The organism is Wolbachia endosymbiont (group A) of Brachyopa scutellaris, assembly GCF_964026995.1.
In the GTDB taxonomy this organism is placed as follows: domain Bacteria; phylum Pseudomonadota; class Alphaproteobacteria; order Rickettsiales; family Anaplasmataceae; genus Wolbachia; species Wolbachia pipientis.
Genome location: NZ_OZ034720.1, coordinates 1,151,462 through 1,382,147 on the forward strand (window position 1 = coordinate 1,151,462; position 230,686 = coordinate 1,382,147).

At 35.1% G+C, this 230,686-nt stretch carries 235 protein-coding genes, 7 tRNA genes, 1 other RNA gene and 10 pseudogenes (2 of these 253 cut by a window edge); 130 read left to right on the forward strand and 123 right to left on the reverse strand.

Translation table 11 applies throughout. The annotated features are described in order from the left end of the window. The 11 genes from AAGD93_RS05910 to AAGD93_RS05960 form a co-directional block, all read left to right on the forward strand. Positions 1-789: the 3' portion of an ankyrin repeat domain-containing protein gene (locus AAGD93_RS05910; RefSeq protein ID WP_341819292.1), read on the forward strand. The gene continues 576 nt to the left of window position 1, outside the view; the window shows 789 of its 1,365 coding nt (coding positions 577-1,365); its start codon lies off the left edge, out of view; its stop codon occupies positions 787-789. Positions 790-909: 120 nt separating this feature from the next. Continuing rightward, entirely contained in the window at positions 910-1,359 is a 450-nt protein-coding gene (gene smpB, locus AAGD93_RS05915) for an SsrA-binding protein SmpB (protein ID WP_182319477.1), read from the forward strand. Positions 1,360-1,365: 6 nt separating this feature from the next. Beyond that, positions 1,366-2,157, forward strand: a complete 792-nt coding sequence (gene lgt, locus AAGD93_RS05920) for a prolipoprotein diacylglyceryl transferase (RefSeq protein WP_182367039.1) — start codon at positions 1,366-1,368, stop codon at positions 2,155-2,157. A gap of 690 nt (positions 2,158-2,847) precedes the next feature. Continuing rightward, positions 2,848-4,593 (forward strand): type I secretion system permease/ATPase, encoded by a 1,746-nt coding sequence (locus AAGD93_RS05925; protein WP_015589192.1) that lies wholly within the window; start codon positions 2,848-2,850, stop codon positions 4,591-4,593. Positions 4,594-4,953: 360 nt separating this feature from the next. After that, positions 4,954-6,393: a hypothetical protein gene (locus tag AAGD93_RS05930; RefSeq protein ID WP_341819293.1), complete on the forward strand. Its 1,440-nt coding sequence runs from the start codon at positions 4,954-4,956 to the stop codon at positions 6,391-6,393. Between the two features lie 4 nt (positions 6,394-6,397). Then, positions 6,398-7,006 carry a hypothetical protein gene (locus tag AAGD93_RS05935; protein WP_341819294.1) on the forward strand — a complete coding sequence of 203 codons (609 nt, stop codon included), beginning with the start codon at positions 6,398-6,400 and terminating at the stop codon, positions 7,004-7,006. Between the two features lie 4 nt (positions 7,007-7,010). Continuing rightward, positions 7,011-7,826, forward strand: a complete 816-nt coding sequence (locus AAGD93_RS05940) for a hypothetical protein (RefSeq protein ID WP_264338958.1) — start codon at positions 7,011-7,013, stop codon at positions 7,824-7,826. A gap of 142 nt (positions 7,827-7,968) precedes the next feature. After that, positions 7,969-8,042 (forward strand) — tRNA-Arg (locus tag AAGD93_RS05945). 67 nt (positions 8,043-8,109) lie between these two features. Continuing rightward, on the forward strand, positions 8,110-8,592 hold the full coding sequence (gene ssb / locus AAGD93_RS05950; protein ID WP_341819295.1) for a single-stranded DNA-binding protein: 483 nt from the start codon (positions 8,110-8,112) through the stop codon (positions 8,590-8,592). Positions 8,593-8,601: 9 nt separating this feature from the next. Beyond that, positions 8,602-9,570 carry a 4-hydroxy-tetrahydrodipicolinate synthase gene (gene dapA, locus AAGD93_RS05955; protein ID WP_341819296.1) on the forward strand — a complete coding sequence of 323 codons (969 nt, stop codon included), beginning with the start codon at positions 8,602-8,604 and terminating at the stop codon, positions 9,568-9,570. A gap of 186 nt (positions 9,571-9,756) precedes the next feature. Further along, entirely contained in the window at positions 9,757-9,891 is a 135-nt protein-coding gene (locus AAGD93_RS05960) for a hypothetical protein (protein ID WP_341819297.1), read from the forward strand. Between the two features lie 104 nt (positions 9,892-9,995). Here the strand turns inward: AAGD93_RS05960 and ligA are convergent, their stop codons facing one another. Both ligA and AAGD93_RS05970 read right to left on the reverse strand, forming a co-directional pair. Then, complete coding sequence (ligA, locus tag AAGD93_RS05965) at positions 9,996-11,984, reverse strand: NAD-dependent DNA ligase LigA (RefSeq protein WP_341819298.1); 1,989 nt, start codon at positions 11,982-11,984, stop codon at positions 9,996-9,998. Further along, entirely contained in the window at positions 11,977-12,135 is a 159-nt protein-coding gene (locus AAGD93_RS05970) for a hypothetical protein (RefSeq protein WP_341819299.1), read from the reverse strand. Before AAGD93_RS05970 ends, ligA begins: the two co-directional genes overlap by 8 nt. A 63-nt stretch (positions 12,136-12,198) precedes the next feature. On the opposite strand from AAGD93_RS05970, the gene gltX reads away from it, so the two are divergent. From gltX to AAGD93_RS06015, 9 genes are all read left to right on the forward strand, one after another. Continuing rightward, a complete protein-coding gene (gene gltX, locus AAGD93_RS05975; RefSeq protein WP_341819300.1) occupies positions 12,199-13,521 on the forward strand; it encodes a glutamate--tRNA ligase in 1,323 nt (440 codons plus the stop codon). A gap of 942 nt (positions 13,522-14,463) precedes the next feature. Beyond that, positions 14,464-17,793 (forward strand): DNA polymerase III subunit alpha, encoded by a 3,330-nt coding sequence (gene dnaE, locus AAGD93_RS05980; protein WP_341819301.1) that lies wholly within the window; start codon positions 14,464-14,466, stop codon positions 17,791-17,793. Between the two features lie 48 nt (positions 17,794-17,841). Then, positions 17,842-18,615 carry a 30S ribosomal protein S6 gene (locus tag AAGD93_RS05985; protein WP_341819302.1) on the forward strand — a complete coding sequence of 258 codons (774 nt, stop codon included), beginning with the start codon at positions 17,842-17,844 and terminating at the stop codon, positions 18,613-18,615. Then, the gene (gene rpsR / locus AAGD93_RS05990) at positions 18,615-18,890 is read left to right on the forward strand and encodes a 30S ribosomal protein S18 (RefSeq protein WP_007548890.1); all 276 of its coding nucleotides are present in this window, start codon (positions 18,615-18,617) and stop codon (positions 18,888-18,890) included. The genes AAGD93_RS05985 and rpsR overlap by 1 nt, the downstream gene beginning before the upstream one ends. 7 nt (positions 18,891-18,897) lie before the next feature. Continuing rightward, on the forward strand, positions 18,898-19,452 hold the full coding sequence (rplI, locus tag AAGD93_RS05995; protein WP_006279792.1) for a 50S ribosomal protein L9: 555 nt from the start codon (positions 18,898-18,900) through the stop codon (positions 19,450-19,452). A 6-nt stretch (positions 19,453-19,458) separates the two neighbouring features. After that, a complete protein-coding gene (locus AAGD93_RS06000; RefSeq protein ID WP_182319490.1) occupies positions 19,459-19,692 on the forward strand; it encodes a hypothetical protein in 234 nt (77 codons plus the stop codon). After that, positions 19,689-19,922 carry a hypothetical protein gene (locus AAGD93_RS06005; RefSeq protein ID WP_341819303.1) on the forward strand — a complete coding sequence of 78 codons (234 nt, stop codon included), beginning with the start codon at positions 19,689-19,691 and terminating at the stop codon, positions 19,920-19,922. The genes AAGD93_RS06000 and AAGD93_RS06005 overlap by 4 nt, the downstream gene beginning before the upstream one ends. Further along, positions 19,919-21,211, forward strand: a complete 1,293-nt coding sequence (gene purB / locus AAGD93_RS06010; RefSeq protein ID WP_341819304.1) for an adenylosuccinate lyase — start codon at positions 19,919-19,921, stop codon at positions 21,209-21,211. Before AAGD93_RS06005 ends, purB begins: the two co-directional genes overlap by 4 nt. Beyond that, a tRNA-Met gene (locus AAGD93_RS06015) sits at positions 21,211-21,283 on the forward strand. Before purB ends, AAGD93_RS06015 begins: the two co-directional genes overlap by 1 nt. A 170-nt stretch (positions 21,284-21,453) precedes the next feature. Here the strand turns inward: AAGD93_RS06015 and AAGD93_RS06020 are convergent. Next, positions 21,454-22,734, reverse strand: coding sequence for an iron-containing alcohol dehydrogenase (locus AAGD93_RS06020; protein ID WP_006279794.1), 1,281 nt, complete (start codon positions 22,732-22,734; stop codon positions 21,454-21,456). A 42-nt stretch (positions 22,735-22,776) separates the two neighbouring features. On the opposite strand from AAGD93_RS06020, the gene dapE reads away from it, so the two are divergent. Beyond that, a complete protein-coding gene (dapE, locus tag AAGD93_RS06025; protein ID WP_341819305.1) occupies positions 22,777-23,973 on the forward strand; it encodes a succinyl-diaminopimelate desuccinylase in 1,197 nt (398 codons plus the stop codon). A 117-nt stretch (positions 23,974-24,090) separates the two neighbouring features. On the opposite strand, the gene nth is transcribed toward dapE, so the two are convergent. The 3 genes from nth to icd all read right to left on the reverse strand — a co-directional run bounded on the left by nth (position 24,091) and on the right by icd (position 27,620). Next, a complete protein-coding gene (gene nth / locus AAGD93_RS06030; protein WP_341819306.1) occupies positions 24,091-24,729 on the reverse strand; it encodes an endonuclease III in 639 nt (212 codons plus the stop codon). A gap of 39 nt (positions 24,730-24,768) precedes the next feature. Next, a complete protein-coding gene (locus AAGD93_RS06035; protein ID WP_341819307.1) occupies positions 24,769-26,100 on the reverse strand; it encodes a DnaJ domain-containing protein in 1,332 nt (443 codons plus the stop codon). Between the two features lie 83 nt (positions 26,101-26,183). Next, positions 26,184-27,620 (reverse strand): isocitrate dehydrogenase, encoded by a 1,437-nt coding sequence (gene icd, locus AAGD93_RS06040; protein ID WP_341819308.1) that lies wholly within the window; start codon positions 27,618-27,620, stop codon positions 26,184-26,186. Positions 27,621-27,765: 145 nt separating this feature from the next. Between icd and AAGD93_RS06045 the strand changes: the two genes are divergently transcribed. Continuing rightward, positions 27,766-28,302: an RDD family protein gene (locus AAGD93_RS06045; RefSeq protein ID WP_006279799.1), complete on the forward strand. Its 537-nt coding sequence runs from the start codon at positions 27,766-27,768 to the stop codon at positions 28,300-28,302. 22 nt (positions 28,303-28,324) lie between these two features. Beyond that, entirely contained in the window at positions 28,325-28,801 is a 477-nt protein-coding gene (locus AAGD93_RS06050) for an RDD family protein (RefSeq protein ID WP_006279800.1), read from the forward strand. Between the two features lie 166 nt (positions 28,802-28,967). On the opposite strand, the gene rho is transcribed toward AAGD93_RS06050, so the two are convergent. Next, positions 28,968-30,371 carry a transcription termination factor Rho gene (rho, locus tag AAGD93_RS06055; protein ID WP_341819309.1) on the reverse strand — a complete coding sequence of 468 codons (1,404 nt, stop codon included), beginning with the start codon at positions 30,369-30,371 and terminating at the stop codon, positions 28,968-28,970. A 199-nt stretch (positions 30,372-30,570) separates the two neighbouring features. Beyond that, positions 30,571-31,173 (reverse strand): cell cycle transcriptional regulator TrcR, encoded by a 603-nt coding sequence (locus AAGD93_RS06060; protein WP_010082495.1) that lies wholly within the window; start codon positions 31,171-31,173, stop codon positions 30,571-30,573. A 331-nt stretch (positions 31,174-31,504) separates the two neighbouring features. Between AAGD93_RS06060 and AAGD93_RS06065 the strand changes: the two genes are divergently transcribed. After that, positions 31,505-33,313 carry a peptidylprolyl isomerase gene (locus AAGD93_RS06065; protein ID WP_341819310.1) on the forward strand — a complete coding sequence of 603 codons (1,809 nt, stop codon included), beginning with the start codon at positions 31,505-31,507 and terminating at the stop codon, positions 33,311-33,313. Here the strand turns inward: AAGD93_RS06065 and AAGD93_RS06070 are convergent. After that, positions 33,289-33,429, reverse strand: coding sequence for a hypothetical protein (locus AAGD93_RS06070; RefSeq protein WP_186809122.1), 141 nt, complete (start codon positions 33,427-33,429; stop codon positions 33,289-33,291). The two genes, AAGD93_RS06065 and AAGD93_RS06070, sit on opposite strands and share 25 nt — an antisense overlap. A gap of 285 nt (positions 33,430-33,714) precedes the next feature. On the opposite strand from AAGD93_RS06070, the gene rpsP reads away from it, so the two are divergent. The 4 genes from rpsP to trpS all read left to right on the forward strand — a co-directional run bounded on the left by rpsP (position 33,715) and on the right by trpS (position 36,804). Further along, a complete protein-coding gene (rpsP, locus tag AAGD93_RS06075; protein WP_006279266.1) occupies positions 33,715-34,035 on the forward strand; it encodes a 30S ribosomal protein S16 in 321 nt (106 codons plus the stop codon). Positions 34,036-34,045: 10 nt separating this feature from the next. Continuing rightward, on the forward strand, positions 34,046-35,032 hold the full coding sequence (locus AAGD93_RS06080; RefSeq protein ID WP_010962840.1) for a polyprenyl synthetase family protein: 987 nt from the start codon (positions 34,046-34,048) through the stop codon (positions 35,030-35,032). Between the two features lie 61 nt (positions 35,033-35,093). Continuing rightward, on the forward strand, positions 35,094-35,657 hold the full coding sequence (locus AAGD93_RS06085) for a nucleotide exchange factor GrpE (RefSeq protein ID WP_341819312.1): 564 nt from the start codon (positions 35,094-35,096) through the stop codon (positions 35,655-35,657). Beyond that, positions 35,650-36,804 (forward strand): tryptophan--tRNA ligase, encoded by a 1,155-nt coding sequence (gene trpS, locus AAGD93_RS06090; protein WP_341819314.1) that lies wholly within the window; start codon positions 35,650-35,652, stop codon positions 36,802-36,804. The genes AAGD93_RS06085 and trpS overlap by 8 nt, the downstream gene beginning before the upstream one ends. Before the next feature lie 175 nt (positions 36,805-36,979). On the opposite strand, the gene AAGD93_RS06095 is transcribed toward trpS, so the two are convergent. From AAGD93_RS06095 to AAGD93_RS06105, 3 genes and pseudogenes are all read right to left on the reverse strand, one after another. Continuing rightward, positions 36,980-37,741 (reverse strand): alpha/beta hydrolase, encoded by a 762-nt coding sequence (locus AAGD93_RS06095; protein ID WP_012673268.1) that lies wholly within the window; start codon positions 37,739-37,741, stop codon positions 36,980-36,982. A 1-nt stretch (position 37,742) separates the two neighbouring features. Then, entirely contained in the window at positions 37,743-38,270 is a 528-nt protein-coding gene (locus AAGD93_RS06100; RefSeq protein WP_010082469.1) for a c-type cytochrome, read from the reverse strand. A 440-nt stretch (positions 38,271-38,710) separates the two neighbouring features. After that, positions 38,711-39,966 (reverse strand): annotated as a pseudogene (locus AAGD93_RS06105) (IS4 family transposase). Between the two features lie 181 nt (positions 39,967-40,147). Between AAGD93_RS06105 and AAGD93_RS06110 the strand changes: the two are divergent. From AAGD93_RS06110 to AAGD93_RS06130, 5 genes are all read left to right on the forward strand, one after another. After that, on the forward strand, positions 40,148-40,312 hold the full coding sequence (locus tag AAGD93_RS06110; RefSeq protein WP_162829040.1) for a hypothetical protein: 165 nt from the start codon (positions 40,148-40,150) through the stop codon (positions 40,310-40,312). A gap of 186 nt (positions 40,313-40,498) precedes the next feature. After that, positions 40,499-40,669, forward strand: a complete 171-nt coding sequence (locus AAGD93_RS06115; protein ID WP_156518095.1) for a hypothetical protein — start codon at positions 40,499-40,501, stop codon at positions 40,667-40,669. Positions 40,670-40,724: 55 nt separating this feature from the next. Beyond that, the gene (locus AAGD93_RS06120) at positions 40,725-41,945 is read left to right on the forward strand and encodes a WH2 domain-containing protein (RefSeq protein WP_341819315.1); all 1,221 of its coding nucleotides are present in this window, start codon (positions 40,725-40,727) and stop codon (positions 41,943-41,945) included. 60 nt (positions 41,946-42,005) lie between these two features. After that, positions 42,006-43,274: a proline--tRNA ligase gene (gene proS / locus AAGD93_RS06125; protein ID WP_341819316.1), complete on the forward strand. Its 1,269-nt coding sequence runs from the start codon at positions 42,006-42,008 to the stop codon at positions 43,272-43,274. Continuing rightward, positions 43,271-43,648, forward strand: a complete 378-nt coding sequence (locus AAGD93_RS06130) for a holo-[acyl-carrier-protein] synthase (protein WP_341814778.1) — start codon at positions 43,271-43,273, stop codon at positions 43,646-43,648. Before proS ends, AAGD93_RS06130 begins: the two co-directional genes overlap by 4 nt. Positions 43,649-43,749: 101 nt before the next feature. Here AAGD93_RS06130 and AAGD93_RS06135 read toward each other — a convergent pair whose 3' ends face one another. Further along, entirely contained in the window at positions 43,750-43,938 is a 189-nt protein-coding gene (locus AAGD93_RS06135) for a hypothetical protein (RefSeq protein WP_264338130.1), read from the reverse strand. A gap of 151 nt (positions 43,939-44,089) precedes the next feature. On the opposite strand from AAGD93_RS06135, the gene AAGD93_RS06140 reads away from it, so the two are divergent. Continuing rightward, a complete protein-coding gene (locus tag AAGD93_RS06140; protein ID WP_341819318.1) occupies positions 44,090-45,586 on the forward strand; it encodes a proton-conducting transporter membrane subunit in 1,497 nt (498 codons plus the stop codon). Here the strand turns inward: AAGD93_RS06140 and AAGD93_RS06145 are convergent. After that, entirely contained in the window at positions 45,583-46,245 is a 663-nt protein-coding gene (locus AAGD93_RS06145; protein ID WP_010082435.1) for a hypothetical protein, read from the reverse strand. The two genes, AAGD93_RS06140 and AAGD93_RS06145, sit on opposite strands and share 4 nt — an antisense overlap. Positions 46,246-46,501: 256 nt before the next feature. On the opposite strand from AAGD93_RS06145, the gene AAGD93_RS06150 reads away from it, so the two are divergent. The 3 genes from AAGD93_RS06150 (at position 46,502) to lepB (ending at position 48,299) form a co-directional block, all read left to right on the forward strand. Then, positions 46,502-47,361 (forward strand): IS630 family transposase gene (locus AAGD93_RS06150; RefSeq protein WP_341819319.1). Its coding sequence is split into 2 segments (ribosomal slippage): positions 46,502-46,826 and positions 46,826-47,361, totalling 861 coding nucleotides; the frame shifts between segments, so codons are not numbered across the junction. Further along, positions 47,358-47,516 (forward strand): hypothetical protein, encoded by a 159-nt coding sequence (locus tag AAGD93_RS06155; protein ID WP_341819320.1) that lies wholly within the window; start codon positions 47,358-47,360, stop codon positions 47,514-47,516. The genes AAGD93_RS06150 and AAGD93_RS06155 overlap by 4 nt, the downstream gene beginning before the upstream one ends. Before the next feature lie 36 nt (positions 47,517-47,552). Continuing rightward, the gene (gene lepB / locus AAGD93_RS06160; protein WP_010962911.1) at positions 47,553-48,299 is read left to right on the forward strand and encodes a signal peptidase I; all 747 of its coding nucleotides are present in this window, start codon (positions 47,553-47,555) and stop codon (positions 48,297-48,299) included. Positions 48,300-48,306: 7 nt separating this feature from the next. Here the strand turns inward: lepB and AAGD93_RS06165 are convergent, their stop codons facing one another. From AAGD93_RS06165 to iscU, 4 genes are read right to left on the reverse strand one after another with little or no spacing between them, the layout of a single operon-like run. Further along, positions 48,307-50,280 carry an Hsp70 family protein gene (locus AAGD93_RS06165; protein WP_341819322.1) on the reverse strand — a complete coding sequence of 658 codons (1,974 nt, stop codon included), beginning with the start codon at positions 50,278-50,280 and terminating at the stop codon, positions 48,307-48,309. Next, positions 50,258-50,710, reverse strand: coding sequence for an iron-sulfur cluster co-chaperone HscB C-terminal domain-containing protein (locus tag AAGD93_RS06170; RefSeq protein ID WP_341819323.1), 453 nt, complete (start codon positions 50,708-50,710; stop codon positions 50,258-50,260). Before AAGD93_RS06170 ends, AAGD93_RS06165 begins: the two co-directional genes overlap by 23 nt. Further along, positions 50,703-51,107, reverse strand: coding sequence for a HesB/IscA family protein (locus tag AAGD93_RS06175; RefSeq protein WP_264338080.1), 405 nt, complete (start codon positions 51,105-51,107; stop codon positions 50,703-50,705). The genes AAGD93_RS06170 and AAGD93_RS06175 overlap by 8 nt, the downstream gene beginning before the upstream one ends. A gap of 3 nt (positions 51,108-51,110) precedes the next feature. After that, positions 51,111-51,509, reverse strand: coding sequence for a Fe-S cluster assembly scaffold IscU (iscU, locus tag AAGD93_RS06180; protein ID WP_341819324.1), 399 nt, complete (start codon positions 51,507-51,509; stop codon positions 51,111-51,113). Positions 51,510-51,699: 190 nt separating this feature from the next. On the opposite strand from iscU, the gene ftsY reads away from it, so the two are divergent. Beyond that, positions 51,700-52,611: a signal recognition particle-docking protein FtsY gene (gene ftsY, locus AAGD93_RS06185; RefSeq protein ID WP_341819325.1), complete on the forward strand. Its 912-nt coding sequence runs from the start codon at positions 51,700-51,702 to the stop codon at positions 52,609-52,611. Here the strand turns inward: ftsY and radA are convergent. The 9 genes from radA to AAGD93_RS06230 form a co-directional block, all read right to left on the reverse strand. Then, positions 52,598-53,941 carry a DNA repair protein RadA gene (radA, locus tag AAGD93_RS06190; RefSeq protein WP_341819327.1) on the reverse strand — a complete coding sequence of 448 codons (1,344 nt, stop codon included), beginning with the start codon at positions 53,939-53,941 and terminating at the stop codon, positions 52,598-52,600. The genes ftsY and radA overlap by 14 nt on opposite strands. 814 nt (positions 53,942-54,755) lie before the next feature. Further along, positions 54,756-55,490, reverse strand: coding sequence for a putative folate metabolism gamma-glutamate ligase (locus tag AAGD93_RS06195; RefSeq protein ID WP_341819328.1), 735 nt, complete (start codon positions 55,488-55,490; stop codon positions 54,756-54,758). 1 nt (position 55,491) lies between these two features. Then, on the reverse strand, positions 55,492-55,971 hold the full coding sequence (locus tag AAGD93_RS06200; RefSeq protein WP_015589265.1) for a dihydrofolate reductase: 480 nt from the start codon (positions 55,969-55,971) through the stop codon (positions 55,492-55,494). Further along, positions 55,968-57,248 carry a dihydropteroate synthase gene (folP, locus tag AAGD93_RS06205; protein WP_341819329.1) on the reverse strand — a complete coding sequence of 427 codons (1,281 nt, stop codon included), beginning with the start codon at positions 57,246-57,248 and terminating at the stop codon, positions 55,968-55,970. Before folP ends, AAGD93_RS06200 begins: the two co-directional genes overlap by 4 nt. Beyond that, positions 57,245-57,631 carry a dihydroneopterin aldolase gene (locus tag AAGD93_RS06210; RefSeq protein WP_070356932.1) on the reverse strand — a complete coding sequence of 129 codons (387 nt, stop codon included), beginning with the start codon at positions 57,629-57,631 and terminating at the stop codon, positions 57,245-57,247. Before AAGD93_RS06210 ends, folP begins: the two co-directional genes overlap by 4 nt. Before the next feature lie 39 nt (positions 57,632-57,670). Continuing rightward, positions 57,671-58,327 carry a CADD family putative folate metabolism protein gene (locus AAGD93_RS06215; protein WP_022626367.1) on the reverse strand — a complete coding sequence of 219 codons (657 nt, stop codon included), beginning with the start codon at positions 58,325-58,327 and terminating at the stop codon, positions 57,671-57,673. 78 nt (positions 58,328-58,405) lie between these two features. After that, positions 58,406-58,482: transfer RNA gene (locus AAGD93_RS06220), tRNA-Ile, on the reverse strand. Between the two features lie 42 nt (positions 58,483-58,524). Further along, a complete protein-coding gene (trxA, locus tag AAGD93_RS06225; RefSeq protein WP_006279168.1) occupies positions 58,525-58,848 on the reverse strand; it encodes a thioredoxin in 324 nt (107 codons plus the stop codon). 116 nt (positions 58,849-58,964) lie between these two features. Next, a complete protein-coding gene (locus tag AAGD93_RS06230) occupies positions 58,965-59,585 on the reverse strand; it encodes a ribonuclease D (protein ID WP_010962900.1) in 621 nt (206 codons plus the stop codon). 180 nt (positions 59,586-59,765) lie between these two features. On the opposite strand from AAGD93_RS06230, the gene AAGD93_RS06235 reads away from it, so the two are divergent. Then, positions 59,766-59,838, forward strand: a tRNA-Gly gene (locus AAGD93_RS06235). A gap of 744 nt (positions 59,839-60,582) precedes the next feature. Here the strand turns inward: AAGD93_RS06235 and AAGD93_RS06240 are convergent. Further along, complete coding sequence (locus AAGD93_RS06240; protein WP_341819331.1) at positions 60,583-60,717, reverse strand: hypothetical protein; 135 nt, start codon at positions 60,715-60,717, stop codon at positions 60,583-60,585. Between the two features lie 100 nt (positions 60,718-60,817). Further along, a complete protein-coding gene (locus AAGD93_RS06245) occupies positions 60,818-63,616 on the reverse strand; it encodes a WPE palindromic element domain-containing protein (protein WP_341819920.1) in 2,799 nt (932 codons plus the stop codon). A 100-nt stretch (positions 63,617-63,716) separates the two neighbouring features. On the opposite strand from AAGD93_RS06245, the gene AAGD93_RS06250 reads away from it, so the two are divergent. From AAGD93_RS06250 to uvrA, 3 genes are all read left to right on the forward strand, one after another. Next, the gene (locus tag AAGD93_RS06250; protein ID WP_341819332.1) at positions 63,717-66,671 is read left to right on the forward strand and encodes a phosphoribosylformylglycinamidine synthase subunit PurL; all 2,955 of its coding nucleotides are present in this window, start codon (positions 63,717-63,719) and stop codon (positions 66,669-66,671) included. A 95-nt stretch (positions 66,672-66,766) separates the two neighbouring features. Continuing rightward, the gene (locus tag AAGD93_RS06255) at positions 66,767-67,279 is read left to right on the forward strand and encodes a hypothetical protein (RefSeq protein ID WP_341819333.1); all 513 of its coding nucleotides are present in this window, start codon (positions 66,767-66,769) and stop codon (positions 67,277-67,279) included. A gap of 598 nt (positions 67,280-67,877) precedes the next feature. Then, complete coding sequence (uvrA, locus tag AAGD93_RS06260; RefSeq protein ID WP_341819334.1) at positions 67,878-70,673, forward strand: excinuclease ABC subunit UvrA; 2,796 nt, start codon at positions 67,878-67,880, stop codon at positions 70,671-70,673. A gap of 130 nt (positions 70,674-70,803) precedes the next feature. Here the strand turns inward: uvrA and AAGD93_RS06265 are convergent. The 3 genes from AAGD93_RS06265 to AAGD93_RS06275 all read right to left on the reverse strand — a co-directional run bounded on the left by AAGD93_RS06265 (position 70,804) and on the right by AAGD93_RS06275 (position 74,305). Beyond that, a protein-coding gene (locus AAGD93_RS06265) for an IS630 family transposase (protein WP_341819229.1) occupies positions 70,804-71,663 on the reverse strand; the annotation gives its coding sequence in 2 pieces (ribosomal slippage) (positions 70,804-71,339 and positions 71,339-71,663; 861 coding nt in all). 474 nt (positions 71,664-72,137) lie between these two features. Continuing rightward, complete coding sequence (gene ubiB, locus AAGD93_RS06270; protein WP_341819335.1) at positions 72,138-73,568, reverse strand: 2-polyprenylphenol 6-hydroxylase; 1,431 nt, start codon at positions 73,566-73,568, stop codon at positions 72,138-72,140. Further along, positions 73,565-74,305, reverse strand: coding sequence for a metal ABC transporter ATP-binding protein (locus AAGD93_RS06275; protein ID WP_341819336.1), 741 nt, complete (start codon positions 74,303-74,305; stop codon positions 73,565-73,567). Before AAGD93_RS06275 ends, ubiB begins: the two co-directional genes overlap by 4 nt. Here AAGD93_RS06275 and AAGD93_RS06280 point away from each other — a divergent pair. Continuing rightward, a complete protein-coding gene (locus AAGD93_RS06280; protein WP_341819337.1) occupies positions 74,297-75,178 on the forward strand; it encodes a zinc ABC transporter substrate-binding protein in 882 nt (293 codons plus the stop codon). The genes AAGD93_RS06275 and AAGD93_RS06280 overlap by 9 nt on opposite strands. A gap of 56 nt (positions 75,179-75,234) precedes the next feature. On the opposite strand, the gene AAGD93_RS06285 is transcribed toward AAGD93_RS06280, so the two are convergent. Both AAGD93_RS06285 and rpmG read right to left on the reverse strand, forming a co-directional pair. Continuing rightward, the gene (locus AAGD93_RS06285; protein WP_010082632.1) at positions 75,235-75,510 is read right to left on the reverse strand and encodes a helix-turn-helix domain-containing protein; all 276 of its coding nucleotides are present in this window, start codon (positions 75,508-75,510) and stop codon (positions 75,235-75,237) included. A gap of 25 nt (positions 75,511-75,535) precedes the next feature. Further along, entirely contained in the window at positions 75,536-75,736 is a 201-nt protein-coding gene (rpmG, locus tag AAGD93_RS06290; protein ID WP_341819338.1) for a 50S ribosomal protein L33, read from the reverse strand. Between the two features lie 138 nt (positions 75,737-75,874). On the opposite strand from rpmG, the gene AAGD93_RS06295 reads away from it, so the two are divergent. The 5 genes and pseudogenes from AAGD93_RS06295 (at position 75,875) to AAGD93_RS06315 (ending at position 82,786) form a co-directional block, all read left to right on the forward strand. After that, on the forward strand, positions 75,875-77,647 hold the full coding sequence (locus AAGD93_RS06295) for an Rne/Rng family ribonuclease (protein WP_341819339.1): 1,773 nt from the start codon (positions 75,875-75,877) through the stop codon (positions 77,645-77,647). Between the two features lie 86 nt (positions 77,648-77,733). Then, positions 77,734-79,656: a molecular chaperone DnaK gene (dnaK, locus tag AAGD93_RS06300; protein WP_341819340.1), complete on the forward strand. Its 1,923-nt coding sequence runs from the start codon at positions 77,734-77,736 to the stop codon at positions 79,654-79,656. Positions 79,657-79,726: 70 nt separating this feature from the next. Then, complete coding sequence (locus AAGD93_RS06305; RefSeq protein WP_264338780.1) at positions 79,727-80,011, forward strand: BolA family protein; 285 nt, start codon at positions 79,727-79,729, stop codon at positions 80,009-80,011. 7 nt (positions 80,012-80,018) lie between these two features. Beyond that, positions 80,019-81,252: pseudogene (metC, locus tag AAGD93_RS06310) on the forward strand (cystathionine beta-lyase). Further along, positions 81,227-82,786 (forward strand): UDP-N-acetylmuramoyl-L-alanyl-D-glutamate--2,6-diaminopimelate ligase, encoded by a 1,560-nt coding sequence (locus AAGD93_RS06315; RefSeq protein ID WP_341819341.1) that lies wholly within the window; start codon positions 81,227-81,229, stop codon positions 82,784-82,786. The pseudogene metC and the gene AAGD93_RS06315 overlap by 26 nt, the downstream one beginning before the upstream one ends. A gap of 188 nt (positions 82,787-82,974) precedes the next feature. Here the strand turns inward: AAGD93_RS06315 and AAGD93_RS06320 are convergent, their stop codons facing one another. After that, positions 82,975-83,706, reverse strand: a complete 732-nt coding sequence (locus tag AAGD93_RS06320; protein ID WP_341819342.1) for a ComF family protein — start codon at positions 83,704-83,706, stop codon at positions 82,975-82,977. A gap of 76 nt (positions 83,707-83,782) precedes the next feature. Beyond that, a protein-coding gene (locus tag AAGD93_RS06325) for an IS630 family transposase (RefSeq protein ID WP_341819343.1) occupies positions 83,783-84,642 on the reverse strand; the annotation gives its coding sequence in 2 pieces (ribosomal slippage) (positions 83,783-84,318 and positions 84,318-84,642; 861 coding nt in all). A gap of 49 nt (positions 84,643-84,691) precedes the next feature. Here AAGD93_RS06325 and AAGD93_RS06330 point away from each other — a divergent pair. Beyond that, on the forward strand, positions 84,692-84,820 hold the full coding sequence (locus AAGD93_RS06330; protein WP_341819344.1) for a hypothetical protein: 129 nt from the start codon (positions 84,692-84,694) through the stop codon (positions 84,818-84,820). On the opposite strand, the gene AAGD93_RS06335 is transcribed toward AAGD93_RS06330, so the two are convergent. After that, a protein-coding gene (locus AAGD93_RS06335; protein WP_341819230.1) for an IS630 family transposase occupies positions 84,817-85,813 on the reverse strand; the annotation gives its coding sequence in 2 pieces (ribosomal slippage) (positions 84,817-85,350 and positions 85,352-85,813; 996 coding nt in all). The two genes, AAGD93_RS06330 and AAGD93_RS06335, sit on opposite strands and share 4 nt — an antisense overlap. A gap of 322 nt (positions 85,814-86,135) precedes the next feature. Here AAGD93_RS06335 and AAGD93_RS06340 point away from each other — a divergent pair. From AAGD93_RS06340 to ccmE, 9 genes are all read left to right on the forward strand, one after another. Further along, complete coding sequence (locus AAGD93_RS06340) at positions 86,136-86,576, forward strand: hypothetical protein (protein WP_341819346.1); 441 nt, start codon at positions 86,136-86,138, stop codon at positions 86,574-86,576. Positions 86,577-86,615: 39 nt separating this feature from the next. Beyond that, positions 86,616-86,831: a hypothetical protein gene (locus tag AAGD93_RS06345; protein WP_341819347.1), complete on the forward strand. Its 216-nt coding sequence runs from the start codon at positions 86,616-86,618 to the stop codon at positions 86,829-86,831. 73 nt (positions 86,832-86,904) lie between these two features. Continuing rightward, on the forward strand, positions 86,905-87,492 hold the full coding sequence (locus AAGD93_RS06350) for an NADH-quinone oxidoreductase subunit J (RefSeq protein ID WP_065094386.1): 588 nt from the start codon (positions 86,905-86,907) through the stop codon (positions 87,490-87,492). Then, a complete protein-coding gene (gene nuoK / locus AAGD93_RS06355) occupies positions 87,483-87,791 on the forward strand; it encodes an NADH-quinone oxidoreductase subunit NuoK (protein WP_006012916.1) in 309 nt (102 codons plus the stop codon). Before AAGD93_RS06350 ends, nuoK begins: the two co-directional genes overlap by 10 nt. A 4-nt stretch (positions 87,792-87,795) precedes the next feature. Continuing rightward, positions 87,796-89,643, forward strand: coding sequence for an NADH-quinone oxidoreductase subunit L (gene nuoL / locus AAGD93_RS06360; RefSeq protein ID WP_022626390.1), 1,848 nt, complete (start codon positions 87,796-87,798; stop codon positions 89,641-89,643). 3 nt (positions 89,644-89,646) lie between these two features. Further along, positions 89,647-91,089: an NADH-quinone oxidoreductase subunit M gene (locus AAGD93_RS06365; protein ID WP_341819348.1), complete on the forward strand. Its 1,443-nt coding sequence runs from the start codon at positions 89,647-89,649 to the stop codon at positions 91,087-91,089. Further along, the gene (locus tag AAGD93_RS06370) at positions 91,086-92,471 is read left to right on the forward strand and encodes an NADH-quinone oxidoreductase subunit N (RefSeq protein ID WP_341819349.1); all 1,386 of its coding nucleotides are present in this window, start codon (positions 91,086-91,088) and stop codon (positions 92,469-92,471) included. The genes AAGD93_RS06365 and AAGD93_RS06370 overlap by 4 nt, the downstream gene beginning before the upstream one ends. A 4-nt stretch (positions 92,472-92,475) precedes the next feature. Then, a complete protein-coding gene (locus AAGD93_RS06375; RefSeq protein ID WP_341819350.1) occupies positions 92,476-93,519 on the forward strand; it encodes a biotin--[acetyl-CoA-carboxylase] ligase in 1,044 nt (347 codons plus the stop codon). Between the two features lie 117 nt (positions 93,520-93,636). Continuing rightward, the gene (gene ccmE / locus AAGD93_RS06380; protein WP_264338033.1) at positions 93,637-94,029 is read left to right on the forward strand and encodes a cytochrome c maturation protein CcmE; all 393 of its coding nucleotides are present in this window, start codon (positions 93,637-93,639) and stop codon (positions 94,027-94,029) included. A gap of 71 nt (positions 94,030-94,100) precedes the next feature. Here the strand turns inward: ccmE and AAGD93_RS06385 are convergent, their stop codons facing one another. Next, a complete protein-coding gene (locus AAGD93_RS06385) occupies positions 94,101-94,226 on the reverse strand; it encodes a hypothetical protein (RefSeq protein ID WP_341819352.1) in 126 nt (41 codons plus the stop codon). 15 nt (positions 94,227-94,241) lie between these two features. Further along, positions 94,242-95,101, reverse strand: a protein-coding gene (locus AAGD93_RS06390) for an IS630 family transposase (protein WP_341819343.1) whose coding sequence is annotated in 2 segments (ribosomal slippage) — positions 94,242-94,777 and positions 94,777-95,101 — 861 coding nt in all. Because the reading frame shifts where the segments join, the coding sequence is not laid out codon by codon here. Positions 95,102-95,150: 49 nt separating this feature from the next. On the opposite strand from AAGD93_RS06390, the gene AAGD93_RS06395 reads away from it, so the two are divergent. Next, entirely contained in the window at positions 95,151-95,969 is an 819-nt protein-coding gene (locus AAGD93_RS06395) for a hypothetical protein (protein WP_341819353.1), read from the forward strand. A gap of 72 nt (positions 95,970-96,041) precedes the next feature. Here the strand turns inward: AAGD93_RS06395 and thyX are convergent, their stop codons facing one another. The 6 genes from thyX to acpP form a co-directional block, all read right to left on the reverse strand. Then, a complete protein-coding gene (gene thyX / locus AAGD93_RS06400) occupies positions 96,042-96,896 on the reverse strand; it encodes an FAD-dependent thymidylate synthase (protein WP_341819354.1) in 855 nt (284 codons plus the stop codon). A gap of 9 nt (positions 96,897-96,905) precedes the next feature. Further along, on the reverse strand, positions 96,906-98,183 hold the full coding sequence (gene murA, locus AAGD93_RS06405; protein WP_341819355.1) for a UDP-N-acetylglucosamine 1-carboxyvinyltransferase: 1,278 nt from the start codon (positions 98,181-98,183) through the stop codon (positions 96,906-96,908). A 25-nt stretch (positions 98,184-98,208) separates the two neighbouring features. Then, positions 98,209-98,724 carry a CPBP family intramembrane glutamic endopeptidase gene (locus AAGD93_RS06410; protein WP_341819357.1) on the reverse strand — a complete coding sequence of 172 codons (516 nt, stop codon included), beginning with the start codon at positions 98,722-98,724 and terminating at the stop codon, positions 98,209-98,211. 350 nt (positions 98,725-99,074) lie between these two features. After that, positions 99,075-99,200, reverse strand: coding sequence for a hypothetical protein (locus AAGD93_RS06415; protein ID WP_255322260.1), 126 nt, complete (start codon positions 99,198-99,200; stop codon positions 99,075-99,077). 3 nt (positions 99,201-99,203) lie between these two features. Then, positions 99,204-100,475 carry a beta-ketoacyl-ACP synthase II gene (gene fabF, locus AAGD93_RS06420; RefSeq protein ID WP_341819359.1) on the reverse strand — a complete coding sequence of 424 codons (1,272 nt, stop codon included), beginning with the start codon at positions 100,473-100,475 and terminating at the stop codon, positions 99,204-99,206. Positions 100,476-100,488: 13 nt separating this feature from the next. Beyond that, entirely contained in the window at positions 100,489-100,749 is a 261-nt protein-coding gene (acpP, locus tag AAGD93_RS06425) for an acyl carrier protein (protein ID WP_006279836.1), read from the reverse strand. Positions 100,750-100,894: 145 nt separating this feature from the next. Here acpP and AAGD93_RS06430 point away from each other — a divergent pair, with 145 nt between their 5' ends. After that, positions 100,895-101,902 carry a polyprenyl synthetase family protein gene (locus tag AAGD93_RS06430; RefSeq protein WP_341819360.1) on the forward strand — a complete coding sequence of 336 codons (1,008 nt, stop codon included), beginning with the start codon at positions 100,895-100,897 and terminating at the stop codon, positions 101,900-101,902. Then, positions 101,895-102,836 carry an FKBP-type peptidyl-prolyl cis-trans isomerase gene (locus AAGD93_RS06435; protein ID WP_265021913.1) on the forward strand — a complete coding sequence of 314 codons (942 nt, stop codon included), beginning with the start codon at positions 101,895-101,897 and terminating at the stop codon, positions 102,834-102,836. The genes AAGD93_RS06430 and AAGD93_RS06435 overlap by 8 nt, the downstream gene beginning before the upstream one ends. A gap of 68 nt (positions 102,837-102,904) precedes the next feature. Here the strand turns inward: AAGD93_RS06435 and hslU are convergent, their stop codons facing one another. Next, positions 102,905-104,395, reverse strand: a complete 1,491-nt coding sequence (hslU, locus tag AAGD93_RS06440; protein WP_341819361.1) for an ATP-dependent protease ATPase subunit HslU — start codon at positions 104,393-104,395, stop codon at positions 102,905-102,907. 1 nt (position 104,396) lies between these two features. Then, on the reverse strand, positions 104,397-104,951 hold the full coding sequence (gene hslV / locus AAGD93_RS06445; protein ID WP_341819362.1) for an ATP-dependent protease subunit HslV: 555 nt from the start codon (positions 104,949-104,951) through the stop codon (positions 104,397-104,399). 115 nt (positions 104,952-105,066) lie between these two features. On the opposite strand from hslV, the gene gshA reads away from it, so the two are divergent. Beyond that, positions 105,067-106,227, forward strand: coding sequence for a glutamate--cysteine ligase (gshA, locus tag AAGD93_RS06450; protein WP_265027222.1), 1,161 nt, complete (start codon positions 105,067-105,069; stop codon positions 106,225-106,227). Positions 106,228-106,230: 3 nt separating this feature from the next. Here the strand turns inward: gshA and AAGD93_RS06455 are convergent, their stop codons facing one another. From AAGD93_RS06455 to AAGD93_RS06465, 3 genes are all read right to left on the reverse strand, one after another. Continuing rightward, positions 106,231-107,052 (reverse strand): hypothetical protein, encoded by an 822-nt coding sequence (locus tag AAGD93_RS06455; protein ID WP_341819364.1) that lies wholly within the window; start codon positions 107,050-107,052, stop codon positions 106,231-106,233. 78 nt (positions 107,053-107,130) lie between these two features. Further along, a complete protein-coding gene (gene hemH, locus AAGD93_RS06460) occupies positions 107,131-108,078 on the reverse strand; it encodes a ferrochelatase (RefSeq protein ID WP_341819365.1) in 948 nt (315 codons plus the stop codon). Continuing rightward, a complete protein-coding gene (locus AAGD93_RS06465) occupies positions 108,079-109,047 on the reverse strand; it encodes a hypothetical protein (protein ID WP_341819366.1) in 969 nt (322 codons plus the stop codon). A gap of 113 nt (positions 109,048-109,160) precedes the next feature. On the opposite strand from AAGD93_RS06465, the gene ndk reads away from it, so the two are divergent. Beyond that, positions 109,161-109,580 (forward strand): nucleoside-diphosphate kinase, encoded by a 420-nt coding sequence (gene ndk / locus AAGD93_RS06470; RefSeq protein ID WP_015589428.1) that lies wholly within the window; start codon positions 109,161-109,163, stop codon positions 109,578-109,580. Positions 109,581-110,243: 663 nt separating this feature from the next. Here ndk and AAGD93_RS06475 read toward each other — a convergent pair. Then, entirely contained in the window at positions 110,244-110,396 is a 153-nt protein-coding gene (locus AAGD93_RS06475; protein WP_156517965.1) for a hypothetical protein, read from the reverse strand. A 221-nt stretch (positions 110,397-110,617) separates the two neighbouring features. Here AAGD93_RS06475 and recR point away from each other — a divergent pair, with 221 nt between their 5' ends. Both recR and AAGD93_RS06485 read left to right on the forward strand, forming a co-directional pair. Beyond that, positions 110,618-111,223, forward strand: coding sequence for a recombination mediator RecR (recR, locus tag AAGD93_RS06480; RefSeq protein WP_341819367.1), 606 nt, complete (start codon positions 110,618-110,620; stop codon positions 111,221-111,223). Positions 111,224-111,226: 3 nt separating this feature from the next. Then, positions 111,227-112,456 carry a P-loop NTPase fold protein gene (locus tag AAGD93_RS06485; protein ID WP_341819368.1) on the forward strand — a complete coding sequence of 410 codons (1,230 nt, stop codon included), beginning with the start codon at positions 111,227-111,229 and terminating at the stop codon, positions 112,454-112,456. Between the two features lie 45 nt (positions 112,457-112,501). Here AAGD93_RS06485 and AAGD93_RS06490 read toward each other — a convergent pair whose 3' ends face one another. Continuing rightward, positions 112,502-113,134 (reverse strand): hypothetical protein, encoded by a 633-nt coding sequence (locus AAGD93_RS06490; RefSeq protein ID WP_341819369.1) that lies wholly within the window; start codon positions 113,132-113,134, stop codon positions 112,502-112,504. Positions 113,135-113,203: 69 nt separating this feature from the next. Next, a complete protein-coding gene (locus AAGD93_RS06495) occupies positions 113,204-114,568 on the reverse strand; it encodes a pyruvate dehydrogenase complex dihydrolipoamide acetyltransferase (protein ID WP_341819921.1) in 1,365 nt (454 codons plus the stop codon). Positions 114,569-114,638: 70 nt separating this feature from the next. On the opposite strand from AAGD93_RS06495, the gene AAGD93_RS06500 reads away from it, so the two are divergent. After that, positions 114,639-115,130 carry an SH3 domain-containing protein gene (locus AAGD93_RS06500; RefSeq protein WP_007551030.1) on the forward strand — a complete coding sequence of 164 codons (492 nt, stop codon included), beginning with the start codon at positions 114,639-114,641 and terminating at the stop codon, positions 115,128-115,130. Here AAGD93_RS06500 and AAGD93_RS06505 read toward each other — a convergent pair. The 7 genes from AAGD93_RS06505 to AAGD93_RS06535 form a co-directional block, all read right to left on the reverse strand. Next, on the reverse strand, positions 115,127-115,612 hold the full coding sequence (locus tag AAGD93_RS06505) for a hypothetical protein (protein WP_341819370.1): 486 nt from the start codon (positions 115,610-115,612) through the stop codon (positions 115,127-115,129). The genes AAGD93_RS06500 and AAGD93_RS06505 overlap by 4 nt on opposite strands. 123 nt (positions 115,613-115,735) lie before the next feature. Next, the gene (locus tag AAGD93_RS06510) at positions 115,736-118,585 is read right to left on the reverse strand and encodes a hypothetical protein (protein WP_341819371.1); all 2,850 of its coding nucleotides are present in this window, start codon (positions 118,583-118,585) and stop codon (positions 115,736-115,738) included. Continuing rightward, positions 118,566-120,920 (reverse strand): type VI secretion protein, encoded by a 2,355-nt coding sequence (locus AAGD93_RS06515; RefSeq protein ID WP_341819372.1) that lies wholly within the window; start codon positions 120,918-120,920, stop codon positions 118,566-118,568. Before AAGD93_RS06515 ends, AAGD93_RS06510 begins: the two co-directional genes overlap by 20 nt. Positions 120,921-120,964: 44 nt before the next feature. Continuing rightward, positions 120,965-121,339: a hypothetical protein gene (locus AAGD93_RS06520; protein ID WP_341819922.1), complete on the reverse strand. Its 375-nt coding sequence runs from the start codon at positions 121,337-121,339 to the stop codon at positions 120,965-120,967. Between the two features lie 101 nt (positions 121,340-121,440). Then, positions 121,441-122,571, reverse strand: coding sequence for a hypothetical protein (locus AAGD93_RS06525; RefSeq protein WP_341819373.1), 1,131 nt, complete (start codon positions 122,569-122,571; stop codon positions 121,441-121,443). Between the two features lie 93 nt (positions 122,572-122,664). Then, positions 122,665-123,708 carry a nitronate monooxygenase gene (locus AAGD93_RS06530; RefSeq protein WP_341819374.1) on the reverse strand — a complete coding sequence of 348 codons (1,044 nt, stop codon included), beginning with the start codon at positions 123,706-123,708 and terminating at the stop codon, positions 122,665-122,667. Between the two features lie 5 nt (positions 123,709-123,713). Further along, positions 123,714-124,235, reverse strand: coding sequence for a cytochrome b (locus AAGD93_RS06535; protein WP_264338886.1), 522 nt, complete (start codon positions 124,233-124,235; stop codon positions 123,714-123,716). Between the two features lie 577 nt (positions 124,236-124,812). Here AAGD93_RS06535 and AAGD93_RS06540 point away from each other — a divergent pair. The 4 genes from AAGD93_RS06540 to AAGD93_RS06555 all read left to right on the forward strand — a co-directional run bounded on the left by AAGD93_RS06540 (position 124,813) and on the right by AAGD93_RS06555 (position 127,790). Then, positions 124,813-124,941 carry a hypothetical protein gene (locus AAGD93_RS06540; RefSeq protein WP_259348820.1) on the forward strand — a complete coding sequence of 43 codons (129 nt, stop codon included), beginning with the start codon at positions 124,813-124,815 and terminating at the stop codon, positions 124,939-124,941. A gap of 335 nt (positions 124,942-125,276) precedes the next feature. Next, on the forward strand, positions 125,277-126,464 hold the full coding sequence (locus tag AAGD93_RS06545; RefSeq protein ID WP_341819375.1) for a phosphoglycerate kinase: 1,188 nt from the start codon (positions 125,277-125,279) through the stop codon (positions 126,462-126,464). A 161-nt stretch (positions 126,465-126,625) separates the two neighbouring features. Next, complete coding sequence (locus AAGD93_RS06550) at positions 126,626-127,342, forward strand: EndoU domain-containing protein (protein WP_341819376.1); 717 nt, start codon at positions 126,626-126,628, stop codon at positions 127,340-127,342. Positions 127,343-127,439: 97 nt separating this feature from the next. After that, the gene (locus AAGD93_RS06555; RefSeq protein ID WP_151807638.1) at positions 127,440-127,790 is read left to right on the forward strand and encodes a diacylglycerol kinase; all 351 of its coding nucleotides are present in this window, start codon (positions 127,440-127,442) and stop codon (positions 127,788-127,790) included. Positions 127,791-127,801: 11 nt separating this feature from the next. On the opposite strand, the gene AAGD93_RS06560 is transcribed toward AAGD93_RS06555, so the two are convergent. The 3 genes from AAGD93_RS06560 to AAGD93_RS06570 all read right to left on the reverse strand — a co-directional run bounded on the left by AAGD93_RS06560 (position 127,802) and on the right by AAGD93_RS06570 (position 132,730). Next, complete coding sequence (locus tag AAGD93_RS06560) at positions 127,802-128,746, reverse strand: RluA family pseudouridine synthase (protein ID WP_410529887.1); 945 nt, start codon at positions 128,744-128,746, stop codon at positions 127,802-127,804. Next, the gene (locus AAGD93_RS06565) at positions 128,734-130,509 is read right to left on the reverse strand and encodes a hypothetical protein (protein WP_341819377.1); all 1,776 of its coding nucleotides are present in this window, start codon (positions 130,507-130,509) and stop codon (positions 128,734-128,736) included. Before AAGD93_RS06565 ends, AAGD93_RS06560 begins: the two co-directional genes overlap by 13 nt. Before the next feature lie 61 nt (positions 130,510-130,570). Then, positions 130,571-132,730 carry a ComEC/Rec2 family competence protein gene (locus tag AAGD93_RS06570; RefSeq protein WP_341819378.1) on the reverse strand — a complete coding sequence of 720 codons (2,160 nt, stop codon included), beginning with the start codon at positions 132,728-132,730 and terminating at the stop codon, positions 130,571-130,573. A 60-nt stretch (positions 132,731-132,790) separates the two neighbouring features. Here AAGD93_RS06570 and AAGD93_RS06575 point away from each other — a divergent pair. Then, a tRNA-Met gene (locus tag AAGD93_RS06575) sits at positions 132,791-132,867 on the forward strand. A 607-nt stretch (positions 132,868-133,474) separates the two neighbouring features. Here AAGD93_RS06575 and AAGD93_RS06580 read toward each other — a convergent pair. Beyond that, positions 133,475-134,494: a site-specific DNA-methyltransferase gene (locus AAGD93_RS06580; RefSeq protein ID WP_341819379.1), complete on the reverse strand. Its 1,020-nt coding sequence runs from the start codon at positions 134,492-134,494 to the stop codon at positions 133,475-133,477. Positions 134,495-134,561: 67 nt separating this feature from the next. On the opposite strand from AAGD93_RS06580, the gene AAGD93_RS06585 reads away from it, so the two are divergent. Further along, positions 134,562-134,909 (forward strand): helix-turn-helix domain-containing protein, encoded by a 348-nt coding sequence (locus AAGD93_RS06585; protein WP_341819380.1) that lies wholly within the window; start codon positions 134,562-134,564, stop codon positions 134,907-134,909. Here AAGD93_RS06585 and AAGD93_RS06590 read toward each other — a convergent pair. Beyond that, entirely contained in the window at positions 134,906-136,252 is a 1,347-nt protein-coding gene (locus AAGD93_RS06590) for an IS110 family transposase (protein WP_341819381.1), read from the reverse strand. The genes AAGD93_RS06585 and AAGD93_RS06590 overlap by 4 nt on opposite strands. 318 nt (positions 136,253-136,570) lie before the next feature. On the opposite strand from AAGD93_RS06590, the pseudogene AAGD93_RS06595 reads away from it, so the two are divergent. Then, positions 136,571-136,892: pseudogene (locus AAGD93_RS06595) on the forward strand (hypothetical protein). Positions 136,893-137,310: 418 nt separating this feature from the next. Here AAGD93_RS06595 and pdxH read toward each other — a convergent pair. Together pdxH and mutM are read right to left on the reverse strand one after the other, a co-directional pair. Then, positions 137,311-137,904 carry a pyridoxamine 5'-phosphate oxidase gene (gene pdxH / locus AAGD93_RS06600; protein ID WP_022626142.1) on the reverse strand — a complete coding sequence of 198 codons (594 nt, stop codon included), beginning with the start codon at positions 137,902-137,904 and terminating at the stop codon, positions 137,311-137,313. A gap of 16 nt (positions 137,905-137,920) precedes the next feature. Beyond that, on the reverse strand, positions 137,921-138,736 hold the full coding sequence (gene mutM, locus AAGD93_RS06605; RefSeq protein WP_341819924.1) for a bifunctional DNA-formamidopyrimidine glycosylase/DNA-(apurinic or apyrimidinic site) lyase: 816 nt from the start codon (positions 138,734-138,736) through the stop codon (positions 137,921-137,923). 247 nt (positions 138,737-138,983) lie between these two features. Here mutM and AAGD93_RS06610 point away from each other — a divergent pair. Further along, positions 138,984-139,056: transfer RNA gene (locus AAGD93_RS06610), tRNA-Thr, on the forward strand. A gap of 46 nt (positions 139,057-139,102) precedes the next feature. Here AAGD93_RS06610 and AAGD93_RS06615 read toward each other — a convergent pair. The 4 genes from AAGD93_RS06615 to AAGD93_RS06630 all read right to left on the reverse strand — a co-directional run bounded on the left by AAGD93_RS06615 (position 139,103) and on the right by AAGD93_RS06630 (position 141,587). Further along, on the reverse strand, positions 139,103-140,629 hold the full coding sequence (locus tag AAGD93_RS06615; RefSeq protein ID WP_015589410.1) for an acyl-CoA carboxylase subunit beta: 1,527 nt from the start codon (positions 140,627-140,629) through the stop codon (positions 139,103-139,105). 107 nt (positions 140,630-140,736) lie between these two features. After that, on the reverse strand, positions 140,737-141,039 hold the full coding sequence (locus AAGD93_RS06620; protein ID WP_231115838.1) for a hypothetical protein: 303 nt from the start codon (positions 141,037-141,039) through the stop codon (positions 140,737-140,739). Between the two features lie 24 nt (positions 141,040-141,063). Further along, a complete protein-coding gene (locus AAGD93_RS06625; protein WP_265027197.1) occupies positions 141,064-141,366 on the reverse strand; it encodes a hypothetical protein in 303 nt (100 codons plus the stop codon). 86 nt (positions 141,367-141,452) lie between these two features. Next, positions 141,453-141,587, reverse strand: coding sequence for a hypothetical protein (locus AAGD93_RS06630; protein ID WP_255324782.1), 135 nt, complete (start codon positions 141,585-141,587; stop codon positions 141,453-141,455). Between the two features lie 154 nt (positions 141,588-141,741). Here AAGD93_RS06630 and AAGD93_RS06635 point away from each other — a divergent pair. Continuing rightward, positions 141,742-142,885: pseudogene (locus tag AAGD93_RS06635) on the forward strand (transposase). After that, positions 142,885-143,058, forward strand: a complete 174-nt coding sequence (locus tag AAGD93_RS06640; RefSeq protein ID WP_156517996.1) for a hypothetical protein — start codon at positions 142,885-142,887, stop codon at positions 143,056-143,058. Before AAGD93_RS06635 ends, AAGD93_RS06640 begins: the two are co-directional and overlap by 1 nt. A gap of 16 nt (positions 143,059-143,074) precedes the next feature. On the opposite strand, the gene AAGD93_RS06645 is transcribed toward AAGD93_RS06640, so the two are convergent. The 6 genes from AAGD93_RS06645 to AAGD93_RS06670 all read right to left on the reverse strand — a co-directional run bounded on the left by AAGD93_RS06645 (position 143,075) and on the right by AAGD93_RS06670 (position 148,689). After that, a complete protein-coding gene (locus tag AAGD93_RS06645; RefSeq protein WP_341819925.1) occupies positions 143,075-144,325 on the reverse strand; it encodes a citrate synthase in 1,251 nt (416 codons plus the stop codon). A gap of 80 nt (positions 144,326-144,405) precedes the next feature. Continuing rightward, on the reverse strand, positions 144,406-144,675 hold the full coding sequence (rpsT, locus tag AAGD93_RS06650) for a 30S ribosomal protein S20 (protein ID WP_006279236.1): 270 nt from the start codon (positions 144,673-144,675) through the stop codon (positions 144,406-144,408). A 51-nt stretch (positions 144,676-144,726) separates the two neighbouring features. Further along, positions 144,727-145,452 (reverse strand): lysophospholipid acyltransferase family protein, encoded by a 726-nt coding sequence (locus tag AAGD93_RS06655; RefSeq protein WP_341819383.1) that lies wholly within the window; start codon positions 145,450-145,452, stop codon positions 144,727-144,729. Positions 145,453-145,507: 55 nt separating this feature from the next. Continuing rightward, positions 145,508-146,494, reverse strand: a complete 987-nt coding sequence (locus tag AAGD93_RS06660) for a tyrosine recombinase (RefSeq protein WP_341819384.1) — start codon at positions 146,492-146,494, stop codon at positions 145,508-145,510. Positions 146,495-146,859: 365 nt separating this feature from the next. After that, positions 146,860-147,495: a DnaA ATPase domain-containing protein gene (locus AAGD93_RS06665; RefSeq protein WP_341819385.1), complete on the reverse strand. Its 636-nt coding sequence runs from the start codon at positions 147,493-147,495 to the stop codon at positions 146,860-146,862. 129 nt (positions 147,496-147,624) lie between these two features. Next, complete coding sequence (locus AAGD93_RS06670; protein WP_319803668.1) at positions 147,625-148,689, reverse strand: AI-2E family transporter; 1,065 nt, start codon at positions 148,687-148,689, stop codon at positions 147,625-147,627. Positions 148,690-148,952: 263 nt separating this feature from the next. Between AAGD93_RS06670 and ispD the strand changes: the two genes are divergently transcribed. Continuing rightward, the gene (gene ispD, locus AAGD93_RS06675; RefSeq protein WP_341819386.1) at positions 148,953-150,146 is read left to right on the forward strand and encodes a 2-C-methyl-D-erythritol 4-phosphate cytidylyltransferase; all 1,194 of its coding nucleotides are present in this window, start codon (positions 148,953-148,955) and stop codon (positions 150,144-150,146) included. A gap of 828 nt (positions 150,147-150,974) precedes the next feature. Here ispD and AAGD93_RS06680 read toward each other — a convergent pair. After that, positions 150,975-152,039: a 5-(carboxyamino)imidazole ribonucleotide synthase gene (locus AAGD93_RS06680; RefSeq protein ID WP_006279559.1), complete on the reverse strand. Its 1,065-nt coding sequence runs from the start codon at positions 152,037-152,039 to the stop codon at positions 150,975-150,977. A gap of 99 nt (positions 152,040-152,138) precedes the next feature. Here AAGD93_RS06680 and apaG point away from each other — a divergent pair, with 99 nt between their 5' ends. The 3 genes and pseudogenes from apaG to AAGD93_RS06695 all read left to right on the forward strand — a co-directional run. Next, complete coding sequence (apaG, locus tag AAGD93_RS06685; protein ID WP_179951370.1) at positions 152,139-152,540, forward strand: Co2+/Mg2+ efflux protein ApaG; 402 nt, start codon at positions 152,139-152,141, stop codon at positions 152,538-152,540. A 177-nt stretch (positions 152,541-152,717) separates the two neighbouring features. After that, positions 152,718-152,963: pseudogene (locus AAGD93_RS06690) on the forward strand (PD-(D/E)XK nuclease family transposase); the annotation flags it as partial. Positions 152,964-153,597: 634 nt separating this feature from the next. Then, positions 153,598-154,345, forward strand: a pseudogene (locus tag AAGD93_RS06695) (reverse transcriptase N-terminal domain-containing protein); the annotation flags it as partial. A gap of 28 nt (positions 154,346-154,373) precedes the next feature. Here AAGD93_RS06695 and AAGD93_RS06700 read toward each other — a convergent pair. Continuing rightward, positions 154,374-155,233 (reverse strand): IS630 family transposase gene (locus AAGD93_RS06700; RefSeq protein ID WP_341819229.1). Its coding sequence is split into 2 segments (ribosomal slippage): positions 154,374-154,909 and positions 154,909-155,233, totalling 861 coding nucleotides; the frame shifts between segments, so codons are not numbered across the junction. Positions 155,234-155,282: 49 nt separating this feature from the next. Here AAGD93_RS06700 and AAGD93_RS06705 point away from each other — a divergent pair. Both AAGD93_RS06705 and AAGD93_RS06710 read left to right on the forward strand, forming a co-directional pair. Then, on the forward strand, positions 155,283-156,089 hold the full coding sequence (locus AAGD93_RS06705; RefSeq protein ID WP_341819387.1) for a group II intron maturase-specific domain-containing protein: 807 nt from the start codon (positions 155,283-155,285) through the stop codon (positions 156,087-156,089). Then, positions 156,086-156,856 carry an Rpn family recombination-promoting nuclease/putative transposase gene (locus tag AAGD93_RS06710; RefSeq protein ID WP_341819388.1) on the forward strand — a complete coding sequence of 257 codons (771 nt, stop codon included), beginning with the start codon at positions 156,086-156,088 and terminating at the stop codon, positions 156,854-156,856. Before AAGD93_RS06705 ends, AAGD93_RS06710 begins: the two co-directional genes overlap by 4 nt. A gap of 10 nt (positions 156,857-156,866) precedes the next feature. Here the strand turns inward: AAGD93_RS06710 and AAGD93_RS06715 are convergent, their stop codons facing one another. After that, complete coding sequence (locus tag AAGD93_RS06715; RefSeq protein WP_341819389.1) at positions 156,867-158,465, reverse strand: iron ABC transporter permease; 1,599 nt, start codon at positions 158,463-158,465, stop codon at positions 156,867-156,869. Positions 158,466-158,622: 157 nt separating this feature from the next. Between AAGD93_RS06715 and AAGD93_RS06720 the strand changes: the two genes are divergently transcribed. Then, positions 158,623-158,859, forward strand: coding sequence for a hypothetical protein (locus tag AAGD93_RS06720; RefSeq protein ID WP_264338180.1), 237 nt, complete (start codon positions 158,623-158,625; stop codon positions 158,857-158,859). A gap of 117 nt (positions 158,860-158,976) precedes the next feature. After that, positions 158,977-159,804, forward strand: a complete 828-nt coding sequence (locus AAGD93_RS06725) for a rhodanese-related sulfurtransferase (protein ID WP_341819390.1) — start codon at positions 158,977-158,979, stop codon at positions 159,802-159,804. Here the strand turns inward: AAGD93_RS06725 and AAGD93_RS06730 are convergent. From AAGD93_RS06730 to AAGD93_RS06745, 4 genes are all read right to left on the reverse strand, one after another. Next, entirely contained in the window at positions 159,786-159,941 is a 156-nt protein-coding gene (locus AAGD93_RS06730) for a hypothetical protein (RefSeq protein ID WP_341819391.1), read from the reverse strand. The two genes, AAGD93_RS06725 and AAGD93_RS06730, sit on opposite strands and share 19 nt — an antisense overlap. Positions 159,942-159,982: 41 nt before the next feature. Continuing rightward, complete coding sequence (topA, locus tag AAGD93_RS06735) at positions 159,983-162,433, reverse strand: type I DNA topoisomerase (protein WP_341819392.1); 2,451 nt, start codon at positions 162,431-162,433, stop codon at positions 159,983-159,985. A 276-nt stretch (positions 162,434-162,709) separates the two neighbouring features. Then, the gene (terL, locus tag AAGD93_RS06740; RefSeq protein WP_341819393.1) at positions 162,710-164,161 is read right to left on the reverse strand and encodes a phage terminase large subunit; all 1,452 of its coding nucleotides are present in this window, start codon (positions 164,159-164,161) and stop codon (positions 162,710-162,712) included. A gap of 294 nt (positions 164,162-164,455) precedes the next feature. Continuing rightward, positions 164,456-164,632, reverse strand: coding sequence for a hypothetical protein (locus AAGD93_RS06745; protein WP_341819394.1), 177 nt, complete (start codon positions 164,630-164,632; stop codon positions 164,456-164,458). A 615-nt stretch (positions 164,633-165,247) separates the two neighbouring features. Here AAGD93_RS06745 and AAGD93_RS06750 point away from each other — a divergent pair. Continuing rightward, positions 165,248-165,321, forward strand: a tRNA-Arg gene (locus tag AAGD93_RS06750). A gap of 8 nt (positions 165,322-165,329) precedes the next feature. On the opposite strand, the gene AAGD93_RS06755 is transcribed toward AAGD93_RS06750, so the two are convergent. Beyond that, positions 165,330-166,280 carry a complex I NDUFA9 subunit family protein gene (locus AAGD93_RS06755; protein ID WP_341819395.1) on the reverse strand — a complete coding sequence of 317 codons (951 nt, stop codon included), beginning with the start codon at positions 166,278-166,280 and terminating at the stop codon, positions 165,330-165,332. Positions 166,281-166,330: 50 nt separating this feature from the next. Then, positions 166,331-167,860 carry a UDP-N-acetylmuramoyl-tripeptide--D-alanyl-D-alanine ligase gene (locus tag AAGD93_RS06760; RefSeq protein WP_341819396.1) on the reverse strand — a complete coding sequence of 510 codons (1,530 nt, stop codon included), beginning with the start codon at positions 167,858-167,860 and terminating at the stop codon, positions 166,331-166,333. 183 nt (positions 167,861-168,043) lie between these two features. Here AAGD93_RS06760 and AAGD93_RS06765 point away from each other — a divergent pair, with 183 nt between their 5' ends. From AAGD93_RS06765 to mdh, 7 genes are read left to right on the forward strand one after another with little or no spacing between them, the layout of a single operon-like run. After that, the gene (locus AAGD93_RS06765) at positions 168,044-168,826 is read left to right on the forward strand and encodes a hypothetical protein (protein WP_341819397.1); all 783 of its coding nucleotides are present in this window, start codon (positions 168,044-168,046) and stop codon (positions 168,824-168,826) included. A gap of 16 nt (positions 168,827-168,842) precedes the next feature. Continuing rightward, positions 168,843-169,100 (forward strand): hypothetical protein, encoded by a 258-nt coding sequence (locus AAGD93_RS06770; protein WP_006279579.1) that lies wholly within the window; start codon positions 168,843-168,845, stop codon positions 169,098-169,100. A 3-nt stretch (positions 169,101-169,103) separates the two neighbouring features. Further along, positions 169,104-169,472: an HIT domain-containing protein gene (locus AAGD93_RS06775; RefSeq protein WP_341819398.1), complete on the forward strand. Its 369-nt coding sequence runs from the start codon at positions 169,104-169,106 to the stop codon at positions 169,470-169,472. An 18-nt stretch (positions 169,473-169,490) separates the two neighbouring features. Next, complete coding sequence (locus AAGD93_RS06780; RefSeq protein WP_006279576.1) at positions 169,491-169,844, forward strand: NADH-quinone oxidoreductase subunit A; 354 nt, start codon at positions 169,491-169,493, stop codon at positions 169,842-169,844. Positions 169,845-169,847: 3 nt separating this feature from the next. Further along, positions 169,848-170,354 carry a NuoB/complex I 20 kDa subunit family protein gene (locus tag AAGD93_RS06785; protein WP_006279574.1) on the forward strand — a complete coding sequence of 169 codons (507 nt, stop codon included), beginning with the start codon at positions 169,848-169,850 and terminating at the stop codon, positions 170,352-170,354. Next, positions 170,347-170,919 (forward strand): NADH-quinone oxidoreductase subunit C, encoded by a 573-nt coding sequence (locus AAGD93_RS06790; RefSeq protein ID WP_007548576.1) that lies wholly within the window; start codon positions 170,347-170,349, stop codon positions 170,917-170,919. Before AAGD93_RS06785 ends, AAGD93_RS06790 begins: the two co-directional genes overlap by 8 nt. 3 nt (positions 170,920-170,922) lie before the next feature. After that, a complete protein-coding gene (gene mdh / locus AAGD93_RS06795; RefSeq protein ID WP_007548577.1) occupies positions 170,923-171,873 on the forward strand; it encodes a malate dehydrogenase in 951 nt (316 codons plus the stop codon). Positions 171,874-171,900: 27 nt separating this feature from the next. On the opposite strand, the gene AAGD93_RS06800 is transcribed toward mdh, so the two are convergent. Genes AAGD93_RS06800 through AAGD93_RS06810 form a run of 3 tightly spaced genes read right to left on the reverse strand, consistent with a single transcriptional unit; the run spans position 171,901 to position 173,763 of the window. Further along, positions 171,901-172,668 carry a TatD family hydrolase gene (locus tag AAGD93_RS06800; RefSeq protein ID WP_006280340.1) on the reverse strand — a complete coding sequence of 256 codons (768 nt, stop codon included), beginning with the start codon at positions 172,666-172,668 and terminating at the stop codon, positions 171,901-171,903. Continuing rightward, positions 172,665-173,111 (reverse strand): RNA pyrophosphohydrolase, encoded by a 447-nt coding sequence (locus AAGD93_RS06805; RefSeq protein WP_007548581.1) that lies wholly within the window; start codon positions 173,109-173,111, stop codon positions 172,665-172,667. Before AAGD93_RS06805 ends, AAGD93_RS06800 begins: the two co-directional genes overlap by 4 nt. Before the next feature lie 34 nt (positions 173,112-173,145). After that, positions 173,146-173,763 (reverse strand): AAA family ATPase, encoded by a 618-nt coding sequence (locus AAGD93_RS06810; RefSeq protein WP_022626414.1) that lies wholly within the window; start codon positions 173,761-173,763, stop codon positions 173,146-173,148. Positions 173,764-173,942: 179 nt separating this feature from the next. On the opposite strand from AAGD93_RS06810, the gene rsfS reads away from it, so the two are divergent. Genes rsfS through tyrS form a run of 3 tightly spaced genes read left to right on the forward strand, consistent with a single transcriptional unit; the run spans position 173,943 to position 175,742 of the window. After that, positions 173,943-174,260 (forward strand): ribosome silencing factor, encoded by a 318-nt coding sequence (gene rsfS / locus AAGD93_RS06815; RefSeq protein WP_006279567.1) that lies wholly within the window; start codon positions 173,943-173,945, stop codon positions 174,258-174,260. Next, positions 174,251-174,490, forward strand: a complete 240-nt coding sequence (locus AAGD93_RS06820) for a hypothetical protein (RefSeq protein WP_010963049.1) — start codon at positions 174,251-174,253, stop codon at positions 174,488-174,490. The genes rsfS and AAGD93_RS06820 overlap by 10 nt, the downstream gene beginning before the upstream one ends. Before the next feature lies 1 nt (position 174,491). Beyond that, positions 174,492-175,742 (forward strand): tyrosine--tRNA ligase, encoded by a 1,251-nt coding sequence (gene tyrS, locus AAGD93_RS06825; protein ID WP_341819399.1) that lies wholly within the window; start codon positions 174,492-174,494, stop codon positions 175,740-175,742. Between the two features lie 180 nt (positions 175,743-175,922). Here tyrS and AAGD93_RS06830 read toward each other — a convergent pair whose 3' ends face one another. Beyond that, positions 175,923-176,048, reverse strand: coding sequence for a hypothetical protein (locus tag AAGD93_RS06830; protein ID WP_272897544.1), 126 nt, complete (start codon positions 176,046-176,048; stop codon positions 175,923-175,925). A gap of 322 nt (positions 176,049-176,370) precedes the next feature. On the opposite strand from AAGD93_RS06830, the gene AAGD93_RS06835 reads away from it, so the two are divergent. From AAGD93_RS06835 to AAGD93_RS06855, 5 genes are all read left to right on the forward strand, one after another. Next, on the forward strand, positions 176,371-176,700 hold the full coding sequence (locus AAGD93_RS06835; protein WP_007548583.1) for an SWIM zinc finger domain-containing protein: 330 nt from the start codon (positions 176,371-176,373) through the stop codon (positions 176,698-176,700). Positions 176,701-177,558: 858 nt separating this feature from the next. Next, entirely contained in the window at positions 177,559-178,140 is a 582-nt protein-coding gene (gene ruvA, locus AAGD93_RS06840; protein WP_264338838.1) for a Holliday junction branch migration protein RuvA, read from the forward strand. Then, on the forward strand, positions 178,137-179,117 hold the full coding sequence (gene ruvB / locus AAGD93_RS06845; protein ID WP_341819400.1) for a Holliday junction branch migration DNA helicase RuvB: 981 nt from the start codon (positions 178,137-178,139) through the stop codon (positions 179,115-179,117). The genes ruvA and ruvB overlap by 4 nt, the downstream gene beginning before the upstream one ends. An 86-nt stretch (positions 179,118-179,203) precedes the next feature. Next, positions 179,204-180,058 carry a hypothetical protein gene (locus tag AAGD93_RS06850; protein ID WP_341819401.1) on the forward strand — a complete coding sequence of 285 codons (855 nt, stop codon included), beginning with the start codon at positions 179,204-179,206 and terminating at the stop codon, positions 180,056-180,058. A 56-nt stretch (positions 180,059-180,114) separates the two neighbouring features. Beyond that, positions 180,115-180,624 (forward strand): DNA-3-methyladenine glycosylase, encoded by a 510-nt coding sequence (locus AAGD93_RS06855; protein WP_264339539.1) that lies wholly within the window; start codon positions 180,115-180,117, stop codon positions 180,622-180,624. A 19-nt stretch (positions 180,625-180,643) separates the two neighbouring features. Here the strand turns inward: AAGD93_RS06855 and purF are convergent, their stop codons facing one another. Genes purF through AAGD93_RS06870 form a run of 3 tightly spaced genes read right to left on the reverse strand, consistent with a single transcriptional unit; the run spans position 180,644 to position 184,678 of the window. Then, positions 180,644-182,029, reverse strand: coding sequence for an amidophosphoribosyltransferase (purF, locus tag AAGD93_RS06860; RefSeq protein ID WP_341819402.1), 1,386 nt, complete (start codon positions 182,027-182,029; stop codon positions 180,644-180,646). Positions 182,030-182,054: 25 nt separating this feature from the next. Continuing rightward, a complete protein-coding gene (gene rodA, locus AAGD93_RS06865) occupies positions 182,055-183,158 on the reverse strand; it encodes a rod shape-determining protein RodA (protein WP_341819403.1) in 1,104 nt (367 codons plus the stop codon). Between the two features lie 53 nt (positions 183,159-183,211). Next, positions 183,212-184,678, reverse strand: coding sequence for a proton-conducting transporter membrane subunit (locus AAGD93_RS06870; RefSeq protein WP_341819404.1), 1,467 nt, complete (start codon positions 184,676-184,678; stop codon positions 183,212-183,214). Between the two features lie 64 nt (positions 184,679-184,742). Here AAGD93_RS06870 and AAGD93_RS06875 point away from each other — a divergent pair, with 64 nt between their 5' ends. The 3 genes from AAGD93_RS06875 (at position 184,743) to virB9 (ending at position 186,486) form a co-directional block, all read left to right on the forward strand. Further along, positions 184,743-185,057, forward strand: a complete 315-nt coding sequence (locus AAGD93_RS06875; RefSeq protein ID WP_007548590.1) for an NADH-ubiquinone oxidoreductase subunit NDUFA12 family protein — start codon at positions 184,743-184,745, stop codon at positions 185,055-185,057. Positions 185,058-185,059: 2 nt separating this feature from the next. Continuing rightward, on the forward strand, positions 185,060-185,515 hold the full coding sequence (gene mlaD / locus AAGD93_RS06880; RefSeq protein WP_007548591.1) for an outer membrane lipid asymmetry maintenance protein MlaD: 456 nt from the start codon (positions 185,060-185,062) through the stop codon (positions 185,513-185,515). A 185-nt stretch (positions 185,516-185,700) separates the two neighbouring features. Continuing rightward, complete coding sequence (gene virB9, locus AAGD93_RS06885; protein ID WP_341819405.1) at positions 185,701-186,486, forward strand: P-type conjugative transfer protein VirB9; 786 nt, start codon at positions 185,701-185,703, stop codon at positions 186,484-186,486. 14 nt (positions 186,487-186,500) lie between these two features. On the opposite strand, the gene AAGD93_RS06890 is transcribed toward virB9, so the two are convergent. From AAGD93_RS06890 to AAGD93_RS06910, 5 genes are all read right to left on the reverse strand, one after another. Beyond that, positions 186,501-187,097: a ribonuclease HII gene (locus AAGD93_RS06890; protein ID WP_341819406.1), complete on the reverse strand. Its 597-nt coding sequence runs from the start codon at positions 187,095-187,097 to the stop codon at positions 186,501-186,503. Between the two features lie 6 nt (positions 187,098-187,103). Further along, positions 187,104-188,084, reverse strand: coding sequence for a phospho-N-acetylmuramoyl-pentapeptide-transferase (mraY, locus tag AAGD93_RS06895; protein WP_065094848.1), 981 nt, complete (start codon positions 188,082-188,084; stop codon positions 187,104-187,106). A 58-nt stretch (positions 188,085-188,142) separates the two neighbouring features. Beyond that, a complete protein-coding gene (locus AAGD93_RS06900; protein WP_186802321.1) occupies positions 188,143-188,283 on the reverse strand; it encodes a hypothetical protein in 141 nt (46 codons plus the stop codon). A gap of 381 nt (positions 188,284-188,664) precedes the next feature. Next, positions 188,665-189,207: a demethoxyubiquinone hydroxylase family protein gene (locus AAGD93_RS06905; RefSeq protein ID WP_341819407.1), complete on the reverse strand. Its 543-nt coding sequence runs from the start codon at positions 189,205-189,207 to the stop codon at positions 188,665-188,667. Then, positions 189,182-189,625 (reverse strand): disulfide bond formation protein B, encoded by a 444-nt coding sequence (locus AAGD93_RS06910; RefSeq protein WP_320157061.1) that lies wholly within the window; start codon positions 189,623-189,625, stop codon positions 189,182-189,184. Before AAGD93_RS06910 ends, AAGD93_RS06905 begins: the two co-directional genes overlap by 26 nt. Between AAGD93_RS06910 and AAGD93_RS06915 the strand changes: the two genes are divergently transcribed. Next, on the forward strand, positions 189,567-189,689 hold the full coding sequence (locus AAGD93_RS06915) for a hypothetical protein (RefSeq protein WP_255511218.1): 123 nt from the start codon (positions 189,567-189,569) through the stop codon (positions 189,687-189,689). The two genes, AAGD93_RS06910 and AAGD93_RS06915, sit on opposite strands and share 59 nt — an antisense overlap. A gap of 10 nt (positions 189,690-189,699) precedes the next feature. On the opposite strand, the gene der is transcribed toward AAGD93_RS06915, so the two are convergent. Beyond that, a complete protein-coding gene (gene der, locus AAGD93_RS06920; RefSeq protein ID WP_010963041.1) occupies positions 189,700-191,025 on the reverse strand; it encodes a ribosome biogenesis GTPase Der in 1,326 nt (441 codons plus the stop codon). Positions 191,026-191,156: 131 nt separating this feature from the next. Between der and AAGD93_RS06925 the strand changes: the two genes are divergently transcribed. Further along, entirely contained in the window at positions 191,157-191,366 is a 210-nt protein-coding gene (locus AAGD93_RS06925) for a hypothetical protein (RefSeq protein WP_015589377.1), read from the forward strand. 9 nt (positions 191,367-191,375) lie between these two features. Here AAGD93_RS06925 and AAGD93_RS06930 read toward each other — a convergent pair. Continuing rightward, a pseudogene (locus AAGD93_RS06930) lies at positions 191,376-192,264 on the reverse strand (transposase); the annotation flags it as partial. A 181-nt stretch (positions 192,265-192,445) separates the two neighbouring features. Between AAGD93_RS06930 and AAGD93_RS06935 the strand changes: the two are divergent. Further along, on the forward strand, positions 192,446-192,613 hold the full coding sequence (locus AAGD93_RS06935) for a hypothetical protein (RefSeq protein ID WP_156518135.1): 168 nt from the start codon (positions 192,446-192,448) through the stop codon (positions 192,611-192,613). A 16-nt stretch (positions 192,614-192,629) separates the two neighbouring features. Then, complete coding sequence (locus tag AAGD93_RS06940; protein ID WP_341819055.1) at positions 192,630-193,274, forward strand: transposase; 645 nt, start codon at positions 192,630-192,632, stop codon at positions 193,272-193,274. A 108-nt stretch (positions 193,275-193,382) separates the two neighbouring features. Here AAGD93_RS06940 and AAGD93_RS06945 read toward each other — a convergent pair. Both AAGD93_RS06945 and AAGD93_RS06950 read right to left on the reverse strand, forming a co-directional pair. Further along, positions 193,383-193,645 (reverse strand): annotated as a pseudogene (locus AAGD93_RS06945) (IS4 family transposase); the annotation flags it as partial. Between the two features lie 296 nt (positions 193,646-193,941). Then, positions 193,942-194,334: a TraR/DksA family transcriptional regulator gene (locus tag AAGD93_RS06950; RefSeq protein WP_064124828.1), complete on the reverse strand. Its 393-nt coding sequence runs from the start codon at positions 194,332-194,334 to the stop codon at positions 193,942-193,944. Between the two features lie 106 nt (positions 194,335-194,440). Between AAGD93_RS06950 and AAGD93_RS06955 the strand changes: the two genes are divergently transcribed. After that, positions 194,441-195,088 (forward strand): heme exporter protein CcmB, encoded by a 648-nt coding sequence (locus tag AAGD93_RS06955; protein WP_065095344.1) that lies wholly within the window; start codon positions 194,441-194,443, stop codon positions 195,086-195,088. Positions 195,089-195,534: 446 nt separating this feature from the next. Continuing rightward, positions 195,535-196,482 (forward strand): IS110 family transposase, encoded by a 948-nt coding sequence (locus AAGD93_RS06960; protein WP_265035888.1) that lies wholly within the window; start codon positions 195,535-195,537, stop codon positions 196,480-196,482. Between the two features lie 451 nt (positions 196,483-196,933). Here the strand turns inward: AAGD93_RS06960 and trmB are convergent, their stop codons facing one another. Continuing rightward, a complete protein-coding gene (trmB, locus tag AAGD93_RS06965) occupies positions 196,934-197,599 on the reverse strand; it encodes a tRNA (guanosine(46)-N7)-methyltransferase TrmB (RefSeq protein ID WP_341819408.1) in 666 nt (221 codons plus the stop codon). 139 nt (positions 197,600-197,738) lie between these two features. Between trmB and AAGD93_RS06970 the strand changes: the two genes are divergently transcribed. The 3 genes from AAGD93_RS06970 to AAGD93_RS06980 all read left to right on the forward strand — a co-directional run bounded on the left by AAGD93_RS06970 (position 197,739) and on the right by AAGD93_RS06980 (position 200,098). Beyond that, complete coding sequence (locus AAGD93_RS06970) at positions 197,739-199,391, forward strand: 30S ribosomal protein S1 (RefSeq protein WP_341819409.1); 1,653 nt, start codon at positions 197,739-197,741, stop codon at positions 199,389-199,391. Between the two features lie 29 nt (positions 199,392-199,420). After that, positions 199,421-199,699, forward strand: coding sequence for an HU family DNA-binding protein (locus tag AAGD93_RS06975; protein ID WP_010963035.1), 279 nt, complete (start codon positions 199,421-199,423; stop codon positions 199,697-199,699). 72 nt (positions 199,700-199,771) lie between these two features. Then, a complete protein-coding gene (locus AAGD93_RS06980) occupies positions 199,772-200,098 on the forward strand; it encodes a cell division protein ZapA (RefSeq protein ID WP_010082086.1) in 327 nt (108 codons plus the stop codon). Here the strand turns inward: AAGD93_RS06980 and AAGD93_RS06985 are convergent. After that, positions 200,073-200,351 (reverse strand): succinate dehydrogenase assembly factor 2, encoded by a 279-nt coding sequence (locus AAGD93_RS06985; protein WP_006279484.1) that lies wholly within the window; start codon positions 200,349-200,351, stop codon positions 200,073-200,075. The genes AAGD93_RS06980 and AAGD93_RS06985 overlap by 26 nt on opposite strands. Positions 200,352-200,450: 99 nt before the next feature. Here AAGD93_RS06985 and rseP point away from each other — a divergent pair, with 99 nt between their 5' ends. The 7 genes from rseP to ffh all read left to right on the forward strand — a co-directional run bounded on the left by rseP (position 200,451) and on the right by ffh (position 211,020). Further along, on the forward strand, positions 200,451-201,569 hold the full coding sequence (gene rseP / locus AAGD93_RS06990; protein WP_341819410.1) for an RIP metalloprotease RseP: 1,119 nt from the start codon (positions 200,451-200,453) through the stop codon (positions 201,567-201,569). Between the two features lie 7 nt (positions 201,570-201,576). Beyond that, a complete protein-coding gene (gene bamA / locus AAGD93_RS06995; protein WP_341819412.1) occupies positions 201,577-203,913 on the forward strand; it encodes an outer membrane protein assembly factor BamA in 2,337 nt (778 codons plus the stop codon). Beyond that, positions 203,914-204,465, forward strand: coding sequence for an OmpH family outer membrane protein (locus tag AAGD93_RS07000; RefSeq protein WP_182365804.1), 552 nt, complete (start codon positions 203,914-203,916; stop codon positions 204,463-204,465). A gap of 4 nt (positions 204,466-204,469) precedes the next feature. Next, a complete protein-coding gene (fabZ, locus tag AAGD93_RS07005) occupies positions 204,470-204,901 on the forward strand; it encodes a 3-hydroxyacyl-ACP dehydratase FabZ (RefSeq protein WP_065094742.1) in 432 nt (143 codons plus the stop codon). 45 nt (positions 204,902-204,946) lie between these two features. Then, positions 204,947-207,829 carry an FAD-dependent oxidoreductase gene (locus AAGD93_RS07010; protein ID WP_341819413.1) on the forward strand — a complete coding sequence of 961 codons (2,883 nt, stop codon included), beginning with the start codon at positions 204,947-204,949 and terminating at the stop codon, positions 207,827-207,829. A gap of 303 nt (positions 207,830-208,132) precedes the next feature. After that, entirely contained in the window at positions 208,133-209,692 is a 1,560-nt protein-coding gene (locus tag AAGD93_RS07015; protein ID WP_341819414.1) for a proton-conducting transporter membrane subunit, read from the forward strand. Continuing rightward, complete coding sequence (gene ffh / locus AAGD93_RS07020; RefSeq protein WP_341819415.1) at positions 209,677-211,020, forward strand: signal recognition particle protein; 1,344 nt, start codon at positions 209,677-209,679, stop codon at positions 211,018-211,020. Before AAGD93_RS07015 ends, ffh begins: the two co-directional genes overlap by 16 nt. A 127-nt stretch (positions 211,021-211,147) precedes the next feature. Here ffh and AAGD93_RS07025 read toward each other — a convergent pair whose 3' ends face one another. The 4 genes from AAGD93_RS07025 to AAGD93_RS07040 are packed head-to-tail and all read right to left on the reverse strand — an operon-like array spanning position 211,148 to position 211,680. Beyond that, the gene (locus AAGD93_RS07025) at positions 211,148-211,279 is read right to left on the reverse strand and encodes a hypothetical protein (protein ID WP_255356224.1); all 132 of its coding nucleotides are present in this window, start codon (positions 211,277-211,279) and stop codon (positions 211,148-211,150) included. Next, the gene (locus AAGD93_RS07030; protein WP_156518007.1) at positions 211,248-211,385 is read right to left on the reverse strand and encodes a hypothetical protein; all 138 of its coding nucleotides are present in this window, start codon (positions 211,383-211,385) and stop codon (positions 211,248-211,250) included. Before AAGD93_RS07030 ends, AAGD93_RS07025 begins: the two co-directional genes overlap by 32 nt. Continuing rightward, positions 211,367-211,501 carry a hypothetical protein gene (locus tag AAGD93_RS07035; protein ID WP_341819416.1) on the reverse strand — a complete coding sequence of 45 codons (135 nt, stop codon included), beginning with the start codon at positions 211,499-211,501 and terminating at the stop codon, positions 211,367-211,369. The genes AAGD93_RS07030 and AAGD93_RS07035 overlap by 19 nt, the downstream gene beginning before the upstream one ends. Next, complete coding sequence (locus tag AAGD93_RS07040) at positions 211,486-211,680, reverse strand: hypothetical protein (protein WP_341819417.1); 195 nt, start codon at positions 211,678-211,680, stop codon at positions 211,486-211,488. The genes AAGD93_RS07035 and AAGD93_RS07040 overlap by 16 nt, the downstream gene beginning before the upstream one ends. A 618-nt stretch (positions 211,681-212,298) precedes the next feature. Between AAGD93_RS07040 and surE the strand changes: the two genes are divergently transcribed. Then, positions 212,299-213,051 carry a 5'/3'-nucleotidase SurE gene (gene surE, locus AAGD93_RS07045; protein ID WP_341819418.1) on the forward strand — a complete coding sequence of 251 codons (753 nt, stop codon included), beginning with the start codon at positions 212,299-212,301 and terminating at the stop codon, positions 213,049-213,051. Positions 213,052-213,071: 20 nt separating this feature from the next. Here surE and hisS read toward each other — a convergent pair whose 3' ends face one another. Next, complete coding sequence (gene hisS, locus AAGD93_RS07050; RefSeq protein ID WP_341819419.1) at positions 213,072-214,298, reverse strand: histidine--tRNA ligase; 1,227 nt, start codon at positions 214,296-214,298, stop codon at positions 213,072-213,074. After that, entirely contained in the window at positions 214,295-214,858 is a 564-nt protein-coding gene (locus AAGD93_RS07055) for a NifU family protein (protein ID WP_182319735.1), read from the reverse strand. Before AAGD93_RS07055 ends, hisS begins: the two co-directional genes overlap by 4 nt. Positions 214,859-215,027: 169 nt before the next feature. Between AAGD93_RS07055 and AAGD93_RS07060 the strand changes: the two genes are divergently transcribed. Beyond that, positions 215,028-215,279, forward strand: a complete 252-nt coding sequence (locus AAGD93_RS07060; RefSeq protein ID WP_264719019.1) for a J domain-containing protein — start codon at positions 215,028-215,030, stop codon at positions 215,277-215,279. Between the two features lie 19 nt (positions 215,280-215,298). On the opposite strand, the gene AAGD93_RS07065 is transcribed toward AAGD93_RS07060, so the two are convergent. Together AAGD93_RS07065 and AAGD93_RS07070 are read right to left on the reverse strand one after the other, a co-directional pair. Continuing rightward, complete coding sequence (locus AAGD93_RS07065) at positions 215,299-216,828, reverse strand: N-acetylmuramoyl-L-alanine amidase (protein WP_341819420.1); 1,530 nt, start codon at positions 216,826-216,828, stop codon at positions 215,299-215,301. Between the two features lie 87 nt (positions 216,829-216,915). Then, positions 216,916-217,041, reverse strand: a complete 126-nt coding sequence (locus AAGD93_RS07070) for a hypothetical protein (protein ID WP_341819421.1) — start codon at positions 217,039-217,041, stop codon at positions 216,916-216,918. Between the two features lie 72 nt (positions 217,042-217,113). On the opposite strand from AAGD93_RS07070, the gene AAGD93_RS07075 reads away from it, so the two are divergent. The 5 genes and pseudogenes from AAGD93_RS07075 to truA all read left to right on the forward strand — a co-directional run bounded on the left by AAGD93_RS07075 (position 217,114) and on the right by truA (position 221,028). Further along, positions 217,114-217,290, forward strand: coding sequence for a J domain-containing protein (locus AAGD93_RS07075; RefSeq protein WP_341819422.1), 177 nt, complete (start codon positions 217,114-217,116; stop codon positions 217,288-217,290). A 123-nt stretch (positions 217,291-217,413) separates the two neighbouring features. Beyond that, complete coding sequence (locus AAGD93_RS07080) at positions 217,414-218,643, forward strand: cytochrome b (RefSeq protein ID WP_006280242.1); 1,230 nt, start codon at positions 217,414-217,416, stop codon at positions 218,641-218,643. A 410-nt stretch (positions 218,644-219,053) separates the two neighbouring features. Continuing rightward, positions 219,054-219,812 (forward strand): cytochrome c1, encoded by a 759-nt coding sequence (locus AAGD93_RS07085; protein WP_341819926.1) that lies wholly within the window; start codon positions 219,054-219,056, stop codon positions 219,810-219,812. 284 nt (positions 219,813-220,096) lie between these two features. Beyond that, positions 220,097-220,219, forward strand: a pseudogene (locus tag AAGD93_RS07090) (IS630 transposase-related protein); the annotation flags it as partial. A gap of 71 nt (positions 220,220-220,290) precedes the next feature. Next, complete coding sequence (truA, locus tag AAGD93_RS07095; RefSeq protein ID WP_010963021.1) at positions 220,291-221,028, forward strand: tRNA pseudouridine(38-40) synthase TruA; 738 nt, start codon at positions 220,291-220,293, stop codon at positions 221,026-221,028. Between the two features lie 79 nt (positions 221,029-221,107). Here truA and dnaN read toward each other — a convergent pair whose 3' ends face one another. From dnaN to AAGD93_RS07120, 5 genes are all read right to left on the reverse strand, one after another. After that, positions 221,108-222,265, reverse strand: coding sequence for a DNA polymerase III subunit beta (gene dnaN / locus AAGD93_RS07100; protein WP_038199350.1), 1,158 nt, complete (start codon positions 222,263-222,265; stop codon positions 221,108-221,110). Positions 222,266-222,388: 123 nt separating this feature from the next. Further along, positions 222,389-222,886 (reverse strand): invasion associated locus B family protein, encoded by a 498-nt coding sequence (locus tag AAGD93_RS07105; protein ID WP_006279310.1) that lies wholly within the window; start codon positions 222,884-222,886, stop codon positions 222,389-222,391. Further along, positions 222,879-223,772, reverse strand: coding sequence for an RNA polymerase factor sigma-32 (locus tag AAGD93_RS07110; RefSeq protein ID WP_341819423.1), 894 nt, complete (start codon positions 223,770-223,772; stop codon positions 222,879-222,881). The genes AAGD93_RS07105 and AAGD93_RS07110 overlap by 8 nt, the downstream gene beginning before the upstream one ends. A 317-nt stretch (positions 223,773-224,089) precedes the next feature. Next, a complete protein-coding gene (locus tag AAGD93_RS07115) occupies positions 224,090-224,788 on the reverse strand; it encodes an acyloxyacyl hydrolase (protein WP_341819424.1) in 699 nt (232 codons plus the stop codon). Positions 224,789-224,984: 196 nt separating this feature from the next. Continuing rightward, a complete protein-coding gene (locus AAGD93_RS07120; RefSeq protein WP_153296800.1) occupies positions 224,985-225,134 on the reverse strand; it encodes a hypothetical protein in 150 nt (49 codons plus the stop codon). 49 nt (positions 225,135-225,183) lie between these two features. Here AAGD93_RS07120 and AAGD93_RS07125 point away from each other — a divergent pair, with 49 nt between their 5' ends. Further along, the gene (locus tag AAGD93_RS07125) at positions 225,184-225,336 is read left to right on the forward strand and encodes a hypothetical protein (protein WP_182319668.1); all 153 of its coding nucleotides are present in this window, start codon (positions 225,184-225,186) and stop codon (positions 225,334-225,336) included. A gap of 84 nt (positions 225,337-225,420) precedes the next feature. Here the strand turns inward: AAGD93_RS07125 and AAGD93_RS07130 are convergent, their stop codons facing one another. The 3 genes from AAGD93_RS07130 to ffs form a co-directional block, all read right to left on the reverse strand. Further along, on the reverse strand, positions 225,421-225,753 hold the full coding sequence (locus tag AAGD93_RS07130) for a YbaB/EbfC family nucleoid-associated protein (protein ID WP_010963017.1): 333 nt from the start codon (positions 225,751-225,753) through the stop codon (positions 225,421-225,423). Positions 225,754-225,756: 3 nt separating this feature from the next. Next, the gene (dnaX, locus tag AAGD93_RS07135; protein ID WP_341819425.1) at positions 225,757-227,241 is read right to left on the reverse strand and encodes a DNA polymerase III subunit gamma/tau; all 1,485 of its coding nucleotides are present in this window, start codon (positions 227,239-227,241) and stop codon (positions 225,757-225,759) included. A 21-nt stretch (positions 227,242-227,262) separates the two neighbouring features. Then, an RNA gene (ffs, locus tag AAGD93_RS07140) (signal recognition particle sRNA small type) lies at positions 227,263-227,352 on the reverse strand. Positions 227,353-227,588: 236 nt separating this feature from the next. On the opposite strand from ffs, the pseudogene AAGD93_RS07705 reads away from it, so the two are divergent. After that, a pseudogene (locus AAGD93_RS07705) lies at positions 227,589-227,705 on the forward strand (WPE palindromic element domain-containing protein); the annotation flags it as partial. 107 nt (positions 227,706-227,812) lie between these two features. Next, entirely contained in the window at positions 227,813-228,466 is a 654-nt protein-coding gene (locus AAGD93_RS07150; RefSeq protein WP_065094500.1) for a glutathione S-transferase family protein, read from the forward strand. 1 nt (position 228,467) lies between these two features. Here AAGD93_RS07150 and AAGD93_RS07155 read toward each other — a convergent pair whose 3' ends face one another. Further along, the gene (locus tag AAGD93_RS07155; protein ID WP_010081993.1) at positions 228,468-229,115 is read right to left on the reverse strand and encodes an O-methyltransferase; all 648 of its coding nucleotides are present in this window, start codon (positions 229,113-229,115) and stop codon (positions 228,468-228,470) included. A gap of 250 nt (positions 229,116-229,365) precedes the next feature. On the opposite strand from AAGD93_RS07155, the gene AAGD93_RS07160 reads away from it, so the two are divergent. Further along, positions 229,366-229,644, forward strand: a complete 279-nt coding sequence (locus AAGD93_RS07160) for a DUF2671 domain-containing protein (protein WP_006279425.1) — start codon at positions 229,366-229,368, stop codon at positions 229,642-229,644. A 29-nt stretch (positions 229,645-229,673) separates the two neighbouring features. Here AAGD93_RS07160 and AAGD93_RS07165 read toward each other — a convergent pair whose 3' ends face one another. Together AAGD93_RS07165 and AAGD93_RS07170 are read right to left on the reverse strand one after the other, a co-directional pair. Beyond that, entirely contained in the window at positions 229,674-230,360 is a 687-nt protein-coding gene (locus AAGD93_RS07165; protein WP_341819426.1) for a DsbA family protein, read from the reverse strand. Between the two features lie 53 nt (positions 230,361-230,413). Beyond that, positions 230,414-230,686, reverse strand: the 3' portion of a protein-coding gene (locus AAGD93_RS07170; protein ID WP_341819427.1) for a type II toxin-antitoxin system RatA family toxin. 189 nt of this gene lie beyond the right edge of the window; the window shows 273 of its 462 coding nt (coding positions 190-462); the start codon falls outside the window, past its right edge; its stop codon occupies positions 230,414-230,416.

The following is a 230,686-nucleotide window of genomic DNA, read 5'->3' on the forward strand; positions in this document are numbered from 1 at the left end:
AACCACATAGAGGTAGTAAAAATTCTAGTTGAGAAAGCAGATGTTAATATAAAGGATGCTGATAGATGGACTCCTTTGCATGTGGCTGCTGAAAATGGCCACGAAGATATAGTAAAAACTCTAATCGCAAAAGGAGCAAAGGTTAAGGCAAAAAATGGTGATAGACGTACTCCTTTACATCTTGCTGCTAAAAATGGCCACGAAGATGTAGTAAAAACTCTAATCGCAAAAGGAGCAGAGGTTAATGCAAACAATGGTGATAGACGTACTCCTTTACATCTTGCTGCTGAAAATGGCAAAATAAAAGTGGTGGAAGTTCTGCTACACACTGAAGCAGACCCTTCATTAAAAGATGTTGATGGAAAAACGCCAAGAGACCTTACTAAATATCAAGGTATAATTCAGCTTTTAGAGGAAGCGGAAAAAAAGCAAACGTTAAAAAATGAGAATAAAAAAACGCCAAAGGATCTTACTGAAAATAAAGATGTAATGCAGCTTCCAGAGAAAAAGGAAGAAAAACAAATTGGAAAAAATGCAATTGTGAAAGAAAAAGAACAATCTGCAAAAAATGCAATTGTAAAAGGTGTTATTGTGTGTTTTGTAACTGCAGTGATAGTTGGTGTTGCACTTGCATTTGCTACTGCCCTATCTGTACCAGCAATAATTGGACTAGCTGCAGGATCTGCGCTCATAGTTGGTGCTGGTCAATATATAATGTCAAAGCCTAAAACTGAAATGAAAGAAGTAAAGGAACTTGTGCCTAGAGAGACAGAAAAAGCACTTACTTGATTTTTGCTATCCTGTTGCTATCAGACTAGCCTGGCACCTTATATTTATTGGGATAACTGTTTTATTATGAATTAAGTCAAAAACTCTGTAATATATTGAAGCTTAAAGATATCTTTAGATATGGAAGTTATTGCAGAAAATAGGAAAGCAAGGTTTGAATATTTCATCTTAGAAGAATTTGAAGCGGGTATGGTCTTATTAAGCAGTGAAGTGAAATCGCTAAGAGAAAGAAAAGTAAATATTTCCGACGCCTACGTTGTCGAAAAGAATAGCGAAGTATGGCTGCACAATATGCATATTGCAGAATATAAAGCTGCGAACCGAAAAAATCATAAACCAAAAAGGGAACGTAAATTACTCTTGCATAAAAAGGAGATAAATAAACTAATTGGTCAAATCAAGACTGCTGGGATAACTGTTGTGCCGCTTTCGGTCTATTTTAACGATAAAGGATTGGCAAAAACTAAAATTGCCATTGTAAAAGGAAAAAAACTCTACGATAAGAGAGCAACCATAAAACAGAGAGAGTGGGATCGTGAAAAAAGTAGATTGTCTAAAAATAATTTATAGCAAAATATGTCTTTAAATCCAGTAATTTTCAGCATCGGTCCTGTTTCTATATATTGGTATTCCTTAGCCTACGTTTTGGGTATAGTGTTTGCATATTGGTATTTACATAGGCTAGATGACCAAAAAATATTTACTAAGAATTTTTACGATTCGTTATTAACAGCCACTATTGTAGGTATTATCCTTGGAGGTAGACTTGGCTACGTATTGATATATGATCCAGTTCTTTATATAAGCAACCCTATCGAGATATTGAAGACCTGGGAAGGAGGGATGTCATTTCATGGCGGTGCTATAGGAGTTTTGCTTGCAGTAATAATCTCCTGCAGAAGACATAACATTCCTATATTTTATGCACTGGACCTAGTTTCTTGCGGAGTTCCCATAGGTTTATTTTTAGGTCGCATAGGCAATTTTATAAACGGAGAGTTATTTGGCAGAGTTACAACTATGCCATGGGGTATGGTATTTCCAGAGAGTGGTGATAATTTGCTGCGTCATCCAAGCCAGCTTTATGAGGCACTTTTTGAAGGACTGCTACTTTTTGCAGTTGCAAATTCACTGTTTTTCTTAACTAGAATAAGACTGTATCACGGTGCGTTAACTGGTATTGCAGTTATGTGGTATGGAATAGCACGTTTTTTCGTTGAGTTTTTTCGCGAACCAGACTATCAAATTGGCTATTTGTGGCTTGATTTAACTATGGGGCAGTTGCTTTCTATACCTATGGTTTTGCTAGGAATGCTTGTATATCTAGGCGCATTAAATTTAAAATTTAATACGAAATCTGTCACATAGAGAAAAGGTGAGTTCAATAGAAAAATGTAGCCAGAAGCCCCACATTATGCACAATTGTACGAATTTTCTGCGTTGCAGTAGAATGAATCGGTGGGCTTTGTTGCATCGCTAGCTATGATGGATTAAAGATAAAAAAGGTGGAGAATATCAGTAGCTTATTATTCTGGTATTTACAACAAGAACGGTCAGTGAATACCTAAATTTGAGTAAAAGAAATTTCACTACCACTCACTAATCCGGCTAAAATTCAAGAATTTCAATGCTTTAGCTATTTTCAATAGAATTAAATTTATTAATATAAATAACAAATTACTATTCTTAAATTTGATCAGATTGATTGCAAAAAAACAAGATTTTCAATAAGTTGCTTATAATCCTAATTATAGTTAGCCTTTCATAAGTAGCGATGCAACAAAGCCATCCCAGTGTCAGCTACTTTCATGACACCATTTGCTGTGCAGTTTACCTTCAAAAATGAATGTTCGTACAGCTATAGAATGAATCGCGGTATGACGTAGCTTCGCTATAGGCAACGAAGGAAATATCAACTATACTTCTTTTTACCATTGTTTATATTTCCTATTCACATATATTAATATTTTACTCACTTAAAGTAAGCTAACTACCGTTATTAACATTTTTGTAATAAAAATTGTATATGGTGCATGTAATCAAATTAAGAGGAAGATTGTGGAAATTACGCCATCAATAAAAAAAGAATTGAAGCAAAGTACTCTATATGTTTGCCTAGAAAAATGCAAAAGTGCATTTTGGTTTATCTTTTGGTTTAGTGCGGGAATCAATTTATTAATGTTATTCCTACCACTTTATACCTCTCAAGTGCTTGATCGGGTGATATCGAGCGAAAGTGTATCAACACTAACTATGCTGACAATTATCACTTTATCTGCATTTGCATGTTCTGCAATGCTTGAAACTTGTCGATATTTAGCCATGGCAAAAATAGGTGATTGGATCGATAAAACTGCAACACCAGATCTGATAGTAAGGTCAATCAGGCTAACGTCAGTGCAGAGCTCAACTTCAAGTGGTGAAGCAATACGAGATCTCGGAGTGATAAAAAATTTCATTACAGGAAATGGTATATTCTCACTGTTTGATACTCCATGGTCGTTAATTTACCTTGTTGTGATTTTCATGATACATACCTCCACGGGGTTTATAGCTATTACTGGAATTATTATATTAGTCTCTATGGCAATATGGAATGAACTTGCCACTAAACGAATATTACAAGAAACCAACGAAGAAACTATACGGAATATCAATGCTATAGATGTTGCAACAAGAAATGCAGAAGTGGTTGAAGCTATGGGCATGTCAGAATTCATAGTCTCTGATTGGTGTAAACGAAATGATCAGAATCGAGCAATGCAAATTAAAGCACAAAATCGCTCTAATGTAATTACTGGAATCACTAAGTTTTTGCGCTCAACTCTGCAAATATCAGTAATTGGAACAGGTGCATTACTTGCAATCACAGCTCATAAGACTGCTGGTAGCATCATCGCTGCTTCAATTTTAATGGGTAGAGTATTAGCACCATTTGACGCTGCGGTTCATACTTGGAAGTTTTTAAATCAGGCTAGAATGTCATATGGAAGGCTACAAAGACTTATATTAACATCGCCAAAAAGAGAGCAAACGATGGCTCTACCAGAACCTGAAGGAAAATTGGAATTTGATAGAGTATTTTTTACTCCTTATGGAAGCAATAAGCCGACAGTAAAAGGAATATCATTCATTATAGATCCTGGAGATGTAGTTGGTGTTATTGGTGCAAGTGCTTCTGGTAAATCCACTATCGCAAAATTAACTGTTGGTGTATGGAAGCCAATATCTGGTGTAGTCAGACTAGATGGCGCTGATGTATATACTTGGAATCGAGAAAATTTTGGTAATTATGTTGGCTACTTACCTCAGGATATTGAGTTATTTAACACTAGTGTCAAAGCTAATATTGCTCGCATGAGGCCAGATCCAAATCCTGAAGAAATAATCAAAGCAGCAAAAATTGCAGGAATACATGAACTAATACTAAGCTTACCAAATGGATATGATACAACAATAGGAGGTCCTGGAGGAGTAACGCTCTCTGGCGGCCAAAAACAGCTTCTTGGACTTGCCAGAGCTTTTTATGGTCACACAAAACTTTTAGTACTTGATGAACCAAACGCTAACTTAGATAGCAATGGAGAGGCATGCTTAATTAATGCAATTGGCATTGCAAGAAAACAAAATACTACTACTGTTATCATCACTCACAAGCTACCGTTATTGTCCGTAGTTGATAAGGTGATCCTCATGTCAGATGGTGTCATTTACGCTATGGGACCAAAAGATGAGATTTTGAGCAAATTAGTTGCTCCATCATCAAGTACCACAGAAGATGAGCGCTCTTCAGCAAATGGTTAGTTTACTTACAATAAATTCTGTATCTGAAATAACAACTGTTCCAGAAAAATATATATTTCTTTACCATTAGAAATAATATTACAAGAATAGTAAATAGATTAATAACTCTTATTAATTAAAGTCAATCGGCAGATATAGCTAAAGTGGCTTAGGTTTACCTACAATTTGAAAAACAACAAATTCGTCTTAATGAATTTTCTTAATTTGTTATCTAAATAACTTAATATTAGTGGTAATTTTATAAAAAATTATAATATAAATAATGTTGCTGCGAAAATTTATAACAATATTTCCCTCTAACGTTTAATGAATTTCAATAAATTGCCTTTTTAATTCTAGATAAGTATATGCTTTGTTAATATGTTTAGTTCAAAATCCAAAAGTAAGTTTATGCTTTCTATTGGAGAAGAAGGCATAATGTTACTATATTTTAAAAATAATACTTTAAATAAAAGGTATTTTGTTAAGGGCAAAAACGATAAAGCAGTTTCCGATTTAATTTCATGTCTTTCGTCAGATAAAAAAGCACCTTTATACCTGGTGCTTAATCATGCAGATCAAAATTACTCGCTACAGTTTATTACAAGGGCAAACAAGATTAGTGCCTATCTATCAGCAAAAACAAAGATGGAGCATTTTTCTCGTAATAATGACATAAGTTCAGTTTTTTTGGTTGAGAAGCCAAACAAATTCAATCAAAACTGGTGCTATCTTCTTGTTTCATCAAAAGCAAAGCATTTAGTAGAATATTGGTTGAATGTGTTTATTGAGATAGGCTCCAACTTTAAGGGAATATTAATGTTTCCTATAGAAATAAGTAATATAACAAAAAAGATTCTACATAAAGATCCTAATAATTGGAAAATTATAGTTGCTGCAACTAAAACGGGAGGCTATAGACAAGTGGTTCTTAAAGAGAATAAAATGGTATTTACGCGCTTAACATCATTTACTAATGATAATTTACCAGGAATTATCGCTGGTGGAATATATCAGGAAGTGCAAGATACTATTCGATCCTTAACTAAGTTTGGGTTTGAAAAAAATAACCCTATCGACCTTTGTATCATAGTGTCAGAAGATATCAAAGCTAGTTTATCAGTCATAAATTTTTCAGAGAACAGTGTGAACATATTAACTCCATATGAGTTAGGCAAACTATTAGGAGCAGAACTAGCTATAAGTGAAAAAGATAACTTTTGCGATACCATAATTTTGTTTCATAGCTTTAAGAATAAATTAGCAGCTATTTTTAATACAAAGGAAACTAAAGAATTTTATCTATTCAATTACCTTTATTTAAACTCTCCTCGAATTTTTCTATACTTCGCCCTGGTTTTAGTTATAACAAACACCCTTTGTTTGCTAAATTTGTATTCAAATTTCAATGTCGCTGATAATTTATCAGCAAAGCAGAACACCTTAAATAACCAATTAACAAAACTTAGCCAAAGCTATAATGTAAAAAAAATAGATGAAATTTATGATTTTATTAATATCAATAATATTTTATCAAAAATAGAATACTCTCCTCTTACACAAGTTAAGTATGTAGAAAAGTTAAAAATACCAGGTATAGAGCTTCTATCATTTGAATGGAATTATAATGAGGCAAAAAGTTATATTACCACAACTTTAAAGTTTAATTTTCAATCCGGTAAAAATATTTCTCATCAATACGAGAAACTACGAAAAAATTTAAACGATAATTTTCGTACCTATGACATTAATATTTCTAGCTTACCTGCTGCTAAAGAGCAAAATCTATCTATTGATGTTGAAATAGGAGAGGCAATGTAGATTAATGACTATCTCTCAATTAAAAAGAAAAGCTACAATTCAGTTTATATCGTATTTGTTATTATCTGTTGGATTAATAGGGTTATTAACATATGTTGTTATCTATAACGAAAAGATTTATAATAAAAACCAAATTGCGATTGATAAAATACGTTCTATTAATTTACAGATTACTGGAATTCAAAAAAAGGAAGTTGTTCTAAATAAAAACCTAGATTTATGGAAAAAAATTTCTTCTTCAAATTTACACAGTAGCAGATACATTGCAAATTTAAATTTCGAGCTTAGCAAGTTATATAAAAAGTACTATATATTAGAACCTGAAATATCAATTTCTATACCCGAAGAAGTTGAGCTCCACAACAAAAGTGAACGCGCAAAAGTAATAAAAAGTGAAGTGGTCCTAAATTTAAGCTCAATCAGCGATAAGCATATTTTTTTATTTCTACAGTCTATTCCAAATCTGCCCGGTTATGTTATGATCAAATCTCTTATTTTAAATAAGCAGAGAAATATTGATGCTGCAACTATGAATCAGATTTTGAATGGTAATATGATAGAGATAGTGAGAGCTAATATAGTCTTTGATTGGTATACTATATTAAGTAGATAAGGTGATGAACATAAAGCTGTTTTTTATTTTTACGCTACTCATTTCCAATGTTAATGCATATTGCAGTTGTGAAGATATCATAGAAAGCATAGAAATTTGTAAGGAGTATTCTTGCCGACAATATATTGGCAATGAAGATTTTATTGAGCATAAAATATTAGGATTAAATAGTGGAAATTTATGCGTATATATAGAAAAACAAGGTAATGATGAAATGGTTTGTCATCATTCTCAGTATGGAATGATGATAGAAAAAAGATACTTTGAAAGTATTCTTAAAGTTGGCAATCAAGAAATCGACGATTTTATTGATATAGCAAATTTGCGTGCAAAAGAGTGTTTCTTTATCAACAATCAAAAACTAAGCTATACAGATCGGGACGATATAATAAGAGAAGCAGTGGAAAGTGACTTTGACGTTTTGTCACAATATAGTAACGTAAAAAGCATTTTTTTTGATGAAGAGCCAGTTAATAGAATGGTCAATGAAATGGAAAAGTTCAATTTACGATCTTCAAGAGCTGCAAAAGAGGAGGTATCAGATAATTTCAACGGTAAGGTAGTGAGTTTAGACTCAATTTTATATCTTTCTCCCGATACATGGAAAATATGGGTAAATGGAAAGCTGTTTATAAATACTAAGGATTTAAAAGTGCACTCAGTCACTGAAAATTATGTAACTTTTGTATGGACCGTAGATCAAAAAGCAATAAAAAAGCATGCGAATGATTCTCAAAATGTATATTTTGGATATGGGAGTATTATGTTTACGCTTTATCCAAAACAAAAATTTGACTTGGATAGCTTATCTATTAAATAATTTAGTATATAGCCAAAGTGACTTACGACAATTTGAAAAATCGTCATCCCGCTGCTTGTTAGCTGATGAGATACCGCGGCGGTATGACGGTCCGCTACGTGTTAGCGGGATCTAGAGATACCGCAGGTGGGTAGCTATACATGCGCTTGTAGCTCAGTTGGATAGAGCGTTGCCCTCCGGAGGCAAAGGCCGTGGGTTCGAATCCCTCCAAGCGCACTTTTAATAAAATTTGACAATAGTACTTTCATATAAGATAATAAAGGGATTTATTTAGAACACAATTATGTCTGGTGGTACCATAAACAAAGTCATACTAGTTGGTAATTTAGGAAAAGATCCTGAAATTAGGACTACACAAAATGGAAAAGAAATGGCAAGTTTTTCAATAGCCACGTCTGAAAGTTGGACTGATAAATTTTCTGGTACGCGCTCTGAAAAGACAGAATGGCATAATATCGTAATTTTTAGTGAAGGATTAGTAAAAATCGTCAAAGATTTTGCACGTAAAGGCAGTAAAGTTTATGTTGAAGGTTCTTTGAGAACTAGAAAATGGACTGACCAAAACGGTAGTGAAAGATACACAACAGAGGTGGTTCTATATAATTTTAATAGCGCTCTTACTCTCTTGGATTCACGAAATAGTGCGCCAAATCCTGATTACAAGCCAAGTGAATACAAACAAGGTGAAACAGAACAAAAAGATAAACACGAAAGTTTTGACAACGATATAAAAGATGAACTACTCGACGATGAAATACCATTTTAACAATTTAAATTGAAATCTACATTTTTATGGACTGCTTGTGTTACTCCTTTTAATTGCAATGGGGATAGCATAGATTATAGCAGTTTGCAGCGTTTACTGACAATGCAAGTTAAAGCTGAAAATGGCGTAGTGTTGCTAGGTAGCACAGGTGAGAGCCTATCGCTTACTGATTCTGAAAAGCGTACATTAGTTGAATTCGTATGTAAGCTAAAATTAAATACGAAAATTATAATTGGCGTACCAGGAGTGAATCTATATCAGACTCTTGAATGGCTTGATTTTTGCAAGGGTATGCCTATTCATGGCTATCTAATGACAACTCCCATTTATGCAAAGCCCGGAATTATGGGGCAGACTTTATGGTTTGAAAAGCTGCTTGAGAAAGCACATGTGCCGGTTATGTTTTACAATATTCCATCAAGAGCAGGAATAAATCTTCACGCTGAAACTGTACACAACTTATCCAGCCACGAAAAATTTTGGGCTATCAAAGATTCAAGTGGCACTGTTGATACTTTAGCTCAGTATAAGAAAGTTGCACCAAATATTGAGGTCTTTTGTGGAGATGATAATATGATATCCGATATGGCCGCTTATGGTGCGGCTGGCCTGGTTTCCGTTGCTTCCAATGTTTGGCCACGCATAGCGCATGAATACGTTAAGCAATGTCTGAACGACGAACTCTCTTCACTGTCATTCCAGCGCGTGACGCTGGAATCCAGAAGGAAACCTGTTCAAATGACAGGAAATGACATGAAAAGTTCAACAGTCTGGCAACAAGCTTGCAAAGCACTATTTATTGCCAGCAACCCAATACCCACTAAAGCACTTTTGCATGATATTGGGCTCATAGAACACAAAACTGTCCGCCTACCGCTCAGCACAGAAGACTTGCCTTCTGTTGATGAGATAAAAAAAGCAACCGAAATAATTCTAAATTTAGAGAAAGTTAATCATTGTTGTCATCCTATGGCTTGACCCACAACTGTACGAACACTGCAATATGGTACGATATCACATATAGCTAACCCAAGAAAGGTTTTCCTACGTCATACCGCGATTTATTCGCGGTATAGATTCCGCTAACTAGTAGCGGAATGACGAATTTGTCGTTTTTCAAATTGTCGGTAAATCTAAGTCAGTTTAGCTATAGTAAACGATGTCATGAAAGTAGCTGACACTGGTTCCTTTATGACGGTGTCATTCCAGTGCTTGACACTGGAATCCAGGAAACTTAACTTTACACCAGGTAATAAAAACTGGATTCCAGTGTCAAGCACTGGAATGACACCATCATAAAGTGAAATTAGATTCCAGTGTCAGCTACTTGCATGATACCATTTGTTGTAAACTCACTTTTACTCTATGGTCTTGCCGCTATCCTGAACGGATACATCCAAGTATCATTTGAACACTCCCAAACTTATCACTTTATGCCACTGGTCTTCATCTAAAATTTCTACACCTAATTCCACTGCCTTTTTATATTTGGATCCTGGTTTTTCTCCTGCAATTAGGTAGTCAGTTTTAGCAGAAAGATGTGAGCTGACCTTTGCTCCCAGAGTTTTGGCTCTTACTTTTGCCTCTCCTCTACTCATAGCAAGTAGCTTACCAGTAAACACTATAATTTTATTATTTAAAACAGAGTCACTAGAGTTGGAGCTCACAGGAAGAATTTGAAGACAAGCAGTAAGATCATTTAACATTTTGATGTTATGTTCCTTAGAAAAAAATAATTCCAAAGATTCAGCCACTTTTTTTCCTATGCCGTCTATACTGACTAGCTCAGTATTATCTGATGAAAGTTCAATCATTGAATTATACCAGTTATTATAAGAAACATAATAATCTGCAAGTAATTCTGCTGCAACTTGGCCAATAAATCTAATACCTAAAGAAAATATAAACCTATCTAGAGTTATTACCCTTCTGCTTTGTATAGCATTTAATAAATGAGCTATTGATTTCTTGCCCCAACCAGACTGTTCTTCCAGATTAAATTCATCCAATTTTTCTTCTAAAGTAAAAATATCATGGATTTGTTTTATCAGACCAAGGTCGTAAAAAAACTCTATCTGCTTATCACCAAGGCCAACAATGTCAAATGCATCTTTCGATACAAAATGCTTTAGTTTTTCTAGTATTTGAGCTTTACAAGCAAATTCCTCAGGACATCTTACTGCAGCCTCTCCCTCAACCTGACGTACTTTACTACCACATTCAGGGCATACTTCAGGAAACACAAATTCAGGTGTATTTGAAAGACGAGAATCTCTGTTCACTTCAACGATCTGGGGAATTACATCCCCTGCCCTTTTGATTGTTACAATATCTCCCTCTCTTATATCTTTACGCTTTATCTCATCTTGGTTATGCAGACTTGCTCTACTAACTAGCACCCCACCAACATTGACTGGCACTAAATCTGCAACTGGAGTTAAAACCCCTGTTCTGCCCACCTGTATAAATATCTTATTTAACTTTGTTTTTGCATAAACCGCAGAAAACTTGTATGCAAGTGCTGAGCGCGGTGCTTTGTGAGTATTCCCTAGACGATTTTGTAGTACCAAATCATTTACTTTATAGACTATTCCATCAATATCATAATCCAAGTTATAGCGACAGTTATAGACCTCGTTATAGAACTTCAGCATTCCATCTAAACTACTCGTTAAGGACTGATGCTCATTTACGCAAAAACCAAGTGCCTCAAGCTTATTTAGTACCTCACTTTGACTTTTCTCTGCTCCACCAATCAAAGAATAAGCAAAATATCTAAGAGGTCTGCTTGCTGTAATGTTTGCATCCAATTGCTTTAGAGAACCAGCGGCTGCATTTCGAGGATTGGCAAATTCATCGTTTTCATTTAACTTTAAAAAGTCGCTGTTACTGATGTATATTTCACCTCTTACTTCTAGTCTTCCTTGCACACCTTGCAAAAACTTAGGAAAGCCTTTTATTGTTGCAACATTGTGAGTGACATCTTCCCCTACAAAACCATCACCTCGAGTTGCAGCTTTAACAAATCTTCCATCCTCATAAATTGCAGAAAACGACAACCCATCAATTTTTGGTTCACATAATATCTCTATTTTGTCCTCAATTAAAAACCTCTTTATTTTAGACAAAAATTTCTCTACACCTTGTTCATCATAAGCATTCTCAAGGGAAAGCATAGGTTCTTGATGTTCCACCTTAGAAAACCTCTCATCAGGTGGAGCACCAACACTATCTTGTGTTGCATAAATTTCTGGCTCTATTTCAGCTAACTTTTTCTTCAGTTCATCATATTCAGCATCACTTATTTCTGGCTTATTTTTTTGGTGATACAAAACATTATGATAATTTATTTGATCTTGCAGTTTTTCTCTCATCTTTTCTAAGTTAGTCATGATACCAATATAATGCTACATTAGCCTTTGTCGTCAAGCTGTGAATTTTCTTGAATTTATCATATGGTCTTAATCCATCAAATATCAAAGGTACCACAATGCTATAGCCATACTTATTCTTCTCTCGCTCAATTGTATTAGCAGATCTCACTTGCTTTAGCCATATATTTATATAAAATTAAAATAAATTAGAGTAAACAATATTGCTGTTTAAATGCTAACAAGATTCGCTCCAAGCCCAACTGGCTACCTCCACGTAGGAAACGTACGAACTGCCTTGGTTTGTTGGATGTACACACGCAATCAAAATGGAAAATTTTTACTCCGTTTTGATGATACTGACCTTCAGCGTTCAGATGTCAAATATATAAATGATATCATACAAGATTTGAAATGGATTGGTATCAATTGGGATGCAAGTTTCAAGCAATCAGAGCGCTTTGAGCGTTACAATGAGGTGTTTTTGCAGTTAATAAAAGAAGGGCATATTTATGCATGCTATGAAACAAGAGAAGAGTTAGACATTAAACGAAAATTGCAGTTAAAACAAGGACTTCCCCCTGTATATGACAGAAGCGCGTTACTTCTAACTGAGCAAGAGAAAATTAGTTATGAGCAAGAAGGAAGAAGACCACATTTTAGATTTAAGTTGGATAGAAATGAAGTTGTTAAATGGAATGATGAAGTTAAAGGTGAAATAAATATTGCAACAAGTCACATCAGCGATCCTGTGGTAAAAAGAGAAGATGGAATTTACACATACATGTTACCTTCTGTTACTGATGATGTTGACTTTAATGTAACTCATATTGTACGCGGGGAAGATCATGTAACTAATACCGCAGTGCAAATCCAAATGATTAAAGCATTAAAAGCGAAAATCCCTACATTTGCTCACCTTTCTCTGCTACATTTTGATGATAGCAAGATATCCAAGCGAACCGGCGTGCTGGATATCAAATCTATAAAAGAAGATGAAATTGAACCGATGGCACTAGTTAGTTATTTAGTGAAGCTCGGAACATCCAATCCAATTGAAGCTTGCGCCTGTATGCAATCTTTGATTGATTCATTTGACATTAAAAAATTTAGCTCAGCATCTGTACAATTCAGCTTGAGTGAAGTATATAAGCTAAATAGCAAAGTTCTGCAACAAATGCCATTTGAAATGATGCAAGACCGTTTAAGTCAAATTGAAGTGGACTCCTCAGAGTTTTGGTATTTTATAAGGAACAATATAGAAAGGTTTTCTGAGGTGGCCAAGTGGTGGAAAATATGCAAATCCGATATAGAGCCTGTGATTCTTGATAAGGAGCTTATAAAAATTGCGTTCAATGCATTGCCCCAAGGTGATTGTAATGAAAACACGTTGTCAGAATGGGTCAAAACTATTCGACAAACAGTGGATATAAAGGCAAAAAACCTATTTACGCAGTTGCGTTCAGCTTTAACAGGAACAGAAACAGGACCAGAGCTCGCTAAATTATTAATTTTTATCGGCAAAGAAAATATCATTGCAAGGTTAAAAGAAAAGTGAAAACTAAAGAATTATAGCTAATGCAATCCCTACGTCATACCGCGATTCATTCGCGGTATCCCTTAGCCGCTAACAAGCAGCGGGATGACGATTGTCAGGGTGTCACTCCAGCGCCCCTATGATGTCATCCGAGTAGCCGACACTGGTTTCCATCCAAGACGGTGTCATTCCAGTGCTTGACACTGGAATCCAGACTTTAATTGTTATACTTGTAAATAATCTGGTGAAAATAAACGTTCATCTCAAAATGCAGTATTTTTGTTGAAATAGCTCAACTGGATCCCAGTGTCTGGGCACTGGGATGACACCATAGGAGGCTACTTGGATGACAAAAAAAGGAGCACTGACCTCTCTTGGGCTCTTTTAGCTACAAACGTTAAGAAATTTACCAAATGAAAAAAAAGGCAAAAGAAGCCCTGGGGTTATTATCCGCTTTAAAATATTGGCGTTTTTTATGTTTTAAACGCTTGACAAGCGAAATTCAGCTGCTTTTAATTGCAACTAACCTACGCTGCAAATGTTTAAGAAATTTACTAAGCAGAAAAAAAGACAAAGAGTCCCCGAGTTAGCTAGTCTTTTACTATCTCTGTCGAGTATTGGCATTTTTTGATGTCTTGTAACGCTTTATAAGCGCGTTCAGCTTATTTAGATAAAAATCTAGATGTAGATGAAGTTTTGTAAAGACATAGAGTATCTATATACTGCAAAAAATTAAACATAAGACGCCGATACATTAAGTAATCCTTACCTTTTAATCTGCAGATTGGCGAAAGCAAATACAATAGCTTCAATTTTATGATAAGGGGGCTGGCGGAGTTTGTCAAGGAAGTTTTTTGTATTTTAACCTTAGATTTGAGAAATCTTATAGGCTTTTGTTCTCATGAAAATTATGTTCTCATGAGTAAATTAATGTTATCCTTTTTTGTTGATCTAAAGTTTCTTATGTTCATACACTTACGTGTTCATAGTGTTTATTCGCTGCTTGAAAGCTCGGTTAAAATTGAGGAGCTGATCGGCCTTTGTTTGCGAAATAAAATGCCAGCGGTTGCAATTACTGATTCAGGTAACTTGTTTGGCTCGCTCGAGTTTTCAGAATATGCAGCAAGTAGGGGAATACAGCTAATAATAGGATGCAATATTATAGTTAAACATTCAGAACAAAATTTACCTATATTATTGCTTGCAAAAAATGAGCAAGGGTACACTAATTTAGTCACTTTGGTGAGTGAGTCTTTTAGAAAGCGCAAGAATAACAGCGATATTCCTTACGTTGATTTTGATGAGCTATTGAATTTAAGTACGGGTCTGATCGCTTTAACCGGTGGATGTTTGGCTCAACTATTGTTGGGGCAAGATAAAGAAACAGTTGAAAAACTGCTTTCAGCATTCAATGGTCATTTATATGTTGAATTGCAGCGTCATGGGTTGAATAAAGAGCTAGAGCTTGAAGAAGCTTTGATAGACTTTGCTTATCAGCGCAATATACCACTAGTTGCAACGAACGATGTATTTTTTCCAAATAGGTCTGACTATGAGGCTTATGATATATTAACGTGTATATCGGAGGGGAGTTATGCCCTGGAGAATAACAGAAAGAAGTTAACTACCGAGCATTACTTCAAATCTGTGGCAGAAATGGAGGAGCTGTTCAGCGACATTCCCGAAGCAATTCATAACACTTTAGTGATAGCTAAGCGGTGCTCTTACATGCCAAGAAGCAGGCAGCCTATTTTGCCTAAATTTCCTTGTCGAGAAAATAAAACTGAGAATGAAGAACTGAGGGAGCAGGCAGTTGCAGGATTAGAATTCCGTATTGCGAATGAGACAGACATAGACCTTAAACAATACTACGATCGGCTGAATTACGAACTGAGTGTGATAACTTCGATGAACTACGCTGGCTACTTTTTGATAGTTTCTGATTTCATTCGTTGGAGCAAAGCAAATGGCATTCCAGTTGGTCCAGGAAGAGGCTCTGGTGCTGGATCAATTGTTGCTTGGGGCTTGCAGATTACAGACCTTGATCCAATAAAGTTTGGCCTAATATTTGAAAGATTTTTGAATCCTGATCGTGTATCGATGCCTGACTTTGATATCGATTTCTGCCAAGAGAAAAGGGACCTGGTTATTGATTATGTTCAGAAAAAGTACGGTTATGTTGCTCAAATAATCACTTTTGGTAAATTGCAGGCAAGGGCAGTATTGCGTGATGTTGGTAGAGTATTGCAAATGCCTTACTCTCAAGTGGATAAAATATCTAAAATGGTTCCATTTAATCCAGTAAATCCTGTAACTTTATCACAAGCGATAGAGTTTGATCAAAACCTGCAGAAAGAGCGGGATAGTGATGAGGTAATTGCAAAGCTTCTTGATATATCTCTTAAGCTTGAAGGAATATATCGTCACGTTTCAACCCATGCTGCTGGAATTGTAATATGTGATCAAAAGTTGGAAAATTTTGTTCCTGTGTATTATGATCCAAATTCAGCTTTGCCAATCACTCAATACAGCATGAAATATGTGGAGAAAGCTGGGCTAATAAAATTTGATTTTCTTGGGCTTGGTACGCTAACGCTAATAGATCATGTATGTCGTTTAATTAATCGTGATGGAAAAAAGATTGATATTTCTTCAGTTCCTTTGAATGACCAAAAAACCTATGAGATACTCTCAAGCGGTGATTCAATTGGAGTGTTTCAGCTTGAAAGTTCGGGAATGAGAGAAGCTTTAATTAAACTAAAACCGGACTGCATTGAAGATATTATCGCTTTAATTTCCCTTTATCGTCCAGGACCTATGGATAACATTCCAACTTATGTTGCAAGAAAACACGGACTTGAAAAGCCAGATTATATTCATCCGTTACTTGAGGAAGTATTAAAAGAGACATTTGGGGTAATAATTTACCAAGAACAAGTGATGGAAATAGCCCGTATTCTTTCCGGGTATAGCTTAGCGGAAGCAGATCTGCTGAGACGTGCCATGGGTAAGAAAATCAAGGAAGAGATGGATAAACAACGTGAACTTTTCATCCAAGGGGCAACGAAGAATGGCGTTGATTATGACAGGGCAAGTTATATTTTTGACCTTGTTGCAAAATTTGCTGGTTATGGGTTCAATAAATCTCATGCTGCAGCATATGCGGTGATATCTTATCAAACGGCTTACCTTAAAGCTAATTATCCATTAGAATTTTTTACAGCACTAATGAATCTGAATATTGATGATAGAGATAAACTGAATTTATTTTATCATGCAGCAAAGTTTAGTGGCGTTACCGTTCTTCCACCTGATATAAACAAGTCTCAAGCTGAATTCTCAATAGAGGATGAACGCATACGTTATGGTATTGCTGCCTTGAGGAATGTTGGTTTTTCTATAGCGGAAGGAATAGTGAACGTACGTTCAAGCGCTTGTAAGGACATATGGGAATTCATTCAAAATTCAGGTCATACAATAAATAAGAGAGCGCTAGAAAGCCTGATTAAATCCGGAGCATTCGATAGCGTGCATAAGAACAGAAAGCAGCTATATGAGTCAATGGACATGCTGATTTACTTTGCAAATAAAAACAAACAGGATAGAGAATCAAGTCAAGCTGCTTTGTTTGGTAGTCTTGATGTCCTCAAACCGAAACTTGAGAATGTGGAAGATTTTGATGAGGAGGAAAAATTAGAACATGAGTTATTTTCACTAGGATTTTATTTAACTAATCATCCACTTGAAAAATTTAGAACTCTTCTGGAAAAGTTAAATATTGGGTTTATCGGAGAAAATAGAACAGCAAAAACTGCTGGGGTAATATTAAATGCACGTATGAGAACTTCAGAGCGTGGAAGGTTTGTTATCCTCACACTTTCTGATCCCCATAACGTTTCTGAAATAGCATTCTATAATAATGAAATAATAGAAGAAAAAAGAGATTTATTTTCACCAGGAACATTTGTGATAATTGATCTTGAAGCTTCGGAAAATACGACAAGATTAGCAGGCAAGGATATATCTGAGTTTACAAAAAGAGTCACTTCTACAATAAAAGAATTAGTTCTCACCACTGAGTGCACGGATTCGCAAAAAGCCGCTATGGAATTAAACGCAATATTGAAAGATGAAGGCAGAACCAAAATAATGCTAAAACTTCTTCTCGAAAAACATAAAGTGAGCATCTTATTACCAGGTGCATACTCAATTGCTCCTCAAGTAATTTATGAAATATCTAACTTAAGCTGGATTAAAGGCGTAGAAATTAATACAAATAACTTGCTTATATAAAAAAGCTTTATATAATGAAATATTTAATCGGTATTAAAGGAAGATATAGTGAATCTTTATGAATTTACTTTTATAACACAACAAGGATTATTACAGCAAGAAGTAGAGGAGATGGTCCAAGAGCTAGCTGCTTCATTGAAAAATATTAAAGCAGATGTTATGTTCCAGCAAATCAGGGATATTCTGAAAAAAGGAAATGACAAGCTTACAACACAAGAGTTAGAAGTGCGTGCTGAAAACATTAAAGAAGGTCTAGTTGCTTACTCTGATTTCTTGGAAGATCTTACAAAAATTTTATGGGTTGAATTGGAAGAAGATCTTTCAAATTTGAAGGAAGTGAAGTCAAAAATCGATAAAGAGTTGAAAGATGACCTAAAAGATTTAGGAATAACGCAAGATTTTACAAAATTTCTAGGAGGCAGTACTAAAAGTGCGTTTATCCATAACGCAGTAAATGCTTTGAAGAGAAATATTTCAGAACATCTAATAAAGATTTTTCAAGATATTTTGAAAGATTTTAGAATAAACGGTCCAACTCAATCGAGCAAAGCGTTGGAAATGCTTTTGAAAAACATTGAAGCATCAGGATTAATCAAGTATGAACATTGGGGTCTTTTGGATTTTGCATATCACAAAAATAAAATGAAGAGCGGTCATTATTGTATAATGTGCATAAGTTCTACTGCAAGCATTCTGGATGAATTTATGCGTAGAATGAAACTTAATGAGAACGTTATTCGCCACTTTCCTGTGCAGGTTGATAAAATTTTTGAAGGTAAATCTCATATGATGAATAAACAAATTGAGGAGCAAAGCGCATAATGATGAAAAGACGAAATAGTTTTAATAATTCTTACGTATCTGTAAATAATAGGACTGGCTTTAGGCGTTCTAAAGTTTGCCCTCTTGCTGCGTCTAAAGATGAAGACATAGATTATAAGAATATAGATTTATTATCCAAGTTTACCTCTGACTATGGTAGGATATTACCTAGAAGATTAACAGGCGTATGTGCAAAAAAACAAAGGAAGTTACGCTTAGCGATCATAAGGGCACGTTTTTTAGCTCTTATTCCTTACTGTACTAAAAAAGTTTAGGTAATTTATGTTGATAATTTTAAAGGAAAATATAAGGACTTTAGGTAAGCTTGGTGAAGTTGTCAAAGTTAAACCAGGTTATGCACGTAATTTTCTTTTTCCACAAAGAAAAGCGGTGAAAGCTACCAAGGAAAATTTAACAAAGCTAGAGGAGCAACGTTTATTACTGGAAGAAGAGAATATAAAAAGATTAAATGTAGCAAAAGAGCTTGCATTGTCACTACATGATAAGTTTGTGGTATTGATAAAGCAAGCTTCAGAGGATGGTAAAATTTTTGGTTCTGTAACAACACGTGAAATTGCGAAAATTTTACTACAAGAAGGACATGTGATAGATCACCGTAGTTTATCTTTTGGTGGAGTAAGCATCAAAAACTTGGGTGAATACCAAGTAAACGTAGAATTACATAGTGAAGTAGTAGTACCAATTACTATATACGTCGTGAAATCCGAAACAGATGCAAATGAGCTAAGGCAAGTAAAATTGCAAAATCAGAAGTCTGAGCAACAAGAGGCAGAGCAAGATGCGAATAAAGAAGCTACTGATGGTGATGATAGCTGATCAAAGATGATCCCTTGTTATAGTCGTAAAGAAATGTCTGCCATGGCTAAGCTGGTGTCATCCCAGTGCTCCCCTCATGTCATCCCAGTGCGTGACACTGGGATCCAGTTTATTTCATCATGGACATTATTTTATGCTTCTAGAATCCGTTGTCCATTGAATAATTTGCAAATACTTTTATATCTGGATTCCAGTGTCACGCACTGGAATGACACCATTATTGGAATAAATCAAAAATGATTCCCCGCTATAGCAGAAAAGAAATGTCTTCCATGGCTAAGCTGGTGTCATCCCAGTGCTTCCCTCATGTCATCCCAGTGCGTAACACTGGGATCCAGTTTATTTCATCATGGACATTATTTTATGCTTCTAGAATCCGTTGTCCATTGAATAATTTGCAAATACTTTTATATCTGGATTCCAGTGTCACGCACTGGAATGACACCATTATTGGAATAAATCAAAAATGATTCCCCGCTATAGCAGAAAAGAAATGTCTTCCATTTGGGAGGAAAATAATAAATTTAATATATGGCTTAAAATAGAAAAATTAGCGTGTGAAGCTCAAGCAAAGTTAGGAGTGATTCCGAATAATATTGCTGAGAACCTCTCTGGTGCTATTGAATTTGATGTTGAATGTATCAACGAAATTGAATCCATTGTAAAACATGATGTTATAGCTTTTTTGACATATATTGCTACAAAAGCGGGAGTTGATGTTCGTTATCTTCATTATGGAATGACAAGTTCTGATGTTTTGGATACATGCCTTGCGGTGCAACTGAAAGAGTCCTGTGATATTTTGCTCGAGAATCTAAAAAATTTACTTGCAGCATTGAAAAAAAAAGCTGAGGACTATAAAGATATTGTTTGTGTTGGACGCAGTCACGGAATGCATGCAGAACCAACAACTCTTGGAATAAAATTTGCCAGATTTTATGCTGAATTTAAACGCAATTATCAGAGATTAATTAGCGCGCAAAAAGAGATCTCAATTTGTAAAATATCAGGTGCAGTAGGCAATTTTGCAAATGTTGATCCGTTTGTTGAAGAATATGTAGCGAAAGAAATAGGACTCATACCTGAAATCATATCGTCTCAAGTCATTCCTCGTGATAGACATGCTATGTTCTTTTCAGTTTTGGGAGTGATTGCAAGCTCAATAGAAAATGTTGCTGTTGAAATTCGTCATTTGCAAAGAACTGAAATCGGCGAAATTTCTGAGCATTTTTCCACTGGGCAGAAGGGAAGCTCTGCTATGCCACACAAATGTAATCCTATTTTAAGTGAAAATCTGACTGGACTCTCACGTTTAATACGCAGTTATGTTTTTCCTGCGTTAGAAAATGTTGCATTGTGGCACGAACGTGATATATCACACTCGTCTGTGGAAAGATGCATTGCTCCTGATGCTTGTATAACAATGGATTTTGCTTTAGTGCGATTAACAGATTTGATAGATAAATTGGTGATCAATAAGGAAAACATTGAAAAGAACTTAAATTCTTCAAAAGGTTTAGTTTTCTCACAGCGTGTATTGCTTGAGTTAGTAAATAGTGGTTTGGCGAGGGAAGAGGCGTATAAAATTGTTCAGAGCAATTCAATGAAAGTGAAACAAAACAATAGTGATTTTCTGGCCGAATTGAAACAAGATAAACCCTTACTTAAGGTTATTAACTCGGAAAAACTTGAATCTTTGTTTGATTTGAAGTATTATACGAAACATATAGATCGTGTGTATAATAAGGTTTTTAATTAGGCTGAGTAGCTCAGTTGGTAGAGCAGGAGGATCATAATCTCTTGGTCGGGGGTTCAAGTCTCTCCTCAGCCACTCGAACTAAACTATGTTTAGCAAAGCAGTGCTATTGGTGAAACCCAGTGTCAGTTACTTGGAATGAGTTGTATATCCACTCAGGTGAGGAGACAATGGATAAGAGATTGTGAAAAGGGTTTAGCTTTTGGCCTATGATCTCTTTAAATGACAGAATTTCACTACAAAACTTAACTTTCTTCTATGCAGTTAGCTAAGTCAAGAAAGGTGAATCTATCTCTTGTTGTAAACGCAAGATCGACCACTTTACAATATTGTTCTTTATTCCAACTGAGGTGCTCTGGTAAGTGTGGAATTGATAGATCTTCAAATATTTTTTGCAGGTGTTTTGCAGGTAGTAAATTTTGCTTAATTAAACTGGAAATATTATGCCATTCTTTACAAATAATCTCTTGGATTTTTTGCTGCATAATTTGCTTCTGTTCAAAAGTTCTTACAAATTCGATATTATCAAAGCACTGAGTTATATGTTTTACATCTAAAGTGGTCGGTTTGATAATCGGGTTTTGTATTGATAATATCTTTTCCTGCAAATTAGCCATGGTAATCGTCGTAACAGCAATTTTTTCGCCATGTAGTAAGGAATGATCTCTTGTTACCATTTCCATTGCGTGAGCTATCATATGCTCTCCTTGGCTTGCAGAATAGCTGCCTTTTGATATTACCATTCCAAGTCCTGAAATTAGTAGAACTTCCATAAGTAATAGGACCACTTTTCTACTTCTTTTAGTAAGCGCCGTATACTCTCTTAGCAAAATTTGCTCCAAATCGCGAACAAGTGTAAAAGGTAATTCATTGTATTCTGTGCCAAGCAACAAATGAGATAGTAGCCAGTCAGCCTGAACTGTTGAACGACAAATGAAATCTGCAAATCCGCTTAATGTGAGACGCAGTGGTGCATTGGCAAGTATGTCTATATCTATATATACTGCTCTTGGAAGATGTGCTTTGAACGATTTTTTATATCCATTTACTAATATTGAAGCATTTGCAGAGGTATATCCATTCATAGAAGCGGCTGTTGGGAACGATATATAATCTTTTTTCTCGAGGTAGCTTGCATATTTGCAGATATCGTTAACAGTGCCGCTACCAAATGCAACTATTAAGTCACTGTCTTTTGCTTTGTTTCTAACTAGATTTACGGTTTCAAGAGAGGCAGCTCTGCTTGGTGTCATGCAAGTAGCTGACACTGGGATCCAGGAAAACAACTTATGGATTCCAGTGTCACGCGCTGGAATGACAGGTGGAGCTGGAATAATTAAGTTAGGAATTTTATTAAGTACGTTTTTGTTTAAAAGTTTTGCTGTATTTTTATCTGCAACTAGAAAGACGTCATTTCCGTGTCGTGTGCATATTTCATAAATATCATCAGCAAGGTAGTAATCTGTTATTACTTCCCTTAGAAAAGTTTGTTCGGTTTGATGTAATATTTGTTTTAAATAGTGCATAGAGTGTTTACAATATAGCAGTATAAGTATTTTAAGATTGACATGAAAATTGACCCTGTAGAGCTAACTAGGAAATTGATCTCTTTTGAGAGTATAACACCAGAAGACAGCGGGGCAATAGAGTATATAGCAACAATCTTCAAGAAGAGCGGCTTTGATTGTGAGATTTTAGAATTTGGTGATAAAGTTAAAAATCTTTATGCGAAATATATAAATGGAGTACCAAATTTGTGCTTTGCTGGGCACGTTGATGTTGTACCACCGGGTCAGTTAAAAGATTGGGCATTTGGTCCATTTAATCCAGAAGTGAGGGATGGAGTGCTATATGGAAGAGGGGCCGCTGATATGAAAAGCGGAGTAGCTGCATTTATTGCTGCTATGGTAAATTTGATTGCAGAGAAGTTTCAATTTAATGGTTCGATAAGTGGACTGATTACCAGTGCTGAAGAAAGCATGGAAGAATATGGAACAAAGGCAGTTTTGGAATGGATGAAAAATAAGCAGAAAAAGATAGATTTTTGTGTGGTTGGCGAACCAACCAGTAGTGAGAAATTAGGTGATACCATAAAAATAGGCAGAAGAGGTTCTGTAACATTTGAATTAATTTGCCATGGAAAACAAGGGCACGTTGCCTACCCAGACCTAGCAGACAATCCAATATATAAGGTAATATCGATATTGAGTAAGGTAAAAAATACTACTTTTGATCATGGTAATAAATATTTTCAGCCTTCACATTGCGAAGTTACTACTATCGATGTTGGAAATAATACTAGCAATCTAATACCTGGCTCAGCAACTACACGTTTTAACATTCGATATAACAATGAACAAACACCGGGTGGCTTATATAAGCTGATTGATGAAATATGCTCCAGTGTAACTAGCGATTATAAACTTTCTGTGCATAACAGCAGGGACGTTTTCCTCTCTACTCCCGATAGAAATACTGATATTATGCTTGATGCAATAAGTAAGGTTACCAACATTGATGCTATACTTAGCACAAGTGGTGGCACATCTGACGCTGCGTTTATCAAAGATGTTTGTCCAGTGATTGAATTTGGTATAATCAACAAAACTGCACATCAGATAAACGAATGCGTATCAGTAAACGATATACACAAGTTAACAGCTATATATAAGGAATTTATAGAAAATTATTTCAATCCCACTAATAAAATATTGAATCAGGTCAACGTGGTTAGTAATATATCTAGTGGTCCATTGTTAGCTTAGATGTAATCAGATCTCTTGCATAACTGTTGTTTGAATAATAACTTGTATCATTCCAGCAAAATGTGTCAAGTAAGTTTTTTCGTTTCTATAGCTACTTGGATGACAAAAGAAGAAATACTAGACTTTATACCTTTTGCACTCAAATTCACATAAATCATGAATTATGCACGTTTCACACGAAGGTTTCTGTGCTTTGCAAACATATCTACCATGCAAAACTAGCCAATGATGAGCATAAAGCAGGTATTTTTTGGGAACCACATTTAAAAGAGATTGCTCTGTTTTAAACACATCTTTTTCTTTCACAAGCCCAATTCTATTGCTCACTCTAAAAACGTGAGTATCAACTGCCAATGTTGGAATGCCAAGCCCTGAATTTAAGAACACATTAGCGCTCTTTCTCCCCACTCCAGGCAAAGACACCAAATCATCAAAATTAGTAGGTAGTTTGCTGTTGTATCGTTCTACCAATATTTTACTAAGCCCGATTATATTTTTTGCTTTGGAATTATATAAACCAATACTGCTTATGCATTTTTTCAGCTCACTCTGCCCAAAGCTCAGCATTTTTTCTGGCGTATCAGCGATATTAAATAGTTCTCTTGTAATTTTATTAACGCTTACATCAGTTGTCCGCGCTGATAAAACTATCGCAACCAGTAACGTAAAATGATTGGTATAATTTAGCTCTATTTTTGGCGCAGGATTTGATTGTTGAAACTTTTCAAATATTAGTTCTACTTTTTTTGAGTCCATGCATAGAGCTAAAAGTTTATACTATACCGTAATATTCTACTATGCAAATTCAACCGCTTGAGGTCTAGGTGGCTGTTCAGTGTTAACATCAGACATATTAGTGTTCACTTCATCGAAATTCCTCTCAGCAAATTCGCTTGCCACCTCTGTAAAACACTTTCTAACAAGAGGCATAATTATTGGCATTAATAGCCTTCGTGGATCATACCGTCCTAACAGATCAGTTTCCTTTTGCACTCTATCTCTTAGATCTTCCTCAAGTAAATCTTTCATGTGTTTTTCAGTGTATATTTCACAAGCCTTTGAAAATGTAGGACTAAATATCTCAGTAGCTAGCAGTGCTAACAATGACAAAGTACCAAATATTGTCACATCAACATAAAAACTGCCAGAGATAAAACCCTCTATCATTAAAGAAGTAAAAAAGACAGGCAAAGGGTAAAAAACAAAAAGCTTATAGCATAAGTAAATACAATTTATTCTATTTACATATTGATCAGTAGAAATTTCAGAGTTTTTGTATTTTTTTTCGTAATGTTGTGTTAAAGCAGATAAAATCTCTGTCATAATAAGATTTAATGCTACTAGTGGCAAGCATAAACACATCAAGGTATCACTGGCAATTAACCAAGTAGGCAAGAAACAATAGCAATAAATTGCTTCAGCAAAAGCTAAAAAAAGTAAAGTATTTACTTTTTTCTTTAAAGTACTAGATAGCAAATCGTCTCTACGCTTTATAAACTTTTGCATTAGCGCTTGTTTGTCTTCCCTTATTAAACTTCCATTCTTTGTTAAAGGGGCGATATAACTAAATAATTGTATGTTAGGTTTAAGCAAGTGTTCGTCAAGCTCATTTCTCAGCTCTTTGACTTTATCATCGAAAAGTGAGCTATATCTTGTCCAAGAATTTATATAATGGATTAATTTATTTTGGTGTTGCAGATCCTGTATTAGCGAGCTGCTTTTTTTTTCAAGTATAGAAGCAAGCTCAGCAAAATTCCTTCCTCTAACTTCCTCTTCAGTGATATTCAATTTTTCAAATAATTTCTTCCTATAATGGAATTCACGCGCTGTTAAATGCCCATCACTTTCAGCATCAACGCTAATTTTAACACAAGGGTCCCCTGACTTTAAAGGTTCAATATATGCATTTAATTCTTTATAAGCTTTGTCAAGATTTTTAAATCTTTCTTCATTTCCACCTTTATCAGGGTGGTGTACAAGAATCAATTTTCTATATTGTTTTTTTAAAACGCTACTAAGCTCTTGATGATCGTTACCTATAACTTGCTTAGCTTCTATTTCCAATACGTTGAACAGATCAGCATTATCACAAAACTCCTGACCAGTTAACTTAAAATGTTGACCCATTACTACATCTCACATAAATAAATTATATCTCTAGTATAATCTATTTAAATGTTTTATGCAATCATAAGAATGTCAAACGATCATTAAGAGAAAAACCCCTCTTTCCCATCATACAAATACAATTTGTCCATTCTCACCACGTCAAAATTGTGTTCTTCGAGTTTGATTAGCAAGTTATTTACATCACTATTTGTAATAGCTTGCTTTTCATTATTTGCGATAAACCTACAGGTTATTTGGTCACTTGAAGGTTTTGAGTTTCCTGGCCAAATCGCAAGTCCTTTTGAGTATATTGCTATCATTTGCAGATTACTTGATTCAAATAATCCTACTATTTGATCAACATTACTGGATTTGTCCCAAGCGAGAGTTATATCACTACCCACTAGCTTTTTAACTTTGTAATCTTGTTCGTAATTGTCTTGTACTTTATTTATTTTACTATCCAAATTTATTTTACTATCCGAACCACTGCCAATTATAAGCTCAGCAGGTTTCTTTCCTAAATTATCTATAACAGCTTCTGCAAATTCTTTGGTACCAACTTTCTGTTTACTTCTTTTCTCCTTATATAAATCGGCAGTGTGTATTCCATCCTCCAAAGTCTTGAGCCATGCATCGTAGATTAGTTTTGCAGTACCCACTTGACCTATGTAAATTAGCATATGCACTGCAGCATTTAAAAGACCAGAAGGATTGGCTATGTTTTTTCCTGCAATATCAGGGGCAGAACCGTGCACTGCTTCAAACATTGCGTATTCATTCCCGATGTTGCTACTTCCGGCAAGCCCCACAGATCCAGAGGTTTGTGCGACTATATCTGATAATATGTCGCCATATAAGTTCTCGGTTACTATAACATCAAAATTCTCCGGTTCTGTTGCAACACGCGCCATTCCAATATCAACTATATAATGTTCTGCCTTTATATCTGGGTATTCCTTTGCAATGCGATCAAACGCGGCATGGAAAGTTCCGTCAGTCATTTTCATGATGTTATCTTTAGTCAGGCAAGTTACTTTTTTTCTGTTGTGTTTTTTTGCATATTCAAAAGCGTACCTGCATATCTTCTCTGAGCCAGATCTAGTAATAATTTTAGTGCATTGGTAAGAGTCACCAGTGAGCCTATGCTCTATTCCGGTGTAAACGTCCTCTTCATTTTCACGTATCACTACGATATCAAACTTATCGAATTTATTTTCTATAACAGGATGATATGAAATGCATGGTCTGATATTTGCATACAACCCTAGATTTTTTCTGAGTGCAACGTTTAAGCTTTTGTGGCCTTTACCTTGAGGAGTTGTTGTCGGAGATTTTAATAATATTTTTGTCCTTTCAATTGATTCCCAACCACTTGGAGAAATTCCGTGAGACCATTCTTTACTATAAACACGCTCCCCTATTTCAATAATATCTATTGAGATTTTCGCTTCTGCTTCGCGCAATATCGACAGCACCGCTTCCATAATTTCTGGCCCGATACCGTCGCCATACGCAACTGTGATTGGTGTTGACATAACTTTCCTAGTTATAAATGATTTAATACTAATTTAAATAATAGAGTGGCACAAGTAGCTAATATTACCCAAGTTAGTATATTTACGGTTATTTAATAACGTATTTTTATATTATATGATGATATTATGAAATATAGGTGGGGTTATGAATACTGAAATAAATGTTAAAGTAAATTATGTAGGATTTACAAGGCGTATTGTAGCAGAAATACTTGACCTCATCATATTTTCCCCTCATTTTATCTTCGGTTTTATCTATGGTGTATTCATCGTATCATTACAAGATCAAGATAAAGACTCTTTTCAGGAACTTGCACAACTAGCAACAGAAATACCATTTATAGTTTCTACAGTGGTCGCAACATTAGTACTAACAATATCCAAAATATTAATGGTAACAAAACTTGGTGGTACCCCAGGAAAACTATTGTGTGGTATGCATATTAAAGATGCTAATACATTTACAAATGTTACCCTTATGCAAGCAACAATAAGATGTATTTCTAAGGGAAGCATCTGGATTATTTTTCGCTTTTTGCTTCATCTGCATTATCATGGTTATACTTTTCTATATCTTTTAATTGTGCTAATTTTATTTTTGTTTGCAGTATTTGATCAACGCAAACAGACTTTTTACGATAAAATTGCAAAAACAGTAGTGATAGACTATAAATCTAGTTGATATTTTTCTTTATAGGTAGTACATGGATAAAAAAGTAAACTACTCAACGATGACAAGACGTACTCTAGCATTTATAGTTGATTGTATTTTATTTATCGCAATACCATTTGGTTTAATGGCGGTGGGTTTCTCACTTACACACGCAATACAAGGGATCATGGGTGCAATAATTGTAATCACCACGATTGTATTTTCTTTATTTTTAATGATACCATGTATATTTCATATATTCATGCTAGTAAAATTTGGCGGCACTCCAGGACACTTGTTATTTAGCATGCGTGTAAAAGACAAAGATACATTTGAGTCAATCACTACAATGCAAGCAATGAAAAGGACTATAGCTCTTTTTATAATTTATTGCATATCACTTTGTAATCCCATTTTATTCTTAGCTATACTAATCTTAGTTTTAGTATGTGCAGTAGGTGATGAACATAAACAAGCTTTTCACGACAAAATTGCAAACACGGTAGTGATAGATTATAAACCTAGTTGATATTTTCCTTTAGCTGTCTGCCACCAAGGGTGTCATTCCAGTGTCACGCGCTAACTTAAGGTAGATTGCCAACTTAACTATAAATATACTTTGGTAAATCCAAATTATTTTAGCTATAAGAGCGTTTTACTTTTTGCTCAGCATATCCATCATAACTGGCTTACTTTTAGTGATTCATGGAGTTAAAAAAGTCAGCATTGCTCTTTGTTAAAAGTAGTTTGTCACGTAAAAATTCCATTGCTTCAACGGGTCCCATAGGATTGAGTATCCTACGCACCACCCATATTTTATTTAGTATAGCCTTATCAACTAATAGCTCTTCCTTCCTTGTTCCGGATTTTGTAATATCAATAGCTGGAAATATACGTTTATCAGAAAGTTTTCTATCAAGTATGATCTCAGCATTTCCTGTACCTTTAAACTCTTCAAAAATAACTTCATCCATTTTTGAACCAGTCTCTATAAGAGCTGTGGCGATTATAGTTAAAGAACCCCCACTCTCAATATTACGAGCTGCTCCAAAAAAGCGTTTTGGTCTCTGCAGTGCGTTTGAATCTACACCACCAGTTAGAACTTTCCCAGACGAAGGAATAACCGCATTATAAGCACGTGCAAGTCTAGTAATATTGTCAAGTAGAATTACCACATCTTTTTTATGCTCAACCATTCTTTTAGCTTTTTCTATTACTATTTCAGCAAGCTGTACGTGACGGTAAGCAGGCTCATCGAACGTAGAACTTACTACCTCACCTTTTACAGAACGTATCATATCTGTTACTTCTTCAGGTCTTTCATCTATAAGTAACACTATTAATTCTACTTCAGGGTGATTTATAGCTATAGAGTTAGCCATTTGCTGAAGCAATACAGTTTTTCCTGTGCGAGGTGGAGCAACTACTAACGCTCTTTGCCCTTTTCCAAGAGGAGTTACTATATCTATAGCACGCATGCTTAAGCCTTTTTTATCATCACCATTATTACACTCAAGTACTATGCTTTCCTCAGGATAAAGAGGAAGCAAATTATCAAAATGGACGTACTTTCTTAATTCACTTACTTCAGTAGAGTTTATACTTTGAACCTTAGTTAAAGTAAAATATCTCTCTTTATCACCAGGTGGCCTTATTTCTCCATATGCCATATCTCCTGTACGTAAATTAAACTTCTTTATTTGCCCGTTAGAAATATAAACATCATCGGTACTTGGGGCATAATTTGCACTTGCTGAACGTAAGAAACCAAAACCATCAGGCAATATTTCCACTATTCCACTCCCTGTGGTTATGCCTCCTTCTTCACTCATTTTTTTCATTAAGCTGAATATTATTTCCTGCTTTAGCATTCTACCATTGCTTTTACCGTTAGTTGAAATTTTTCTTTCTTCAGCTAACTCTAACAATTCTTCTGCTGTTTTCTCTTTTAATTCGCTCAGATCTAATGTTTTTCTGTTTTTCTCAGTACCTTCATTGACCATCTGTTTTACTGTATCGTTATTGTAAATTTGCTCACTTTTTTCAGGTTGAGCTGTAACCTTTCCTTTTGCCAAAACATCTTCATTGATTGTTGTCATAATCCTCCAAAAATTTTAATTGATGCTTACTAACCTAAAATGTGACTATAAGATAATAAATTAGGCTGAGTTAGTTTCAGTGCGTATTAAGCTTAATTATCATTAAACCCCGTACTTTACTTACATTATACTAATAAACACTAGCAAGTCAAGTTAATTTAATGTTAACAAAGCACAAAAATTTGAGGATTTTCAATAGCTATTCTTTATATTTTTTTAACCTTTCTTGCTTCTCCTCTTCTACTTTTGCTTTTTCCACTTCTGCTTCTAAATTTTCTTGACTACATAAGCCGAGTAGTACAGGATCTTGGGGTTTTATATTTTGCATGTTATGATGAGATCCATCTCTTACCTGCTCAACTGTGTAATTTGTTGTACTAATTAATTTAGCTATAACGTTATTGTCCAAGATAGGAAATTTTTTTACTAAATAATAAATCGCATCAGGTTTATCTCTACGTCTTGCCGTAGAGGCAAAGCCAAGAATGCTACCAATCGCTTTACTCCTTTTTTTTATATTTTTTATAATCAAATTTGGTACACGATTTGGATTTTTTTTGCAATCATCGATTTCTTTTTCAGTAATTATTCCAGAAATAATAGGGTTATATTTTTCTACTTCTATTTCCTCATCAGCTATGTCTTGTACTTCTTCAAGGGCCAATCTGCAACATTGTGCTATTTGATTAAAAGTTAAACCAGTGTTGTCTACTAACCAAGCAGCTATTTGCACTAGAAACTGTTTATTTCTATCGTTATTGCCCTTAGAAGATTCCATTGACATCAAAAAAGCATCTCCCATTTAAAGTATCCCTTACTGTTATACAGAGCTAAAATATAAACTATTAAAACTAAAAAAGCATTAATTTTGTCATTCAATAACTTTTTGTTTGTCACTTCCCACCTCTTAAGTTAATTAAATGCGCTTACCTTTAAGCATATTTCAAACAAAATATTTCCCCTTCCTAAGGTATAGTATAACTCAGTTAAACATATGTTCCTATTTAAGATTAGAGAGTTAAATTTTAAGTTAATATATTGTAATATTATATATATTAGCTAATAAAGCAACAGGTTTACAAGCATTAAATTATCACTATTCTATAATTAATCATTAATTAACTGGGTTTAAAATGAATGTTAAAAATTTTTTCACTAAAGTAACCGTTGTCCTTTTAGCTTGCTTGTTAATCTTCATGGGAATTGGCAACCTTTTATCAGGTGATGATGAAAAAGAAGAGGTAGCTAGGGTTGGAAAAGAAGTTATAACGTCAGATGAGTATAAATCACTATATCAAAATTATGAAAAGCAAATTTCTGGATCTGATGCGAGTAGAGAACAAGTAAAAAAGCTGAAATATGATTTGCTTAACGCACTTATAGAGCAAAAACTATTGTTTAACCTAACTAGTGAGCTGGGGTTGACAGTTGGAGAAGAATCTATAAAAAACCATATTAAAAACACCAAATACTTTCAAAATGATAAAGGTGAATTTGACAAAAATAAATTCTATGAAACGCTAAATGACCTTCATATGACAGAGAAAGAGTATATAGCAAAGCTAGAGAAAGTCCTGCCTGCAATGATGTTCATGACTTCATTATTTAAAGATAATTATCCAGTAACTTTTGGCGAGAAAATTGATGAGCAGATATACAAAAGTCGCTACCAAACTAGAGTAGTTGATATTGTTAAAATAACTGAAGATGCAGTTACAAACATTCCTGAACCAGATGATCAAGCCTTACTTGATTTGTACGAAAGAAATAAATCCCATTTTTATTATCCTGAGTATCGAACTGCGCAATATATTTCCCTAGGCCAAAAGTATTTTGAAGATCAAATCAAGATCTCAGATGAAGAAGTTGATGGTATAATAGAACAACAAGAACTTAAAGATCAAAGAGATATATTCAATGCAATATTTTCTACCAAAGAAGAAGCTGAGACAGCAAGAAGAGCATTTGAGGAGGGTAAAACAAGCTTTGAACAGATAGTAGAAGAGTTTGGCAAAGCAAAACTTGAGGAAACTAGAGTAAATAATATAACTAAGGATTTTTTACCAGAAGACGTGAGAGAGAAGATATTTGCTCTCAAAGTAGGTGAAGTAAGTGAAGTTTTAGCAAGCAGTTTTGGTTGGCACATAGTAAAAGTGGAAAGTGCGCATCAAATCTCTGATGAAGACTTAGTTGATTTAAAAAAAGACATAAAGTCAGTTCTAACTAACCAAAAGTCTTTTGAAAGAGTCAATGATTTCATAAACCAAGTGAACTATAAGATATACAATGGTTCAGAAATTGAAGAAATATTGAGTGAATATAATTTACCTATACAAACTATTGGTCCAGTAGATGCGAGTGGAAAAGATCAAAGCGGTAATAACGTAGGAGATTCTGGTGATTTGATTTCTTTCATTTTTTCGCGAGAAAAGGATCAGAAAGGTTATTTTAAGGGCGTTGGGGACACTGTTGTTAGTGTAAAAATCGTCGATATCGTTCCACCCAAATTGCAAAGTTTTGAAGAAGGCAAGGCATTAGCGGTAGAGCTTTGGCGTAGTGAGTTTATAAAAGAAAGAATGTTTAAATTCGGGCAAGAGGTTGCAGTTCAACTAAGAGAAAAAACAGATTTGGAAGAAATTCAAGGTGTGGAATTAGTTAAAGGTCAGCAGATGCACCGCAATAAAGTGGATCAACAAAACTACCCCTTTTCTTTTGTAGAAGAGATTTTCAATATGAAAACAACTGGTTCAGTGACAGATCCTATTCAATACAATAATGAAATTATAATAGGTGTTCTAAAAGAAATGCATTCATCAAATGGCAAATTAAACACGCTTGACACCGGAAAACGTGTGATGATATCGCTAAAAGAGCAATTAATTAGCTATCTGGAATCAAAGTATAAAGTCGAAGTTAATCACGCTATACTTGATGATATATAATCAAAAATCTTATAAGTTGCTTCAAACGCATCCAGTGCCCAGACACACAACTGTACGAACATTGCGATTTGAGAGCAATCTTCACTAGAAAGGATGTCATCCCAGTGCCCAGACACTGGGATCCAGGAATTTTATTAAGTTGGTAAGCATAAAAGTAGCCGTTTTATGTTAAAATACAACGTTTTAATGATTAAAAAAAGGCTGGATTCCAGTGTCAAGCACTGGAATGACACCATTTGCTGTGCAATTTACCTTCAAAAATGAATGTTCGTATAGCTGTGCGCCCGGGACTGCCCTACATTATTGGTAATTATATTATAAGGTGCAAAAGTTGTATAATTCATTTGACTTAAAACGGCTCATTGTATAAAATTGTAACCAACATATGAATAAAGGTTAACATGGCAGTTAAAATAAGGTTGGCAAGGTTTGGCGCAAAGAAACGCCCTTTTTATAGAATAGTTGTAGCTGATTCACGAGCACCAAGAGATGGGCGTTTTATTGAGAAAATAGGACAATATGATCCAATGTTACCAAAAGACAATAAAAATCGTGTTGTGGTGAAAGCTGATAGATTAAAACATTGGCTAAGTGTAGGCGCGCAGGCAACTGAAAGAGTACTGTGGTTTATCAAAAAAGGCATAGTAACTTTAGAAACAGAACCAAAGAAAACAGAAAAGAAGAAAGTAGAGAACGAGAAAGCACAAGGGCAAGAGGCATAAGTCTCTTAAAATGCTAAATACTGATTTAACAAACAGCGATAAATTAGACGATATTGTATCTTCTGATTTGTCAGCTATGAATGACTTTGTCTTCAAAAATGTCAATGATGAAGATGCTAAGCTTGCTACTGATATTATATCTCATCTTGTTAGGTCAGGTGGAAAAAAAATAAGGCCTAAACTAGTTTTTATTATATGTAAAATGCTAAACTATTCTGGGGAGAATAGGATCAACGTTGCTGCATCGGTAGAGTTTATACACAATGCTACTTTACTTCATGATGATGTGCTCGATGAAAGTGAGGCACGCCATGGAGTTAAAACAGCGAATAAGATTTGGGGAAATAAATCAAGCATTTTAGTTGGTGATCTATTGTTGACTCTAGCATTTAGATGGCTTATAGAGTGTGGAAATTTAAATATTCTCTCTATTTTATCTAAAGCATCGCATTTACTTGTGAAGGGTGAAATAAAGCAGATGACAGCACGCTTTGACCCCCACACAGTCAGGGAAAATTATTTTGATATCATTGGAGAAAAGACAGCATCTTTATTTTCTGCATGCTGTGAAGCTGCATCAACAGTATCTGGTGCAACAAATGACGAAACAGAGAGGCTAAAGAATTTTGGTTTTAATTTTGGTATGGCATTTCAAATAGTTGATGATATGCTCGATTATACTGCTAATCAAGGCACTTCTGGAAAGCAAGTCGGAAAAGACTTTTTCGAAGGTAAAGTCACCTTACCTGCTATTATAGCATACGAAAAGGGCAGTCCAGCAGAGCAAAAATTCTGGGAAAAATGCTTTTCTTCAGCTAGACACAATTTTGACCAAGCATTACACTATATTAATCACCATAATGCCATTCAGCTTTCTATGGAAAAAGCTAGACACTACATTAATATGGCACAAAATGATATTAGTACTTTTTCTGATTCTTTTTATAAAACTACTTTAATTAACTTTTTAAATGCGAGCATAGAAAGACGAATGTAGCTGGCGCTTGATATTTTCAGATTAATTGTTATATATTTATTAGATTCTTAAGGGTAATGATATGTCAGATAGCAGTAAGGAGAAAAAGAAGAAGTTTGCTGATATGGTAAGTAGGCAGAAAGGTGACGACCAACAAAGTGATAACCATAAGCAAACTGATGATTTAAATGAAGATCTCAATACATTAAAAGAACGTGCAGTTCAGCTTGAAGATCATTTACGCCGTGCTGTTGCAGATAATGAAAACGTCAAACGTATAATGCAAAAGCAAATTAGCGATGCAAGTGACTACGCAGTCACAAAACTTGCACGTGATATGATCGACTCGTGCGACAATTTAAAAAGAGTAATGGAAATTTTGAAAGACGGTGATCCTGTTCATGAGGGGATTAAAGTAGCTTATCAAAAAATTATAAATGATCTAAAAAAACATGGAATAGAGGAAGTAGATCCACTTGGTGAGCTTTTTGATAGTAATTTACACCAAGCTGTTGTGGAAAGAGAGGACGATAAAAAAGAGCCTGGCACTATTATAGAAGTATTACAAACTGGTTATACTATCAAAAATAGGTTGCTCCGCCCTGCAATGGTTATTCTTTCTAAGAAATCTGATGGAAATGCGTAAACGTCAGAGGTTAGATTTTTTACATAACCATTGTTTAAGCAAAAAACCAACAGCCAACTTTGGTGTCATTCCAGCGCGTGACGCTGGAATCCAGAAAAAAAGAAATATCGATCCCAGTGTCAAGCACTGGGATGACAGGAAACTATATAATGAGTCTGTTGTCTTTTCAGGTATCCAGCCAAGTGGCGTACTACATTTAGGTAATTATCTTGGTGCAATCAAACAGTGGATAGACTTACAGGATAAATACAAATCTCTTTTTTGTATTGTCGACCTACATGCAATCACAGCAAATAAGCTTCCCGCAAGTGAATTAAAAAGTAATATTTTCAAAACAGCAGCAGCTTATATTGCATGTGGAATAGATCCAGAAAAGTCCATTATTTTTAATCAGTCCACAGTTAGTGGTCATGCAGAACTGGGCTGGCTGCTTGGGTGCTATACACCAATTGGTTGGCTTAATCGCATGACTCAATTTAAAGATAAAGCTGGCAGCGATAAACAAAAAGCCTCTCTTGGATTATATAGTTATCCAGTACTTATGGCTGCAGATATATTGTTGTATCAAACTAAATACGTTCCTGTTGGTGATGATCAAAAACAGCATTTGGAGCTTGCACGTGATATTGCATCAGCTTTTAACAATCATTATAAGCTGGATTATTTCATCGTACCTGAAATCTTAACTTTGGATTGCACATCAAGGATAATGAGCTTAAGGGATGGCACAAGCAAGATGAGTAAATCTGATCCTTCAGAACATTCGTGCATTAACCTTGATGATACGGATGACTTAATTGTCAAAAAAATAGAAAAAGCAAAAACAGATTCAATTCTAGGCTTTGCTACTTTAAAGTGCCGACCAGAAATAAGCAATTTGATAAACATTTATTCAGTGCTTAGTAATGTAAATGCGGAAAAAGTATGTGAAGAAGTGAACAAACATGACATGAAGCACTTCAAAAAAGAGTTAGCTGATTTAATTATCAGTGTTATATCACCCATACGTGAGAAAATGAATGATCTTTTAAAAGACCAATTCCATTTACATGAAATATTAAAAAAAGGCACAAAGAAAGCAGCAGAAATTGCAACCCATAATATAAAAGAAATCAAGGATATTATTGGATTTGCTCAATATCTGTAAGGTTCCAAAGTGTGATGGTGCGAACCGTCATACCGCCGCGGTATCTCAGCCGCTAACACGTAGCGGGATGACGGTTTTTCAAATTGTCGGTAAATCTAAGTCAGTTTAGCTATAGGCAGCAATTTTCTGTATTTATTTTAAGTTGAAGAAAGCTCAAATGAAAAATCGTGTTTTGCTAAAAATCACAGAATGCAGTCTGGTTACAAAATTCTCTAATGGTCTTAAATAAAACTTCCAGTGAATGATTGTCAGACATATTGTGCTCTGCTGATTTTATTAAGTGTACTTCAACATCGGTTGACTTAATTTTTTCAGCTAAATTCAATGAAGTTTGATAAGGAACATCTTTATCATTAATGCTATGCAGCAAGCGCACAGGACAGTTTATATCTATTGTCTTTTTGTTTAAAAGAAGGTTCTTTCTGCCATCTTCGATCAAATTTTTAGTTATTTTGTATGTACAATGCTCTGAAGTAAAATCTATTACACCTTTAGAATCTAGTTCTTCTTTTTGCTTGCCTGACAATTGCTTGAATATCAAATCTTCAGTAAAATCGGGAGCAGACGATATACCAATTAGTGCTGCAATTTTTTCTGGAAATTGAAGGGCAGTGAGCAACATCAGCCATCCTCCCATACTTGAACCTATAATTATTTGTTTATCGCTAGTTAATTCACTCATTACTTTAGCACAATTTTTTTGCCAATCACTTATCGTGTAATCAATAAAATTACCACTTGAATGACCGTGACCAAAATAATCAAATAGCACAAGTGCTACGTCATTTTCTTGGCAAAATTTGTAAATAGCAGTTGCTTTAGTTCCATCCATATTGGATGCAAATCCACCGAAAAAAACTACAGAAGCTTTCTTTCCTTGTAGCTTTCGATATGCTATGTGACCATTATTTCCATCAAACAATTTACAATAATCCATACTACTTTGGCAAAGCAACCGGGCTATCACTCAATTGATGCAAATAACTAACTAGATCTGCAATTTCTTGTGGATTGGAAATACCTGCAAATGCCATACGTGTACCTTTTATATAGGCTTTTGGGTTCTTTAAAAAGGCAAATAGCTCCTCATACCCCCATTTTCCACCTCTTTCAAGCACTGCTTTTGAGTAATTGAATGAGTTACCAAGATGGGCCTTTTTATTTCCAACTATGTTCCATAAGTTTGGTCCTACTTTATTCATTCCACCTTTCTCAAAACTATGGCAGGCTATACATTTTTTTGCTGCTGATTTACCTTTCTCAAAGCTAGCATTCTGCATGAGCGCTCCAATATCAAGCGCCACTTGCTCGATTTTTTGCTGGAACTCATTGCTGCCAGCAGCTACTATCGTTTGGTGTTCAATCTTATATTCTTCTGGACTGTAAAGCATATCAACTACATTACTAACTATCATAATGATTAGCCCAGAAAGTAAAATCGATGCTGCAATCTTATTAAGCTCCATAGTTAATTTTTATTAAGTAATGTTACTTAAATTATGCGAATATTTTCGCAAATAGCAACCAATTACCTTGAAGCTCGCTAAAGATGAGAGTCTCTATAGCTGACCCAAGAAAGGTTTTCCTACGTCCATACCGCCGCGAACCGTCATACCGCGATTCATTCGCGGTATCTCAGCCGCTAACAAGAGATCCCGCTAACAAGTAGCGGGATGACGAGGTCCACTGCCATTAAGTTAAGGAAAGAATGGTTAAAAACTGAACTAAAAAGTCAGAAATAATTAAGGATTTATGACAAATGCTGAAACAGAATAGAGTAAACTTTAAAGCAGATAAACTCTGAAGTGTAAATTACTTAAGAAATAGTTTGTTTAGAAGTCATTTTACAGGAGCTATGGCAATAAGCTACCCAGTTATTATCAGAAGATATGAATACTACCTCTAGTCAAAATATGTGTTTTCTAACCCTTTTTTGGTAATTGAACGAACGAAGATAAGGTACCTTATGACGATCAACTTTCCTTCCCTTTCTTACCGCCAAAGTGTTCATCAAAAATAGCTTTGATAATTGATCCATAATGCAGTCAGTATCTGATTCCGTAGCAAAAATGTCGAAAGCCAAGTTTTTGATCGCGTTAAATGAGACAGATTTGTTAATGCTCCTCTTAAGCTTATCATCGGTTAAGTCCATATTCAACGCTTCTTCTACATCTTCTGTCATAACACTTTCTAGGTTGCTAATAAAGATAGCTGACCAAAAATCCTGTTTAACAGACTCAACACTTTTTCCTGTAAAATTTTCTAGACTTAGTCTTCCTTTGAGTTTTGCAAAAAATGTCTCAACTCCCCAGCGTAAAAAATATAACTCCTTAAATCCTCCAGTTTGAAACTTTTGTTCATCCATTAATGATGTAGCTAACACTTCAATTTCACCAGATGGCAGTACCACTTTGAAGCGTTATTCCACTATTTTCTTGTTTTATCTTACGCTGAGCACATATGGTAACCTCAACACTAGATGGGCTTTTTTCTTCAAACATAGCATTCACTTCATTAAAAGATGATCTGGGACATCGAATGACATAAGCAATTTTTCTTTTTGTAAGGCTAGAAAGAAATTTATAAAATAAATATACAAATCAGTAAGTCATTAGTATTTACAACTTTAAGCATTTCATCTGCTAAGTTAATTTCATGAGTGTTACCTCTATCTAACACTGACCTTATGGCAACATTATTTAGCACATCATAACAAACCGCAAAGGTTGCACTTGCATAATCACCTAAATCTTTTGGTTTTTGGTTACGTATTTTTCTTGAGCCAAATTCATTTTTTATTTCAACGCTTGTTGGTAAAATGATTTTGGAGGCATCAAGAGCTAACACTCTAAAGCCAAAACAAGTTTTAAATTTTTGGTCTTGGTAGTACAAGGAAACCACACCTTCGTTAATTTCTGAAAATGCACTGTGTTTCATTTTTTTTCTTGCTTGACTAAAAGCACTAGCAGTAACGGTATAGTCTTTTTTCCTATATAAAATAAATTCGTTTAGTATTACTTGCAGCAACTTTACACTTTTTCTTAAAATTAAGATAAATATGTCAATAAAAGATAACTTCCTCTTTCTCATAAAATCTTTTGAAGATGATTTATGGGATTCTATAAATTCTAGACTTGCCAATTCATTTTGAATAAATTTTATTACTGCCTTTTTTACTCATACTACCTTTAAACTTATTGGTATACATCATTATCCCATAAAATCTATCTTTTTTCCTTAACTTAATGGCAGTGTGACGAGGTTATCGTCATGCCGCCACGAACCGTCATACCGCGATTCATTCGCGGTATCTCTTAGCCGCTAACAAGTAGCTGGATGACGATTGTCAGGGTGTAATCCCAGTGTCCCTATGATGTCATCCCAGTGCCCAGACACTGGGATCCAGGAAAGTTTGCTTGTAAGCAAGCAAACTAGCACAGAAAGTGGTTACAACATTTTCGATGAGATTATATGGAAAACTGGATCCCAGTGTCAAGCACTGGGATGACAAAAAAAGGAGCACTGGAATGGCACCATTTGTTATGTTTAACAAAGTTCGTACCTAGCTTCATGTTAGCCATAAATATTTAAGAAATTTACCAAATGGAAAAAAAGGCAAAAGAAGCCCCATGGTTAACTAGTTCTGACACTGGTTTCCATCCAAGACGGCAGTAGCCCCTTCGGTGTCATTCCAGTGTCAAGCACTGGAATGACAAAGGAGAGCAGTGTCAGCTACTTGGATGACACCTTTTTTCTACTTAGTGTGGGTTATACAAGAAGTCTATTGTATGGCTATTGCTGGTCGTATATTACTTATAGCTTATCTATTCAAATTTTGACTTTATTTTTCATAATTCATTATTGACAGAAATTATTAATTGGGTTATTATTAAATTATCGTTAACAAATGAGGCAAAGAAATGACGACATCCAATAATTCTTCATTGCTAAAAGATAGTCAGGAGCTTACTAAAACTAAGGGGACTATATGGAAACCTTTAATTACTGTCTCATTATTGTCTGTATTTAGTTTCACATCTGGTCAATATCTTCCTTATGTTATTGCAGCAGTTTCTGGTTCTGGTGCCATTGCAGCAGTTCCTTTAGCAATCTTTGCTGTTTCTGCGGTTGTTGTACTTATTTCAGTGACATATCTTGTTAAACTGGCTATTTCTAGAGATGATAATAAGAAAGAAGTAGGTCTTAATGGACAGAAATTCGGCCATACTCCATCTCAAGAACCACAAAAATTTGTGTGTAAAAATTGTACTAATCTGGAGAATAAATCAAATGTACCTACTCCTCAATCACCTCCAGTAACGTTTGGAACACAACCAAATCCAAGTGCCAATATGCTACAGCCGCCGCCTCCTCTATCAAGCTGTGCACCACCACCTCCTCCTCCTCAAAATTCATCAACTCAACAGGGTAGTAATGATTTACTTAATAGTATAAAAAAAGCTGGCGGTAAGGCAGGTATGAGCAAAGAACAGAAAAAAGCACGCGATGAAAAATTAAAACAAAATAGGGAAAAACGAGAAAAGAATAGTGAAGGTGAGCAAACAGATTCCAAAAATGCTTTATTTGCAGAAATAAGAGGAGGTTTTAAATTGAAACCAGTTAATAAAAATCAACAAAGCCCTGAGAAGAGTACTCCAAAAACAAAGTGTGATATGGCTTTTATTCTTGCAAGGAGAATAGCCATTGAATTCTCAGATAGTGAAAGTGAGCATTCTGATTCTATTCGCGATTCAGGTTGGACTACAGATGAAAGCAAAGACAAACAGAAAGAGATAGAGCAGAAAAAGAAGGTGCTGACAAAAAGCAGGAAAAAATCTACGCCTTCAAATTCCCAATCAGACAATAAAAAAGGAACAAGCACTCCCGAGAGTGGTTATAGATCTGATGATGATCAACAATATCCTGAAACTGCAGCTCCGCCAAGCCAGCAACCAAATACAAAAAAGCCACCGATACCGCCTAAGCCTGTTAATTTACAAACGAAACCTGAAACTCCTCCTGCAGCACAAGTAAATAATGTTGACCCAGTGAATAGTGAGATGCAAGATCCATCTACTTCTTCTATCAAGGACCGCGCAAAATTTTTTACTTCAAATGGAGGTGTTCCACACCCTTCTTAAAATAAGTTTACCTACAGGTCTGATTGTATTAAGATTGCTTAATACAATCAGATCTATTATATGCGTTTATCCAAGTATTACTTACCAACTCTAAAGGAAAAGCCTGCCCATGCTAAAATTATCTCCCATCAATATTCTTTACGTGCAGGTTTAATAAAGCAGATAGCATCTGGCATTTATTCCTGGTTACCACTTGGTCTGCGCGTGCTTAAAAATATTGAAGACATCATCAGAGATGAAATGGATAAATCTGGCGCTATTGAAGTGTTAATGCCTTGTGTGCAACCAGCAAATCTTTGGCGAGAATCAGGGCGTTACGATGATTACGGTAAGGAAATGTTGCGTATAAAGGATAGGCATGAGGAAGATATGCTTTTTGGTCCAACGCACGAGGAGATAGCAACTGATTTAATTAGAGATGTGGTAAAAAGTTACAAAGATTTGCCACTTTGTTTATACCAAATTCAATGGAAGTTTCGTGATGAGGTAAGACCACGTTATGGTGTTATGAGGGGCAGGGAATTTTTGATGAAGGATGCATATAGTTTTGATGTGGATTACGAAAGTGCACAGAATTCATATAATTTGATGTACAAGACTTACATAAAAATCTTCAAACGCATGGGACTTACCCCAATTGGAGTTCGAGCTGATACGGGGCCAATTGGAGGAAATTTGAGCCACGAGTTTCATATATTGGCAAACACTGGTGAGAGCACTTTATATTATGACAATAAATTTTCTGAACTACTAGAGAGTGAAGATATTGAAAATCTGAAGAGTATATACGCAGTTGCAGATGATATGCACAACCCTAAAACTTGCCTTGTGCCGCAAGAGCAGTTAAATGTCAGTAAAGGTATTGAAATAGGGCATATTTTTTATTTTGGCGACAAATACTCAAAGCCTATGAAGGCAAGTGTTATTTCTCAAGATGGAAAAAATGTCAATATACATATGGGTTCGTATGGTATTGGGGTTTCAAGACTTGTTGGTGCAATAATAGAAGCTTTTCATGATGATAAAGGAATTATCTGGCCAGAATCAGTAGCTCCTTTCAGAATTGGTTTAATCAATTTACAAACGAAAGTAACGGAGGCTGCAGATAAAATATACAAAGCTTTGAAGAGCGATGAAGTGCTTTACGATGATACGGAAGGGAGTGTAGGAGTAAAATTTTCTAGAATGGATCTGATAGGCTTGCCGTGGCAAATAATTGTCGGAAAAAAGGCAATAGATGAAAAGATAGTTGAAGTAAAAAATAGAGCAACTGGAGAGGTAAAGGAAATGCAGATTGAAGAAGCAATAAATCACTTTAGCACAAAATGATACACGGTATCGGCACTGACATAGTATATATACCAAGAGTATCGAGGATATTACAAAAATACGGGGAAAAATTTCTCAATAGAATCTACACTAAAAAAGAAATAGAGCTAAGTAGAAAGTATAATAGTCAAGAAATGCGAGCAAGGTATTTTGCTAAACGCTTTGCAGCAAAAGAAGCTTTTGTTAAAGCACGAGGTACTGGATTTAGTCAGGGCATTACAATGAAAGATATAGAAATATACAATGATGTGAGAGGCAAGCCGTATCTTACCGTTAGCAAGGATTTTATCTCCAAAATTCATCTTTCTCTAAGTGACGATGGAGATTACGCTACTGCATTTGTTGTAATTTGCGTCTATAGCTCACACAGATAAAGTTTACTCTTTTGTCATCCTATGCACAACTGTACGAACATTGCAATTTGGGCCTACCAGGAGGGCAATGCCTCTTATCCAAGCACCCTCTTCTTGTCATCTCAGTGCTTGACACTGGGATCCAGATTGGGCACTAAGTTGGTAAACACGAAAGCGGTTAATCCTTTACAACGTTTTTGATGGAACTGTACGAAAGGACTGGATCCCAGTGTCAAGCACTGGGATGACATCATCATAAAGGAACCAGTGTCAGCTACTTGAATGACATCATAGGGGCGCTGCCCTGACAACCGTCATCCCGCTACGTGTTAGCGGCTAAGAGATACCGCGGCGGTATGACGTGTTAGCTATAGCATACACAAACAACTAGTTTGCCAAAAAAACATAGCAGTTTTTCTATGATTTGAGTATAATTCCAGCTTTACCTAAACAGAAAATTTAATGGACTATATCTTAATGTATCTTTCCTTACCATTTTCAATTACCGAGAATTATTTATTAATTACTGCGTTGATTCCACTTTTAAGTGCGTTAGCTATTTTTCTTACTGGTAAATGGCCCAGAGTGAACAATAATATCACTGTCACTTCTTCTGTACTTCTGTTTACGTATATGTGTCTGTGCACTTTATATTGGGTATATGGTGATTATTCTCAATTTATTCTCATGGATTTTGGTAATAATTTGCACATTAGTTTAAAGCTAGAGTCTACCGGAGTAATATTCAGTTTATTAATATCGTTTTTATGGGTGCTGACCAGTATATATGCAATATGTTATATGCAGAATAACTATGCTGATAGCAATCACTCAAGTTTTCTATGCTTTTTTTCAATATCAATTAGCTGTGCAATGTTTATTGCTTTTTCTGGAGATTTGCTCACTACATTTGTCTTTTATGAGCTTCTAACTATTAGTACATACCCTCTGGTTACTTACAACTCAACAAATGAATCAATGATTGCAGGACGCTATTACTTTGGCGTGCTATTTTTCTCTTCTTTGGTATTATTTTTTCCTGCAATAGGCCTTTTATATAATGAATTTCATACTTTAGACTTTGTAAGTGGTGGGATATTCAAATTTGATACTTCACTCATCACTTTTATTGCGGTGTGTTTTGTTATGCTAATTTACGGAATAGGAAAAGCTGCATTAATGCCAATGCATTTTTGGTTACCAAAAGCAATGGTTGCACCAACTCCTGTGAGTGCACTACTGCATGCTGTTGCTGTTGTGAAATCCGGAGTTTTCATCATCATAAAAGTTATATTATACACTTTCGGCGTCGATAACATGCAACGTTTTGTGCAGCAAAATTGGTTTGCTGGAGGGTGGCTTCCGTACGCTGCTGGATTTACTATTATTACTGCATCATTGATTGCACTAAAGCAAAAAGAATTAAAGAAATTGCTTGCTTACTCTACCATCTCTCAATTGTCGTATATTATATTATTCGCTTCAATTTTTAGTGATCTCAGCATGAGGGTTGCAATTTTTCAATTAGTTTGCCACGCATTTGCAAAAATCACTTTGTTTTTCGTTGCCGGAGCAATAATAACGAGAGCAGGTGAGAAATATATAGATAAGATTTACGGTATAGGACGCAGTATGCCAATTAGCATGACAGCATTTGCTATAGGTGCATTGTCTATGATAGGGGTGCCGCCTGCTCCGACTTTTTGGGGTAAATTTCTCATTTTTCAAGCTGTTTTCAACTCTGGCAATGTAATACTTTCTGTGTTTGTAACTCTAGTGTTAATTGTTAGTACTATACTCAACGCTCTGTACTTTTTACCGATAATTTACAATGCCTTTTTCTTAAAACCTTCTCAGAATTACTTTATTAAAAAAACACCAATTCTTCTAGTTTTACCTCCAGTTATTACTGCTATGTGCACTTTGGTTATTTTTTTTAGCTACCAAGTAATATTTTAAAATCTGTATTTATAACCATTAACAATAAATTTAAATGGTATTATACCAGCCAGAGTTGCTTTTATATTCGACAAAGTGAAGCTAATCTCCACAGTATCCTCCTTATTTTGCTCGGTTGTAAAAACTACAGTAGCATTTCCAGCAAATGTAACTAAGTCCTTGGTCGATCGATCAATAGATAATGTTATTACATTTATGTTGGCGATTTTTCTTTTAGATAAAGACAAATTACCAGCTTCATTATTCGTTTTTTCCTGAAAGCCTTGATAGATTTTATGTATAGAATTGTTTCTTATAAAATTTTCTTGGTACTTCGGTTCAACGATCTTAATGGACTCGTATATTTCAATGTATTTACTTATTAAGTACCTCGCTGTGGAAGTGTATTCATCTTCCTTTTTACTGAAACTAAGCTTATGCATTGCAGAGAACTCATCTTCTGTGTGGTTCATATACTTCACAAAATTTAAATCTTTTTTAATAGGAAATAACAGGTATATGTTTAATGTTAATAAACATAAGCATACTAGGAGAAGCGATACTATTAATGCCATCCAAGATCTTTCTGCTACACAAAACAGATACCTATGGCAGTACCATTCGACTGCTTTACTGAAATAACTTTTGTTTTTTACTGATTCAAGCAATTTATCTTCCATAACACAATGCTACAAAATCCAATTATAATAACAACAAGATTAGATACTCTAAAAAACTTTAAAATATGTCTAAATTTTCCAAAATAGGATGAATGATTATATCACCTTGTTCCGCAATAAGGTAGAATTTGTCGATTTTGCTCACATCTATATTTATCATTTTTATACTGAAATTTTCAGGATTGTAAATATTATAGCTCTTTCCATAAAAGTCCGGATGTGATAGGATAAGGATAGATGATGATAAGGAGGTTGAATGCCAGCAGCATATAGTTATGATTTAAGAAAAAAAGGAATGGAAGCGCTAGACGAAGGAGAAAGCAGAGAAACAGTAGCAGCAAGATTTAAGATTGGACGAACTACTTTATGGGAGTGGCAGCAAAGAAGAAAAGAAACAGGAGACTTTCAATCAAAAAAACTTGGAAATGGGGGTTACAATCACAAAATTACCGACTGGGATACCTTTGCCAAATTTGCCAGAGAACACGGAGGAAAGACTCTATCGGAAATGGCTAAACTTTGGAACAACGTTAGTATCCAAACGATCTATCGAGCCCTTAAAAAAATTGGATTTACGCGCAAAAAAAGACATATGGATACAAGGAAAGAAACGAAGAAAAACGTGCTGAATTTTTGAAAATTATAGCGACAAAAGAACCTAAAAACTTATTGTATATAGATGAGTCTGGCATTGATAACACCGAAGACTACCCCTACGGATATTGCCAGAAAGGACAGCGGTTTTATGCCTTAAAATCTGGAAAGAAAACTCAACGAATCAGTATGGTTGCAGCCTTAAGTGGAAGAAAGATAATTGTTCCGTTAACCTTTGAAGGCCACTGTAATATGGATGTTTTTAATGGATGGTTTGAGCAATTTTTGACACCGATCTTGGAACCTGGACAGACTGTCATTCTTGACAATGCTACTTTTCATAAGTCTGATAAGATTATCGAGCTTGCTAAAGGGGTTGGTGCAGAAATTTTGTATCTGCCGCCTTATTCTCCAGATTTCAACAAAATTGAGCATCATTGGTTTGCTATAAAAAAAAGAGCCAGGAAAAACATTCCTCTATTCGAATCCTTTCGTCGTGCTGTTGATTCTGCCTTCCTATGACCTGTTCGGACTATTATGAGAAATGCTATATGTGTCACGCTACTTGGATGACACCGTTGAAAGAAATGAACCGCCTTTTCAAAATTGTTTTGAATAGAGGAATAACATTCACAAGTAAAATTTCATATTACCATTTTTTAATTTATGTATTATAATAAGCTTAATCTATAAGAAAAACAAAGTTGGAAAAGTTGGAAGAACTAAGCAAAAACTGGGTGATAAGAACGGGAAGATTTTTATCTTCATTGTTTTTTTTACTGTTGATTGCGCTATCAATACGTAGTTTTTTATTCGAGCCATTTCATATACCTTCTGGTTCAATGAAAAGCACCCTACTTGAAGGGGATTACATTTTTACTAGTAAATATTCATACGGTTACAGTAAACACTCCTTTCCATTTTCTCCAAACATTTTTAGCGGCAGGATTTTTTACACCCCTCCAAAGCGTGGCGACATAGTAGTTTTCAAACCCACAAGAAATGACAGCATCAGGTTTGTTAAGCGAGTAATAGGAACACCAGGTGACAAAGTGCAAATGATAGAGGGAGAATTATACCTAAATGATCAGAAAGTAGAGCGAAGGCAAATTGAAAGTTTTTTTGATTATGAGTCAAATCGTAACATACCAAGATATATAGAAACGCTTTTAAGTGGCAAGGAACATGAGATTTTGGTAGATGACATTTCTAATAAGCTATCATATAACACTCCGGTTTATTATGTACCTAACGATCAATTTTTTGTTATGGGAGACAATAGAAATAATTCTTTAGATAGTAGGTTTCCTGAAGTTGGTTTTGTACCAATGGAAAATATCATTGGGCGTGTAAGCATAGTTGGTTTATCATTTAAATTAGGAAAGGTCGATTGGTTACCATTTAATTTCAGGTTACCTGTTGCTTTGAGATTAAATAGGGTATTGCACAAGGTTGTGTAAGCTTTTTCTACCTATTTGTTAATTCACACAACTCTAAAGAAGAATTTTCTAACTCGGCGATAGTGTTGTTAATTTCATTCAAGTCATTGCCTTGTAAAGCGTTTTTTGCATTTTGTAATAGGTTTTTCAACTTTTGATCAGTGGAAAGGTTATTATTGTTTTCAACCAAGTGTATGAGTTTATTTCCATTAATTTTAGCGCCTGCAAGGGAACGAGCCTTCATATCCTCGTCAAAGCTGTTTATTGACTGGTTAACCATATTTTGAACATCAGCTTCACTCAAGCCAAAACTTGAATTTACTTCAACTGTCTGCTCGATTCTGGTGGTTTTTTCTCTTGCAGTAACAGTCAAGATTCCGTCAACGTTAACTGTAAATTCTATTTCAATTCTTGCAGAACCTGCAGGCAGTGGCGGTATACCTTTTAGTTCAAACTGCGCTAGAGATTTGTTATCCTCTATCATTTCACGTTCTCCCTGACAAACGTGAATTTTCATTGCTGTTTGCCTATCAACATAAGTTGTAAACTCTTTTATCTCTGAAACTGGTAGTGGCGTATTTCTTGGTATGATTTTTTCAACTATGCCTCCCATAGTTTCTATGCCAAGTGATAAAGGTAAAACATCCAGGAGAATATTCCTATCTTTTGAGCTCGAAGTTAAATCATGAGCCTGCAGAGCTGCCCCAATGGCAACTGCTTTATCCGGATCCACGTCATTTAGTACTTTATTTCCAAAGAGTTTGACTAGCGAATTTTGAACCAATGGTGTTCTAGTTGCACCACCAACTAAAATTACTCCTTTTATATCGTCAATTTTAAGATCTATATCGCTTATAGTACGAGTGACTATATTGATAGTCTTATTGACCAAAGAACTGATTGCCTGCTCGAATTCTTCTCTGGTAATTTCACATTCAAATGGCTTGCCGTTAATGCTGAATTCAAAAATGCCTGAGGTGTTTTTGCTCAGATATTCCTTCACAGTACGCATATTGTAGATTCCAGCGTCACGCGCTTCAGCATACGAACGTTGCAATTTGCAGGTAGTTTGCGCAGCAGGTGGTGTCATTCCAGTGCTTGACACTGGAATCCAGTTCTTACTATACAATTGCCTGGTGTGCTCATTTGCAATTAAATTTTCTGGATCCAAGTAGTCAGGGCACTGGATGACATCTTTCTTAATGGAAATCATACTTACATCACAACGTTCGTACAGTTGCGCGTCAAGCGCTGGAATGATATTTGATACTTTCTCTCTATACTTATTGAGCACAATTAAGCTTAGAAAATGATCAAAATCATCACCGCCGAGTTTGGTATCACCACCAACCGCAAGAACTTGAAACACTCCTTGATGCAATTTCAATATCGAAATATCAAATGTTCCGCCACCAAGGTCATAAACTGCATATACTCCACTGTTATTGTTCTTTTCAATGGAGTAAGAAAGCGCTGCAGCGGTTGGCTCATTAACGAGGCGAAGAACTTCTATTCCAGCTAATTTTGCCGCATATTTAGTTGCGTTACGTGCTGAATCGTCAAAGTAAGCTGGCACAGTAATCACTGCTTTTTTTACTTCCAGTCCCTTAGACTTTTTTACCCTCTCACATAAAGCTTTTAATATCTCAGCAGAAATCTCAACAGGAGTAAGATACTTTTCCTCTGCGCATTTTATTCTAATAACTTTTTCGCTTTCATGATCTATTTCAAAATTGACGCCTTCTTTATTTAATTCTTCAACACTTTTACCCATTAAACGCTTTATTGAGTAGATTGCATTTTGACCGACATCGTAGCCAGTTTTCAATGTATTATTTTCATATGAAAGAGCAGAAGGCAGTAGCTCTCTTCCCTGCTTATCTTCAAATATCTCCACGTTGCCAGCTTTATCTACCATGGCAATTAAAGAATTGGTGTTACCAAGATCTATACCAAAAACTACTTCACTTGAATTTGGTTCAGAAATTTGAATTGGTTGCATTCTTTTTCACCTCCTCAAATGACTTATATAAATATTTCAATCTTAAGACTTGTGTAGCAGCTCCATCAAAATTCTTTACAGCAAAAGTGTTAATTAGGTTTTTAACACAATCTTTTATTTTTTCATCAATCATCCTGCTTGCAAATTGTAGATCGTCGCATTCCAGCAAATATTCTCTTATTTCCATTGATTCATTTAATATTTCAGAATTCGGATGATCCTTTGCCACACCAAAAAGATTCAACAAATGCTCAGCACGTTCTAGTGGTGACTTTAGCACTCGATAAGCTTTGTTGATATTTTCCATGTTTTTGGACTGTCTTTCATTTATATCAGTCTTGCTTAGCTCGATATATTTTTTCTCTAACTCATCAAAGCTGATATTGAAAGTTGGTTCAATTTCAAACAATGTAAAATAGCTGCTAGACATGAAAACTCTCTCCACAACCACATTTTCCTTTCTCATTAGGATTTTTGAAAACAAAACCCGATGAAAATTTTTCTTCTACATAATCCATTTCAGAGCCAAGAATAAACATGACGGACTTTGGATCGATCAACACTTTAACTTTTTGGTCATCACTGCAGTTTTCCTCAATCATCGACTCTAAAGGACGAGTATCATACGCATATTCAATATCATATTTTAAACCAGAACATCCTTTTTGTTTAATTAGCACTCTTATTCCTATTGCTTCTTCTGATTTCTCAAGGTTAGTATGCTTTTTTTGATCCAATAAATACCTTATCCTCTCCACTGCTTTCGCAGTTATAGTAATAAGTTTTTTATCTTTCTTTATAGCGTTTACTCCTTGATATTCACTCATGCTTTAGTTCTCAATGTCCACTTTATTTTGTTTGCTTTGATAATCATGAATAGCAGCCTTTATAGCATCTTCAGCAAGCACCGAACAGTGTATCTTCACTGGAGGTAAAGACAACTCTTCCACTATTTGAGTATTCTTTATCTGTGTAACGTCACTGATGGTTCTTCCCTTTATCATCTCTGTTAATAAAGAACTTGAAGCAATGGCAGAACCGCAGCCAAAAGTTTTAAATTTTGCATCTTCAATAACACCTTTGTCATTGACCTTTATCTGCAATTTCATTACATCACCGCACGATGGTGCACCAACTAAACCAGTGCCAACATTTGGATCATTTTTATCCAGAGACCCAACATTCCTTGGATTTTCGTAATGATCTAAAATTTTCTCATTATAACTCATAAAATTACCTGTGAACCACTACATTTATTATAACACATTTAAGTTAAAAACTAAAGAAAAATGCACTAGCAACACGAGTATTTTACTCACGAAATACCCGCAAAGTGAGTGCATTTTACTTTACAAATACACGTATTACATGTCATTCTTTATATTGTAATTAAGTTTATAATTTAAAAAGGAGTATCCCTTGAGTTTGTTTAGTAACCTTTATAAAGGCTTGTTAAAAACTTCTTCTCGCTTTAGCGACGGGGTGAAAAGTATTTTTTCTGGCAAAAAAAAATTAGATCAGTCGCTTTTAGATGAATTAGAAGAATTGCTAATTAGCATGGATATTGGTCATAAAACTTCCAAGTTGATTATCGATAGGCTCACAAGCATCAAATTTGACAAGGAAGTTGAGTATCATATTATCTCGCAGCAGTTAATGAACGAAATAGAAGCTATATTGAGCCCAGTTGTGCAACCGTTAATTTTGAACAAAAAACCACATATAATAATGGTATGCGGAGTAAACGGTAATGGTAAAACCACAACTATAGGTAAGCTCGCATATAAATATAAGGAGATGGGAAAGTCCGTTATGCTTGTTGCATGCGATACATTTAGAGCTGCTGCTAGTGAACAATTAAACATTTGGGCAGAACGCTCTGGTTGTTCTATCGTTACTGGAGAGTACGGTAGCGATTCTGCGAGTGTGGCATATAGAGCTGTAAGTCAAGCTATGAAAGATAGCGTTGATGTTGTTCTAATTGACACAGCAGGAAGGCTGCAAAATAATGTGAACCTTATGGAGGAATTATCAAAAATATATAGAACGATAAAGAAATTGGATGACACTGCCCCTCATGACGTTATCTTAGTTCTTGATGCAACTACCGGCCAAAATGCTTATAGCCAATTAGAGGCATTTAGTAAGATGGTCAATGTTACCGGGCTAATCGTAACAAAGCTAGATGGCACCGCTAAGGGCGGAGTAGTAATTGGACTTGCAGAAGCTTATAAGGTAAAGTTACATGCTATAGGAATTGGCGAAAATATAGAGGACTTAAGGGAGTTTACTAGTAAAGAATTTGCTGAAGCATTATTTAATTGTAATTAAAGACTTCTCTTAATTCCCTTACATGACCAAGCTTAATTATCTCAATATCATGAGAAGAATAATTGCCATTTTTAGGCATAATTGCTTTTTTGAATCCTAACTTTTGTGCTTCTTTTAGTCTGAGATCAGCATGCGAGACATTCCTAATTTCTCCTGAAAGTGCAACTTCACCGCAGATTATTGAAGAAGTTGGCAGCGGTAAATTTACTACACTTGAAATAAGGGAAGCAGCAACAGCAAGATCAGCCGATGGTTCCTGTATTTTGAGTCCCCCTGCAATGTTTAGGTATACCTCTTTATCATGCAAAAACATTTTGCAACGAGCATTTAGCACCGCGATGATCATAGCCAATCGATTAATATCCCACCCAACTACTGCCCTTCTTGGGGTTGCCATATTAGTCCCTGCTATTAATGCTTGCACTTCCATTAAAATTGGTCTTGAACCTTCAATTCCTGCAAATACGGCGCTGCCAACTACTTCTCTGTCATGGGCCATCAGAAACAATGATGATGGGTTATCAACAGGCACAAGTCCTGCTTCAGACATCTCAAAAACACCAATTTCATTTGCAGGGCCAAATCTATTTTTAATAGTACGCAAAATGCGATATTGATTACTGTTTTCACCTTCAAAATATAATACCGTATCCACCATATGCTCCAAAGTTTTAGGTCCAGCTATTTGTCCATCCTTAGTTATATGACCAACTATTAAGAGAGAAATACCATATTGTTTCGCAAGAATGGTTAATTCATGTGCGCAAGTACGAACCTGAGTTACAGTGCCTGGTGCTGATGTAATTCTGCTATCATACATTGTTTGTATAGAGTCAATTACTAAGAATTTAATACTTTTATTTTCCTTTATTGTTGCTACTACATCAGTTAAAGACACTGTAGATAAAAGCTTAATTTTAGGTTCATTTATCTTAAGACGCTTTGCTCTGAGACTCACTTGCTCTAAAGATTCCTCGCCAGATACATAAAGACATTCAAAAGAGGAAAGTTGCACAACATTAGCTGCAATTCTAAGCAAAAGGGTGGATTTCCCAATTCCAGGTTCGCCACCAATTAAAATGCTAGCACCTTGAACGATACCCCCACCAAAAACTCTATCTAATTCTTCTATTCCTGTTAAAAAACGACTTGGAGTGATAATTTCGCTACCCGATAACGTCTTTATTAAAATTGGCGCAGATATACTTCTTTTGCCCGTTTTTACTGCTATTTCTTCAACAACTGTATCCCAATTGTCACATGCAATACACTTCCCTACCCACCTGCCAGTGCTATGACCACAGAATTGACATACATATACAGTTTTCATCAAAGCTAAAATTATTTTGTTGTAATTGTAATAAAAATTAGCCAAATAGGCGAGTAAATGTTGAGTTTCACAAGCGTTGTGGTGCGAAGATAATTGTCATAAGTTGTACCATATTAAATTCATGCACAATAATTGCACCCTCCAGGATCAAAGTAGCCCCTTCTCCTGTCATCTAAGTAACCCCTTCTCCTGTCATCCCAGTGCCCTGACTACTTGGATCCAGGAAAAAGAATGGTGTCATTCCAGTGCTTGACACTGGGATCCAGGAATTTTATTAAGTTGGTAAGCATAAAAGTAGCCGTTTTATGTTAAAATACAACGTTTTGATGATTATAAAAAGGCTGGATCCCAGTGTCTGGGCACTGGGATGACACCGTCATAAAGTAAATCAGCGTCACGCGCTGCCCAGTTCATGTTAGCTATAAATGTTTAAGAAATTTACCAAACGAAAAAAAAGACAAAAAATCCCCGAGTTAGCTAGTCTTTTACTATCTCTGTCAAGTATTGGCATTTTTTGATGTCTTGTAACGCTTTATAAGCGCGTTCAGCTTATTTAGATAAAAATCTAGATGTAGATGAAGTTTTGTAAAGACATACAGTATCTATGTACTGCAAAAAATTAAACATAAGACGCCGATACATTAAGTAATCCTTACCTTTTAATCTGCAGATTGGCGAAAGCAAATACAATAGCTTTAGTTTTATGATAAGGGGGCTGGCGAAGGGTGTCAAGCAAGTTTTTTGTTTCTATTCCCAATGTTATATGGTTATGTAAGAAGTCTAATAGCAAATTTTTAAGTTCCTCTTTAACTCTTTAACCAGAGGGCTCGCATGAGGAGAGGAGAGGAGAGTAAAGGTCCTCTTCCATAGATATCTTCACACTTTTTTCTTCTTCTGTAGTTGGCGGATGAGTAAGAAAGTGAACCTTTGGTGCACCACTAATTATTGCCATCGGTGTTTGCTCTGCCCCTTCTCCCATAACTAAAACAGCAGATGTTGCCAGTGCATCAAGAAGATTGACTTGTGTTACTTGCAGTGGTTGATTATAAAGATCTGGCTTGCCTATATAGGAATAAAGTGGTTCAAATCCACACCAACCAAGAGCAACGCCCGTAACCCCAAGGCGCATAGGTGTTATGTTACTATCTGTAATCAAAATACCAAGATGTTTTATGCAGTGTTTTGTCTTGAGATAGTTCCATATTGATAGAGCTGTTTTCTGAACATCCTTTGGGTATAAAATATACATTTCATTACCATTTGATTCATCAATACCAGCAGATGGAATTAAGATATTGTCTTTGATTGTTAAATAGATGCCGTAAGAATTATGGTCTACATCAACAATTGCATCAGCTTCTCTTTTGATTAGCTCTTCTTTAGAACAAGCAGTTTTGCAAACCACTTGTTTTTGACAAATAGAAATGATTTTTGATGTGATAGCAAGAACAACTTCCTCTCCTAGCAACTCTGAAACATAGCGATCAAGAACCTGCTCTAATACTTCCCCACATTCAATGCGGTGGGTATAAATTGCTTTAACATGCATATTAACGTATTAGCCTACATATAGTATAATCTTTCGTTTTGGTGAGAATAGTTTTATGCCATCCATCAAGAAGTGTTAAGTTGAAATATACATCACCTTTATAGGGTTTGTGAATTTCTGTTATGATAAATTCTGAGATTAGATCATACTCCAAAAAAAGATGCGCTATTTGTGCTCCACCAATCATGAAGACTTTAGAATTACTTTGGATTGACAAAAACTCTTGCATAGAAGAAATAATAGTGCATTTTACTCCTCTGTTAAAACAAGAATTTAATTTGTCACGAGAAAAAACAACAGGGATACGATCCTTTAATATGTTTTGAGACATAGTTTCAAATGTTTTTCTTCCCATAACAATAACTTGTTTGTCAGTCACCTGACGAAAATGATCTAACTCACTTGGATAATGCCAGGGCAATCCATTATTTATTCCAATTACCCCCTTGGGATCAACAGCCATAATTCCGATAACTATCATCCCTGTAAAGCAGCTTGAGCTACAAAGAATCGCATGTGATCACGCACATTATGCACTCGAAGGAAATCAACCTTGTTGTGCAATGCAGATGATAAAGCAATTGTTTCTAAATCTCGGTTAAAGACAGGTTCTGTAGAAAAAGAAGAAATAAATGACTTTCTAGAATGACCAACCAGAACTTTGCAGCCAAAATTTTGTAACGTTTCTATACTGCGTAAAATCTGGATATTCTGGTACATAGATTTGCCAAAACCAATACCAGGATCAATAATGATCGAGCTTTGATCAAAACCTAGGGCAAGTAACCTGTTAATGCTCTTTTCTGCCCAATTATTTATGGTATCAATTGGATCAATGTCACTTGGGATAATGTTGTCACTATGTGGTGGTATGGAGAGTGAATGCATAATAACGATACTACATCCACTGCTAGCAATCGCTTTTAAGGTATTATCATCTAGATCTCCCTTCTGATCGTTTACCCAGGCAATGTTGTAGTGTTCCAAAACATTTAAAATAACGTCTGACCAGAAGCTATCAATGCTGACTTTAATGTCACCAACTTTCATATATTGATTAAGGTCATCAAGCACTGGTTTTAAGCGTGCATACTCTGCTTTTGGAGTTTGTATTGAGGAGCCAGGTCTTGTTGATTGAGCACCAAGTTCAACTATGCTTGCACCATCTGATAACAGCCGCAGTGCCTGCTTGGTTGCTTGATCTGCATCATAATAAAGACCACCATCTGAAAATGAATCAGGAGTAATATTGACAATACCTACAAGCTCTGGTGAAAGCGTAAAACTCCTTAAAAAGCAATCCTTAATGTTAGGGTTAACAGTACCAAACGTTTTGTTAACTACTGCCATAGGGTTCAGCATTGTCATCAAGTGAAGCAAAAATGGTCTGTTTATCAATTCTGGGTGAGGAATCTTAAGGTAGGGTGTATCAAGTGTCAGGTCATCCCATAACAAAATATCCAAATCAATAACGCGAGGTGCCCATTTTTCATAGACCTGCAGACGGCCAATGTCACATTCAATTTGTTTAAGGCCCTTTAACAGCTCTTCAGGAGAAGAAGAACAACTTCCATACACAACCATATTTAGAAATGGCCTGTCCCACCCAGGTGGAGCATCATTTGGTAAAATAGCCTTAGTTTCCAGAATAATTGAAGATTTTAAATTTTTAAAATAGCGCTCCTGCAGTAACTGAGCAGCCTTTTGTAAATGGGAAAAGCGATTCCCCATATTTGAGCCAATAGAAATGTAAATCATTCTTGCAACGCATTACGATAAGTAAAGAAAATACCTCCATGCACACTGGGGACAGGTGGTGCAACTTTGTGAATAGTTACGCCTATAGAAGAAATAATAAGCTTTTTTTGCATCACAAGGTTATTAATGGTCCTGTATATATCATGAGTTAAATGCTCGATTAAGTTGAATTGCTTGCTTTGAACGAGAGATTGAATACTCTGAACTACCTCCAAGTAGCATATAGTATCCTCAAGCCGGTCAGTTGTAAGTCCTAAAGGGGGGGATTTAAAGGTAAAATCAATATTAACACTAACTAATTGAGAATGATACTTCTCTTCTGCACTATAGCCTAAATGAACCCAAAGCCGTAAGTCAGATATAAGAAGATTACATGCAGACATTGCATTCCAACATCACTGAGTTTAAGCTACTTACAACTACTAACACACGCTAGCATTCATCATTCCATCAAGAAAACCCCACAAGAGCCTTGCTCCCTTTTGAGCACCCTGCATAACTTTATCTTGCTCTTTTTCATCTAGATCTTCAATAAGATTTGCACATTCCTCAGAATGCCATTCATCAGCATGCATATGGACCGTAAAAAATTGAAGAGAACGCTCATCACTTATTGAATAGTGTTTTTTTAAACCTTCAATTTTAGACTTGGAAACCTCTGGAGTTTGACGTTCGTAAGCGTACAAGGCTCCAAGACCTGCTGCAAAACCTGATCTTACAATGTCAAAGTAACCATCAATTAATTCTTGTGTCTCCTTAATCTGTGCACTTTCACGAAGATCAGATCGCGCAACGCCAAGCCCTTCAGCAAAACGTTTCCATAACTCTGGATGATTTTCATCACCTTGTTCCTCTTCTATTAAATTACCAAGTAAAACCTGTCGCATTTTTAGATCTGGGCACAGAAAATGTATACCACTGATGTAACGAGGAAACGCAGCAACGTGGTGATAATATTCTTTAGCATAGGTTTGTAAAGCTTGCAAGCTTAAGCTTCCTGTATTCCATGACTGGTAAAATGGATGATTTAGTAAGTGCAATTCATCTAACTTGTTATTTAGAGACTTAGTAAATTCCATCATTTCCCCCATTACATTAATATATAGTTCATATACTATAGTTTTCTCATTGTTACGATCATGCTAAGATCAATACAATGGTGGGATTGGTAGGACTCGAACCTACGGCCAATTCGTTATGAGCGAACTGCTCTAACCGACTGAGCTACAATCCCTTTTATCAATATTTATAATACACACAAAAGCAAATTTGTCTATTAGCTTATTTCACTATCAACCCAACTTGACAAATCATTTGTTGCACCAATTTTGCGTGCAATTTCCTTACCATCTTGAAATATGATTAAAGTGGGTATAGATTGCACTCCATACTTACTTGGCACTTCAGTCCCTTCATCTATGTCGAATTTGCAGATCTTAATCTTGCCTTTTCTGTCTTTAGCCAATTGTTCGATACGTGGCATTAGACTTTTACATGGTCCACACCATTCTGCCCAAAAGTCTATCAGAACAAACCCTTTATAGTCAGTGACTTCAGATTTGAAATTTTGATCATTTACCGATGTAATATCATCACTCATAAAATACCTAAATTTTTGTAAAATATAGCGTATTTATTAGCAGTTAATCAACTAAATTCTTACCGCAGAGCTTGAAAAATTGCCCTAAAGTGTTTTGCACAAACAAAAAACTTCTATTACATCTGGTGGTTAAAGATATCCACGTTTTCCCAACCCATTAAGTCTAACTCAATACGAGTAGGAAGAAATTCAAAGCACTTTTGGGCCAATTCTTTTCTATTTTCACGTTCCAGCATTAAGTCTAGCTTTTCCTTTATCCTGTGGAGATACAAAACATCAGATGCAGCATAACTTTTTTGTTTGTCTGTTAAATTTTCATTTCCCCAATCAGAAGATTGCTGCTGCTTATTTAGTTTGGTATCAAGCAGCTCTAAGCATAACTCTTTTAAGCTATGATTATCTGTGTAAGTGCGAACTAAACGTGAAGCTATTTTTGTGCAATAGCACGGAAGTGCCCAAGTTTCCAAGTAATAACGTATTATGCTTACATCAAATCGCGCGAAGTGAAATATTTTAGTTATATTTTTATCCTCTAATATTTTTCTCAAATTTGGCGCTGTATAATCGTTCTTGAGTTGAACTAAGTGAGCGTTGCCATCATTAAAAGAGAGCTGCACAAGGCATAATCTATCTCTGCTATGAAGTAGCCCCATTGCCTCGGTATCAACAGCTATAGACCTTATATCATCTGGTATTGAACTAGCTGGCAAGTCGTCTTTATATAAAAATATTCCCATAAAATTAATACATTTTTTGGCACAATTGAAAACCTATGATAATCAAAAATGAGCCTTAAGTATACGAAAAGATCATAGAAGGAACCACGCAAATTTATGGGCTCTCACATTTTTCGTGTACACGGGGTTTACAAATCGCTGTATATGCCTATAATTAAGTAAATTTAGGTTAATTTAATTGCGGGAGTAGCTCAGTTGGTAGAGCGCAACCTTGCCAAGGTTGAGGTCGAGGGTTCGAACCCCTTCTCCCGCTCTTTGCTTTCAAAATCATTTCGTCAAAAATCCCTTGACAAACTCCGCCAGCCCCCTTATCATGAAAGTGAAGCTATTGTATTTGCTTTCGCCAATCTGCAGATTAAAAGGTAAGGATTACTTAATGTATCGGCGTCTTATGTTTAATTTTTTGCAGTATATAGATACTGTATGTCTTTACAAAACTTCATCTACATCTAGATTTTTATCTAAATAAGCTGAACGCGCTTATAAAGCGTTACAAGACATCAAAAAATGCCAATACTCGACAGAGATAGTAAAAGACTAGCTAACTCGGCGATTCTTTGTCTTTTTTTCTGCTTAGTAAATTTCTTAAACGTTTGCAGCGTAAGTTAGTTGCAATTAAAAGCAGCTGAATTTCTCTTGTCAAGCGTTTAAAACATAAAAAACGCCAATATTTTAAAGCGGATAATAACCCCAGGGCTTCTTTTGCCTTTTTTTTCGTTTGGTAAATTTCTTAATGTTTATGGCTAAACGACAACCGTCATCCCGCTACGTGTTAGTGGGATCTCTTGTTAGCAGCTGAGATACCGCGAATGAATCGCGGTATGACGTAGGACTGCTGTCATTCCAGCGCGTGACGCTGGAATCCAGTTCTTATTACCTGGTGTAAAGTTAAGTTTCCTGGATCCCAGTGTCTGGGCACTGGGATGACAAGAAAGAGGCTACTTGGATAACATAAGAAGGAGGCTACTTGGACAACACCCTGACAACCATCATCCCGCTACGTGTTAGCGGGATCTGGAAATACCGCGGCGGTATGACGTAGGACTGCTGTCATTCCAGTCTGGAATCCAAAAAAGGATGATGTCATCCCAGTGCTTGACACTGGGATCCAGCTTCTGTGCAACCTCATCAAAAATATTCATTTAGTATAAACTTTCCTGGATCCCAGTGTCAAGCACTGGGATGACACCCTTTTGGATAGAAACCAGTGTCAGGTACTCGGATGACACCATTTACAACCACTCTCCTACCCTTTCTAGCTGTTTATAGCTGTTAAATCTCAGGAATTTATCAAAATATGGAGAGACAATAAAGGGTGTGGAATTACTTAAATAGTTAGATAAAAAACCAGGCAGATCATTTTTTAATTCTTGCATTTTGTATCTATAATTTTGTATAGAAATAACTTTTATTTTATCATAATCAAGTTTCCAATAAGCAAGTTCTGAGACTTCTCTTTTTGTTATATGTTCTACCGCTAAGGCTTGTAAAATTAATTGCGGAAAAAACCCCGACATCACTTCTTCATTGGAAGGTGGTGAACCAAGTTTATAGTCTATAATTGCTACTTGCCCACTTGATAGATACTCAACTCTATCACATCTTGCTGTCAGTGAAATTTCTTGTGGCTTATTTGTCATCCAAGCAGTTTCATACTGATCACAAGAACCAGTGTCACGCGCTGGAATATGAAATATCGGACAGGAAAAGTTCTTTTCCAACTCAACATAATTGCTTCGAGTTTCATCAAATTCGACAAAAGATTGAATTATCTTTTGTAGTCTTACCCACCACATATTTGAAAAATTAAACTGACTAGTCGAAAATGCTTCTCGTGCAATGCTCATTGGAGATTTTTTGTTGCGTAAATATCTTGCAAGAATGTTGTGTACCATAGTGCCAAATTCCAATATCGATGGCTTAAAATTCAAGTCTCTTAATTGTTTAAGACCCAGTATATATTCAACGTAAAATGAATAAGGATTACGAATTAGCTTTTCTATTGCACTGCAAGACATCACCTGCATTTTTTCTTTTCTAACTTCGGTTTGAGGTTTTGGCATAGGCTGAGTACATGGAACAATACATTCAGGCGTATTTAATATCCTTAGCCAATCACGATACGGCTGCTTCCCCTCCTTGAGCAGAATTTCCAAACGCTGCAATAGAATTGGCTTTCTATGGCTTAGCGATCTTGTAATATAAACCTTACTTGCACAAAACAAATTGTGTAAAGTATAAAAAAAATACCCCTGCTCTTCTTGCGCAGAAGGAAGATTAAATTTTTCTCTCGTAAGTGCATTCAAAAGCGGACTTTGAAAGCTTGGCGCTTCATTAAATCCAGCAAGTATTACAACTTTGTTGTGATATAAGCTGAATTTATTCAAGTCACTTGCTACAGAGAAAAACTCTTTCTCTAAAAATAAGGTCAGAATTTGGCTATATAACTCTAAGGAGCATTTAATTCCTACACCCTCACATGCATTTGAGAAATTACAGGTAAAATTACCTATTTCACTATTTAGCTCTGAAAAATTTATACCAGATAATATATTAATACACTGCAAATGAGTTGCTACCACATCGAAAATAGAGCAATTTATAGAACGAAGTAAAGGATTAAATATAACCTCTAACTTACTGATAATAAGTAATATATCTTCTTTGTATTTTAGCTTTTTATGGGCATTGATAGCATTTATAATATCGCTCAGGCCATTTGTACTAAAGTTGCGTAATATCTCTATTTCAAATTCAGATAAAATCCGAGTGTACTCTTCTTGAGTGTAACCAAAAGTCACTAGCCTATGTTTAAGGAGCGAAAGTAATGACACACTGCTCCAATTTGAGGTCAAAACTTCGATACTATAAAGCAGAAGCGTTATATAAGGGTAATTTTCCGGTATGGCACTGTGTTGCCTTGATAAACATGCTATACGAGCTGCAAGTAATTTATCAAAGACGACCAAAGAAATGTTTTCATAACCTTCATTTTCTATAATTAATGATGTCACTTGTGCTTCTTCCTCTCTGGAATCACAAGTGATGACTTCAATATTGCCAACATGTCCACTACTAACTTTGCTTAGATCGGCAGTTGTATCAAAGACGTAATCTAGATATTCCTCAGGACTTCCTGTTATCCCAGCCCTTTCTTCTGTCATCCCAGTGCTTGACACTGGGATCCAGTTTTCATTATACAGCCACCTGGTGCGCTCATTTAAAGTTAAGTTTTCTGGATCCCAGTGTCTGGGCACTGGGATGACACCAGAACACGCTTCTGGCAGAAAACTAACATCCCTTCTATCCACTTTTAAATAATCGAGTAGATCTTTCAGGCAATATTGATAGTGTTTTTTATCAAGCAATTTCCAGTCTTTCTCTTTAATTTTCAAATTCAGGTTAGGCAAAATTATTTTTCCAAATGGCAGATCATATATAGCCTTAATTAACGACTTATCCTTTCCAATTCCAACAAAGATTATATATTGGTCTTTTTGTAAAGAGGTTATCATACTGTTTATGTAATCACTCTTATGTTCTAATATATCTACTACTCCTAAATCTTTTAAAATTTTATTCCATGTTTCAATAAGTAAATTTATGAAACTTTCTATTTTTTTTGAATGTTCATCGAACTCTGCCATTTGGGTATACTGAATTTTATCAAGCAATGATGGCAGGCTATAAGCTAAATCAATTGGAAAATTATCATTATTTTTTCTATTCCACTCCAATATGAATTGAATGAGTAGCAGCGTCCTTTTTGTTGGCTTGATAACTTTGACTCTATCAAGATTTAATATTAAATCCTCCTCATCGATGTTCTCTAGCGAAACTATCTCTGGCAAAATTATGCATTTTTTAGCGTTATAATTCTTGAATGCACTCAGCAGCGCTATCACATCCCTCTTGCAAGGAAGTATGATCTTTACTTCAGGGATTTTTTCTCTTTCATATTCAGAAAATATATGCTGAACCAGCACATCGAAAAGGGATTCATCCACATTAACGGTAAAAACTCTTCCCACTAACAGTAACAATTAATACAATACTTTTATTGTATAGAAATTATTTAAAATATAAACGTGCTTGTATGCTATTATATATTAAAATCTTTTATAACATTACATGACAAACATCAGAATAGAAGTTTTAAATAAATGTGAGCAAGTTGGCTGCAGATGGTTAGTCAACGTTTACTCGATTTATATACACAAAGAATTACCACCAAAATTATATGAAGAAATTTGTGGGCTATTTTATAATAAAGTCATACAAGACTGCCGTTATTATTCCTACAATGAAAACCTTGAAGAAGTTCAATATAACTTCATAGAACCACAAGCAAAGTGGGGCTTGGAGATAAGCTTTTTACCTGGCATGACCGACAATGTAGGCAACACAGTGAAACAAATTGTTAGAGAATATTTAATAAACAAGAACTACATTGATGAAAATGTTTATATCAAAGCAAGAAGTTCAAAATTGATTCTAAGTCAAGCAACTGAAGATGATATAAAACAAGAATTTAATCCTATCACTGAGTATTGCACACTTATCTGTAAGAACTATAGCTGGAAATATTATGGTAAATACAAAGCAAACTCTTCAGCGCTCTCTTACTTGTCATCCCAGTGCCCAGACACTGGGATCCAGAAAAAAGATGTAGATTCCAGTATCAGCTACTCAAATGACACCATTAATGGCAAAGCCAAATCTGTTAACTTAAACGTAAGTAACCAAGAACTTGAGAAAATCAGCAGAGATGGAATCGATGGTAATGGCACTTTAGGGCTCTCTCTGGCAGCAATGAAAGCTATAAAGGATTACTTTAAAAAACTTAATAGAAATCCATATGATATTGAACTTGAGTCCCTAGCACAAACTTGGTCTGAACATTGTAAGCACAATATCTTTTGCTCTCCCATTGATGAAATAAAAGATGGCCTATACGCACATTATATTAAGCGTGCAACGCGTGAGATAAATTCTGACATATGCGTGTCAGTTTTCTCCGACAATGCCGGAGGAATAATTTTTAATGACGATTACTTAATCGTAGATAAAGTTGAAACTCACAATAGCCCTTCGGCGCTTGATCCGTTTGGTGGAGCAATGACTGGGGTACTTGGAGTAAATCGTGATATAGTTGGTTTCGGTAAAGGCGCAGAGCCTATAATGAATACCTATTACTTTTGCTTTGCCAAAGAAGCAAAAGGCAAATTTTATAGGGATAAAGAGCGCACTGATGAGATCTTACCGCCAAAATATATAATGAAAGAAGTGATTCACGGTGTTAATGTTGCTGGTAATTGCTCTGGTATTCCAACACAACTTGGATCGGTATATTTTGACGATAGATTTTGTGGAAAGCCGTTAGTCTTTGTTGGCAGTGTCGGAATTATTCCGCGCAGTATAAATAATGTACCTTCACACATCAAAGGGCCTAAAAACGGCGATAAAATCGTAATTATTGGTGGAAGAGTTGGAAGAGATGGAATTCACGGTGCAACGTTTTCTTCAGAGGCTTTGTCGGGAAACAGCCCTTCAACAATTGTGCAAATTGGTGACCCTATAACACAAAAAAAATTATCCAACGCCGCCTTGGAAGCAAGAGATCTTGATCTTTATAATGCAATAACGGATAACGGAGCAGGTGGGCTGTCGTCGTCTATTGGTGAAATGGGAAAAGACGGATTTGAAGTTGATTTGAGCAAGGTTCTCCTTAAAAACGATGGTATGGCTCCGTGGGAAATATGGATATCAGAATCACAAGAGAGAATGACCTTAGCAGTGCCAGAAGAAAATCTCCCTATGTTTAAGCAAATCATGAAAAAACATGATGTGGAGGTTTGTGTGATTGGAGAGTTCAATGAGAGTGGTAAAGCTGTTGTTAAATGTCCTAAAGGGAAAGTAATAATGGATATCGGAACTGAATTTCTGCATGATGGTAATCCTAAAGTGCATTTACAGACAAAGCCGTGGTCTAAGGGGCTTCCAGCGCCACGCGCTGGAATGACAACAAGTTCGCCTTCTTTCGAAATTGAATTAAAAGAAATGTTAAGCAGACCAAACATACGCAGTAAAGAGTTCATAGTGGTGCAATATGATCATGAGGTTCAAGGATCGTCAGTGTTAAAACCACTGCAAGGCAAGGGAAGAATGTGCAGCGAAGCTATTGTCTCAAGGCCTGTTCTTTCTTCAAATAAAGGTGTTGTAAAATCGCAAGGATTTGGCTCAAGTTATGGAGAAATTGACACCTACCACATGGCAGCATGTGCAATTGACACCGCGATACGCAACTATGTAGCCGCAGGAGGAAATATAAATCATCTAGCGTTGCTCGACAATTTTTGCTGGTGTGATGCTTATAATCCAGAAAGGCTATGGCAGCTAAAGAGAGCTGCAGAGGCTTGTTACGACTTTGCAACTGCATTTAAAACACCATTCATATCCGGAAAAGACAGTATGTTCAATGACTTCAAGGGATATGATGAAAATGGCGAGAAAGTGATAATCTCTGCACCACCTTCATTACTCATCTCAGCAATTGGAATTATAGAAAATATTGAAAATGCGGTATCGCTTGATGTGAAAATGCCGGGAGACTTGATATATGTACTTGGAGAAACACTTGATGAACTTGGTAGATCTGAATATCAGTTATATAGTGGAATAGGTAATAACAACGTACCAAAAGTTGATGCAAAGAGCGCTAGGAAGTTGTATGAGCGTTACAACCAGGAAATAAAAGATGGCATAATTGCCTCTGCAATTGCACCAAACTTAGGCGGATTAGTTATTGCTCTGGCAAAATCGCTAATTGCAGGAGACCTTGGTGCTGAAATCGATCTTTCACTAGTGCCAATAGGAAAAATACAAAATACAGACATAATAAACAAGATAATAATGTTTTCTGAATCGCAAAGTAGAATTTTGGTTACTATTGCACCACAAAATCAGAAGAGGTTTGAAGAATTGTTTGAAGGTGCAGTTTATTCATGTATTGGCAAAGTAACAGAGAAAAAGGTGCTAAACATAAAGGATGTTTTAAAAGTAGATCTGAAAGATGTGGCATGCTAATATAAAATATTTTTCTTATTATGCTAAATAACTCTTTTACTATATGTAATGTTTATTTAGAATGAATGTATGTTATTAATTTTGGGTAGGTAATTATGTCTATTTTATCGATACTCCTGTTTATCAGTCTTTCTTTACTCAACACTTCAAATAAATTGATGATATGTGCTGCCTTATTTGTGGGAGCTGCTTTAGTTGTAAATTCAATAGTTGAATTTTATGGCAAAAGTAAAGCTACGTACAGTTTAATAGTGTGTACAGTGCTATGTTGTGTTTTTAAATTGCAAAGTTTTAGTTTGATGATATTGATTTCATATACTGCAATTTTAGTCTCTCTTCTCTCAAGCATAATTATTTTTGAAAAATTGAAGTCCAAGTTGAATTTTCATATGGCAAATTTCATTACTTTAATTATAGCATCAGTGGTTGATAGTGCCGTTGTATGTGTTGGATTACTATACAAATTTTCTGCAGGTAAATGCTTATCAATATATATTAGAGATTTAATTTTTAAGTTTTCTTATGTGTCAATATTGAGCATCTGTTTGTTTGTAGGAATGTATTTATTTTGCTTGACAAGCAAGAAATATTTTAAGATTTCCACATAACCTGTTTTCTGATATAGCTAAACTGACTTTGGGTCCTGGGGGTGTATTTGGTGGTCCTAATACGTAACAACAGTTTAGAATTTATAGGTAGCCTAAACCCACAACTGTACAAACATTATGATTTGAGCCCATCAGGGGGGTGTCATTCCAGTGCTTGACACATAGCTGTACGAACATTCATTTTTGAAGGTAAATTGCACAGCAAATGGTGTCATTCCAGTCTGGAATCCAGAAATTTTGCTTATAACTGAGCTGATGAGCTAAAGGTAGTTGTCTTACGCTAAAACAAACGTTTTTAATTAAGTTGCATAGAACCAGTGTCTGGGCACTGGGATGACACCCCACTGGTGGGAATTGCTCCTAAACTACAACGTTCGTACAGCTATGTGCTTGACACTGGGATGACATCATAGGGGCACTGGCCTACTTAACCGTCATACCGTCGCGGTATCTCAGCCGCTAACAAGTAGCGGAATGACGATTTATCAAACGCTGCCTAATTTTCCGTAACAGTTGAAAAAATCAATAGAAAATCAATATATCACTATAAATTCACGTATTTTGAGGCTATAATGATTAATACGCTATATGGTATAATATGGACGATTTTATCAGAGTTAAGGGCGCAAGGGAACATAATCTGCAAGGTGTAGACGTCAATATACCGAAAAACAAGCTAGTTGTTATAACTGGGCTAAGTGGTTCTGGCAAGTCTAGCCTCGCATTTGATACGATTTATGCAGAAGGCCAACGCCGGTACGTTGAAAGCCTGTCAGCTTACGCGCGTCAATTTCTCAACATTCAGGATAAACCAGATGTTGAGTCGATTACAGGTCTCTCTCCTGCAATATCTATCAACCAGAAATCGATCTCAAAAAATCCAAGGTCAACAGTTGGAACTGTTACCGAAATTTACGATTACTTGCGCTTAGTATATGCACGAATAGGAGTTCCTTATTCACCTGCAACTGGATTACCAATAACAAAACAAACGGTGTCTCAAATTGTAGACACTATAATTGCGTTACCTTTAGAAACTAAGATATATATACTTGCCCCTGTTGTGCGTGGTAGAAAGGGAGAACATCTTAAAGAGATATTGGAAATTAAAAGACAAGGTTACGTAAGGTTCAAAATAGATGGTGAAGTGTACAATGTAGATGACTTGCCTAAACTCGATAAGAACAAGAAACACGACGTTTTTGTGGTTGCAGATAGAATATCAATATTGGGCGATATAGGAAATCGACTGCCAAGTAGTATAGAATCCGCACTAAAACTTGGTAATGGTCTAATGTATGTAGAAATAGTAAACCTACCTGACAACCATAATTCCGAGTATAAAAATGGTCAAATTCTGACTTTTTCAGAGAATTTTGCATGCCCCGAGTCTGGTTTCACTCTTGAGGAAATAGAACCAAGATTATTTTCTTTTAACAGCCCTTACGGTGCATGTGGTTCGTGTAATGGGCTTGGTAAAAAACTAAGTGTTGATATAAAGCTAATAGTACCGGATGAAACTCTTTCAATATCTGAGGGTGCTTTAAAGCCAGTGGGATCAATGTTCCGTCAAGTGCACACAGGTTATGGATTTCTAAAAAGTGCAATTCTATCACTGGCTGAAAACTACAAATTTAACCTTGATATTCCGTGGAAGAACATAGATCAAGAAGTAAAAGATATGATACTCTTTGGCTCTAATAAATTTCAAGGTTTGATCAGTATCTTGGAGAACCAGATGGATTATGATGAAACACTTGTTGAGCGATATTGCTCTGTCACTCACTGCAGAGAATGTACTGGCTATAGATTGAAAAAAGAAGCGCTTACAGTAAAAATTGATAGCAAATATATAGGTGAAATATCTAGGCTCAGCATCGATGAATCCCTTAAGTGGTTTGAAAATTTGCCAGACAAGCTCACAGAACAACAGAAGCAAATCTCAAGTAAAATATTAAATGAAATAATCAAGAGGCTAGCATTTTTAAAGAATGTAGGGTTGAATTACCTAACGCTTGATCGAGAATCTAGCACTCTCTCTGGCGGTGAGAGTCAGAGGATCAGACTTGCTTCACAAATTGGCTCTGGTTTAACAGGAGTGCTGTACGTGCTTGATGAACCCTCGATAGGCCTTCATCAATGCGATAATGATCGGTTAATTGCTACACTGAAAAACTTGAGAGACATGGGTAACACTGTAATCGTTGTTGAGCATGATGAAGATACAATAATGGCTGCTGATTATGCGATTGATATTGGTCCTGGAGCTGGTGTAAATGGTGGAAAAGTTGTTGCAGAAGGAACACCAGACCAGGTGCAAAGAAATTCAGAGAGCATAACAGGGCAATATTTGAGTGGAGAGAAAAAAATTTTAATTCCAAGGAGAAGAAAGCAAGCAACTCAGTTCATAAAAGTAATAAATGCATGTGAAAATAACTTAAAAAATGTGAACGTTAAATTTCCTATAGGGAATCTTATTTGTGTGACTGGAATATCAGGAGGGGGAAAATCAAGTTTAGTCATAGAAACGTTATATAAATATTCAGCACATAAGATACATCATTCGTCTGCAAGGTATGGTCAGTGTGATAGAATAGAAGGCCTTGAATATATAGATAAAGTTATAGAAGTTGATCAGTCGCCAATTGGTAGAACTCCTGCGTCAAATCCAGCAACATATGTCGGTATGTTTACTCATATAAGAAATTGGTTTGCAGGTCTTTCGGAGTCAAAAGCAAGGGGATATAATATAGGCCGGTTTTCATTTAATACCAGAGGGGGAAGGTGTGAGGCTTGTAAAGGTGATGGGCACTTAAAGATAGAGATGCATTTTCTACCGGACGTTTATGTGAAGTGTGAGCAGTGTAAAGGGCGAAGGTATAATCGGGAAACATTGGAAGTTACTTATAAAGAAAAATCAATCTCTGATGTCCTTGATATGACGATAGATCAAGCTTGTGATTTTTTTGAAAACCTTCCAATGGTAAAAGAAAAGTTGATTTCTTTGCAGGAAGTGGGGCTTGGCTATATAAAACTCGGACAGTCGTCAACAACGTTGTCTGGGGGTGAAGCACAACGAATAAAGCTGTCCAAGGAGCTATCAAAACGATTTACCGGAAGAACATTGTATATTCTTGATGAGCCAACAACTGGATTACACTTTGAAGATATAAATAACTTACTAAAAATACTCCATAGATTAGTCGATCTGGGAAACACTGTTATAGTTATCGAGCACAATTTGCACGTTATAAAAACTGCAGATTATATAATAGACATCGGACCAGAGGGCGGAATAAAAGGCGGAGAAGTGATTGCTACTGGAACTCCAGAAGAAGTGGTAAAAATTCCAGAAAGTGTTACAGGCAGGTATCTTAAAACGTATTTATTATAAACTATTTCTTAATTATATTAGGCTAGGTTGCATATTTATGATTTGGAGATAAGAATGTCAGTATATCGATACTTTAGAAGGTACGTTGAATATGGAGTTGTATAGCATTTCTCATAATAGTCCGAACAGGTCATAGGAAGGCAGAATCAACAGCACGACGAAAGGATTCGAATAGAGGAATGTTTTTCCTGGCTCTTTTTTTTATAGCAAACCAATGATGCTCAATTTTGTTGAAATCTGGAGAATAAGGCGGCAGATACAAAATTTCTGCACCAACCCCTTTAGCAAGCTCGATAATCTTATCAGACTTATGAAAAGTAGCATTGTCAAGAATGACAGTCTGTCCAGGTTCCAAGATCGGTGTCAAAAATTGCTCAAACCATCCATTAAAAACATCCATATTACAGTGGCCTTCAAAGGTTAACGGAACAACTATCTTTCTTCCACTTAAGGCTGCAACCATACTGATTCGTTGAGTTTTCTTTCCAGATTTTAAGGCATAAAACCGCTGTCCTTTCTGGCAATATCCGTAGGGGTAGTCTTCGGTGTTATCAATGCCAGACTCATCTATATACACTAAGTTTTTAGGTTCTTTTGTCGCTATAATTTTCAAAAATTCAGCACGTTTTTCTTCGTTTCTTTCCTTGTATCCATATGTCTTTTTTTGCGCGTAAATCCAATTTTTTTAAGGGCTCGATAGATCGTTTGGATACTAACGTTGTTCCAAAGTTTAGCCATTTCCGATAGAGTCTTTCCTCCGTGTTCTCTGGCAAATTTGGCAAAGGTATCCCAGTCGGTAATTTTGTGATTGTAACCCCCATTTCCAAGTTTTTTTGATTGAAAGTCTCCTGTTTCTTTTCTTCTTTGCTGCCACTCCCATAAAGTAGTTCGTCCAATCTTAAATCTTGCTGCCACTGTTTCTCTGCTTTCTCCTTCGTCTAGCGCTTCCATTCCTTTTTTTCTTAAATCATAACTATATGCTGCTGGCATTCAACCTCCTTATCATCATCTATCCTTATCCTATCACATCCGGACTTTTATGGAAAGAGCTATACTATAGTTGAAATAGCGCAGTTACTCACCCCATAAATTTGGTGCTCTCTTTCAATCAAAGGTGTCTTGCTGCTTGAAATGTTTTCTTTGTAAAAATTTGGCTTATCTTTATATCATCTCATTCAAACAGCATTAACATAACTTATGCCTTTTTTGGATGTAGAAATTTTCTAGGAATTGTCTTTTTGAATTCTATGGTATTTTGTTTAACATTGAAACAAGAGGCCAGTGTCACGCACTGGCATGACACCCATTTGTTCCTATAGTTGTCTTTTCTCGTCTACCTTATTTTGCCACTCTGCTGAACAGATACATAAAGAAAGTGGAAAATTGGACATTCTCAACTCGGCTCCTGCAGATTAAAAATTAAGTTGAATAAAAATTGGATTTGACGCAGTTTTTTCCCATAGTTTAAGAAATTAAAAGTTTAACGATTAGAATTATAATTACAAACCACAATAAAAAATAGACTTTTCCATTTGATTTATTTTTAATTTGGATGTTTTCTAATTTTTTATCAGCTATTAGGTTTAATTTTTCTATAAGGCTAAATATCCCTTGGATTGTTTTTACAGGATAAGAACTTCTAATTTTTTCCCTATACCCTATTTTACTTTCATGTTGACTGCTTATCCACGCTTCAACTACTTTCCACATATTGATTTCTGGGTAGATCTTTCTACATGTCCCTTCCAGTAAAATCATAGTTTTCTGCAGCAATAACAATTGTGTTTGAACTTTCATATCAAAATCACCAGTTATTTTTAATAGCTGAGCAAGTAAACTAGCAAATGAAATCTTCTGTATAGGCTGCCCAATAATGGGTTCACCTATTGCCCTGCAAGCTGTGACAAAATTTCTATGCTGTGATGAAACGTAACCAGCTTTAAAGTGCATTTTTGCAACGTGATCATAATCCCGATTTAAAAAGCCTTTGAGTATCTCTATAACGTAATAGCATGTCTCACGATCTATTCTACCCATGATTCCACAATCCAGGGCAATAATATTGTTATTACTATCAACCATTAGATTTCCAGGATGCATATCAGCATGAAAAAAACAATCCCTGTATACCTGATTACAAAACGATTCTATAAGATTGATAGCTATTTGCTTATGATTATTCAGTTTTTCAACTTCGTATATTGGCGTTGCTTCTATCCATTCTAATGTTAAAACCTTTTTTGCAGTTCTATTCCAATCTATTTCAGGTACATAAAAACCTCTGTCATTTTTTGTGTTTTCCTTTAGTTCCGAAGAGTGAGCAGCTTCAAAACGTAGATCTAACTCTAATCGGCAAATTTCAGCAAAAGTTTTGACTAATTCAATTGGCCTCAGCCTTTTTGATTGTTCGCTAAATTTTTCTGCAATTTCTGCGAGCCAAGAAAGCATTTTTATATCCCTTGAGAATGTTTTCTCAATATTTGGCCTTAAAACCTTCACAGCAACTTCCTTACCCTCAGTTGTAACCGCTTTATGCACCTGAGAAATCGATGCTGCTGCAATTGGCTTTTCAGAAAAGCTTGAAAAAATGTCGCTCAATTTACAATTAAACTCACTTTCTATAGTTTTAACTGCTATTTTATGTGAAAATGATGGCAATCTATCACATATCAATAACAAGTTATTTGTTATATCCTCATTTAAAATATCAGTACGTGATGAGATAGACTGCCCAAACTTAATGAACACCGGACCTAATTTTTCAAGAGCACACTTTAGCTTGTGGCCTTGTATTTTATTTATTGATTTTTTTGATGGTGGAAGTAAATAAGGTAATATATTGTAACGCGTCAGCACCGTAGTTATGTGCAGAAGACGCAAAATATTTTGAATCATTTTGCTGTGTAACTGCTAAATATTTCATTTAGGGTTCTATTTTTCATAATCTCATCAGGCTTGCCTTGGCAATAGATAGTATTATTTATACAAATTACGTAATCTGAGGATGGTAGAGCAGAGTTAAGATCATGAGAAGTCATAAGAATTGATACCAATCGTTTTTTTGCTATTTTATTTATAGTATCATAAAATTTAGCCCGCGCGTTAATATCCATTGCACTAACTGGTTCATCTAGAATGATCAAGTCAGGCTCTGCAATTAAACAACGTGCAAGTAGCAATAATTGTGTTTGCCCTGCAGAAATTTCTAACACTTGATTCTTCAAAATGTTACTGATACCAACCAACTCTATCGTTTCTGTAATAATGGATTGATTTTTCTTTAGTCTTTTCAAGGAGCTATTTAAAAGGAAATATTCAACTGTTATTGGCATCAAATTACTAATACTAAAATTTTGCGGCATATAGCCAATTTTTATATTGTCAGCAAATACGATACTACCGGTACAGCTTTTATTTATGCCAGCAATTGCTTTCACTAAAGAGGTTTTACCTCCACCATTTGGACCAAGTATTGTAATTACGTCTCCTCTTTCCATGAACATATTGATATTGTCAAGGATTCTTTTACCATCATATGTGAGAGCAAGATTTTCTATTTTTAGAACATGATTATTGACATTATTTAATTTATTGACAAAATTTAACTTCTTCTCAACGTTTATATGAGACATTTACTGACTTTTTTTTTATTACTTTCATTTACACTATACTATAATATCGCCTTTTCATCCAATTTAAAAGTTGTAGCTACAATCAAACCTATCCACTCACTTGTAGCTTCTGTTACAGAAGGGATTTTAGAACCGGAATTGCTTGGCTATGCAACATCTGCGCATAATTATATATTAAAGCCATCTGATGCGAGTAATTTAGAATCAAGTGACGTTATATTTTATGTTGACGATAACTTAGAGACGTTTGTTCAAACTTTCGCCAAAAATAATAAAGAACTAGCGCAATTGTCAAAGGCAATCAACCTACTTCCTACTCGGCCACATTCATTTTCTAGAAAAATCACTCACATTCAAGATGAAAAAGATTTACACATTTGGCTGAGTCCCGAAAATGCAAAGAGCATGATACTTTCTATAAGTGCAACATTGTCTAACATAGATAAAGAAAATTCCCATCGATACAACTCTAATGCAACAAAAGCTATAAAAAAAATAGACCAAGAAGTAAAAGAAATCATGAAAGAACTGAATGATTTTAAAAATCAAAAATATATCGTCACTCACGATGCTTATCAATATTTTGAAAAATATTTTGGTTTAAATCACCCAAGCGCCATTCTTTCCATAGAAGAGGATTCTTACATAGGTATGAGGAGTTTAATGAAGCTAAAAAAGATAATGAAGGAAGAAAACGTTAAATGTATATTTGCTCATTCACAGGAAGACAGCATAAAGCCTAATGCTCTTTCTAATGACGCAAAAATGGTAGTTCTTGATCCTATTGGATCAGACATAGAGCCTGGAAAAGATGCATATCTAGCTATAATCAATAACATTGCACAAAATTTTAAGTCTTGTTTTGTTGAGTAATAAGTTCCCTTTTAGCTTACTGTTTTATTGTTCTGCATTTATTTGTCCTTTACATATTATGCAGGTTTAGAATTATGCTTTATTCTTACGTTTATGTCTTGGCCCAATACAATCAATAAGTTAAGCAAGTATTCTAAGGAGAACCCTTCGATTTTTGACCTATTGATTTGAGATACTTTAGGTTGATCAATCTTTAGAGCGTTTGCTGCTTTTTTCTGTGTTGTGTACTTCTTACTTATTAATTGTGCAATGACCTTTATTAATTTCAGTTTTGTATCTTTCACATCCCCCAACTCTACTATTATAGGATAACTTAATTGTAAATTTTGCATAATAATAAAATCCCTTATAAAAAAATTACTTTAGTTTTTCTTCTTTAAATAACACATGCCTTCTGACTACTGGGTCATACTTCCTAAACTCCAGTTTTTTGGTAAGCTTTTTTGGATTACGCTTTTTTACATAAAAATAACCTGTTGATTTTTCTTCACCAGTTTTTGTTGTCTTGATTGCAGTGCTAACTAACTTAACGAGCAAAGAAGGATTTTTTTTCGCCATACTTATAATGATATAATAAATTCTATGCGAGTTTATTACGCAAAACACTAAAAGTCAACCGAATAATGCAGATCGTAAAATTCTTGACAATCAACAGTGCATTAAGTAGCATGAAGTTAACTTCAGAATGAAAAGCAAGTGGTAAATAGTGGTAAAAGGTTATTATTGATAGAAAATTCCACCTGTTCTAATGAGGTAAGAGTTGCCTTGTCAGTTAATAATAAGGTTGTAGAATTTGAACAAGAATTCAAGGAAAAAAAACAATTAAGAGGTAATATATACGTTGCTTATATAAAGCGTATAGAGCCTTCTTTGCAAGCCGTATTTATCGAATATGGAAAAAATAAGCAAGGTTTTTTGTCTTTTTCCGAGATATCTCTAGATTACTTCAATATTCCAGAAAAAGAAAAGGAAACTATCTTTGAGAGCTACTCAAATGACGATTATACAGAAAAAGGGAACGATACCATAGCAAATGTCTCTTCAGATTCTGCAGCTAGTAAGAATGTCAACGAGTCAGGTAGTGGTTTTGTAAGAGAGGTACCTTTATATAAAAAATACAAATTACAAGATGTTATTTCAGTAAATCAAAAAGTATTGGTTCAGCTAACTAAAGAAGAACGAGGCAATAAAGGAGCTTCATTTACAACATACATAACTTTAGTGGGTAGATACTGTGTTTTCATGCCAAATTCCATGAGTAAAGGTGGAGTGTCTCGCAGAATTGAAGATGCTAATGTCAGAAAGCAGTTAAAGGAGATACTGAGTTCAATAAACTTGCCAAAAAGATCAGGTTTAATAGTAAGAACTGTTGGTTCAGGAAAAAATAAGAAAGAAATTGAGCAGGATTACAATTACTTATCCTCATTATGGCAGAGCATTCAAAAAAATGCCTTCTCTGTAAACGTTCCATCATTAATTTACAATGAAGCAGATGTAATTATGAGATCTGTTCGTGATTTTTGTAGCGATGGTATAGAAGTTATAGTGTCTGGAAAGGAAGCTTTTGAGGCAGTTAGGCAATATGCTAACAATGCACTAAAAGGTAGTAAGTTGCGCTATAGATTGTATAGAGGTTATGCTCCGATCTTTACTTACTACGGAATCGAAGATCAAATTTCTGAGTTATATAGCAATAGAGTAGAATTGCCATCTGGTGGGTCTTTGATAATAACTTTAACTGAGGCGTTTGTTTCAATAGACGTAAATTCAGGAAAGATGACAGGAGAAGATAGCATAGAAGAAACAGCTTATAGAACCAACATGGAAGCAGTACCTGAAATATCAAGACAGGTGAATCTTAGGGGCCTATCAGGATTAATAGTAGTCGATTTTATTGATATGTTGAAATATCAGTATTGCAGAGCTGTTGAGTCTGCTATAAAGCAAGCGTTTAAAGATGATAAAGCTAAAGTTCAATTTAGCTACATAAATGACTTTGGTTTAATGGTATTTTCAAGACAAAGAATTAAACCAAACATACAAGAAATTAATACTACAGAGTGTTTACACTGCAAAGGTACTGGAAGAGTAAAATCAAACGAAGTAATTGTTTCATCAATACTAAGGGATTTACAATATATTGCTAACAAGAATCGAAATAAGTCTTTTGATTTAGTAGCACACAGTGCAGTTATAGCGCACATTTTTAATAACAAACGCAATACAGTTTCTACAATCGAAAAAGAGTTTAATATTACATTGAACGTTAGTATTGATAACAGTTTAGATGTAAATGCATTTGTTTTAAAACAAGGAGATGATGTTAATTTAAACGGTTATAAGCCATTACAGAACTCTGGATACCAAATTGGGGATAGCAGCAATGAAGAAGCTGATAATTCAAATAAACTACGAGGCAATTTGTGGCTGACTAAGTGGCTTTCGCGCCTTTTAAGTTCTAATAACTAATTAGAAACCTAAATTGGGCTTGTAATTAATGAGTCCTATACTTATATATTCTTACATCAGATAATATTTACAATGGGGTACTCATTATGGGAAGAGCAATAGGTATAGATCTCGGGACAACAAATTCTTGTGTTGCAATAATGCAGGGCAAAGATACAAAGGTAATAGAGAATAAAGAAGGAGCAAGAACTACTCCATCTATAGTTGCATTTACTTCATCAGGAGAAAAATTGATTGGTGCTCCAGCAAAAAGGCAAGCAACCACCAATGCAAGTAATACCTTTTTTGCTACTAAGAGATTAATAGGCCGTCAATACGGTGATTCTGAAATGAAAAATCTAAATGTGCCGTATAAAGTGTTTGCAGCAAAAAATGGTGACGCATGGGTTAAAACCACTGATAATAAAGAATACTCTCCTAGCCAAATTGGTGCATTTATACTACAAAACATGAAAGAAGCAGCAGAAGCTTATCTTGGAGAGGAAGTAAAAGATGCTGTGATAACAGTGCCAGCATACTTCAATGACTCTCAACGTCAAGCAACAAAAGATGCAGGAAAAATCGCTGGATTAAATGTGCTCAGAATAGTAAATGAACCGACTGCCGCAGCGCTTGCTTATGGTCTTGATAAAAAACATGGACACACAATAGTGGTGTATGATCTTGGTGGTGGTACATTTGATGTTTCAATACTTGAAATAGGTGAAGGGGTTTTTGAAGTAAAGGCTACAAATGGTGACACTCATCTTGGAGGTGAAGACTTTGATAATGGAGTAATGAGTTATTTACTAGATGAATTCAAGAAAAGTAATGGCATTGATTTGAAAAATGATCCAATGGCTATGCAAAGAATCAAAGAAGCTGCTGAAAAAGCGAAAATTGAATTATCAAGTGCAATGGAAACGGAAATAAATCTACCGTTTATTACAGCTGATGCAAGTGGTCCAAAACACTTAAATATGAAATTAACGAGAGCAAAACTTGAAAGCTTAGTGAATGATTTAATCGAAAGAACTATGGCTCCTTGTAAAAAAGCTCTTGAGGATGCTGGTTTATCTGCTAGTCAAATTGGCGAAGTGGTTCTTGTTGGTGGCATGACTCGTATGCCAAAAGTCATAGAGAAAGTTAAAGAATTCTTTGGCAAAGATCCACATAGAGGAGTTAACCCTGATGAAGTTGTAGCAATTGGAGCTGCAATACAGGCGGGGATCATTCAAGGTGATGTAAGAGATGTGTTACTACTTGATGTGACCCCACTTTCTCTTGGTATTGAAACTCTAGGAGGAGTATTCACTCCACTTATTGAGCGTAATACTACAATTCCTACTAAAAAATCTCAGGTGTTTTCAACTGCAGAAGATAACCAAACAGCTGTTACAATTAAGGTGCATCAGGGTGAAAGAAAACTGGCAGTTGATAATAAGCTACTCGGTCAGTTTAGTTTGGAAGGGATACCTCCTGCTCCGCGCGGAAGGCCACAAATTGAAGTGACATTTGATATAGATGCAAATGGAATAGCACACGTTTCTGCAAAAGATAAAGCTACTGGAAAAGAGCAAAAAATACGCATTCAATCTTCAGGTGGTTTATCTGATGATGAAATAAATCGCATGGTAAAAGAAGCTGAAGAAAAAGCGCAAGAAGATGAAAAGCGCAAAAAGTTTATTGAAGTGAAGAATCAAGCGGATAGCTTAGTCCATTCTACAGAAAAGTCTCTGACAGAGTATGGTGATAAAGTTTCACCAGAAGATAGATCTGCTATTGAAAATGCAGTTAACGAATTAAAAGAAGTTAGTAAATCTGATAACATTGATGACGCTGATTCAATACAGCAGAAAGTCACTAATCTTTCTCAATTATCTATGAAACTTGGAGAAGCTATGTATCAAGCATCTCAACAAAATAGTGCTGAAAATGGCTTTTCATCAGAAGGAAATCCAAATGATAAAGAGGAAAAAGTAGTAGATTCTGATTATCAAGACATAGATAATAAAGAAGAGAATAAGTAATTGCGATTGTCATCCAAGTAGCTGATACTGGGATGACAAGAGGAGCATATTGTTGCTTAAAGAAACCATTATGGATATTATTAAAACAATAGAAGAAAAGATACGCGATTCGATAGATGTAATTGATATCAACATTATCGATGAATCAGCAAAGCATGCTGATCATTATTTTGCTTCATCTTCAACATTACCTTCGCACATTAAATTAATATTAATATCTGACGGCTTTATTGGAATGAGCGTTCTAAAAAGACACAAGTTGATTTATGAGTTATTGAAGGGTGAGATAGAGCTAATACATGCAATTTCTCTTCACTTGTATACGCAAAATGAGTACAATTTAAAAAATAAATAATAAAAATGTGAAGGAAGAGTCTATATTAGTTAAAGCAGGAAGAAAATTTAATGACTATAAAGGTTCTATGAACCCGCCAGTTTATCATTCTTCTACCATATTATTTCCTACTTACAAGGACTACTTAAATGCAGCAAATGGAGAAAGTATATACGATGTAATCAACGATGGTGTTGCAAGGGATTATAGCTACAGTAATGTTGGTACTCCTACTGTTCATTATCTTTCAAATGCACTGGCTGAAATTGAAGGGAGTGGACAAGCGCTTATTTATCCTTCCGGACTATTTGCACTTACTTTTGCTATTCTAACTTTCGCTAAAGCAGGCTCGCACGTTTTAATTCAAGATAATAGTTATTATAGGCTTAGGAGGTTTGCAGGAAATGAGCTACCAAAAAGAGGAACAGAAGTAACTTTTTATGATCCAACACAGGATATAACTGATTTAATTCAGAGTAATACTTCATTGATAATGATCGAGACTCCTGGTTCTGTAACGTTTGAGATTTCGAATATAGAGCATATAGTAAAAGTTGCTAAAGAACGTGGAATTGTAACCGTTTGTGACAATTCATGGGCCACTCCTTTGTTATTTAAGCCGCTTGATTATGGAGTTGATGTTGCACTATATGCGGTGACAAAGTATCTAGCCGGTCACTCAGATTTAGTGATGGGAGCTATGGTTGCTGAAGGTGAAACTTTTAAATTGCTTTATGAGAGCCATAAAAATTATGGGGTAACCATTCAATCGCACGACTGCTACCTTGCACATAGGGGACTAAGAACACTGCACACACGTATAAAAAGGCACCAAAATACAGCAATGGAAGTGGCAAAGTGGCTAGAAAAACATTTAAAAATCAAAAAAGTTTTGTACCCAGCACTTCCCTCCCATCCTCAACACGAATTATGGAAAAGTTACTTCAAAGGAGCAAGTAGCGTATTCAGTATAATACTGGATAGAGAATATTCATGTGAAGAACTAAGCTGCATGGTTGATCATATGAAAATTTTTAGTATTGGTGCTTCTTGGGGAGGGTGTGACAGTTTGATATTACCAATAGATCGTAGATCTATGTCAAGATCTGTAATGAATTCAGATTATGGTGGAAGTTTTATACGGATATTTTGTGGACTGGAAGATCCTGAAGATTTAATCTCTGATTTAAATGCTGCATTAGCAAGGTTGCCATGTTTGAACACTAAAACTGGCAGATGAAACTGAGAGAATTACTGCATAACATTATTGATGTTAACTTTGATATTGAAATCAAGGGCGTTACATGTAATCCCAATAGAGTAAAGGAAGGTTATCTTTTTGTTTGTGTATCTGCGGTGTCATTCCAGCGCGTGACGCTGGAATCTAGAAAACCAGCATGTATCCAGATTTTTCCTACTGGATCCCAGTATCACGCACACGACTGTGTAGACGTTGTGATACAAGGAACCAAGAAAGATGTCATCCCAGTGCTTGACTACTTGGATCCAGAAAATTTAATTGTAAATGAACACACTAAGCAATTGTATAATAAAAACTGGATTCCAGTGTCAGCTACTTGCATGACAAATACTCCGGGTTTTGCAGTGCTTGAACACCTAAACCCTCAAGAAATATACAGCGAAATAGTCAGCAGGTTTTATCAATTCAAACAGCCCAAATATGTTGCTGCTGTAACTGGTACAAATGGTAAAACTTCAGTAGTAGAATTTTGCCGCCAGATCTGGCAAAACTCTGGCTATAATGCTGCGTCTATTGGAACACTTGGAACATGCATCAATAATGGCAGAAAAGGTAATAGCAACAGCCTTACCACTCCAGGTGCAGAAGACCTTTACGCAACATTGCGTGGTATAAGTGTAGAACACTTAGTGTTGGAATCATCAAGTCATGGGATTGATCAATACAGAATCCATGGATTAAAGTTGAGTGCTGCAGCTTTTACTAATTTCTCGCAAGATCATTTAGATTACCATAAAAATCTTGGTGAATATTTAGAAACTAAAAAAAGGCTGTTTTACGAGGTATTACCAGAAGGAAAAACAGCGATTTTAAATGCGGATATAGATGAATACTGTGCATTGCTTAAGATAGCTGAAAAACGTGGTAATAAAGTTATAACCTATGGGAAAAAAAGCTCTAACATTACTTTATTAAAGCAGATACCAACTCCTGATGGTCAATACCTGACAATTAAAATTGGTGATGAAATTCATGAGACGTTTTTCCAAATTTTGGGGCAGTTTCAGGCATATAACCTGCTATGTGCAATTGGTATATCTGGATTAAATTACAGAGAAATATCTATAGGCAAACTCGTTTCTCCACTGGGAAGAATGGAGAAAGTAGAACCTTTTGCATTTGTGGATTACGCGCACACTCCAAGTGCGCTTAAACAAGCCCTATTATCTTTAAAATGGCACTTCAATAAAAAAATAATTCTAGTTTTTGGTTGTGGTGGAAATCGTGATCAAACGAAACGTTCAGAAATGGGCAAAATAGCACAAATGTATGCAGATAAAGTAATAATTACAGATGATAATCCGCGTGATGAAGATCCGGCAAAAATTCGCCACGATATTTTGCTACATTGCCCTGATGCACTGGAGATAGGAGGTAGGAGAGAAGCTATAGAGAAAGGCGTAGATATTGCCTATAACGAGGGTATGATTCTGCTAGTTGCAGGAAAGGGAAATGAGAAATTTCAAATTATAGGCAACCAAACTTTTGAATTTAGTGATGTTGAAGTTATTAAAAATCACGTTTTAACCTGCTGATTTTCGCAATGGGCTTACCTCCGCTAATGTGGGAATATTGAAGCAAAAGTGATGTCATCCCAGTGTCAAGCACTGGGATGACACCCTCCTTGGCAAACAATGTTCGTACAGCTATGTGCGTGACGCTGGCGTTGGAATCTAGAAAAAAATAGATCCAAGTAGTCAAGCTACTTGGATGACACTGACTGCTAATTTTTTATGCAAGAGGTCCAATCATTTACCGTTCTTGCAAGTGATAGCACTCTCACTTCTTTTGCACCGGAGTTTAAAATTTCCTGAGAGCAAGATCTTACAGTTGCTCCGGTTGTTACCACATCATCAACTAATATCACGATTTTATTTTTGATAATTTTCTTGTTGCTTGTTTTAAAAGCCTTCTTTAAATTTTTTTCACGCTGTTTAAGTGAAAGACCAGCTTGAGGCGCAGTATGGCGAAGGCGTTTTATTGCAAATGGCGTATAGGATAAATTGGACAACTTACTCAATTCTTTTGCAAGCAGTGCTGCTTGATTATATTTACGTTTAAACAAGCGCATTTTATGTAACGGTATAGGAATTATGATCTCTGCGTTCTGAAATGTATCCTGATTAGCTTGGTGTATCCACTTTGCATAGATTTTTACGTAATTCAAATTATCAAAAAATTTGAAATTTATAATCATGTTTCTACTATGTTGATCATAAGCAAAAACTGATCTTAATACTTTAAACGGTGGAGGATTGATGATGCACTTACCACACGTATAAATATTGTCTGAGATTACTACGCCACAAACATTGCAGTAATGCTTAGTTAGAAAATTGATTTTTTTGTTGCATTCACTACACAGATTAAGATTTTCATCAATGATACATTCGCAACTTACGCATACGCTTGGAAATATGAGATTTGTAGCTTTTTTTAGTAAGAGAAGGTTCACAACTCATTAAATATATTATAAAATAATTTATATAGTATAGCTAAAGTATAGCATTTCTCATAATAGTCCGAACAGGTCATAGGAAGGCAGAATCAACAGCACGACGAAAGGATTCGAATAGAGGAATGTTTTTCCTGGCTCTTTTTTTTATAGCAAACCAATGATGCTCAATTTTGTTGAAATCTGGAGAATAAGGCGGCAGATACAAAATTTCTGCACCAACCCCTTTAGCAAGCTCGATAATCTTATCAGACTTATGAAAAGTAGCATTGTCAAGAATGACAGTCTGTCCAGGTTCCAAGATCGGTGTCAAAAATTGCTCAAACCATCCATTAAAAACATCCATATTACAGTGGCCTTCAAAGGTTAACGGAACAATTATCTTTCTTCCACTTAAGGCTGCAACCATACTGATTCGTTGAGTTTTCTTTCCAGATTTTAAGGCATAAAACCGCTGTCCTTTCTGGCAATATCCGTAGGGGTAGTCTTCGGTGTTATCAATGCCAGACTCATCTATATACACTAAGTTTTTAGGTTCTTTTGTCGCTATAATTTTCAAAAATTCAGCACGTTTTTCTTCGTTTCTTTCCTTGTATCCATATGTCTTTTTTTGCGCGTAAATCCAATTTTTTTAAGGGCTCGATAGATCGTTTGGATACTAACGTTGTTCCAAAGTTTAGCCATTTCCGATAGAGTCTTTCCTCCGTGTTCTCTGGCAAATTTGGCAAAGGTATCCCAGTCGGTAATTTTGTGATTGTAACCCCCATTTCCAAGTTTTTTTGATTGAAAGTCTCCTGTTTCTTTTCTTCTTTGCTGCCACTCCCATAAAGTAGTTCGTCCAATCTTAAATCTTGCTGCCACTGTTTCTCTGCTTTCTCCTTCGTCTAGCGCTTCCATTCCTTTTTTTCTTAAATCATAACTATATGCTGCTGGCATTCAACCTCCTTATCATCATCTATCCTTATCCTATCACATCCGGACTTTTATGGAAAGAGCTATAACTGAAAGATTCGTTAATAGCATCCATTCTAGCGGTTTTTTTTTAAGGGAAGGGAAGTTTTCTCAACAACATAAACTGCATAAAGTGGTAATTTATACCAATTCTCATTACTAGTGAATCAAATAAGCGGCATTGCAGAGTTTTTTAATTGTGGAGTGAGAAAGAGAGGTAATAAATTTGCACAAAGCGCTCTCAAGCAAAGCAATTGTGTCGTAGATTTTGTTACGCAAAATGTTCTGTTTTATATATAACCAAAACCTCTCAACAGGATTGAGGTCAGGTGAGTATGGTGGTAGGTATATAATGTCGATATTTTTAGGTGCTTTTAAATTTTTTGACTTATGCCAACTAGCACAATCCATGATAAGAAATGCCTCCCTTGTTCCTAAATATTGTGACATCTGCTCAAGGAATATATTCATACAATCAGTATTGACGTTTGAGCTAGAACTTTCTCCATTTCTGGGATTAACTGCACTATAGAGATAAAAATTTTGCCTACCTAGTTTTACCTTAACCTGTGTCCTAATGCCTTTTTTAAACCACCCGTGTCCAATCTTTGAATGTGTGCCAAACCGCGATTCATCCAAGAAAAATAGCTCTTTTTCAGGATACATGACAATAGTTTCATTAAGATTTTTTTTTAAATTCCTCTTGTTTACTTTTATCTTGTCCGTTATGCACTGGTCTTGGTGTGATATATGAGAATTTCATTCTTTGCATATTACGGTGTACTGTAGATTTGCTGATATTCAAACCAAACTTTTCTTGAATTCTTATTTTCATTTCTTTTATAGTAATATTGGGGTTTTCCTCTATCCACACCTCAACTTGTTCACGTTGACTTTGATTCAATATAGTTTTTCTACGGCGTTGAGGCGGAGCAAATAATTTTTCTTCTCTGCCAAATTTTAGGTGCTTTATCCATGCAGTAAGTGCCTTTCTTGAAATGCAGCATATCTTTGCTACGGCTGTTATACTGTGCTTTTTTGCTGCAATTACAGCATTTAGTTTTTTTGCAACATATGCGTTATTTCTTACTTTCTTCAGCATTTCTTTTGCTGATCCCACCACTTTTTCATCCAATAATTTTGATCTTAATGCCATTTAAACCTCGCTACTTTACTTACTTCAGTATGGCTTTTTTTCTATTATTGTCTATCCGTTACTTGTGTAGCGGGAATTGGTATTAGAACTATTGTTGCTTTTGAAATAACCAAATATGTTGTACATTTTGAGCTACCGCTGATTATTAATATACATATATTATGCATTAATAAATTAAAGTTGTCAAGAATTTTACTACTTGCACTCTGTAAAGTTTTTGTTGTGTACTTTGAACTTTGAGAAAAATGGACGCCTAAATTTGACAATTGTGAAAATATTAGTTAAAATTATTGTATGTTAAGTATAGTAAATAGGAGAAAATATGCCTACTAATTCTGATGAGCAAAGAAAACTTTCACTTGAAGAACGGATAGTTATTATGTCTTTAACATCTGTGGAAAAGTTAAGAATCCATAATGTTGAATCAGTTAAAAAAACGACTGACATAATAAGTTATTATGTTGAACAAATAAAGGAGCCCTCTGAGGAATTTATTAAGCAAATCAATGAGATACATACTTCATTTATGTGGGAACTTGATCGTCTTGATCATGATACCTTGAGAGAATACTTTAATGAAGGAGTAACAATAGATGCACTAAAAGAATATGTGCAATCTGTTGGACAATGCTTAGAATGCACTTCAAAGATTTTATATAAATTTGGTAAGTTAAATGATGAAGAAAAACAACAAGGTAGTGATTTAGTAGCAGAAAAACTTAAAATAATAGAAGAGATTTCACAAAAATCTAAAAGCAAATAAAATGCTCGTAGAGCTTATTGTGCTTTAGGTAGTGGTGCGGTGATAGGAGCCGCCACTTTAGCTCCTGCTATTGTTGCTGTTGCAGTATTTATTGCAGCCACTGTTGTTGGTGCACTGGTGGGTTATGGTATCGGAAAATTTTGTGAAAAGGTCAGTGAAGAGAAGCAAAAGGATCATAATGTGAGTACGTGTACTGCAATTAAGAATGTCCTTACTCCTGAATGTTTAAAATCACAATCGCAAGTTCATCCATAAGGTAGGCATTTAGTATTGACTTTACCACGATAGTTACTTTAAATTAGTAACTATTGTTGCAGTTAAAGTATCGATGCCTTTTTTCTTTTATTTTTTTGCAATTCTTAGCATTTTATCTGCTGTATGCGTAATTAGTGTAAGAAATCCTGTGCATGCAGTATTATTTTTAATTTTCACCTTCGTTAACTCTGCAGTGCTTTTTATTCTCCTTGGAGCTGAATTCATTGCTATGATGGTGCTGATAGTATACATCGGTGCGGTTGCGGTGTTGTTCCTCTTTGTAGTTATGATGCTCGATATTGACTACATAAGGTTGCGCCAGGGTTTTGCAAAGCATTGCACTCTTGGTGCTATGTTGTGTGTTGTGTTTTTTCTAGTCATCAGCTTTGTAATCCGCAGCTCAGCACCGAATATAAGCAATGTTATAAACTATAATACCAATAATGTGAAAGCTATTGGTAATTTGCTGTATACCGACTACATGTACGCTTTTCATCTTTCTGGTATTCTGCTGCTTGTTGCAATTGTCGGTGCAATTGCTCTTACTTTGCAGGACAAGAAAAAAGGAGTTAAAAAACAGAATGTATTAAAGCAATTGACACAATCTTCATCTGTAAAATTGATTAAGGCTAAATTTGGAAAAGGAGTAGAATGGAAATAGGATTAAATCACTTTTTGATAGTTGCTGCTGTTTTGTTCACTATTGGAGTGTGCGGTATTTTCATCAACCGTAAGAGCATAATCAATATATTGTTATCAATAGAAATATTATTGCTGGCAATTAATATCAACTTAGTTGCTTTTTCTGCCTTTATGAATGATATAGTTGGGCAAATTTTTGTGATGTTTGTGTTGACTGTTGCGGCAGCAGAGTCAGGAGTTGGGCTTGCAATATTGGTTGTATATTATAGAAGCCGTGGCAATATAGATGTTGAACAAGCAAATTTAATGAAAGAATGAAAGTATGATGGATATACTGAAATTAATAGTATTTTTGCCACTTTTTGGTTCGCTATTTGCAGCACTTTTTAGAAAAAGTCAGTTAGTTACAACGGCAGGGATTGGAATATCTGCAGTTTTATCTTGGTATGTTTTTCTCACCTTCTCTGAAAATTATCACTTGAGTTTATTTCCTTTGTTTTCATTGAGCATCTTAAAAGTAAATTGGGCAATTAGTGTGGATGCTCTCTCATCCTTAATGCTTATTGTTATTACCACCGTTTCACTGGTAGTACATCTCTACTCTATCGGTTATATGGAGCATGATAAGGGGAAGTCGAGGTTTTTTTCTTACCTATCGCTATTTACGTTTTGCATGATTGTGCTGGTTGTAAGCGATAATTTCGTGCAGCTTTTTTTTGGCTGGGAAGGGGTTGGCCTATGTTCTTATTTACTCATAGGATTTTGGTTCCAAAAATATTCTGCAAATAATGCAGCAATTAAAGCATTTGTTGTGAATAGGGTAGGAGACTTTGCACTATTGATTGGAATCTTTCTTATTTATTATACATTTCACTCTTTGAATTTTACTGAAGTTTTTGACACAACTGATCTTCTTGGCACGCAGAACATTAGGGCATTCTGCTGTGAATTCAAAGTAACTCATATAATATGCATATTACTTTTTATTGGCTGTATGGGTAAATCTGCACAGCTTGGTTTACATGTTTGGTTGCCAGATGCAATGGAAGGGCCAACTCCTGTTTCTGCACTTATTCACGCAGCAACGATGGTAACAGCAGGTATATTTTTAGTAGCAAAGTGTTCTCCATTGTTTGAGTTATCAAATGTGGCACGAGAATTAATAGTTATCGTTGGAGCACTCACTGCTTTTTTTGCAGCCACCGTTGCAATTACTCAGAACGATATAAAGAAAATAATTGCTTATTCAACCTGCAGTCAACTTGGTTATATGTTCATGGCATGTGGGCTTTCTGCTTACAATGTTGCTATTTTTCATTTAATGACACACGCTTTTTTTAAAGCTCTACTATTTCTTGGTGCTGGCAATGTGATTCATGCAATGCATCATGAGCAAAACATTCAGAAAATGGGAAATTGCTGGAAGAAAATCCCTTGCACTTACGCTCTCATGTGGATTGGATCTCTTGCGCTTTCTGGGATATTCCCATTTGCAGGTTTTTATTCAAAGGATTTGATAATTGAACATGCTTATAGCACGGATAGCTTTGCTTTTGTAATAAGCTTAGTTGTTGCATTCTTCACAGCGTTTTACTCTTGGAGGTTATTGCTTCTTGTGTTCCACAGCCAAAAACAAAGTAAAATTAATATACATGAGGCACCAAAGATTATGCTTATACCATTACTGATACTCGCTTTTGGATCAGTATTTTCTGGAATATGGGGAGCAAATATTTTGAACATAACTAGTAATGCGTTTTGGAAATCAAGTTTAGTGATGATTGATGAGCATGGAGTTCATAATTTCTTTATAAAACTACTGCCAACCTTAGCAAGTCTAAGTGGAATAGCACTTGCGTACCTAATTTACCAATATCAAGTAATTAGGCAAATTAAGAGTAAATTTTTACTTAAGTTTTTGCAGAATAAATGGTACTTTGATGAGGTGTATGAGTTTGTTATAATTGCACCGATAAGGTTTATATCTAGGCTTCTATGGAAGTTTGATGTTAAGGCTATTGATTCATTTGGACCAAATGGTGTTGTAAGGTTGGTTAATGAATGTTCAAAAAGTTCTATAAAGTTACAAACTGGTTATATATTTGATTATGCATTTATTATGTTTGTTACTTTAATAATCGGTGCTTTATATATTATTGGAATTAAATAGAAGGTGTTGTTACTTAGTATATTTTTGCTTCCACTGATAGGAGCGTTGATTTTATCCTTAATCAGGATTAATCATCAATCTATACACTTAAGATTCCTTGCTCTATTTTTTGCTGTACTTCCATTTTTGCTTAGCATTGTAGCTTGTATAGAATTTGATTATAACGATGCGGACTTTCAGTTTGTCAGCTACCCAATTAGAAATGTTGGAATAGGGATAGATGGTATATCGTTGCTTTTCCTTCTGCTTACAACTTTCTTGTTTGTAATTTGTATACTCTACAACTGCAAAATGAGTTATACAACCCTTAGGCCATATATGGCATTATTTCTACTGCTTGAGAGTTTTGTAGTCGGTTTTTTCGTTTCACTGAATGCTATAAGCTTTTATGTGTTTTTTGAAGCTGTTTTAATACCAATGTTCTTTATTATTGGCATTTGGGGAGGAAAACACAGGGTATATGCAACGTTTAAGTTGTTTCTTTATACATTAACTGGCTCATTATTATTTCTACTTGGATTGGTGTACATCTATAGCACTTTTGGGACGTTTAATATACAAAAATTAGCTACATTAGTGCCAAACCTTGATCTTGAAGTGCAGTCATTGCTGTGGATTGCATTTTTTATTTCTTTTGCAATAAAAGTACCGATGTTTCCATTTCACACTTGGCTTCCTGATGCACATGTGCAATCACCAACTTCTGGATCTGTGATTTTAGCTGGCTTGCTTATTAAAATGGGGGGATATGGATTTTTAAGGTTTTCTATTCCAATGCTTCCTCAGGCAAGTTTGTATTTTTCAAATTTCGTTGTTGTGCTGAGCATTATTGCGGTGATATATGCTTCGCTAGTTGCGTTTGCTCAAGATGATATAAAGAAGTTAATAGCTTATTCTTCAATAGCACATATGGGGATCGTTACCGCTGGCCTCTTTTCATTTTGTGAGGAAGGAGTACTGGGTAGCATATTTCAAATGATTAGTCATGGCCTTATTTCTGCTGCTTTATTTTTATGTGTTGGAATGCTATATACTCGAACTGGGACTTTGGAGATTGCAAAATATTTTGGCATAGTAAACACAATGCCAAAATTTGGTTTTATGTTCATTTTATTTTCAATGGCTTCAATAGGGCTACCTGGAACATCTGGGTTCGTAGGTGAGTTTTTGGCTATGATTGGAATGTTTAAGAGCATAGGGTTTTTTACAGGATTTATCGCACTTGGCACTATTTTAAGCGCAGTTTATATGCTGAATTTATGTAAGCAAATAATATGGGGGGTTAGCTATTCTAAATTATTAAATAACCGTTTGGATAGCATAGAATTTTCTGTCTTAATTCTGCTTGCAGTGTTTGTTATTTTGCTTGGATTCTACCCAACCCTTGCACTGAATTATTTGAAGCCATGTATGGCAAATTTGTTAGTCAAATATAATGCGCTATGAATTATATACAGATATTGCCGGAAACGTTCTCTATTATCTCCTCGTTAGTGTTGCTGCTGCTTGGGATTATATTTAACCGCCAAACTATCAACTTATTAGCACTTGGCTGCACAGTGATAACTTTGATTATTTTAATTATTTCGGCAGAAAACAATGAAATTTTTCTCTTTAATTCGTTGTTAAAACTCAATTTATACATCAGATTAGCTCAAGGATTGATTCTTACCACAGGAATTTTAATACTTTTGCTGCTGAATTTATCAAAATATGACTATAAATATGAATTTTCAATGCTGATTCTTTTTGCGCTATTTGGCATGATAACTTTGGTTTCAGCAAATAGTCTGATTTCTTTTTATTTAGCTTTTGAGTTGATGAGTATATCTTTGTATGTTCTTGCGAGCTTTAATAAAGATTCGATTTATTCATGTGAAGCAGGAGTGAAATATTTTACACTCAGTGCATTATCTTCCTGCATTATGCTATATGGAATGTCGCTGCTTTATGGATATACAGGACAAGTCAATTTCTCTGAGCTCGGTTCATTCTTGCAAAACCATCAGATAACTTATGGAATAGTTTTTGGGTTAGTCTTTGTCCTAATTGGTTTGTGTTTCAAGCTTGCTATTGCTCCTTTTCATATGTGGGCTCCAGATGTCTATCAAGGTGCACCTACCATAGTAACTGCGTTTTTTTCTACGGCCCCAAAAGCTGCACTTGTAACATTTTTAATTCGATTGATGAATGAAGAGTTAGTAAATGTAAAAAGTTATGTTCAGCCTATTTTCTTATACGTTTCAGCATTGTCTGTGCTTATCTCAGCTTTTGGGGCCTTACGTCAGCAAAACTTAAAAAGGCTGCTTGCTTACAGTTCAATTGGTCACATTGGTTTTATATTTGCTTCACTTTCTATTTTTACACAAGCAGGAACAGATAGTGCCTTAATGTATCTGGTGATATATATCATCACAAGCATAGGGCTATTCTCATATCTCGTACAAATTGACGATGACGATTGTGATATTGCAAATTTATCTGGTATAGGGAAGAAACGCCCAATTGTAGCATTTCATCTTTCTGTGCTGTTACTCTCAATGTCGGGAATACCTCCACTTGCTGGGTTTTTCGCTAAATTTTTTATATTCAAAAGTTTAATAAATTCTGGCTTTATCAGCCTGTCCTTGATCCTTGTAATAGCGAGTGTGATATCATGCTACTATTATTTAAATATCATGAAAGTTATGTATTTTGATAAAGCTAGTGGTAATAAGATTGCTTATTCTAAGGGTCTATTCATTATCACTTCAGTGGCTTCACTGATCAACCTCGTTCTTTTCTTGTATGTAGAAGATCTTTACTCACTCATTGAACTAAAGGGCTGACAAGGTGATCCCTGAGGGTTTTTATATTCATCATTACAAAGAAGTTTCAAGCACTAATAAAGAAGCGTTGGATTTAATTGGGAGAGGAATATCAAATGAAACCGTTATTATTGCTGACAAACAAACAGAGGGTAGAGGACGCACTGGAAAAAACTGGATTTCTCCAGAGGGTAATTTTTATGCGAGTTTGGTGATAAACCTCTTTAACGATTATCTGAATGAAAGCCAGCTTTCGGTGTCATTCCAGCGCGTGACGCTGGAATCTAGAAAAAAAGAAGAATGGTCAAGCACACAACTGTACAAACGTTGTGGTATTCCCACCAAGGATGATGTCATCCCAGTGCCCAGACACTGGGATCCAGAAAACTTAATTACAAATGGGCACATCAGGCAACTGTGTAATAAGAACTGGATTCCAGTGTCACGCACTGGAATGACACCACATACCACCTGCAAATTGCAATGTTCGCATAGTTATGTGTCAAGCACTGGGGAAAATACTGGGATGACAGAAAGAGGTTTAATGAATCAAGTTAGCAAATTAACAGAATTGACTTTTGTTACTGCTCTTGCCGTTAGAAATACTATACTGTCATTTATAAATGGTCTAAATCTCCAGTATAAATGGCCAAATGACATTCTAATCGATGGCAAGAAAATAAGTGGAATATTGCTTGAAAAAAGATCCAATTCGAATTGGCTCATTATAGGAATTGGAATTAATGTCAGTCATGCACCACTTCCAGGAACAACGTGCATTAGCAATTACGGTGAGTCTGTGTCTAACATAGATCTGTTAAAGAAATTAATAATAAATTTTAATAAGCTAAGAAAGCAATGGCTACTTGATGGGTTTTATGCTATAAGAGAAATGTGGTTAAAAAAAGCATTCAAAATGAATGAGCAAATCAGTGTAAAGTTAGCTGACAAATTGTATGAAGGAATTTTTGCTGATATAGATAAAAGTGGTAAATTGGTGTTGCAGCAAAAGGATGGAAGCTTAATTTATTTTGATGCAGGTGAGTTATTTATTGATAATGCATTATGAATACATATGTAATTTTTGCTTACCTTATTAGTTTCACGCTGATTGCTGGAGAGCTAATTTTTACCATTTCTTGTTATACTAAAAGTAAAAAAATTCTAGAAAGCCTGAAAGATAATAATGAAGAAGAAACATAAGCGATTACTTATAACTTCAGGAATTTTCTGCTTTTTAAGTTGTGCAGTTTTTTTTATTTTAACAACGCTCAAAGAAAATATCTCATTTTTCTATACAGTAAGTGAGGCAATAGTTTTACCAAATAGTCAAAAACTAATCCGTGTTGGTGGAATGGTTGTTGAAAATAGCGTGATACGCAACGAAAGTGAAGTGATTTTTCAAATGACAGATTTTAATAAGAGCGTTATGGTGAAATATCAGGGAATACTTCCACCAATGTTTTCAGAAAAAAGTGGTGTTGTTGTGCAAGGTAAAATGTTTGATAATAGTACTTTTCTTGCAGATACAGTGTTTGCAAAACATGATGAGAACTATATGCCGAAAGTTTTAAAATAGATTCCTTGATTCAGCTATATTGAAATGGTATGTGGAAAAAGTAATAGCCCAGTGGGCTATTACTTTTTTTCTTATATGAATTCAGGAGCATCCATTGGTGGCGGTTCTAGCGAAGATTTTAAATCGTTAATTTCCTTTATTAGCTCGTCAAGCTTACCCCTTTCTTCTGTTAGCATGTCATTTATAGCATTTCTCATAATAGTCCGAACAGGTCATAGGAAGGCAGAATCAACAGCACGACGAAAGGATTCGAATAGAGGAATGTTTTTCCTGGCTCTTTTTTTTATAGCAAACCAATGATGCTCAATTTTGTTGAAATCTGGAGAATAAGGCGGCAGATACAAAATTTCTGCACCAACCCCTTTAGCAAGCTCGATAATCTTATCAGACTTATGAAAAGTAGCATTGTCAAGAATGACAGTCTGTCCAGGTTCCAAGATCGGTGTCAAAAATTGCTCAAACCATCCATTAAAAACATCCATATTACAGTGGCCTTCAAAGGTTAACGGAACAATTATCTTTCTTCCACTTAAGGCTGCAACCATACTGATTCGTTGAGTTTTCTTTCCAGATTTTAAGGCATAAAACCGCTGTCCTTTCTGGCAATATCCGTAGGGGTAGTCTTCGGTGTTATCAATGCCAGACTCATCTATATACACTAAGTTTTTAGGTTCTTTTGTCGCTATAATTTTCAAAAATTCAGCACGTTTTTCTTCGTTTCTTTCCTTGTATCCATATGTCTTTTTTTGCGCGTAAATCCAATTTTTTTAAGGGCTCGATAGATCGTTTGGATACTAACGTTGTTCCAAAGTTTAGCCATTTCCGATAGAGTCTTTCCTCCGTGTTCTCTGGCAAATTTGGCAAAGGTATCCCAGTCGGTAATTTTGTGATTGTAACCCCCATTTCCAAGTTTTTTTGATTGAAAGTCTCCTGTTTCTTTTCTTCTTTGCTGCCACTCCCATAAAGTAGTTCGTCCAATCTTAAATCTTGCTGCCACTGTTTCTCTGCTTTCTCCTTCGTCTAGCGCTTCCATTCCTTTTTTTCTTAAATCATAACTATATGCTGCTGGCATTCAACCTCCTTATCATCATCTATCCTTATCCTATCACATCCGGACTTTTATGGAAAGAGCTATATCTAATGAATTGGAGGAAGATAGCAATCAGATAGGTACTGAATTTACAATTGATGATGAGCAAGTAGACGAAGAACTTGTGGTAGAGAGTGAAGCCAAGTCTGGGGAGAAAGGAACGGTTGGTGAGGATAACGCAAAAAATACTATACAGGAAGAAGAATCTAACTATATAGATCAAATGCAAGCGGATGATAGCAGCAGTTATAAACCAGCTTTGCAAAGCAATCGTGATGATTATGCTGATACGAAAAAAGCTCTGCAGGAAAAATTGCATGGAGATGAAATACACAAGCAAAGTAATGAGAAAGCTCAAAAAGATATAGAAGTAAAAAAAGTAACTGTGGAAACTGACAGTAGCAGTAATAAGACTGAAAAACAAACAAAACCAACAGAAGATGAACAAGAAACTGTTATGGCAAGTGTGATAGAAAATATGGATAAAAATTCTGATATTGAAGCAGAAACTTCTAACAGTGTTGCAAATTCACAACATCCCTTAAAAATAAAGACAGGAAGTCCTCTTGAAGTGGGAAAGTATAAGGTGGAGCTGCAAGTGACATATGATGATGTAAAGAATTTTTATGATACCGTACGTGGTAAATATCATGCTGGCGATGGATATAACTACGAACAAGTAATGGTTTTATATAATGAAATTGTTAGGCCCGCTCACAATCATCATTACGAGCTGTTTACTCTTGATGAAGCACATGTTGCTAATGATCACCTGTTTATCAAGGGTCAGGATTTTGGAACTCTAAATGATTTTAATGAGATGTTCTATAAAAGTGATGAGTTAATGTGATGTAAAAAGCAAGATTCAATCTGGTGAACGAGAGTTAACTGACAGAGGAGATTGACACGTATGCCTTTATCTTTAAGATTGTTTATCAAGTATAGACATCAGCTCGCCCCATTCTCTTTTACCAATATTACTTTCTTCTCTAGTAACGTTTTCCCCTTTAATTAATTTGCGAATTATTTCTAGACCAGTTCTTGAAATACAGGCTGATTCTAGGCAATATTCAACAAAGGCATTGTAGGCCAGTGGAACCCATTTTTTTATTATATCCAGCATAACTTCTGCATAAACTCTGATTTCATATTGGGCATGCTTATCAGCTCTAAGCTTCAAAAAATGAAGGAGATTATGCAGATCTATTTTCCAATAAAATTGCGTGTAGTAATTAAGCATTAGGTTAGTTCTGGCAATTTCTCTTGCAAGCCCCTGCTCAATAAATTTTTCATAATGAGAATATACTAAATTAGAGTCATTTGTTAGAGAATCTATTATTTCCTTTGAGGTATCTCGATCAAAAGCTTCCCCGCTACCTTGTTTATTATTGTCAGATTGTTTTGCAACTTGTTCTGGTTTAGGTGTATAAAATTCATTATCAAGTATTGAATACCTTGCTGAATATTCATTCACATTTGCAGTTCTATGCCTTATCCATTGCCTTGCAGCAAAAATTGGAAGTTTCACGTGAAACTTAATTTCACACATTTCAAATGGAGTTGTATGATGATGTCTCATTAAATACTTTATAAGTGCTTCATCCTGACTTATCTGTTTTGTTCCCTTGCCATAAGAAACACGAGCAGCTTGAACTATAGCGCTATCAGAGCCCATATAATCCACTACTCGAATAAATCCATGGTCTAATACCTTATGTTCTTCATATAAGATTGCATCTATTTCTTTTACTATAGTTCGTTTGGTTGCTTCATTCATAAAATATCCTCAAGACGAAATGGAGATATCAGCTCCACATGAATTGAGTTTTTCATGCATTGCTTCATATCCTCTCCATAAATGATGTGAATTGTTTATTATAGTTTCTCCACCGGCTATCAAAGAAGCAAGCACCAAAGCTGCTGTTGATCTTAAGTCAGTAGCATATAGATTAGCTCCAGATAAGCTTTTTATTCCACTTATAGTAGCTTTGCTTTTCTCGATGCTGATATTAGCACCTAACTTTCTCAATTCATCTGCATGTGTAAATCTGTTTTCAAAAATGTTCTCTTCAATTACTGATATCCCATCAGCGATGCACATTGCAGACATCAGTTGTGGTTGCATATCACTGGGAAAATTGGGGTATGGATCTGTCGCAACGTTAGCAGACTTAATAGAGCCATTTTTTCTGGAAATAACAATGCCTCCATCATACAGTTCAACCATAGCTCCTATAGTCTCCAACTCATTTGTAATACACCTTATATCAGATAGATTTATTCCTTCCAACTCCAACTTACCACCGGTTATTATAGCAGCTAGTGCATAGGTGCCTGCTTCTATGCGATCTGGTATTATTTTATGAACACATCCATTTAGTGCTTCAACTCCTGTTATTATGACCTTTGTATTATCAATTTCAATATCAGCACCCATTTTCTTCAGAAAATCTATTAAATCAAGAACTTCCGGCTCAGTTGCAGCATTGTTTATTGTTGTCACTCCTTCTGCAAATGTTGCTGCCATTATTACATTTTCTGTTGCGCCAACACTTATTTTCTCAAATGTGATTTCTTTTCCTTGTAGCTTTCCTTTCACTGTTGCAATTATATTATAGCCGTCAATTTCAATTTTAGCTCCCATTTCTTCTAATGCTTTAATATGCATATCAACGGGACGCTTTCCAATGTTGCATCCACCAGGAAATGCTGTTCTCGCTTTGCCAAATCTGCTAAGCATTGGACCCAATATTAGAAAAGAAGTTCTTAGCTTACTTGCGGTTTTATATGGCATCACGTGATTGTTGATATTGCTGCAGTCAATTTTCAAAGTATGGTTCGCTTTATAATTTTTATTGTGCATAAAGTTCACTTCTGCTCCAAGACTTTCAAGCAACTTAGACATTAGATGCACATCAATTAAATCAGGTACATTATGCAAAATTACCGGGGAGCTACTTAATAGACTTGCTGCCATTATTGGTAAAACAGCATTTTTTGAGCCATTAATCTTGATTTTTCCGACCAAAGGTTTGTAGTTATTTCTTATTAATATCTTGTGCATTTAATTAGATATAAAGTATAATTCATTATGTAAGGCGAATTACTGCATCGAAAGTTGACAGAGGAGGAGACGGCATTAGAATGCCCAAAACACTATACACAAGATTATTTGTTGCATGAGCAATAGTTACTGGCCAAATCGAGTTGTCTTTTTCAAACAACCAGGTAAACATTATAGACATTGCACAAATATAAAGGGTATAAGCACAAATAGTCGGGAATGTAAAGCCATCCTTCCACAAAGCTGAGCCAGCAACCACATAAGTTGGTATGTGCCATACTGACCAAATAATACCGACAATAATTGCTCTGATATAAAAATTTGATATTTTGCTTTTAAGATTTTTCAAAAGATAGCCACGCCAACCGATCTCTTCACCAAGAGACATAATGATCCACATCACAAAGATTGATAATAAAACAAATAACATCACTAATGGACTCAAAACTGCACTCAAATCCTTTACACGGTCTAACGTAAAAGACTCTCGGAAAAATGAAAAACCGCAGTAAATTGACAAAAGACCATTGGAAATTAGCATACTTACCAGAATAAGTATAAACCCTAATAGACAGTTTTTTGGCGAACTAAGTTTAAAAAGATCCCTTACCTTCTGTTTATTATAAATGGTTAGCAAAATTGCAACTGAAGCCGGAACAAATGTTGTTAATAATGTTATGTCTTTGAAAGGTAAGCACCAAGCTATAATGCACGTCAAAAAATATGTAATTACAACAAATAATGTACAATTAATAGCGGTTAAATTCATGCATACGCCTATCAATTCCTTTTCTGCATTATTGATCTTTATTCATAAATTGTCAATAAAATACTTCTTCAGGGATGAATAGAATATTTTTTCTTTTTGAATTGCTATTGATAGTTTAATTTTTATATGTATTCCCTTTCACAACCGTTTGTCATCCCAGTGTCACGTGCTGGGATGACAGTAGGAGAGCTGCTTGCATGACAAGAGGAGGGTACTGGAATGACAAGAGGAAGACACTGGGGTGACATCAACTAAACTTGTCCAAAGATGAGCGATGCATTAGTGCCACCAAAACCAAACGAATTAGAAAGTACATATTGAATTTTATGCTCTTGAGCTTTAAGCGGTACAAAATTTAAATCACATCCTTCTGAAGGTTTATGTAAATTTAAGGTTGGCGGAACAATTCCATTATTTAATGCAAGAATACTAAATATTGCTTCAACGCTCCCTGCAGCACCAAGTAAATGTCCTATAGAAGATTTAGTTGAAGAAACAGGTATTTTATAAACGTAGTCACCGAATAACTGTTTCATTGCTATTACTTCAATTTTATCTCCAAGTGGCGTTGAAGTTCCATGTGCATTGATATACCCTACTTGATTGGGATTAATTTGTGCGCTCTTTAAAGCAAGCTGCATTGCCTTAAATGCGCCTCTTCCTTCTGGATGTGGTGCTGTAATGTGGTGCGCATCTCCTGTGAGTCCGTACCCAACCAGTTCAGCATGTATTTTTGCCCCCCTTTTTTTTGCATGTTCGTATTCTTCCAACACCAATATACCTGCTCCTTCACCCATAACAAAACCATCGCGTTCTGCATCCCATGGTCTTGAAGCTTCTTTGGGTTTATCATTGAATTTAGTTGATAACGCTTTCATAGATGCAAAACCTGCAATTCCAACTCTACACAGTGCACTTTCTGCTCCACCTGCAATCATAACATCTGCTTCACCAAGTTTTATAGTTCTTGCTGAGTTTATGATTGCATGCGCACCTGTTGCACATGCGGTTACTGCTGAATCGTTTGGACCTGTAAATTCGTATTTAATAGAAATATGGCCAGATATCAAATTTACTAGACTTGCAGGGACAAAAAATGGACTGACACGTCTGGGCCCTTTTTCCTGCATGGTAATAACATTTTCCTGAATTGACGGAAGACCACCTATACCAGAGCCAATAGTCACACCAACACGTTCCCGATTGATATTTTGGCTTTCCAAAATTAATGAATCATCTACTGCCTGAATAGCTGCTGCAATACCGTAATGGATAAAACGATCTGTCCTTTTTGAGTCTTTCTCAGAAATATAATCTAGTGGATTGAAATGGTGCTCAATGTTGTCTGATTGCAACGGCACCTGCCCTGCAATTTTGCAAGCAAGATCAGAAGAGTCAAATCTATCCGTATTGATTGCTTTTATGCCAGACTCACTTTTTATTAGCCTTGACCAAGTGTTGTCAACATCTGCCGCTAGTGGAGTGATTAAACCAACACCAGTGACTACTACTCTTCTGCTCATTTAACACTAACTATTAGCCTTTTTTATTATTAATGTACTCAACTATTTGCTCCATAGTTTCCATTTTTTGTGCGTCTTCATCTGGAATTTCTATTCCAAACTCTTCTTCTGCTGCCATGATGATTTCAACTGCATCTAAGCTGTCTGTACCATGCTCCGAAAGCTTTGAAGAGCTGTTGAATTTCTCTACATCCTTACTAATGTGCTCTAGTATAATCTTTTTCACTTTTTCTTCTATGTCTTCTCTAGTGCTCTTTGCTAGTTCGCTATTCACATTTCTTACCAAAAAAATAACCTATTCTTTGATGTTATAAAAAATTTTTATGTTTGCAATATCTTTTATAACTGGTAAACTACAGTAAAGTTTTCTACTGCCCTAGCTGGCTAGCGTTACGTGCTAAACAATTAACAATTCAAAAATGCTAGACGAAACAACAAAAAATTTGCTTATTGTAGAAGTAAATAAACTCTTACCCGAAAATAGCGAGAATAAGCTTATATCAGCTATGCGTTATATACTCCTTGCTCCTGCAAAACATATACGCTCCTTTTTAGTCGTAGCTTCATCGCGAGTGTTTAACGCGGAAGCTAAAAAAGTAATATCAGTTGCTGCAGCAATTGAATTTGTTCATGCTTACTCTCTAATTCACGATGATTTACCGTGCATGGACAACAGTGATACTCGCAGAAGCCAGCTAAGCTGCCATAAAAAATTTGATGAAGCAACAGCAGTGCTTGCCGGAGATGCACTACTTACTCTGGCTTTTGAGGTATTATCTTCGTTAAATGAGAAACGCTGTGAGATCATAAAAGTTCTTTCTCAGGCAATAGGAATTAGGGGAATGGTGGGAGGACAGGCTTTAGATATTAACAGTGAGCATATAGATTTTAGCCCCCAACCCTCTGTCATCCCAGTGCTTGACACTGGGATCCAGAAGGCTTTGCCTACAAGCATTTCGTGCAAAAAGCCATGCGATGGTGGAGCTGAACATGAAATGGATTCCAGTGTCAGCTACTTGCATGACACCCTTTCTACCTTAAAACTACAACATTCGTACGGCTGTATGTATGACGCTGGAATGACGTCGGGCCAAGCTGATAAAATAAAAGAAATTCATTTGATGAAAACCGCAAAACTATTTGCAGCTTCATGTGAAATAGGTGCTATAATAGGGGATGCTACAGACAAGCAACGTAAAGCGTTATATAACTATGGAATAAATCTAGGGCTTATCTTTCAAGCTAAGGATGATATTGAAGACTACGAACAAGATAAAACAAATAACCTAATGTCTGTGCTTGGTGAAAGTGAAGTAGAGGACTATATAGACGGCCTCTTTAAACAAGGCTTGGATAATTTGAGTGCGCTTTCAGGGGATACTAATTATTTATATGATTTATTGAATCAAGTAAAGAAAGATGGTTAGAAAAATTATATTACAAATGCTTATTTCCGTAGTAACGATTCTCACTTTAACTTCTACTTTTGTGTTTACTATTGTCTATATAAACAAAGGTAAACCGGAAAAAAAGGACAAGCTTTATGAGATAAATGCCACGCATGGTGGTTTGATACAGACGATAGCATATTACCTAGTGAAGCCAATACTTGAATCAGCACTTGACCGCTATATTGAAAAGCATGGGCTGACAGAATATTTAGAAGAAATGACGCAGCAAAAAGAAGAAGATTCAATAAATTTTTATGAAATTACTGAAGGCAGTGGCAGCAAGGCTTTTTGTGGCCTGGAAGTCCTATTGCAAATATATAAAATTTCTAATAATAACTTAGCAACACTCCCTAGCAAAGTTTCTGATGTTACTTTGAAAATAGGTCAAGATAACCTAAAAGAAGTGAGTTTAGGGGTAATAGGTATGAAAGAAGGCGGAGAGCGTGTAGTTACTATTGCCAATGATAACAAAATGAATTTTAATTCTTATTACGTCAAACTGATCGAAGTAAAGGATAAATATCCCGACTCAGTAAATAATCTGATGGTTTTTAATGACTTAATTAACAAGACTGGAAAACAAGTAAGGTGCGGTGATGAGATATCGGTTAAATATAGCGTAAAGGAGCATAATGGAGAATATATAGCCAAAGATCAAACAGTGCAATTTAGGGTTGGCGATAAAAAAATACCACTTGCTATAGAGCTTGGAGTTGTGGGAATGAGAGCTGGTAATAAAAGAACTATTCTTTCTCCGCCTGACCTTTTGACTATTACTGACGATATGTTAATAAAAGACATAGATTATGATGAAGAAAATATCTCAATAATTGACTTAAGCTTAGATGTTAAGCAAGAGGTCGCAGCACACCATTCTACTGTTGAAAAACAGCCTAAAGAATATAGCTGAAATTTTAGGTCTACTGGCTGACCTTCTGAACACTTTCTATACTACTTAAAGTAGGCTTTTCGTTTTTCCTAAAGTATAAACTTAGATAAATCAAGCTGCTTCGAAATTGACTCAAGTTTATCTTTTACATACTTGCTGTCTATAATGAATTTTTCGCTATTTTTCTCAGAAGCAATGAAACTTATCTCATCTAAAAGCTTCTCCATAACAGTGTGAAGCCTTCTTGCGCCTATATTTTCCACTTGCCTATTAACTGTAAACGCTATTTCAGCTATGGTTTTTATACCATCATCAGTGAACTCAAGTGTCACATTTTCTGTTTTCATTAAAGCTATGTACTGCTTTAACAAACTAGATTCTGGTTCCTTTAATATTCTTATTAAATCTTCTTGAGTAAGTGCCTTAAGTTCTACCCTGATCGGTAATCTGCCCTGCAATTCCGGTAAGAGGTCAGATGGTTTAGACTGATGAAAAGCACCAGATGCAATAAATAATATATAGTCTGTTTTTACATGGCCATACTTAGTTGTAACAGTTGTTCCTTCAAGTAATGGTAACAGATCGCGTTGCACTCCTTCTCTGTTTACTTCACCTTTTACTTCTGTACGCGCTGCAATTTTGTCTATTTCATCCAAAAATACTATACCGTCATTACTAACAAGATCAATGGCTTCTTTGATTATCTTATCTTCATCCATTAGCCTTTCACTTTCTTCATTAATTAATATTTCACGCGCTTCTTTTACCTTCACCGTAATAGTTTTTGTTTTTTTGCTCCCGTTAAACATCTTGCCCATTATTTCTGTTAAATTCATCACACCAACTTGCCCACCTGGCATGCCTGGTATATCGAAAGTAGGTAACATACTCTTGCTCTCTCTGACGTTAATAGAAACTTCTCCGTCCTCAAACTCTTTATTCCTCAACCTTTCTCTAAAAATTTTTTTACTCTCTTCGGTTGCATCTTCGCCTACCATAGAGTTTACTATTGTTTTCTCAGCTAAAATTAAAGCCTTTTTAGCTAAGGCTTTATGGGCTTTCTCTTTAACTAAAACTATTGCTGCATCAACTAAATCGCGTATTATCGAATCAACATCACGTCCAACGTATCCTATTTCAGTAAACTTCGTTGCCTCAATTTTTATGAACGGTGCACCTGCAAGTTTTGCTAAGCGGCGAGCTATTTCAGTTTTACCAACCCCTGTATGACCGATCATCAATATATTCTTAGGTATGATTTCATCACGCAATGGAAATGGAACCTGATTGCGACGCCAACGATTTCTGAGCGCAATAGCAACAGCACGCTTTGCATCATCCTGTCCGATTATGAATCTGTCCAATTCTTTAACTATCTTCTGTGGTGGCAGGTCATCTAACAAAACTTGAGTACTGTCATTAACTTGAACATCGCTGTCATTTGAATCAAAACCACTCTTAGTATCTTTATAGAGGTCATTTTTTTCATCGTAGGTGTCACTACTACAAGACCGTCCTTCTGAAAGGGTTATAGGCTGATTGGAAAAATTGGTGCATAAAGTTTTTTGCTTGGAAGACATATCACTCCTCTATTTTTTCAATAATCACATTATGATTTGTATAAACACATATATCAGCAGCTATCTTCATAGCCTTTTTCGCAATTTCCTCTATTGATATTCCTTTAATGTCAATTAAAGCTCTTGCTGCAGATAGAGCAAAATTTCCCCCAGAGCCAATAGCTGCGATTCCATCTTCAGGTTCAAGAACATCACCTGTTCCCGTAATTACTAATGAAATAGATTTATCTGCAACGATCATCATAGCTTCTAATTTCCTCAGATATTTATCCATTCTCCAGTCTTTTGCAAGTTCAACACATGCTCTCATTAATTGCCCTGGGTGGTTGTCAAGTTTAGATTCTAATCTTTCAAAAAGAGTAAATGCGTCGGCTGTTGCCCCGGCAAATCCAGCAATTACGGAATCACCAGAAAGACGCCTAACTTTTTTTGCTCCAGATTTTATAACAGTGTGGCCCAGTGAAACTTGTCCGTCACCTATTACTACTACACTTTTATCTTTTCTAATTGATAATATAGTAGTGCCATACATTTTATTGTTATCGTGTTGAATCATTTTTCTATCACTTTAAATAAGAATCTCATTATACTTTAATCTTTAGTCAAATTTACTAAATATGTTCAACTATAGCTTATAATATAATACCTTCCTTATAACATTTAAAGTGCAGATGCAAAACATAATTCACCCAGATTTGGAAAAAAGTATAAATAATTGGTTCGAAGCAAAATTTAATGGCCTTACATCGCCATTTTATAGCTCTATAGATCTTAGAAACTCCAGCTACAAAATTGCCCCAGTGGACGCTAATTTATTTCCTGCAGGATTCAATAACTTAAGTGAAGAATCAAGAACAATGGCAGCAAGATTGATAAAAAGCTACTTTAAAAGACACCAATACAAAAAGGTTCTTATAATACCGGAAAATTATACACGCAATAAAATGTATATAGAAAACGTATTTGTTATAGAGAAAGTACTGCAACTCGCAGGTTTTGAAACTAGAATTGGCCTTTTACATAATGAAGTATACAATTTAATAGAACAGTATGAAACTGTTGTGAAAGAAAACTCTCTGCTAAAGACAACTTCAGGATTTGTGCCTGATGTTATTATACTGAACCGTGATATGACGAGCCACATTCCAGACACGCTGAAAGACGTAAAGCAAGATATAGTACCAAGCCCACTATACGGTTGGCATAGCAGGCAGAAATTTAAGTATTTTGAAATCTATCAAGAATTAGCATCTGAGTTTTGTGGCGAATTTAAAATAGACCCATGGCTAATTTCTGTGCTTACAGAGAGCTGTGATGGAGTTGATTTTGATGATGATTTGTCACTAGGAGCAGTAGCAACTAAAGTTGACCAAATATTATCTCTAGTGCAAAAAAAATATGAGGAATATGAAATAAAAACACAACCTTACGTTTTTATCAAAGCAAGCAATGGCACATATGGGATGGGCATTATAACAGCAACAAGTGGAGAGGAAATATTAAACCTCAATAAAAAAAAGCGTCATAAAATGAAAAAGATAAAAGAAGGAATAGCAATCAATAGCGTTATTATACAAGAAGGTGTACCAACCATTGACATGTTTAAAAGCAGTTCTGCAGAACCGCTAATATACTATATAGGAGATACTCCAACATGTTACTTATACCGATGTAATAGCAGAAAAGATGTATATTCTAGCTTGAATGCCACTGACTGTGAGTTTCATGATGTTAGCCAGGTTGTGGAAGGTAAAATTCTGTCACTTTGGAGTATTGTTAGCAAATTAGCAGTACTAGCGTTGGCAGTAGAAATAAAATCTTTTCACCTCTAACCCTTACATTCCCACAGCGTTACCATCGGGCAGATCATTACCATCATTACCGTGCTGAATATGGTTATGGCCAGCACTATCAAGTTCAGTGGAAGGATCATCATTGACAGGTTGTTGAAACAATTTGTCAAGCTGAACTGCCAGAAATACTGCACTATATATTATGCTAACTGTTACGCTTAAGTTGAAATTATAGATTATACCATTACCTAAGTTTATTGGTATGGTTGCAGTCTCCATTCTTTTTAATATGAAGTTTAACAAACCTAATGACAAAGTTAATGTGCTGATAATAAGGTCCTTCTTACACTCAGCAGACTTTTCAGGATCCTTATTATCTAGGTATTTTCTCCATGAATAATAGTAGCTTATAGGTTCCGAAATAAACAGAAATAGGATCGTTGATGTTAAGTGAATGTGACTTATTACGTCTGCATTACTCCTAGTAAAAAAATGGATGACTTTCAACATCATCAATGCTTCTATGATGCTGCTTGCAAGATTAGCCGATTTACCCACAATTTTTGCCAGCTCTTTTTTACTCTCAGGGTTTCTGTAATCCTTAATTAGATCCTGTAGAGTAAATGCAGAATGGGCAATGTATAGAATAGATGTCGGAAACTTTACTAGTCGAGCAACATTCCGTATAAGAAAGATATTGGATCTATTATTGTCAATAAACTCGCAGCAAAATTGCAGTGAAATCTTACACAATAGGGCTGTTAAACCTGTTGTGATGCAGATTACCTTCCTGAAATCATGATCATAAATATCATGCACCTTTTGTGCGAGTATGTTAGATTTCTTTTTTAGCTTGCTTGGCATGAAATAGTTAATAAAATAATAACTTTCTGTTATTCTATCACATAAAATCCTAAAAGAAAAGCACTATAAATCAGGGCTTTAAGGGAGATTTATGCATAAATCAGCCAAGCATTTAATAAACAAAGAATCGGCACTGAGAGTTGGCACACGAAAGTAATATCCATCCTTGATAATTGCTTTATATTCTACATCAAGTTCAACTAGAGTTTCTGAATGCTCAGAAACAAAAGATATAGGTGATAGAACTACAGGTACACCATCAATTTTTGCGCGTAATAGCTCACTTTCAGTGCTTGGCTTTAGCCAGTTTACAGGACCAATCTTACTCTGATAACATATTGACCAATCTAAGTTATTAATAGCTAACTTTTCTACTATTAACTCTACGCTTCTTTCTACCTGTGAAGCGTAAGGGTCGCCTTTTTTAATAATACTAAGAGGTAAGCTATGGGCTGAAAATAGGACTCTTGGTTTACCGATTTTGCTAGCCAATTTATAGTACTTAGCTATCAGATTAGCGTGAGCTTCAATAAAATCTTGGTTATCATAATAACGGTAAATCATTTTTGTATTGCATTTTAGGCCATACCGTTTAGCATTTTTTTGCCAATTCTCGATGGATGACAGAGTTGTGGTAGTTGAATATTGTGGATACAGTGGCAGCAGAATCACTTCATCAGGATCAAACTGTTTTACACTTTCAATAACTTCGTCAGCAAATGGACGCCAATAGCGCATGCAGATGAATACCTTGTGTACATGGTTTCTATTTTCGTTTAATTTTAGTTCTAAAGCATTAGCTTGCATTTTTGTATTCTCTAGAATTGGCGATTTACCTCCAATTTCCTCGTATATTTTTCGTGCAGTATTTTCTCGTTTCGCAGATATAAACTTTGCTAAAAGAAACCGAAAGGGATTCGGTAGATTGATTATTCTCCTGTCATAAAAAAGGTTGAATAAAAAAGGACGGACCGCATTTAGTGAATCAGGCCCGCCAAGATTAAATAAGATAACTGCCTTTTTCACCTACGCACTACTACAACAAGTTACTTCTGGGGTGCCTATAAAATTAGCTACACACTCATCAAATTTAGTTATAGGCACTAAATTTCTTACACTGGCATACAATAAGTGGCCTGATCTCTTCAGGTTACTCTTGGTGGATGTGAAGTTCCAATCGAAAAATGTATCGACAAAAAGACTTGGTACCGTTTCAAGAAGTTCAACAGCAGCTAAAGATAGCATTATACAACTTTGCAGGACATTCAGAAGAACCTTGAGGGGAAAAAGTAAAACTTTAACGAAAAGAGAGGTGCTACTTGTTTCATCCAGTAGTCGCCCTGAGTTAGGCGAATTATACTCGGTGTGTTTTCTATTTTGATCAAAGATAGGAAATTTTATAGTATCTTTCTTAAATTCCGCGTCTATTTCTCCTCTACTACGGTTGGTGATTTTTTCCATTAACTTCTCACGCACATGCCAAGTTCTTACAACAAAACATGTAGCAACCATCAACGCAGCGCATATAAGTGCGCATTGCATGAGGCTCATACTGCCTAGCATAGCTGGCAGCGCAAAACAAACAAATGGCACTATGATAGCCATTTCAAGCAATGGAATAGTATTCCTTTTCATTGCAAAGGCAGCAGTATCTCTTAAAAATTTGTGTTGCTGGTTAAAGTTTTTTTCTTTTTGCTCTATTTCTTGTGTAGCAAAATTGCCATCTGTATCCTCAGCAAGTGCAAGCTTGGAAGCCTGTATGTTGTTACATCTTTCAATATTTTCCTTTTGTTGTACATGAGCAGATGAAGTGCATTTATATATGCTATATTCCAAATAACTTAAAAAGGCCAAATTAAAAGTTAAAAATCCTTTTGTTCCACAAAAAAGTGATGACTTAAAGTTACTTACTAATTTTTTAGTAGTAGATTTAGCTTGTTTTTTAGTGGTAGGCTCAGCTTGTTTAGTAGTGTTATTTTTACAACATTCATCCATACAATACCTCCTTGATGGTTTATTCTTAACTATAAATAAAAAACTACTTTTATCAAATCAAAATTTGTAATAAAATGAATCCATAAATATACAATCTTATATAAGGAAATAATATGGCAATTGAGAAGACACTTTCGATATTAAAACCTGATGCAGTAAAAAATAATATTACAGGCAATATAAATTCCTACATCGAACAATCTGGGCTGAAAATCACAGCACAAAAAATGATGTTACTAACAAAAAAACAAGCAGAGCTGTTTTATGAAATTCATAAAGATAGGCCTTTTTTTGGGGAATTAGTAGAGTTTATGACCTCTGGTTCTGTGGTAGTTCAAGTTTTAGTTGGTGAAAATGCAGTAAGTAAATACAGACAAATCATGGGAGCTACCGATCCAAAGCAGGCAGATAAAGGCACAATCAGGGGTGATTTTGCTGATGATATTAGTGAAAATAGAGTTCACGGCTCAGATAGTCTAGAAAATGCTCGTAAGGAGATAGCTTTCTTTTTTGCTGAATGTGAGTTGGTGTAGTCAACTCAGATTGGCGTCATCCAAGTAGCTGACAACATAGAAACGAAAAAACTTCCTTGACAAACCTCGCCAGCCCCCTTATCATGAAACTGAAGCTATTTATTTATCTTCGCAATCTCTGCAGTGGATTAATGACAAAAAACTTAATGTATTTGGCGTAAATCATGCTTAATTTTTTGCACTATGTGCACCTCATGTCTTTATAAAACTTTTAGGTTTCTACCTATACAAGCCGAAACGCGCTTATAAAGCGTTTAAGACAGTAAAAGACGTCAAATAGACAAGGGAAAACTTGAATACTAGCTACCCTAGGGTTTCTTTGCCTTTTTTTCCGCTCAGTAAATTTCTTAATATTTATAGCTAAAGTAATTTAAAAATCCGTGAAGGGTGTCATGCCAGTGCTTGACACTGGCATCCAGTTTTCCATATAATCTCATCAAAAATGTTTATTTTCTAGCTACTTTTATACTTATCAACCCAGTATGCTTACTTACAATTAAAATTTCTCGATCCCGGTGTCTGGGCACTGGGATGACAGCTAGCCTGACAACCGTCATCCCGCTACTTGTTAGCGGCCGAGATACCGCGAATGAATCGCGGTATGACGGTTCGTGGTGGTATGACGGTTAAGTAATTCGTCATCCCGCTACTTGTTAGCGGGATCTAGAGATACCGCGAATGAATCGCGGTATGACGTAGGACTGCTGTCATTCCAGTCTGGAATCTAGTTCTTATTGTACATTTACTTGGTAGAGTTAAATTTCCTGGATCCAAGTAGTCGGCTACTCGGATGACAGGAGAAGGTACTGCCGTCATAAAGGAACCAGTGTCAGCTACTTGGATGATACCTTTTTTCTACTTAGTTTGGGTTATGCAAGAAGTCTATTATAATCAGGCTTTAAGTGTGCGGAAGTAATTTTTTTCGTTAAAGTAAAAAATTTTTTCTATAGCTAATCAAAGTGGATCAAGAGAAACTTACCACTTTCTTTACAAAGGGTTTGATGTTACCATTTGACTGCCTATTCTGAATTTATTGAATGAACGTTAACATAAAGAATCTAGTTCATGCTTTCTCTAAATTGCCAAGTTTAGGGCCATCATCATCACGCAGGTTAGTTATACATTTACTCCAAAACAAAGAAAAAGTTATGCTACCACTTGCATCTTTGATTAAAGAGCTAGCAGATCTTATAATAGAGTGTGAAGTTTGCGGAAATCTAGATACTAAGTCACCTTGTTCTATTTGTACTAACCCAAAACGTGACACTAAGTTACTGTGTGTAGTAGAAGAATTGGGTGATCTATGGGCGTTTGAAAAAGGAAATATATATTCAGGTTTATACCATGTTTTGGGTGGCAGATTGTCTGCGATAAATGGCATAGGTCCAAAAGAACTCAACCTTGATACTATTCTGGAAAGAGTGACAAAATCTAAAGTTGAAGAGATAATTATCGCAATTAATCCGACATTAGAGGGCCAAGTTACTGCACAATATATAATTGAATTGCTAAAAAACTTGAATGTGAAAATATCGCGCCTTGCTTGTGGCATACCAATGGGTGGAGAAATTGACTATCTAGATGAAGGAACACTAAAAGCAGCCCTCACTTCAAGACAAGAATATGAGTTAAATATAAAATAAGGTATGTGCTTAAAAAAACTTGTATCGCTAATAACATTCAAAAAGAAAAAAATAGTGCCACCACTTAAAGTGGTGGCTTGGGAAAATGACCGTCTAAGCTATAAGCAATTTTCAGGTAAATTTAACAATATAATTAAAACAATTGATCAGTCTTTTACAATAATATCTTTGGAAGGATATAATGGATGGGGTAAGACGTTTTTTTTGAAAGAATGGGTAAAAGAGCTAAAGCAACAAAATGAAATTGCAGCTTATTATAGCGCATGGGATATCAATGCATTGGACCAACCACTGCCTTCTTTTTTAAATTTCCTATTTGAAGATTTATTTGTATCGTATAAAGTAAAAAGAAGTGTTATACAACAGTTCAAGAACATAAACCAAGAGCTATTTTCTCTAAACACACTAGGAAAGCTGATCAGTAAATCTCCACTTGCTATGCTTTCAGTATTTCTTGATGCTGCAAAAGAGGCTGATAAAAAAGACATAGGTTTTGTCTTGAGTGAATTAAGTCTTCTCCAAAGAAGAAAAGAGAGTACTAGAGATTTTAAAACACAGTTAGCGGATGTGGTTAATAAAATCAGAAAAGACAAAAACATTTATATAATGGTGGATAATCTTGATGTGTGCCGTCCTAAATTCGTTGTCGATTTTTTGGAATCTATAAAGTATATGCTTGATGTGGAGGGGCTGGTTTTCATTATTCCTGTAAGTAAAGATAAGAGTAATGTACAAAGAGCAATCAGCACAATACTTGGACCAAATTTTGACCTAAAATCTTTTACTGATCTCTCTTTACATTTGCCAAAACAACCGATAGAAAAATTTACAAAAGAACTATTTGAAAATATTAAATTACCGAAAAAATCAAAAAGTTTAATTATAGATAACTTTATATTTTATGCAGAAAGCCTCTCATTGTCATTGAAGGAAATACAATACTGCGTAAAAAAAATAAAACTATGTCTCCTGAATTACACAAAGGAAGAGTTACCTGATACGAATTTGTTTTCATTTTTGGTAATACTACAATCGGTAGATATTGACGCATATGAGGAACTAGATTCCTCATGTCAAAGAGCATTGGAAAAAATTGAAAATGAATATAAATCTTTAATTTTAACCCACATAAATGGCCAAGAGGAATGGGAAAAACTTAAAACCTCTCTAGAAACTGCTTTTGCAGAGAGGGAGTCAAAAATTAACAAAGCTATAAAGGATATACTATTTTGAAAAGATACCCTACCTTCACATATACAAAGATAGGGTAACATTTGATTAACGCCCTTTTACTATGTTATTACCTTGTTCAAACTTTCTGATTAATTCGCTTACATTGACATTAGATAATTTTTTACCTGCAGATTTGTCATTATGTGAAGCATCAGGTTTACGAAGGTCTTCCTTACTGTTACTCCTAGTAATATTACATCTAACAATGTTTGAATTATTAGACTTATCGCTTACATCTGAAATATTGCTTTTTTCACTACATGAAGACGAATTACTCGACATATTGCCTAAGCTAAAGAGCTTTTTACCTTGATAGATTGGATTCCAATCAAGCGGATTATAAGCTTTAGCTTTTTTATCAAGAGTACTGCTACTAACATCACTGATACCACTATCCCCTGAATCACGGCGTTGTTTGTTAGGAGTGCTATGAATGTTGTCTTCCATGAGTTTTTGCATTGTTGAGCCAAATGTTCTTCCAAGATTGCTACTTACTGTTTTATTACTATCATTTGCTTGGGAATGAGATGCATTTCGCTCAAAAATCGCTTTTATTCCAGCAAATTTAGCTTGGGAAGATTTCGGAGGAACAGGTGGGGCAACCATGCCTTTTGAGTTAATCTTTCCTTCATTTTTAGGAAAAATTTTTGAATTATTTTTTTCTACTGTAGTATTCATTTTTTTACCTCTAAGCCTATTAACTAGTAGAATTATAAACTTAGAGGTATTAATTTTGTAATAACGATGCTAATAAGTTACCGCAGTTTCAATAAACATCACCAGAGGATTCTCTATATAATGCTTAAAGGCATTTAAAAATTTTGCTCCTAATGCTCCATCAACTGCTCTATGGTCAACAGAGAGCGTTACTGTCATTATTTCTGCTATTTCTATTTTCTCATTCATAACAATTGGTTGTTTTTTAGATGCACCAACTGCCATAATGCAAGATTGCGGCGGATTGATTATAGCACTGAAGGCTTTTATACCAAACATCCCTAAGTTGGAGATAGTAAACCCTCCTCCTTGAAACTCTTCAGGTTTCAATTTTCCAGATCTTGCTCTGCTTACTAAATCTTTCACTTCTTTTGATATAGATAAAATACCCTTTTTATCAGCATTTTTTACTATAGGAGTAATTAGCCCATCTTCAAGTGCCACAGCGATTGAAATATCTATATTTGAATATCTCAGTATTTTATTATCTATCCACGAAGAATTTATATCAGGAAATTTTTTCATGCTGAAAGCTGCAGCTTTTATGATTAGATCATTAATTGTTACTTTATTGTTTTCATCTGCTGAGTTAATCTCGTTTTTTAACGATATTAACTTATCAACCTGGCAGTCTACAGTTAAATAAAAATGTGGAACATTCTGTTTTGATTCAGTCAGGCGCTGTGCTATCACTTGGCGCATGTTGCTTACTTCAACTATGGTATCTTTCTCAGGACTTTCAGTATGTATACCACTGCCTAAAAACTCCAACACATCAGCCTTAATTATGCGACCATATGGTCCTGTACCTTTTAATTGCTGCACATTAACCCCTTCATTTTGAGCTATTTTCTTAGCTAATGGGCTTATTTTTGTTCTACCTTCTGCATAACCCTCTGTCATCTGAGTAGCTGACACTGGGATCCATTCTTCTTTTCTAGATCCCAGTGTCAAGCACTGGGATGACATTGAGGGGTTGGATTCCAGCGTCACGCGCTGGAATGACACCGAAGAATGACTTATTGGCTTTCCGTTTAAATCTTGGTGTTCTGATTTTTGATTATCAACAGCACTTTTTGTCACTTCCTTTTTAACTGCACTATTGATGAAAGTTGAAGTATAGTTGTTAAGTGCACTTTCATCTTCTCCTTCTTCCAGCATTAAAGCTATTGGTTGATTTACAGGCACGCCACTTGTTCCTTCTGTTACTAAAATTTTTGCTAAAACTCCTTCATCTATAGATTCAAACTCCATTATGGCTTTATCAGTCTCTATCTCAGCAATTACGTCGCCTACTTCAACTTTGTCTTGTTCTTTTTTATGCCACTTTACAATTTTTCCTCCAGTTTTGCTCATTGTCGGTGAAAGAGCAGGCATTAATATTTCTATAGGCATTGATTTTGCATTTAAAGATCTATTCAATTTTTAATTTACTCTTTATCTTATGTCAACCTAATCGTGAATTATGATGAATAAGTCTGTTACACTATCCCTCACGTTATCCCAGTGCGTGACACTGGGATCTTGGTTCAGTACTATTATCCTATTGTTTTTATTATTTAGCCATAGTTTGTTTGCTAACAACTTTGTTTCAACCAAATCAAATAAGATCAACATGAGAACGGGGCCAGGGTTTCACTATCCTGTAAAATGGATATACACTTGCAAAAATCTGCCCCTGAAAGTGATAGAAGAGTTTGAGAGTTGGAAAAAGGTCTGCGATATAGATGAAGACTGCGGATGGATAAAAGGCAATCTTCTTAGTGATAAGCGCTACGCGATTGTAAAAGAAGATACTTATGGATATCAAAAACAGAGTGTAGACAGCAAGATTACTATGAAAATAGACAAATTTGTTGTGATGAAGATAGAAAAATGCAACGAAGAATGGTGCTTTCTTTCCACCCCAAAACGCAAAGCATGGGTACAAAAAAAACATATATATGGGGTTGATTAGGTTGACAAAAGATCTGAATTAACACTAGTTTCTGGGCCTTCTGTAGCATGCTCTTCAGATGAAGCAGAGGATTCTTGAGGCTCTGGAGACTGTACAGGGCTATCACAGAAACTCCTTAACATCTCCTCAGCGGATGAATCTAAAATTTGTACAATAGACTTTTCACTCTGCTCTTTTAGCGATTGATCCATTCTAGAAATGAACTCAGAAAACTCGCTACCTGATTTTTCAGCTTCACTTTTTATTTTACTTTCTATGCTTGCAATATTACCTTGGTCAATTTCTTCTTTTGTTATGTTGAATGACTTTGCAACATCTTGATATCCAATCTTGCAATTTCCACAACCAATTATGCAAAAAGTAATAGAATCAGATATTTCGCTTGCAGCCCAATTATGTATAGTGTAAGCCAAATAATTGTCATGGTATTTAATGCTAAATTGTTGTTCTATTAACTCAGAAATTTTATTCTTTAGAGACATAAAGCACCCTCCTCTTACATTCGTTATACCTTTTTGTTAAGATACAGCAATTACACCATTTACTACATGCTTTACTTTAATTAATTATTAAAACAAGAGCATCATTTCCAGAGCTATATCTTTTTACCTTGATAATTCTTTTTTGACTTCCTCTTTAATTATCCCACTTATATTCACGTTAAGATCCCCTACCCAAAAATCAGTCATAGTTTCAAGATCGTATAGATCCTCTATTACTTTTTTAATAGCAGCATTTATTTCTTCTTCGTCAAATTCCTTTATAATAGGTCTAATCTTCACATACCCTGGAGAGCCTTTACCATAAATTCCTTTGCTTTTATTAATGCAGCCACCTGCAACAGATCTACTGCTTCTCAAACCACTTCCACACTCTACTGTTTCATACTTGATTTCACCATTTTCTATATATGCTATTTGATTGTCTTGTGTAGACTTCAGTTTATCTGCCTTTACAATTTTCTCCTCTAGCTTTAAATCTTGCTTATGAATTACTGTTTCCTCATAACCCTTACCACCGTATGTTCTATACTCACCTCTACCTGCAACAGTAATCAGTTGCTGGCAATGTTGCTTCTGCGAATTGCACATTTCTATGAAAACAGGTCCCCCGTCCTTATCTGAGAGGTTACTTTCCTGGTTACCCCCTCCCTCTGTGACTTGCACCTTAATTATAGGATAATTAGGATCGATTTTCAGTTTAGCTTTAATATAATCTCCTGGCATCCCTACTCTGCTTTCAGTAGAATGGCATTTTTGATTGTCACAGCCACTACCTTGTATATGACCTGCTTCACCACTTCCCCACGCTTCTATTTTAATACGATCAAATTTTATTGATAAGTCATCTGTATAAACATCTTTATTTTTATGATCATAGGATTTTTCATTATTTTTTTCAAGATCTGGTTTCTTATTTTTCAGCTGTTCCTTGATTATCTCTTTTAATTTTTCTTTTAATTTCTTTTTGAGACCTTCTAAATCGAACCTACACAATTTATCAGCGTAAAAGACCTCCGTTCTGTTTGCTTTTATTGGTGCTTCTGGTTGCGTGACAACGCCATTTGTATTTTGTGAAATCTTTGTATAAAAAGGTTGAGTGTTTTCTTTGTCTACATATCGTGTTGAACGGCTGCATGTTCCAGTAAAGCAGATACAACCATCATCACCTTGATTACATTTTTCTCTATGCTCTACATCCGTCAATTTGTATACTACTTTCAGTCCTTTACTAGATTTAAATGTATCGTCTATCTCATCATTTCTTTTTACACAGTAACTGCATTTCCCCTTTTCCTGTTTATTGTTGTCAGGGAAGAAAACATACCCTTGCTTATTAAATATTATTTTATCCAACTGATTTTGAGGTCTTTTCAAAAGGTCACCTATTTCCTTGCTTGGAAGATAATAGAACTGATTTGATTCCTTTGAATAAACAGAATTGTATTCAATATATTTTGTTCCCATTGATTTTAGTGGTACTACCTTACCTTCTCTTTCAAGAACAAACTCCTCTGGTTCTGGCTGCCACCCAGAAAGACAAAGCATTTTACTGTTGGAATTTACTTGATTTTTTACTCCCATATATCCCACTTCTATTTTTGGTTGTCCCATATTATCTAATTCTAAATTAATGGATTCACACTTATTATCTTCCTTAGGACCTGTTAGACTGCAAGAATCACCATTAGGAAGCTCAATCCCAATATTAGGAATGTAATTATACCGTTTTAAAATTTCAAATCGAGAACTCTTGTTAAATATATCTTCTATAATATCGTTAATACTACTTTTATTGTCACTAGTACTAGTTGTTCTTTCAACTATTCTCGGTTTTACTACTTTTAAAGATAGAGGACCAATATTTACAGGATGGTTGGTAACATTAAAAGTACAGGAACCATTACTGTAGGTTCCATGTGCTCTATAAGTACAAGTGCTTTCGCTCATCTTCATTCTTATCTTTAACGTGTCACTCTGCTTTCCAGACGCGTTACTTTGTACTATTTCTACTACTTCAGGCTCTGGAGCAGGTGGTGCCGGGAAGCAGCGGATGAACTGTGGATTTTTTTCATCTATACTTTGAGTTCCAAGGTATTCAGCACAGAGCTTATCTTTTTCTCTATAAGTTTTGAAGTAGTACGTGATGCCATCTTTGTCTAAAATAGAGCGCCACTCAGCTTTATTTTCTCCATACCCTTCAGGGAAATCTAATTCTTTTCCAATCTTTCCGTCTTCTTCTATTAGATCACCAGCTATTACCTTAACTTTAGGGTTGAAGTAATCATTATCTTTATCTGTTATAGGAACAATTCTAACTTGTGGAAGCGACATTGCAAGTTGCTCGCAAAATGGAGGGGGGCTAGGTGCAAGTGGCACGGGAGCACATTTTACTGCCGTTTGGTAGCAGGTATCACAGACTTTTTCCATCTCCCCAGGACGAAAAATATTCTCACCCGAAAATACTCTAGAACCCCATGAAGAAATTCCTGACATACAAGCCCCTTTTTGACTGCAAGCACATATTTTAGGAGAGTTAGCGAATCTTCTTTTTTCCTCATCAGTAACACCGTCTGCCCATTCCCATTTAAGACCCCGAGCAATTTCTCCTTCAGCTTTTGTTTTATCTCCTTCCCAGTCGATAAAAGCTGCAGCAGAAACTCCAGCTCCTGTACCTTGCGTTCCATATATCTGGCGGCAGGATTCCCCACTTTGTAAGTCATAACAATAACTTTGTCCATCATAAGCACATACTCTAATTTTGGGATTAAAGTAACCATCAACTCCTTGATTTTTTATTGCTTGCACCTTAATTTCCTTTACCCAATCTCCACCAACTATTGCTTCCCACCAAGTATTACTTTCTACAAATGTTGGACAATCAGCATATCCTTGATACGAAAGACCAAGTATCAAAAAAAATATCAATAAGAAATTAAGCTTTACACTTCTCATAAAATACCGGTAACCACTCATTAACTTCTTCTCCTTTTTCTTTTATTGCCTCATACATATACTTTATAGTCTCTTTGTTAGCTGAAAGTACATGTATTTCTTGCATATCCTTCAAATCCAGATTTAAGGTTACTAATCCTTTGTACTGTTTTATCAAAAATAAACCTTCCTGTGTTGGCGTCTGCAGAATTATATTCAGCTCCTCTTTCGATAAAGAAAATGCCTTCATGTATAATCTATTTGCATTGACGTTCGGCATCAAGATTCTTGTATCAACATGTTTATCTAAATATTGAGTAAATTTGCTAGCAAATGCGAGATTTAAATTTTCAGTACTTAGGATTACTACAACATTTAGTTCCGTCATTCTTTGCATCCAGTTATCAAACTCTTTCTCTGTAGGAAAAATATTACTTATCTCCCATGCTTCATCCAAAACAAGTATTGCAGGCGAGCCATCACATTTTGCCTCAAAAGAATATAAAAAATAGTAAAGTATCACGGACATACATTCCTTTTTTTTTGTAAGGTTTGCGGTGTTGAGAGATATAATTTTTGTTTCCCAGTCAATATCTGATTCATCACCATCTTGAAATAAGTAAGCAAAGTCACCATCGTCACACCATCTACTTATCTTACCCCCAAGGAGCAAGAGCACCTCAGAAATTTGTGAAATAGAACGTGATTCCTTGGGTATAGCAAATATAGAATCCACAATTTTTCTTATCTTTTCTTCTACGTCCACCAAGCTCGTATCGGCTACCATTCTTCTGATCAGTTCAACCAACATATTGCGATTGGAAGCACTATCTTCAATGTTTAGTGGATTAAATTTTAGGCTTTTGTCCTTATATTTTGGATCGATTATGTAATATTTACCACTCACTGCTTTAGTAAAAATTATTGATTTTCCAGTGTTATCCAATATGACAATTCTTGGGTTAAACTTTCTTGATTCTGATAATAGAAAATTAATGAGTGAAGTTCTGCCTGAATTTGGAGCTCCGAGTATCGTAGTATGGCCATTATTTCTTTTTCCATGAAAATTAAAGAAGTAAGGATTTCCTTTTTTTGAGAAAAAAATCATTACCGCTTCTTTCCACCTTCTTCCTTTTAATGTACCTGACGTAAAATCGTGCAGCATAGCAAAGCTGCAAGCGTATTTTGTTAAGATATTTTTCGGTTGCGTAATAAAAGCAAAATTGCCTGGAAGTTGTGCCCAAAAATGACTTTCCATATGTAAATCAGTTCTAAACATCATGAAGCCAACTAATGACATTATAGAAGATAAATCACTAATACTTTCAGCTAACTTATTCCTATCATCTGCAAATATTGTAAAAATAATTTTCTGTTGGCAGAAGTCTATACTAGAGGTCTTTTCAAGCTCTATTATTTCTTCAATTCCTGAGCTTTTAAGTAAGGTATTATCCTCACTAATTTGCAGCATGTTGATTTGTTTTTTAAATTCTTTTATTGCTTTATTATTACTAGTAAATATCATTATTTCTGTAATGATAAATTCAGATTCAAGCTGCAAGCATCTATCTATATTACCTAAAGAGATTTCCCGGTATTCTTTTATGCTGAAAATAGAGCCAAATTTCTGTTGATTTTCAAATATTGTTTGAAACGTATTGAAACCAAAAGCTATTTTAAAATTTCTAATATATTGCGACAGGTCCCTTTCATGTATTGGATAATCTTTGTGCGTTAATGTAACAATATAGTGGAGAAATTCTATCATTTCAGAATATATTTTACCTTCACTAAACCTTAGACCCAGTTTTTTAGCTCCAAAAGGTTCTAAATCATTTTGAATTAAGTCAGTTATCTTTTGCAACTCCTGATGGCTTTCTTGTAAAGACAACTTATGCTTATTCTTTATTCTATTGAAAAAAAACGAATTATTAGTATGCTTGCCAAAATCGCTAAACAATATTACAATGTATAGTTCATTTATATACTGTAATTTACTATCAGTTAGTTTATTAAACCACGTTGAATGTAGGTTGTCAGAGAAGTCTTCAGTTTTATTCCATTTCAAGCTCAGTTTATTGCGCTTTCTAACGGTATGAATCCAAACGGTAAAATACAGGCTATTAATATTTTTTGATATGCTTTTTCTAATTTCAGTTCTGAGGTCGCTGTAGTTATCAACAGAAGAATAATCTTCTAACTTGATTATTTTTAACAATTCTCCCTGTTTTGTTAGTATGGTTTCTTCATCGTAATGACAAGCATAAGGAACAAAATCTAAATCAATGCTTTCTAGTAATGCTAAGTTGTTCTTTTTTTTAAGCTTAGAGTTAACTGTTGGTACTTTTAACTGCATATGCGTATTCAATAAAGATAATTAAAAAAGATAAAAATACTATCTTAATTTTTATCTTTTTTTTCGCTATCGGATTGTAATTTTATATCTTTTGCAAAGTTAAATTTTTCTTTTAAGTAGTCTGTTGCCTTTTCTGTACTACCGAACATCAGGACCAGTACACCAAACATTATCATAAAAAAGATTAGACCTCTGAACACTACTGCAAGTATCACCGCAGCTATACACAACCCTATGATTGTTGAAGGACTCATATTTTCTACAGTATCTTTAATTGAAAATGAAGAAATAAAATTTTTTACCGTTTCTTGTACATCGTTTAACTCATCACTCACCGAACTTGCTTCGCTAGAATATGATGCAAAAATGAAACTTAATAAGGCTATAAAAACCAAAACTTTATTCAATTGAATGCGCATCAACTAAACACCTTTTAAACATTCCTTAAATATAACAATTTTTATATCAATAGGCAAGAACTGAATTCACTTATCCACTACAAGTAACACATATTTAATTTTTACCGCTGTGAACATGCTGTAAGCTCTTTATCATCAACAAGAGGACTCACATTAATGGATGTTAATTTACTTGATAGGAAGTTTGAATGCAATTCAGCTACTGCTGCTATAGCAAACACTGCAGCCATAGCAAGTAGTCCTGCTCCTATCAATCCTGATGTCATTGCTCCTGCAACAATGCACCCTATTGTGGAGAGAGCACAACCTGCTACAAGTGCAACGTGAAGATTTCTGTTATTGGGTTGTTTTTCAAGTGGAGTATCTTCACCCTTTTTCTTATTCAAAGGAAATTTCTGCACGATTGTAATGGCGTTTTTTCTGTCCCTTTTTTCTTCGGGTTGCATTGAATCTTTTGCCTGGCTGCCTGTCATCTGAGTAGTTTGACTATTTGGATCCATACTTTCTTTTTCTCTGGATCCCAGTGTCACGCACTGGGATGACACCTGTGGCTCTTCTTCTGCAGTCTGCTCTGGTTGCATTTGATTCCCAGTATCTTCTTTTTGTGGATCGTTATTTTCTCCAGCAGAGCTTAATATTGAGCTCATACTGCTCCTTTTACTACTTATTGGTGATTCTAAACTTTCTTCACTCGGTTTGCGTGAACTTACTCCACTATCTGAGCTACTAGCACATACTTCTTCTTTAGTTGGACTTTCTACATTATTTTCTGTCATCCCAGTGCTTGACACTGGGATCTCTTTTTTTATGGAATTAATAGGTTGTTCTTCTATTTTTGAATCTTTATTGCTGCTCCTTTTAATAATCCCTGAAATTATTTCTAATATTTTCCCTCTTCTTGTTGGTGATCTTTGTAATTGTTCTCTTTCATTGTTAGATACTGAAAGCTCGACCTCTAATTTCATTACTTCTGTTTCCAACACTGGAAGAAATTTTTTGGTGTAATAATTATAAGATTCTTCTTGCTTTTTCAGTGATTTTTCTAATTCAATTAATACATTAGGATCAGCTTCTTTCTTGAAAAACTCTATGCATTTTTTGATAGTTCCATCTCCCTTTTGTGGGCTTCCGTGTTTATGATTTTCTTTTGTTACCTTTTTGTATATAGTGTTGTGCAATTGTTGGTTAATATCTTCTTTATCCTTCTGAGATTTTTTTAAAGGACTTAGCATAGACTCCTCCATACAAATAAAATGTATAGATACCTCTTTAGCGTTAATTTTACATTAAAACTGGATAATTATGGCAACTTGCTTATTGGAAGGTCACTTAACCATTTGCTTTTTAATTACTGGGTTTTCTACTTCTACAGATTTGCGTTCAATATGATTGTTTGCTTGTTGAATTAATATATCTATCACTTCTTTTACAGGCTTTTCTTTATCAACCATGCCAACACTTTGACCGGCCATTAAAGATCCTGTTTCAACATCTCCTTCAATCACTGCCCTTCTTAAAGCTCCAGCCCAGAACTTTTCTATTTCAAGCTGCCCATCTTCTTTTGAGATCTGTCCCTTTTGGTATTCATCAATAACTTCTTTTTGACGCTTCATGAAGTCATCGCTTGCTTTGTTGGCTATAGCTCTTACAGGAATTACAGGAAAATCAGCACTTATCTGTACAGAAGGTATTGCATTACGTGCGGCCGATTTAATAAACACTTCCTTAAAATTTTTGTGGGCAATTGACTCATTAGTGCAGACAAATAATGTACCTATTTGACAGCCACTTGCTCCCATTTCCAGGTAATTAACTATCATTTCACCTCTTCCTATTCCACCTGCAACAAACACTGGTATTTGTTCATTTTTAAAATGAGGCAATATCTCTTGTGCAAGAACAGAAGTGCTAACTGGACCTATATGCCCACCTGCTTCCATTCCTTCTATTATTAATGCATCTACTCCCATTTTTACTAACCTTTTCGCAAGGCTTAATGCTGGTGCAAAGCACATAACTTTAATGCCTGCACCCTTGATTTTTTCTATATTAGGCTTTGTTGGCAGTCCACCGGCAAGCACTATATGGCTCACTTTCGTTTCAATACACACATCTATCAACTCACTCAACTTTGGGTGCATAGTAATTAGGTTTACACCAAATGGCTTGTTAGTTAATTTTTGTGTCTCTATGATTTCTTTTTCCAGTAAGTCTGGGAACATTGCACCACATGCAATCACACCAAAACCACCAGCGTTTGAGATTGCTGAGACCAAGTTTCTCTCTGAAACCCAGCTCATAGCACCACCCATTATAGCAAACTCACTGCCAAGAAAATCTGTTCCTTTTTTCCAGAGGCTACTTAACATATAACCTATATCATACGTTTAAAAATGTTTTGTTTATCTATAAATGTGTGTTTTAAGGCGCCAAGTATATGTAAGATTATAAAGAGTACCATAAAACATGCAAGCATCGAATGTAGCTGATTAGCCGTGTTAGCTAGGTCTTTGTTTTGATTAATCAACAAAGGGATATGAAAAAAATATTTGATCTTTTTGCCAGAAGCAGAAGACATAACATAGCCAGATAGTGGCATTAGCACCATTAAAGAATATAAACCAAAGTGTACTGTTTTACTTGCATTGATTACAAACCGAGAAAAATTTGCTGGAAGTGGTGGAACATAAGTAAAGACGCGAAAAAATATGCGTACTATGATTAATCCAAGAATAGTGATACCGCAAGCCTTATGAATAGCGTATATGTTGAACTTAATTTCATTGCTAAGTGGTAAGCTTTTCATATAAAGTCCAGAACAAAGCATACCGATAATAAAAACAGCCATCAACCAATGGATAACTCTTAAACCTAGGCTATATTTATCGTCTTCCATTTTGATTACCCTAAAGTAGCATTTATATAATAGAAAAACTATTTTTCAATCAAAATTATTAAAGCAATTTAGATTTACTGACAATGTAGCTATACAAATTCGACCCAGCCGGAAGTCAAGGCCACCTAAGCCATAGAAACGGATTAAACGAAAAACTTACTTGACAAACTCCGCCAGCCTCCTTATCATAGTACTGAAGGTATTCAGTTATCTTCATCTGTGCAGATTAAACAGCAAGAAAACAACGTAGTTGGCGTCTTATTTTTAATTTTTTGCACTATGTGCACCTTATGTCTTCACAACATTTCTGGGTTTTTACCTATATAAGCTGAAACGCGCTTATAAAGCGTTCAAGACATCACCCAACGTCAAATTTTAAAATAGAGAGTGAATAACTAGCTACTGCGGGTTTTCTATGCCTTTTTTTCTGCCTGGTAAATTTCTTAAATATTAAAGCTAAGGTTAGTTGCATTTAAAAGCAGCTAAATTGCAGTGTTTAAGACTTAAAAACGCCAATACTGAAAATAGACAATGACTAGGGCTTCTTTTGCCTTTTTTTTATTTGGTAAATTTCTTAATGTTTATAGCTAAAAGAGCCCAAGAGAGGTGTCATTCCAGTGCCCCTGTGATGTCATTCCAGTGCTTGGCACTGGAATCCAGGAATTTTATTAAGTTGGTGAGCATAAAAATAGCTGTTTTACGTTAAAATACAATGTTTTGATGATTATGGAAAGGCTGGATTCCAGTGTCAAGCACTGGAATGACACCATAGAGGCACTGCCATCATAAAGGAACCAGTGTCAGCTACTTGAATGACATCATAGGGGCGCTGGGATGACACCCTGACAATCGTCATCCCACTGCTTATTAGCGGGATCTAGAGATACCGCGAATGAATCGTGGTATGACGGTTCGTGGTGGCATGACGATAAGGTTCCAGTGTCAAGTGTTTGGCACGCAAATTTCCTTAAACGTTCGTAAGCTTAAAACTTTACTTTAGATCAAACTGCTGTATAGTGACTTTATAGCTTCAATTTTGTAATGAACATACCTAGTATAGAAAATTGTGATCTTCACAATAAAACCGTCTTACTCAGAGTTGACTTCAATGTTCCTATAAAAGATGGAGAAATTCGTGATGTCACTCGTATTTTGAGAGCATTGCCTACTATTCAGTATTTAGTGAATGCGAGTGCAAAGATTATTATTATATCGCATTTCGGACGCCCAAAGGCCAGAGACAATAATCTGTCGCTAAAAAATGTAATTGACACTTTATCGCAGTTACTAAATAAAAAAGTGAAATTCATTGATGATTGCGTTGGTGAAAAAGTGCAAAAAGCAGTGAGTGCTATGGATGCAAGAGATATAATATTACTAGAGAATCTAAGATTTTATGAAGGTGAAAAGGAGAATGATGCAAACTTTGCCAGACAATTAGCATCTCTGGCGGATATATATGTCAATGATGCATTTTCTTGCTCTCACAGAGCTCACGCTTCTATTTCACGCATTACAGAATTTTTACCCTCCTATGCAGGATTTTGCTTGCAAGATGAGCTAAAGTATCTTGAAAAAGCTGTATCGTTTAAAGCTAAACCTATTACTGCGATAGTTGGGGGAGCTAAAATATCAACTAAGATAAAAATGCTTATAAAGCTAACAGAAAAGGTTGATTACCTAGTTCTAGGTGGTGCAATAGCCAATAATTTTTTGTCATTTAGCAAAGTAAATATAGGGAAATCTTTCTTTCAAAATGGTGTTGACGACCTTCTACATAATATTGTTGAAACAGCAAATAAAAACAATTGCAAAATAGTTGTGCCAGAAGACGTTCTGGTTGCAGTAAACTCTGATTACAGTACTAGTATTTCAAGAAAAACTGAGTCCATTTTGGACGGTGATATAATTTTGGATATCGGACCACAAACTTTGAGTGCAATAAGCAGTATAATAGCAAGCAGTAAGACTCTGCTGTGGAATGGACCTATTGGTGTTTTTGAACATTCAGCTTTTGCAAGTGGTACAATAGGGGTAATGAAAGTCGTAAGTGACTTAACGCACAAAGGAAAGTTAACCAGCATAATAGGGGGAGGCGATAGTCTATCTGCAATAAGCGCTGCAGGCTTTACCGATAAGGATTTTACATATGCTTCCACTGGTGGAGGAGCATTTTTAGATTGGTTAAGCGGCGATGAAATGCCGGGAGTTGCTGCTCTGCAAAAATGATTAGATTAAAACTTTTTTAAATTGTTTCTTATAGGCTAGCTTTTTTGTGAACGTGATTATGTCGAAGACAGTTAAACTAATTTTGTGTTTAATAATACCAATAATAGGATTTATTTTTTATATTAAGGATCATTATTTTCACACCGGCTATGTAGAAGAAAATGTTGAGGTCAATTTTGAACCATTTTTCAGTTCACAACCAGCCACCGTTTCCAGAATTAACTGACTTTGATAGAGGAGTGTTGAAAGTTTGTGGAGATTGGGGAGCACATCCAGATAAAGAAGATTTCAAAATTTTACTTAGTTGTCCGCAGCATCAAGAAGTAGTGAAAGGAATATATGATGAGCTTGATCATCAAATTGTCACACCAGATGAGGATTTGGAGTTATTTAAAGATGAGCTGGCTAACATTTGGTTTACAAATAGTGGAAGTGAAAAAGAAACTATAGGGTTTGGACATATTTTTTGTGGTGAGCCAAATGATAAATTAGGTGGTATGCATTTTGTAGGTAGATATGTTGAAGCTCAAGAAGATAAATGGGCAGGTGCGATTTGGAATGATGAATCCCTGTGCAATAAATCAGATATTAAGCCGCCAGTTTATACATTTGGAATGAAATATTTAGGTAAGGATGGAGAAGTGAAAGTTAAATGCCCAAATGGATATGCATATAACCTTCATGCTGATGATATTTTAATTTCTGCAACTAAGGCGTTTAAGGAATTAGGAAAGGATGGAATGTGCCTGTATAAAATGGAAGATGACAATTATCAATCAGTATTTGTAAGAAAGAATGATGCTATACTCATGTTCTATCCCGACTTAACACCAAAATGTGATGATAAGAGTACTTATTGTAGTTGCAGTAAATCTTAATTTCAAAACCAATAGGGTGAACAAATGATAAAAATGTTATAGGGTGTAGCAAATCCAAATGAGTTAAAATTTTGATTAAAGGGTTTTGTGAATAATAATGAAGAAGGGCATTATTCGTCTAATAAAAGCAATTCAATACTCTTGTGAAGGAATAAAATCAGCTTTTATATCAGAAATTGCGTTCAGACAGGAGTTACTGCTTTTTATAGTATGTGTCTCAATTTTGTTTGTTTTGGATGTAAGTAATCTAGAACGTGCAGTAATGATAAGCAGCCTATTCCTGGTGTTAATTGTGGAAATTGTTAACACTGCTTTTGAAACGACAATTGAGCGTATTTCTAGTGAACAACACATACTTTCAAAAAAGGTGAAAGATCTAGGTAGTGCAGCAGTTTTTCTTTCATTAATTAACTTCCTGATAACATGGATGATAATATTGACAGGTTAATACGAATGTTATTAAGATATGTTGTCAAACTCACCAATTAAAGTTTTTATATCTTGCGGTAAATCAGAGACAAATTCCATGTATCCCTTACTTTTGGGGTGATATAAGCCCAGTGTATAAGCATGTAGTGCTTGTCTATTGAAATTACGAATAAAACTAGAGTTTTTAGCATATTTTGTGCTTTTACTACTATTTTTCCCATAAACTTGATCACCAACTATAGAATGTCCTATGTGGCTCATGTGGACTCGAATTTGGTGCGTTCTACCTGTTTCTAAAGTGCATTTAACGAGGCTTGCTTGTCCTATAACTTTCTCTACTGAGTAATGAGTGATTGCTAATTTGCCCGTTGTTTTTGTAACACACATCATTTCTTTATTACCACGCTTTGGAGCAATGTTAGTTTCTATAGTTCCCTGCTGGGAAGATAATGTTCCCCAAACTACTGCTAAGTATTCCCGCTTTATTTTGCGATTCGATAACAATTCAGACAAAAAACTATGGGCTGCTTCATTTTTTGCAATTACCATTAGCCCACTAGTATCTTTATCGAGTCTATGAACAATTCCTGGTCTTACATCAAGGTGAGCGATAACTGCATTCAAAAGCGTATCATTGTTTGTCCCAGCACCTGGGTGCACTGTTAATCCACTCTGTTTACTCAGAACTATAATGTCCTCATCTTCATAGACGATATCAAGTTTTATGTCATAATTAGGCTCAATTGATGTGGATATGTCAGGTTGAACGAGATGCACCATATACTCTTCACCTGGTTTTACTACGTGGTTATTATTAATTATCGGTATGCCAAGTAATTTCACCTGCTCATTTTGTATCAATCTTTGCGCTTTGCTGCGTGATATGTTGCATTTTTCAGCTACGTAGATATCTAGCCTTAATTTCTCTTTATGATCATTAATATTTAAGATTATTGAGTGGTCTATCCTGCACACGCTACTTTAAATGCTACTTGAATATTTTGATCTACGAAATCAACTTTTGTACTAGGAAGATCACCTTGTTTTTTAATATGGCAAGTTGTTTGAGAGCCATCTTTCCAGTGAATTATTATCTTGTTATCAAAATTCCGTAATGTTGCTTCACAAATCTTTTCTCCTTTATCACCTTTTTCTTCTAGCTTAATAGATTCTAATAAATAATATAGAAAGTCACTTGCTTTGCCGTTGATTTTTTCTTTCCATTCATCTGTTTTTTCTTGTTCAGGTTTTCTTTGTGTTAACTTCTGCTCTTTTTTTATCAGCCTATTGTTTTCTTCTTCTAGTTCCAAATTTCTTACTGTTTTACGTCGTGCTTTTACTGTATCTTCTAATGTTAATGGAAATTGGTCAATATTATCTACATCTTCAGATCCTAAAGCGCTATCAGGACTGCCGTTTGCTTGCAACGTTGCAAGCTGTTCTTGTATCGGCTCAAGCTTATTCTGTACCACGTCATTTATTATTTTACGTACTTCTTGAATTATTTCTTTTTTATTTTCCTCAGTAAGCGCAAAACAATCAAAGAACTCCTCCTCATCACTTTCCAAAGAGTGATTTTGATCATGAGAATCTCCAGTATTACCAGCTTGTCTGTTGCTTGTAGTTGGCACAAATTTAACAAGATAATTTCCTATTCCTGAAGGCTGAAGTTGGTTAAGTTTTTCTTTCAATTCAGTACGTATATCTTTCAATGACTCACCTATACTTTTACTAATACCTTTCAAGCACGTAGTTATCTCTGTATTAGCGTTCTTTTTCACTTTATCTACATCTTGCTCTATAATCTCTTCTAAATTATTGAGTAAAACTTTTAAATCACCTCTTATATCATTAAGCGTTTCTTTAATGTCAATATTTGCAGGCTTTAAAAGACTATTATCAAGTAAATCGCAAGCTTTTTTAAGGTTACTACCAAATGAGTCGCAAAACGGACTAAGCAGTTCTTTCATTAGAGATATTAGTTCATTTTCCTTTTTACCAAGCTTATTTTCTATTACTGATACAACCATGCCCTTTCCAGACCAGTATGGAAGTAGAAGACCTAAAGTACTGTGGTTTCTAATAGTATGATTTTCATGATCTACACTATTACTTATTAGATTGCTAAGTGTTGATATGATGCATACAAGAACAAGGACTAATAAAGATATTAATGTTATTGGAGCATTAATGGATTGTGATATTGCTGAAACTACTATAATAGCACCAAATACATATGATCCAGTAAACAAGAAAATCCTATTTCTATTTTCTGCTTCTATATCTTCTAGTATTTTTCTCTGCGTCTTAGAAATTGGTAAAACTATTGAAATCTTTTTCCCCTTTTTATCTAAATTTGTTACAATTTCAATTTTTTTAGCTTCTTGAGCAATCTGGCTGTACTGTTCATCAACTTGATAGTTTCCTATTTTTTTATCTATCTCATTCTCTTTTATTTTTTGTGTATTTATAAAGTTTATAACAGCAGTAAATAAGAGAACTGTAAGAGGAATAAAGGCAAGAGGTGCTGGCGTGAACGCAAACCCAGCAATACTTACTGTAACAGGCTGAATAGAAAAGGCAGTAAATGCTATAAGAGTAGCAATGGTACTTGCTATCGATATAGTACCAGAATACTTTCTTATAGAGCTCAAAATTCTACTGGGCTGGTCAGAAAGTTTTCTAAATCCTAAAAAATCAAAATAGTCTTTGAAAGGATCTTTAGTGTCTGTAACCATAACATTTTTCTAGTTTAAACTTATTTAGGTATACATTAACCAAACCTTAAAATCAAGTTTCTTAATTTTTCAACATGTGCCAAGGCCTATTAGAGCGCACTTTATTAATCTTTATGTAACGATTTGTTAACCAAATTGAATGTGTGCCATATGTTTTTAGATTGGCATATTTGATAGTTTTAGTATTACAAACTGAATAGTCGAATTCACTTAATTGAATTATTAAATCAACTTTATCACAATTTTCTAGAATATCTTCTTCCTTATAAGCTAGCAACACTGATTTATTATTTCCTTTATTATATATGCAGCCATAATCGTTACACTTTAGCCTTTTATCTGAGTTATTGTATTTTTTATGATTCAAAATTTGGTTCTGCTCATTTTGCTTCGCCCATGTTTTGACAACAAAGTTCCTATTTTTTCTGGTGAGAGAATATAGTAAGTTATCACTCTCCTTTGCAGCAACATTATCAGCATTTATTAGGATGTCGGGGGTTTTATATGTGGCACTAAAACAAATACCCAGCACAATAAAGAAAATTCCGAAGAAACGCCAATTTCTTTCCCACAAGCACAGCCACAATAAACCAAGTGTTATTATAATAATTGATGATGCAGGAAAAGTACGAATGGAAATAACCAAATACTGAAGACTAGCGATAGCGTTTGTTATATACAAAATGCTGTCAATTGGGCGTTCTACAAGTGGCGCTATAATCCATTCAATACCGAAAGGAATCAACAAAACATAGATTATTCCAAGTGGAATAATAATTAATGTAACTATTGGTATAGCAACTAAATTTGTGATAATGCCACTAATTGAAAAATAATTAAAATTATATATCGTATACGGAACAGTTGCTAAACTTGCTATTACTGAGCTGATCATTATCGACACAAAATATTTCATTATTTTTATTTTGAACAATTTATTAGCATTAATTTGATAACTGGCAACCAGTGCCAAAACAGCAGAAAATGACATCTGAAAGCCAGGCTTTAAAATTGCTTCAGGTTCTATGATAAGTATCACTGCAGCAGCAAACGCAATTGCTATTAACCCTCGATATTTTCTCTCTATCATTATTGCAACGAGTACTAAAATCACCATGATGTAGGCACGCTGAGCAGAAATTTGCATACCGGTAATCAACAAATAAAACGTGGTTGGCAAGATGGTAAGGAATGCAGATATTTTCTTGGTGTTATACTTAAGAGTCAAAGTTTCAGATATTGCGAATAAATTACGAAATACTACAAAAAACAGACCAGCAACGAATGATAAATGCAAACCAGATATGGCAAACAAATGTGCTATACCTGAATCTCGTATCGCGTCCATAGTTTTTTGATCTATGCCATCTTTTTTACCGATCAGTAATGCAGAGATTATATCCGCATGTGGTTTTTTGATATTTTGCTGCAGGTTTTCATAAATGTATTGACGGAAAGATTCTATATATTCTTGAAATTTCCTTGCTTCAGCCTTTTTGTGCAGGGCTATTTTGCTTGTTGCAAAACCTGTAGCGCTTATTTCCTGGTAATATGCTATTCTTGCAAAATCGTATGCATACTCCGAGGGCGCAATCTTTAGAGGGAAGAGTTTTGCTGATAATTTTACTTGATCGCCTATTTTAATGCCTTTTTCCACTTTGGTTCTAACTGATATTCTGATGTTATCTAGAGCTCTATCCGGTGTCATTCCAGCGCGTGACGCTGGAATCCATATCTTTTTTTTCTGGATCCCAGTATCAAGCACTGGGATGACAAAAGGGGGCACTGGGATGACAGAAGAGGGTGCTGGGATGACAGGAGAGGATTTTGAGATAGTAGGGGATTTTTCAACAGAAAGCAGAAATTGTTTATATGAGCCCCTGTCGTTAATATCCTTCACTGTGGCAACGATATCTTTTACATATCTCTCTTTATCAAGAATTTGAGTATCAACTAAAGCTGTTCTTAATTTACTAGCTGTAAATCCTATGAGCACTGCAATTAAAGCGATACACAATATCGCGTACCTTTTATACAATATTGCAATCAAAATTAGTGTGGGTAAAAGCAAAAGAAAAATAGATATGCAGCTTGGTTCAAAACTTAGGGAAAAATAGGTTAAAATTCCTGCACACTGAAAAACAGGAAGCCACAGTATCAAGTTATATTTTTCATTATGACGTATATAACTAACTATTATGTCGAGAAAAGTTACAACCATGGGGTGATTTTGTTCTTTTATTTTCTATTATTGTATATATAATAACTAAATAAACAACGACGCGGGATGGAGCAGCTCGGTAGCTCGTCAGGCTCATAACCTGAAGGCCGTAGGTTCAAATCCTACTCCCGCAACCATTTTCCAACTGTGCGAATATTGTGGTTTCGGGTAGAAACTACTTGACACCCTTCGCCAGCCCCCTTATCATGAAACTGAAGCTATATTATTTAACTTCCCAATCTGTGCAGGTTAAAACGACAAGAAGACTTGTATTTGGCGTACTATTGTTTAATTTTTGCACTATGTGCATACTATGTCTTTATAAAAATTTTGGGTTTTTACCCACGTAAGCTGAAAAGCGCTTATAAAGCGTTTAAGACATCACCCAACGTCAAATTTTAAAATAAAGAGTGGAATAACTAGCTACTCCGGGGATTCTTTGTCTTTTTTTCTGCTTAGTAAATTTTTTAAACATTTAAACTAAGGTGAGTTGCATTTAAAAGCAGCTAAATTGCAGCGTTTAAGACTTAAAAAACGCCAATACTGAAAATAGATAGTAACCGGGGCTTCTTTTGCCTTTTTTTTATTTGGTAAATTTCTTAACGTTTGTAGCTAACATGAACAAACATTTAAGAGTAACTTCTGCTAGTAACGCTAATGTGGAAAGTGTTGAGGATAGGCAACAAAAATGCTTATATAAAAAATTATTGCTCAAAACGGGAAAACCATGAACAAAGAGCATAACTAAACTACTAATGACTGCTGAGTGAACTCAATATCCAATATAGACTGCTTAGTCTTTAATACAGGCTCTTTACCACGAATAATGCATTGATAAATAACTGCCAACTCTTTTTTTGAGCATTCTTTTTCTAAGAACCTAAAAGCAGATGCAGCAAGATATTCTCTATTTTCTTCAAATGCTAACCAGTAGCGGTCTTCTTGCTCACATACAAAACCTGTTGTGTTAGAACCAGCAAAAATATCTAAAATAACGTCACCTGGTTGTGTTAGAAACCTAATAAAAAATTGAGGTAATTTAGCAGGGAATCGAGCTGGATGCTCTTTTACACCTAGTTCCTTACATGCAGCAAGATACTGGCTGTTAGACTCTGAATTGAGAATCTGCAAAAGATTTGATGGAATAGCTCCTCCATTATCTTTACCAAAGCTACTACCAATATTATGTCCTGATGGTCGTTCTTTTGGAGTATAATAAGCCTTTGGGTTCTCGATAAGTTTTTTCATGCGACCACTGTATTCCACTAGCACCTTTGTGACATCTGCTTTAGGCCACTCAGTTTTGCTGAACCACCATACTGTATTAACAGAATCTTTTGCTCTGATTTTTCTCTTATTTACCCATTCAATTGGACTTGGCAATTTAGAAGGGTTATACCAATAGAAATCTTCTGCAAGGAAGAAGCCTATATCATCACAGAAATGCATAAGCACTCTAAAATTATATAAACTTCTGGATGGCACGCCTTTTTCATAAGCTCCACCTAGATCAAGTACAAAACTGCCTGTATCTTTGAGTTTGCTATGTACTAATTTTGCAAATTGACCAAGCCAGGCAACATATTCGGCTTGGGATTCATTTCCGTATTCTTTTTTTCTTTGCAAAGCAAACGGTGGACTGGTTATTACAAGATCTAAGCTATTGTCTGGTAATTGCGGCAATAAGTTAAGAGAGTCTCCACAATATGCAGCTCCCCTATCTGTAGTATATGTAGGTTTATTATTAAATTTAAATTTTTCCAATATATGTACCATATGGAAGATACTTATAGTCTGTAGACTTATAATTGTCAACTATTATCTTACAAAGATGACAAAAATAAAAAAACAACCTCTGCGGTTACTTCTTTCCCAGAATATACGAAGAATAAGAAATATAAAAGGGCTTTCCCAAGAAACTCTTGCTGATTTATGTGAATTACACAGAACATATATAGGCTCCGTTGAACGTGGTGAGAGAAATATCTCTATAGATAATGTTGAGCGCATAGCAGATGCCCTTGGTGTTGAACCTACTGCACTTCTAGATCAGGATCAAGACAGAAAATGTCTGAAAGATATATTTCCTCATATACGGAAGTATCAAGAGTTTGCTGTTAAGCATGGTATAAATGATATCTTTCAGGACAACGGCGGAAAAATCCTACAAGTCTCCTAAGAAACTCCTTGAACTAACTCATCTTTTTTTACCAAGAGATAGCCAAGTTCCTTTGCTCTTTTGATCAAATTTTTTACAGTTCTATCTTTATAGCGTGTTTCATAGTATTCCATTCCTTTTTCTACATATTCCTGTCCGTATTTGAGCATACTATAAAATATGCACGCTATCTTTCTTGCAGTAGCTGTTATTGCTTTTGGCGCTCCTAATCGTTTTTTTAATTTCCTGTAGTATGCACCTAATGCACTTTTACTATTTCCCACAGAATTAGCAGCCATTCGAAATGCATTTGCAGCACGATTAATGACTTTACGCGTTCTTGTGCTAAACACTTTTTCTCCTGTAATTTTATTGGCAGGGCTGAGTCCTAACCACGATGAGAAGTGTTTTTCTGTTGACCATTTACTATGGTTTATACCAGTTTCTGAAATTATGGTCTGTACACTTAGTACATCAAGCCCTGGAACTTTAGTAAAATCCATACCAGTTATCCGGTGTAGTTCCTCGTGCAAAGCAAAGTTTGGCTTACTTTTTCTATGCTTATTCTTTTCCTTACTCAACTGTTTACTTTCGCCAGGTTTTGTTTCAAGCGTCTTGTAATAGGCCTCAATATTTCTATCACATTCTGCTATTTTTTCTTGATAAATATTATATAGTTCAAATTCTTGCTTTAGCGTGAATAAGTGTTCCTCTCTATAGTCACCAGCTAACGCTTTTGCAATAGTAGACTGATCATTTTTTATTCGTGCATCCCTGAATTCAACCAATTTCTCAGGATCCCTTTTGCCTTCGATTATAGCCTTGATAATTTTCATACCAGTTACTCCAGTAATATCTCTTATAACTTTATGCAGCTGTATATTCATTTGAATTAATGCCTTCTGCATACGCAGAACATGTGTAGATGCACTTTCAGTAAGACTTTTACGTTGCCGCACATAACTACGCAATACACAAATTTGATCATCGGGTCTGAATGATCCATGAAGTAGTCCATAACTGTGTAGTTGTTGTAACCACTGACAGTCCTGAACATCTGACTTTCTTCCAGGTACATTTTTTACATGTCGCACATTTACCAGTTTTACTTCAAACCCATATGATTCGAGTACTTGAAATAAAGGAATCCAGTATACTCCTGTTGATTCCATAGCTACAGTTGTAACTTTACATTTTTTCAACCACCGTGCTAAATTATGAAGATCTTCAGTGAAGCAGCCAAATTTTTGGATACGTTGTTCATCTCTTCCTTCAGGTACACATACATAATGTACAGCTGAACCAACATCAATCCCTGCTGCATCAGGATTCACTATTTCTAATTTACTTTTTGCTTTTTTCATGGCAACTCCTTCGTATAATTTGTAATAGGGAAACGCTTCAGCTTGGAACGGTTGATAGTACAATCTCCTAACCGAGGTAGTCTACAAAAACTCCATCAATGATTTGACCGTTCCTCCCAAAACCACGCTTACGAACGGGCACTAAAGGCACCAGTGACTTGGTTGGTTATAACTGCAAAAGCGCTTCTCACAAAGTTATATTAGAAATTACTCAAAACTTAAATTGGGAGTTTCTTCCTGGTTTGACAGATTTCGTCTGTTTGACGCTTATTACTAACTGGACTCACTATTCTTCCAGCACGCGAGGGAAATGATGCCATTGATGAGTATGGTAATGAATATGAGCTTAAATCAGTAAATGCTTACAAAAAGCTTTTCTACTCATCATCATATGAATCCTACAATAATTGCAAAATACCGAAAGGTGGATTGGATATTTGCTATTTATGAAGGAATAGAGCTAAAAGAAATATATAAATTAACGCCGCAAGACCTTGAACCATATTATATTACATGGGAAAAGAAATGGCATGATACTGGTGGTAAAGACATCAATAATCCCAAAATTCCTTTAAAATACGTCAGAGATAAAGGTAAGCTTCTTTATCATTGTGATGAAAGAGTATGTGACCGCCACTAACTTCCTCCATCCCAGGTTGATTTTAAATTGTCCGGAATGCTGAAAACCCTAACATTTAACTCTTTTTTTGATAAACTTGTTTATTTGCTGTTTATTAAAATTTTCACTTCAAAATTTAACCTCACCAAAAGTATAAGAAGCCTGTCCAATGAAAAATTCTTAACCTTCTATAGCTAACCCAAGAAAGGTTTCCCTATGTCATACCGCCGCGGTATCTCAGCATAGATTCCGCTAACAAGTAGCGGAATGACGAATTTGTTGTTTTTCAAATTATCGGTAAACCTAAGTCACTTTAGCTATAAAATTATAAGTTATTGATATTTTTGCTCTTTTTTATCCTTAATCCAGAATTCGGATTAGTAGGGTGTCATCCAATTCTCAATGGTAAATTAAGAAGGGTCTGCAATAACGAATGTAGCTAGGGATATAATTGTTCCACTTTCCAATCGCTTCCCTCAACAAGGGTGTATCTAAATCTAATATGCTTCCTATATTCACCTTCTTGCCAAAATTCAATTACTTTTGGAATTACGCAAAATCCCACCCAAAAATCAGGACGAGAAACTTGTGTATTGTGAAATTCTTTTTCCTTCAATTTTATAGCTTGCTCAAAATCTTGCCAATCTTTCAGAATGCTCGATTGTTTTGAGCACCATGCGCTAATTTGACTACCCAGCGCTCGAGAAGAGAAGTATTTGTCAGTTCTTTCATCGTTTAGAAGTTTAACCTCTCCTTCAATTCGCACTTGCCTAGCAAATTCTATCCAATGAAACACTAACGCAGCTTTGGGGTTCTCAGTCAATTCTTTCCCTTTTTTACTGTTTACGTTAGTGAAAAACACAAAACCTTCTTTGCTATATTCCTTTAGTAATACCACTCTTGCAGATGGAATACAGTCTTTGCTACAAGTTGCTAGCGTCATTGCAGTTGGTTGTTCACACGGAGAATTAAGTACTGCTTTGTACCACTTTGAAAACAAATCAAATGGATCTTTTTCAAGTGAAAATATCATATCAAAAAATAAAATCTTAATTCTGGCACGCGTTGCAAAAATAAGTGCTACGGCCATTTTGTCGTATAAGTGTTATGATATTATTGCAAATCTTGCAAGGTTTTTGAACTTTACCATATACGTAAAAGTTATTTTGAAAGTATCCAGCAGATCCAGATGGCTGTGCATAATCTTTCAGTGTTGAACCGCCTGCAGCAATTGCATCACTCAGAGTATTTTTTATTTCAGCAGCAAGTTTTTCGCACTCTCTATAGGTCAAGTTTTTTGCTGACCTGAGTGGTGATATACGGGCTCTAAACAAGCTCTCAGAAGCATATATGTTGCCTACGCCAACTATTGATTTATTGTCCATTAACGCTGATTTGATATTCACTTTTTTGTTTTTCAGCAACTCCTGTAAATAGTCTCCACTGAATTCATCCGTGAGGGGCTCTATTCCAAAATTGCTAAAAAAATCCGTTTCTTGTTCTTTATTTAAAACGATAACTAATCCAAATCTTCTTGGGTCATTAAAAATTATTGAAGTATTGTCAGAAAATAAAAATACCACGTGATCGTGCTTATTCCGCATTTGATCGTGGTCAGCATATATAAGCTTTCCGCTCATGCCAAGATGTATGATTACAGCCACACTACCATCTGTATTCCAGATGGTATACTTACCTCTACGCTTGATGTTGCGTATGACTTTGCCCTTTAGCATATCATCAATATTTTTTGTTATTGGGGCACGTAAATTCCAATTATTCACTATAACATTACTGATTTGCTTGTTTTTAATTTTATCAAGCAAAAAATTAGAGATTACTTCCACTTCCGGTAGTTCTGGCATGATACCTCCTTCAAAACTTAAGTTTCTGATGGTAATTTTGTCGTTCTCAAATACATTCGAGTATTCTGCGGTGCTTTCTCCTAAAAATTCCTCACCACAAACGAGTTTTGAAAGGGTTCTCTGTCTACTCTGTTGCTGCTTTTTTCTTTTCAAAATATTTTGCTTTAAAGCTTTCGCTAATCTTTTTTTCTCCTCTTCTTTTTCCTTATTCTTTTTTGTGTTATTCATTATCATAATATATAAACTTGCCGTTGTAGCTCAGGTGGTAGAGTACGTCATTGGTAATGACGAGGTCCCAAGTTCGAGTCTTGGTAACGGCACACTCTTATAATATCGCATAACTTGCAAGCAAGGCTTAGAAGAAAGTTACAGAGGTAAGTTGTCATGCTTTTTCCATATCCTTTCTACCTTCTTGTTTTTGAGTAGCTCTAATGCTTTACAAAAGTGATACCTTGTTTTACTTGGCACTATAATGTCATCAATGTATCCATATGATGCAGCAAAAAATGGGTTAGCAAATTTTTCTTTATATTCTTTAATTAACGTTTGCTGATCTTTTTCGTGTCGAAATATAATCTCAACTGCACTTTCAGGGCCCATCACAGCTATTTCAGCAGTTGGCCAGGCATAATTTATATCACCTTTTAGATGTTTCGAATTCATAACAATGTATGCACCACCATACGCTTTTCTAGTGATAAGGCTAATTTTCGGCACGGTCGCTTCAGCGTAAGCGTAAAGCAGTTTCGCTCCGTGTTGTATTATATTATTGTATTCTTGATTTGTACCCGGCAAAAATCCTGGAACATCAATAAGTGTGATGATCGGAATGTTAAATGCGTCACAAAACCTTACAAACCTCGCAGCTTTTCTTGAAGAATCAATATCCAAACATCCTGCAAGGTGCATAGGTTGATTTGCAACAATACCGACAGTATTTCCTCCAATTCTACCAAAACCAGTTATGATATTACGAGCAAAATCAGGTTTCAGTTCAAAGAAATTCCTTTCATCACAAACTTTTTCAATGAGTTCATACATATCATAAGGAGTATTAGGATTGGTAGGAATTAGAGTGTTTAAGGATTCATCAATGTCGTCAACATCATTACAGATTGGTGCAGATTTTGGTGATTCTTGATTATTTGCTGGTAAGAAAGTAAAGAATTCACGCATTTTTAGCAGCATTTCAACATCATTATTGAATGCAAAATCCGCTACTCCTGTTTTGCTTGTATGAATTTTTGCTCCACCGAGGTCTTCGAAACTTACATCTTCGTAGGTAACCTTTTTTACTACATCTGGCCCGGTTATAAACATATATGAACTGTTTTTCACCATGAAAGTAAAGTCAGTTAATGCTGGGGAATAAACTGCACCTCCTGCACATGGGCCCATAATTAAAGAAATTTGTGGTATAACACCCGATGCATTTACGTTTCTTTGAAAAATTTCTCCATAACCAGCAAGAGAATTTACTCCTTCCTGAATTCTGGCTCCACCAGAATCATTTAGTCCGATAATTGGAACTCTGGCATTAATTGCCATATCCATAATTTTGCATATTTTTTTTGCATGTGACGCACCAAGTGAACCACCAAAGACAGTAAAATCCTGAGAATAAACAAAAACTTTTCTGCCATAAATAGTACCATGACCAATCACTACCCCATCACCTAAAAAATTAGCATTTTGCATGCCAAAATCATTTGCATGATGTTTTACGAATTTATCGTATTCTGCAAAAGAACTTTCATCGAGCAATATACTGAGCCTTTCTCTAGCAGTTAATTTCCCTTTTTCATGTTGTTTGGTAATCCTGTCAGAACCGCCTCCTTTTTCAGCTTCTAGTGCTTTGGTTTTTAGATTTTCTAGTATTTTAAAGTCTTGCATACAATAAAGTAGTTTTGAAATTAGTTGTAGACTTTATTAAGTTTACAAACCCTACTAACTATACACATACACTATTGCTATATGCAACAATGTATGTATGATAATTGTTAATGCTCTGGTGATTCATGGTCACTACTTTGAAAATGTTGCGATGTGTCAACACTTTTCATATTAGAAAGAGGTGGACTAACTGCACTGCTTTTTGTTTGTGCAAAACTTTTAGCAGCTTCAACAACCTTGCTTATACGAGGTTCTTTTTCTAGCTCTTTTAGGTACTTTGAGAAGATTTCACAACTTTTGTCATCCATATGTACCATTATTTTACCAAAACTTTCAGCTTTTTCAGAAGATAAAATCATTTCGATCTTTTCATCGCCTACCCTAAAGGTCATTTTTACTTTGCCTTGCATATCATGATATTGCCAGCTTTTTATTCAGATTAGATTATCTCCTTCTCCTATTCGCAATGCACCATATTCTAAGTCCTTAAATTCCGGGGAGTTCATAAATTTTGCAGGAGTGATCACACTTTTTTCTGGACACTGTACATAATAAAATTTATTATCTCTTTCTACTACAATTTCTTTTTTTTTGTCATTTTCAATACTATCACTTACAATTTGTTTTAGACGTGACAAATATTCGCCGCGTTCTTTCAGTATATCTTCTGGCAATAATCTCCGAACTTCTTGGCTCACATCAGTGCCTGTTGAAACTAGATTAAACATTTCTAACATAAGAGGCCGTAGTTTTTCTTTTCCAGTCTCAGTAACATTTTTATCTTGCTCCATGAGGTGGTATAAGATCAGTATCGAATAATCTATTATTGATGACTTTTTTCTCCTTGGAATACATCAACACTAAACATGACCTTGTGCTTTTTTGCATCGTCTATAGATTTTTGAAGTCTCTTTGCTATGTTTTCGATAGCTTCATCATTAGGTAAGTGTTCAGGCAATGGCGTCAACTTAAGGAAAAATATCAGCGATAGTGTATAAAATTTCTCTCCAAATTTTTTATCATTAAATTATCCAAAGAGTGCAAGGGACAGCACTTTTGTTTCTGTTTTATTTCAACAAAGAAGTCTAAAATGTGTCCTTTTTAGGTGAAATATGCAAAAAGGAAAAAACCTTATTCTACAAATTAAAAATATAATATACTCGAAAACTTTTCAGAAAATCCATTGTGTTGAGTTTTACACGAACAAGAAAACTTCCTTTTTCGACAGTATTTTCTATGATTTTAAAGTTAGTTAAAAAAAGTTTGGGAATAGAATGTGAACTTATGGAGCCATTGACATGTACCCTCAAAGCAAGCTTTTTCTAAAGCAAGGTATAAGATTTGCCATACAGGCTTTCAAGAATTTAAGCATCCAAATAGCCTATCAGGATGAACCTGAGTTGGAGAGGCTATAGACTTATTGCAGCAGATGGTTCTGGTATGAGATTACCCAGCTCTGGGGAAATTGTATCCGAGTTTGAACCAAATGGAACAACAGGCACCATTGGCAATTTGTTTGTTGATTTGTGTACTTCATTGATTTGCAGTGCTCGTCTTGCAGCTTGGAATATAGGTGAACAAACGTTGGCGGCAGAGCAATTACCCGAAGTTATCACTCAAATGCGTTTATTAAATCAAGAGAAATTATTATTTATCTATGATCGTCTTCAGTAAAATTCATTCAGCAGCATTATGATTTGGAAGTAGATTTTATTTTTCGCTTGCAAAAAAGAAATTATAGTAAGCTATGGGAACGCTGGCGAATTAGATTTTGATTTTATATTAGAAAATGAAAAGCTAAAAAATAAAATGAAAGGACAGAAAGTAAGAGTTATAGTGCTGACATTAGCCAACTGAGAAACAGAGTTTTTGACCGAGACTTTGGAGCAAAGCTTATGTGTTAAGGTGGCACATAGAGGAGTGCTATAAACGACTCAAAGTAGGAGCAGAGTTAGAGAATTTTTCTGGAGAGGCTGTATTACAAGAATTTTGGGCAAACTTGGTCATGTGCAATATATTATCGCTTCATATGTGTGATGCACAAGGGCCTTGGAACCCAGATCAAATTACTGAGTATCGTTTAAATTTTTCAGTTTTATTTAGTGTAATGAGACAGAAACTCTATCAGGTACTTATTGCACCAAAAAACTTTCAAGCCCTTTTTAAGTATACGCGCTAAAGTTAAAATCCGACCGGGACAGCCGCAATAAAGTAGATAAGCCTAAACGCCATCATGTCTTTAGGAGAGTTTGCTAATGAAAGTTCTTAAGTTGACGCCATTGGCTGAACGGATACGGAATGACACCATCCTTTTTTTTGGATTCCAGACTGGAATGACACCTCTGGACACTTCCGTCGTAAAGGAACCAGTGTCAGCTACTCGGATGACACCTTTTTTCTACTTAGTTTGGGTTATGCAAGAAGTCTAATGAAGTGAAAATAAATTTATTTACCAAAATAGAGTTGCCTTGGTCTACAGATCTTAGTTTCTTTATCATTTATCATTTCATACCACTGAGTAACCCAACCAGTGGTTCTTGCAAGTGCAAAAATAGGCGTGAACATATTTGAGGGAATATCGATAGCATTCATTATTATACCTGAGTAAAAATCAACATTTGGATATAACTTACGCACAATAAAATATTCATCCTTTAAAGCTATTTCTTCAAGTTTTTTTGCAATTTTGAGCAATTCATTATTTTGTTCTAGTTTACTTAGAACCTCATGGCAAGCGTCTTTCAATATGCGCGCGCGCGGATCATAATTTTTATAAACACGATGTCCAAATCCCATCAATTTAAATGGATCCTTATCATCTTTAGCTTTTTCGATGAATTTATCTATATCTCCACTTTGCTCTATCTCTTTTAGCATATTTATAACTGCCTCATTAGCTCCACCATGTGCTGGTCCCCAAAGTGTAGCAACTCCTGCAGAGAGGCTTGCAAACAGATTAGAACCAGCCGATCCCACCAATCTGACAGCCGCCGTAGAAGCATTCTGTTCATGATCAGCATGGAGAGTAAATATTTTATCCAGAGCTTTTGCAAAAAGGGCGCTTTTATCATTATCAACAGCATCGCCAAATATCATCTTTAAGAAATTTTCACTGTAACTTAATTCATTGTTAGCATTTATGAATTCCTGATTGTTGATATGCCTATAAATCATTGCAATAATTGTGGAAACTTGCGCTATTGCAGAAATTCCAAAATCTAGGTCTTCACCATTGACATTGTTGCCATGCTTTTCATGATAAGATGCTGACAAACTTGCAAAACATGCAACTAAGATTGACATAGGGTGAGCAGTTTTTGGAAATGCTTTAATTACATTTGTAACTTGCTCTGATACTTTGGATGATTCTTGTATTTTGAGAAGAAATTTTTTGTGTTGCTCTGAACTGGGTAATTCACCATAGAGCAATAAATAAATCACAGCAGTAAAATTATTATTCTCTGCCAAATCAGCTATATTATGTCCCCTATATTTAAGAACTCCTTCATCTCCATCAATGAATGTAATTGTAGAAGAGCATGAAGCTGTAGAAACAAACCCTGGATCGTAAGTGAATAATCCTGTCATCTTATATAAATCCTTGATATTTAACACATCAGGACCTGTTGTTCCGCTTAATACAGGTAGCTCGATTTTTAATCCATTACTTAGTTCTAATAGCACTTTTTTATCCATCACTTAAGCTACTTAAATTTTATACAGAATATACAAACTGAGGAGTATATATTAATACAGTTAACTTTACATTAACCGTATTAAGCGGTCATCAATGCTTTTACTTTTGCATTTAAGCGACTTATTTTACGCGCAGCAGTATTCCTATGAATAACACCTTTATTCACACACTTGTGTAAATTAGATTCAGCATTCCGAAATGCCAGAACAACATTTTCTTTGTCGCCAGACTTGATTATATCAACCAATTTTCTAATAGCGGTACGAGTTTTACTTTTCCGCATCTTATTTATTAAAGTGCGTTTTGCTATTACCTTTATCATTTTTTTAGCACTCTTATGATTTGCCATATATTAATACCTAAAATACTATACTTTTCTTTTAATTATAAAGTTTTTTTGTTAATTTGCAATATCAGTTTTTTCTATGGTTAATCTACTGCTTCTCTCTTCAATAATTTTTTCTAAACTTTGCAAGAATTCATTTTTGTTTAACCCAGGATATATTGGGGGCAATATTTCTATTACTGCCTTTCCGGGATTCTTTCTCAGAGAAAGTATGCTTTTTGGCCAAAACAAACCAGTGTTTAAAGCAACCGGTAACACAGGAACAGATAATACACTATATAAAGCAGCAATACCTGATTGATATTTTATATTTTGGTTTATAGTTGTTCTTGTACCTTCAGGAAATATTATTATGCTTCTATTTTCTTTTATACGCATTTTTGCTAGTTTGATTATATGGCGTATAGAACTGATACCATCTGAACGGTTAATAAAAATCATTTTCAGCGCTATAAGATGCAAACCAATGAATGGAATCCATTTCAATTCACGTTTTAAAATAAAAACCACTTTTCTAAATAGTAGTATAAAAATAAATGTTTCAAATGGAGATTGGTGTTTAGATGCAATGATAAAAGGTTGCTTAGGGATGTTTTCCATTCCCCTCACTTCATATTTAATGCCACATAATAAACGCAGCATGAATAATACAACTCTCACCGAACAGACGAGGAAAATGGTTATTACACACTCAGAAAAGAAAATTACAGGGAGAGTAATGAAAGTATAGAATACCTCCCATAATATAAGAAAGAAATTAAACAATAAACTTGAAATCACAAACTCACATAAATTTATTTAAATTTAACTTTATTACAAATTAAAAACAATAAATTTAATTATTGATCATCTGAGTAATAGGATGCGAATCAGCTAATTTGTCCTTTAACTTTTCGTTAGCAATATGAGTATATATTTGTGTTGTAGAAAGGTTAGTATGGCCAAGAACTTTCTGTATCAACACAATATTTGCTCCGCTATTTAGTAGATGGGTAGCAAAAGAATGCCTAATCACGTGTGGAGAGATTTTATTTTCATCAATATTGCATTTTCTTGCTAACTCCTTCATTAATTGACCGACCCTCTGCCTTGTAATTGGTTTATTAGGTTTATCACCTGGGAATAGCCAATCAGACTCCTTTCTGTTAGAGAGCAGATTGTCACGAACTGATAAATAATTTCTAAGGCTCTGCAATGCTTGTTCATTAAAAAGAATTTGCCTCTCTCTACCACTTTTTCCTTTTATTATTATATAGCATTCTTTGTTATTACCGTTTATTAAATGCAACACTTCACATAATTTCATACTAATTAGTTCAGAAACACGCATTCCAGAAGAGTAAAGGATATCTAAAATCGCACATAGCCTTTTACTGCTTATCTCTTTATTCGATTCGCTTGCTGATTTTCTCACTGCGTCCATTAGCAAAAATATTTCTTCGACACTTAAATACTTAGGCAAAGGACGAGAAACTTTTGGATTCTGTAATTCAGCATCATTAGCCGGCGCTGGATTAAAATCTATTATTCCGTCATTAAATAGACACTTGTAAAAATTTTTCATAGCGGATATTTTTCTTGATATAGAGCTACTTTTATATTTTTTTTGTGTACATAAAGATTTCACATAATCTTTAATATTGGTTTTGTTTACACCAACCAAGGTAGTGCTGCTTTCCAATAAAAATTCTTCAAACTGGTGTAAATCCGAACGATAACTTTCCAGAGTATTTTGTGCAGCGGACCTCTCTGAAGCTAAAGCATCTATGTAATATGTTATGTAAAGATTTTCTTTTTTATTTTGCGACTGTTTATTTTTCATTATCAGCTCCTATATTTATTTCTTTGGCTATAATTTGATTAGAAGTGTTCCCTGTGTTTCTTATGAGAAAATATGAGACAAATAAAGCATTTATCAATAGAGTGAACATCACAAACTTTTGCTTTAACCTTTTTCTTAAATTTAATCTTACTCTTATCATAGTTAAATTATAACGTTAAATCTATAAAAAACACCTTATAAAGTGAGCTCTACTATAAATATAGAATACTTCTTAGCTGTATCTATCCATATTTATTATAACATAACATTGATTATAATTCTAACATGGACAGATAGAGCTTTCAATTACGTTAGTGTTATGGGTGTTAATAAATTTTTAATATACACCTTTACAAAAGAAGAAATCAAATGGCATCTTTTTTTAATAAAGTGCTAATAAAAGGAACGGTCACATTCGACCCTATAGATTCATTATCTATCTTCTCTATAATTTTATCAATGCTATAGAAAGAACGTTCTATTCTTGCTAAAATATAATTAATCACTTTTAAATCAATTTTTAACTGTTTATCTGAAAATCGTTTTATTAGCATAATTCTTAATAATTCCTCGCTTGCAGGCAAAATTTTTACGCTGATAGTTGATAATATTCGAGAACTTAAATCTCTTAATTTGAAGTTAAGCTTTTTTGGTGAAATTGAAGAAGTGATTAGCAGCCTCTTGTCACTTTCTTTCATGTAATTGTAACAATGTAATAACATTGCTTCATCTTTAATGCTTTGTACGTCTTCTAAAATAAAAGCATCGCTATACCTAATCTCGCTTACGAAGTTATTCACATTGATAAAAATTGCATCGTTTATTGATTGCCAAATATGAGCAAGATGAGTTTTACCGGAGCTTTTAGGTCCAAAAAGAATCAGACATTTCCAAGATAAATCATTAACTACCGAATTATACACGTGCTTATTTTCATCTAAGACGATGTAATTTTGCCGACTATAATCAGCTTGATTGTTGTTAAATAAATTTAATTGCACGTTGAACCTCTTACGTAACCTCTTTCTGGTAGTAATTTTTGCGCAGAAATTTACTTACGCTCCTCAAATGTGTCAGGTATTCTGGGCTCATTTCTCCTCTTACCATAAATTGATTATGCAAAAGGTCTGTTAGCCGTTTTTATAAAGCTCACTTTTAAAATATTTATTGATTGCATATTCTACTGATACATTGAACATTGCTATTATTGGAATAAAAAGTAATATACCTATAAATCCAAAATATGAAGCGCATATAGTAATTCCCAGAATAATTACAGTTGGATGTATATGAACTTTTTTTCCTATTAATAAAGGAACTAATATGTTTGAATCTATTAATTGCCCAACACCAAATAATAGCAAAACAGCAGCACTTTCAAACCATCCACTAAATTGAGTGATAGCGCTCAAAAACCCAATAATGGTATATAATAATGGCCCTACGTAAGGTATGAACGTTAACATTCCTGATAAAATTCCAATAACAATAGAGTGTTTCAATCCGATTATGCTCAGGCTTACAGAGTAAAAGATCATCATGACAATACATACATTTACCTGCCCCTTTAGATAATTAGATATAATGAAATCCACTTTGAAAAAATAATCTGCAATTTTTCCCCTGTAAGGAATAGGGATTAATTTATTAGCTTTTTCTATAATTAAAGGCCAATCACGTAATATATAGAAAAACACTACAGGAGTAATCACCATTAATGATACCGTGTTAAAGCTTGAACTTAACACTTGGATTATAAAGTTACTAGCAATATCAAGAGCATTCATGAAATAAGATACATAGTTGCTGTAATTTTCTGCTAGATTTTTAGATAAGTGATCAAATAAGCTATCCTCGATTTTTATATTAAGAAATTCTAATACAGAGGGGATTACTTTAAGCTTTAATGAAGGCACTCTACTCACTAAGAAATTTAATATTGAAGTAATTTGAACATATATAATAGGTAAAACAAATGTTATGACTAGTATAAAAGCTATTAATAAAACAAGTATTATAAAAATTACAGAACATGAACGTGGTATTCTATACTTTTCAAACTTGACTACTAGCGGATTAAACAAATATGCAATAATAATAGATATTAAACATGGAAAAATCATAGGACGCATCAGGAATAACATCCCTATTATAAAAAGCAGTATGAAACAAATAGTTATATGACGTTTTTGCATGTGTTTAGCATAGCTAATTTACTGAAAAATATGCAATTTATTTTTCCTATGTTGAAAGTATTTTACGATTTGTAATACTATCGTTTTTTACTAAAATTTAGTTGTTTAATCCGCAGGCAAAGATAGATTTTGAGCTCTCTAAATATCTCTTTTGCTATTATAATTATGCTAGTTAATAGGGGAAGTAACTTTTATATGATGTCAGAAATTTTATTTTTCGGAAAGAATCTTGGATAGAGAGGAAAGCTTCTACAAAAAGAAATATGTGCGTTAAGAAATACAAAATAGCAGCATTAATAGTTGCAGCGGGAGTAGGCAGTAGATGCAATTCTACGATTCCTAAGCAATATATAAAACTGGCAGGTAAATCTGTTTTATTTCATACAATTAAAAGATTTCTGGCTAACCAATATATAGATTACATAAGAATAGCAATTAATAGAGACCATGAAAGTTTCTATGAGAAAGCTATATCACTAATTACAGACACTAAATTACTAAGCCCTGTATACGGAGGAGAAAACAGGCAAAGTTCAGTTAAACTAGGGCTTGAAAGCTTACAAAAAGTTAACCCAGATTTTGTAGTTATACACGATGCTTGTAGGCCTTTTGTGTCAGATGTTCTGATAGATAACTTGGTTGAATCTATGATTAATGATCAATATACAGGAGTAGTTCCAGCAATAGAAGTTGAAGACACTATGTCATTGGTGAGTAATAGTTTTATTGAATCTACGATTTCAAGAGGAAAGCTCAGAGCCATACAAACCCCTCAAATTTTTAATTTCAAAGAATTATTATCATGCCATCAATCAGTCAAAGAATTTACTGACGATTCATCACTAATGGTAGAGCACAAAAAACATGTTGCGATTATTAAAGGTGAGAAAAGCAATTTTAAGTTAACCACAAAAGAGGATATCAATATGGCAAAGCTTCTTTTTGAAGAGCCAAAATTTCGTGTCGGAGCCGGTTATGATATACATAAGTTCATTAAAGTTCAAAATGGTGCTGAAAGCTTTATAAAAATTTGCAGTGTGAAAATTGAACACAACATGGCAATAGAAGCACATTCAGATGGTGATGTTGCAATACATGCAATCGTTGATGCAATACTCGGAGCACTGGGATGTGGCGACATAGGAGAGCACTTTCCTCCTAGTTCCTCTGAATGGAAAGATTGCAATTCATCTCACTTTCTTGACTTTGCTGCTAAAAAAGCAAAAGAAAAAGGGTACAGCGTGTCTAATTTAGATATTACTATAGTTTGTGAAGAGCCTAAAATATCGCCTTACAAAGTAGAAATGAAGAAATTCATATCAAAAGCATTAGAAATTGATGATGAATTTGTAAATATCAAAGCAACCACTGCAGAGAAATTAGGTTATATTGGAAGAAATGAAGGAATAGCAGTGCATGCTTCTGTGTTATTGCATACAAACTTTTATTGGGAATAGAAACGAAAAAACTTACTTGACACCCTTCGCCAGTCCCCTTATCATGAAACTGAAGCTATTTATTTATCTTCGCAATCTGTGCAGGTTAATGACAAAAAACTTAGGGTATTTGGCGTCTCATGTTTAATTTTTCGCACTACGTGCATCGCATGTCTTTAAAAATTTTTAGGTTTTTACCTATATAAGCCGAAACGCGCTTACAAAGCGTTTAAGACAGCAAAAAACGTCAAATTGACAAGGGAGAATTTGAATGCTAGCTACTACGGGGTTTCTTTGCCTTTTTTCCTGCTTAGTAAATTTCTTAAACACTTGCGGTGTAGGTTAGTTGCAAGTTAAAAGCAGCTAAATCGCTCTTAATCAAGCGTTTTAGAATAAAAAAAACGCCGATATTTTAGTACATAGTAAATAGCCAACCACCACGGGGCTTCTTTTGCCTTTTTTTTCGGTTGGTAAATTTCTTAATATTTATGGCTAAACGACAATCGTCATCCCGCTACTTGTTAGCGGGATCTAGAGATACCGCGGCGGCATGACGTAGGACTGCTGTCATTCAAGTAGCTGACGCTGGAATCCAGCCTTGCTGTAATCTCATCAAGAACGTTGTGTTTTAACATAAGATCAGCCACTTTTATGCTTACCAACTTAATAAAATTCCTGGATCCAAGTAGTCAGGCTACTCGGATGACACCTTCATAAAGTGAAATGAGATCCCGCTAACAAGCAGCGGGATGACGGGAAAAGAGGTGCTAGAATGACACCGTTTACTATGTAACATCTCATCATATCACAATGTTCGTACAGTTGTGGCGGTATGACGTAGAAAAACTGTTAACTTAAATCTATATTGACATGTCCCATTTTACGCTTATCCCTAACCTCTTTTTTCCCATATATGGTTAAACTAGCTTTTTCGTTGCTCAAATACTTATGAGAATCATATATATCATTACCTATTATATTTTTCGTCATACAAGGAAAGCGTAATACTACTTCCTGCATAGGTAACCCGCATATTATCCTAACTAGCTGTTCAAATTGACTAACGTTACATGCATCCAAGCTCCAGTGGCAAGAATTGTGAGGTCTGGGAGCTAGTTCATTAACTAACAATTCGTTATCTTTAGTAACAAAAAATTCAATAGCCAGAATTCCTATTACATCAAGCGCATTTGCTATTTTCTTTGCAGCTCGTTGTACCTCTTGAGTTAATTTGCTATCTATTTTAGCTGGCACTGTTGAAGTATCAAGTATTCCATCAACGTGGTAATTTTCTGCTATAGGAAAAAAAGCTACTTTACAGTTTTTATCTCTTGCAACGACTATTGAAACCTCTTTCAGTAAATCAACACTTGCTTCAAGAATGTACTCTGTATTCCAATCAAAGGAAGCAAATTGCTTCACTTCAGAATCATTCTCAAGCACATATTGTCCTTTTCCATCGTAACCCATTTCTGTTGTTTTCAGCCTTATTGGATAGCCAAAAGCTCTACTGCTTTTCAGTAGCTCATTATAATTTTGTATACTCTTATAGTTAGCAGTTTTTATACCCAAGTTTTTAATAAAATCCTTTTCTCTCAGTCTGTTCTGCGAAATGTGTAACGCTTTTTTACCCGGATAAAAATTTACATCGATATCAATTGCACTACATGGAATATTTTCAGACTCAATAGTAACTAAATCCACACTCTGTGCAAAAGATTCAAGAGCTTTCTTATCAGAGAAATCTGCTATTGTGAAATCATCAGCAACAGAGCAAGCCGGATCGTCTTTAGCACTGGCAAAAACATGTGTTTTTTGTCCAAGTTTTGTTGCAGCGATAGCAGTCATTTTACCTAATTGTCCACCACCTATTATTCCTATTACTTTTTTGCTAAGCGCATCTGGTTCGTTCATACTATAAATTGATATTTCCTAATTAAAGTATACTTGAAAAATCTATGAAAAAAGCATATAATTAGAATATTATCTTTTTATCATGAATATTCTATAATGATTCTAGAATACACATTGACTACCAACTTTGTTGAAGTTACAGTTTTACCAATTTACATTGAAGAGCAATCCATTCCTTATGAAAATTGCTATGTATGGATGTATAACGTTAAGATAAAAAACAAAAGCCAATCAACTATTCAATTGTTAAGTCGTCATTGGCAAATAATAGATTATAAGGGCAAAGTAAATGAAATTGCCGGAGTTGGTGTTATCGGAGAACAGCCTGTGATAAAATCTGGAGAGGTATTTAAATACACAAGTGGAACATACTTAAATGTACCGTCAGGAATAATGCAGGGTAAGTATGAATTTCTGAATGAAGAAAGCATAAAAGTTTTTGAAGTTATGATACCACCCTTTTCTTTGGATAGTCCATACATCAAAACTAGACCCCATTAACTGTCAAAATAGTTTATTTGTAACCAGACTGCATTCTGTGATTTTTAGCAAAGCACGATCTTTCATTTGAGCTTTCTTCAATTTAAAATAAATACAGAAACTAGCTATCTTCAAAAATATGGTTGAATAATTGTTAATAATAGTGTATAATTATTAATATTTTCAAGCATTTTTGCCATGGCTCTTTCAAAATTTCTCGATCCTCGCAATGATTTGTGTTTCAAAAAAATCTTTGGAACGGAAAAAAATAAGAATATCCTGATCCACTTTTTGAACGATATTTTAGGGTTTACTGAGATAAATGCAATACAAGAAGTTGAGTTTCTTAGCACTATTATGGATCCCGAAGTTGCCTCTGATAAACAAAGTATTGTTGATGTTCTCTGCAAGGATTCTCACGGAAATAGATATATAGCAGAAATGGTGCGACCTGAAAGTCTTCGGTCATATTGTTTAAAAGGAGAAGATTTCCTTCAGAAAGAAACTGAAAGGGTTCTAAAACTTATTAAACCAGATGTTTTGCCATCTGAGTCTATGCATCAGTGCGAATCGGGCAACCGGTTGGTGCCAAACGATGCGGACAATGAACCTCCTCTTGAAAAAGAAGATGCTCAATCGTGAGAGGGGCATAAACTGCAAGCATCATGTGGTTGGAGGGCTAGGTTTAGTGGTATGGTGAACGTAAGTGAAGCTTTATAAGTACCGATACGATGAAAGAGCTAAAGATGCTGATAAGCTCTGACCAAAAGGTAATGTGGATAAGTTACATTCTTCATTTCTGGATGTACGCAAATAACAATTCCACCGGTATAGAGAAGTCACCTAACCCACTGTTGCATGATAGAAGGAACAGGGTAAGCCTGTATTTTCGCCTACATGGCAAGCAAACCGCAAGGAATGCTGATGGAAGTGCAGGTAAAGGAGAATGGAGAAAGCGAATGCCATTTTGTAACGAAATGGATAGAATTTGTAACATTAATTCTCGTGAAAACGAGCAGACTTCCATTTGGTCCCTCGTGACAAGAAACTTTGTTAACCACTTAAGGTAGGAAAGCAGATGATTACAAGTAAAACTGTAAGTGCATCTACCGAAAGCATGGAAGCAATTGCCATGGAAGAAATGCCAGAAAGTTATTGTGAGGCTACAAAGACGTATTGTTAAGGCTGTCCAAGAAGGAAGATGGGGTAAGGTAAAAGCTTTACAACATCTTCTCACACGCTCTTTTAGCGGAAAAGCTTTGGCTGTTAAGAGAGTAACTGAAAACCAAGGAAAAACCACAGCAGGTGTAGATCGTCAACTATGGTCAACTTGCAATGCTAAATTTCAAGGAATAAAGCTGTTAAAACAAAGAGGATATAAACCTTCTCCGCTCAAACGAATTTATATCAGTAAATCTAATGGCAAAAGAAGGCCTCTTGGTATACCCACGATAAAAGATAGAGCGATGCAAGCATTGTATCTGCTCGCGTTGGAACCGGTAGCTGAAACAATCAGTGATCGTCACTCTTACGGCTTTAGACCTAAAAGATCCTGCGCAGACGCTACTGTGGCTTGCCACTTATTACTGGCAAGTTGTAATCAACTACAATGGATACTCGAAGGTGATATCAAAGGCTGTTTTGATAACATTAACCATGAATGGCTCATGAAGCATATTCCTATGGAGAAGAAAATTCTTCATAGATGGTTAAAAACTGGTTTCCTAGAATCGAAAACTCTGTATCCCACAACTGCTGGCACTCCGCAAGGAAGTATAATTTCTCCAATACTAGCTAACTTTACCTTAGATGGTCTTGAACAGTTATAGCATTTCTCATAATAGTCCGAACAGGTCATAGGAAGGCAGAATCAACAGCACGACGAAAGGATTCGAATAGAGGAATGTTTTTCCTGGCTCTTTTTTTTATAGCAAACCAATGATGCTCAATTTTGTTGAAATCTGGAGAATAAGGCGGCAGATACAAAATTTCTGCACCAACCCCTTTAGCAAGCTCGATAATCTTATCAGACTTATGAAAAGTAGCATTGTCAAGAATGACAGTCTGTCCAGGTTCCAAGATCGGTGTCAAAAATTGCTCAAACCATCCATTAAAAACATCCATATTACAGTGGCCTTCAAAGGTTAACGGAACAACTATCTTTCTTCCACTTAAGGCTGCAACCATACTGATTCGTTGAGTTTTCTTTCCAGATTTTAAGGCATAAAACCGCTGTCCTTTCTGGCAATATCCGTAGGGGTAGTCTTCGGTGTTATCAATGCCAGACTCATCTATATACACTAAGTTTTTAGGTTCTTTTGTCGCTATAATTTTCAAAAATTCAGCACGTTTTTCTTCGTTTCTTTCCTTGTATCCATATGTCTTTTTTTGCGCGTAAATCCAATTTTTTTAAGGGCTCGATAGATCGTTTGGATACTAACGTTGTTCCAAAGTTTAGCCATTTCCGATAGAGTCTTTCCTCCGTGTTCTCTGGCAAATTTGGCAAAGGTATCCCAGTCGGTAATTTTGTGATTGTAACCCCCATTTCCAAGTTTTTTTGATTGAAAGTCTCCTGTTTCTTTTCTTCTTTGCTGCCACTCCCATAAAGTAGTTCGTCCAATCTTAAATCTTGCTGCCACTGTTTCTCTGCTTTCTCCTTCGTCTAGCGCTTCCATTCCTTTTTTTCTTAAATCATAACTATATGCTGCTGGCATTCAACCTCCTTATCATCATCTATCCTTATCCTATCACATCCGGACTTTTATGGAAAGAGCTATATTAGAAAGTCGCTTTGGTAAATTAGGTAGCAAAAGAAGAGGAAAAATCAGAAGTGGAGTGAATGTAATCAGGTACGCAGACGACTTTATTATTTCAGGTTTCACACATGAAGTACTGGAAAATGAAGTTAAGCCTTTAGTATCATCTTTTCTTCATGAGCGAGGTTTAATTCTGTCAGAAGAGAAGACAAAGATTACATCTATCACAACAGGGTTTGACTTTCTTGGTTGTAATGTACGTAGATATAATAAGAAGTTAATTATTAAACCTTCGAAAGAAAGTATTAAAAGACTTCTGAATAAAGCACGTACATTGATAAAAGCAAATATAGCGAACACTCAGGCTATAGTAATTAAGTCACTCAATTCTCTACTGAGAGGATGGGGAAATTACTATCACCATGTGTGTGCTAAAAAAGCGTTTAGAAAGATCGACAATGAAATTTGGCATAGTTTATGGAAATGGGCAAAGAAAAGACATCCTCGTAAAGGATTACGTTGGATAAAGAATCGTTACTTCAAAGTAATGGGTCAACGACAATGGGTCTTTGCTGCACCCATATGCAAGAACAAACCAAAAGAGATACGGTATTTAAGACTGCTTAAGCTGATTGATATACCTATCAGACGACATGTTAAAATCAGAGCGGATGCAAATCCCCTTGACTTAAAATGGAAAAAGTATTTTGATGAGAGAGTAAAACGAACAAGAATGTTGGCAAGCTCCTTTTCAAGAGAAGGCTCTCTACTGTTAGTGTCACCACTAAAGTTGATGTATTCTGAGGATTTATGAAAGACAAGCCGGTTCGACAAAAGAAGAACTTAGATAAGGGGCTCAAGCGTAGTGTGGGGAAACCTGCATGCTGCGTTTCTAAGGGAGGGAGTAGTAGTAATATTGCTTCCTTACCTAACCAGCTCGCTAGAGACAAGGGCTTCGAAAAACGCGCTCAATTATATGCCGCTAAAGCCTACTCAAGACAATTAGATAAATCTGGCAACTACATTGATTTAAAGAAAGTCTTCTTTATTGCTATATCAAATTGTAACTTACTTCCTGAAGAAGTTGATTATATTTCTACTCACAATATACGTGATATAAAAACTAACGGCCATTACTTAAAAGATTTTCAGTTTGTCTTTATTGAGTTGCCTAAATTCGCAAAAAATAAAGTAGAGCAGTTAGAAAGTATAGTAGAAAGGTGGTGTTTCTTTTTTAAATACGCAGAAGAAACAACAGAAGAGGACTTAAAAGAGATAGCAGAAAAAGCGCCAATAATAAAGCTAGCATATGATGAATTAGACAAGTTTCGTTGGAACGAAAAAGATTTAGTAGCTTACGAAGAAAGGATAATGGGTCTACGGAAAGAAGAAGCCATTCTTGAATACAGACTTGATCTTGCTACTGAAAAAGGCAAAAAAATTGGTAAAGAGGAAGGGAAAATTGAAGGGAAAATTGAAGTCGCAAAAGCAATGCTGGCTAATAATGTTGATGTCAACACTATTGTCAAGTTTACTGGCCTTTCTATTAGTGAGATTGAAGAATTAAGTGGAAATCTGTGAACGGTTACGTTTATTTTTTATCCTTATCATCAAGTATAAATAAGGTTATTGTAGAGATTAAGCCTATTATAACTATTATTAACGAAAATGGGGCAGCTTCTCTATAGCGCTCATCGCTTACAAGTTCATATATTCTAGTTGATATAGTTTCAAAATTAAATGGTCTTATAATAAGTGTTGCTGTGAGCTCCTTGATAGTATCCATAAATACGAGCAAAAATCCCGATAATATACTCTTCTTGATGAGAGGGATATGAACATTCAAACATGTGGAAATAGGTCCGTGACCCATGGTATATGCAGTCCACTCAATTTCATTTGGTGTTTTTTTGAGCCCTGACTCTACCGCCTTGAAAGATATAGCAAAAAAACGAAATAAATATGAGTAAACTAATGCGCCAATAGTTCCTACCAAGCTAATTTCCACAACATATTGAGTAATGAAAGAGGATATTCTGCTTAAAAATATTATTATACTAATTGCGATAATTGCATTTGGAATTGCGTAGCCTAAAGAAATGAAACGCGCTATATTAGCGATTATCTTATTTTTACGCGCTGTATATCCAATAATTATTGCAATGCTAATTGAGATTAATGCGGTGATAAATGATAAACTAACGCTATTTGCTATTATGTTATAGAATCTTGCTTCGTATATGAAAAACCCCTTCTCTATGCTCCAATATATGAGCGGAATCATTGGCAAAATAAAACCTATTAATATCGGCAATACACACATAAGATAAGCAAAGATCAACGGTATAGCGCCACTTATACTCCGTTTGTTGTGATAATCCGAATTGGTATTGATTGAAGAGTAAGATATTCCTTTTTTTTGTAGTTTTTTTTCGATAGCTATTAGTATCACAACGAAAATTAATTCTGCAACTGCTAAAACAGTAGTTGAATATTTGTCATGCAGTAAAAACCAGGTGCGATATATTCCTGTCGTAAAAGTATCGATAGCAAGAAACTGTGGTGTGCCGAAATCTGTAATTACTTCCATTAGTACCAAAGACAACCCAGCTATAATTGATGGGCGTATGGAGGGTATGATGACAGAAAACAGGCTCTTCAATGAGGAGAACCCAAGTGTTGATGCAATAGTGACTGAGTTACTAACATTCTTTAAACTTGAGCGGACTAACATATAAACGTATGGATATAGGCTGAATCCCATTACTAATATTCCACCACCTAGGGATTTTATTTCAGGAAACCAATAGTCACCTTTGCTCCACTCTAAAATGTCTCTTAATGAGCTCTGCACCGGACCTGAAAACTCTAGTGTATTTACATAGACGAACGCTACTATATATCCAGGAATCGATATTGGAAAGAACAAAGCAATCTCAAAAATTTTACTTCCAGGAAATGAAAAAAATGTGGTGAGCCAAGCTGGAATTACTCCAAATATGAAAGATATTCCCCCTACTCCTACCATCAAAATTAACGTACTCAGTATATATTCAGGAAAAAGTGTACTGATTACCCATTCGGAATTCGCTGAATCTGTAAATAAGATTGATATTAATGATAATATTGGGCAGACGAATAATATGCTTACTAAAAATAAGAATATATTTTTAAATACTCTTAAAAACATTAATTTGAATCTATATTTTATATTAAAATGTTATATGTAAAAACTGAAGATATCCAGTAATTATAGCTAATCCAAGAAAGGTTTCCCTACGTCATACCGCCCACAACTGTACGAACATTCGTTTGTGAAAGCAGTATGTTAAATGTTATAGCAGGTTTTGCCTCAAACACAAAGGCAGTGCCCAGACTACTTGGATCCAGAAAAATTGATTGTAAACAAACGACTATACAACATTTTCAATAAAATTACAAAAAAGCTGGATCCCAGTGTCAAGCACTGGGATGACAAAAAAAGGAGCACTGGGATGACATCCTCCCTTGTGGAAATTGCTCTCAAATCACAATGTTCGTACAGCTATGGATTCATTCGCGGTATAGATTCCGCTAACGAGTAGCGGAATGACGGTTTTTCAAATTGTAGGTAAACCCAAGCCACTTTAGCTATAACAGCCGTACTATTGAATATCTTTATAATTTTGTATATCATGTTTTTAGTTGATAAGTGAATAATCATGAGCTTCGTCATTGCAACTTTCTATCATTTTGTAGAACTTTCTAATTATTATGACATGAAAGACGAAATAAAAGCTACATGCAACAACGTTGAGTTAAAGGGCACTATACTCCTTGCAGAAGAGGGTGTTAATGCAACAATATCTGGTGAAAGAAACGCAATTGATAAAATATTCGATTTTCTACGTTCTGATTACAGGCTAAGGGACCTTACATGGAAAGAGAGTGCAGCAGAATATCAACCATTTAGCAAGATGAAGGTAAAATTAAAAAGAGAGATTGTGAATCTTGGTGTAAGCAATCTTGATATTTCCCTTAAGGGTAAATATGTTGATCCAGAGCATTGGGATGATTTTACTTCTCAACCTGACGTTTTAGTAATAGATACACGAAATGAGTATGAAGTGAAGTTAGGCAAGTTTAAGAATGCAATTAATCCACACACACAATGTTTCCGTGAGTTTCCTCAGTGGACAGAGTCATTTTCTGAGAGTAAAGACCTGAAAGTAGCTATGTACTGCACTGGTGGAATTAGATGCGAAAAATCTACAGCATATATGAAAAGCCTTGGATTTAATGATGTTTACCATCTTAAAGGCGGCATTCTTTCTTACCTTGAAAAAACTTATAATAAAAATGGTAATTGGGAAGGTGAGTGTTTTGTTTTTGATGATAGAGTTGCTGTTGATAACTCACTTGCTCCAAGCAACACAATAAAATGCATATTCTGCTCAAATCAAGTTTCAACTGATAAACTGAAATCAGTTCCACGTGGCCAGGTGGTTTGTTCTGATTGTAAACTTCAGTGTTATAGATATAATAAATAAAACATCATACTGCTGCAGTTGTATGCACGTTGTGATTTGAGAGCAACCTCTACCAGAAAGGGTGTCATGCCAGTGCCCAGACACTGGCATCCAGGTTCTTTTTTTCTAGATTCCAGCGTCACACGCTGGAATGACAAAAAAGCTGATTTTTAACGTAGATAATGGTTATGCAAGAAGTCTACTTCTTACCCTTAATCAACTCTAAAGCCTTCTTCAAATCTATGCTTTCAATATCTGCACTCTTGCCCAAAGCAACGTTTGTTTTACCGCATTTTATATAGAATCCGTACCTACCGTTGCAGATAAAAACTTCTTTTCCCTTTTCATTAACCCCGAGAGATTTTAACTCTTTGCGTGGACTGTTTGCAATAATTTGTACAGCTTCGCTCAATTCTGTATTCAGCACCTCTTTGGAGCTTTTCTTAAGAGAAAAGTATCTACCATCATAGAAAATATAGTATCCAAATCGTCCAAGGCCTATTTTTACTTCCTTTCCGGTTTCAGGGTGTTCTCCGATTACTTTCGGCAAGGAAAGTAACTGAGTAGCGGTGCTCAGATCAATATCATTAACATTTATATCTTTTGGTATAGAAACCGCCTTTTTCTTTTCTGACTCATTATTAAACTGCAGGTAAAGCCCAAAAGGACCTTTTTTAATTACTACCTCTTGTCCTGTTATATCATCTATACCTAAACTTTTTGGATATTCTGAATTGTCGTTACTGCCCGTAATTTCTTTTGTATGGTTGCATTCAGGATAGTTAGAACATCCAAGGAACACCCCGGCTTTTCCAAAGTTCAATTTCAATATGCCACCTAAGCAAGCAGGGCATTTCGTATTCACCTCTTTTCTTCCTTCTTCTGAACAAAACCAATCGATTACCAAATCGTGAATGCCGCTGAAAACTTCATCATGCATCATTTGCTTAACAGAGTTTACATGACCAAAAAATGGCACCCAAAAGTGGCCTAATTCTTTTTTCCAATCTGCATGTCCATTTGAAATTAAATCAAGCTTTTCTTCCATTTGTGCTGTGAAATCATACTCTACACAACGCTGAAAAAAAGTTTCTAAAAATATAGTAACGATTTTACCACGACTGCTTGGAATAAACCTTTTGCTATCCAATGAAACGTACTCACGATCTTGTAATACCGAAATAATTGTTGCATAAGTTGATGGTCGACCTATACCGATTTCTTCCATTTTTTTTACGATACTTGCTTCACTATAACGAGGTGGCGGTTGAGTGAAATGTTGTTTTGGCTCAACTGAAATCAGCTTGCATGCTTCCCCTTCCTTCATGGCAGGTAGCAGGCCTTCATTTTCGGCTTCCATGTTATCTTGATAGACTCTATAAAAACCATCAAAGAATATACTTGATCCACTTGCTCGCAGAATTACTTTCTGGTCAGTAGAACTAATTTCGACTACCACTTGATCAAGAATCGCCGACTCCATTTGACTTGCAATGGTCCTTTTCCAGATTAAATCATACAATTTAAATTGCTCTGGCGTTAAGTAATCCTTAATACTACCCGGCGTTCTATTGATATCAGTTGGACGAATTGCTTCATGTGCTTCTTGAGCATTTTTGACCTTTTTTACATATTTACGAGGAGACTGCGGTAAATATTTATCACCATATAATGACTTAATTGACCCTCTAATTGAGTTTATAGCCTCATCTGCAATATGAAACCCATCTGTACGCATGTAAGTTATCAACCCTACAGTTTCACCACCAATATCGATACCTTCATATAAATTTTGCGCTATGCGCATAACACTTTTCACATTAAAATACAGTTTATTCACTGCATCTTGCTGAAGACTTGAAGTAATAAACGGAGGAAGCGGGTTTCTCTTAACTTGCTTGCGTTCTACTGTGCTTACAGCATATTGCCTTGATTCAATCTCCCTGACTAAGTTCTTTGCTTCTTCTTCATTCTTAATATCAAATTTTTCTAGCTTTTTATTGTCATAGTGGCTTAGCATAGCAAAAAAAGCCTCATCTTTGCTATTTTGCATTTCTGCTTTTATGCTCCAATACTCCTGTGTTATAAATTTACTAATTTCATCTTCTCGTTCGCATATAATCTTTAATGCAACAGACTGCACTCGCCCTGCAGACTTGCTTCCCGACAATTTTGTCCACAGCAGTGGTGACAAACTAAATCCAACTAGATAATCCAAAGCTCTACGTGCTTGTTGTGCACGCACTAAATCCATATTAATTTCACGTGGATTTTTTATTGCTTCTTGTACTGCTCTTTTTGTTATCTCATTAAAGACTACTCTATAAATGTTGTTTTCATTACTGATTGCTTTCTTTTCTTTTAATGTCTCTATCACATGCCAAGCCATTGCTTCCCCTTCTCTGTCTGGGTCTGTTGCAAGATATATATCTGATGTTTTGCTTGCGGCTTTTACTAACTCTTTTATATACTTTTCTGCTTTTTCAATGGTCTCATACTTTATAGCAAAATCATTATCCGGATCGACGGAGCCGTTTTTTGCTGGAAGATCCCTCACATGTCCAAAGGATGCAGCTACTTTGAACTCTTTACCCAAATATTTACCTATTGTCTTTGCTTTCGCAGGTGATTCAACTATTAATAATGCCATATTGTTAATTATTTTAGTACTTAAAGATAATATGTTGAGAAATATACGATGAAAAGTAAAAAAATATTTTAATAGGTCTTGTGAATTTTACAAAGTAGGTTGTTCATGGTTTCCAGAAAACCCTTGGACGTTGCTATTTTCAAGTGACTTTGAAGGCTGATTACAGTAATATACGATTGCAGCAGCAACGAGAAGCTAGATTCCAGTGTCAGCTACTTGCATGACAAAAAAAGGAGCGCTGGGATGACATCCTCCCTTGTGGAAATTGCTCTCAAATCACAATGCCCGTACAGCCGTAACCCTAGAGGTACTGTTTCTCACCCACTGCAAATATTGCACGGTACTGTCCACTTGGTCGTCGTGGCGCGTTTCTGGAAACATTAAAATTTCATACTCAAAATCATTTAGCCATACTGCTTGATGCGGCAAAATAATCCTGCCAGACTCTATCATCGGAGCAATCCGGTGGAATCGAGTGAGCTTACCATCATGTGGCACTATTTCGATAATGGGCAAATGACTGTTTGCCTTCAGCTCTTGTGCTAATTGCTGACCACTTGTTTTGGCTTCGATCAAAATCGCGTGTGGTGACCATCTTGCAGCTAGTGATAAAACTTGTTCTTTAAGCTTTGGATACTCAAGCTTTGCGCGATATACATCAAGTAAATAGAATTTATTATCTATTTTTGCCCAGGTGGTGCAGACACTAAAATTGCTCATGTCGCTTGTTGAAACCGCAGTATCCCAACTTTGTGTTACATGCGAGAGATTATCAGGAACATTTTTATAGCGCTTTAGCCACTCTCGTTTGACTATACCACTTGAAAGCGGCAGAGGGTTTTGTTGATATTGCGCAGCAAAAGCATAACTCCCAAGTTCAACTTTTATCGTCTCAACTTCTTCTTTTCCTCCATCGAGGGGATATAGCAACTGACCTTCTTCTCTTGAATATAATATCCTTACAGGTGACGCTGGTTTATTATATAATCGCCTGGTCGCACAGTGCTGAGCTACTCGGATGACAGGAACGGGAGGCATTGGCTTTTTGATTGAATAAATAACCTGCTTATTTTCAGAAATCATTGGCAAACAAATATGATGCCATATGTTTTTTGGCTTGGAGAGAAGGTGTCCAGTTAAGTCCTCCTGGTGTAGCCTGTGCATTACAAGAACGATGACTCCTTTTTTTCTATCGTTCAGCCTGGTTACTAAAGTCTGATCAAACCAGTTTGTGGCACGCTTTCTAAGCGTTTCACTCAAAGCTTGAGCAGAACTGAGCGGATCGTCCACAATGATAAAATCACCACCTTCACCAGTTAGTGTTCCTCCAACTGATGTTGCAATTCTGTATCCTCTCTGCACTGTTTGAAATTTATATTTAGTATTCTGGTCTTTGGATAGTTCTACTTCTGGAAATAGCGCTCTATACCAACTAGACTGCATCACGCACCTGGTGTCGAGCGAGTGCTTTTCGCTGAGCCGCTGAGAATAACTTTCAACTATTATTCTCGCAGTTGGTTGGTTTCCCAGTATCCATGCGGGCCACGCAACACTAGCGCACAGGGATTTCATTGAACGCGGAGGCATATTGAATATTATTCGTTTCACTTCACCAGCGCTCGCTGCTTCCAGCCTGTCTGCTATGACTTTTATATACTGATAATCGTTATACTCACACCCCGGCACTACCGTTTGAAAGCATAACTCAATGAATTTTAGAAAGTTCATGATATAATGTTGAAACCAACGCGTGACGCTGGGATGACAAAAAAAGGAGCACTGAAGGCTATAGGTTGCAAGCGAGACGTCATACCGCCGCGGTGCTAACAAGCAGCAGGATGACGGTTGTCAGGGTGTCGTCCAAGTAGCCTCCTTCTCCCGTCATCCAAGTAGCCCCCTATGGTGTCATTCCAGTCTGGAATCCAGGAAAAAGAATGGTGTCATCCCAGTGCTCCTATGATGTTATGAAAGTAGCCTCCTTCTCCTGTCATTCCAGTCTGGAGTCCAAAAAAAAGGACGATGTCATCCCAGTGCTTGACACTGGGATCCAGTTTTTAATTTAACGTAATCAAGAACGTTGTAACCACTTTCTATGTTAGTTTGCTTGTGAGCAACCTGGATCCCAGTGTCTGGGCACTGGGATGACACCCTAGTAGAAATCGTTTTTGTAATTGCAACATTCGTGCAATCTTTAGCCATAAATATTAAGAAATTTACCAAATGAAAAAAAAGGCAAAAGAAGCCCTGGGGTTATTATCCGCTTTAAAATATTGGCGTTTTTTATGTTTTAAACGCTTGACAAGCGAGATTCAGCCGCTTTTAATTGCAACTAACTTACGCTGCAAATGTTTAAGAAATTTACTAAGCAGAAAAAAAGACAAAGAATCCCCGAGTTAGCTAGTCTTTTACTATCTCTATCGAGTATTGGCATTTTTTGATGTCTTGTAACGCTTTATAAGCGCGTTCAGCTTATTTAGATAAAAATCTAGATGTAGATGAAGTTTTGTAAAGACATACAGTATCTATATACTGCAAAAAATTGAACATAAGACGCCGATACATTAAGTAATCCTTACCTTTTAATCTGCAGATTGGCGAAAGCAAATACAATAGCTTCAGTTTCATGATAAGGGGGTTGGCGAAGGGTGTCAAGTAAGTTTCTATATAATATTTTCTAAAATAAATAGACTTCTCGCATCCAATTTCAGCAGCGCGTGACACACAACTGCAATGACAAGGTGTCGCAAGATAAACATCATATTCACACGAAGTACTTGACTTCACTTGTACTAAGAAGCATTTTATATATGTTGTGTGCCCGTAGCTCAGCTGGATAGAGCAACAGCCTTCTAAGCTGTGGGTCGTAGGTTCGAATCCCACCGGGCACACTCTTCTATCAATACTTTCTATAAATCTTCAAGTACCCTGGCACCACATTTTCAATTGCTAATGGTCGAACCTTCATTGTTTCAAGGTCAACTGACTTTTCGATTGAACTATTCATCATAACTTTCACCTGATCTTGAGTAAGCACAGGGTTCGTATCTCCGGTTATTGGTTTTAGCAGCATAGAAATAATTTTATTTTCTAAAAAGAAAGCTATTAACTTTGCCATTGGAAAAGATACATTGATCAACAAACACTTTCTGTTAGTAACATTCAGAATAAACTTCAATAAGCTTTTGAAGGAGTAAACCTTTGGTCCACCCATGTTATAAATTTTCTTGTCTTGCTTATTAAAACTGATAATACGATATACCACTTCAGCTAAGTCTGTTACACATATTGGCTGAAATTTAGTTGTTCCATTGCCAATTAGTGGTAAGAAAGGAAGAATAGTTGCTAATCTTGCAAATTTATTAAAGAAGTTGTCTTCTTTACCAAATACAAGGCTTGGCCTAATTATTATTGCTTTTTGAAATGCTGAAGTTACAGCTTTTTCACCTTCCAATTTACTTTTGGCATATTTTGACAACTTGCTATTTTCTATTCCCATAGCAGAAAAATGTATCATCATAGGTACATTTTTCATTTTTGCAGCTTTTGCTATCCTTTCAGCTATTTTAACGTGAACAGCGTAAAAATCGTGCTTTTTTGCTTCATATAATATTCCCACTAAGTTTATAGCTACATCACATTCTTCCATACCATCCAGAACTGATTTTTCATCAAAAAAATCGCCTTTAAATATTGATATTTGTCCTAAATTGCCACACAATTTTAAACAAGCAGCTTTTTCCTGATTACGAGTGAATATCTTTATTAAATATCCTTCTGCTGCCAAGCGTCTTACGATGTGTTTCCCTATAAACCCCGTTCCACCAAAAATAATTACACGTTTTGTCACAATTAAAGTTCCTAATAATTTGTTACTATAAATTAATACAATGATTTTGCTTAATATTCTATTATGAATTCCCGTACAATAAGATCCATTTTCATTCCTCGTGAGCCTTTAACTAGAATTGCATCATTATTCTGAATAATGTTAGCTAAATCACTTTTCAATTGATTAGAATCATTAAAATGCGCGCCTCTTATATTATCTGGCAAAAGCTCATGCAATTCTAACATAAATTTACCAACTGTATAAACTTTATCTATATTATTTCCTGTGATAATCTTAACCAAATCTGTATGAAACTCTATGCTTTCATCACCAAGTTCCAACATATCACCAAGCAAAGCTACTTTTCTCTGATTAGAATATGTACTCAAAGTTTTTATCGCAGTTTTCATCGAAGCAGGGCTGGCGTTATAGGAGTCATCAATTAAATGTATATATTTTCTATTGCATTTGACCTTATGAATATTGCCTCTACCTTTCGCTACACTAAAATTCTTAAGTGCAAGTGGTAATTTTGATAAATCAAGTCCGAGGCTTTGCACAACTGCTGCAACAGCAAGTAGCGAATAAGCAAAATGCTCACCTTGTACACGTAAATTACAGTTTATAATTTGATTATCACTCAGCCTGATTTTTAAACTTAATCTATTAGCAACTCGGTTTGATGTCATTCCAGCGCGTGACGCTGGAATCCAGTCTTTATTATACAACCGTCTGATATGCTCATTTGCAATTGAACTTCCTGGATCCAAGTAGTCAAGCACTGGGATGACAGAAGATAGTGCTGAAATGACAGAAGATTCATCGTTTCTTATTAAGTTTAGTAAACAAACTTCAGCATTTTTATCTTTACCGAAGCTTATTACATTTCTATTGGCGTATGATGAGAGATAATCATAATATTTATTATCTCTGCTTAAAACCAAAGTACCGTTATTTTTCATACCATACAGAATTTCTAACTTCGCTTGTGCAACGTCAAATAGTGATGAAAAATTTTCAGTATGTGCAGGTTCGATGTTGGTAATAACTGCAATATTCGGATTACTAATTTTTGATAATTCTTTTATTTCACCAGCTTTATTCATTCCCATTTCAAGAATTAAGTACTGGCAGTTTTTTGGAGCTTTTAGAATTGTCAAAGGCAACCCTATATTATTATTTAAGTTACCTTCGTTTGCATGGGACACTCCATATTGCGATAAAACAGTGTGTAGCATATCCTTTGTAGTGGTTTTTCCGACACTGCCTGTAACTGCAATAACTTTAGCATCAATAAGAACATTTCTAATGTAATATGATGCCATATCGTGCAAAGCTTTCAGGGTATCTTGTACAATAATGAGAGGGAAACTTTTATATTTACCCTCACTCACTATTGCAGCGATAGCCCCTTTTAAAAACGCTTCATGCAAAAAATTATGGCCATCAAAATTCTTTCCCTTGAGTGCAATAAATAAATCACCTTTTTTTATGCTTCTTGTGTCCGTTGAAATATTTGAGCTATGTATCCAATTACAACCATTTACGTCTCTTCCGCCAGTTGCATCAATGATATTATTTGTGTTCCATTTACACATAATTTAGAGTATTCTTTATAATAAATTGAACAATAAAAGTAGCGAAAATACTACATGTTTTAGACAATGTACAAATAATGGTTGCAATCCCTATAATTCTATCTTATAATGGATATAGAAGTTTAAATTTTTTCGTCTATAATTAAAATGTATTTAGTTATAGAAAGTACCTTGGAGGTATGTATGCCAAAAAACGACCAAAATGAAGAATCTACTTCTATACTAGCTAAAGTTGGTAATGCAGCTTCGAAAGTAGGAAGTTTTCTGGGTAGAGGTGCAAAAGCTCTAGGTTGGGGTATAATATATCCTATACGGCCAAAGAACTGGTTTAAGTCTTGGGATGAAATGTGGCATGACATAAAAAATGGCGGACGCCATATTATTAACAACCTACCTGAAGAATATAACCCACCCATAGAAACCACACAAGCTAGTAAGAATCTTGGTGTACAAATAACAGAGCAAAAGAAAGGGACAGGAAAGGTAAGTTTTTTAGCGTCAAGAACTCTGACGGGAGATATACCTTATTTGAGCCCAGAGCAATTAGATAAAATAAAAAAAGATTTACCGAATGTAACTATTTTTAGAGAAGAAAATAAAATTGTAATTGAAGTTGATGTTAAAAAAATAATTGAAGACATTAAAACTGACTCTAAAAATAAAGGAAAGAGTCCAGAGGAGATAAAAAAGCTTGCTCTTCAAGGAATTGCTGATAGCATTAATGGCGACCTTAAGAAGCTGGCAGGAATTACTGGTGGAGAATTTAAAATTCATACAGACTTAAAATTGCTGAATGGTATTGCAGAAAAATTGTATAAGGAATATGATAATCAAAAGCAGTCATCAGACAAAGTTGTGAAGTCTGATGTTGGTCAGCCTTCAGAAACTATAGCTTCAGGTGAGAAAAAATGGGCGCAAGAAGCTATAAAAGCAGGTAAGTCGCAAAGTTGTGGAATGCAAAAATAAGTTATAGGGGAGTATTATGAGTGAAGCTAAAAAAATAGAGGAAAGACATCATAGTCTAACTGTTCCTGGGGATATGTATCACTTACAACCAGGAGTTATTACTGGAAAAAGGGTAAGTGGAATAGAACCCTTTTTGAAAGAACAGCAGGACATGGTAAAAGTAAGGGAACTTGTAAGCTCTTTAAATCTTGAAGATGCTTCTGGTGAAGCGATAAAACCACTATCTACACCTAATGTAGAGAAAAACGAAGAAAGAGGGAAAGGTCGCTCTTAAAATATGAGCAATGAAGTTTATGATAGCGATAACATCTTTGCTCAAATATTAAGAGGTGAGTTACCTTGTGAGAAGGTACATGAAAATGAAAATGTACTAGCTTTTCATGATAAGTACCCTGACGCACCAGTTCATATTTTAGTTATACCAAAAAATCAATATATTTCATATGATGATTTCATTCTAAAAGCTCCTGAAGAGGAAATAGCGGATTTCTTCAAAACTGTAAGAGAGATAGCACACAAATATAATCTAGAAAAAACAGGATATAGATTAGTCACTAACTACGGTGAAAATGGAGAGCAGGTTGTACCACACTTTCACGTGCATATTTTAAGTGGTAAAAAGTTAGGAAAGCATGTAAACTCATAGTGTTATATGTTTTGTTAAATGAGCGAATATTTAACCATAGTAATCTTTATCTGCGTATCAATTGTAGTATCTTTTGCTTTAGGTATATTGCCTATGTTTCTTGCAGTGAGTAAGCCAGATGGTGAAAAGCTTTCCACATATGAGTGTGGCTTCAATCCACTATCCAGTGCAAGAAAAAATTTTGACATTAAATTTTATCTAGTTTCAATATTATTTATAATATTTGACTTAGAAATTGCTTTTCTTTTTCCTTGGGCTGTTTCTTTATCTAAGATAAGCTATGGTGGATTTTGGTCTATGATGGTATTTCTTGCAATACTCACTATAGGTTTTATCTATGAATGGTGTAAAGGTGCATTAGAGTGGGAGTAGTTTATGACAAATCAAATTCTATCTAATGATGACTGGGGTCGTTATAAAAAAGAAGGGTTTCTTGTCACTAAATTTGGTGATTTAACAGATTATGTAATGAATTGGGCAAGGTCTGGTTCATTGTGGCCAATGACATTTGGTCTTGCATGTTGCGCAGTTGAAATGATGCATACTGCATCCAGCCGTTATGATCTTGATAGATATGGTATAATGTTTCGTGCAAGCCCACGTCAATCAGATGTGATGATTGTTGCTGGCACACTCACTAATAAAATGGCAGCAGCATTGCGCAAGGTTTATGATCAAATGGCAGACCCGAAGTATGTTATTTCCATGGGAAGTTGTGCAAATGGTGGTGGTTATTACCATTACTCTTATTCAGTAGTCCGAGGCTGTGATAGAATTGTGCCAGTTGACGTGTATGTCCCTGGATGCCCACCAACCGCTGAGGCGTTGCTATATGGAATGCTATGCCTACAAAACAAAATAAAACGGACTCGGAATGGATAAAACTGCAAAGTATATACAAAAAAAGACCAAATGCGAGTGCATTCAAAAAGATGATGGCATTATTGTAATATATTCAACTTTAGATGAAATTGAAAAGCACCTATTCTTTCTACGTGATGATGAAAAGTGTAGGTTTGAACTATTAGTTGATATTTTTGGGGTTGACTATCCAAATAGAGAGAAGCGTTTCGAGCTAATATACAATCTGCTCAGCATTGTGCATAATATTAGAGTACACATAAAGCTTCAGTTATGTGAAAGCGACATGCCTCCAAGTGTAGCGAAGATATTTAGTACGGCTTTGTGGTTTGAGCGTGAAGTGTTTGATATGTATGGAATAGAGTTTTCTGATCACCCTGATTTGCGTAGGATTCTAACAGACTATGGATTCAAAGGTCATCCAATGTTAAAAGATTTCCCTCTCACTGGTTATGAGGAAGTAAGATATGATATAGAGACAAAAAAGGTTGTGTATAATCCTATAGATTTACCGCAAGATTTTCGTATGTTTGATAGCTTATCGCCTTGGGAAGGTAAAACCATAAAAGTAAATACAAAGGAGTAGAAAATGACAGTACAAAGAAAAAAAATATCTTTAATCGGTGCAGGAAATATCGGTGGAACTCTCACCCATATGATTGCACTAAGGGAACTCGGTGATGTTGTTTTACTTGATATTAGTGATGGAATACCACAAGGTAAAGCACTCGACATAGCAGAATCATCCCCTATTGATGGATTTAATGTCAATATTACTGGCACAAATAGGTATGAAGATATAAAAAACTCCGATGCAATTATAATAACCGCTGGCATCGCTAGAAAACCTGGAATGAGCAGGGATGACCTCCTGCAAACCAATGCTAAAGTAATGAAGGAGGTTGGCGAAAATATTAAAAAATATTCTCCAAACGCGTTTGTAATAGTGGTTACCAACCCTTTGGATGCCATGGTTTCAGTGGTGCATAAATTTTCAAACCTTCCAACTAATATGATTGTTGGCATGGCAGGAGTGCTTGATTCTTCCCGTTTTCGTTACTTTCTTGCAAGTGAGTTAAATATCTCAGTTGAAGATATATCTGCTTTTGTGCTTGGAGGACATGGCGACACTATGGTACCACTAATCAATTGTGCTTCAGTTGCTGGAGTTCCACTTACTCAAATTATCGATATGGGTCTTATCACACAGAAAAAAGTCGATGAAATAGTTGAACGCACTCGCAATGGCGGTAAAGAAATAGTTGATCTGCTTAAGTCTGGATCTGCATACTACGCTCCTGCATCTTCAGCTATATGCATGTTAGAATCATATTTAAAAGATAAGAGGCGCATATTACCATGTGCTGCTTACCTTAATGGTGAATATGGTGTAGAAGAGTTGTTTATTGGTGTTCCTGTAATTATTGGAAAAAACGGAATTGAAAAGATCCTGGAAGTTAAAATGAATGATAGTGAACAAGAAATGTTTAATAAGTCTGTAAACTCGGTGAGAGAGCTGGTGAAATCTTTAGGTTCATAAGCAAATTAATGGTTTTATAGAGCTTCTTTATAGCTCAAACAGCCTAAAAAAGTTGCTTGTGGTTACCTTCGCTACTTGTTCTGGTGACTCATTCCACAACTCTGCCAAACAATCAACAACGTATTTCACCATTGCTGGTTCATTCTTTTTTCCCCTATAAGGCTCAGGTGATAGATATGGTGCATCAGTTTCGACTAAAACACGCTCGCGTGGTACATTTTGTGCAATTTCTCTGAGTAAGCTCGCATTTTTAAAAGTAATAATTCCAGAAAATGAAATACATAACCCCAAATCTATAGATTGATAAGCAAGTTCTTTAGAGGAAGCAAAGCAGTGCATTACTCCACTAAAAGCACCGGCTTTCATTTCTGACCTTAACATATCGATCATCTCATTATCAGCGCTTCTTGTGTGAATAACTAAAGGTAGTCCAGTTATTCTTGACGCTTCTATATGTAATGCAAAACTTTTTTTCTGATTGTCTTTGTTGTCAGATTTATAAAAATCTAACCCGGTTTCACCGATACTAATTACCTTTTGGTTCTTGGTAAATTCAACTAATTCATCAACATGTATACACTCACCGTTTTCTATAGCAGCATCAAGCGGATGTATACCAACAGAGGAGTAGACCTGATCATAGGATGAAGAAATTTTTAATAACTTAGGAACATCGTCAATGCTTACGCATATGTTATGCAAAACCTTTACACCATTTTGCTCTGCCCTTGAAATTACTTTTGGTATTTCATCGTCAGAAAAATAAATCAAGTGGCAATGAGAATCTACTATCATGAGCTTATTGTTGAGGCTTTTATTATAGAAGAAAACTCTTCTATCACTGTTTTATAAACTTCTTTTTTAAATGATATAGCACTGGCTACTAAACTATCTATACCTTGCCAACGCCACTCTTTGAACTCTGGATGACCAGTATAATTAATATCAATGTCCTCATCCTCTCCGCAAAACTTCATTAAGAACCACCTTTGCTTCTGACCAGAATATTTTCCATTCCAGCATATTGGTATAACTTCTTCAGGCAAGTTGTAGTATATCCAATCTTTGCTTTTAGTTATAACCTTTACTTTATTAGTACCAACCTCCTCTAGCAACTCACGTAACGCTGCTTGTTCCAGTTCCTCACCATCATCAACACCTCCTTGTGGCATCTGCCAGTAAGAATCGCTATCAAAGCGTTTTCCAATAAAGGCATGTCCTTGTCTGTTAAATAGCATTATGCCAACACAAGGACGGTACTTATCTTTCTGCTCAACCACGAGTACGCTCTGTTTTTAAATGATTTGTTACAGAAGTTTTAATTAATTTTCCATTTTTTTCTTTCTTCATCTCTTCAACAATTTTCTTTGCAACTTCCTTTGCACTCAAGTTCGAGTTATCAATTTCAAGCGAACCCTCAGGTATAAATAGCCTTTTCCCTTCAATTTTCTTTATAGCAAAATCCGGATCAGTAATTTTATTTTCCTGATATCTCTCTTCTGATTGGACACGTCTTACTAGTTTTTCATTATTACAATGTAATACTACAGAAAAAATTTCCATGTCCATTTTTTTACTTAAATTTACTACTGAGTTATATAATCTTTGGTCATAGGGATCACCCTCTATCAATTCATTTGTAAATATATAATGTTTTGATTTTACGTAGTGTTTTTCCAGTATTGCTAATACATTTTCCCTAACTGCAAAAATTTTTTCCCATAGGTCATCTGGAACTTCAGCGTTTTGTAATTTAACAATATCAAATATAATATTATTGAATAGATTATTGCTTACTATTACTGCACCAATGATTTTACACAGTTCCTTTGCAGTAGTAAACTTACCACTGCCTGGAAAGCCGATTAAGTAGATGAGAGTCTTGCCCATAATGAATACTAGTAAAAAGCTATTTTCAATTATATAAAAAGTATATACATTGTACATGCTAAAAACATGATGATAAAATAGATGCAGGTAATACCTTTAACAAGTAGTTGCGTTGAAAATAGTTCATATTTAGAAATTTTGAGTATATAATTATAAATGAATCATATAACCTGTAAACAATGCTTAGCGATATGGAATCGATAAGAAGTACAATTGAAGAGATAATAGATCAAAATAAAGGTCATGATATAGTAACTTTTGATGTGCAGAATAAAACCGTTATTGCAAAATATATGATTATTGCATCTGGTGATTCAAGCCGTCACGTTAAAGCTTTAGCTGAGCACGTAATAAAAAGCCTCAAGCCACATGATAAAATAGATGTAGAAGGTATGGATGAAGGCAATTGGGTGGTTTTGAATTTTCAAGGCATAATGGTTCACATATTCAGGCCGGAAGTAAGGGAGTATTATAAAATAGAAGAGTTATGGAACTGATTGCCTGGATAGCTGGTGCACAACTGCACAAACGTTGTAATTTTGAAGGCAACTCCTGCACAGGTAGTGGTGTCATGAAAGTAGCTGACACTGGAATCCAGTTTTTCATGCAATTTCATCGAAAACGTTGTATAGTGTGCTTGTTTATAATTAAGTTCCAGTGTCTGGGCACTGGCTTCTCTATTAGGGTTACCTTCGGCATTAATGACAGGATAGACTGGGGTTTATAAAATGAAACACGCATCTGAATTTTTAAATTTCATCCAAGAAAGAGGGTACCTATACCAATGCACAAACATTGAAGGACTAGATCAATTATTATTGCAGAGCAATTATATAGTTGCATACATTGGGTTTGATTGCACAGCACCAAGTCTTCATGCTGGTCACCTAATTCAGATTATGATGCTCTGTCACCTACAAAAATTTGGTTATAAGCCGATAGTCTTACTTGGAGGTGGCACAACAAAAATTGGTGACCCATCCTTCAAAGATAAAGCAAGAAGCATCTTGCCTGTAGAGAACATCAATCAAAATACATCCAGTATAAGGAGAATATTAGAGAAAATGGTGTCTTTTAATGACAGCAAGACTGGTGCAATGATAGTAAATAACGCAGATTGGTTGGATAACATAAAATACATAGATTTTTTGCGTGATATAGGAGCTTATTTTTCTGTAAATCGTATGCTAAGTTTTGATAGTGTGAAAACCAGGCTGGATAGAGAGCAAACCTTAAGCTTTCTGGAATTTAATTACATGCTATTGCAAGCTTACGACTTTATTGAATTAAACAAAAAATATGATTGTCGTCTGCAGATTGGAGGGTCAGACCAGTGGGGAAATATAGTAAACGGAATTGAACTTGGAAAAAAGTTGAATTTACCTGAGCTATTTGGCCTTACCATGCCTCTTTTATTAAATGCACAAGGAAAAAAAATGGGCAAAACTGAAAGTGGAGCAGTGTGGCTTGATGATAATATGCTAAAGCCTTACGACTACTGGCAATATTTTCGCAACGTTGATGATCAAGATGTTGGACATTTTTTAAGATTGCTCACTGATGTGCCAATTGATGAGATTAGAAAATTAGAGTCTTTAAAGGATCAAGAAATAAATGAAGCAAAAAAGGTCTTGGCAACAGAAGTGACAAAAATATGTCATGGTGACAAAGAAGCGGAACTTGCACAATTTGCTGCAATTTCTGCTTTTGAGAATGAAGATAGCTCACTACTTCCTGATTACATCATAAAAAAAGAACAAGTTGCAAGCGGCATATCCTTAGTAGACCTACTACATGACACCGGTTTTGAACCTTCAAAAGGCGCTGCAAAGCGTTTAATACAGGGCAACGGATGCAAGATTAATGATAATATTGTAAACAATATTGATCATGTAATAAATTTCGAGAGCTTTAAAGATCAGCCATTTATAAAATTATCTGCAGGAAAGAAACGCCATATAAAAGTTGTGGTAGATTAGGTCTCGAAGTAAGAAAACAAATTTTATACAAGTGAGAAATTAGATATGGAGCAAATTTTCAAAATTCGAGAATTATGTATAAAACAACTGGAAAGATAGTAGAAAGCGAAATTCTATTATATATAGCTAAAGTGGCTTAGGTTTACCTACAATTTGAAAAACAACAAATTCGTCATTCCACTACTCATTAGCGGAATCTATACCGCGAATGAATCCATAACTGTACGGACATTGCAATTTGGGCCTACCAGGAGGGCAATGCCTCTTATCCAAGTACCCTCTTCTTGTCATCCCAGTGCTTGACACTGGGATCCAGGAATTTTATTAAGTTGGTAAGTATAAAAGCAGCCGTTTTATGTTAAAACACAACGTTCTTGATGAGATTACGGCAAGGCTGGATTCCAGTGTCAGCTACTTTCATGACACCATTTGCTGTGCAATTTACCTTCAAAAATGAATGTTCATACAGTTATGGAATGAATCGCGGTATGACGTAGGGAAACCTTTCTTGAGTTAGCTATAGCACTATAAAATTGTCCGCAGGGCCATATAAAAGTCGTGGTGAGTTAATAAATTTTTATGGAAGAAAGGATATATTAGAAAATTGAGGGTTTTAAAGGAGGTAAAAATGAGACTGTATTATAAAGATATCACAGGTCTTATCAAAGAACCCTACCGCTCCAGAGGAAGGGATTATTTTGACAAAAGAAAGGTACAGATTATATCTGTTAATGAATCTCAAGCTAAATCAAAGGTAGTTGGATCAAATGTATATCGAGTAACACTAAAGCACGATGGTCCTCTTTTGAGTGGAACATGTTCCTGTCCTGCATTTGTGTATTATGGTCCATGTAAGCATATGGCTGCAACAGGTTTTGCTTTGGTTGCACTTGATAGAAAGGAGTATCGATCGTCTGCGCGCCCAGATGAACAGACTCTCTTTGAAAGGTTTTACTAAGAAAAACAAAGCAAGAGCTAATTTCAATAATTACTCGTTCCAGTAAACATTATCCTGAGATTTTTGAAGAACTAGAGGATAAAGAATATGAGCAATTTATTCAAAGTGAACTTTCAAAATCCGAGAATTATGTATAAAACAACCGGAAAGATGGTGAGATCAGGTAATCTATGGCTAAGACGTCATACCGCCGCGGTATCTCTTAGCCGCTAACACGTAGCGGGATGACGAGATGCCACCACGAACCGTCATACCGCGCGATTCATCCGCGGTATCTCTTAGCATAGATCCCGCTAACGAGTAGCGGGATGACGATTGTCGGTGAACCTAAGTTACTTTAGCCATAAATATTTAAGAAATTTACCAAATAAAAAAAAAGGCAAAAGAAGCCCCGGTTACTATCTATTTTCAGTATTGGCGTTCTTTAAAGTCTTAAACACTGCAATTTAGCTGCTTTTAAATGCAACTCACCTTAGTTTAAATGTTTAAGAAATTTACTAAGCAGAAAAAAAGGCAAAAGAAACCCCGTGTTAGCTAGTTGTCACTCTCTAATCCTGCAAATCGGCGTTCTATACTGTCTTAAACGCTTTATAAGCGCGTTTTAGCTTATATAGCTAGAAATGTTGTGAAGACATAAGGTACACATAGTGCAAAAAATTAAACATGAGACGCCAAATACGTTGAGTTTTTTTGTCATTTAATCTGTACAGAGAAGATAAATAAATAGCTTCAGTTTCATGATAAGGGGGCTGGCGAAGGGTGTTAAGTGGTTTTTTAGCCACGTTTCCCTGTTATAATGTTCGTTTGCTTGACCTAAGATCCAGGAATATTTAAACTGAACCCTATATAGTACTAAAAATGATAGGAAATCTAAGTGGAATAGTTGATGAAGTGCGCAGCGATCACATAATCCTGAATGTGAATGATGTTGGCTATATGGTGTATCTTTCAGCCAAAACTTTAAGTGCTTGTGCAATTGGAAGTAGAATCAAATTACTTATCGAAACCTATGCAAATAACAGAGAAAACACTACTCAGCTATATGGTTTTATAAGCAAAGAAGAACAGCAGTGCTTGAGGTTGCTAGTTAAAGTAAGCGGTGTTAGCTATAAAACTGCAATGTCAATTTTGAGTAAATTAACTCCAGAACAGCTATTTTTGGCAATTATGAATGAAGATAAAGTAACACTCAAGATGAGTGGACTTGGCTTGAAACTCATAAATCGAATCATCACTGAATTGAGTGGCAAAGTAAGTAAACTAGAAATAAATAACAATAACTTTAATCCAATTAATGAAGATGCCCTTTCAGCATTGATCAATCTTGGGTATGAAAAAATGAAAGCTTATGATACGATAAAAAAAATACAAGACGAATCGTCAAACCTGGACACTAAGGATATTATTCGCATGGCGCTTAAGGAGCTCTTAACATTATGAAATCAATATCGTGCGGTAAAGAATATACTGAAGATGTGCGCAATATTAACATCAGGCCTGAGCAACTTGATGATTTTGTCGGGCAAAAAGACTTAATACAAAATTTAAAAGTGTTTATAAACGCTGCACAGACGAGAACTGAAGCTTTAGATCACGTCTTATTGTACGGTCCTCCAGGGCTTGGCAAAACAACTTTAGCACAAATTGTTTCTAAAGAATTAAGAGTTAGCTTTCGCGCAACTTCTGGTCCTTTACTTAGTAAAGCTGGGGACTTGGCTGCAGTGCTTACCACTTTAAATGCAAAAGATGTTCTATTTATCGACGAAATCCATAGATTAAATCGCAGCATCGAAGAAGTTTTATATACTGCTATGGAAGATTTTTGCTTGGACATATTAGTAGGTGAAGGTCCATCTACTCGCACTTTAAGGATAGATCTACCACCATTTACGCTAATTGGAGCAACTACACGGTTTGGATTACTTTCTGCGCCACTCAGAGATCGTTTTGGCATTCCTTTGCATCTTGAGTTTTATTCTTTTGAGGAGCTAGTCGATATTATAAAAAGAGGCGCAAGAGTTCTTTCTGCTGAAATTGAAGAGGGTGCCGCGCGGGAAATTGCCTGCCGTGCGCGCGGCACTCCAAGAATTGCTCTGAGATTACTGAGGAGAATAAGGGACTTTGTTGAAGTGAAAGATGATAAAAAAATCACTTATGAAGTCGCTGATTCTGTATTGCTAAAATTGGGTGTAGATAAAATGGGACTCAATAAACTTGATGTGCATTATCTAAGATTTTTATTCAACACCTCAGGACCTGTTGGAATTGACACTATATCTATTGCGCTATCTGAGGATGTTGGCAATATTGAAGAAACAGTAGAACCTTATTTAATCAAAATTAGTTTTGTAAAGCGCACACCAAGAGGACGCGTTCTAACCGACCAAGCAAAGGAGTATTTGAGCTTTCAACATTAAAAGCTTTGGCATCAATAATTTATGTTGACCAATTGGCGTGATATCTATATGCTAACATTTATATATTAAAAATAATGGAGGCATATATGTTAACTAATAGTACTGAAACTGTATCTTTGATCGTTGATCAAAATATTGCTGCTGGTAGCGCACCTGGGTTAATACCGAATAAGGATAAACGTAGGTACGTTACTCTTGATGATGAAGAAACATGGAAGAAGTTCTTTGTAGATCAGAACAACCCTTCTACTAATATTACTAATAAAGTAATAGTGAAACCTCATATTCATAAGAATAGCGATGGTATGTATAGATATACTGCTGAGGAGACCAAATATCATGGTCAGGAAATTGTAGGCAAAGCTGCTAAACAAATTGAAGAAGAGATATCTAAAAATATTGATGCAAAGCTTATAAAATTAAGAGAAACTAAAAATATAGATAACAGTGTTAAGCCTGTCATAAGAATTGCGCTGAACGATTATACAAAAGAAGTAAACTTGCATGATATTCTAAGTGGTAATATGTGCAAAAAGTACGATGTAAAGACAGTTACGTTGCTACTACCTGACCAAAAAACAAGGGGGGCACGTTGCCAAATTGATAAGGATGGGGCAAGAATTTATGAAGTAGCTAATGGATCATATCAAATGGCTTTAAAATGGTATGCCAAAGAAAAAGAATGTAATATTAAAATTAATATTCATGATAATGGTTCTGTAGAACTTCTTGAGAGTAATGGTGTTACTGAAGAACAGCTACGTGCGAATAAAGAGGTAAAAATAGGAAGACAATACGAAGCAAAACCTTTACATGAAGCATTAGCATCACAATTGCAACAAAAAAGTTCTGAAGCAGTGAAAGTTTTGCCGCAACCTTCAACAGATGTCACAGAGAGCACAGCACAAAAGCATCAGGCTCCTGCTGCTCAAAATAGGTAAAGTAGTGAAAGTTCAGTATAAGTTGCTTGCATCTGCAAGTAACTTATACTTTTATGATGAGCAACACAATACTACCAAGAAATTTCTACGAGCGGCCAACTTTGGTTGTAGCCGGGGAGTTACTAGGAAAGATGCTGAAATTTTCTAACTTTAGTGGAATAATAACCGAAGTTGAAGCCTATATAGGAATGAGTGACCCAGCTTGTCATGCAGCTAAGGGTTATACTAACCGAACCTCAGTAATGTTTGGTATGCCGGGGTTTTCATATGTGTACTTTATATATGGGATGTATTACTGTTTAAATATTGTAACAGAAGCAGAAGGGTTCCCAGCAGCAGTGTTAATACGGGGATTAAAGCTCATTGAACCGCTTGAAGCAAATTTAGGTGGGCCAGGAATATTGTGTAAAAGATTAAATATTACAAAAGAACATAACAAACAGGACCTTACTATAAGCCACGAATTTTGTGTTTATGAATCTTACCTCAAACCAGATTATATTTGCACCCCGAGAATCGGAATTAGTAAAGGCCAAGAGAAATTTTGGCGGTTTAAGATTTTCTAAACTTAAGACCTTGCGTAGACTATTTGCCAATCGGATAATCACCAGTGAAACAAGCATCACAATATTGTGGTGTAGCATTGTTACGCTTTTCTGCTTTAACAGCCTGATATAGTCCATCAATACTCAAGAAGGCTAGGCTATCTACTCCTATAACTTCCTTAATTTCCTCTACAGATTTATTTGCAGCAATTAAATCTTTGCACTCTGGCGTATCTATTCCATAAAAACAAGAATGCTTAATTGGTGGGCTTGAAATTTTGAGGTGAATCTCTTTTACTCCTGCATCCTTTAACATAACTATTATATTTGTTAACGTACTACCACGCACTATACTATCATCTATTAAAATTATGTTTTTACCTTTCAAAATGTGCTTATTAGCATTGAATTTTAATTTTATTCTAACTTTACGTACTTCAGCGGTTGGTTGTATAAAAGTTCTTCCTATGTAATGATTACGAATTATTCCCAGTTCCATAGGTAACCCTGAATGCTTTGCATATCCAATAGCTGCAGGTATTCCAGAATCAGGTATTGGTACAACCATATCCATATTGTTTTTTGGTTGGCTCTCTTCTGCAAGTATTCTTCCTATTTCTTTTCTTATATCATATATGGACCTATTCTCCATTATGCTGTCTGGTCTTGAAAAATAAACGTATTCAAAAATACAAAAACTTGATTTTTGCTGTGGGAAAGGAAATGCTGAAGCTAGATTACCATTTCGATCAATGGTGACTAACTCACCTGGTTCTATTTCTCTAACAAACTCTGCATTTACTATATCAAGAGCACAAGTTTCAGATGCAAGAACATAAGAACCGTTTAACTTCCCTAAAACAAGAGGCCTGATTCCAGACGGATCACGTACTCCAATAACTACTTCTTGATTGATTGCCACAAAAGAATAAGCACCTTGTATTTGCTTTAATGCATATATAAAACTCTCTAAGAAGCTATCTTTTTCACCGCTTGCTGTCAGATGCACTACTACTTCTGTATCAATATCTGACTGAAAAACGCACTCTTGTTTAATTAATTGTTCGCGTATTGGAGAAATATTAATTAAATTACCATTATGTGCTATGGCAAAATCCCCAAATTTGCCACTTTTGCCAAGCATGGGCTGCACTCCAAACTTATTACCACTTGTTGAGTATCGAACGTGACCTATTGCACAATCTCCAGGTAAGGATTTCTTTATTTCATCTATATCATCAAATACGCTGCTCACTTGACCTTGAAAGTGATAAGAGTGCAGCTTATCGTTGTTACTGGTTACTACGCCAAAAGACTCTTGACCTCTATGCTGCAAAGCGTGGAGAGCAAGTATAGAGTTAAAAGCAGCACTTTGGTTGCAACTTATACCAAATACTCCACACTCCTCACGCATTTCATCTAGCATAAAAACTATTAAGTAAAGTTAAATTTTACTTTAGCATAGGTAAAATACAAGTATTTTGTTGTTCATCTGCTTTTATTGCTAGCAATAGCCCTATACATATTAAGCTTGCAGCAGTTGTACTTCCTCCATAGGACAGAAATGGCAATGGGTCGCCTATTACAGGTAAGAGGCCCATTGTCATTCCGATGTTTATAAAGAAATGAGCACTAAAAAAGGCAAAAATGCCGATAGATACCGACTTAGAAAAATAATTTTTTGACCTATAAGCAATAGAGAGCATTATAGCAAGCAATGTAGTATAGAGTAAAATTAAAGCCATGCTACCTAAAAATCCCCATTCCTCACTCAGCACTGCAAAAGCAAAATCTGTACGTTTCTCCGGCAAAAATCCAAGTTGAGTTTGACTTCCGTTAACAAAGCCCTTACCAAGCAAACCTCCTGAACCAATAGCTATTTGAGATTGCTGCGCATTATAACCTATTCCAAGTGGATCCACTGATGAATCCAAAAATGACAATATCCTTTGCTTGTGATAAGGACGTAAAAAAGGCCAAATAGCCGGTACTGCAAAAATGCCAAGAGTTCCACATATTACTGAATGAGATCTTTTTATTATTGTTGTGAATATAATTGATATCCCTATAAATAACATTATCATAGCTGTGCCTAAATTAGGTTGCTTTAACACCAAGAACACGGGTAAGAAAATAATTATAAGTGCCTTAAGCAATCTTTTAAATTCCATCATTTTATACACACTCTGCTTATCAAAATAGCGAGCAAGCGCAAGTATTAAGCCTACTTTTGCAAATTCTGATGGTTGCAAACTAATTGATCCAATTCTTATCCACCTTGTTGCACCCATTATGTGTGAGCCAAAAAAATTTACTGCTAATAGTGAAATCGCTGCTGCTATATAAAAAAAGTAGGCGTACTTCAAATAAAAATCTAGCTCTATGAATGACATAGCTATAGCGAGTAGGAAAAAGAAGGAGAATATGATCAGTTGGTGAATCGCAAATGGCACCCACTTTCCTCCAGCAGAAGAATATTGAACAGCTATACCAACAAAAAACAGAGCTATTACGTTAATAACTAATAACCAATGCATCTTCTTCAGCCTATCCACAATAAAGACCTTATAACCTTAAAGTATAGTAAAATATGAAACAAAGATAAAAATCAAAAAACCAACTTCTCAACTACTAACCGAATTGGAGTGCTATATATTCCAGTTACTACTGTTAAAGCTGCCATAAACAATAGACAGAAAAGCATAGGAAATGGCACATCATTAATTTTGCCTAGTGTCATTCCAGTGCGTGACGTTGCATCATTTTCAAAATACATTTTCTCTACCATCTTCCACATGTATATTAGTGCAAGAAAAGAACCGGCAGCAAAAGCTATCAGGGAAATCCACGCGCGAGATTCGATAATTGCTTTCATTATATACCACTTGCTTACAAAGCCATTTGTTAAAGGCACACCGATTAATGCTAAACTGAGTAGAGTGAACGCAAGTGCTGTATAAGGCATTGATTTCTTGAGTCCCGATAAATTCTCTATTTTTGTTGTATCAAATTTGTAAGAAATACATCCTGCAGCCATAAATAAAGATGTTTTTATTATGCTGTGGTTTACTATGTGAAGAATTGCTGCAAATACACCTGTTTTTGAGTTAAAACTCAGTGCTAAAATTATATAACCAATTTGGCTAATACTAGAGTGAGCAAGCAGTCTTTTTATGTCTTTTGCGGTTATTGCAAATATCGACCCAAATACAATAGCGCAAAGTGCGAGGATAATTATCACATTGTCCAGTAGCGGCTTAAACAAGAAAAAATTTTGATGAAAAACAGTATAAAAGATTCTGATGAAAACATATATCATCACTTTTGTCACTGTGCCTGAAAAGAATATGCTAATGAAACTTGGCGCCTCACTATATGCATTAACCAGCCACCTGCTTAATGGAAACAGTGCCATTTTGATTGAGAGACCAACAAAAATGAACAACGTGCCAAGTTTTATGATGTTGTTATCGTATAATGGAACTATTCTTTCAGCCATGTCAGACATATTGAGCGTTCCAGTCATTGAATACAAGAGCCCGATGCCAAATAAATAAAATGTTGCACCTATTGTTCCACTAATTAGATATTCAAATGCTGCAACCAAGGCTTTTTTATCCCTTCCCATTGAAACTAATACATAAGAAGAAAGAGATGAAATTTCCAAGAAAACGTAAAGGTTAAATATGTCGTTTGTTACTAGAATCCCGAGCAGTCCGCTTAAGCACAGTAGAAATAGAGAGTAAAAACCAGTGATTTTGTTTTTGCTAATCTCTTTTTCGTTAACATAAAAGCTATAAAGCACACTAATCAGCGCTATAAAATTCACTAGGGTTAGAATTAAGGAATTTAACACGTCGATTCTTAACTCTATTCCATACGGAGGAGCCCAATTTCCAAGGTGATAAGTTATAATTTCACCTTTATATGTTTTAATGAGTAGTATTGATGAAATGATAAGAGTGATTGTTGTTGCAATAAAAGAAATAAACCAAGATACCTTGTGTTTCTTGGCAAGAAAGCAAAACATTGATGCAATTATTGGGATAATAACTTGTAAGATTGGTAATTGCATTAAATTGTTGTTAATATATCGTTAAAGTATTAGTATATATAATACTTTTTGTTTTAATACCCTTATGTTATCTAAAATTTGTAATGCAATAAAACGCCTATTACGAAGAGAAGATAAATTTGTAGGAAGAGATGAAAATGGAAATTCTTACTATGAATCAAGTAAAGGAAAAAGGTGGGTTATGTATAGCAGTGTTTCTGAGCCTACAACAGTGCCTCCGGAATGGCATATATGGCTTCACTATACTGATAATGTAGTACCAGTTAATAATAAAAAAAGAAAAGTAAAACATACTCCTAATTTAACGGGTACAAAAGATGCATACTATCCAAACCAAAAAGTGAAAAATTACTATAAAAGCTGGAGTCCTGATAACTAAAGATGCGAAGGTCAAATATACTTGAAATAACCGCTGGATTATTTGTATTAATTTTTACTATTTTTCTGATTTTCTTTGCTATTGATAAGCTATCTTACATAAAGAAAAACTATAAGGATTGCTATAAAATATATGGTCTTTTTGCTAACGCTAACGGTATAGGAGTTGGTGATAGTGTCAAGATCTCTGGTGTAGATGTTGGAAGCATAACTGGTGTATCACTTGACAAAGCTACCTACGTAGCACGAATCGATATGTGTATAAGCAAAGACATAAAATTGCCAATTGATAGTTCAGCTCTGATCACTAGCAGTGGAGTTGTTGGCAGTAAATTTGTTAATATATCACCTGGATCAGATATTAAACTAATCTTGCATGGTGGTAAAATAGAGTATACTCAAGCTGAAGCAAATATGGGTGGAATAATGGACAGAATTCTTGGTATGTTTACAAAGTGAAAATGGCAGGATTCCAAGTATATCCGTTCAGGTAAAGCCTCCTGTAGTTCTAAAGTATTTAAGGAGTTTGCCTTATTTCTTGCCTTTTCTACCGCTTGCTTTGGGGTTTATAGTATAGAAAGTGCCTTAACAGTTGCAGTGCATGTCTATTAATGATAAAATGAAGATTAATTCATTTTGATATTATGATTGGTTTACTGTTTGCCGTACTATTGTTCCTCTGTGGTAGTGATGCACTTGCAAAACAGGAGCCACGTTCAATAGCTGGAGATAATCACATAAAGGTAATAAATTATAACCCACAGGCTATACATAAGTATAAGGGTTTTTATGGTTATCAGTCTAGTATATTGTTTGAACCAGGGGAGGTAATACAAAACCTTTCAATGGGTGATTCAACTGGTTGGCAACTCCTTCCTCAAGGTAACAGATTGTTTATTAAGCCTATAGATGATATTGCCGATACCAACGCAACTATAATTACCAATAAAAGAGTTTATTACTTTGAACTTCATGCTGAAGAAGCAACTGGACTAGATGATCCAAGATTAGCATATGAAGTAAGGTTTCTTTATCCACTATTTAGCAGTGATGAGATTTACACAACAAATAACGGTGATATCCTCGAACAAGCTAGTCATACCATTATTCCTGATATAAACGATATTGAAGTTGTAAAGAAGGGTTTAAATTTTAATTATTCCATCTCGCACGTTAAAGGCAGTCAGTCAATAATACCAATCAAGGTTTTTGATGATGGAAAATTTACATATCTACAATTCAATAAAATAAACTCTGATTTCCCGGCAGTTTTTATGGTTGATTCTGCAGGATATGACTCTTTAGTAAATTTCCGTACAGTTGACAACTATCTGATAATCGAAAGGGTAAGTTCAGTGTTTACCTTAAGGAATGGATCGAGTACAGTTTGCCTATTTAATGAAAACATGCCTTTCAAAAAAGGTAAGTGATTACTATCTAAAGGCTATAATGCCCGAGATATGGGTGCAAAGTTTTTTCTATGATGTTCTGTAATTCCATAAAGGCCAATAGCGTTAAGGTGCTCTTTTGTCCCATATCCTTTATTTTTATACCAATTATATTCAGGATGCTTATTGTGCAATTCTTGCATAAGCCGATCTCTCGTAACTTTTGCAACGATTGAAGCTGCTGCAATTGATGTACTCAAATTATCACCATTTACTATGGATTTCACTTGCCATTTCACTTCAGGTGGTTGATTACCATCAACTAGCACATAATCTAACTCTAGGTCCAAGTCTATCAACGCACGTTTCATTGAAAGTTTTGTTGCTTGCAAGATATTGTATGAATTTATTTCTTCTACGCTTGCCATTCCTATACCAAATTTTGCAACGGATATTATTTTTTCATATAGGACTTGCCTACATTGAGAAGTCAACTTTTTCGAGTCGTTGATTCCATCAATAATTGTATTTCTATCAATAAACACTACGGCTGCGGATATTACTGGACCAGCTAGCGGACCTCTTCCAACTTCATCCACTCCTGCTATCACTCCTGATAATTTATTTTCTAATGTAAAGTCTGGGTATTTCATAGGTTTTTATAATAAGAAAGTTATAGTAAAAACTGAACAGATAATAGAAATTATCCAAAATTTCATAACGATTGCATTTTCTGACCATCCCTTCTTCTCAAAGTGATGATGTATTGGTGCCATAAGAAAAACTCTTTTTCCTTCTCCATATTTAAACTTTGTATATTTAAAATATGATATCTGAATAATAACAGATAGAGTCTCTATTACAAAGATTATTCCAATAATAGCAAAAAGCATTTCTCTTTTAATTAGGACACTAGTTAACCCTAAAGCCGCACCTACCGACAAGCTACCAACATCACCCATAAATATTTTTGCTGGATGTGTGTTAAACCACAAGAAACTTAGAATAGCTCCTATAAATGCAATGCAGAATAAAGTAATATTCATATCTGCCTGAGTTATATATGCAATTAGCCCCAAAAAAGCAAAGGAAGTGATAACTTGAGTTGCAGCAAGGCCATCCAAACCATCTGTGAGATTCACAGCATTAGAAGAGCCGACAATTACAAACGCAGCAAACGGAACATATAGATAGCCAAAATCTATTATTACTCCTTTAAATAGGGACGTTTTTGTAAAACCTTCAGCAGAGTATAGCTTAAGTATAAACACACCAACCAGAGCAACAATAAACTGAATAAGTATTTTGGTTTTTGCACTTAAACCTCGATAGTGATTTGTCTTCAATTTTAAATAATCATCAATAAATCCAAGTAGAGCAAAAAATAGAGTTATCAATATCAGCAGCAAAATTTCTGGTGTTAACTGAGCCCAGAGTAAAATTGGTAATAAAGAAGAAATCAGTATTATTATTCCGCCCATAGGTGGTACATTCTTTTTTGTTATTAAATGACTTTCTGGTCCACATGATCTAATTGGTTGCCCATCTTTGCTTATTTTTTTTAGAAGCTTTATAAAATAGGGAAAAAGAATAAACCCAAAAACAAATGAGGTAAAAAATACTTTTGTAGCCAAGATCATCTGCTTACTTAAATTGACTAAGTGTCATACCACCTATAGCTAATAAAGTCAACTTCTGTCATCCTATAGCCTGACCCACAACTGTACGAACATTGTGATTTGGGCCCATCAGTAGGGTGTCATCCCAGTCTGGAATCCACAACTGTACGAACGTTGTAGTTTGGACCACCAGTGGGGTGTCATCCCAGTGCCCAGACACTGGTTCTATGCAACTTAATTAAAAACGTTTGTTTTAGTGTAAGACAATTACCTTTAGCTTATCAGCTCAGTTATAAGCAAAATTTCTGGATTCCAGACTGGAATGACACCATTTGCTGTGCAATTTACCTTCAAAAATGAATGTTCGTACAGTTGTGAACCTGTGGCAGGTATTACATAAGAGCATTTCCCTCTTCTAAATTAAAACGCACTTTTGCCTCCTTTGCAGTCTATACTTTAGATGTATTTAATTTACAAATACTAATTATTTATTAATAATGGTGATATGTAAATATAGTTATAAAATAATTGTTACACTTGAATTCCTTCCTGGTTTCTGTTGTTATCAGAACATTTAAAACACTTTAAGAAAGCTGCTTAGTTAAATTAACTTAGACAAGTAAATAGCAGTTTTGCAGCCTGTTTTTATGAATGATGATAAAATGTTGTAGCCAAATGCGCTTTCAGCATTGTGCTGAATTGCAATATCTTTGTGCTCTAACTCCTCGTCGCGAAATTTACTTATAGTTTCTCTTAATTCCCCATCTTCTAAATGTGAAACTTGCTCTTTGTAGTGCTCCCCGATAACTTCTTCAACTGCAGCAGTGCAAGCCATAGCAGCTTTTTTGCCCATAATGGCAGTTGCAACGCCAAGCGACACTCCCAAAACACTCCAAACAGGCAACAAAACAGTAGGACGAACTTTTTGCTCTTTGATTTTCTCATTAAAATAGTGAAAATGCTTTTTTTCCTGCTCTTCCATTTCAATTATTTCATTGATTATAGAAGATTTCTTAAGAATAAATTTTTGACCAGAATAAATGCAAATAGCTCCATATTCTCCAGCGTGATCTACTCTAATTGCCTGTTGCAAGAACTGATTGTTGCTGTACCTTAAATTATTTAGATTTCTTTCTTTCTCCACAATACACCTTACCTGATACGAACAGAGCTACTATGAGATAAATTAGATTCCATGTTGCTAAGGAAACACCTAGAACGTAATGAGGTCTGTCACAAGATGGAGAGTAATTAGGATTTAGTAGATTATTTCTGAGCTCTTCTATACTAACGTTACCACTTGCTTGCTCTGTACAACCTAAAACATCATGAAATAAGTGGAGTTCAAGACCTACATGATAAAAAGATATTACTGCACCTATGAGGTAGCTGCAAAACATTGCATAGATTAGAATTTTGTTGTCTTTAAGCATGCACGCTACTGCAAGTAATCCGGCGATATAGTAAACTATTCGCTCGTATGTACATAACTTGCATGGCAGCATGTTGAAAAAATATTCTAGCACATATGCAAAAATTAGAGCAGCGGCACTCGACAGCAGAAAGATTGCAGGAATTCTGGAATTATTACACATAACTTTAAGTAAATTATCCCTGAAAGTATAAAGCAGAGTATTCATTTTACATAGGGATTTTTATTTTTTTTCAAAAGCAATCTAACTGGCACACCGTCTGCAAAGAAATTTTTTCTGAGATCGTTAATTAAATAGCGTTTGTAACTTTCATCAACACTTTCAGGTATGTTACATATCAAAGAAAAAGCTGGAGGTTTAGTACCAATTTGAGCGATATACTTCATTTTAACTGCTTTGCCTTTTACAAGAGGGTGAGAATGTTTTCCTACAGCATCTATGAGCCACTTATTCAGTTTTGCAGTGCTGATCTTCTTGTTCAAGGATTCACTCACTTCAAGACACTTATCTATCACATCACCGCAGCGCATGCCTTTTAACGCAGAAATTGTTATAGTTGGCACTTCCAAGAATAACCTGGTTACTTCCTGTTGTTTGACAAATTTTATTAACCTGCTTCTGTCATCCTTACCTATTAAATCCCACTTATTTAAAACAACAATAATCCCTTTCCCTCCCTTAATTGCAGCTTCACCAATTGATAAATCCTGCTGCTCAATACCAACTAGGGAGTCTAGCATTAAAACTACCACATGAGAGCGCTTGATTGATTCCATGCTTTTCTCAACAAATCTTGATTCTAAGCCATCTACAACATTCGCCTTTCTGCGGATTCCGGCAGTGTCAATTAGAGTAATTAACTCTCCATCATGATCATATGTAATATCCACAGAATCACGTGTGGTACCTGGCTCTGAACTTGTTATTAGTCTGTTTTCTGCAAGTAAACCATTTAAAAAAGTTGATTTTCCAACATTCGGACGGCCGATGATCGCGATCCTCAGCCTACTCAGTTCATTGTTAGGTAACTCAGTGTTCTCGTTAAAATTTTCAATAACACCAGCTAATGCATCATAAAGATCAACCATGCCAAGATTATGCTCGGCAGAGATATACACCGGGCCAAGAAAATCAAAAAACTGCAAATAATCAACATTTTCGGATTTATGACTCTCGCATTTATTTGCTACTAGTATTACAGGTTTATTTATTTTTCTCTTCAGCCACTTTGCAAACTCTTCATTTCGCTCATTTTGCACTTTTGCATCAACAAGAAAGAAAATTATGTTTGAATTGGATAAAGAAAATTCGATTTGTTCAATAACTTGTAGTGAAAAATTAGTTTGGTCGTTCCATCCTCCTGTATCTATAACTTTAAACTCCAAATCGCTAATTCTCCCCATTCCCTCTCGCCTATCCCTTGTCACTCCTGGAATGTTACTCACTACTGCTGCTTTTCTTCCTACTAATCTGTTGAATAGGGTCGATTTTCCAGCATTTGGTAGGCCTACTATGGCGATTTTTAGCATAATTCAAGGGCATGTTCTATATGAAGTAAATTATAACCGAAACTTTTCAATTTAACTATTGACTTCGTAGATTATATAAGCATACTACAGTTAGAATTTTTTTATTTCGTTATGTAAAATATGGGGTAGTTATGCTAGTGTCAGAGCAAATAGAGAGTGTAGATAGAGAAGAATTAAAGCAACAAAATCATATACATAAAGATACAGAGTGTTCGGAAGAGACGACAATATATGGGCATATTAATCAACATATGGAAAAAAACATCTCAAATACATTGCATGAAATATATGATGCTCTTATGTCATATAACGAATCGGAACAGTCAATGACGTCAACTTAAGAACTTTCATTAGCAAACTCTCCTAAAGACATGATGGCGTTTAGGCTTATCTACTTTATTGCGGCTGTCCCGGTCGGATTTTAACTTTAGCGCGTATACTTAAAAAGGGCTTGAAAGTTTTTTGGTGCAATAAGTACCTGATAGAGTTTCTGTCTCATTACACTAAATAAAACTGAAAAATTTAAACGATACTCAGTAATTTGATCTGGGTTCCAAGGCCCTTGTGCATCACACATATGAAGCGATAATATATTGCACATGACCAAGTTTGCCCAAAATTCTTGTAATACAGCCTCTCCAGAAAAATTCTCTAACTCTGCTCCTACTTTGAGTCGTTTATAGCACTCCTCTATGTGCCACCTTAACACATAAGCTTTGCTCCAAAGTCTCGGTCAAAAACTCTGTTTCTCAGTTGGCTAATGTCAGCACTATAACTCTTACTTTCTGTCCTTTCATTTTATTTTTTAGCTTTTCATTTTCTAATATAAAATCAAAATCTAATTCGCCAGCGTTCCCATAGCTTACTATAATTTCTTTTTTGCAAGCGAAAAATAAAATCTACTTCCAAATCATAATGCTGCTGAATGAATTTTACTGAAGACGATCATAGATAAATAATAATTTCTCTTGATTTAATAAACGCATTTGAGTGATAACTTCGGGTAATTGCTCTGCCGCCAACGTTTGTTCACCTATATTCCAAGCTGCAAGACGAGCACTGCAAATCAATGAAGTACACAAATCAACAAACAAATTGCCAATGGTGCCTGTTGTTCCATTTGGTTCAAACTCGGATACAATTTCCCCAGAGCTGGGTAATCTCATACCAGAACCATCTGCTGCAATAAGTCTATAGCCTCTCCAACTCAGGTTCATCCTGATAGGCTGTTTGGATTGTATATTAAGTCAAAGTCGCAAGACTATAATGAGCTAGCTGTCAATTGGATTGATTGATAGAAATCGTAGGCATCTCAGTACACTCCTAGCTTTAAAAAATGGAGTACGAACGGTAGGGGGATCTAAAAGATCGAATCACAATCCTGTTACATTATTATTTGATTATATTTATAGGTACAAAAATGGCTAGAACAGTTTTCATTGGTATTGATGTTTCAAAAGAAACACTTGATATCTCAATCAACAATAAACATCAGCGTATAGAAAATGTAGAGACAGCTATATCTGAGTTTATAAAGTCAAAAATGGCTAACGTATTTGTTAAGTTATGTGTAAACAGGTGGTTATGAAAAACTTGTCATAAAGTTGTTACGGGAACATAACATAGCTGTTCACAGAGCTCACCCAAATCGGGTATATGCATTTGCAAAAGCCTGCAACCACTTTGCAAAAACAGATAAATTAGATGCAAAATTACTAGAAAAATATGCTGAATTTATCACAAAAAATGACGAGGTAGTAGAATACATAGTTTCACAAAAGCAAGAAGAACTAAAAGAGCTAAGAGAGCTAAGAGCAGTTGAGCGCAATCTAAACGATGAAGTTCACGCAAATAAGTGTCGTTTGCATAAGGTTACAGGAAAAGCCAGGGAATATATAGAAAAACAGATAGAATTTGCAAAAAAACAATTAGAGCAAATTAGGCAAGACATAGAAGATATAATAAACTCTGATCCTGATTTGAAGGAAAAAAGCAAACTGCTAACTAGCTATAAAGGTGTTGGACGGAAAACCGCAAGTATCCTACTCATAGAGGTACCTGAACTTGGCAGGTTAGATAATAAGGAAATAGCTTGTCTAGTTGGAGTTGCACCAAAAACTAGTGAAAGCGGAAGGAAAGTGAGCAAAGCCCAGATCATAGGTGGCAGATTTTATGCTCGAAAAGCATTATACATGTCTGCTGTGGTTGCAATGCGTCATAATAAAAAAATGAAAGCAGCGTTTAGTTGACTCTGGCAAAGCCGCTAAAGTCGCTTTAGTTGCTGTAATGAGAAAAATCATCATTTGTTTAAATGCTATGATAAAAAACAATAATTTTTATCTTGATGTTTAAGACGGTAGATGCTTAAATTCTTGAAAGCCTGTATGGCAAATCTTATACCTTGCTTTAGAAAAAGCTTGCTTTGAGGGTACATGTCAATGGCTCCATAAGTTCATATTCTATTCCCAAACTTTTTTTAACTAACTTTAAAATCATAGAAAATACTGTCGAAAAAGGAAGTTTTCTTGTTCGTGTAAAACTCAACACAATGGATTTTCTGAAAAGTTTTCGAGTATATTGCATTTTTAATTTGTAGAATAAGGTTTTTTCCTTTTTGCATGTTTCACCTAAAAAAGACACATTTTAAACTTTTTTGTTGCAATAAAATAGAAACAAAAGTGCTGTCCCTTGCACTCTTTGGATAATTTAATGATAAAAAATTTAGAGAGAAATTTTATACACTATCGCTGATATTTTTCCTTAAGTTGACGCCATTGCCTGAACGGATACAACTTAATTTTTAATCTGCAGGAGTCAAGTTGAGAATGTCCAATTTTCCACTTTCTTTATAGCATAACATACTTCAGCGCCTCTTGCTCCTCTTGAAGTCCAATGGGCTCACCACTTATGTGTAAATTAATCGTTAATGTTGTACACGTTCTTTTCTTTTTCTACTCTCTCTTGCTCTTCAATACAATATATAGCAAGCGGATTAGCTTTAAGTCTTTCGACTCCTATTTCTTCTCCTGTTCCATCGCAGTAACCATAAGTGCCTAATTTTATTTTTTCTAACGCCTCCTTAATTTTTTCTTTTCTATCTTTTCGACGCTTGATTAATTCCTCGTTTCCACTATCTCCATCAGAATAGTATGTATCAATACTATTCTCTTCTAGTTCTTGTTTCTCCAGCTCAGCGAGTATTGACTGTAACTTTAAGCTGAAGTATTCCAGTTGTTTTACGCTCATATATTCTTCATCTTCTGAAGGAGTGTAATCTTCTGGTGACTTTATTTTTGGTAACTTTTCCATAATTGCATTATCAAAAAAATAATAAAACCTATATAATTTATGAACAAAAAATTATACTACCTCAAAGTAAACACTATAATTTATAATAAACATTTAAAAGCCTAGTATGATCGATTCAGTAAAAAAATTAGTAATAGATGATAAGAACTTTACCTATATAGTATGTATTTTTATCATAATGTTAAGTTTATCTTCATTTACACTTGAAAACAACAATAAACAAGAAGTTATGTTAACATTAACATGGATATGTGCTACATTTGTTTTGCAGATTTCTACAAATAATTTGTTTACATCTGATTATCATGATGGAATATTAGAGCAAATCTTTGTACAGCCACTCTCTTCTAGGCTTATAGTTGCTTATAAAATTTTCGCTCACTGGTTATTATTTGGGTTACCGATTTCAGTAATTTCTTCCATATTCAGCTTTGCAATTCTAGGCAATAGTATTGAACACTCAATAGCAGTTGGAGTGTCTTTATTATTTAATACGCTGATAATCATTAATATTTCAGCTACTGGAAATGCATTGATGATTGGTCAAAACAACTTAGCATCAGGAGTATCGCAAATTCTTGTTTTGCCAATGATAATGCCAACCTTTGTGTATTTTAAAATGCTAACTCAATTTGAAAATTTATCCTTGAATATTTATACACTACTAATCACCATCTTAGTTTTTGTTATTTTGATTGTTAACAGCACCATAACTACTCACATGGCACTAAAATTTGCTGTGGAACAGGATTGAAAAATCTTACTGTTATTCAGTAGACTTCTTGCATAACCTAGAAAAAAGGCAAATAGTTATTATAGATTTAGGTTTATCGACAATTTGAAAAACCTTCATTCCAGCATCCTTCCCTGTCATCCAAGTAGCCCTTCGTTGTCATCCCAGTGTCAAAAACTGGGATAACAGCTAACCTGACAACCGTCATCCCGCTACTTGTTAGCGGCTAAGAGATACCGTGACGGTTGTAAGTTGGAAATGTGATATAAAAAGAAGCAAGAAGGAAGATAACTCTATAAAAATGTGGTTATCGCCAGGCTTGAGCGACCGTAAGACGGTAGTATTATAACATACGTAGATATCAAGGTACTCAAGCCTATCCTTCGAGACGTTTGAATAGTTGTTTGGGACATATATATGCACCCGTTTACAATCTTAAATTTTAACTTAAACTCTCGAGGTTCTTTATGGTTACATCTTATCAAAATTTTATTGGCATTGATATCGGAAAACTTGAATTTGTTACTGCAGTTAATGAACAAAAAGGTGTCATCAAATTTGACAATAGTTGTGTTGGTTGGAAACAATTCTACCAAAAATTTTCAAATATCTTGCCCAACTCCATGGTAATTTTAGAAGCTACAGGAGGTTATGAGCTTGGCTTATTGTATTTTCTTATTGATAGAAACATTGCTGTGCATCGTGCTAATACTCGTCAAGTTAAAAACTTCATTCTATCTCATGGAACTTTGGCAAAGACCGACAGTCTTGATGCAAAAGCGCTTGCCCAATATGGTTCTGAGCGTTGTGGACATCTGCAGCTATTTACACCTATCTCAAAAGAACAAACCACCTTGTTTGCACTTTGTCAGCGTCGTGACGATATTACGAAAATGCTTGTTCAAGAGAAGAATAGGCTAAAAACTCCTGGAAATGATTACATTAAGGAAAGTTGTCAACAAGCTATTGAATTCCTCAACAACCAGGTAGAAAAGCTTGATCAAGCTATACAAAAAATAGTCAATGAAAATCCTGAATTGCAACGATGCCAAAAAATTCTTGAAACAGTCCCTGGAATAGGTAGAAAAACCTCTCAATGTTTATTGTGTCTCATACCGGAACTTGGTTCTTTAAATAAAAGGCAAATTGCAAGCCTTGCAGGTGTTGCGCCTCATCCTAAGGAAAGTGGTAAAGCTATTGGCTACCGAAGGATTATAGGTGGAAGAAGTAACGTTCGTTCAAAGCTTTTTACAGCTGCCATGGCTGCTGCAAGGTCCAAATCTGCACTTGGTGCCTTTTATTCTAAGCTTATTGAAAGTGGTAAGAAAAAGATGGTGGCTATAACAGCTCTAATGCGTAAAATAATAGTGATTGCTAATGCAAGGCTTAAAGAAGCAGTTAATTTGCATATTTAAAAATTTACATAGCAATAACTGAAATTGGTTAATGAATATGCGCGTCCACACACATTAAAAGCGCATATTCATTAACTTAAGCAGAAATTGCTGTGGTGGCTGTTTGATACAAAATTCTGTTTCTATAACAAATGGGTTTTTATTGCCCATATGAAGTTGCAAAACTACAAATAAAAAATTTTTAAAAAAACATAGTTGATATGACGGTTCGCGGTGGCATGACGATAAGCCTCATCATCCCGCTACGTGTTAGCGCCGCGGCGGTATGACGATTCGCAGCGGCATGACGAGAAAGGGGCTACTTGGATGACACCTTTTTTCTACTTAGTTTGGGTTATGCAAGAAGTCTATTCCTTCATAAGGAGAAGTAGTTAAAGGAATTTACTCTATTTCTCCCTCTTTTTTTATTATTTTTAATCTATAGTTAACGTAAAAGAGATATGCAAAAACTCTATTGATCCATAGTCTGCAAATTATTAATAACACTTACTTTAAAGAACCTCACTTTACGCTGATCTTTGAGCGCTCTTCTGTGGTATTTTGTAAGAGTATAACTTGTGAAATCGTCTTCCCTATAGATTAAAGAGTTACACTGCTTTATATGTGATGCTATCCACTCTGCATAGTCCTGATGATCGGTTGTAATGAATATTTCCCCTGTTATAAGTATTTTTTTTGCTAATAAATTTAAAAATTCCGTATTAATTAATCGTCTTTTATTGTGACTTCTTTTTGGCCATGGATCTGGAAAGAGAATAAAGAATCTTTCAACACTGTTATCAGGAAAATTTGCAATCAATTCTCTTGCATCTTCTGTCCACATTAAAATATTTTTTATGTTCTGTATTTCTATGTTTGTTAGCAAGCGAGAAACCCCCTTTAAGTAGGGCTCACATCCTATAAATAATAGATCAGGTTCATTGAGCACCTGGTAAAGCATATTTTCACCGTTGCCAAAGCCTATTTCTACCCATATTCTTTTTTGTGAATTTACAATTTTCTCTATAGATTTCTTGCTGTTTTGAATAGAATATCTTTCCAATATTTCATCAACATCCGGTTTTAATCTGGACCTTCTGGAAAACGACCTAATCCACTTACTATCCTTAAATAGCATATTCTTGATACATATATAATTTTCTCGCTATATTTTATATAGCTTAAACAATTCTCGAAATGAGTTAATGAAAAATTACTTGTCAATAATTGTTAATATTATATAATATATGAATTCTAATAAAGTTTAAGTTAAAGGTATGAATAATAATAATCCAGTTGTAAATCTACCGGTTACTATCAGAAAGCTATCATCAAACAAGTTTATAGAAGAGATATTTCAAGGTCAATTTGAGGATCAGGATAATGTCTTATTTGAGGATTCTTTTATTAATAAAATTAAAGAAGGAGATGTGGTAGAAGGTGTAATTACAAGAATAAACCCTAATGACGTTGTGGTTGATATTGGTTTAAAGTCTGATGGGAGAATTCTGATCAAGGAGCTCGGGTGTAATGATGAGGTTGTTATTGGTTCTAAAATTAAAGTTTATGTGGAAAGAATTGAAGATTATCATGGTAATGTTGTTCTTAGCCGTGAAAAAGCAATTAGGGACGAAAAATGGAATAAGTTGGAAGAATATACAGTTACAAAGGCTGAAGTAAGTGGAGTTATTAAACGCTCAATTAAATGTGGCTTTATTGTTGATCTTGGTGACGGAATAAGCGCTTTTTTACCGCTGAGCCATGTGGATTTGAAGCAAGTAAAAGATGCGAAGCACCTTATTGAAACTGAACAAAAGTTCATCGTGCTTAAAATGGATAAGAAGCAGGGCAATATTGTAGTATCAAGAAAGCTGGTGTTAGAAAAATTGCACGCTGGTGAAAAAATTAAATTTTTAGAATCTTTAAATGAAGGCGATATAATAGAAGGGAAAATAAAAAGTATCACTCATTACGGTGTATTTGTCGGTATTCATGAATCAGATGTAGTGGGAGTTATAGATGGATTGTTACATATTACAGATATCTCTTGGAGTAGGGTAAGTCATCCGTCTGCAGTTTTTACTTGTGGTCAGACTATAAAAGTTAAAATTATAAAAATAGACAAGGAAAATGCTAAAATTTCCTTGGGTGTGAAGCAGCTAGAAGATAGCCCTTGGCAAGATGCAGAGTCAAAATATCCAGTTGATAGTGTGCATAAGGGTTATGTAACAAGCATAGAAGATTATGGATTATTTGTTGAGCTTAGACCTGGAATTGAAGGTTTAGTGCACTCGTCAGAAATAACTTGGGTTAAGAGTAATTTACCAGTTAGTAGTCTCGTAACAAGGGGACAAGAAGTATATGTAAAAATTCTCAGTATTGACATTGCTAAGAGTAGGATGAGTTTAAGCATGAAAAGGTGTGTAGACAACCCTTGGCAAGTATTTATCAATAAATATCCTCCTGGTTCTATTGTTTCTGGTGAAGTGAAGAATAATACCGGCTCATATGTATCTGTTGCTTTCGGTGATTCTGAAATAGATGAGAACGTAGAAGGGACAATATATGTGAAAGATTTTAGTTGGTCTAAAAATGGTTCAGATGAGATAAAGAAGTATAATGTAGGTGATAAAATAGAAGCAAAAGTAATAAGGGCTAACGTGAATCGGGCAAGAATTTATCTTGGAATAAAACAAATAGAGTATGATCCTCTTGAAGAACTGATAAAGAAAGTTAAGGTAGGTGATAAAATACAGGTTATTGTAGGTAAGAGAGAAGATAATGGACTAGTCGTTGAAGTTGAGAACGATGTAACCCTTCTAATAGATCAAGAGCATTTACCAGAGAATAAAAAATTCTCTATATCAGAAAAAATAGAAGTTGAAGTATTGGGTGTTGAAGAATATAACATAGCATTATCTGCTAAGTGATAAGGTTTACTTATTTTGGCTTCATATAAATGGCAACAAAGTCTGATATAATAGCGAGGGTAGCAAAAAGACATCCTTTTTTAGATAAGATTGTTATAGCAGCTATAGTTGATAGATTTTTTGGGATACTTTCAAGCACATTGAAACATCATAATAGAGTTGAAATTAGGGGGTTTGGTTCTTTTTCAGTTAGAAGTTATAACTTGAAAGAAACAAGCCATTTAATGTTACAGAAGTTTACAAAGAATCAATACTTTAAAACATATTTTCGTAGCAGTAAAAAATTATCTGATTTGATAAATGAATAAAAATTTATACCATAAATAAGATGAAAGTAGGGGTTTGAGTTTATACTGTACGATAGAAATTTTTAGCACCATATGCAAGTAGTAGAAATAGTTATACGTAATAACACATATAAAATATCTTGCGAAAGTGGGAAGGGGAATCATTTATTACGCCTTGCTAATAGTTTTGACAAGTTAGTTAGTTCTGTATCTCAAAAAACTGGAGGTAAGGGTTCGGATGCATTAAATTTCTTACTTGCAGCACTAATTCTTGAGGATAAAATTTTAGAATTAACAAAGCGATTAGATGAAGTAAATCAAGAGCGCGAAAAGTATAGAAACGAGAAAAGAATAGAATATACTGAGGTACTAGATAAGGTAAATAAGATTATCACTAATCTTGAGTGCATAAAGGATTAGCTTCAATAAAGCAAGCAATTAAATTGACTATCTGACTATTCAAGCCAGGAGGGAGGTTTGTCTTACGAGTTATGTAACAATATAATTCGTAATCATCAAGATCAACTATTTTTTCGTATTCGATTAGTTCGCTTAAGGAAAATTTATCAAGATATTTCAATGCGAAATGCCCTAAAAGTATATCGGTTTCTTTGCAACCCCTATGCCAGCTTCTATATATTAATTTTCTTCTGAGTAGTGAGGTATCTGTCATTACAATTAAACTTTTTTTAATTTAAAAGTTAAACTAAATACTTGTCAAGCGAGGCGCATTTTAATATACTTAACATTTTGTTAAGATCTAAATATACAGGTGGAATTAATTTCTAATCTTATCCATCAATTTAGCGATGGAATATATTATTTTTTATCATTTTCTTTAATAATTTCTGTCATAGTATTCGTGCATGAATATGGGCATTATGTTGTTGCCAAAGCATGCAAAGTTAAAGTTGAATCTTTTTCCATAGGTTTTGGTCCTGAAATTTTTGGTTTTAACGATAAGTCTGGAACTAGATGGAAACTAAGCGTTGTTCCATTGGGTGGTTATGTTAAAATGCTAGGGGACAACAATGCAGCAAGTGTCCCAGCTGATCAACAAAATTTAACCGAAGAAGAAAAGTTGTATTCATTTCATACAAAACCGCGGCATAAAAAAGCAGCAGTAGTTTTTGCAGGGCCTTTTGCAAACATGGTATTTGCTGTTATAGCTTTTACAATATTTTTTAGCATAGCAGGTTATTATCGCACTCCACCGGTGATTAGAAATGTAATCGAAGGTAGTGCAGCTAAGCAAGCTGGTTTGTTGCCAGGTGACACTATTACACAAATCAATGAGCATAAAATAAAATACTTTGAAGATATTTCACGTGTGATAATGTCGAATCCTAAAACAAGAATGGAGATTGAGTATAGCAGAAATAATGAGAAGCACAGGACCAGTTTAACTCCATTAATAATCAAGGACAAAGACGTTTTTGGCAACACAATAGAAAGAGAAACTATAGGGATTATTTCAGTCAATACATTAAAGCAGTCGTCTTTTCTTGGGGCTGTGAGCTTATCAGTAAGTGAAACTTACCACACTATGTGCTTAACGATCAAAGCTCTCTTTCACATTATTGTTGGTAAAAGGAGTATCAATGAAATAGGTGGGCCAATAAAAATCGCAAAGTATTCAGGGCAATCAGCTAAAAAGGGGTTCGTTATGGTTGTGTATTTCATGGCAATTATTTCAGCTAATTTAGCTGCAATTAACTTGCTACCAATTCCGCTACTAGATGGTGGGCATTTATTTCACTATATTATAGAAGCAGTTATACGTCGAGATTTAAGTTTGAAATATCAAAAATATGCAGCTACTTTTGGTGCTTCCATATTGTTCTTGTTGATGGCAGTTGCAATCTCAAATGATATTAGGCATCTTTTTTAAGATACATATGAAAAAGCTATTCCACATACTAATAATAATTTTTATCTCTTTTCCTACTCTACTTGTTGCTTTAGAAAATAAGGAAAAAACGCAGATAAAAGATATCAAATATATTGGTAATGAGCGTGTAAGCAATCAAACAATAGGTTTTTATATAAAATTGGAACCTGGTAATTATGTAAACGACGATGATATAGATTTGATTATAAAAGGTTTATATAAAACAAAGCTATTTGCTAGTGTTAATGCTTACATAGATGATAAAAAAAATTTGGTAATAAAAATTCAAGAAAATCCACTAATTAACAAGATAATATTAAAGGGTAATAAGTTATTTAATAGCAAAGAGTTACTAAATAATGTGATTCAGTCAAAATCGCTAACTATTTTCACTGAAACAAAATTGCAAAACGATTTAATGAATTTAATCACTACTTATAGAAATAACGGTAAGGTTGGCGTTAAAATTGAATATGAGTTGGAGAAGCTCGATAGTAATAGGGTCAATCTAATTTTCAAAATAAAAGAAGGCAAAACCTCTAAAATTAAGGATATAAGATTTATAGGCAATAAAAACTTTTCTGAAAATGAGCTAGAGCAAGTTATTAAAAGACATAGTAATGACATATTTAGTAAGTTATTTAGAGCCATTTTTAAAGGCGAAAATCATTATTCACCGCAATATCTATTGATTAACACAGAATTGCTCGATCGTTTTTATTCGTCTAAGGGATATATTCAAAATAATATTCAACCAATTGTTGAGGTTGATAATAACAATCAAACAGAGTTAACTTTTTTGATTGACGAAGGACAGCAGTATTTGTTTGGAAATAATGAGGTTAATATTGAAACTGAAATTCAGGATTTGAGCCTAAAAGAAGAAATATTGGATTTTATAACAGAGGAAAACGATAAGATATTTAATAGAGTTAAAATTAATAATACAGTAGAAAAAATAAACAAATATTTAAATGAAAAAGGATATATATTTGCAAAAGTTAATCCAGAGTATGCACAACGTGACAACGTTGTAGATGTAACCTACAGAGTGCTGCCGGGTAAAAAGATTTATATAAATCAAATTACAATTGATGGTAACGATCGCACTTTAGATAAAGTGATCAGAAGTAAGCTAAGTGTAGCAGAAGGTGATGCGTACAATATATCTGAGATTCAAAAGTCACGTAAAAAACTAATGAGTAGTGATTTTTTTGAAACAGTGAAAGTAAATAGTTACGCAGTTAATGACAATACAGTAAATCTTGACTTAAATGTTAAAGAAAAAAACACTACTTCGTTGTATTTGGGAGGCGGTGTGTCTCTTCCTGGTGGAGCATTGATTAAAATTGACCTCAAAGACCGTAATTTATTTGGTACTGGAAAAGAGCTCTCTTTTGCTCTTGAAAAAAGTCAATACGTATTTTCTACTGATTTAGAGTTTGTTGAAAATAATTTTAATGATTCTGATACGTCACTAGGTGTAGACGTATTTTACGAAAAACAAGATAAGCCAAACACTACTTTTGATAGTTGCGATATGGGATTTTTTACAAAGTTATCATATAAAGTCACAGAGAACTTAACTAATTCCCTTCGCTATTCTTATAAGTATAATCATATACACATGGATAATAAGGGTGGACAAGACACCGATATCTCTGAAATAATACTGGACCGAAAAGGTGAACATCAGATTTCATCAGTGGGATACACGTTGGCATATAATAAACTGGATAACCTCTATACTCCAAAAGAAGGGTATTTACTGCGCTTAAGTCAGGATATTTCAGGATTGGGAGGAAACGTGAATTTCCTAAAATCTGAATTCTTATCTTTTTATACGCACCCTATATTAAGCAAAATTGACGATGATATAACGCTACGCTTTAAGATGGCGGCAGGTCATATTTTTTCTTATACTGATGAAAATCTAAACATTGGCCAGCACTTTTTTAAAGGGGGTAATGAGATTAGAGGGTTTGACCTTTCCGGTATTGGACCAAGAGCAGAAGACAAAAATAAAAGCTCATTAGGAGGCAAAACTTATTTTAATCTAACACAGCAAGTGGATTTTCCTCTACCAAAACTATATGACTATGCTGGTATCAAAGGCTCACTATTTGTTGACTATGCAACACTTTTTGGCTTAGATGATAAAAATAAGAAGTATGAAGGGAAATACTACGATAGCAAGCTTGTGAGAGTGTCACCAGGTTTTGGCTTTTCAATGCTTTCTCTTTTTGGTAGACTTAGATTGGATTTCGGGTTTCCTTTAGTAAAGGAATCTTATGATATAATACCATCACCAAATGTTAAGTTTTCTATTGAAGCGGGGATTTGAATGAAATATATACAGTTATTTATATCAGTTATTGCCTTAATTATTTCCTTATTTGTGGGGTATAAGTTTGTAGGATATCAACCTCAGAACACAAAAGCTGCAATTATCGATAGTGACAAAGTCATCAATGAATCTCTTGCTCTGCAAAATATACAACAACAAATAAAGGAGCAGAATTCTAGATTACAACAAGAATTTGAAAGTGAGTTAGAAAAACTTAAGCCATCAAAAGAAGAATTTGAACTTTTGTCAGAAGAAGCAAAAAAAGAAAAGACAGAACAGTTTAATAAGCACACTGTAAATACTAGAGATAATTACGCTAAAAAAATGTTACATTTAGAAGAAAGCTATAGAGACGCAGTAGAGAGTGTTTTTAACAAGATAAAAGAAGTCGCTAAAAAAACGGCAGAAAAAAATAACATAGATTTGGTACTATTTATTTCAAAAAAGAACCAAGTTTTATACTCCATGGATGAAGTTGATTTATCAGATGTGGTATTAAACAATATAAACAAGGAAATACCTGAATTTGCTTTAAAAGGCATTGAGTAGGCTTATGCAATTTAATATCAGTGATATTATAAAAATATTACCCCATTCTTATCCGTTTCTCTTAGTAGATAGGGTTATAGAGTGTGATCCTGGTAAAAGTATAAAAGCAATCAAAAATGTGACTTTCAATGAGCCATTTTTTATTGGCCATTTCCCTGGTCATCCAATAATGCCAGGAGTCTTGATAATTGAATCTCTAGCTCAGGCATCTGCTATATGTGTTCTAGGTAAAGAAACAATAGAAAATAAAGTTGTTTACTTGAGATCCATTGAAAATGCAAAATTCAGAAAGCTAGTTACTCCAGGGGACACATTGATTCTTCAAGCTAACATTCAAAGTGTGTGTTTAGGTGTACACAAATTTAGGTGTATTGCATCTGTTAGCGAAGAAAAAGTTGCAGAAGCAACAATCTCAGCAGTATTGCAAAATAAATAAAATCTTCATCTGTAAGAAACAGCATGTACACTGTATAGTATAGCAATGAAGCTGAATTTCAACATCTCATTTTCTAATCTATATACTCGAAATGGATTAATAAAATTAGATGAGACATTTTTGAATTATATCAAATCATGTGATGAGAGCTTGTTTTGTTCATTAATTGAAGCAAGAGAAAAAGCAGCTTCTTCTTCGATGTCATCCCAGTGTCACCTCCCATCATCCCAGTGTCACCCCCCGTCATCCCAGTGCTTGACACTGGGATCTAGAAAACAAGAAGGACGGTCAGCTACTTGGATGACAGATAGTCAGTTAATAGTAGACCTCTCATATTTACTTGATGAATTTATTGCAAAACTTTTCAATGTTGAAAAAGAAATAGAGGAGCTAAAGAAAAAGCACAACGACTTTGCTGTAATATATAAGTGCAAAAGATTATTTGTCCAACGCTATGCATTGAAGAAATACACTAATGTGGCGAATATAGATATTACTAACAAACTAAGTCATTTTCTCACTTTGCCAACAACAGAAAAAAATTTTGCTGAGCAGGTGATGCATTGGTTTGAAGATAAAGAAAATCACAAAGAAGAAATAGAACTTGCAGCACAATATGCAGTGTGGAGAGTAAAAAATAAACAGAGTATATTATTCAGTATTCATAAAAAAATCGACCACGAAAACCTCATACCATTTTCTAAAAAAGAAGTGGACAAAGTTGAAGTGCTGTATTCAAATGAAGTAAAAAGACGATACGGTTTTGATCTAACAAGCAAAAAGGTGAGTTTGAATAAAGCACTAGATAATGCTCACTACTGCATATTTTGTCATAAGCAAAGTAAGGACAGCTGCTCAAAGGGGCTAATTAATAACGACAATACTTTTAAACAATCTCCACTAAAAGTTGAACTGCACGGCTGCCCACTAGAGCAGAAAATATCAGAAATGAATCTGGTGAAAAGCGAAGGGTACAGCATAGCAAGTCTTGCAATTGTGATGATAGATAACCCGTTATGTGCAGCTACTGGACACAGAATATGCAATGACTGCATGAATTCGTGCATATATCAAAAACAAGAACCCGTAAATGTGCCAGCAATTGAAACAAGGATTCTGGATGATGTGCTCAGTTTACCGTACGGATTTGAAATATATTCTCTGCTCAGCCGTTGGAATCCTTTAAATTTTCAGCGTTCATTGCCAAGAGAAAACACCGGAAAAAACATTCTAATTGTAGGCCTTGGTCCTGCTGGTTTTAATTTAGCTCATCATTTGTTGAACGATGGGCATAACGTTATCACCATTGATGGACTAAAGATTGAACCTTTGATCGATAATTTCCAGCTAATTAAAGATTTCAAACACGAAAAATTGAGTGAACGCACGGCAGGAGGGTTTGGTGGGGTGGCAGAATATGGTATTACTTCTCGGTGGGATAAGAATTACTTAAAGATTATTAGATTACTGCTGGAAAGACGTGAGCATTTCGCACTTTATGGAGGCATTCGTTTTGGTGGCACGATTAATGTTGATGACGCGTTCAACTCGGGTTTTGATCACATCGCCCTAGCACTTGGCTCTGGCAAGCCACGAATGATCAAAATAAAGAATATACTAGCTCGTGGAGTGCGTATGGCATCTGACTTTCTTATGTCGTTACAACTGACTGGCGCTCTTAAATTTGATTCTATAGCAAATCTGCAAGTTCGTATGCCGATAGTTGTAATAGGGGCTGGGCTTACTGCGATTGACACTGCCACTGAAGCTTTAGCGTATTATCCAATTCAAGTAGAAAAATTTCTTCTTCGTTATGAGATATTAGTTGATAAGTATGGAAAGGACTGTGTTGAAAAAGATTGGACAGAAGAAGAGCGCGAAATTGCGAATGAGTTTATATCGCACGCACAATTGATCCGAGAAAAGCAAAAGTTAGCAAAAAAAGAGAATAGAGAAATAAAAATATTAGAGTTAATGCAGAGTCTTGGGGGAGTGAAAGTTGTATATAGAAAAGAGCTGAAAGACTCGCCAAGTTATCGATTAAATAGCGAAGAGGTGCAAAACGCATTATCAGAAGGGATTTACTTTATTGAAAACTTAGAGCCAGTTGAAGTTGTGACAGATAAATATAACCATGCTGAGTCAATAAAACTGATAGACACAAAATCCGGCGAAATCAAACGTATAAAAGCACGTTCTATTTTTATAGCAGCAGGTACTGAGCCAAATACAGTTATTGCAACAGAAGATAAAAAGCATTTTAAATTAAGTAATGGGTATTTTACTCATTTGAATTCATCAGGAAAAGCAATAGATCCAATATTTTCTCCTAAAATGCAAAATAAAGATAGAATATTAGTGTATAAGCAAGGCAATAAAACAATCAGCTTTTTTGGTGATCTTCACCCTTCGTATAGTGGCAGCGTCGTGAAAGCTATGGCAAGTGCTAAGAACGGCTACCCTATTATTTCTCAGCTTTTGAGTGGAGTTAATAGCTTCGTTTCTGTCATTCCAGTGTGTGATGTTGTGGGCCAGAAAAAAAATGCGTGGTCAAGTGTTGAAGACCTGGCTAATAAAGAATTATTTAATAGAATCAAAGAGCAATTCACTGCAAAGGTTATAAAAGTTCAATATTTAACAGACAAAGTTGTGGAAATAGTGATCAAAGCACCACTTGCGGCAAAGAATTTTAAGCCTGGGCAATTCTTTAGATTGCAAAATTTTGAAACCAATGGCAGAAAAGCCAATAATACAAACCTTGCTATGGAAGGTATAGCCGTAACCGGCACTGAAGTAGACAAAAAAAAAGGAATTATTTCCACTATTGTGCTGGAAATCGGCGGCTCCACTAATTTATGCAGACACTTAAGAGAAGGCGAGCAAATAATTCTTATGGGCCCAACTGGCAGCCCAACTGAGGTTTACTAAGTCTCAATATTAAAGTGATGCCAAATTTTATTTCAAAAAGTAAATAATTTACTAACGCTCGTGCACAAATTAAAAATAAATTATGCACGAGTGTAGCATTGTGAATGAAGAATGCTATATTAAAGCTTACCTCACTATTAAAGCTATCGGTCAGATTAGATTAAAAACCTAATCTGACCGGTTTCTCTATAACCCTCTAAACCCTGATATAATTATATGATAATTAGTTTAATTAGTGGTTAATATGCAAATTGATTTTATTCATATATTGAGATAGCATAAACCATATTGGTTTTAATTATTGTGCAACTTTATAAATCGTCACTGTTACTTCTACTGACTGTATTAATAGTTATAGTCCTAAAATTACCTGAAAATTTGAGCATTGCAGTAAATTGGTCTCTCCCAATTCTAGATTTTGATTTATCTTTTCGTACCATACTAATATCTTTTTTATCAGTTGCATTTTTAGCTGTTCTACCAGCACAAAATTTGACTTTTTCAGAGATGCTATCTTTTGCTGCTTACACTATTAGTTCACTTTATGCAGTTTTATCTGAACATATGATATTGGTTATAATATTCTGTGAATTAATGACCGTCAGTGCATTTTTTACTATCGCAGCTGGCTGTAGAGATAGTGAACCTGCAATAAGGTACACTTGTGTACACTTTTTCGTTGGAGTTATATTAATAGCAGGATTGGCACTTCAAAGCACTAACCTGATAATTTTGGGTTTATTGATAAACTGCGCTTGTTTTCCTTTTTCATTTTGGGTTGTTGATGCATATCCTGCTGCATCGCTACATGGCACCACATATCTCTCTTTATTTACCACTAAAGTCTCTTTTTTAGTGATGCTTTTACACACTTATAACCTATGGCAAGATTGTACTGAAATATTAGCGCTTGTAGGCGCCATCACCGCAATTTACAGCATTATATTTGCTTCTCTTGAGCAAAATATTCGCAGATTTTTATGCTATAACGTTGTAGGACAAATGGGCTTGCTGATTATTGCAGGAAGTTTGCTCAGTCCTTCGGAAAAAGCAATACCAATTTTGATACTGCATATAATCTTCTCTCTTGTTTATCAATCATTATTGTTTGTGGTCAGTAATTCGATTATTTCACAAACAAAAACAATTAGTTTTAATGGAGTGGGTAAACTGATGTCAATGGAAGGCATGTGTGCTATAATCGCAATACTTACAATGGCTGCATTTCCTGGAACCGTTGGATTTATCAGTAAATCATATATCACAGCTGAAATTGAAATGAACACTGTTGCCTTAAAAGGGTATAAAAATTTATATAAGCTTCTAAATTTGCTGCTTCATTTAAGCGTGGGGCTAAAGTTTCTTTATTACTTATTTATTGCAAAAAGTAAGTCAAAACCTTTAGCAGAGAGAGGAGGCAAAATGACTATGATTATTTTAGCATTTATATGCGTAATCGCTGGCAATCCTTACTTACCTATTTACAACAAACCTTCGATTTTCGATTTTGTGTACAACACAAAAAATATTTTGTCGCAATTTAATTTGTTACTATGTACCACTTTATTGTTTATTCCTTTACGCAAGTTATTTTACCCGAGAGTAAATTTTAAAATGGATGTTGATTGGATTTTTAGAACTTTCATATCCTATATTGTCTTGTTGTTCAATCAGTTAGTCTCTAAAACTAGAGAAATGTTTGCCAGCGTAGTGCAAAACTTGACTAATCCACTTACTGGTTTATACTTTAATAATATTACTAAACTTAAAGAAGTGCTGGGTTATAACTCAGTGAGTTTTGTTTCAGCTTCTTCTCTCTTTTTAATGAGTATTCTACTAATGCTATTATGTTTAAATCGTTAACTGAAAGTTTAAATTCTGTATTTAGTAAACTGAGAGGAAAGTCAATCATTTCTGAAGATGATTTTAATCTTGCCATGCGTGAAATACGTATAGCTTTAATTGAAGCTGACGTTTCACTTGAAGTTGCAAAAAAATTCATCAACGACATTAAAGATAAAGTGATTGGGGAAAAAGTCATAAAAAGTGTTTCTCCAGCACAAATGATAATTAAAATTGTGCAGGATAATTTAGTTGCAGTTCTCGGATCAGAGAAAAGTGACTTAAATCTAGCAGTTAAATCCCCTGCTGTGATTATGATGGTGGGCTTACAAGGTGCAGGTAAAACAACTACCTCAGGAAAGCTTGCTTTAAAACTAAAAAAGCAAAAGAAAAAAGTGATGCTTGCCTCTTTAGACATTTATAGGCCTGCTGCCCAGAAACAACTTGAGGTGCTGGGTAAACAAACAGACGTACAAACTTTATCTATAGTAATAAATGAAGGGCCTATTGCAATTACAAAAAGGGCACTAGCAGCAGCAAAGAACGATAATTATGATGTATTAATACTAGACACCGCAGGCAGGCTTCATATTGACAATAATATGATGAATGAGTTGAAAGCCGTAAAGGAAATAGCTTCACCTGCAGAAGTTATTTTAGTAGCCGACGCAATGATAGGCCAGGATGCGGTCAACATTGCCAAATCATTCAATGAGGTAATAGGTGTAACCGGCATTATTCTCACCCGTGTTGATGGTGATGCACGTGGTGGTGCTGCTCTTTCTATGAAAATGATCGCCGATTGTCCAATTAAATTTATTGCTTGTGGTGAAAAATTAAGTGACCTCGATGATTTTTATCCCGATAGAATTGCAAAAAGGATACTTAGCATGGGTGATGTTGTATCATTGGTTGAAAAAGCTGCTGAGATTGTTGGTCAGGAAGAAATTGATAAGTTACAAAAGAAAGTAAAAAAGGGTAAATTCGACCTAAACGACCTAGTGGGAATGTTAAAAACTCTGAGTAAAATGGATGGCATTAGCAACATAATGAAATTCATCCCTAGTTCATTCACAAAAAAGCTAAGTAGCAGTGTGCCAGATGACAATAAAGTGAAAAAATATATAGCCATCATAAACTCAATGACCGAAAAAGAAAGGCAAAATCCAGATATTTTAAATGGCAAAAGAAGACTTAGAATTTCTAAGGGGTCCGGAACAAGTGTAACTGACGTTAATCTTCTGATTAAGCAGTATAATCAAATGAGCTCTATGGTAAATAAGTTCAGTAAAGTTGACCATAGTAAACTCAAAGAATCTGATTTGATGGATATGCTAAGCAGAAAGTAAGTCAGCAGGTAGTGGAATGAGACAAATCATCAGTAAACCTTTAGCTATATCAAAAGCGGCTTAGGTCTCGCAAAAAAATTTACAGCTTCTTGCTAGCCAAGAAATTTATTATTAATTTTAAGAAATACTATAGCTGACCCAAGCAACACGTCATACCGCGATTCATTTCATAACTGTACGAACATTGTAGTGTGGGCCACCAGTGGGGTGTCATCCGAGTAGCTTGACTACTTGGATCCAGAAAAAAGAATGGTGTCATGCAAGTAGCCTCCTTCTCCTGTCATCCCAGCGCCCAGAGGTGTCATCCGAGTAGCTTGACTACTTGGATCCAGGAAAAAGAATGGTGTCATGCAAGTAGCTGACACTGGTCTCCATCCAAAAGGGTGTCATCCCAGTGCTTGACACTGGGATCCAGGAAACTTAATTGCAAGTAATGCATTGGGTTTGGTGAGTATGGGTTTTGCGTTATAGAATGAAGCACTTTTTGTGAATTTGTAAAGAAAACTGGATCCCAGTGTCAAGCACTGGGATGACATCATCCTTTTTTTGGATTCCAGACTGGAATGACAGCAGTCCTACGTCATACCGCGATTCATTCGCGGTATCTCTAGATCCCGCTAACAAGCAGCGGGATGACGGTTGTCGTTTAGCTACAAACATTAAGAAATTTACCAAACGAAAAAAAAGGCAAAAGAAGCCCCGTGGTGGTTGGCTATTTACTATGTACTAAAATATCGGCGTTTTTTTTATTCTAAAACGCTTGATTAAGAGCGATTTAGCTGCTTTTAACTTGCAACTAACCTACACCGCAAGTGTTTAAGAAATTTACTAAGCAGGAAAAAAGGCAAAGAAACCCCGTAGTAGCTAGCATTCAAATTCTCCCTTGTCAATTTGACGTTTTTTGCTGTCTTAAACGCTTTGTAAGCGCGTTTCGGCTTATATAGGTAAAAACCCAGAAATTTTTAAAGACATGCGATGCACGTAGTGCGAAAAATTAAACATGAGACGCCAAATACCCTAAGTTTTTTGTCATTAACCTGCACAGATTGCGAAGATAAATAAATAGCTTCAGTTTCATGATAAGGGGGCTGGCGGAGTTTGTCAAGTAAGTTTTTTCGTTTCTATTGTAATGACAGTTATGGCCTGTGCAAGAAATCTATTGATTTACAGCAGGTTCTTTGTTACAGTCCACAGTTATGCAAAGAAACTTAAAGCCTCATGAGTTTATTTACAGCCAGTGTTTTACATAATTTGGAGCTGTATAGCTGAGTATTGTATATGATAATATTAATAACAAACGATGATGGTTTTGGAAGTGAAGGAATAAAATTACTCAAAGAGGTTGCACGGAATTTTGCGTCAGAAATATGGATAGTGGCACCAGATACTGATAGAAGCGGAGCTGCAAGATCTCTTGATTATCCAGTGAAACAATCTATTGGAATAAAACAACATAGTGAAAGGGAATTTAGTGTGTCTGGTACTCCTGCAGATTGTGTCATTATTGCGCTAAATAAAGTTATGAATAAAAAACCAGACTTAATATTGTCCGGAGTAAATATTGGATCAAATGTCGGGGACGATATTTGTTATTCAGGAACAATTGGTGCTGTAATGGAAGGTGCTGCAAGATCTATACCTTCTATTGCGCTGAGCCAAGTTTATCATGATAAAATAGACTGGCACAATACAAAGGTTTTTGCACCAAAGGTTATTGCCAAGCTAGTTAAGGTTGGTTGGCCTAAAAACATAGTGATGAGTGTAAATTTTCCTGCTACGGAAAAAGTAAAAGGAGTAGAATTTGCTGAACAAGGTGAATATAACATTGATGGGGATTTTACTTTTACTGAAAATTCGAATGGCTCTTTTAGCTTAAATTGGTCTCGAGAGCACTCAGGCAGTGGTAGTGTAAATAAAATAAAAGAAGGATTTATTACTATTACACCGGTAAAATTAGATTTTACAGATTATGATACATTGAATGCTATGAAAAATTCTTACGCAGACGAATTTTCTTCTATAGCTGACTGAAAAAAACATTTGCATTGTTCCTAATAGATGTTTTCTATTGTATTATCGCGAGCAATTATTTTTTCTTCACCTGTATCCATGTTTTTAATCTTTAAAGTTTTACTACTCAATTCTTCATCACCAAAAATTAAAGCAGCTTTAGCATTTGCTTGATTTGCTTTTTTCATTCGGGTTCTGAGCGTTCCGCTATATTCATAGATTACATATAAACCATTTCTGCGCAATTCATTTGCAAGTGTTAAAGCATGTTTTTCAACCTCTCTACCGATTGGAATTAGGTAAATAGGTCGCTCTTCTTTCGGAGAATAATTGATTAACTCCATTATGCGCTCAATACCCCCTGCAAATCCTATTGCTGGAGTGTGTTTTCCACCTACTGAAGATACTAAATTATCGTATCTTCCACCGGCAAAAACTGCCCCTTGTGCACCTAAATCCTCTGTAACAAATTCAAACACTGTGTGGCAATAATAATCCAAACCTCGAACTAGTTTATTGTTTACGGTATAAGGTATATCAAGAATTGTTAATCCATTTAGTATTTGTTCAAAGAAATCTGAGGACTCTTTCGTATAATAATTGCTGATTTTAGGCGCATCAGAAATTATTGATTTATCTTTCTCATCCTTGGAATCCAGTATTCTGAGTGGATTTTTGATCAACCTATTTTTGCTATCTTCTGATAGATCATTTTGATACTTTGTAAAGTATAAGATCAAAGCTTCTCTATACTTAGTTATTGTTTCACCATCACCTAAAGAGTTGATCTCCAGCTTTACATTTTTATTGATGCCAAATTCAGTTAGTAAGTGCTGAGCGAGTGATATCAATTCAATATCAGCTTTTGGATCTTCTATGCCAAAAACCTCAAAATTTATCTGATGAAATTGCCTTTGTCTTCCCTTTTGCGGTCTTTCATAGCGAAATGCAGGTCCTGTTGAGAATAATTTTATCGGTGTTTGCAGTTTTTTTTCAATGAGTAGCCTGACAATCGCTGCAGTGAACTCAGGACGTAAAGTTATGCTCTTTCCCCCTTTATCATTGAAGCTATACATCTCTTTAGTGATGATGTCTGAGCTATCACCTAAGGTTTTTGTAAAAACCTCCGTGTACTCAAATATTGGAGTTTGGGCGGGCAAAAAGCCGTATAAACTTGAGATTCTGTTTGCTGTTTGCTCTATGTATTTAAACTTGTACCATTCATCAAACAGGAGATCTTTTGTTCCTCTAACCGTTTGATTAGTCATAGTGTGGTCTCTATACCTGCAACCTCTGGTATGTGGTAGCTCAGCATATTCTGCACTCCTTGCTTTAAAGTAATTGCAGCACTTGGGCATCCAGAGCAAGCTCCTTGCAACTCAACATAAACTATTCCATCTTTATAGCCACGAAATTTGATATCGCCACCATCTTGAGCAACTGCAGGTTTGATATGACTTTCCATCAATTCTTTTATTCTATTTACAATTTCTATATCATTTTTATCAAAAAATTCTTCATCTGGATCATTCACTTCTTCTTTATCTAGCGCTTTTCCACCTGAAGTAAAGTGATCCATGATTGTAGTTAAAATTTCTACTTTTAATGTATCCCAATTAATTCCACCCAATTTTGTTACTGAAATAAAATCATGACCAAAAAACACTCTTACCACATGTTCTATTTGAAAAAGATTTGCTGCTAACTTGGAGTTTTTTATTTCATCTGCATTTGAAAAATCAGCCGTTTCTCCTTCGTTTAGAATTGCAAATCCAGGGAGAAATTTCAGTGTATTTGGATTTGGTGTTTCTTCAATCTGGATGAACATGTTATTTACCATGACGATTATAATTGTTACTATTTAATCATAAAATGATAAAAAAATATACATGTCATTCATCTTTTTTCTTTTTTTAGTATTCATAGTAATTATATTTATTTTGCCTAGCGTTGTTGTATTTTTTCTTTTCCTGACAAAAAAAAATAACATAAGTTTCATGATGAACTCTATATTGAGTAAGTTTTTGAACGAATTTAATAGCAGTAGAAGTTATACTGAAAATTACACTGGTGACAACATATCCAAAGATGAAGCATTAAAGATACTGGGGCTGAATCCTGAAGCAAGTCAAAATGAAATCAATAAAGCATATCAAAATTTAATGAAATTAGTTCACCCAGATAAGGGAGGCTCGGAATATTTTGCACAAAAATTAAACGCAGCACGTGATAGGTTGCTGAAAAAATGATCTTAAAAAAAGTTTTCGTTTAACAAATTTCTTCCTTTGCTTTTTCTAAATACTCCAATATTGCTTCATGTAGCGCAGTCCATGTTATCTGTTCTTCCAGGGAAGGTATAAATTCTTGTCTCCAAGCATTCTTAAACTCCTGAAACCACTGTTTTTCAAAACCCTGAAATTCTAAAGAAATATCTACTTTAAAGCTATCAATTAAACTGGAAACTTCTGCAGCTTTAGAGCTATCTAGTGATTTTAAAGATAACACTCCACTCTTTAAAATGTCTAACTCTTCCAATACATTAAGCTTAAATAGTTCATAGAGTGAAGACCATATGCGATATCTTAAATAAGAATCATAGTATAACTTAATTTTGTACATTAAAGTGGTAGATGCATCAGGAGAAATGTTATTCTCATATTGTGCAAGAGAAGATAATAAATTCTCATAATCTACTTTGCTTAAACATGGTTGTAGAGTCGATTTAATTTTTTCACTAAAGGTTAGATAACTAGAAGAAATGCCATGACTATATTTACTAAAGAATTCAGGAAATATATCTGCTTGTTCTAATTTAAGAGGTAAATCTTTTCTAATTTCTCTTGGTAAATTATGTATTGAAAACTGATAAATAACCCATACAAAATTCTCATCAAACTCATCTGAGTAATCAGCATTATTATCAGGAAAAATTACATTACCTTTCTTATCATTCCAAGGTAATATCTTATAGAAAAATCTGTTCAGCCTTTGTTTTAATTTCAAAATACCTTCATTTCTATCACCTGCTTTATACAATATTTCGCCCATTTGCTGTTTAGCATCTTTAGGGTTTATTCTGTCACTTATGTGCAATCCAATTCCATTTTTCTCTAATAACTCCCAATCAAACAATTTGTGTGGATCTGGTTTACGCATTGTATAGCCAAGCTCTGGATCATGCACTATAGTTCCTATTTCAGAATGACTAAATATCATATCCCTTTTAATTTTAAAACGCTCCATAAGATATAAAATCAGCTCTTTAACGGACCTCATTTGCTCTTCCGGAAAAGGCTCAAGTCCTGTGTTTACAATTTCAATACCTACAGAATAATTGTTAAGCTTCTGCAGCTCTTCAAGCTTGCTATTTATCTTAACTCTTGCATAACTAATACCAGCATGCCATGCTTCTTTCTCTAATGGAACCATTAAGGTAACGCTGCCGTCCCTATCGACAATAAAATGAACTGACAATCCTCTAGCATTCAGCGTATCTTTTGTACCTTTTAATGTTGATGTTTCAGTATGGTGAACTATAACCATTAACACTTTTTCACCGGCTCTATCAACATAATTTAAAGCTGAAGTTGGATCTAAAAATAACAAATCCTGATCTTTCAATAATGGTAATTTTTCTTGTAAATCTTGGAAATCATTCTCGATACTGCTTGAACTGGATACTTGCCCAGATATGAGAAATGCTGAGACAGTAATCAGTAAAACTAATAAATATTTGTTGATTTTAGATAGTTGGATTTTCATACCATCTTCATAAACACTTTGTAGATAACTTTTCATTATATAGTTAGAGTAGTGTTGTTGAATAAATTTACAAGACAAAATCATACTAGTCCAGTAATAGTAACATGTCCAAAGATAAAGCATTTAAAATACTGGGATTAAATCCACAACTGTACGAACATTACAATTTGAGCCTACCAGAAGGATGTCATCCCAGTGCCCAGACACTGGGATCCAGGAATTTTGATTGGGCACTAAGTTGGTAAGCATAAAAGTGGCTGATCTTATGTTAAAACACAATGTTCTTGATGAGATTACGGCAAGGCTGGATTCCAGACTGGAATGACACCATTTGCTGTGCAGTTTACCTTCAAGAATGAATGTTCGTACAGTTGTGGATTAAATCCTGAAGCAAGTCAAAATGAAGTCAATAAAGCATATCAAAATTTAATGAAATTAGTTCACCCAGATATAAGGAGGCTCAGAGTATTTTGCACAGAAATTAAACGCAGCACGTGATAGGTTGCTGAAGAGGTAATTAATATTGCTTTAAAGTTTTTATTTGTGCGTAAAGGATAAGTTGCTACAATAAAAAAATAAGATAAAAGTAGCAATGGACATGTGTTCAGAAAGGTTTAAGTTATGCAGGAAGATAACAAAAAAGAAACAATAAAAGAAGAAAAAGGCATATTAGGATGGATAGAATATAGATTGCCTATATTTTCTTTTCTAAGACACACTGCTTCTTACCAAGTGCCAAAAAACTTAAATTATGCTTGGAACTTTGGCTCTTTGGCTGGTATAGCGCTGATTTTACAAATAATAACAGGTATATTTCTTGCTATGCACTACACTCCGCATGTTGATTATGCGTTTAATAGTGTAGAGCGCATAATGCGAGATGTGAATTACGGGTGGTTAATACGCTACACTCACGCTGTTGGAGCATCGCTCTTCTTTATGGTAGTCTATGTTCATATAATGCGTGGATTATATTACGGATCTTATAAAAGACCGAGAGAGATGGTGTGGTTTATTGGAATATTTATATTTTTTGCAATGATGGCAACTGCCTTTATGGGATATGTATTGCCTTGGGGACAAATGAGTTTCTGGGGTGCAACAGTTATAACCAACTTATTTTCTGCTATACCTTTAATTGGCAATAAAATAGTTATATGGTTATGGGGTGGTTTTTCAGTGGATAACCCAACACTTAACCGTTTTTTCGCTCTGCATTATCTTCTGCCTTTTGTTATTATTGCTTTAGCTATGCTTCATGTGATAGCTCTGCATAGGTTTGGCTCTGGTAACCCAAGTGGAGTGGAGGTAAAATCAGATAAGGATACCATCCCTCTCTATCCTTATTATATAGTCAAGGATTGCATAACTTTTGGTCTGTTTTTTGTAGTTTTGTTCGCATTTGTTTTCTATGCTCCCAATTATCTTGGGCATCCAGACAATTATATAGAAGCTGATTCTATGGTCACTCCGGTACATATAGTGCCAGAGTGGTATTTTTTACCTTTTTATGCAATGCTACGTTCAATTCCAGATAAACTTACTGGTGTGCTTACCATGTTTGCGTCTATTTTAGTGTGGTTTTTGTTACCTTGGCTTGATAAATCAAAAGTTAAAAGTGGTGCTTATCGCCCGGTGTTTAAGAAATTTTTTTGGGTTTTTGCAATAAATTTTGTACTTCTTGCCTGGCTTGGAGGACAAGAGGTAAAAGAGCCTTACATCACTATGAGTAGGCTATCTACTCTTTATTACTTTGCATACTTTGTGATAGTTTTACCACTGCTTAGTAAGTATGAAAAGCCAAAAGAACCACCAAAAACCTTAAGTGATTCTGTGCCGGAGATGAGGTGATGTCAATTCAAAGCAGATCTCTTACAAAATTCTCTGTCATCCCAGAACTCTCTTCTGTCATCCCAGAGCCCTCTTCTTTCACCCCAGAGCTCTCTTCTGTCATCCCAGAGCCCTCTTTTGTCATCCCAGTGCTTGACACTGGGATCCAGAAAAAAAATAAATGGATTCCAGCATCATGTACACAATTGTATGAACGTTGTATACAACACACAGTGTCATTCCACTATCTTCCGTTGTCATCCCAGTGCTTGACACTGGGATCCAGGTATAAAAATACTTACAAATCATGCAATGGACAACAGATTCTAGGAGTGCATGATAACCATAATGTCAGTGATGAAATAAGCTGGATTCCAGTGTCAGCTACTTGCATGACATCAATTCGAAATTTACTAAAACAGTGGTTATGCATGGGATCTAATGTATTTGCAATCTTCTGCATGTTATTTCTATCTAGTCTTATATCTGCAGAAGAATTTAAATCATCACCAAATAAGAAAATAGACTGGAAATTTGATGGAATTGTCGGATCTTTCGATAGAGAGTCAATTCAGCGTGGCTATAAAGTGTATAAAGAAGTCTGTGCTGCTTGTCATTCAATAAATAGGGTAGCATTTCGTAATTTGCAAGATGTCGGTTTTTCTGAAGAAGATGTAAAACAAATAGCAGCTTCTTATCAAGTTAAAGATGGTCCGAATGATTTGGGTGAAATGTTTGACAGACCTGGAGTACCTTCGGATTATTTTATTGCGCCTTTTGATACAAAAGAAGCAGCTGCAGCAAGCAACAATGGTGCAGTCCCACCAGACTTATCATTAATTATTAAAGCAAGGCATGATGGTGCAAATTATGTCTATTCATTGTTAACAGGCTATCAAAACGGCGAACACGATGAAAATGATTTATATTTTAATTCGTATTTTCCAACAGGCAGATTAGCTATGGCGCCACCACTTTCTGAAGGAATGGTGGAATATGATGGTGCAAGGCAAGCCACAGTTGAAAATATGGCGTATGATGTGATAAATTTTTTACAATGGGCAGCAGAGCCAGAATTAGAGCGCCGGCATAAACTTGGATTAAAAGTAGTGGCGTATTTTATAATTTTAACAGTGTTTTTTATATTAACTAACAACAAAGTTTGGAGCAAGCTCTATAAAAAGAAGTGATAGTCAATTTTGCCTCAAGCACAATGGTTGTCATCCAAGTAGCTAACACTGGTTCCTTTATGACGGTGTCATCCGAGTAGCTGACACTGGGATGGCTTTGTCGCATCGTACCTTATACGGTAATAATTTACGATAAATTCATGTAGCCATTTCGAATTTAGCCATACCAATGTCAGTAAATTTATTAAGCAAATAGCACTTAATGAGCAGTTCTTTTTCACGATTTATAGCTCTTTTCATAGAAGTCCGGATGTGATAAGGATAGATAATGATAAGGAGGTTGAATGCCAGCAGCATATAGTTATGATTTAAGAAAAAAAGCAATGGAGGCGCTAGACGAAGGAGAAAGCAGAGAAGCAGTGGCAGCAAGATTTAAGATTGGACGAACTACTTTATGGGAGTGGCAGCACTGTAGGCTTGACCATAAATTATGTTAAGATAGAAAATGACTATTTTAGATAGAGCTTGATGTAATGCAGTGCGATACAAAATAACGGTAGAATATAATGGTAGTAATTTCTCTGGTTGGCAAAAACAGCAACACTCTGCTAACTCAATCCAGGAGAAGATAGAAAATGCTATATTTAATTTTAGTGGTGAGAAAGTTACTTTGTACTGTGGTGGCAGGACTGATGCAGGAGTTCATGCTTTAGGACAAGTTGCTCATTTTGATATGGAAAAGGAATTTGAGCTTTATAGAATAAGGAATGCAATAAACTATCATTTAAAATCAATTCCTATAGTCGTGCTTAATGCAGAAGTTGTAGATGATGCGTTTCACGCACGGTTTTCAGCAAAAAAAAGATATTACGAATATAGAATAGTTAATCGCTATGCTCCTGCCGCTCTGGAGACGGGTTATGTATGGCAAGTGTTTAGCCCACTTGATGTAAATATTATGCGTGAAGCTGCTAAACATCTACTTGGAAAACATGACCTTTCAAGTTTCCGTTCAAAAGATTGTCAAGCCGCAAATCCGATAAGAACAATTGATGATATCGATATAATACAAAATGGGAATCATATACACATCAAAATATCTGCTATTTCCTTTTTACATAACCAAGTGAGGATTATTGTGGGTACTTTAGTTGAATTTGGAAAAAATAGAACCAATCCGCAAGAAATGCTAAATATATTAAACCAATGCAAAAGAAGTGCCGCTGGAGTTACTGCACCACCTTTTGGCTTATATTTGGTAAAGATAGATTACTAATTTAATAAAAGCTAGTGAAATAAGTGCCATACCGCAACGGTATCTCCAGATTCCGCTAACAAGCAGCGAGATGACGAGTTTAAGTTCTCATTGGCATTACTACATATAATGCACTTGAATCGTCTTCATCAGTGATAATTGTAGCACTATTACCATCGGCTAAGCTAAACTTACATTTATTTTTTATGCAGGATAGAACATCAAGTAAATAACGCGAGTTGAACCCTATTTCTATAGGGGCTTCATTGTAGTCCACTTCTATGGATTCAGTTGCATCACTGCACTCTTGGGAGTTTGAATGCAGAGTTAGCAGCTTTTCTTGTAGTGAGAATTTAATAGATTTTACTTTATCAGATACAACAACGGAAACTCGATCTATAACGTCTGAAAGTTTTTTACTTTCAATAATCATATGCTTATCTTGAGATGCTGGAATAACTGCTTTATAATTTGGAAAAGTTCCATCTATTAATTTTGATATTAGAATATATTCACCGCATGTAAACTTGATTTTTCTGTCTGAGAGTTTTACTTTAATTTCATTACAATCGTCCAATATTTTTAACAGCTCCATAACAGTTTTACGTGGAATGATCACACCAAATTCGCCATTGATGTTCCCAGGCTTTGGCCTCTTTATACATGATAAACGATGGCCATCAGTTGCAACGCAGTACAGAAATTGCTCATCTGTATGTAGATATATTCCATTTAAATTATACCTTGTATCATCTAGTGATACAGCAAATTTTGTTTTAGTTAATAAGTCTATCAGGTCTGTATTTAGTAGAGTAAAATCATGTTTATAATTGTCTTCTTCAAGAGCAGGAAAGCTGCTTGAAACTACATTCGGTAAAGAAAAGTTTGCATTTCCGCAAGACATCAATAATTTTCCTTGGTTGTTTACTTCAAAATTGACATCCAAATCAGCGGGTAACTTCTTCACTATGTCATGTAAAGTATGCGCTGAAATTTTTACTTCTCCTTCTGTTAATACGGTTGCAGCAAGTGAGGCAAACATTGAAATGTCAAGATCAGTTGCCATTAATTTTATGCTGCCGTGTTGTGCTTTGATATTTATACACGCCAAAACATCTATTGCATTACGCCTTTCAACCACTCCACTTACTCTGGATAATGTATTTAAAAGACTTGTGCGGCTCACGCTAAAACGCATCTGCTCGCACACAGAATTTTGCTTTTTGATTTCTGTATCTACACCTGCAACCTCTGACATTGCTAACTCTCAAAAATATATTTTAAATGATATCCACATCCCATATAAAGTAAAGTGCTATTTATATTTCCATTGAAAGAGTAGTCTAGTTTATACTATAGCTGGGTATTCTGTTACAATAATTTACTTTGTATGGCATAAATCATGCATTTTTTGATACGCTTTTTGAAAACCAAGTAGGGAATAAGTATCATCAATGGTCACTGTTTTTGTTTTTCCATTAACTACCATTGATAATCCCTGCTTCATTTTTAGAATGAGATCTTGATCTATTTTTGTATGCTCTGCCCACGCAAAACTTCCCTGTATTATGGGCAGTGTATATTTAATTTTTTTGTCGATATTGAGAGCTACAGGCTCCTTATCATACTGAAAACCAGAGGTAACGCTTACCTCATCTGCTTTTTTATCAACATAACTAACCATTACATACGGCTTGCGATTGGTTGTATAATATTCGCTTTTTTTTTTAGGATAGGATACAATATAACATACTTTCTCTCCATCTTCCAATGCAGTATACACGAGCCAATCTTTATATTTTTCCTTCAATTGTACATCACTAACCGATGCAAAAGCGCCTATCGAAAAAAATATTAGAAATATAAAAAAACTACGCATGCAAACAAAATTTCAAACTTTCAGATTGTATATATTGTTTTACCTTAGCCATCGCCTGCTCAGCCAACTGCCTTATTCTTTCTCTTGAAACACAATATTTTTTACTAAGTTCATCCAGAGTTTGAATGTTTTCAGACAAATATCTACTGATAAAAATGTCTCTTGCCCTTTCGTTGAGGCTCGCTAGTGCATTGTTTAAAATTGTTTCTTTTAATTCTTTTTCTTCATGATTCTGATAGGTTACTTCTTGACTAACCAAGTTACATGGGATCATATCTTGTAGCTCCCTTTTAGAGTCATCACCTATTTTTATGCAATCGTTTAGCGACTGATCCTTACAAGCCATACGGTAATTCATCTGCAGAACGTCTCCTTCGGATACAGAAAGCTCATTAGATATTGCTTTTATTTCTTCATTATTTAAGGTTTCCCTGTTTTTATACTGTAAAATTCTTTTTTTTATTTTACGTAAACTAAAAAATAATCTTCTTTGTGCTTGCGTTGTGCCTATTTTCACAAACGACCAAGATTTCAATATAAAGTCTTTTATTGAAGCTTCAATCCACCACACCGCATAAGTTGAAAAACGAAACCCTAAATCAGGATTAAACTTTTTCACTGCATGCATTAAACCCATATTCCCTTCCATGACCAGGTCCATCAACAATAGTCCATAATTTTTGAATTTCATTGCAATTTTCACTACCAAATTCAAATGGCTGGTAATCAATTTATGAGCAGAAGAAACATCCTTATATTGGTTACAATTTTTTGCTAATCGTACCTCTTCCTCTTGAGACAGCATAGGAAATTTTTGCACCCTAGCAATATATTGCATAAGATTGGTTCTGCTATCGACACATAAGTTTGCCATTGAGGTCAACATAACAACTTAAATTAAAACTTCATGCATATAATATATTGATTTTCCAGCAAAAATTCAAGCTTTGATTTGAAAAAAGTACAAATTTTCCATCTAATTTCTTGGAGACAGTAGGCCGCAGTGTTAGCTAATTGGATAACATTATGTAACTTTAGATGATATTCTATCAATACAATGGTGAACGTTATAGCTTAAACACATAGCAAATAGTGTTATTCCAGTGCCTTGACACTGGAATCCACATTTCTTTTTCTAGATCCCAGTGTCATGCTACTTGGATGACAAGAAAAAACCCACTGGGATAACAAGACTGAGATAAACTAGAAATTAAACGCTACTCCAGCTTCTGCACCAACAGTGCTGTAAAGAACTTTGTATGCGCCTGCATCAGTAACCTGTTTGGTTGAATCTTTAGGATCTGTTTTTTTTCCATCAAAATTAGCACCATAAGAACCGAAATAACGAGCTCCAGCATAAAGCTTGATTTCTGGAGTTACATCATAGCTAACACCAGCTTTTACTTGACCAGCAAAACCAAATTTACTTTTTTGATCATTTATAGGGGTTTTCAAAGGAGTGCTAATATAGGCTGCACCAACACCAACACCAATGTATGGAGTGATAGGCATATCTTCAATTGCTACATCGTAATAAACGTTAACTAGTCCTGAAATTGCTGTTAAATTATCTGCAACTGTATCACCTACTACATCTGCATCTTTATTCAACCATGAGTAAAGCCCTTCAACATCAACTCTAATGTCGTCCATTTTATAGCCAAACGCACCACCACCAGCTATAAAAGATGCTTTTAAGGGACTATCCTTTTCTTTGCCTGTTGCATTTGTAATACCATCAACTTTTGTGAAAAGAGGTAAAAATTCACCATTGTATTGCAAACGAACGTAGTAGCTAGTTTCTTCATCACTTATTGGACCAACAGGATCTGAAAAAGCAGAGTTTGATAAACTTAGCAACGTTGCTAAAGCGGCTGCTGAAAAAAACTTTTTATAATGCATAATTGTCCTCGTAAAAAAATTAAAATTCCACTTTAGCAGTCTAAGTAACAACTAAAGTTAAGTCAAGTGCTAACTTAATAACACAAAATATCTTACATTTTAACTAATTTTTAGGAGAAGACAAAGATTTTATTAATGAATAAATACGACTTTTTTACTCTTGATTTTTTGGTATAGCTAACATAGGTAAGATTTACTATCGAAAGACCTCGTCATTCCGCTGCTTGTTAGCGGATGAGATACCGCGAATGAATCCATAACTACACGAACATTGCAATTTGAGTCTACCAGGAGGGCAATGCCTCTTATTCAAGTACCCTCTTCTTGTCATCCCAGTGCTTGACACTGGGATCCAGGAATTTTATTAAGTTGGTAAGCATAAAAGTAGCCGTTTTATGTTAAAGCACAACGTTCTTGATGAGATTACGGCAAGGCTGGATTCCAGTGTCAAGCACTGGAATGACATCGTTTACTATGTGATATCGTGCCATATTGCAATGTTTGTACAGTTGTGGAATGAATCACGGTATGACGTAGGGCTATGCTAGTATAGGTACATTATATGAAGAAGTACTAGCGTTGGGAATATTAGAAAAAAAATACTTACACTAAAAGAAACTTCAGTAGTAAATTCAAAAAGGAAGTTTAAACCCAGATGGTAAACCCATCATACCTGCAAGATCAGAAGTTGCATTCGCCATATCTTCTTCTGCTTTTTTAACGGCATCATTAAACGCTGCTGTTACTAAATCCTCTACTATATCTTTTTCCTCATTTCTCATAAGTTCTAAGTCTATGTTCACCTTTTTAGCTTTATAGCTACCTATTTTTATGACTTCCACTAATACAGAAACTTTGCCACCACCAGAAATACCTTGAAACTCTTTTCCAACATATTTTTCTTGAGCTTCTGCAAGCTTTTTTTGCATCTCTTGCGCTTGTTTCATTATTTGACTAAAATCCACAACTTACTCCTTATTTTCTATATTAACTACTTTTGCACCTTTAAACGTGTCAAGGATATCCTTAACTGCAGGTGCATAATTTAAATTACTCACTTCCCTGTTTATATAACCTGTATCAACTGCAATAACCCACTCTTGCTGAGTCACCTGGTTTAAGTAATTTTTTAAATCATTGCAAAAATTGCTATCCAACTTAGATACAGCTTTTAATTTTAAATATCCAGGTTTACAATCTATTAATTGTAGATTATTATACAGTTGTTTGTAAAGATAAATTTGGTTACTCCGCCTTAATAGTTGCAAAACTTTGTCAAAATCATAATTTTGTTGCTGTTCATTTCTTACATTACGCGTATTTTCCGGCTGTGCATTCTGCGAAAGAATTTTTTTGACCACCTGTTCCGGAGAAGGCAGATCAGAAAGATAACAGAGGCTAATTAACATCATTTCAGCAGCAACATCGTTGCATGTTGAAGTTTTTATATCTTGAATACCTTTAAGCAACATCTTCCACAATCTCGAAAAAAATATTAAAGATCTCTTTATACTTAAATCTTTTATCCTATTCTTTTCATGCTCTGTAACTGCATTATCAATCTCTTTTGTAATCAAAAAACGGCATACTAACTGAATTGTTTGCAATAGACCTTCAAAAATACTAAGTGGGTTTGCTGTTTTTACCGCCTTGTCAAACACTGATAGAGCTTTCTGTAAATCACCTTCTAATATTGCCCCTAATAGATCGAATATAATATCTTTATCCACTAGGCCAAGTATGTCTGTCACATTTTTAGCGGATATTGCACCATCTTTGCTATATAGCACTGCTTGATTCATCAAAAACAAGGCGTTACGCATTGAATTTCCAGAGTGTCGTGCAATTAATTCTAATGCTCCCTTTTCAATGGAATAACTCTCTTTTTGTGCAACATCATTTAAACGTTCCACTATTTTAGCTACAGGAATGTTGTGTAAATCAAATCTTTGACAACGTGCAATAATAGTTATTGGTATCTTTTTTATTTCCGTAGTTGCTAAAATGAACTTTACACTAGATGGTGGCTCTTCTAGGGTTTTAAGTAATGCGTTAAATGCACTGCTAGATAGCATGTGTACTTCATCTATAATGTAGACTTTGAATTTAGAGCTTATAGGTGAATAGCAAATATCTCCCAGGATTACTTTAATATCGTCAATGCTAGTGTGACTTGCTGCATCGATTTCAATTACATCTGGATGGCTTGAATTTTTTATTGCTAGACAATTTTCACATGATCCGCAAGGTTCAAAAATTGGCCCCAGGGAACAATTCAAACATAAAGCTATTATCCTTGCAGTGGTGGTTTTACCAACTCCACTACTACCAGAGAGCAGTATAGATTGTGGGATTTTGTTTAAAATAAAAGCATTTTCTAATACACGCACTAATATATCTTGACCTACTAGATCTTTGAAGCTACTAGGACGATGTTTTAATGCTATATTCATAGCCTCGGATAAAACAAATAATGAAATAGGTATGCAACCCAAAAAGGTTCTGATATGGCTGCTTCATTTCTGATCTGACCAAATTACAGAGTTTTTGCCTGCATACCTTATAAAATATTATACTTTTTTTTTTATTTAGCAAGGTATATCCTATATTAGCTCTATAATTTGATATGTTAAATTTTTTACAGTGCTATTTTGAAGTAAACAAAAAGTTAGTTGTCATGCAAGTCACTACAAGATTGTCACTCCAATGTTTATTTATGTCATTTCAGCGCTTATTTATGTCATCCCAGTGCCTAGGCATACAGCTGTATGAATGTTGTGATATAAGAGCAATTTTTACCGAAAAGGATGTCATCCCAGTGCTTGACTACTTGGATCCAGAAAACTTAACTGTAAATGAGCGCACTAGGCAATTGTATAACAAGAACTGGATTCCAGTGTCAGCTACTTGCATGACACTACCTGCTACGCAAACTTCTGTGGACTACAAAGAAAGTTCGTACAGTTGTAGGTCAAGCCATAGAGTAACAAAAAAAGGATATTGGTATAACAAAAGAGGAACATTATGATTTTATATCATTTTCCTCTTTGTCCATTTTCACGAAAAGTTAGAGCTTTTCTAAAAGAAAAAAAATTAGGCTGTGATCTAGTGTATGAAAATCCGTGGGAAAAGCGGAATGAATTTATGGAGATCAATCCAACCGGGCAAGTACCAGTGTTAATAGATAATAACTTTGTAATAGCGGATAGTAATGCCATTTGTGAATATATAGAAGAGACTTACAATAGCGACGTCAAATTACTTGGTTCATCCACTATTATTAAGTCTAAAATACGCGCTCTAATCAATTGGTTCGATAACAAATTTTACAATGAAGTTACTAAGTATATTATGAATGAAAAAGTAATTACTAACCGCAGCCCTGACTCTAGATTTCTTCATGCAGCTCAGCATAACCTGCCTTGCCATATGGAATACATCGAACACTTAATTAACAAGAACGTTTGGCTTGCAACTGATAAGTTCACTTTAGCTGATATTACTTTAGCATCGCATATTTCCGTAATGGATTATGTAAGTAGTTTTCCATGGGAAAAAAGTAAAATTTTAAAAGAATGGTACTCCATTGTTAAATCAAAGCCTTGTTTTCGTGAGATATTATTAGAGAGGATTTCTGGTTTAATCCCTCCTAAACATTATGCTGACCTTGATTTTTAACTTATGTTAGCTTTAAAGCTACAGTCATTCCTTCATCAGTTGGAATCAATATAGAGAAATATTTTTTTTCATCTGATAATCTATTATTAAACTCCCTCATGGCATGCCATGATTTTTCTGATACTTCTTTTGGAGGCGATTCTAAAAATACTGTGTTAAACAGTAGAGTGTTATCTGCAACGATTAGCCCATCTTGTTTAATGTATGACTCTGCCCAATCTAAATACTTAGGATAACTACTTTTGTCAGCATCAATAAATATCATGTCAAATGGTGCTTTTGCTGATAATTCATTAATTTTTTCCAGTGCATCGCCTTCTATTAGAGTAATTTTATCACTTAGATTAAAAGCACTAAAATTTTTTTTTGCTATTCTTGAGTGTTGAGGATTATTTTCTATTGTATATATATGACCGTCTTTTAGTAGAGCTTTTGCCATGCAAATCGACGAGTAACCGTATAACGTGCCAATCTCAACAATACTTTTGATTTTTTGGATTTTTATAAATAAACTTAATAGCTTTCCTTCTTCAGGGCCAATTTGAATATGTTGCTTTTTTTCAAGAATACAATATTCTTCTATTTTTTTATATTCTTTTGCAAATAGATTTCTTATGTATGACAATTTTATACTAAAATTATTACGCATATATTATAAATTAGGGAGACTTAATTCATACACAATTTATAAATATAATAATATAGTTTAAAATAATAAAAATATTTATTTTAAGTTATTATTTCATAGTATAAAATTTTAAGTGACAAAAATTATTATATATCGTATTATAGTTAACTAGTATAATAAACAGTCGATTATTATGCTAGAATTAAAGGGATTGTTTATGCGCATTTCTCTTTTTAAAATATAATTTTTATAATCAATTAGAGGGGGTTATATGTCTTATACTATTGCTGGTGAAGTTGAAACGTTAAACAAAAAATCTAACAAGAATGAAGGGGTTATGTTACTACATAATCCAGCTTATCGTGAAAAGTATAAAGAACGTTTTGATGAAGCTCAGAGAAAAGTTATGGATATGGTTCAGTTTTATGATGGGACAATAGTATTAATAGAGAATAAAATCGCTATGTATTACTACACTTGGCACAGTAAAAAAAGAGAGTTTGAGCGTAAAAAACAACAAACAGTAGTGAAAAACAATGACTCAGCATAGAGTCTTTTATATGGTAAGCTACAGTGGTATTACTTCACTATAGCTTTTCCATATAATTTATCTATCACATTAGTGAAGTATTTCAGCTCTTTATACCCTCCATGTTTAACTTTATTATGCTCTATATATGATTTATCATCGTTAAGCTTGATGAAAAATATTGGAGTGGCTGTGATACCAAGTTTATTAATTGCCAGTGATTTATCATTTACGATTTTATCCATTATTTTCTTATCATTAATGCATTGGTTAAATGCATCTTGCTTTAAGTTGCTTAGTGCAGCAATTCTTTGTAGTAAAGTCAAATCACTCAAATTGGAGTAATTCCACGAATCTATTGAGTTAAAAACAGCTTTGTTAAAATTAAAGTAGTCTTCTTGTTTTTCGTAGCAATGACTTAGCATTGCAGCCTTTAGCCCTCTGTAATCCAAAGGAAAATGACGAAATATATATAACATCTTACCTGTGTCTATATATTTCTTTTTTATTTTAGGAAAAACATTCTTATGAAAAAGAGAGCAGTGATAGCAAGTTAATGAAGCATATTCTATCATTAGAATTGGTGCTTTTGGATCTCCTAATAATTTATCATCGGGTAATAGTGATAGTAACTCCTTTGATGTTATTTCATTAGTTTCTTTTTGAATATGTTGGTTAACAACTGCATAAGAATTAACACTTATAAAAATTGATAAAAGCAATAGTCTAAAAATCATTACGATATAAATACTTAACTTACTAAAAAAATTATATATTTATATAAATAATGTCAAGGTAACTTTTGTTTAGCAAGGCTTTCAGCCCTGTCTTTAAATGCAGCAATTATTTTACTTTGTGTATATTTATATACTGAGTTTAATAGGGTTGAAAATGAGTTGGACTTAAACTTAAACTCTATATAAAACTTTACCATGGTTTTATTTTCATCTATGGGAATGAATTGCCATTCATTGTATAGATGTTTAAATATTCCATTTGATGATACAGCTTTTATCCAACTTTCATTTGTTCCACTTGGAGAAAGAGAAGTAACTTCTGATGT

Bases quoted from the DNA above. Each gene is read 5' to 3' on its own strand.
- AAGD93_RS06625 (WP_265027197.1), bottom strand. From the start codon at position 141,366: ATGTTAGAAATGTTTAATCTAGTTTCAACAGGCACTGATGTGAGCCAA.
- AAGD93_RS06065 (WP_341819310.1), top strand. From the start codon at position 31,505: ATGAATGTTAAAAATTTTTTCACTAAAGTAACCGTTGTCCTTTTAGCT.
- AAGD93_RS06500 (WP_007551030.1), top strand. From the start codon at position 114,639: ATGATGAATAAGTCTGTTACACTATCCCTCACGTTATCCCAGTGCGTG.
- AAGD93_RS06855 (WP_264339539.1), top strand. From the start codon at position 180,115: ATGAGCAACACAATACTACCAAGAAATTTCTACGAGCGGCCAACTTTG.
- rpmG (WP_341819338.1), bottom strand. From the start codon at position 75,736: ATGGCGAAAAAAAATCCTTCTTTGCTCGTTAAGTTAGTTAGCACTGCA.
- AAGD93_RS06850 (WP_341819401.1), top strand. From the start codon at position 179,204: ATGTTAACTAATAGTACTGAAACTGTATCTTTGATCGTTGATCAAAAT.
- AAGD93_RS07070 (WP_341819421.1), bottom strand. From the start codon at position 217,041: ATGCTTACCAACTTAGTGCCCAATCAAAATTCCTGGATCCCAGTGTCT.
- AAGD93_RS06410 (WP_341819357.1), bottom strand. From the start codon at position 98,724: ATGCTAATTTCCAATGGTCTTTTGTCAATTTACTGCGGTTTTTCATTT.
- thyX (WP_341819354.1), bottom strand. From the start codon at position 96,896: ATGAATGAAGCAACCAAACGAACTATAGTAAAAGAAATAGATGCAATC.
- AAGD93_RS07125 (WP_182319668.1), top strand. From the start codon at position 225,184: ATGTTAAAGCACAACGTTCTTGATGAGATTACGGCAAGGCTGGATTCC.
- AAGD93_RS06975 (WP_010963035.1), top strand. From the start codon at position 199,421: ATGGCAACAAAGTCTGATATAATAGCGAGGGTAGCAAAAAGACATCCT.
- icd (WP_341819308.1), bottom strand. From the start codon at position 27,620: ATGTCAACACCAATCACAGTTGCGTATGGCGACGGTATCGGGCCAGAA.
- nuoL (WP_022626390.1), top strand. From the start codon at position 87,796: ATGATGGATATACTGAAATTAATAGTATTTTTGCCACTTTTTGGTTCG.
- AAGD93_RS06785 (WP_006279574.1), top strand. From the start codon at position 169,848: ATGACAAATCAAATTCTATCTAATGATGACTGGGGTCGTTATAAAAAA.
- AAGD93_RS06210 (WP_070356932.1), bottom strand. From the start codon at position 57,631: ATGTCTGCATGTAATCTTCTTATATCTGACTTACGGCTTTGGGTTCAT.
- recR (WP_341819367.1), top strand. From the start codon at position 110,618: ATGAACGTTAACATAAAGAATCTAGTTCATGCTTTCTCTAAATTGCCA.
- AAGD93_RS06020 (WP_006279794.1), bottom strand. From the start codon at position 22,734: ATGCACTATTTAAAACAAATATTACATCAAACCGAACAAACTTTTCTA.
- AAGD93_RS07060 (WP_264719019.1), top strand. From the start codon at position 215,028: ATGATGAACTCTATATTGAGTAAGTTTTTGAACGAATTTAATAGCAGT.
- AAGD93_RS07155 (WP_010081993.1), bottom strand. From the start codon at position 229,115: ATGCGTAATAATTTTAGTATAAAATTGTCATACATAAGAAATCTATTT.
- pdxH (WP_022626142.1), bottom strand. From the start codon at position 137,904: ATGATATTTTCACTTGAAAAAGATCCATTTGATTTGTTTTCAAAGTGG.
- AAGD93_RS06890 (WP_341819406.1), bottom strand. From the start codon at position 187,097: ATGAAATACCCAGACTTTACATTAGAAAATAAATTATCAGGAGTGATA.
- fabF (WP_341819359.1), bottom strand. From the start codon at position 100,475: ATGAGCAGAAGAGTAGTAGTCACTGGTGTTGGTTTAATCACTCCACTA.
- AAGD93_RS05930 (WP_341819293.1), top strand. From the start codon at position 4,954: ATGTTTAGTTCAAAATCCAAAAGTAAGTTTATGCTTTCTATTGGAGAA.
- AAGD93_RS06195 (WP_341819328.1), bottom strand. From the start codon at position 55,490: ATGCATGTTAAAGCAATTTATACCCACCGCATTGAATGTGGGGAAGTA.
- AAGD93_RS06255 (WP_341819333.1), top strand. From the start codon at position 66,767: ATGTCTATTTTATCGATACTCCTGTTTATCAGTCTTTCTTTACTCAAC.
- AAGD93_RS06330 (WP_341819344.1), top strand. From the start codon at position 84,692: ATGGAAAGAGCTATAACTGAAAGATTCGTTAATAGCATCCATTCTAGC.
- AAGD93_RS06175 (WP_264338080.1), bottom strand. From the start codon at position 51,107: ATGAGTGAATATCAAGGAGTAAACGCTATAAAGAAAGATAAAAAACTT.
- rsfS (WP_006279567.1), top strand. From the start codon at position 173,943: ATGCTTAGCGATATGGAATCGATAAGAAGTACAATTGAAGAGATAATA.
- AAGD93_RS06525 (WP_341819373.1), bottom strand. From the start codon at position 122,571: ATGCTAAGTCCTTTAAAAAAATCTCAGAAGGATAAAGAAGATATTAAC.
- AAGD93_RS07160 (WP_006279425.1), top strand. From the start codon at position 229,366: ATGTCTTATACTATTGCTGGTGAAGTTGAAACGTTAAACAAAAAATCT.
- dnaX (WP_341819425.1), bottom strand. From the start codon at position 227,241: ATGAATATAGCATTAAAACATCGTCCTAGTAGCTTCAAAGATCTAGTA.
- AAGD93_RS06870 (WP_341819404.1), bottom strand. From the start codon at position 184,678: ATGCAATTACCAATCTTACAAGTTATTATCCCAATAATTGCATCAATG.
- ffh (WP_341819415.1), top strand. From the start codon at position 209,677: ATGTTTAAATCGTTAACTGAAAGTTTAAATTCTGTATTTAGTAAACTG.
- AAGD93_RS06275 (WP_341819336.1), bottom strand. From the start codon at position 74,305: ATGTCTCATATAAACGTTGAGAAGAAGTTAAATTTTGTCAATAAATTA.
- mutM (WP_341819924.1), bottom strand. From the start codon at position 138,736: ATGCCAGAACTACCGGAAGTGGAAGTAATCTCTAATTTTTTGCTTGAT.
- rpsT (WP_006279236.1), bottom strand. From the start codon at position 144,675: ATGGCAAATCATAAGAGTGCTAAAAAAATGATAAAGGTAATAGCAAAA.
- AAGD93_RS06645 (WP_341819925.1), bottom strand. From the start codon at position 144,325: ATGGATAAAAAAGTGCTATTAGAACTAAGTAATGGATTAAAAATCGAG.
- AAGD93_RS07010 (WP_341819413.1), top strand. From the start codon at position 204,947: ATGAAGCTGAATTTCAACATCTCATTTTCTAATCTATATACTCGAAAT.
- AAGD93_RS06200 (WP_015589265.1), bottom strand. From the start codon at position 55,971: ATGATAGTTATCGGAATTATGGCTGTTGATCCCAAGGGGGTAATTGGA.
- AAGD93_RS06715 (WP_341819389.1), bottom strand. From the start codon at position 158,465: ATGTTTTTAAGAGTATTTAAAAATATATTCTTATTTTTAGTAAGCATA.
- dapE (WP_341819305.1), top strand. From the start codon at position 22,777: ATGAAAATTGACCCTGTAGAGCTAACTAGGAAATTGATCTCTTTTGAG.
- AAGD93_RS06950 (WP_064124828.1), bottom strand. From the start codon at position 194,334: ATGGAAAAGTTACCAAAAATAAAGTCACCAGAAGATTACACTCCTTCA.
- AAGD93_RS06570 (WP_341819378.1), bottom strand. From the start codon at position 132,730: ATGGTTGTAACTTTTCTCGACATAATAGTTAGTTATATACGTCATAAT.
- terL (WP_341819393.1), bottom strand. From the start codon at position 164,161: ATGAACTTTCTAAAATTCATTGAGTTATGCTTTCAAACGGTAGTGCCG.
- AAGD93_RS06100 (WP_010082469.1), bottom strand. From the start codon at position 38,270: ATGGAGCTTAATAAGATTGCAGCATCGATTTTACTTTCTGGGCTAATC.
- AAGD93_RS06505 (WP_341819370.1), bottom strand. From the start codon at position 115,612: ATGTCTCTAAAGAATAAAATTTCTGAGTTAATAGAACAACAATTTAGC.
- AAGD93_RS06620 (WP_231115838.1), bottom strand. From the start codon at position 141,039: ATGCAAGGCAAAGTAAAAATGACCTTTAGGGTAGGCGATGAAAAGATC.
- AAGD93_RS06725 (WP_341819390.1), top strand. From the start codon at position 158,977: ATGAGCTTCGTCATTGCAACTTTCTATCATTTTGTAGAACTTTCTAAT.
- AAGD93_RS06230 (WP_010962900.1), bottom strand. From the start codon at position 59,585: ATGGGAATATTTTTATATAAAGACGACTTGCCAGCTAGTTCAATACCA.
- AAGD93_RS06790 (WP_007548576.1), top strand. From the start codon at position 170,347: ATGGATAAAACTGCAAAGTATATACAAAAAAAGACCAAATGCGAGTGC.
- AAGD93_RS06550 (WP_341819376.1), top strand. From the start codon at position 126,626: ATGTTGAGGTCAATTTTGAACCATTTTTCAGTTCACAACCAGCCACCG.
- AAGD93_RS07105 (WP_006279310.1), bottom strand. From the start codon at position 222,886: ATGCGTAGTTTTTTTATATTTCTAATATTTTTTTCGATAGGCGCTTTT.
- rplI (WP_006279792.1), top strand. From the start codon at position 18,898: ATGTTGATAATTTTAAAGGAAAATATAAGGACTTTAGGTAAGCTTGGT.
- AAGD93_RS07040 (WP_341819417.1), bottom strand. From the start codon at position 211,680: ATGTTTGTAGCTAAACGACAACCGTCATCCCGCTGCTTGTTAGCGGGA.
- AAGD93_RS06430 (WP_341819360.1), top strand. From the start codon at position 100,895: ATGCTAGACGAAACAACAAAAAATTTGCTTATTGTAGAAGTAAATAAA.
- fabZ (WP_065094742.1), top strand. From the start codon at position 204,470: ATGCAATTTAATATCAGTGATATTATAAAAATATTACCCCATTCTTAT.
- AAGD93_RS05960 (WP_341819297.1), top strand. From the start codon at position 9,757: ATGAAAGTAGCTGACACTGGTTCCTTTATGACGGTGTCATTCCAGTGC.
- AAGD93_RS06810 (WP_022626414.1), bottom strand. From the start codon at position 173,763: ATGGGCAAGACTCTCATCTACTTAATCGGCTTTCCAGGCAGTGGTAAG.
- AAGD93_RS06060 (WP_010082495.1), bottom strand. From the start codon at position 31,173: ATGGGAGATGCTTTTTTGATGTCAATGGAATCTTCTAAGGGCAATAAC.
- proS (WP_341819316.1), top strand. From the start codon at position 42,006: ATGCGTTTATCCAAGTATTACTTACCAACTCTAAAGGAAAAGCCTGCC.
- AAGD93_RS06915 (WP_255511218.1), top strand. From the start codon at position 189,567: ATGTTGAAAAAATATTCTAGCACATATGCAAAAATTAGAGCAGCGGCA.
- AAGD93_RS06170 (WP_341819323.1), bottom strand. From the start codon at position 50,710: ATGTCTAGCAGCTATTTTACATTGTTTGAAATTGAACCAACTTTCAAT.
- AAGD93_RS06385 (WP_341819352.1), bottom strand. From the start codon at position 94,226: ATGAGAAATGCTATAAATGACATGCTAACAGAAGAAAGGGGTAAGCTT.
- AAGD93_RS06980 (WP_010082086.1), top strand. From the start codon at position 199,772: ATGCAAGTAGTAGAAATAGTTATACGTAATAACACATATAAAATATCT.
- AAGD93_RS06155 (WP_341819320.1), top strand. From the start codon at position 47,358: ATGACCTGTTCGGACTATTATGAGAAATGCTATATGTGTCACGCTACT.
- AAGD93_RS06165 (WP_341819322.1), bottom strand. From the start codon at position 50,280: ATGCAACCAATTCAAATTTCTGAACCAAATTCAAGTGAAGTAGTTTTT.
- AAGD93_RS06280 (WP_341819337.1), top strand. From the start codon at position 74,297: ATGAGACATTTACTGACTTTTTTTTTATTACTTTCATTTACACTATAC.
- AAGD93_RS06510 (WP_341819371.1), bottom strand. From the start codon at position 118,585: ATGAGAAGTGTAAAGCTTAATTTCTTATTGATATTTTTTTTGATACTT.
- smpB (WP_182319477.1), top strand. From the start codon at position 910: ATGGAAGTTATTGCAGAAAATAGGAAAGCAAGGTTTGAATATTTCATC.
- AAGD93_RS07115 (WP_341819424.1), bottom strand. From the start codon at position 224,788: ATGCATTATAAAAAGTTTTTTTCAGCAGCCGCTTTAGCAACGTTGCTA.
- AAGD93_RS06475 (WP_156517965.1), bottom strand. From the start codon at position 110,396: ATGACGGCAGTACCTTCTCCTGTCATCCGAGTAGCCGACTACTTGGAT.
- ruvA (WP_264338838.1), top strand. From the start codon at position 177,559: ATGATAGGAAATCTAAGTGGAATAGTTGATGAAGTGCGCAGCGATCAC.
- rho (WP_341819309.1), bottom strand. From the start codon at position 30,371: ATGACAACAATCAATGAAGATGTTTTGGCAAAAGGAAAGGTTACAGCT.
- iscU (WP_341819324.1), bottom strand. From the start codon at position 51,509: ATGAGTTATAATGAGAAAATTTTAGATCATTACGAAAATCCAAGGAAT.
- AAGD93_RS06490 (WP_341819369.1), bottom strand. From the start codon at position 113,134: ATGAATACTACAGTAGAAAAAAATAATTCAAAAATTTTTCCTAAAAAT.
- AAGD93_RS06960 (WP_265035888.1), top strand. From the start codon at position 195,535: ATGGTTACATCTTATCAAAATTTTATTGGCATTGATATCGGAAAACTT.
- AAGD93_RS07075 (WP_341819422.1), top strand. From the start codon at position 217,114: ATGACACCATTTGCTGTGCAGTTTACCTTCAAGAATGAATGTTCGTAC.
- AAGD93_RS06745 (WP_341819394.1), bottom strand. From the start codon at position 164,632: ATGGCTAAAGATTGCACGAATGTTGCAATTACAAAAACGATTTCTACT.
- mlaD (WP_007548591.1), top strand. From the start codon at position 185,060: ATGCGAAGGTCAAATATACTTGAAATAACCGCTGGATTATTTGTATTA.
- AAGD93_RS06085 (WP_341819312.1), top strand. From the start codon at position 35,094: ATGTCAGATAGCAGTAAGGAGAAAAAGAAGAAGTTTGCTGATATGGTA.
- AAGD93_RS06705 (WP_341819387.1), top strand. From the start codon at position 155,283: ATGGAAAGAGCTATATTAGAAAGTCGCTTTGGTAAATTAGGTAGCAAA.
- AAGD93_RS06640 (WP_156517996.1), top strand. From the start codon at position 142,885: ATGAAAGTTCTTAAGTTGACGCCATTGGCTGAACGGATACGGAATGAC.
- bamA (WP_341819412.1), top strand. From the start codon at position 201,577: ATGAAAAAGCTATTCCACATACTAATAATAATTTTTATCTCTTTTCCT.
- trmB (WP_341819408.1), bottom strand. From the start codon at position 197,599: ATGCTATTTAAGGATAGTAAGTGGATTAGGTCGTTTTCCAGAAGGTCC.
- AAGD93_RS06340 (WP_341819346.1), top strand. From the start codon at position 86,136: ATGCCTACTAATTCTGATGAGCAAAGAAAACTTTCACTTGAAGAACGG.
- AAGD93_RS06315 (WP_341819341.1), top strand. From the start codon at position 81,227: ATGAAACTGAGAGAATTACTGCATAACATTATTGATGTTAACTTTGAT.
- AAGD93_RS06005 (WP_341819303.1), top strand. From the start codon at position 19,689: ATGATTCCCCGCTATAGCAGAAAAGAAATGTCTTCCATGGCTAAGCTG.
- AAGD93_RS06555 (WP_151807638.1), top strand. From the start codon at position 127,440: ATGAAGAAGGGCATTATTCGTCTAATAAAAGCAATTCAATACTCTTGT.
- topA (WP_341819392.1), bottom strand. From the start codon at position 162,433: ATGGCATTATTAATAGTTGAATCACCTGCGAAAGCAAAGACAATAGGT.
- ligA (WP_341819298.1), bottom strand. From the start codon at position 11,984: ATGACTAACTTAGAAAAGATGAGAGAAAAACTGCAAGATCAAATAAAT.
- nth (WP_341819306.1), bottom strand. From the start codon at position 24,729: ATGGACTCAAAAAAAGTAGAACTAATATTTGAAAAGTTTCAACAATCA.
- AAGD93_RS07000 (WP_182365804.1), top strand. From the start codon at position 203,914: ATGAAATATATACAGTTATTTATATCAGTTATTGCCTTAATTATTTCC.
- AAGD93_RS06080 (WP_010962840.1), top strand. From the start codon at position 34,046: ATGCTAAATACTGATTTAACAAACAGCGATAAATTAGACGATATTGTA.
- ssb (WP_341819295.1), top strand. From the start codon at position 8,110: ATGTCTGGTGGTACCATAAACAAAGTCATACTAGTTGGTAATTTAGGA.
- AAGD93_RS06050 (WP_006279800.1), top strand. From the start codon at position 28,325: ATGGATAAAAAAGTAAACTACTCAACGATGACAAGACGTACTCTAGCA.
- AAGD93_RS07150 (WP_065094500.1), top strand. From the start codon at position 227,813: ATGATTTTATATCATTTTCCTCTTTGTCCATTTTCACGAAAAGTTAGA.
- murA (WP_341819355.1), bottom strand. From the start codon at position 98,183: ATGCACAAGATATTAATAAGAAATAACTACAAACCTTTGGTCGGAAAA.
- AAGD93_RS06710 (WP_341819388.1), top strand. From the start codon at position 156,086: ATGAAAGACAAGCCGGTTCGACAAAAGAAGAACTTAGATAAGGGGCTC.
- AAGD93_RS06545 (WP_341819375.1), top strand. From the start codon at position 125,277: ATGAACATACCTAGTATAGAAAATTGTGATCTTCACAATAAAACCGTC.
- AAGD93_RS07110 (WP_341819423.1), bottom strand. From the start codon at position 223,772: ATGTTGACCTCAATGGCAAACTTATGTGTCGATAGCAGAACCAATCTT.
- AAGD93_RS06215 (WP_022626367.1), bottom strand. From the start codon at position 58,327: ATGGAATTTACTAAGTCTCTAAATAACAAGTTAGATGAATTGCACTTA.
- AAGD93_RS06780 (WP_006279576.1), top strand. From the start codon at position 169,491: ATGAGCGAATATTTAACCATAGTAATCTTTATCTGCGTATCAATTGTA.
- lgt (WP_182367039.1), top strand. From the start codon at position 1,366: ATGTCTTTAAATCCAGTAATTTTCAGCATCGGTCCTGTTTCTATATAT.
- AAGD93_RS06770 (WP_006279579.1), top strand. From the start codon at position 168,843: ATGAGTGAAGCTAAAAAAATAGAGGAAAGACATCATAGTCTAACTGTT.
- der (WP_010963041.1), bottom strand. From the start codon at position 191,025: ATGCTAAAAATCGCCATAGTAGGCCTACCAAATGCTGGAAAATCGACC.
- AAGD93_RS06285 (WP_010082632.1), bottom strand. From the start codon at position 75,510: ATGCAAAATTTACAATTAAGTTATCCTATAATAGTAGAGTTGGGGGAT.
- AAGD93_RS06145 (WP_010082435.1), bottom strand. From the start codon at position 46,245: ATGGAAGATAAATTGCTTGAATCAGTAAAAAACAAAAGTTATTTCAGT.
- hisS (WP_341819419.1), bottom strand. From the start codon at position 214,298: ATGACTAATCAAACGGTTAGAGGAACAAAAGATCTCCTGTTTGATGAA.
- AAGD93_RS06800 (WP_006280340.1), bottom strand. From the start codon at position 172,668: ATGATAGTAGATTCTCATTGCCACTTGATTTATTTTTCTGACGATGAA.
- AAGD93_RS06660 (WP_341819384.1), bottom strand. From the start codon at position 146,494: ATGAAAAATAAACAGTCGCAAAATAAAAAAGAAAATCTTTACATAACA.
- AAGD93_RS06955 (WP_065095344.1), top strand. From the start codon at position 194,441: ATGATCGATTCAGTAAAAAAATTAGTAATAGATGATAAGAACTTTACC.
- AAGD93_RS06775 (WP_341819398.1), top strand. From the start codon at position 169,104: ATGAGCAATGAAGTTTATGATAGCGATAACATCTTTGCTCAAATATTA.
- AAGD93_RS06000 (WP_182319490.1), top strand. From the start codon at position 19,459: ATGATCCCTTGTTATAGTCGTAAAGAAATGTCTGCCATGGCTAAGCTG.
- mraY (WP_065094848.1), bottom strand. From the start codon at position 188,084: ATGATCTTGGCTACAAAAGTATTTTTTACCTCATTTGTTTTTGGGTTT.
- AAGD93_RS06305 (WP_264338780.1), top strand. From the start codon at position 79,727: ATGGATATTATTAAAACAATAGAAGAAAAGATACGCGATTCGATAGAT.
- AAGD93_RS06530 (WP_341819374.1), bottom strand. From the start codon at position 123,708: ATGTTAAGTAGCCTCTGGAAAAAAGGAACAGATTTTCTTGGCAGTGAG.
- trpS (WP_341819314.1), top strand. From the start codon at position 35,650: ATGCGTAAACGTCAGAGGTTAGATTTTTTACATAACCATTGTTTAAGC.
- hslU (WP_341819361.1), bottom strand. From the start codon at position 104,395: ATGTCTTCCAAGCAAAAAACTTTATGCACCAATTTTTCCAATCAGCCT.
- AAGD93_RS06835 (WP_007548583.1), top strand. From the start codon at position 176,371: ATGAGACTGTATTATAAAGATATCACAGGTCTTATCAAAGAACCCTAC.
- AAGD93_RS06935 (WP_156518135.1), top strand. From the start codon at position 192,446: ATGGCTAGAACAGTTTTCATTGGTATTGATGTTTCAAAAGAAACACTT.
- mdh (WP_007548577.1), top strand. From the start codon at position 170,923: ATGACAGTACAAAGAAAAAAAATATCTTTAATCGGTGCAGGAAATATC.
- dnaE (WP_341819301.1), top strand. From the start codon at position 14,464: ATGTTCATACACTTACGTGTTCATAGTGTTTATTCGCTGCTTGAAAGC.
- AAGD93_RS06465 (WP_341819366.1), bottom strand. From the start codon at position 109,047: ATGGATGAATGTTGTAAAAATAACACTACTAAACAAGCTGAGCCTACC.
- AAGD93_RS06515 (WP_341819372.1), bottom strand. From the start codon at position 120,920: ATGCAGTTAAAAGTACCAACAGTTAACTCTAAGCTTAAAAAAAAGAAC.
- AAGD93_RS06760 (WP_341819396.1), bottom strand. From the start codon at position 167,860: ATGTGTAAATGGAACACAAATAATATCATTGATGCAACTGGCGGAAGA.
- rpsP (WP_006279266.1), top strand. From the start codon at position 33,715: ATGGCAGTTAAAATAAGGTTGGCAAGGTTTGGCGCAAAGAAACGCCCT.
- AAGD93_RS07055 (WP_182319735.1), bottom strand. From the start codon at position 214,858: ATGTTCATCCAGATTGAAGAAACACCAAATCCAAATACACTGAAATTT.
- purB (WP_341819304.1), top strand. From the start codon at position 19,919: ATGATTCCCCGCTATAGCAGAAAAGAAATGTCTTCCATTTGGGAGGAA.
- AAGD93_RS07165 (WP_341819426.1), bottom strand. From the start codon at position 230,360: ATGATTTTTAGACTATTGCTTTTATCAATTTTTATAAGTGTTAATTCT.
- AAGD93_RS06765 (WP_341819397.1), top strand. From the start codon at position 168,044: ATGCCAAAAAACGACCAAAATGAAGAATCTACTTCTATACTAGCTAAA.
- ccmE (WP_264338033.1), top strand. From the start codon at position 93,637: ATGAAGAAGAAACATAAGCGATTACTTATAACTTCAGGAATTTTCTGC.
- AAGD93_RS06250 (WP_341819332.1), top strand. From the start codon at position 63,717: ATGACAAACATCAGAATAGAAGTTTTAAATAAATGTGAGCAAGTTGGC.
- surE (WP_341819418.1), top strand. From the start codon at position 212,299: ATGATAATATTAATAACAAACGATGATGGTTTTGGAAGTGAAGGAATA.
- ruvB (WP_341819400.1), top strand. From the start codon at position 178,137: ATGAAATCAATATCGTGCGGTAAAGAATATACTGAAGATGTGCGCAAT.
- AAGD93_RS06130 (WP_341814778.1), top strand. From the start codon at position 43,271: ATGATACACGGTATCGGCACTGACATAGTATATATACCAAGAGTATCG.
- hslV (WP_341819362.1), bottom strand. From the start codon at position 104,951: ATGATTCAACACGATAACAATAAAATGTATGGCACTACTATATTATCA.
- folP (WP_341819329.1), bottom strand. From the start codon at position 57,248: ATGATTTACATTTCTATTGGCTCAAATATGGGGAATCGCTTTTCCCAT.
- AAGD93_RS06035 (WP_341819307.1), bottom strand. From the start codon at position 26,100: ATGGGTCAACATTTTAAGTTAACTGGTCAGGAGTTTTGTGATAATGCT.
- AAGD93_RS06485 (WP_341819368.1), top strand. From the start codon at position 111,227: ATGTGCTTAAAAAAACTTGTATCGCTAATAACATTCAAAAAGAAAAAA.
- dnaN (WP_038199350.1), bottom strand. From the start codon at position 222,265: ATGTCAGAGGTTGCAGGTGTAGATACAGAAATCAAAAAGCAAAATTCT.
- trxA (WP_006279168.1), bottom strand. From the start codon at position 58,848: ATGAGTGATGATATTACATCGGTAAATGATCAAAATTTCAAATCTGAA.
- AAGD93_RS06520 (WP_341819922.1), bottom strand. From the start codon at position 121,339: ATGCGCATTCAATTGAATAAAGTTTTGGTTTTTATAGCCTTATTAAGT.
- ubiB (WP_341819335.1), bottom strand. From the start codon at position 73,568: ATGATTCAAAATATTTTGCGTCTTCTGCACATAACTACGGTGCTGACG.
- AAGD93_RS05940 (WP_264338958.1), top strand. From the start codon at position 7,011: ATGAACATAAAGCTGTTTTTTATTTTTACGCTACTCATTTCCAATGTT.
- ndk (WP_015589428.1), top strand. From the start codon at position 109,161: ATGGCAATTGAGAAGACACTTTCGATATTAAAACCTGATGCAGTAAAA.
- AAGD93_RS06540 (WP_259348820.1), top strand. From the start codon at position 124,813: ATGTTTATAGCTAAAAGAGCCCAAGAGAGGTGTCATTCCAGTGCCCCT.
- AAGD93_RS07065 (WP_341819420.1), bottom strand. From the start codon at position 216,828: ATGAAAAGTTATCTACAAAGTGTTTATGAAGATGGTATGAAAATCCAA.
- AAGD93_RS06495 (WP_341819921.1), bottom strand. From the start codon at position 114,568: ATGCCTATAGAAATATTAATGCCTGCTCTTTCACCGACAATGAGCAAA.
- nuoK (WP_006012916.1), top strand. From the start codon at position 87,483: ATGGAAATAGGATTAAATCACTTTTTGATAGTTGCTGCTGTTTTGTTC.
- rpsR (WP_007548890.1), top strand. From the start codon at position 18,615: ATGATGAAAAGACGAAATAGTTTTAATAATTCTTACGTATCTGTAAAT.
- AAGD93_RS06875 (WP_007548590.1), top strand. From the start codon at position 184,743: ATGTTATCTAAAATTTGTAATGCAATAAAACGCCTATTACGAAGAGAA.
- dnaK (WP_341819340.1), top strand. From the start codon at position 77,734: ATGGGAAGAGCAATAGGTATAGATCTCGGGACAACAAATTCTTGTGTT.
- AAGD93_RS06585 (WP_341819380.1), top strand. From the start codon at position 134,562: ATGACAAAAATAAAAAAACAACCTCTGCGGTTACTTCTTTCCCAGAAT.
- AAGD93_RS07080 (WP_006280242.1), top strand. From the start codon at position 217,414: ATGCAGGAAGATAACAAAAAAGAAACAATAAAAGAAGAAAAAGGCATA.
- tyrS (WP_341819399.1), top strand. From the start codon at position 174,492: ATGAAACACGCATCTGAATTTTTAAATTTCATCCAAGAAAGAGGGTAC.
- AAGD93_RS07025 (WP_255356224.1), bottom strand. From the start codon at position 211,279: ATGACACCATTCTTTTTTCTGGATCCAAGTAGTCAAGCTACTCGGATG.
- gltX (WP_341819300.1), top strand. From the start codon at position 12,199: ATGCTAACAAGATTCGCTCCAAGCCCAACTGGCTACCTCCACGTAGGA.
- purF (WP_341819402.1), bottom strand. From the start codon at position 182,029: ATGCTAGATGAAATGCGTGAGGAGTGTGGAGTATTTGGTATAAGTTGC.
- AAGD93_RS06590 (WP_341819381.1), bottom strand. From the start codon at position 136,252: ATGAAAAAAGCAAAAAGTAAATTAGAAATAGTGAATCCTGATGCAGCA.
- radA (WP_341819327.1), bottom strand. From the start codon at position 53,941: ATGAAAACTGTATATGTATGTCAATTCTGTGGTCATAGCACTGGCAGG.
- AAGD93_RS06140 (WP_341819318.1), top strand. From the start codon at position 44,090: ATGGACTATATCTTAATGTATCTTTCCTTACCATTTTCAATTACCGAG.
- uvrA (WP_341819334.1), top strand. From the start codon at position 67,878: ATGGACGATTTTATCAGAGTTAAGGGCGCAAGGGAACATAATCTGCAA.
- AAGD93_RS06985 (WP_006279484.1), bottom strand. From the start codon at position 200,351: ATGACAGATACCTCACTACTCAGAAGAAAATTAATATATAGAAGCTGG.
- AAGD93_RS06095 (WP_012673268.1), bottom strand. From the start codon at position 37,741: ATGGATTATTGTAAATTGTTTGATGGAAATAATGGTCACATAGCATAT.
- AAGD93_RS05935 (WP_341819294.1), top strand. From the start codon at position 6,398: ATGACTATCTCTCAATTAAAAAGAAAAGCTACAATTCAGTTTATATCG.
- AAGD93_RS06970 (WP_341819409.1), top strand. From the start codon at position 197,739: ATGAATAATAATAATCCAGTTGTAAATCTACCGGTTACTATCAGAAAG.
- AAGD93_RS06820 (WP_010963049.1), top strand. From the start codon at position 174,251: ATGGAACTGATTGCCTGGATAGCTGGTGCACAACTGCACAAACGTTGT.
- AAGD93_RS06535 (WP_264338886.1), bottom strand. From the start codon at position 124,235: ATGGAAGACGATAAATATAGCCTAGGTTTAAGAGTTATCCATTGGTTG.
- AAGD93_RS06350 (WP_065094386.1), top strand. From the start codon at position 86,905: ATGCCTTTTTTCTTTTATTTTTTTGCAATTCTTAGCATTTTATCTGCT.
- AAGD93_RS06415 (WP_255322260.1), bottom strand. From the start codon at position 99,200: ATGTCACCCCAGTGTCTTCCTCTTGTCATTCCAGTACCCTCCTCTTGT.
- AAGD93_RS06670 (WP_319803668.1), bottom strand. From the start codon at position 148,689: ATGCAAAAACGTCATATAACTATTTGTTTCATACTGCTTTTTATAATA.
- AAGD93_RS06120 (WP_341819315.1), top strand. From the start codon at position 40,725: ATGACGACATCCAATAATTCTTCATTGCTAAAAGATAGTCAGGAGCTT.
- AAGD93_RS06395 (WP_341819353.1), top strand. From the start codon at position 95,151: ATGGAAAGAGCTATATCTAATGAATTGGAGGAAGATAGCAATCAGATA.
- AAGD93_RS06565 (WP_341819377.1), bottom strand. From the start codon at position 130,509: ATGGTTACAGACACTAAAGATCCTTTCAAAGACTATTTTGATTTTTTA.
- AAGD93_RS06045 (WP_006279799.1), top strand. From the start codon at position 27,766: ATGAATACTGAAATAAATGTTAAAGTAAATTATGTAGGATTTACAAGG.
- gshA (WP_265027222.1), top strand. From the start codon at position 105,067: ATGCAAAACATAATTCACCCAGATTTGGAAAAAAGTATAAATAATTGG.
- AAGD93_RS07085 (WP_341819926.1), top strand. From the start codon at position 219,054: ATGGGATCTAATGTATTTGCAATCTTCTGCATGTTATTTCTATCTAGT.
- AAGD93_RS06925 (WP_015589377.1), top strand. From the start codon at position 191,157: ATGCTAGTGTCAGAGCAAATAGAGAGTGTAGATAGAGAAGAATTAAAG.
- AAGD93_RS06615 (WP_015589410.1), bottom strand. From the start codon at position 140,629: ATGCAAGACTTTAAAATACTAGAAAATCTAAAAACCAAAGCACTAGAA.
- AAGD93_RS06455 (WP_341819364.1), bottom strand. From the start codon at position 107,052: ATGCCAAGCAAGCTAAAAAAGAAATCTAACATACTCGCACAAAAGGTG.
- AAGD93_RS06805 (WP_007548581.1), bottom strand. From the start codon at position 173,111: ATGCTATTTAACAGACAAGGACATGCCTTTATTGGAAAACGCTTTGAT.
- AAGD93_RS06435 (WP_265021913.1), top strand. From the start codon at position 101,895: ATGGTTAGAAAAATTATATTACAAATGCTTATTTCCGTAGTAACGATT.
- AAGD93_RS06370 (WP_341819349.1), top strand. From the start codon at position 91,086: ATGAATTATATACAGATATTGCCGGAAACGTTCTCTATTATCTCCTCG.
- AAGD93_RS06680 (WP_006279559.1), bottom strand. From the start codon at position 152,039: ATGAACGAACCAGATGCGCTTAGCAAAAAAGTAATAGGAATAATAGGT.
- ispD (WP_341819386.1), top strand. From the start codon at position 148,953: ATGTGCGTTAAGAAATACAAAATAGCAGCATTAATAGTTGCAGCGGGA.
- virB9 (WP_341819405.1), top strand. From the start codon at position 185,701: ATGATTGGTTTACTGTTTGCCGTACTATTGTTCCTCTGTGGTAGTGAT.